The sequence below is a fragment of the Paenibacillus sp. FSL E2-0201 genome, from assembly GCF_037963325.1.
Lineage (GTDB): Bacteria > Bacillota > Bacilli > Paenibacillales > Paenibacillaceae > Paenibacillus_AQ.
Genome location: NZ_CP150154.1, coordinates 3,459,898 through 3,690,583 on the forward strand (window position 1 = coordinate 3,459,898; position 230,686 = coordinate 3,690,583).

226 protein-coding genes, 6 pseudogenes and 2 riboswitches (1 of these 234 cut by a window edge) are annotated in these 230,686 nt (G+C 42.3%); of the genes and pseudogenes, 75 read left to right on the forward strand and 157 right to left on the reverse strand.

What is annotated here, in order from left to right; genetic code table 11:
- The first annotated feature begins 124 nt into the window (after positions 1–124).
- The gene (locus NSU15_RS15520) at positions 125–718 is read left to right on the forward strand and encodes a sigma-70 family RNA polymerase sigma factor (RefSeq protein ID WP_339286596.1); all 594 of its coding nucleotides are present in this window, start codon (positions 125–127) and stop codon (positions 716–718) included.
- Positions 678–1,628 (forward strand): hypothetical protein, encoded by a 951-nt coding sequence (locus NSU15_RS15525; RefSeq protein WP_339286598.1) that lies wholly within the window; start codon positions 678–680, stop codon positions 1,626–1,628. The genes NSU15_RS15520 and NSU15_RS15525 overlap by 41 nt, the downstream gene beginning before the upstream one ends.
- A 105-nt stretch (positions 1,629–1,733) precedes the next feature.
- Here NSU15_RS15525 and NSU15_RS15530 read toward each other — a convergent pair whose 3' ends face one another.
- Entirely contained in the window at positions 1,734–2,756 is a 1,023-nt protein-coding gene (locus NSU15_RS15530) for an MBL fold metallo-hydrolase (protein ID WP_339286600.1), read from the reverse strand.
- A 164-nt stretch (positions 2,757–2,920) separates the two neighbouring features.
- Here NSU15_RS15530 and NSU15_RS15535 point away from each other — a divergent pair, with 164 nt between their 5' ends.
- From NSU15_RS15535 to NSU15_RS15595, 13 genes are all read left to right on the forward strand, one after another.
- On the forward strand, positions 2,921–3,931 hold the full coding sequence (locus NSU15_RS15535; protein WP_339286602.1) for a fumarylacetoacetate hydrolase family protein: 1,011 nt from the start codon (positions 2,921–2,923) through the stop codon (positions 3,929–3,931).
- A gap of 92 nt (positions 3,932–4,023) precedes the next feature.
- Positions 4,024–4,599 (forward strand): TetR/AcrR family transcriptional regulator, encoded by a 576-nt coding sequence (locus tag NSU15_RS15540; protein WP_339286604.1) that lies wholly within the window; start codon positions 4,024–4,026, stop codon positions 4,597–4,599.
- A gap of 25 nt (positions 4,600–4,624) precedes the next feature.
- Positions 4,625–4,774 carry a hypothetical protein gene (locus tag NSU15_RS15545; protein WP_339286605.1) on the forward strand — a complete coding sequence of 50 codons (150 nt, stop codon included), beginning with the start codon at positions 4,625–4,627 and terminating at the stop codon, positions 4,772–4,774.
- Positions 4,775–5,125: 351 nt separating this feature from the next.
- A complete protein-coding gene (locus NSU15_RS15550; RefSeq protein WP_339286607.1) occupies positions 5,126–6,073 on the forward strand; it encodes an ABC transporter permease subunit in 948 nt (315 codons plus the stop codon).
- Between the two features lie 13 nt (positions 6,074–6,086).
- Positions 6,087–6,956, forward strand: coding sequence for a carbohydrate ABC transporter permease (locus tag NSU15_RS15555; protein ID WP_042188438.1), 870 nt, complete (start codon positions 6,087–6,089; stop codon positions 6,954–6,956).
- Positions 6,957–7,022: 66 nt separating this feature from the next.
- Complete coding sequence (locus NSU15_RS15560; protein ID WP_339286609.1) at positions 7,023–8,609, forward strand: extracellular solute-binding protein; 1,587 nt, start codon at positions 7,023–7,025, stop codon at positions 8,607–8,609.
- A gap of 288 nt (positions 8,610–8,897) precedes the next feature.
- Positions 8,898–10,637 (forward strand): histidine kinase, encoded by a 1,740-nt coding sequence (locus NSU15_RS15565; protein ID WP_339286611.1) that lies wholly within the window; start codon positions 8,898–8,900, stop codon positions 10,635–10,637.
- Positions 10,634–12,259, forward strand: coding sequence for a response regulator (locus NSU15_RS15570; protein ID WP_339286613.1), 1,626 nt, complete (start codon positions 10,634–10,636; stop codon positions 12,257–12,259). Before NSU15_RS15565 ends, NSU15_RS15570 begins: the two co-directional genes overlap by 4 nt.
- Positions 12,260–12,343: 84 nt before the next feature.
- Positions 12,344–14,575 carry an FAD-dependent oxidoreductase gene (locus NSU15_RS15575; protein WP_076121761.1) on the forward strand — a complete coding sequence of 744 codons (2,232 nt, stop codon included), beginning with the start codon at positions 12,344–12,346 and terminating at the stop codon, positions 14,573–14,575.
- Positions 14,576–14,592: 17 nt separating this feature from the next.
- On the forward strand, positions 14,593–15,801 hold the full coding sequence (locus NSU15_RS15580; protein WP_076121763.1) for an SGNH/GDSL hydrolase family protein: 1,209 nt from the start codon (positions 14,593–14,595) through the stop codon (positions 15,799–15,801).
- Between the two features lie 446 nt (positions 15,802–16,247).
- Positions 16,248–17,237, forward strand: coding sequence for a hypothetical protein (locus tag NSU15_RS15585; RefSeq protein WP_339286615.1), 990 nt, complete (start codon positions 16,248–16,250; stop codon positions 17,235–17,237).
- Between the two features lie 12 nt (positions 17,238–17,249).
- Positions 17,250–17,513, forward strand: coding sequence for a hypothetical protein (locus tag NSU15_RS15590; protein WP_076121766.1), 264 nt, complete (start codon positions 17,250–17,252; stop codon positions 17,511–17,513).
- Complete coding sequence (locus tag NSU15_RS15595) at positions 17,488–18,039, forward strand: S-layer homology domain-containing protein (RefSeq protein ID WP_076121769.1); 552 nt, start codon at positions 17,488–17,490, stop codon at positions 18,037–18,039. The genes NSU15_RS15590 and NSU15_RS15595 overlap by 26 nt, the downstream gene beginning before the upstream one ends.
- Before the next feature lie 195 nt (positions 18,040–18,234).
- Here the strand turns inward: NSU15_RS15595 and NSU15_RS15600 are convergent, their stop codons facing one another.
- From NSU15_RS15600 to NSU15_RS15610, 3 genes are read right to left on the reverse strand one after another with little or no spacing between them, the layout of a single operon-like run.
- Entirely contained in the window at positions 18,235–19,191 is a 957-nt protein-coding gene (locus NSU15_RS15600) for a substrate-binding domain-containing protein (protein ID WP_076121771.1), read from the reverse strand.
- Entirely contained in the window at positions 19,188–20,783 is a 1,596-nt protein-coding gene (locus tag NSU15_RS15605; RefSeq protein WP_076121775.1) for a response regulator, read from the reverse strand. The genes NSU15_RS15600 and NSU15_RS15605 overlap by 4 nt, the downstream gene beginning before the upstream one ends.
- A complete protein-coding gene (locus NSU15_RS15610; RefSeq protein WP_339286620.1) occupies positions 20,780–22,585 on the reverse strand; it encodes a sensor histidine kinase in 1,806 nt (601 codons plus the stop codon). Before NSU15_RS15610 ends, NSU15_RS15605 begins: the two co-directional genes overlap by 4 nt.
- Positions 22,586–22,848: 263 nt before the next feature.
- On the opposite strand from NSU15_RS15610, the gene NSU15_RS15615 reads away from it, so the two are divergent.
- The 16 genes and pseudogenes from NSU15_RS15615 to NSU15_RS15690 all read left to right on the forward strand — a co-directional run bounded on the left by NSU15_RS15615 (position 22,849) and on the right by NSU15_RS15690 (position 35,282).
- Positions 22,849–23,868 (forward strand): ABC transporter substrate-binding protein, encoded by a 1,020-nt coding sequence (locus NSU15_RS15615; protein WP_076121778.1) that lies wholly within the window; start codon positions 22,849–22,851, stop codon positions 23,866–23,868.
- Between the two features lie 96 nt (positions 23,869–23,964).
- Entirely contained in the window at positions 23,965–25,476 is a 1,512-nt protein-coding gene (locus NSU15_RS15620) for a sugar ABC transporter ATP-binding protein (RefSeq protein WP_076121779.1), read from the forward strand.
- Between the two features lie 6 nt (positions 25,477–25,482).
- The gene (locus NSU15_RS15625) at positions 25,483–26,523 is read left to right on the forward strand and encodes an ABC transporter permease (protein WP_249923671.1); all 1,041 of its coding nucleotides are present in this window, start codon (positions 25,483–25,485) and stop codon (positions 26,521–26,523) included.
- Complete coding sequence (gene yjfF, locus NSU15_RS15630; RefSeq protein WP_076121781.1) at positions 26,513–27,481, forward strand: galactofuranose ABC transporter, permease protein YjfF; 969 nt, start codon at positions 26,513–26,515, stop codon at positions 27,479–27,481. Before NSU15_RS15625 ends, yjfF begins: the two co-directional genes overlap by 11 nt.
- A gap of 111 nt (positions 27,482–27,592) precedes the next feature.
- Complete coding sequence (locus tag NSU15_RS15635) at positions 27,593–28,627, forward strand: ABC transporter substrate-binding protein (RefSeq protein WP_249923672.1); 1,035 nt, start codon at positions 27,593–27,595, stop codon at positions 28,625–28,627.
- Positions 28,628–29,070: 443 nt separating this feature from the next.
- The gene (locus NSU15_RS15640; protein WP_076121783.1) at positions 29,071–29,748 is read left to right on the forward strand and encodes a response regulator transcription factor; all 678 of its coding nucleotides are present in this window, start codon (positions 29,071–29,073) and stop codon (positions 29,746–29,748) included.
- Complete coding sequence (locus NSU15_RS15645; RefSeq protein ID WP_076121785.1) at positions 29,745–30,752, forward strand: HAMP domain-containing sensor histidine kinase; 1,008 nt, start codon at positions 29,745–29,747, stop codon at positions 30,750–30,752. Before NSU15_RS15640 ends, NSU15_RS15645 begins: the two co-directional genes overlap by 4 nt.
- 92 nt (positions 30,753–30,844) lie before the next feature.
- A complete protein-coding gene (locus tag NSU15_RS15650; protein WP_076121787.1) occupies positions 30,845–31,558 on the forward strand; it encodes an ATP-binding cassette domain-containing protein in 714 nt (237 codons plus the stop codon).
- Positions 31,555–32,328 carry an ABC transporter permease gene (locus tag NSU15_RS15655; RefSeq protein ID WP_076121789.1) on the forward strand — a complete coding sequence of 258 codons (774 nt, stop codon included), beginning with the start codon at positions 31,555–31,557 and terminating at the stop codon, positions 32,326–32,328. Before NSU15_RS15650 ends, NSU15_RS15655 begins: the two co-directional genes overlap by 4 nt.
- Complete coding sequence (locus tag NSU15_RS15660; RefSeq protein ID WP_076121791.1) at positions 32,325–33,092, forward strand: ABC transporter permease; 768 nt, start codon at positions 32,325–32,327, stop codon at positions 33,090–33,092. Before NSU15_RS15655 ends, NSU15_RS15660 begins: the two co-directional genes overlap by 4 nt.
- Before the next feature lie 177 nt (positions 33,093–33,269).
- A complete protein-coding gene (locus NSU15_RS15665; RefSeq protein WP_339286627.1) occupies positions 33,270–33,500 on the forward strand; it encodes an AraC family ligand binding domain-containing protein in 231 nt (76 codons plus the stop codon).
- 110 nt (positions 33,501–33,610) lie between these two features.
- Entirely contained in the window at positions 33,611–33,763 is a 153-nt protein-coding gene (locus tag NSU15_RS15670; protein WP_249923673.1) for a hypothetical protein, read from the forward strand.
- Positions 33,744–33,896: pseudogene (locus NSU15_RS15675) on the forward strand (dienelactone hydrolase); the annotation flags it as partial. The gene NSU15_RS15670 and the pseudogene NSU15_RS15675, both read left to right, overlap by 20 nt.
- A 165-nt stretch (positions 33,897–34,061) precedes the next feature.
- Positions 34,062–34,511, forward strand: a pseudogene (locus NSU15_RS15680) (sulfite exporter TauE/SafE family protein); the annotation flags it as partial.
- Positions 34,512–34,657: 146 nt separating this feature from the next.
- Positions 34,658–34,927 carry a metal-sensitive transcriptional regulator gene (locus NSU15_RS15685; RefSeq protein ID WP_076121795.1) on the forward strand — a complete coding sequence of 90 codons (270 nt, stop codon included), beginning with the start codon at positions 34,658–34,660 and terminating at the stop codon, positions 34,925–34,927.
- A 46-nt stretch (positions 34,928–34,973) separates the two neighbouring features.
- Entirely contained in the window at positions 34,974–35,282 is a 309-nt protein-coding gene (locus NSU15_RS15690) for a rhodanese-like domain-containing protein (RefSeq protein WP_076121798.1), read from the forward strand.
- Between the two features lie 374 nt (positions 35,283–35,656).
- Here the strand turns inward: NSU15_RS15690 and NSU15_RS15695 are convergent, their stop codons facing one another.
- Positions 35,657–36,568 (reverse strand): YafY family protein, encoded by a 912-nt coding sequence (locus NSU15_RS15695; protein WP_339286630.1) that lies wholly within the window; start codon positions 36,566–36,568, stop codon positions 35,657–35,659.
- A 98-nt stretch (positions 36,569–36,666) separates the two neighbouring features.
- Here NSU15_RS15695 and NSU15_RS15700 point away from each other — a divergent pair, with 98 nt between their 5' ends.
- From NSU15_RS15700 to NSU15_RS15755, 12 genes and pseudogenes are all read left to right on the forward strand, one after another.
- Entirely contained in the window at positions 36,667–37,611 is a 945-nt protein-coding gene (locus NSU15_RS15700) for an alpha/beta hydrolase (protein ID WP_339286632.1), read from the forward strand.
- 650 nt (positions 37,612–38,261) lie between these two features.
- Positions 38,262–38,729: a hypothetical protein gene (locus NSU15_RS15705; RefSeq protein ID WP_076121954.1), complete on the forward strand. Its 468-nt coding sequence runs from the start codon at positions 38,262–38,264 to the stop codon at positions 38,727–38,729.
- The gene (locus NSU15_RS15710; RefSeq protein WP_076121952.1) at positions 38,716–39,168 is read left to right on the forward strand and encodes a hypothetical protein; all 453 of its coding nucleotides are present in this window, start codon (positions 38,716–38,718) and stop codon (positions 39,166–39,168) included. The genes NSU15_RS15705 and NSU15_RS15710 overlap by 14 nt, the downstream gene beginning before the upstream one ends.
- 314 nt (positions 39,169–39,482) lie before the next feature.
- Positions 39,483–40,202 carry a hypothetical protein gene (locus tag NSU15_RS15715; RefSeq protein WP_076121950.1) on the forward strand — a complete coding sequence of 240 codons (720 nt, stop codon included), beginning with the start codon at positions 39,483–39,485 and terminating at the stop codon, positions 40,200–40,202.
- Positions 40,203–41,286: 1,084 nt separating this feature from the next.
- Positions 41,287–42,924 carry a hypothetical protein gene (locus tag NSU15_RS15720; RefSeq protein WP_076120563.1) on the forward strand — a complete coding sequence of 546 codons (1,638 nt, stop codon included), beginning with the start codon at positions 41,287–41,289 and terminating at the stop codon, positions 42,922–42,924.
- Between the two features lie 140 nt (positions 42,925–43,064).
- Positions 43,065–43,367 (forward strand): MazG-like family protein, encoded by a 303-nt coding sequence (locus NSU15_RS15725; RefSeq protein WP_212567886.1) that lies wholly within the window; start codon positions 43,065–43,067, stop codon positions 43,365–43,367.
- A 76-nt stretch (positions 43,368–43,443) separates the two neighbouring features.
- On the forward strand, positions 43,444–44,220 hold the full coding sequence (locus tag NSU15_RS15730) for a hypothetical protein (RefSeq protein WP_076120562.1): 777 nt from the start codon (positions 43,444–43,446) through the stop codon (positions 44,218–44,220).
- Positions 44,221–44,478: 258 nt separating this feature from the next.
- Positions 44,479–44,685 (forward strand): response regulator, encoded by a 207-nt coding sequence (locus tag NSU15_RS15735; protein WP_170880348.1) that lies wholly within the window; start codon positions 44,479–44,481, stop codon positions 44,683–44,685.
- A 3-nt stretch (positions 44,686–44,688) separates the two neighbouring features.
- Positions 44,689–45,156 (forward strand): response regulator transcription factor, encoded by a 468-nt coding sequence (locus NSU15_RS15740; RefSeq protein WP_081389972.1) that lies wholly within the window; start codon positions 44,689–44,691, stop codon positions 45,154–45,156.
- A gap of 210 nt (positions 45,157–45,366) precedes the next feature.
- Positions 45,367–46,242, forward strand: a pseudogene (locus tag NSU15_RS15745) (DUF885 family protein).
- Between the two features lies 1 nt (position 46,243).
- The gene (locus tag NSU15_RS15750) at positions 46,244–46,972 is read left to right on the forward strand and encodes a DUF885 domain-containing protein (protein WP_076120559.1); all 729 of its coding nucleotides are present in this window, start codon (positions 46,244–46,246) and stop codon (positions 46,970–46,972) included.
- Positions 46,973–47,415: 443 nt separating this feature from the next.
- Positions 47,416–48,261: a HAMP domain-containing sensor histidine kinase gene (locus NSU15_RS15755; protein WP_339286637.1), complete on the forward strand. Its 846-nt coding sequence runs from the start codon at positions 47,416–47,418 to the stop codon at positions 48,259–48,261.
- A 664-nt stretch (positions 48,262–48,925) separates the two neighbouring features.
- Here NSU15_RS15755 and NSU15_RS15760 read toward each other — a convergent pair.
- The 23 genes and pseudogenes from NSU15_RS15760 to NSU15_RS15870 all read right to left on the reverse strand — a co-directional run bounded on the left by NSU15_RS15760 (position 48,926) and on the right by NSU15_RS15870 (position 66,140).
- Positions 48,926–49,477 (reverse strand): TlpA disulfide reductase family protein, encoded by a 552-nt coding sequence (locus NSU15_RS15760; protein ID WP_076120557.1) that lies wholly within the window; start codon positions 49,475–49,477, stop codon positions 48,926–48,928.
- A 14-nt stretch (positions 49,478–49,491) separates the two neighbouring features.
- On the reverse strand, positions 49,492–50,208 hold the full coding sequence (locus NSU15_RS15765) for a cytochrome c biogenesis protein CcdA (RefSeq protein WP_076120556.1): 717 nt from the start codon (positions 50,206–50,208) through the stop codon (positions 49,492–49,494).
- Positions 50,209–50,799 (reverse strand): hypothetical protein, encoded by a 591-nt coding sequence (locus tag NSU15_RS15770; RefSeq protein WP_076120555.1) that lies wholly within the window; start codon positions 50,797–50,799, stop codon positions 50,209–50,211. It abuts the gene before it with no gap.
- Between the two features lie 245 nt (positions 50,800–51,044).
- Complete coding sequence (locus tag NSU15_RS15775) at positions 51,045–51,821, reverse strand: sulfite exporter TauE/SafE family protein (protein WP_076120554.1); 777 nt, start codon at positions 51,819–51,821, stop codon at positions 51,045–51,047.
- A 66-nt stretch (positions 51,822–51,887) separates the two neighbouring features.
- Positions 51,888–52,115: a sulfurtransferase TusA family protein gene (locus tag NSU15_RS15780; protein WP_076120553.1), complete on the reverse strand. Its 228-nt coding sequence runs from the start codon at positions 52,113–52,115 to the stop codon at positions 51,888–51,890.
- A 52-nt stretch (positions 52,116–52,167) separates the two neighbouring features.
- Positions 52,168–53,301, reverse strand: a complete 1,134-nt coding sequence (locus tag NSU15_RS15785; protein WP_076120552.1) for an MBL fold metallo-hydrolase — start codon at positions 53,299–53,301, stop codon at positions 52,168–52,170.
- Positions 53,302–53,381: 80 nt separating this feature from the next.
- On the reverse strand, positions 53,382–53,777 hold the full coding sequence (locus NSU15_RS15790) for a DsrE/DsrF/DrsH-like family protein (RefSeq protein ID WP_042128048.1): 396 nt from the start codon (positions 53,775–53,777) through the stop codon (positions 53,382–53,384).
- A gap of 17 nt (positions 53,778–53,794) precedes the next feature.
- A complete protein-coding gene (locus tag NSU15_RS15795; RefSeq protein WP_076120551.1) occupies positions 53,795–54,358 on the reverse strand; it encodes a sulfurtransferase TusA family protein in 564 nt (187 codons plus the stop codon).
- Positions 54,359–54,409: 51 nt separating this feature from the next.
- Positions 54,410–54,705, reverse strand: a pseudogene (locus NSU15_RS15800) (rhodanese-like domain-containing protein).
- Between the two features lie 5 nt (positions 54,706–54,710).
- On the reverse strand, positions 54,711–55,058 hold the full coding sequence (locus NSU15_RS15805; RefSeq protein WP_076120550.1) for a rhodanese-like domain-containing protein: 348 nt from the start codon (positions 55,056–55,058) through the stop codon (positions 54,711–54,713).
- A gap of 12 nt (positions 55,059–55,070) precedes the next feature.
- On the reverse strand, positions 55,071–55,550 hold the full coding sequence (locus tag NSU15_RS15810; protein ID WP_076120549.1) for a DsrE/DsrF/DrsH-like family protein: 480 nt from the start codon (positions 55,548–55,550) through the stop codon (positions 55,071–55,073).
- A gap of 61 nt (positions 55,551–55,611) precedes the next feature.
- The gene (locus tag NSU15_RS15815; protein WP_042128058.1) at positions 55,612–55,872 is read right to left on the reverse strand and encodes a metal-sensitive transcriptional regulator; all 261 of its coding nucleotides are present in this window, start codon (positions 55,870–55,872) and stop codon (positions 55,612–55,614) included.
- 201 nt (positions 55,873–56,073) lie between these two features.
- On the reverse strand, positions 56,074–57,951 hold the full coding sequence (asnB, locus tag NSU15_RS15820; protein ID WP_076120548.1) for an asparagine synthase (glutamine-hydrolyzing): 1,878 nt from the start codon (positions 57,949–57,951) through the stop codon (positions 56,074–56,076).
- 148 nt (positions 57,952–58,099) lie between these two features.
- Positions 58,100–59,038 (reverse strand): alpha/beta hydrolase, encoded by a 939-nt coding sequence (locus NSU15_RS15825; RefSeq protein ID WP_339286644.1) that lies wholly within the window; start codon positions 59,036–59,038, stop codon positions 58,100–58,102.
- 278 nt (positions 59,039–59,316) lie between these two features.
- Positions 59,317–59,541 (reverse strand): DUF896 domain-containing protein, encoded by a 225-nt coding sequence (locus NSU15_RS15830; protein ID WP_042128064.1) that lies wholly within the window; start codon positions 59,539–59,541, stop codon positions 59,317–59,319.
- Positions 59,542–59,602: 61 nt separating this feature from the next.
- A complete protein-coding gene (locus tag NSU15_RS15835) occupies positions 59,603–60,058 on the reverse strand; it encodes a MarR family transcriptional regulator (protein ID WP_339286647.1) in 456 nt (151 codons plus the stop codon).
- A gap of 107 nt (positions 60,059–60,165) precedes the next feature.
- Positions 60,166–61,263 (reverse strand): HAMP domain-containing sensor histidine kinase, encoded by a 1,098-nt coding sequence (locus NSU15_RS15840; protein WP_339286649.1) that lies wholly within the window; start codon positions 61,261–61,263, stop codon positions 60,166–60,168.
- An 82-nt stretch (positions 61,264–61,345) separates the two neighbouring features.
- Positions 61,346–61,984: an ABC-2 transporter permease gene (locus tag NSU15_RS15845; RefSeq protein WP_339286651.1), complete on the reverse strand. Its 639-nt coding sequence runs from the start codon at positions 61,982–61,984 to the stop codon at positions 61,346–61,348.
- A gap of 17 nt (positions 61,985–62,001) precedes the next feature.
- Entirely contained in the window at positions 62,002–62,637 is a 636-nt protein-coding gene (locus NSU15_RS15850) for an ABC-2 transporter permease (protein ID WP_339286653.1), read from the reverse strand.
- Positions 62,630–63,499 (reverse strand): ABC transporter ATP-binding protein, encoded by an 870-nt coding sequence (locus tag NSU15_RS15855; RefSeq protein WP_339286655.1) that lies wholly within the window; start codon positions 63,497–63,499, stop codon positions 62,630–62,632. Before NSU15_RS15855 ends, NSU15_RS15850 begins: the two co-directional genes overlap by 8 nt.
- Positions 63,496–63,876, reverse strand: coding sequence for a GntR family transcriptional regulator (locus tag NSU15_RS15860; protein WP_042188506.1), 381 nt, complete (start codon positions 63,874–63,876; stop codon positions 63,496–63,498). Before NSU15_RS15860 ends, NSU15_RS15855 begins: the two co-directional genes overlap by 4 nt.
- Before the next feature lie 159 nt (positions 63,877–64,035).
- The gene (locus NSU15_RS15865) at positions 64,036–64,713 is read right to left on the reverse strand and encodes a succinylglutamate desuccinylase/aspartoacylase family protein (protein ID WP_339286657.1); all 678 of its coding nucleotides are present in this window, start codon (positions 64,711–64,713) and stop codon (positions 64,036–64,038) included.
- Positions 64,714–64,841: 128 nt separating this feature from the next.
- Positions 64,842–66,140, reverse strand: coding sequence for an alpha-glucosidase/alpha-galactosidase (locus tag NSU15_RS15870; RefSeq protein WP_076120542.1), 1,299 nt, complete (start codon positions 66,138–66,140; stop codon positions 64,842–64,844).
- Positions 66,141–66,394: 254 nt separating this feature from the next.
- On the opposite strand from NSU15_RS15870, the gene NSU15_RS15875 reads away from it, so the two are divergent.
- Positions 66,395–67,258, forward strand: coding sequence for an AraC family transcriptional regulator (locus tag NSU15_RS15875; RefSeq protein ID WP_339286660.1), 864 nt, complete (start codon positions 66,395–66,397; stop codon positions 67,256–67,258).
- A gap of 11 nt (positions 67,259–67,269) precedes the next feature.
- Here NSU15_RS15875 and NSU15_RS15880 read toward each other — a convergent pair whose 3' ends face one another.
- Together NSU15_RS15880 and NSU15_RS15885 are read right to left on the reverse strand one after the other, a co-directional pair.
- Positions 67,270–67,812, reverse strand: a complete 543-nt coding sequence (locus tag NSU15_RS15880) for a GrpB family protein (RefSeq protein WP_339291367.1) — start codon at positions 67,810–67,812, stop codon at positions 67,270–67,272.
- Positions 67,791–69,014 (reverse strand): MFS transporter, encoded by a 1,224-nt coding sequence (locus NSU15_RS15885; protein ID WP_339286662.1) that lies wholly within the window; start codon positions 69,012–69,014, stop codon positions 67,791–67,793. Before NSU15_RS15885 ends, NSU15_RS15880 begins: the two co-directional genes overlap by 22 nt.
- Positions 69,015–69,190: 176 nt before the next feature.
- Here NSU15_RS15885 and NSU15_RS15890 point away from each other — a divergent pair, with 176 nt between their 5' ends.
- The gene (locus NSU15_RS15890; protein ID WP_339286664.1) at positions 69,191–69,970 is read left to right on the forward strand and encodes a GNAT family N-acetyltransferase; all 780 of its coding nucleotides are present in this window, start codon (positions 69,191–69,193) and stop codon (positions 69,968–69,970) included.
- A gap of 24 nt (positions 69,971–69,994) precedes the next feature.
- Positions 69,995–70,168, forward strand: coding sequence for a hypothetical protein (locus NSU15_RS15895; protein ID WP_339286666.1), 174 nt, complete (start codon positions 69,995–69,997; stop codon positions 70,166–70,168).
- Positions 70,169–70,383: 215 nt separating this feature from the next.
- Here the strand turns inward: NSU15_RS15895 and NSU15_RS15900 are convergent, their stop codons facing one another.
- From NSU15_RS15900 to NSU15_RS15960, 13 genes are all read right to left on the reverse strand, one after another.
- Positions 70,384–71,568, reverse strand: a complete 1,185-nt coding sequence (locus NSU15_RS15900) for a response regulator (RefSeq protein ID WP_339286667.1) — start codon at positions 71,566–71,568, stop codon at positions 70,384–70,386.
- Positions 71,549–73,330, reverse strand: a complete 1,782-nt coding sequence (locus tag NSU15_RS15905) for a sensor histidine kinase (RefSeq protein ID WP_339286669.1) — start codon at positions 73,328–73,330, stop codon at positions 71,549–71,551. The genes NSU15_RS15900 and NSU15_RS15905 overlap by 20 nt, the downstream gene beginning before the upstream one ends.
- Positions 73,331–73,408: 78 nt before the next feature.
- Entirely contained in the window at positions 73,409–74,332 is a 924-nt protein-coding gene (locus tag NSU15_RS15910) for a carbohydrate ABC transporter permease (RefSeq protein ID WP_231573787.1), read from the reverse strand.
- A gap of 17 nt (positions 74,333–74,349) precedes the next feature.
- Complete coding sequence (locus tag NSU15_RS15915; protein ID WP_313637254.1) at positions 74,350–75,243, reverse strand: sugar ABC transporter permease; 894 nt, start codon at positions 75,241–75,243, stop codon at positions 74,350–74,352.
- 76 nt (positions 75,244–75,319) lie between these two features.
- Positions 75,320–76,693: an extracellular solute-binding protein gene (locus NSU15_RS15920; protein WP_042128092.1), complete on the reverse strand. Its 1,374-nt coding sequence runs from the start codon at positions 76,691–76,693 to the stop codon at positions 75,320–75,322.
- A gap of 190 nt (positions 76,694–76,883) precedes the next feature.
- Positions 76,884–78,074 (reverse strand): Ger(x)C family spore germination protein, encoded by a 1,191-nt coding sequence (locus tag NSU15_RS15925; RefSeq protein WP_339286676.1) that lies wholly within the window; start codon positions 78,072–78,074, stop codon positions 76,884–76,886.
- Entirely contained in the window at positions 78,067–79,170 is a 1,104-nt protein-coding gene (locus tag NSU15_RS15930; RefSeq protein ID WP_339286678.1) for a GerAB/ArcD/ProY family transporter, read from the reverse strand. Before NSU15_RS15930 ends, NSU15_RS15925 begins: the two co-directional genes overlap by 8 nt.
- A 36-nt stretch (positions 79,171–79,206) precedes the next feature.
- Positions 79,207–80,877 (reverse strand): spore germination protein, encoded by a 1,671-nt coding sequence (locus NSU15_RS15935; protein WP_339286680.1) that lies wholly within the window; start codon positions 80,875–80,877, stop codon positions 79,207–79,209.
- 177 nt (positions 80,878–81,054) lie between these two features.
- The gene (locus tag NSU15_RS15940; protein WP_339286681.1) at positions 81,055–83,253 is read right to left on the reverse strand and encodes a DEAD/DEAH box helicase; all 2,199 of its coding nucleotides are present in this window, start codon (positions 83,251–83,253) and stop codon (positions 81,055–81,057) included.
- Positions 83,250–84,569: an ATP-binding protein gene (locus tag NSU15_RS15945; protein WP_339286683.1), complete on the reverse strand. Its 1,320-nt coding sequence runs from the start codon at positions 84,567–84,569 to the stop codon at positions 83,250–83,252. The genes NSU15_RS15940 and NSU15_RS15945 overlap by 4 nt, the downstream gene beginning before the upstream one ends.
- Positions 84,570–84,584: 15 nt before the next feature.
- Entirely contained in the window at positions 84,585–86,165 is a 1,581-nt protein-coding gene (locus tag NSU15_RS15950) for a TerB N-terminal domain-containing protein (RefSeq protein WP_339286685.1), read from the reverse strand.
- 326 nt (positions 86,166–86,491) lie between these two features.
- Positions 86,492–87,703 carry an MFS transporter gene (locus NSU15_RS15955; protein ID WP_339286687.1) on the reverse strand — a complete coding sequence of 404 codons (1,212 nt, stop codon included), beginning with the start codon at positions 87,701–87,703 and terminating at the stop codon, positions 86,492–86,494.
- An 81-nt stretch (positions 87,704–87,784) separates the two neighbouring features.
- The gene (locus NSU15_RS15960; protein ID WP_076120529.1) at positions 87,785–88,552 is read right to left on the reverse strand and encodes a DUF1836 domain-containing protein; all 768 of its coding nucleotides are present in this window, start codon (positions 88,550–88,552) and stop codon (positions 87,785–87,787) included.
- Positions 88,553–88,665: 113 nt separating this feature from the next.
- Here NSU15_RS15960 and NSU15_RS15965 point away from each other — a divergent pair, with 113 nt between their 5' ends.
- Positions 88,666–89,991, forward strand: coding sequence for a hemolysin family protein (locus NSU15_RS15965; protein WP_339286688.1), 1,326 nt, complete (start codon positions 88,666–88,668; stop codon positions 89,989–89,991).
- Between the two features lie 36 nt (positions 89,992–90,027).
- On the opposite strand, the gene NSU15_RS15970 is transcribed toward NSU15_RS15965, so the two are convergent.
- The 3 genes from NSU15_RS15970 to NSU15_RS15980 are packed head-to-tail and all read right to left on the reverse strand — an operon-like array spanning position 90,028 to position 91,135.
- Positions 90,028–90,318: a hypothetical protein gene (locus NSU15_RS15970; RefSeq protein WP_339286690.1), complete on the reverse strand. Its 291-nt coding sequence runs from the start codon at positions 90,316–90,318 to the stop codon at positions 90,028–90,030.
- Positions 90,319–90,324: 6 nt separating this feature from the next.
- Positions 90,325–90,753 carry a GNAT family N-acetyltransferase gene (locus NSU15_RS15975; RefSeq protein WP_339286692.1) on the reverse strand — a complete coding sequence of 143 codons (429 nt, stop codon included), beginning with the start codon at positions 90,751–90,753 and terminating at the stop codon, positions 90,325–90,327.
- A gap of 25 nt (positions 90,754–90,778) precedes the next feature.
- Positions 90,779–91,135 carry a VOC family protein gene (locus NSU15_RS15980; protein WP_339286693.1) on the reverse strand — a complete coding sequence of 119 codons (357 nt, stop codon included), beginning with the start codon at positions 91,133–91,135 and terminating at the stop codon, positions 90,779–90,781.
- A 158-nt stretch (positions 91,136–91,293) separates the two neighbouring features.
- Here NSU15_RS15980 and NSU15_RS15985 point away from each other — a divergent pair, with 158 nt between their 5' ends.
- Positions 91,294–92,640: a TrkH family potassium uptake protein gene (locus NSU15_RS15985; RefSeq protein WP_339286695.1), complete on the forward strand. Its 1,347-nt coding sequence runs from the start codon at positions 91,294–91,296 to the stop codon at positions 92,638–92,640.
- 61 nt (positions 92,641–92,701) lie between these two features.
- On the opposite strand, the gene NSU15_RS15990 is transcribed toward NSU15_RS15985, so the two are convergent.
- On the reverse strand, positions 92,702–92,977 hold the full coding sequence (locus NSU15_RS15990; RefSeq protein ID WP_042188584.1) for a hypothetical protein: 276 nt from the start codon (positions 92,975–92,977) through the stop codon (positions 92,702–92,704).
- Positions 92,978–93,154: 177 nt separating this feature from the next.
- Here NSU15_RS15990 and NSU15_RS15995 point away from each other — a divergent pair, with 177 nt between their 5' ends.
- The 3 genes from NSU15_RS15995 to NSU15_RS16005 all read left to right on the forward strand — a co-directional run bounded on the left by NSU15_RS15995 (position 93,155) and on the right by NSU15_RS16005 (position 96,071).
- Positions 93,155–94,387 carry an aminopeptidase gene (locus NSU15_RS15995; RefSeq protein WP_339286697.1) on the forward strand — a complete coding sequence of 411 codons (1,233 nt, stop codon included), beginning with the start codon at positions 93,155–93,157 and terminating at the stop codon, positions 94,385–94,387.
- Between the two features lie 50 nt (positions 94,388–94,437).
- Positions 94,438–95,667, forward strand: a complete 1,230-nt coding sequence (locus tag NSU15_RS16000) for an aminopeptidase (RefSeq protein ID WP_339286699.1) — start codon at positions 94,438–94,440, stop codon at positions 95,665–95,667.
- A gap of 221 nt (positions 95,668–95,888) precedes the next feature.
- Positions 95,889–96,071 (forward strand): hypothetical protein, encoded by a 183-nt coding sequence (locus NSU15_RS16005; protein WP_339286701.1) that lies wholly within the window; start codon positions 95,889–95,891, stop codon positions 96,069–96,071.
- A gap of 70 nt (positions 96,072–96,141) precedes the next feature.
- On the opposite strand, the gene NSU15_RS16010 is transcribed toward NSU15_RS16005, so the two are convergent.
- From NSU15_RS16010 to NSU15_RS16060, 11 genes are all read right to left on the reverse strand, one after another.
- On the reverse strand, positions 96,142–96,834 hold the full coding sequence (locus NSU15_RS16010) for a hypothetical protein (RefSeq protein ID WP_076120525.1): 693 nt from the start codon (positions 96,832–96,834) through the stop codon (positions 96,142–96,144).
- 24 nt (positions 96,835–96,858) lie between these two features.
- Positions 96,859–97,431 (reverse strand): TetR/AcrR family transcriptional regulator, encoded by a 573-nt coding sequence (locus NSU15_RS16015; protein WP_076120524.1) that lies wholly within the window; start codon positions 97,429–97,431, stop codon positions 96,859–96,861.
- Position 97,432: 1 nt separating this feature from the next.
- Positions 97,433–98,149 (reverse strand): MBL fold metallo-hydrolase, encoded by a 717-nt coding sequence (locus NSU15_RS16020; protein WP_076120523.1) that lies wholly within the window; start codon positions 98,147–98,149, stop codon positions 97,433–97,435.
- Positions 98,150–98,232: 83 nt separating this feature from the next.
- Entirely contained in the window at positions 98,233–98,355 is a 123-nt protein-coding gene (locus NSU15_RS16025) for a hypothetical protein (protein ID WP_339286703.1), read from the reverse strand.
- A 48-nt stretch (positions 98,356–98,403) separates the two neighbouring features.
- Positions 98,404–98,700, reverse strand: coding sequence for a DUF6773 family protein (locus NSU15_RS16030; RefSeq protein WP_076120522.1), 297 nt, complete (start codon positions 98,698–98,700; stop codon positions 98,404–98,406).
- 2 nt (positions 98,701–98,702) lie between these two features.
- Positions 98,703–98,882 carry a helix-turn-helix transcriptional regulator gene (locus NSU15_RS16035; RefSeq protein ID WP_060623790.1) on the reverse strand — a complete coding sequence of 60 codons (180 nt, stop codon included), beginning with the start codon at positions 98,880–98,882 and terminating at the stop codon, positions 98,703–98,705.
- A gap of 264 nt (positions 98,883–99,146) precedes the next feature.
- Entirely contained in the window at positions 99,147–99,638 is a 492-nt protein-coding gene (locus NSU15_RS16040; protein WP_339286705.1) for a nitroreductase, read from the reverse strand.
- 231 nt (positions 99,639–99,869) lie between these two features.
- On the reverse strand, positions 99,870–100,646 hold the full coding sequence (gene pstB / locus NSU15_RS16045; protein WP_042128132.1) for a phosphate ABC transporter ATP-binding protein PstB: 777 nt from the start codon (positions 100,644–100,646) through the stop codon (positions 99,870–99,872).
- Positions 100,647–100,685: 39 nt separating this feature from the next.
- Entirely contained in the window at positions 100,686–101,582 is an 897-nt protein-coding gene (gene pstA / locus NSU15_RS16050; RefSeq protein ID WP_042128135.1) for a phosphate ABC transporter permease PstA, read from the reverse strand.
- A complete protein-coding gene (gene pstC, locus NSU15_RS16055; RefSeq protein WP_042128137.1) occupies positions 101,579–102,481 on the reverse strand; it encodes a phosphate ABC transporter permease subunit PstC in 903 nt (300 codons plus the stop codon). The genes pstA and pstC overlap by 4 nt, the downstream gene beginning before the upstream one ends.
- Positions 102,482–102,572: 91 nt before the next feature.
- The gene (locus tag NSU15_RS16060) at positions 102,573–103,505 is read right to left on the reverse strand and encodes a phosphate ABC transporter substrate-binding protein (protein ID WP_042132223.1); all 933 of its coding nucleotides are present in this window, start codon (positions 103,503–103,505) and stop codon (positions 102,573–102,575) included.
- 332 nt (positions 103,506–103,837) lie between these two features.
- On the opposite strand from NSU15_RS16060, the gene NSU15_RS16065 reads away from it, so the two are divergent.
- Entirely contained in the window at positions 103,838–104,731 is an 894-nt protein-coding gene (locus tag NSU15_RS16065; protein WP_339286707.1) for a LysR family transcriptional regulator, read from the forward strand.
- 143 nt (positions 104,732–104,874) lie between these two features.
- Here the strand turns inward: NSU15_RS16065 and NSU15_RS16070 are convergent, their stop codons facing one another.
- The 17 genes from NSU15_RS16070 to NSU15_RS16150 form a co-directional block, all read right to left on the reverse strand.
- Positions 104,875–105,864 (reverse strand): substrate-binding domain-containing protein, encoded by a 990-nt coding sequence (locus NSU15_RS16070; RefSeq protein WP_339286709.1) that lies wholly within the window; start codon positions 105,862–105,864, stop codon positions 104,875–104,877.
- Positions 105,861–107,645: a sensor histidine kinase gene (locus NSU15_RS16075; RefSeq protein WP_339286710.1), complete on the reverse strand. Its 1,785-nt coding sequence runs from the start codon at positions 107,643–107,645 to the stop codon at positions 105,861–105,863. The genes NSU15_RS16070 and NSU15_RS16075 overlap by 4 nt, the downstream gene beginning before the upstream one ends.
- The gene (locus NSU15_RS16080; RefSeq protein ID WP_339286711.1) at positions 107,642–109,252 is read right to left on the reverse strand and encodes a response regulator; all 1,611 of its coding nucleotides are present in this window, start codon (positions 109,250–109,252) and stop codon (positions 107,642–107,644) included. The genes NSU15_RS16075 and NSU15_RS16080 overlap by 4 nt, the downstream gene beginning before the upstream one ends.
- 113 nt (positions 109,253–109,365) lie before the next feature.
- On the reverse strand, positions 109,366–110,346 hold the full coding sequence (locus NSU15_RS16085; protein ID WP_339286712.1) for an ABC transporter substrate-binding protein: 981 nt from the start codon (positions 110,344–110,346) through the stop codon (positions 109,366–109,368).
- A 58-nt stretch (positions 110,347–110,404) separates the two neighbouring features.
- A complete protein-coding gene (locus tag NSU15_RS16090; RefSeq protein WP_042128147.1) occupies positions 110,405–111,397 on the reverse strand; it encodes an ABC transporter permease in 993 nt (330 codons plus the stop codon).
- Between the two features lie 32 nt (positions 111,398–111,429).
- Positions 111,430–112,929, reverse strand: coding sequence for a sugar ABC transporter ATP-binding protein (locus NSU15_RS16095; RefSeq protein ID WP_339286713.1), 1,500 nt, complete (start codon positions 112,927–112,929; stop codon positions 111,430–111,432).
- 235 nt (positions 112,930–113,164) lie between these two features.
- The gene (locus tag NSU15_RS16100) at positions 113,165–114,010 is read right to left on the reverse strand and encodes a class I SAM-dependent methyltransferase (RefSeq protein WP_339286714.1); all 846 of its coding nucleotides are present in this window, start codon (positions 114,008–114,010) and stop codon (positions 113,165–113,167) included.
- Positions 114,011–114,042: 32 nt separating this feature from the next.
- Complete coding sequence (locus NSU15_RS16105) at positions 114,043–114,957, reverse strand: DMT family transporter (protein ID WP_339286715.1); 915 nt, start codon at positions 114,955–114,957, stop codon at positions 114,043–114,045.
- Between the two features lie 141 nt (positions 114,958–115,098).
- Positions 115,099–116,235: a zinc-dependent alcohol dehydrogenase gene (locus NSU15_RS16110; RefSeq protein WP_339286717.1), complete on the reverse strand. Its 1,137-nt coding sequence runs from the start codon at positions 116,233–116,235 to the stop codon at positions 115,099–115,101.
- Positions 116,236–116,318: 83 nt separating this feature from the next.
- Positions 116,319–117,137: a VanW family protein gene (locus NSU15_RS16115; RefSeq protein ID WP_339286718.1), complete on the reverse strand. Its 819-nt coding sequence runs from the start codon at positions 117,135–117,137 to the stop codon at positions 116,319–116,321.
- Entirely contained in the window at positions 117,134–117,661 is a 528-nt protein-coding gene (locus NSU15_RS16120) for a cysteine hydrolase family protein (protein WP_339286719.1), read from the reverse strand. The genes NSU15_RS16115 and NSU15_RS16120 overlap by 4 nt, the downstream gene beginning before the upstream one ends.
- A gap of 127 nt (positions 117,662–117,788) precedes the next feature.
- Positions 117,789–118,511 (reverse strand): 7-carboxy-7-deazaguanine synthase QueE, encoded by a 723-nt coding sequence (gene queE / locus NSU15_RS16125; protein ID WP_339286720.1) that lies wholly within the window; start codon positions 118,509–118,511, stop codon positions 117,789–117,791.
- Positions 118,504–118,986, reverse strand: a complete 483-nt coding sequence (locus NSU15_RS16130; protein WP_042128160.1) for a 6-carboxytetrahydropterin synthase — start codon at positions 118,984–118,986, stop codon at positions 118,504–118,506. Before NSU15_RS16130 ends, queE begins: the two co-directional genes overlap by 8 nt.
- On the reverse strand, positions 118,986–119,648 hold the full coding sequence (gene queC, locus NSU15_RS16135; RefSeq protein ID WP_339286721.1) for a 7-cyano-7-deazaguanine synthase QueC: 663 nt from the start codon (positions 119,646–119,648) through the stop codon (positions 118,986–118,988). Before queC ends, NSU15_RS16130 begins: the two co-directional genes overlap by 1 nt.
- Before the next feature lie 29 nt (positions 119,649–119,677).
- Positions 119,678–120,151 carry a preQ(1) synthase gene (queF, locus tag NSU15_RS16140; protein WP_036687775.1) on the reverse strand — a complete coding sequence of 158 codons (474 nt, stop codon included), beginning with the start codon at positions 120,149–120,151 and terminating at the stop codon, positions 119,678–119,680.
- Positions 120,152–120,314: 163 nt separating this feature from the next.
- Positions 120,315–120,358: riboswitch (PreQ1 riboswitch) on the reverse strand.
- Positions 120,359–120,433: 75 nt separating this feature from the next.
- Entirely contained in the window at positions 120,434–121,120 is a 687-nt protein-coding gene (locus NSU15_RS16145) for an ABC transporter permease (protein ID WP_156114814.1), read from the reverse strand.
- Complete coding sequence (locus tag NSU15_RS16150; protein ID WP_339286724.1) at positions 121,117–121,965, reverse strand: ABC transporter ATP-binding protein; 849 nt, start codon at positions 121,963–121,965, stop codon at positions 121,117–121,119. Before NSU15_RS16150 ends, NSU15_RS16145 begins: the two co-directional genes overlap by 4 nt.
- Before the next feature lie 214 nt (positions 121,966–122,179).
- Here NSU15_RS16150 and NSU15_RS16155 point away from each other — a divergent pair, with 214 nt between their 5' ends.
- Positions 122,180–122,515 (forward strand): hypothetical protein, encoded by a 336-nt coding sequence (locus NSU15_RS16155; protein WP_339286726.1) that lies wholly within the window; start codon positions 122,180–122,182, stop codon positions 122,513–122,515.
- A 60-nt stretch (positions 122,516–122,575) separates the two neighbouring features.
- On the opposite strand, the gene murB is transcribed toward NSU15_RS16155, so the two are convergent.
- The 15 genes from murB to NSU15_RS16230 form a co-directional block, all read right to left on the reverse strand.
- The gene (gene murB, locus NSU15_RS16160; protein ID WP_076120503.1) at positions 122,576–123,487 is read right to left on the reverse strand and encodes a UDP-N-acetylmuramate dehydrogenase; all 912 of its coding nucleotides are present in this window, start codon (positions 123,485–123,487) and stop codon (positions 122,576–122,578) included.
- A gap of 151 nt (positions 123,488–123,638) precedes the next feature.
- Positions 123,639–124,439 carry an ABC transporter ATP-binding protein gene (locus NSU15_RS16165; protein ID WP_060623435.1) on the reverse strand — a complete coding sequence of 267 codons (801 nt, stop codon included), beginning with the start codon at positions 124,437–124,439 and terminating at the stop codon, positions 123,639–123,641.
- 86 nt (positions 124,440–124,525) lie between these two features.
- The gene (locus tag NSU15_RS16170; RefSeq protein WP_339286730.1) at positions 124,526–125,560 is read right to left on the reverse strand and encodes an iron ABC transporter permease; all 1,035 of its coding nucleotides are present in this window, start codon (positions 125,558–125,560) and stop codon (positions 124,526–124,528) included.
- Entirely contained in the window at positions 125,560–126,615 is a 1,056-nt protein-coding gene (locus tag NSU15_RS16175) for an iron ABC transporter permease (protein WP_042128171.1), read from the reverse strand. The genes NSU15_RS16170 and NSU15_RS16175 overlap by 1 nt, the downstream gene beginning before the upstream one ends.
- A gap of 220 nt (positions 126,616–126,835) precedes the next feature.
- Positions 126,836–127,843, reverse strand: a complete 1,008-nt coding sequence (locus NSU15_RS16180; RefSeq protein WP_339286733.1) for an iron-hydroxamate ABC transporter substrate-binding protein — start codon at positions 127,841–127,843, stop codon at positions 126,836–126,838.
- Between the two features lie 202 nt (positions 127,844–128,045).
- Positions 128,046–129,863, reverse strand: coding sequence for an APC family permease (locus tag NSU15_RS16185; RefSeq protein ID WP_339286735.1), 1,818 nt, complete (start codon positions 129,861–129,863; stop codon positions 128,046–128,048).
- 123 nt (positions 129,864–129,986) lie between these two features.
- A riboswitch (cyclic di-AMP (ydaO/yuaA leader) is annotated at positions 129,987–130,145 on the reverse strand.
- Positions 130,146–130,342: 197 nt separating this feature from the next.
- A complete protein-coding gene (locus NSU15_RS16190) occupies positions 130,343–130,807 on the reverse strand; it encodes a disulfide oxidoreductase (protein ID WP_042128176.1) in 465 nt (154 codons plus the stop codon).
- Complete coding sequence (locus NSU15_RS16195; RefSeq protein WP_339286737.1) at positions 130,804–131,556, reverse strand: thioredoxin domain-containing protein; 753 nt, start codon at positions 131,554–131,556, stop codon at positions 130,804–130,806. Before NSU15_RS16195 ends, NSU15_RS16190 begins: the two co-directional genes overlap by 4 nt.
- A 161-nt stretch (positions 131,557–131,717) precedes the next feature.
- The gene (locus NSU15_RS16200) at positions 131,718–133,034 is read right to left on the reverse strand and encodes a hemolysin family protein (RefSeq protein WP_042128180.1); all 1,317 of its coding nucleotides are present in this window, start codon (positions 133,032–133,034) and stop codon (positions 131,718–131,720) included.
- A gap of 312 nt (positions 133,035–133,346) precedes the next feature.
- Complete coding sequence (gene gerQ, locus NSU15_RS16205; protein WP_042128182.1) at positions 133,347–133,817, reverse strand: spore coat protein GerQ; 471 nt, start codon at positions 133,815–133,817, stop codon at positions 133,347–133,349.
- Positions 133,818–133,938: 121 nt separating this feature from the next.
- Positions 133,939–134,370 (reverse strand): cell wall hydrolase, encoded by a 432-nt coding sequence (locus NSU15_RS16210; protein WP_042128184.1) that lies wholly within the window; start codon positions 134,368–134,370, stop codon positions 133,939–133,941.
- A 212-nt stretch (positions 134,371–134,582) separates the two neighbouring features.
- Positions 134,583–134,975: a DUF2500 domain-containing protein gene (locus NSU15_RS16215; protein ID WP_042132227.1), complete on the reverse strand. Its 393-nt coding sequence runs from the start codon at positions 134,973–134,975 to the stop codon at positions 134,583–134,585.
- A gap of 194 nt (positions 134,976–135,169) precedes the next feature.
- Positions 135,170–135,346 carry a hypothetical protein gene (locus tag NSU15_RS16220; protein ID WP_170880345.1) on the reverse strand — a complete coding sequence of 59 codons (177 nt, stop codon included), beginning with the start codon at positions 135,344–135,346 and terminating at the stop codon, positions 135,170–135,172.
- Between the two features lie 247 nt (positions 135,347–135,593).
- Positions 135,594–136,883, reverse strand: a complete 1,290-nt coding sequence (locus NSU15_RS16225; protein ID WP_339286740.1) for a YCF48-related protein — start codon at positions 136,881–136,883, stop codon at positions 135,594–135,596.
- Positions 136,884–136,909: 26 nt separating this feature from the next.
- Positions 136,910–138,292, reverse strand: coding sequence for an amino acid permease (locus NSU15_RS16230; protein WP_339286742.1), 1,383 nt, complete (start codon positions 138,290–138,292; stop codon positions 136,910–136,912).
- A 172-nt stretch (positions 138,293–138,464) separates the two neighbouring features.
- Between NSU15_RS16230 and NSU15_RS16235 the strand changes: the two genes are divergently transcribed.
- Positions 138,465–139,385 carry an L-lactate dehydrogenase gene (locus tag NSU15_RS16235; protein ID WP_042128188.1) on the forward strand — a complete coding sequence of 307 codons (921 nt, stop codon included), beginning with the start codon at positions 138,465–138,467 and terminating at the stop codon, positions 139,383–139,385.
- A gap of 84 nt (positions 139,386–139,469) precedes the next feature.
- Here NSU15_RS16235 and NSU15_RS16240 read toward each other — a convergent pair whose 3' ends face one another.
- Together NSU15_RS16240 and NSU15_RS16245 are read right to left on the reverse strand one after the other, a co-directional pair.
- Entirely contained in the window at positions 139,470–140,375 is a 906-nt protein-coding gene (locus tag NSU15_RS16240) for a tyrosine-type recombinase/integrase (protein ID WP_042128190.1), read from the reverse strand.
- A gap of 63 nt (positions 140,376–140,438) precedes the next feature.
- Positions 140,439–141,335, reverse strand: a complete 897-nt coding sequence (locus NSU15_RS16245; protein WP_339286746.1) for a LysR family transcriptional regulator — start codon at positions 141,333–141,335, stop codon at positions 140,439–140,441.
- A 127-nt stretch (positions 141,336–141,462) separates the two neighbouring features.
- Here NSU15_RS16245 and NSU15_RS16250 point away from each other — a divergent pair, with 127 nt between their 5' ends.
- The gene (locus NSU15_RS16250) at positions 141,463–142,785 is read left to right on the forward strand and encodes an amino acid permease (RefSeq protein WP_339286748.1); all 1,323 of its coding nucleotides are present in this window, start codon (positions 141,463–141,465) and stop codon (positions 142,783–142,785) included.
- 56 nt (positions 142,786–142,841) lie between these two features.
- Here NSU15_RS16250 and NSU15_RS16255 read toward each other — a convergent pair whose 3' ends face one another.
- Positions 142,842–143,306, reverse strand: coding sequence for an NUDIX domain-containing protein (locus tag NSU15_RS16255; protein WP_076120491.1), 465 nt, complete (start codon positions 143,304–143,306; stop codon positions 142,842–142,844).
- 230 nt (positions 143,307–143,536) lie between these two features.
- Here NSU15_RS16255 and NSU15_RS16260 point away from each other — a divergent pair, with 230 nt between their 5' ends.
- Positions 143,537–144,493, forward strand: coding sequence for an alpha/beta hydrolase (locus NSU15_RS16260; protein ID WP_339286749.1), 957 nt, complete (start codon positions 143,537–143,539; stop codon positions 144,491–144,493).
- 367 nt (positions 144,494–144,860) lie between these two features.
- Here NSU15_RS16260 and NSU15_RS16265 read toward each other — a convergent pair whose 3' ends face one another.
- The 5 genes from NSU15_RS16265 to NSU15_RS16285 form a co-directional block, all read right to left on the reverse strand.
- Entirely contained in the window at positions 144,861–145,241 is a 381-nt protein-coding gene (locus tag NSU15_RS16265) for a spore germination protein GerPE (RefSeq protein WP_076120489.1), read from the reverse strand.
- Positions 145,242–145,421, reverse strand: a complete 180-nt coding sequence (locus NSU15_RS16270) for a hypothetical protein (RefSeq protein WP_042128202.1) — start codon at positions 145,419–145,421, stop codon at positions 145,242–145,244. It abuts the gene before it with no gap.
- Positions 145,402–145,914, reverse strand: a complete 513-nt coding sequence (gene gerPC / locus NSU15_RS16275; protein WP_339291370.1) for a spore germination protein GerPC — start codon at positions 145,912–145,914, stop codon at positions 145,402–145,404. The genes NSU15_RS16270 and gerPC overlap by 20 nt, the downstream gene beginning before the upstream one ends.
- 155 nt (positions 145,915–146,069) lie before the next feature.
- Complete coding sequence (locus tag NSU15_RS16280; RefSeq protein ID WP_081954099.1) at positions 146,070–146,291, reverse strand: spore germination protein GerPB; 222 nt, start codon at positions 146,289–146,291, stop codon at positions 146,070–146,072.
- A 12-nt stretch (positions 146,292–146,303) separates the two neighbouring features.
- The gene (locus tag NSU15_RS16285; RefSeq protein ID WP_036687577.1) at positions 146,304–146,528 is read right to left on the reverse strand and encodes a spore germination protein; all 225 of its coding nucleotides are present in this window, start codon (positions 146,526–146,528) and stop codon (positions 146,304–146,306) included.
- A 116-nt stretch (positions 146,529–146,644) separates the two neighbouring features.
- Here NSU15_RS16285 and NSU15_RS16290 point away from each other — a divergent pair, with 116 nt between their 5' ends.
- Both NSU15_RS16290 and NSU15_RS16295 read left to right on the forward strand, forming a co-directional pair.
- Complete coding sequence (locus tag NSU15_RS16290; RefSeq protein WP_339286753.1) at positions 146,645–147,103, forward strand: Hsp20/alpha crystallin family protein; 459 nt, start codon at positions 146,645–146,647, stop codon at positions 147,101–147,103.
- A gap of 237 nt (positions 147,104–147,340) precedes the next feature.
- On the forward strand, positions 147,341–147,517 hold the full coding sequence (locus NSU15_RS16295) for a hypothetical protein (protein WP_167348469.1): 177 nt from the start codon (positions 147,341–147,343) through the stop codon (positions 147,515–147,517).
- Positions 147,518–147,648: 131 nt separating this feature from the next.
- On the opposite strand, the gene NSU15_RS16300 is transcribed toward NSU15_RS16295, so the two are convergent.
- Positions 147,649–148,605, reverse strand: coding sequence for a GNAT family N-acetyltransferase (locus NSU15_RS16300; RefSeq protein ID WP_339286754.1), 957 nt, complete (start codon positions 148,603–148,605; stop codon positions 147,649–147,651).
- A gap of 135 nt (positions 148,606–148,740) precedes the next feature.
- On the opposite strand from NSU15_RS16300, the gene NSU15_RS16305 reads away from it, so the two are divergent.
- Entirely contained in the window at positions 148,741–149,133 is a 393-nt protein-coding gene (locus NSU15_RS16305; protein WP_339286756.1) for a hypothetical protein, read from the forward strand.
- Between the two features lie 699 nt (positions 149,134–149,832).
- Here NSU15_RS16305 and NSU15_RS16310 read toward each other — a convergent pair.
- Entirely contained in the window at positions 149,833–150,510 is a 678-nt protein-coding gene (locus NSU15_RS16310) for a stalk domain-containing protein (RefSeq protein WP_339286757.1), read from the reverse strand.
- Between the two features lie 579 nt (positions 150,511–151,089).
- On the opposite strand from NSU15_RS16310, the pseudogene NSU15_RS16315 reads away from it, so the two are divergent.
- A pseudogene (locus NSU15_RS16315) lies at positions 151,090–152,237 on the forward strand (IS3 family transposase).
- Positions 152,238–152,384: 147 nt separating this feature from the next.
- Here NSU15_RS16315 and NSU15_RS16320 read toward each other — a convergent pair.
- From NSU15_RS16320 to NSU15_RS16330, 3 genes are all read right to left on the reverse strand, one after another.
- A complete protein-coding gene (locus NSU15_RS16320) occupies positions 152,385–152,798 on the reverse strand; it encodes a VOC family protein (RefSeq protein WP_339286759.1) in 414 nt (137 codons plus the stop codon).
- Between the two features lie 34 nt (positions 152,799–152,832).
- Entirely contained in the window at positions 152,833–153,756 is a 924-nt protein-coding gene (locus NSU15_RS16325; RefSeq protein ID WP_339286761.1) for a ketopantoate reductase family protein, read from the reverse strand.
- Between the two features lie 297 nt (positions 153,757–154,053).
- Positions 154,054–155,829, reverse strand: a complete 1,776-nt coding sequence (locus NSU15_RS16330; RefSeq protein WP_339286762.1) for an ABC transporter substrate-binding protein — start codon at positions 155,827–155,829, stop codon at positions 154,054–154,056.
- A gap of 144 nt (positions 155,830–155,973) precedes the next feature.
- Here NSU15_RS16330 and NSU15_RS16335 point away from each other — a divergent pair, with 144 nt between their 5' ends.
- A complete protein-coding gene (locus NSU15_RS16335) occupies positions 155,974–157,209 on the forward strand; it encodes an MFS transporter (RefSeq protein WP_339286764.1) in 1,236 nt (411 codons plus the stop codon).
- Between the two features lie 170 nt (positions 157,210–157,379).
- Here NSU15_RS16335 and NSU15_RS16340 read toward each other — a convergent pair whose 3' ends face one another.
- On the reverse strand, positions 157,380–158,336 hold the full coding sequence (locus NSU15_RS16340) for a WYL domain-containing protein (RefSeq protein ID WP_339286766.1): 957 nt from the start codon (positions 158,334–158,336) through the stop codon (positions 157,380–157,382).
- 109 nt (positions 158,337–158,445) lie between these two features.
- Here NSU15_RS16340 and NSU15_RS16345 point away from each other — a divergent pair, with 109 nt between their 5' ends.
- Positions 158,446–159,381: a Gfo/Idh/MocA family oxidoreductase gene (locus tag NSU15_RS16345; RefSeq protein WP_339286768.1), complete on the forward strand. Its 936-nt coding sequence runs from the start codon at positions 158,446–158,448 to the stop codon at positions 159,379–159,381.
- A gap of 337 nt (positions 159,382–159,718) precedes the next feature.
- On the opposite strand, the gene NSU15_RS16350 is transcribed toward NSU15_RS16345, so the two are convergent.
- From NSU15_RS16350 to NSU15_RS16365, 4 genes are all read right to left on the reverse strand, one after another.
- Positions 159,719–160,198: a flavodoxin domain-containing protein gene (locus tag NSU15_RS16350; RefSeq protein ID WP_339286769.1), complete on the reverse strand. Its 480-nt coding sequence runs from the start codon at positions 160,196–160,198 to the stop codon at positions 159,719–159,721.
- A 55-nt stretch (positions 160,199–160,253) separates the two neighbouring features.
- Entirely contained in the window at positions 160,254–160,877 is a 624-nt protein-coding gene (locus tag NSU15_RS16355; RefSeq protein WP_076118671.1) for a TetR/AcrR family transcriptional regulator, read from the reverse strand.
- Between the two features lie 189 nt (positions 160,878–161,066).
- The gene (locus NSU15_RS16360; RefSeq protein ID WP_197069683.1) at positions 161,067–161,168 is read right to left on the reverse strand and encodes a sporulation protein YjcZ; all 102 of its coding nucleotides are present in this window, start codon (positions 161,166–161,168) and stop codon (positions 161,067–161,069) included.
- A gap of 219 nt (positions 161,169–161,387) precedes the next feature.
- Positions 161,388–161,897 carry a GNAT family N-acetyltransferase gene (locus NSU15_RS16365; protein ID WP_042128229.1) on the reverse strand — a complete coding sequence of 170 codons (510 nt, stop codon included), beginning with the start codon at positions 161,895–161,897 and terminating at the stop codon, positions 161,388–161,390.
- 164 nt (positions 161,898–162,061) lie between these two features.
- Here NSU15_RS16365 and xerS point away from each other — a divergent pair, with 164 nt between their 5' ends.
- On the forward strand, positions 162,062–163,144 hold the full coding sequence (gene xerS / locus NSU15_RS16370) for a tyrosine recombinase XerS (RefSeq protein WP_042128231.1): 1,083 nt from the start codon (positions 162,062–162,064) through the stop codon (positions 163,142–163,144).
- Between the two features lie 231 nt (positions 163,145–163,375).
- On the opposite strand, the gene glp is transcribed toward xerS, so the two are convergent.
- The 8 genes from glp to NSU15_RS16410 form a co-directional block, all read right to left on the reverse strand.
- A complete protein-coding gene (gene glp / locus NSU15_RS16375; RefSeq protein ID WP_339286772.1) occupies positions 163,376–164,638 on the reverse strand; it encodes a gephyrin-like molybdotransferase Glp in 1,263 nt (420 codons plus the stop codon).
- 173 nt (positions 164,639–164,811) lie between these two features.
- Complete coding sequence (locus NSU15_RS16380; RefSeq protein WP_042128234.1) at positions 164,812–165,318, reverse strand: DUF4178 domain-containing protein; 507 nt, start codon at positions 165,316–165,318, stop codon at positions 164,812–164,814.
- Positions 165,319–165,332: 14 nt separating this feature from the next.
- Positions 165,333–165,737 carry a DUF350 domain-containing protein gene (locus tag NSU15_RS16385; RefSeq protein ID WP_042128236.1) on the reverse strand — a complete coding sequence of 135 codons (405 nt, stop codon included), beginning with the start codon at positions 165,735–165,737 and terminating at the stop codon, positions 165,333–165,335.
- Positions 165,738–165,861: 124 nt separating this feature from the next.
- Positions 165,862–166,530 carry a PspA/IM30 family protein gene (locus NSU15_RS16390; protein WP_042128238.1) on the reverse strand — a complete coding sequence of 223 codons (669 nt, stop codon included), beginning with the start codon at positions 166,528–166,530 and terminating at the stop codon, positions 165,862–165,864.
- Between the two features lie 70 nt (positions 166,531–166,600).
- Positions 166,601–166,939, reverse strand: coding sequence for a hypothetical protein (locus tag NSU15_RS16395; protein WP_231573789.1), 339 nt, complete (start codon positions 166,937–166,939; stop codon positions 166,601–166,603).
- A gap of 23 nt (positions 166,940–166,962) precedes the next feature.
- The gene (locus NSU15_RS16400; protein WP_042128240.1) at positions 166,963–167,895 is read right to left on the reverse strand and encodes a dihydroorotate dehydrogenase; all 933 of its coding nucleotides are present in this window, start codon (positions 167,893–167,895) and stop codon (positions 166,963–166,965) included.
- A complete protein-coding gene (locus NSU15_RS16405) occupies positions 167,888–168,592 on the reverse strand; it encodes a dihydroorotate dehydrogenase electron transfer subunit (RefSeq protein WP_139328501.1) in 705 nt (234 codons plus the stop codon). The genes NSU15_RS16400 and NSU15_RS16405 overlap by 8 nt, the downstream gene beginning before the upstream one ends.
- An 87-nt stretch (positions 168,593–168,679) precedes the next feature.
- Positions 168,680–169,714 (reverse strand): NADH:flavin oxidoreductase/NADH oxidase, encoded by a 1,035-nt coding sequence (locus NSU15_RS16410; RefSeq protein ID WP_042128242.1) that lies wholly within the window; start codon positions 169,712–169,714, stop codon positions 168,680–168,682.
- A gap of 184 nt (positions 169,715–169,898) precedes the next feature.
- Here NSU15_RS16410 and NSU15_RS16415 point away from each other — a divergent pair, with 184 nt between their 5' ends.
- On the forward strand, positions 169,899–170,780 hold the full coding sequence (locus tag NSU15_RS16415; RefSeq protein WP_339286777.1) for a polysaccharide deacetylase family protein: 882 nt from the start codon (positions 169,899–169,901) through the stop codon (positions 170,778–170,780).
- A 142-nt stretch (positions 170,781–170,922) separates the two neighbouring features.
- On the opposite strand, the gene NSU15_RS16420 is transcribed toward NSU15_RS16415, so the two are convergent.
- On the reverse strand, positions 170,923–171,588 hold the full coding sequence (locus NSU15_RS16420; RefSeq protein WP_076118682.1) for a 3D domain-containing protein: 666 nt from the start codon (positions 171,586–171,588) through the stop codon (positions 170,923–170,925).
- 398 nt (positions 171,589–171,986) lie between these two features.
- Between NSU15_RS16420 and ppk1 the strand changes: the two genes are divergently transcribed.
- On the forward strand, positions 171,987–174,101 hold the full coding sequence (gene ppk1 / locus NSU15_RS16425; protein WP_042128248.1) for a polyphosphate kinase 1: 2,115 nt from the start codon (positions 171,987–171,989) through the stop codon (positions 174,099–174,101).
- Here the strand turns inward: ppk1 and NSU15_RS16430 are convergent.
- The 5 genes and pseudogenes from NSU15_RS16430 to glgB all read right to left on the reverse strand — a co-directional run bounded on the left by NSU15_RS16430 (position 174,049) and on the right by glgB (position 181,770).
- Complete coding sequence (locus NSU15_RS16430) at positions 174,049–175,578, reverse strand: Ppx/GppA phosphatase family protein (RefSeq protein WP_339286779.1); 1,530 nt, start codon at positions 175,576–175,578, stop codon at positions 174,049–174,051. The genes ppk1 and NSU15_RS16430 overlap by 53 nt on opposite strands.
- A gap of 156 nt (positions 175,579–175,734) precedes the next feature.
- On the reverse strand, positions 175,735–176,457 hold the full coding sequence (locus tag NSU15_RS16435) for an amino acid ABC transporter ATP-binding protein (protein ID WP_042128251.1): 723 nt from the start codon (positions 176,455–176,457) through the stop codon (positions 175,735–175,737).
- Positions 176,444–177,907 (reverse strand): annotated as a pseudogene (locus NSU15_RS16440) (ABC transporter permease subunit); the annotation flags it as partial. The gene NSU15_RS16435 and the pseudogene NSU15_RS16440, both read right to left, overlap by 14 nt.
- A gap of 452 nt (positions 177,908–178,359) precedes the next feature.
- Entirely contained in the window at positions 178,360–179,784 is a 1,425-nt protein-coding gene (gene glgA / locus NSU15_RS16445) for a glycogen synthase GlgA (protein WP_339286782.1), read from the reverse strand.
- A gap of 51 nt (positions 179,785–179,835) precedes the next feature.
- Positions 179,836–181,770 (reverse strand): 1,4-alpha-glucan branching protein GlgB, encoded by a 1,935-nt coding sequence (gene glgB, locus NSU15_RS16450; protein ID WP_339286784.1) that lies wholly within the window; start codon positions 181,768–181,770, stop codon positions 179,836–179,838.
- 215 nt (positions 181,771–181,985) lie between these two features.
- Between glgB and NSU15_RS16455 the strand changes: the two genes are divergently transcribed.
- Positions 181,986–183,209 carry a glucose-1-phosphate adenylyltransferase gene (locus NSU15_RS16455; protein ID WP_339286786.1) on the forward strand — a complete coding sequence of 408 codons (1,224 nt, stop codon included), beginning with the start codon at positions 181,986–181,988 and terminating at the stop codon, positions 183,207–183,209.
- Positions 183,210–183,404: 195 nt separating this feature from the next.
- Here the strand turns inward: NSU15_RS16455 and NSU15_RS16460 are convergent, their stop codons facing one another.
- From NSU15_RS16460 to NSU15_RS16485, 6 genes are all read right to left on the reverse strand, one after another.
- Positions 183,405–184,463, reverse strand: a complete 1,059-nt coding sequence (locus NSU15_RS16460; RefSeq protein ID WP_339286788.1) for a GNAT family N-acetyltransferase — start codon at positions 184,461–184,463, stop codon at positions 183,405–183,407.
- Positions 184,464–184,474: 11 nt separating this feature from the next.
- A complete protein-coding gene (locus tag NSU15_RS16465) occupies positions 184,475–185,932 on the reverse strand; it encodes a HAMP domain-containing sensor histidine kinase (RefSeq protein ID WP_076118689.1) in 1,458 nt (485 codons plus the stop codon).
- Entirely contained in the window at positions 185,929–186,627 is a 699-nt protein-coding gene (locus NSU15_RS16470; protein WP_042128265.1) for a response regulator transcription factor, read from the reverse strand. The genes NSU15_RS16465 and NSU15_RS16470 overlap by 4 nt, the downstream gene beginning before the upstream one ends.
- Positions 186,620–187,900, reverse strand: a complete 1,281-nt coding sequence (locus NSU15_RS16475) for a hypothetical protein (RefSeq protein ID WP_042132236.1) — start codon at positions 187,898–187,900, stop codon at positions 186,620–186,622. The genes NSU15_RS16470 and NSU15_RS16475 overlap by 8 nt, the downstream gene beginning before the upstream one ends.
- 40 nt (positions 187,901–187,940) lie before the next feature.
- Positions 187,941–188,666 carry an ATP-binding cassette domain-containing protein gene (locus NSU15_RS16480; RefSeq protein WP_076118691.1) on the reverse strand — a complete coding sequence of 242 codons (726 nt, stop codon included), beginning with the start codon at positions 188,664–188,666 and terminating at the stop codon, positions 187,941–187,943.
- A gap of 90 nt (positions 188,667–188,756) precedes the next feature.
- On the reverse strand, positions 188,757–189,911 hold the full coding sequence (locus NSU15_RS16485; RefSeq protein ID WP_076118958.1) for an MFS transporter: 1,155 nt from the start codon (positions 189,909–189,911) through the stop codon (positions 188,757–188,759).
- Positions 189,912–190,073: 162 nt separating this feature from the next.
- Here NSU15_RS16485 and NSU15_RS16490 point away from each other — a divergent pair, with 162 nt between their 5' ends.
- The 3 genes from NSU15_RS16490 to NSU15_RS16500 all read left to right on the forward strand — a co-directional run bounded on the left by NSU15_RS16490 (position 190,074) and on the right by NSU15_RS16500 (position 192,603).
- Positions 190,074–190,991 carry a helix-turn-helix domain-containing protein gene (locus tag NSU15_RS16490; RefSeq protein ID WP_076118692.1) on the forward strand — a complete coding sequence of 306 codons (918 nt, stop codon included), beginning with the start codon at positions 190,074–190,076 and terminating at the stop codon, positions 190,989–190,991.
- Positions 190,992–191,027: 36 nt separating this feature from the next.
- A complete protein-coding gene (locus NSU15_RS16495; RefSeq protein WP_042128270.1) occupies positions 191,028–191,774 on the forward strand; it encodes an HAD family hydrolase in 747 nt (248 codons plus the stop codon).
- A 103-nt stretch (positions 191,775–191,877) separates the two neighbouring features.
- A complete protein-coding gene (locus NSU15_RS16500) occupies positions 191,878–192,603 on the forward strand; it encodes a DsbA family protein (RefSeq protein ID WP_076118694.1) in 726 nt (241 codons plus the stop codon).
- 84 nt (positions 192,604–192,687) lie between these two features.
- Here NSU15_RS16500 and NSU15_RS16505 read toward each other — a convergent pair whose 3' ends face one another.
- On the reverse strand, positions 192,688–194,943 hold the full coding sequence (locus tag NSU15_RS16505; RefSeq protein WP_076118696.1) for a type IA DNA topoisomerase: 2,256 nt from the start codon (positions 194,941–194,943) through the stop codon (positions 192,688–192,690).
- Positions 194,944–195,126: 183 nt separating this feature from the next.
- Between NSU15_RS16505 and NSU15_RS16510 the strand changes: the two genes are divergently transcribed.
- Positions 195,127–195,990: a pentapeptide repeat-containing protein gene (locus NSU15_RS16510; protein WP_042128276.1), complete on the forward strand. Its 864-nt coding sequence runs from the start codon at positions 195,127–195,129 to the stop codon at positions 195,988–195,990.
- 10 nt (positions 195,991–196,000) lie between these two features.
- Here the strand turns inward: NSU15_RS16510 and NSU15_RS16515 are convergent, their stop codons facing one another.
- From NSU15_RS16515 to pdhA, 9 genes are all read right to left on the reverse strand, one after another.
- Complete coding sequence (locus tag NSU15_RS16515) at positions 196,001–197,713, reverse strand: proline--tRNA ligase (RefSeq protein ID WP_339286792.1); 1,713 nt, start codon at positions 197,711–197,713, stop codon at positions 196,001–196,003.
- Positions 197,714–198,131: 418 nt separating this feature from the next.
- Positions 198,132–199,619, reverse strand: coding sequence for a glutamate synthase subunit beta (locus NSU15_RS16520; RefSeq protein WP_042128279.1), 1,488 nt, complete (start codon positions 199,617–199,619; stop codon positions 198,132–198,134).
- Positions 199,620–199,849: 230 nt separating this feature from the next.
- Positions 199,850–200,341 carry a dihydrofolate reductase gene (locus NSU15_RS16525; RefSeq protein WP_339286794.1) on the reverse strand — a complete coding sequence of 164 codons (492 nt, stop codon included), beginning with the start codon at positions 200,339–200,341 and terminating at the stop codon, positions 199,850–199,852.
- Between the two features lie 57 nt (positions 200,342–200,398).
- Complete coding sequence (locus NSU15_RS16530) at positions 200,399–201,379, reverse strand: thymidylate synthase (RefSeq protein WP_339286796.1); 981 nt, start codon at positions 201,377–201,379, stop codon at positions 200,399–200,401.
- A gap of 107 nt (positions 201,380–201,486) precedes the next feature.
- A complete protein-coding gene (locus NSU15_RS16535; protein ID WP_339291372.1) occupies positions 201,487–202,461 on the reverse strand; it encodes a S66 peptidase family protein in 975 nt (324 codons plus the stop codon).
- A gap of 182 nt (positions 202,462–202,643) precedes the next feature.
- Positions 202,644–204,056 carry a dihydrolipoyl dehydrogenase gene (gene lpdA / locus NSU15_RS16540; protein ID WP_042128286.1) on the reverse strand — a complete coding sequence of 471 codons (1,413 nt, stop codon included), beginning with the start codon at positions 204,054–204,056 and terminating at the stop codon, positions 202,644–202,646.
- A 2-nt stretch (positions 204,057–204,058) separates the two neighbouring features.
- Positions 204,059–205,684 carry a 2-oxo acid dehydrogenase subunit E2 gene (locus tag NSU15_RS16545; protein WP_042128288.1) on the reverse strand — a complete coding sequence of 542 codons (1,626 nt, stop codon included), beginning with the start codon at positions 205,682–205,684 and terminating at the stop codon, positions 204,059–204,061.
- Between the two features lie 108 nt (positions 205,685–205,792).
- On the reverse strand, positions 205,793–206,770 hold the full coding sequence (locus NSU15_RS16550) for an alpha-ketoacid dehydrogenase subunit beta (protein ID WP_042128290.1): 978 nt from the start codon (positions 206,768–206,770) through the stop codon (positions 205,793–205,795).
- Between the two features lie 15 nt (positions 206,771–206,785).
- Entirely contained in the window at positions 206,786–207,853 is a 1,068-nt protein-coding gene (gene pdhA / locus NSU15_RS16555; protein ID WP_042128292.1) for a pyruvate dehydrogenase (acetyl-transferring) E1 component subunit alpha, read from the reverse strand.
- Between the two features lie 265 nt (positions 207,854–208,118).
- Here pdhA and NSU15_RS16560 point away from each other — a divergent pair, with 265 nt between their 5' ends.
- Positions 208,119–208,850, forward strand: a complete 732-nt coding sequence (locus NSU15_RS16560) for an alpha/beta hydrolase-fold protein (RefSeq protein ID WP_042128294.1) — start codon at positions 208,119–208,121, stop codon at positions 208,848–208,850.
- 137 nt (positions 208,851–208,987) lie between these two features.
- Here NSU15_RS16560 and NSU15_RS16565 read toward each other — a convergent pair whose 3' ends face one another.
- Positions 208,988–209,452, reverse strand: coding sequence for a low molecular weight protein-tyrosine-phosphatase (locus NSU15_RS16565; protein ID WP_042128296.1), 465 nt, complete (start codon positions 209,450–209,452; stop codon positions 208,988–208,990).
- Positions 209,453–209,616: 164 nt separating this feature from the next.
- On the opposite strand from NSU15_RS16565, the gene NSU15_RS16570 reads away from it, so the two are divergent.
- Positions 209,617–210,258 carry a thiamine diphosphokinase gene (locus NSU15_RS16570; protein WP_339286798.1) on the forward strand — a complete coding sequence of 214 codons (642 nt, stop codon included), beginning with the start codon at positions 209,617–209,619 and terminating at the stop codon, positions 210,256–210,258.
- Between the two features lie 326 nt (positions 210,259–210,584).
- Positions 210,585–211,085: a C40 family peptidase gene (locus NSU15_RS16575; RefSeq protein ID WP_339286799.1), complete on the forward strand. Its 501-nt coding sequence runs from the start codon at positions 210,585–210,587 to the stop codon at positions 211,083–211,085.
- A gap of 45 nt (positions 211,086–211,130) precedes the next feature.
- Here NSU15_RS16575 and NSU15_RS16580 read toward each other — a convergent pair whose 3' ends face one another.
- The 18 genes from NSU15_RS16580 to NSU15_RS16665 form a co-directional block, all read right to left on the reverse strand.
- The gene (locus tag NSU15_RS16580; protein WP_339286801.1) at positions 211,131–211,853 is read right to left on the reverse strand and encodes a response regulator transcription factor; all 723 of its coding nucleotides are present in this window, start codon (positions 211,851–211,853) and stop codon (positions 211,131–211,133) included.
- A gap of 114 nt (positions 211,854–211,967) precedes the next feature.
- Positions 211,968–213,008 carry a ThiF family adenylyltransferase gene (locus NSU15_RS16585; RefSeq protein WP_042128302.1) on the reverse strand — a complete coding sequence of 347 codons (1,041 nt, stop codon included), beginning with the start codon at positions 213,006–213,008 and terminating at the stop codon, positions 211,968–211,970.
- A gap of 72 nt (positions 213,009–213,080) precedes the next feature.
- Positions 213,081–214,634 (reverse strand): ABC-F family ATP-binding cassette domain-containing protein, encoded by a 1,554-nt coding sequence (locus NSU15_RS16590; RefSeq protein ID WP_042128304.1) that lies wholly within the window; start codon positions 214,632–214,634, stop codon positions 213,081–213,083.
- A gap of 234 nt (positions 214,635–214,868) precedes the next feature.
- Complete coding sequence (locus NSU15_RS16595) at positions 214,869–216,371, reverse strand: serine/threonine-protein kinase (protein WP_339286803.1); 1,503 nt, start codon at positions 216,369–216,371, stop codon at positions 214,869–214,871.
- Positions 216,372–216,490: 119 nt separating this feature from the next.
- Complete coding sequence (locus NSU15_RS16600; RefSeq protein ID WP_042128309.1) at positions 216,491–217,558, reverse strand: SAM-dependent methyltransferase; 1,068 nt, start codon at positions 217,556–217,558, stop codon at positions 216,491–216,493.
- Positions 217,555–218,337, reverse strand: a complete 783-nt coding sequence (locus NSU15_RS16605; protein WP_042128310.1) for an ATP-binding cassette domain-containing protein — start codon at positions 218,335–218,337, stop codon at positions 217,555–217,557. The genes NSU15_RS16600 and NSU15_RS16605 overlap by 4 nt, the downstream gene beginning before the upstream one ends.
- Positions 218,337–218,660, reverse strand: coding sequence for a thioredoxin family protein (locus tag NSU15_RS16610; protein ID WP_042128312.1), 324 nt, complete (start codon positions 218,658–218,660; stop codon positions 218,337–218,339). The genes NSU15_RS16605 and NSU15_RS16610 overlap by 1 nt, the downstream gene beginning before the upstream one ends.
- On the reverse strand, positions 218,657–219,001 hold the full coding sequence (locus NSU15_RS16615) for a cyclic-phosphate processing receiver domain-containing protein (RefSeq protein ID WP_076118716.1): 345 nt from the start codon (positions 218,999–219,001) through the stop codon (positions 218,657–218,659). Before NSU15_RS16615 ends, NSU15_RS16610 begins: the two co-directional genes overlap by 4 nt.
- 2 nt (positions 219,002–219,003) lie before the next feature.
- Complete coding sequence (locus NSU15_RS16620) at positions 219,004–219,861, reverse strand: deoxyribonuclease IV (protein ID WP_042128316.1); 858 nt, start codon at positions 219,859–219,861, stop codon at positions 219,004–219,006.
- Positions 219,851–220,666: a DNA-formamidopyrimidine glycosylase family protein gene (locus NSU15_RS16625; protein WP_076118718.1), complete on the reverse strand. Its 816-nt coding sequence runs from the start codon at positions 220,664–220,666 to the stop codon at positions 219,851–219,853. Before NSU15_RS16625 ends, NSU15_RS16620 begins: the two co-directional genes overlap by 11 nt.
- Positions 220,667–220,712: 46 nt before the next feature.
- Positions 220,713–221,501 (reverse strand): HAD-IIA family hydrolase, encoded by a 789-nt coding sequence (locus NSU15_RS16630; protein ID WP_339286807.1) that lies wholly within the window; start codon positions 221,499–221,501, stop codon positions 220,713–220,715.
- 284 nt (positions 221,502–221,785) lie between these two features.
- A complete protein-coding gene (gene rnz, locus NSU15_RS16635; RefSeq protein ID WP_042128323.1) occupies positions 221,786–222,733 on the reverse strand; it encodes a ribonuclease Z in 948 nt (315 codons plus the stop codon).
- A 144-nt stretch (positions 222,734–222,877) separates the two neighbouring features.
- On the reverse strand, positions 222,878–226,315 hold the full coding sequence (gene metH / locus NSU15_RS16640) for a methionine synthase (protein WP_339286809.1): 3,438 nt from the start codon (positions 226,313–226,315) through the stop codon (positions 222,878–222,880).
- Positions 226,316–226,433: 118 nt separating this feature from the next.
- Complete coding sequence (locus tag NSU15_RS16645; RefSeq protein WP_042128328.1) at positions 226,434–226,865, reverse strand: FixH family protein; 432 nt, start codon at positions 226,863–226,865, stop codon at positions 226,434–226,436.
- Positions 226,866–227,126: 261 nt separating this feature from the next.
- On the reverse strand, positions 227,127–227,912 hold the full coding sequence (locus tag NSU15_RS16650) for an HAD-IA family hydrolase (RefSeq protein WP_042128330.1): 786 nt from the start codon (positions 227,910–227,912) through the stop codon (positions 227,127–227,129).
- 33 nt (positions 227,913–227,945) lie between these two features.
- A complete protein-coding gene (locus NSU15_RS16655; RefSeq protein ID WP_339286812.1) occupies positions 227,946–228,473 on the reverse strand; it encodes a hypothetical protein in 528 nt (175 codons plus the stop codon).
- Positions 228,474–228,522: 49 nt separating this feature from the next.
- A complete protein-coding gene (locus NSU15_RS16660) occupies positions 228,523–228,732 on the reverse strand; it encodes a DUF896 domain-containing protein (protein WP_042128334.1) in 210 nt (69 codons plus the stop codon).
- Between the two features lie 109 nt (positions 228,733–228,841).
- Positions 228,842–229,255 (reverse strand): LysM peptidoglycan-binding domain-containing protein, encoded by a 414-nt coding sequence (locus NSU15_RS16665; protein ID WP_339286814.1) that lies wholly within the window; start codon positions 229,253–229,255, stop codon positions 228,842–228,844.
- 295 nt (positions 229,256–229,550) lie between these two features.
- Between NSU15_RS16665 and lexA the strand changes: the two genes are divergently transcribed.
- Entirely contained in the window at positions 229,551–230,177 is a 627-nt protein-coding gene (lexA, locus tag NSU15_RS16670; RefSeq protein WP_042188849.1) for a transcriptional repressor LexA, read from the forward strand.
- 249 nt (positions 230,178–230,426) lie between these two features.
- Positions 230,427–230,686, forward strand: partial view of a L,D-transpeptidase gene (locus NSU15_RS16675; RefSeq protein WP_339286816.1) — the 5' portion only. 79 nt of this gene lie beyond the right edge of the window; the window shows 260 of its 339 coding nt (coding positions 1–260); its start codon is at positions 230,427–230,429; the stop codon falls past the right edge of the window.

The window sequence follows — 230,686 nt, forward strand, 5'->3', positions numbered from 1 at the left end:
ATTTTTTAACATACAACAAAAGAAAAATATTTAAAGTAATTAACTATGGCTTAAACCATAAACGATTGCTGTCACATTTTGGGTCGAGCTGTTCGTTGTATAGAGTGAAAGGGGGGGAGACAGCTTGAATGATACGGAGTTAAGTCAGATCATTGCAGATGTGTTGAATGGGGAGATAGAAAAATTTGAGAAAATCATGGAGGTTTATCAAAAACCGATTTTTCTCTATTGTTACCATATGCTGGGCAATTATGCCGAAGCCGAGGATAACGCACAGGAAGTATTTTTGAAGACATTTCGAACCTTGAGGAAATATACCCAATATCAAATAGATTTTGGCGCTTGGGTATATAAGATTGCCTACCATCAATGTATCGACATCATCCGTAAGCGAAAGTTGGTGAAATATTTACCTTTCTTTTACCAGGATGAGAAAGAAAACAATGAAGTCGACTTGCATATTGAAGCCAACTATTTTGATGAATCCGTACATCAAGCCATGGCAAAATTATCGCCGGAAGAGCGTAATTTGTTAATCTTACGTTGTGTGGAGGATAAAAGCTACCAGGAGATCGGATTGATTCTCGGCAAAAACAGTGCCAGCCTTCGTAAAAAATACGAACGTGCATCTGCAAAATTTCGAAAGTATTATGCTCAAGTGAAGGGAGTGGGAGTGTATGAATATGGACAGGGATCGGGATTTGAAAAGACTGTTTGATGACCCGCGCATTCCCGACGCCGACTTGACAGGAAATGTAATGAGAATATTACATGCTAAACCAAAAGAAAAGGAGCGATTTTTTATGAAATATAAAGTTGTTCTTACTGCGTGTATAGGGATGATGTTAATGGCCTCCACGGGTTATGCGGCAGTCCAATATCATTCTTTGAAGAATAAAGATGGCGAAGTCATATATGAGACTAAATCGACCAAAGATTACGGAAAAACAGAATCGAAAGATGAGACAGCGCGGTTCAAGGCATTTTTTGAACTTAAGGAAAAGGTGCTAAAGAACGGGGAAGCTGGGCTGTTTTATATGGTTACCAATAACCCGAATCATCAAACAGATCTTGGAACAAAGTTGACTATCTTCCATGATCCATCTCAATTGCGCGAGAAGATTACGGATAAATCCATTAAGATCGCAGACAACATCAATGGAAATTATACATTCCAAAAGGCGGACGTAATCTTTAAAAATGCTCAGGAAGTGAATCCTCCTTCTGCGGAAGAAAAAAAGAAAATGGCAGAAAAGCTGAGAAAGCAGGCGGAAGAATCCAATCAGGGATATGCCATGATGCCCGTTGAAATGACAGATCAGTTTTTCCATCTCTTTGCTACGTATCAAAATGGCGAAGATAAAATCGGGGTTGATATCACTAATCTGAGTGGAAAGAGCGATCCTACAATGTATATTGATGAGAGCGTTGAATTTAAGCAGGAGAAGGTTTTAGTGAAGGGAGTAGAAATGCTGCATACAGAATTCGCTCCTTCGCAGTCGCACGAGCTGAAATGGGTATACGAGAGCCCCGACAAAAAGATGAAATACGGCTATACTTTACATGGAGATATAAATAAAGTAAGTAAAGAAACCTTGATGACACTTGCCGAAGGCTATTTGGAATAATAAATATCGTTTCAAATTCCGTGGAACCATTAAAAAGAACGGCCGCTGTTCGCATCGTTTGCGACAGGGCCGTTCTTTTGTTTTTCATAGGTTAGCTGTAAATTGCTATTCTTGCCAAACACTCATAGGGTCCCATGGCTTGATCTGATTTCCATATTTTCCAGCCAAAAAAGCTTTCATGTCTTCCAGCTTAGCAGGCACTTCGTTCCAAATTGGAAAGGGTGGTAACCCTCGTTTGCTTTTTAATAGGATATCCACTGTAACATACAAGCGTTCTGGCTGAATCCAATGAAGGAAGCGGGAAATATCAATTTGCTTGGTCAGGGACAAGGAATCAATTTCGTCATTGTAATGCTTGTTGAACTCGCTAATCAGGTTCAGGAGGTAGTCTCTCTGCTCCTTCACGAATTCCAGGCCACATATGGCGCCATGTCCTGGAACAATTATTTCGGGTTTAATTTCATCAATAATGCGATCAAGCACTTTAACCCAATTGAGGGTTCCCTCTTCACTGTATGCCGTACATCCGTTAAATACGACATCGCCAGCGAACAGCACTTTTTCTTTTGGCATCCACAACAGCAAGTCACTATCAGAGTGGGCTGGAGCTACGTTGTAAATCATAACTTCCGTATCGCCAAGACGGATGTTGATATCGTCCTTTATCTCAATATTCGGGAGCACCCATTCTACGCCTTCCAGGTCGAATCCTTCAAATTCCGCTGCAAAAAACCGCTCGCCCGGAGTTGATTCCGGAGAATCCTTTCCTCTTCTGATGACGCTGTCCATCCAGGCGATATTTTCGGTGAGACGCTCTCTGGAGGCTTCCTTGTGCATAATAATGCAAGCATCTTCAAACACTTTGTTTCCCCAGGCATGATCGCTGTTATAGTGCGAGTTCACCACATATGCGGGAGAGGCGCCGTTGCTTACTTCCATAAAAGCCTCTCTCATTTCCCGCGCATGGAACAAATCGAAGAACGTGTCATACACCAGCCCTTCACCCTTGTTGATGAACCCGGCATTGGCCCAACTGATCCCGCGATACGGCGAAATACCGGCAAAAACGCCATCTGCGACTTCAATAAATTTAACGCGAGGTTTTTGGATAATACGTCCATACTTCATAAAAAATCTCCTTTACGTATATGTTTTTAGGATAAGGCATACTGACTAAGTCATTATTATAGAGAATGAAAGGAGCAAATGCAAGCTAGCACTTGCTTGCATTTGCTCTATGCGATATGATAGTAACAGGACACATCACACTACATGGATGGAGGCGCTGCAACATGAAGCTAGTAACCTTTCAAACCAAAATATCCCAGGAACCTTTGTTTGGGCTTGTAATTAACGAGAAATTTGTCGTGTCTTTTGCCGCAATCATGAAAAAGCAGGGAACATTCGTTGACAGTCTTGAAAGTATGGACAGCTATCTTCATTATTTGCCGGCAAGTTATGATGCCGCTAAGGAATTGATGCAATATGCTGTCGAACAGTCGTATCAATTTAATGAAAATGAAATCTGCCCGATTGTAGCGGTAAAACTGCTGCCGCCAGTTCCAAATCCGGCTGCGCTTATCGATTTCGGGCTGACACCAAGACATCTGAGAAATGCTGGCGTAAATCTGCTGCAAAGAGAATATACAGGGCCGGAAAGGGAAGAGCTTAAAGAAAAAATTGCTGAAAAATTCCAGCAAGATCCGAATAAAGTAACTTTCAGTTATTACAAATGTAACCATAATGCATTAATTGGCGATGGAGATACGATTCATTGGCCTTCGTACTCTTCCTACCTCGATATTGAGCCGGAGCTGGCCTTTGTTACAGGGATGGAGAACTGCATTGCAGGTTATGTTATTTTTAATGACAGTACTGTCCGCGATGTGCAATGGCCGGATTTCCAGGGGATGACCGGACCGACACGCTGCAAAGATTTTGATCGCAGCAAAGGCATAGGACCATTTCTGGTTACGCCGGATGAAATCGACAATCCGCTGGTACTGGATGTGAATGTATACATCGGGGAGAGACTGCACTGGAAGGGGAGCACATCCGAGTATGCTGCACACCCTGCAAAAGTGATGGAGGAGGTTCTCAAAGTTTTCACGCCGCTCCCGGGCACGATTATAGGAATGGGGACGATACCAGATTGCTGCGCAATCGAGACCGAACAATGGCTGTTGCCCTCTGACCGAATCCAGATTACATTTGATAAATTAGGCACGCTCACGCAATTGGTGCCTGATCATGTCAAGATTACGGAACCAAGCCGCTGGGAAAAAAGAAGCGATTTATCTTAAATAAACGTTTATCAAAATGATAAACTCCGACTCTGCTTCATCTGCAGAACTTGTAGTAGAATAGGGTTAACATATGCAAAAGGAGAAATACAATGCAAACTTCAGACAGAATCATTGAAGCCGCGACACAGCTCATCAAAAAGAATGGCTATCGGGGAGTAAGCACCAAAGCCATTGCAACGGAAGCTAAAGTCAATGAATCTACGATTTTCAGGCAATTCGGAAGCAAGCAAGGCATATTGGAAGCCATCATTGAAAGACATTCGGATATCCCGCAATTTGAGAAGCTATTAAAAGAGGACGCGACCGATAACCCGGAAATCGATCTGCTGAATGTAAGTCAGCAGTACCGTTTGTTTTTCCATAAAAATGCGGACATCATTTTGATTGGCATCCGCGACAAAGGAATGCTTCCCGAATTGGACAGAGTGCTGGCCGAACCGCCGGCGAAGCTTCATTCCTTGCTGGTTGAATATTTTCAACGCTTGCAGAAGAAAAAAGTTATCGCCAGACAGGATGAGCGTCTTGTCGCAATGTCTTTTCTCTCGATGTGCTACGGGTTTCAGATGAGCGAGCTGATTCACCGGCAATATCAATCCCAACTCGTCAGCGAAGAAGAGTTCTACAAGCACAGTGTCTCATTGTTTGTTAAAGGAATTTTGTCTTAGTCCTAAATATTTATTGATTTATATATTGAGAAGTCTAAATTTACGTGAACAGTCTGAGTCTAGAAACACGGTGTTACAATCCATTCATCTAATGGAAGAGCATGCAGCGACGGTTGATGATGTGGTAATTATTAAGCATGGAACAATCGTTGCAAATGGAACATTGGAGAAGTAAAAGGTAACCCTTCCACGCTGAAGGATGCCTTTTTTGCTCATAAATGTAGTTTTTAGTAATGGAAAATAAAATACGTGGATGCATGATATAAAAAACATGTCTCATTAAATTAAGCCCAATTTTTTCTAGGGCTTTTTTTGTTTGGGACCTCAGGATTGTATTTGCTCTATACTCAAACTTTCGAGTCAGAGTTATTGTACGAGCTTTAATGCAAGACAATCATGCCTATTGTATTGAAATTATCTAAGGATGTACTTACTTAAAATCTTATAAGAAATTCTTGAAATCACAGAAATTTATTCGGGTAGGGGGATGCTATTATACAAATATAAATAAAGACGAGGTGATGAAATGCATGTAAAATTGGCAGCGGACGCCATTCCCCTCACCAAAAAGCGGAATTCATGGATAAGAACGATAAAAAAGTATAAAGTGATGTACGCTCTCTTGTTCCCGGCATTACTTTACTTTGCCGTATTCAAATACGTTCCTATGGCGGGAATCATTATTGCTTTTAAAAACTATAACCTAGCATTGGGACTATGGGATAGTCCATGGGTGGGATTTAGAAATTTTACAGATTTTATGAACGGCGTTTATTTCTGGGACATCATGAGAAATACGATAATCATATCGCTGTATAAGCTGTTGTTCGGTTTCTCAGCTCCTATCATACTTGCTTTGCTGCTCAATGAAGTTTATACCCAATGGTTTAAGAAAGTCGTACAAACGATCACTTATTTACCCCACTTTCTATCATGGGTCATTGTTTATGGAATGATGGTGGCGTTATTAGCCCCAGGTGATGGTCTTTTTAATATGATTTTGAAGGAAGCTGGAGTTGAACCCATCTCATTCCTAACGGAACCTGCCTGGGGCAGACTGCTGATCATCTTATCTGAAATATGGAAGGATATTGGATGGGGAGCGATATTGTATCTTGCAGCATTAGCAGGAATCGATCCAAGCCTATATGAAGCGGCTAGAATTGATGGCGCTTCCAAATGGAGACAGCTATGGCATGTGACACTTCCCGGCATTCGAGGCGTGATGATTCTGATGCTGATCCTTAAATTAAGCCATATTCTGGATGCTGGTTTTGACCAAATATTCATGTTTGCCAACAGCTTTAATCAGGAGAAGATCGACATTATCGACACATGGGTATACCGTGAAGGGCTCGAGCGACTTAAGATTGGCTTAGCTACTGCTGTGGGATTGTTTAAAGCGGTCATCGGATTTGTTTTAGTGTTGGCAGCGAATAAGCTCGCCAAAAAATTCGATGGGCAAATTTGGTGAGGTGGTTATCAATATGATCAATTTGACAATCGGTGAAAAAGTCTGGCAAGCAGTCGTTTATTTTATTCTTATTTTACTAGCTCTACTTTGCTTACTACCCTTTCTATATGTAGTTGCAGTTTCAGTGACGCCAGAATCGGAAGTGTTAAGAAGAGGAATTGTTATTATACCAGAATCCTTTACCTTTCTAGCCTATAAAGAAGTATTCATTTCTCATGGTATCGGGCAGGCGTATAAAATAACATTGTTTCGAACGATAGTAGGCACTGCTCTCAATGTGTTCTTTACGGTAATAGCGGCATATCCATTATCCAAAAAATATTTGCCGGGTCGAAGCCCATTTTTACTATTCATTGTCTTTACCATGATGTTTGGGGGAGGATTAATTCCGACTTATTTACTAGTCCGCTCTCTGGGATTGTTAAACAGTCCGTGGGTATTGATTATTCCCAATCTCATTAGTGCATTTAATCTGGTGATCATTAAAGGCTTTTTCGAGCAATTGCCTGCTGAAATCGAGGAATCAGCGAGGGTAGACGGTGCAAGTGAGCTTCAGTCGTTATGGCGGATCATTTTACCCCTATCCTTGCCCGTCCTTTCCACAATTTCCTTATTCTACGCAGTCGGGCATTGGAATAGTTATTTCGATGCTATTGTTTATATCAATGATTCCAACTTAATGCCGCTTCAAGTGATCTTGCGCAACATCCTGCTTAACGTCGCAACCCAAAGTGCTGATTCGCTTGCCAATACCGGAGCTGTTAGTACGTTCGCTATACAAATGGCAGCAGTTGTCGTGACTACAGTTCCGATTTTGATCGTTTACCCATTTATGCAAAAGCATTTTACCAAAGGTGTACTCTTGGGATCGGTTAAAGGTTAAAAAGAAATTCCAACCTGAGTTGTTACGGGGAAACCGTGATAATATAGAAGCAAAGGAGAGGTCATTATGCAACGTAAAGCGATTACATTTGCTATTCTGACAGCAATGGTCGGTGTGGGAACGGTATTGTCAGGATGTGGGGACAAAAAAGAAGTTACATCGTCAGCTACGGGTAATTCACAAGGCCAGTCTAGTCCCTTTGAAAAAAAATTGAAAATTTCGATGTTTAACCAAGGCACTTTCAATGCTGCTGCTCCGATTCCTCCCCGTGAAGAAGATATCCAACGCCAAATGTTAGAGAAAGCAGTAAATATCGACTTGGAAATGATGATTCCTCAATCAGGTCAAGCAACGACTAAATTAAATACGCTCATTGCTGGAGGAGATATTCCAGATTTGATTTTCTTGAAGAGCCGGGCTGATCTTGCGCAATATTATGACCAAGGCGTTCTTGCGGATTTGACACCGTATCTGGATCAATTTCCTGAATTACAGAAACGTTTTAGCAACGACTCCTGGGAGGCGATGTCCTATCAAGGAAAAACCATTGGAGTTCCAGGTTATGATAATGTAAATGGTATCAGTCGAAGCTTCTTCATTCGCAATGACTGGCTGAAAAAGCTGAATATGGAAGTGCCGACGACACCCGATGAGTTATTTGAAGTTATGAAAGCCTTTACAGAGAAAGACCCAGACGGTAATGGCAAAAACGATACGTACGGATTCATAGGCGGCATGAATAAAGAAGGCAATCTGCAAACCTACGGCTTCGATAGTTTGATGTGGATGTTTGGCGTCAATCCTCCCTCAGCCATTGATGTGAAAGACAATGAACCAGTGTTCCTGTTTACCGACCCGAAAATGAAAGAGGCGCTCGCTTATATCAATAAAATGATGGAAGCCAAAGTTGTAGATCCAGACTGGGTGACGATGAATACTCCCGATTTGCTCGACCAAAAGTTATTTAAGGGTAAAGTTGGCTTCATGATAAGAGATGCACGTAGGCTGGAACCGGATTATCAGCAGAAAATGAAAGAAATCAGTGGAGAGGTGCCGGAATGGATCGTCATTCCTCCAATGATAGGTCCTTATGGTGATCAAATTGTAGAGAGAAAATCGTTCCAAGGCAATTCATGGGCCATATCCAAGAAAGCAGATAAGGACAAAATTATTCGGATCTTGTCCATGCTGAATTATCTCTTTACGGACAAAGAAGCATATCCGAATTTTGCATACGGAATTAAAGGGATTCATTGGGATTTAGTGGACGGCAAGATCAAGAATAAAACCTCCGAATTATCAAAGGAAATGAAAGAAAAGTACCTATGGGTAGACCATTATAGAATGCCGCGTCGTGGTGATGACGCTGAGTACTTCAGCTTCCAGAATCCTAAGACGGCAGAAGCTTTTAAGAACAATCAGAAATACGTGGCGGCTACTTTGCCCGGGAATTTATTGACTGAAGACCCGAACGATACATTGGCAGCTGACCGCCAACGTTTCATTAATGAAAGTTTGGTCAAATTTATGACCGGAAAAGAACCTCTTTCTAACTGGGAGAATTTCCTCCATACGTTGGATACCAAGTTTGACATGCAGAAATATAAGGATACAGTGGTGAAGCAATTTAAAGAAGCAGGCTTAATCAAGTAAATCAAGTAGAAACGGCTTAGCCATCCTTTTAAAGGACGGTACCGTTTCAGTGAGAGAGATAAGGAACATTTATGCGCGAAGCATATAAATTCTTATCTTTTAAATAGAGAGAGAGGCTATAAATAGCCCCTCTCTTTATTGAAATATAAGAAAGTATAAGTTTTACTTTATACTTTATCCTTCTATTTTTCGAAGAAACGCTTATCGTCCTTAAAAAGGACGCCGAAGGCGTTTCTTCTTATCATATGCTATTATTTGTTTATTACAGATTTAAAAGGAAGATGATAGATGCGAAGAAGAATCAGCTTGCCTTTAAAATTATTTTTTATCGTTTTTGCATTTGTATTAAGCTGCATAATCTTGATAAGCGAATTATCTTATTACTATGTCCAAAAGGAAATAAGAACCTCTGACATTTTTTACACCAACCAAATACTTGACAAGGTTGATCAATATTTCACAGTTAATTTTTCCTCCTTCCAGACGATCCTATTCTCGGTCGAAACTTCAGTGAAAGCCAACATCGACAATACAGAAGTAATTAAAAAGCAATTAAGAGAGCTGTATGAACTCAACAGTAATTACGTCAGTAATATTTATTTGATCAAAAGCGATTTATCCATTCTAGGCGGAAGTACACCTACCCGAATATTTGATGAGCCTTTAGCTGAAAGAGAACCTTTGTTTGATGCGGCTGACAAGAACAGAAGGACTACATTTGTCAGTGATCCTTACAAATCTAAATATTCCGGCTGGACAGTAACGATGGTTCGATATCTGAACGGCGCTCCGTTTCCTATGGCCATTGCGGTAGATTTGGATCTAAATGCCATTGAAGAGACCTTGTTCAACATTAATAAAAAAGAACAAATGGATTTGGCTCTTATCACCGCATCGGGGAAAATCATTGCCGGATTTTCGGAAAATAAAGGAGCCCTAAATATTCAAGATCATACTTTTTCAATCGGTGAAACGTCAGCGGAACAAATTCTGGATAAAACAGAAACAAGCCTTCAACTGCATACCAAGGATGGCATACCGGTCTCCCTTCTGAAAAAACCGACTGAGAAATTCAACTGGAGCCTCATCTCGATTAACGATGAATCACGCTTGAAAGCTGCTTTGTCCAGATTGGAGACCTATTATATCGAGCTTCTAGCTGCAGGACTTCTCTTAAGTCTGTTCATCTCCTTTTTTGTTGCCAAATATATAAGGACCCCTCTTTATGCGCTCAAAACAAAAATGAAGCGGGTGGAGCATGGCTTCCTCACAACTACAATATCGATTAACCGAAACGATGAGTTTGGAGATCTCTCTCAGGCATTTGATCGTATGCTGCAACAAATTGTGGAACTGATACGGGGAGCAGAGCTACATAATGAACTTGAGCGAAAACTGGAAATCCAAGTGCTTCAGTCTCAAATAAACCCTCATTTTCTGTATAACACGCTTGGTTCTATCAGTAATGTTATACGACTAGGACAAATTGAGAAAGTAGATGTGGTGATCGAGTCTCTCATTTCAATATTGGAATATGGAATAGCCGATGCCTCAGAGAAGGTTTCACTACGTCAGGAATTGCAAAATGTATCGGACTATATCGCGATTCAGAACATCCGCTATAACAGAAACTTCCACTTGATTGAAAATATCGAAGCAGAGTTAATAGATTTCCCAGTTTTTCGAATGCTGCTGCAGCCCCTTGTGGAGAATAGTATCTTCCATGGTTATAACGGAGGGGGGATCGAAGGCCCTATTACTATTCATGCGTACAGGGAGGGCGGCATCGTCATCATAGAAGTAGTTGATCAAGGCGAGGGAATTCCAACTGATAAAATAAAGCATATTTTGATTTCAGACCCGGGTGATGTGGAAGTGAAAAGGAAAAGAATCGGGTTAAATAATATTCATGACCGAATAAGACTTCACTACGGAGAACAGTTCGGGCTCCAAATCATAAGCATACCTAAGGAAATAACCCGTGTTCAAGCCTTATTCCCAGCAGTCTCGTTTAAAGGAGATGTATGATGGTGAGAGACTACACCTGCTTCATTGTTGATGACGAAGATCTAATCATTCAGAGATTGGAATTGTTTTTTAACGAGCTCTCCCATATGGATAAACGATTTCATTTAGTGGGAAAAGCGAATAATGGGCTGAAGGGGATAGAGGAGATCGTAAAGCTTAAGCCGGATATCGTGATATCTGATATTGTTATGCCGCGAATGGATGGAATTTCCATGATTGAGCAGCTAAAACCAAAGCTTCCCCATACCCAATACATTCTTTTGACCGCTTATTCATCCTTTGAATACGCCCAGAGAGCTATTCAAGCCAACGTATTGGAGTACATTGTTAAGGTTCCGCTCAGGGATGCAGATTTGGATCGCGCTTTAGATAAGGCTGCCGGGATTGTCAATGAGGTTAAGAAAAAAGAAGCGGAATTTCAATCGTTAAACGTATCCGTGCTTGAAAATAAATATAGAGTCCGCAAGCAATTTTTTAACGAGCTTATCAGAGGCGAAATTCCTTCTCATCGGGCATCGGATTTTGCCAATCGCATGCAATTCCATTTCTTTCAAGCCAACTATTGCTGCTTCATTGTTGAAATGAATCTGTATGAAAGTTTCCGAAACGATTATTCAGCGTCTGATCAAAACATCTTGAAATATGCGATTACGAATATAATCGAAGAAACGGTGGTGAATGGTGGCAGAGGTGTAGCTGCGGATCTATACGATAATCGTTTTATCGGCTTTCTTTCCTGGGAAAATAATCGCAGTGATATGGACACGGAATATGCTTGCCATTCTTTGGGTAGTCAGATCGTCTCCCATTTACATCAATATTTGAATCAAAGGGTATCCGTCGCTTTTGGAGGTCCGCACCGAGGCTGGGAATCCATCAAACAAGCTTACATGGAAGCTAATAACGTGAGTGAGGATTTCTATTATCATGAAGAGAAAGTAGTCAAAACCCCCATGCATCGGTTCCATTACCGTAATGACAAAAAGGAGGACTTTCAGCTGAAACTGGCTGATTTTCTCACATGGATACAAAGAAAAGTTTCCAAGGAAGAGCTGGAGGAAGAACTCTCTGCTTTAAACCAATTTGTGACGAATTATAAAATCCATAAGTCCCTCATGGCCCCTATGCTTCAAGACTTGTACAGAGACATTACTGCGAAATTTAAATCGGGGAACTCGTTGACCACGGATGCATCAGAGTTTCCAATAAAATTCATGACATTTCGGGAGCAGCTTGCCTATATTGGCGACTTCACCTTCGAATATGTACACGCTGGCCAACTTTTACATCGTATAGAAATCATGAGCGCTATGCGGTTTATAGAGAAACACTTGAAACAGCGATTAACGCTGGAGGCTATTGCCGAGGAAGTGAATTTAGCTCCATCGTATTTCAGCAGCTTATTCAAAAAAACAATGAACGAGGGCGTTATAAGCTACATCAACCGTAAAAAAATTCAATTAGCTCTCGAGCTGTTAAATGTTCGGGATTATTCTTTATTAGAATTGTGCGAGGAAGTAGGAATTGTGAATGTAGGTTATTTTTGCAAATTATTTAAAGAATATACGGGTGATACGCCTAAGCAATATCGGATAAAAATGACACGGTATGAATCCAAATAAGGTTGCAAAAAATGTATAAATTTCTCGCGAAATCATGTAAAAAAAAGGGCATCAAAAGGCTTACCATGATAGAAGGATCTAATCATGGAGGTTATCAAAATGGAGCTTATTAAAGCAGATGTAACCGTCGTAGGCGGAGGTATTGCTGGGATATGCGCTGCCATTGCTGCCGCACGCCAAGGGCTGCAGGTTTCACTTATTAATGATCGACCGGTTCTTGGGGGAAATGCGAGCAGCGAGGTCAGGGTTCATATCAACGGGTCGGCATATCTCGGAAACAGTCCATCCTATTATGCACGTGAGGGCGGGTTGGTGGAAGAACTCAAATTGAAGATTTTTCACTATAATCCGTTATACAACAAGAAGCTTATGCTTTCGCTTTCGGATACGGTCTTGTTGGATATGGTCTATGGTGAGCCTAACATTTCTCTGTTTCTGAATACATGCGTGCATGAAACGGGCATGGAGAACGGTAGAATTAAATGGGTGGAGGGCCTTCAATTGGCTTCCGAAAGAAAATTTCGTTTCGAAAGCCGAACCTACATCGATTGCTCCGGAGATGGAGTTGTCGGATATCAAGCAGGTGCTCTCTTCCGCTGGGGGAGAGAAGCGAAGCATGAATACATGGAAGAATTGGCTCCTGAAGTGGCGGACCATTACACCATGGGCGATACGATCTTGTTTCAAGCCCGTGACGTAGAATATTCCGTTCCATTCAAAAGGCCTGGCTTTGCGTATGATATTACGAAGTTGGCTTTTTTCGATAGTATCAGAAAAGGCTTAAACCATAGGGCTTTACCAAGAAAAATCAATGGGCTTGGCGGATTGTGGTGGCTGGAATATGGTGGACATATGGATATTATCAAGAATAATGAAGACATCGCATTGGAACTGCGGAAATTGGTGTATGGGATTTGGGATTATATCAAAAATAGCGGCGAATTTGATGATGTAGACAATCTCATCTTGGATTATGTATGCCCGATTCCGGGAAAGCGGGAGTCGAGGCGGTTTATTGGTGATCACATGTTGTCTCAGAATGATCTTACAGCAAAGCCGCATTTCGAAGATGCTGTATCCGTAGGTGGATGGTATATGGATTTACATGCTAATAAGGGCATCTACGATGAGGGACCGGCTACAGCATGGAATTTCGTGCCTGGATTGTACAATATCCCTTTCCGCAGTTTATATTCACGAAATATTCCTAATCTCATGTTCGCTGGTCGCAACATAAGTGCTACCCATGTGGCTTTCGGATCTACAAGAGTAATGGCAACCTGCGGTTGTATGGGGCAGGCGGTTGGAACGGCTGCTTCATTATGCTTGAAATATGAGGTAGATCCCGCGGCGATAGTCGAAGCTCATATGGGAGAACTGCAAGAGTTGCTGCTTCGAGACGGGCAAACCATTGTAGGACTTCAAGAGGAATTGGAGCCTTACTTCGCTGACGGATTAACTATTCGGGCCTCGTCTCAGCGCAGCTATGACAATCTTCATCCAACCGAGGAGATTTCCTTGGAGAAAGGGTTATGTTTGGTCTTGCCGGTTCAGACATCCGTCGCTGAAAGTGTACGGATCAAAATTAAAAATAGGTCTGAGCATTCAGAAACATTGCATGTGAAGCTGTTTGGCGGGGAACGGAAGGAAAACTACATTCCCACCAGTGAGTTGAAAGATTACCGCCTGGTTATTGCAGCCGGTCATGACGACTGGATTACGCTAAACTTGGGCTGCAAGAAACCGGCTGACGACAAAATCTACATCGTATTGGAAGGTACGGCGAGCCTTGCCGTATATGGAAATGAAGAGAAAATGACAGGAGCGGTTAGCTTCCATTATAGACCGGAAGAGCCATCCAGGCTGAAGAAATTCAATAAGAGCATTTGCTTCAAGGAGCTATTACCATCCCAGAATATGTATAATCCTGAGAATGTCGTCAATGGCTACTCCAGACCTTATGGCCAACCGAACGGCTGGATTTCTGAACGTACGGAAGGTCAGGAATGGTTGGAATTCTGTTTTGCAAGCCCCAAAAACGTAGACGAAATTCATCTTGTTTTCAATTCACAGTTGGATTTGGAGCATTTCAACGACCCGATCGAGTCCCTTATCCAAGATTATGATTTGACCTTGACCTTAGAAGACGGAACCGAGAGGACAATCATAACTCGTGGGAATTATCTCACGTTGAATAAACATAAGGTGGATGCGAAACGTGTAACCCGAATCCAGATTAATTTCTGCGCAACGTATGGTTCGCCTTATTTTGAAGTGTTTGCTGTAAAATTGTTTGCTCCTAAAATTGATAAATGAGGTCAGGTGAAGTCACGATGAAGGAATTATTCCCTCGTAATGGGCTCCCCAATATAATTCAGAAATTAGAAAATGGGGATACCGTAACAATCGTCTATTTCGGCGGCAGTAATACCCGTTCTGAAGGCTACAGGGTCATGACGGCGGATTGGCTTCGTGAGAAATATCCTAAGGCGGATATCCGCTCTGTGAATGCAGGCATTAATGGGACAGGATCGGATTTGGGTTGTGCCCGTTTGGAGACAGATGTACTGCGTCATCGGCCTGATCTAGTATTTGTTGAATTTGTCGGTAACGATGGCGGAGATCCCGAATCCAAGGCGCGGATTGAAGGGATTGTCCGTCAGATCCGCAAGCGGAGCCGGTTTACCGATATCCTGTTCGTTTATACACTGAAGGAGCGGGATGTGGCCTTATTTCAGTCTGGGGAATACCAGAAGGGGGCTCTAATGCAAGAGGAAGTGGCCGACTATTATGGTATTCCTTCGATTCATCTGGGCGTAGCGGTCAGTCACTTGGTGTCGGAGGGAAAACTCGTTTTTACCTCAAGGGAAGACGTGACCATTTCTGGAGCCGTTGTTTTTACGCATGATTCGATCCATCCGACTATCCCCGAAGGACACCAGATTTACACGGATACGATCACCCGATCATTTGAGAAAATTAGAGAACTTCAAGGTCATCCGGGAAGGTTAGTACATCACTTGCCTCAGAATCCGTTGGTTCCGGCTAATCCTTGGGAGTATGCGACCATGCTGTCACTGGATAGTCTTACTACTTTTTCCGCAGGATGGTCTTACATGACGCCCGATGATTTTGCTTTAGTGCGCGAGTACAATTGGTTGTTCCCCGGCCTATGGCGAGCAGTCGATCCTGGAGAGGCTATTACGGTGCAGTTCGAAGGCACCCATATCGGGTTATTCGATATCGGGGGGCCTGATTCTGGCAGATTGAAGGTATCGGTGGATGGTGGGGAACCCTTTATTGTCGATCGATTCACACTATACAACGATCATAATCGTAATCAGTATGTATTCTTGCCGGAGCTCCCGAATGGAAAACATACGGTTCGCTTTGAAGTCGATACCGAAAAGACAGACAAAGCGGCTGTATTTGAAGCATACGGCAATGAACGAAGTAGAGAGCATGTCCGGCAGCATCCAGATTGGTATGATCAAACGGTGATTCAGCTTGGGAAGTTGTTATTAGTGCAGCCGCCATTATAATTAATCATTAGGCTGTGAATAATGGATAGACCTACATCATAACTGACTGCAGTTGAGCGGTCATTATGATGTAGGTCTCTTTTTTAAAGGACGACAACGTCGTTTCCTCTTGCTTAAAATCTTATAAGAAATTCTTAAAATCAAAGAAATTTCACAGTTCTGTAACATGCTATGATAAAACTGACAGAGCGGGCTTAGCCAGAAGGTTAAGGCTAATTGCTTCTTTACGATCTTCGAACAAAGTAGGGAAACATTATTTTGAAAGCGTTATCAAAACAAGGGAGGCTGTGAGTTGTATGATAAAAAGGAAGCTGTTTTTCTTAATCGTTTTCATCGTGACGATATTAGTTCCTTTTAGCCTAGTCGGAATAAGGACCGCTTAAGCGGAGCCCTTACCGTATAAGACGATTATCATCGATGACGGGAGCATCACGATCAATGATGTTGTGACACCTGATGTGGGTAACGAGAACAACGGATATTCAGCTCTGAATTGGACCACCAGTACAGGGGTGAAGGGATATGATAACTCCAGTTCTAAATATACGAGTACAGCAGGCAGAACGATATCCTGGAATCCGCGATTGGAAGCGGGAATGGCGAAAATTTCGTTATACAAACTTAACTGGGAAGATAAAGCAGATAGCAATGTGAAAATTGAAATCGTTCACAATGGAACGACCGATGTTCTCTATATGGATTTGCGGCCTTCATTTGGTGCTCCTGTGGGATGGGTTGATTTGGGAAAGTACCTTTTTTCCGGAGTTGGTAAAGAATTCGTTAGATTAACTCGGTCTACCAGCACAACAAGCACGATAATTACGCGAGCTGATGCGGTCAAGTTCGAAGGAAATATTCAGCAAAAAGAGCCGCATAAGACGATCATCATTGATGATGAAAGCATCAAGATTGATAATGTCGTCACCACTGATGCAGATAACGCAAATAACGGGTTCTCCGCTCCTTATTGGACTACAAGTACGGGAGTGAAGGGATATAATAATTCCAGTTCCAAATTTACCGATGCAGTAGGAAGAAGCATCACATGGAATCCGCGATTGGAAGCAGGGACGGCGAGAATATCATTCAACAAGCTTGATTGGGCGGATAAAGCAGACAGTAATGTTAAAATTGAAATTGTTCACAATGGAATTACGGATGTCTTGTTTATGGATCTGAGACCCTCGTCAGGCCCATCGGCTGGATGGGTTGATTTGGGGTCCTATTATTTCAGTGGTGATGATAACGAATTTGTCAGACTGACTCGAACGCAACCTACGACCGGAAAGATCATTACGCGGGCCGATGCGGGGAGTCTAGCCAATTACTACGATACGATGAACAAACGTTGGATTACATTCGACGAGATTGATTTCCCTGACAGCCACACGGCGATATTAACCGATTCTTCACATGGAAGCGATTACGATTTATAAGTGAACTGGTCCATGTCAGGAGACAAACCTGATGTTTCCTTCGCTTTTACACCCCGCCGGGATGGCAATTACGTGATCGGCTATCAGTCTTTCACAACAGAGCAGATCTCTGGCGTCAATGAAGTGTTAAATGGTTTCAGGTCACACGCCAAAATGGTAGGCTCGGTGGAATCAACAAGCTTGAGGGAACTGAGCGCTCCGATGAGTCTGGTTGAAAAGAATGACGGTTCGGAGAGTAGAATTCAAGGATATGAACTCGCATTGGGCGAAGGATAGCGTTAATGATCTCGATTCGCGGATGATCCTCGGTGGAACAGGAAGCGGATTGTTTAATCCGGATGCGGAAATCACCCGAGCTGAATTCGCTGCACTGATGGCGCGGGCGTTTGGACTCCGATCGGATGGAGGAAAGCTGGTATTCACGGACGTAAAGGCGTCGGATTGGTACAACGAAAATATGAGAACTGCGCAGGCATACGGTCTTATCACAGGGTTCGAGGACAGCACCTTCCGTCCTAACGAAAAGATTACGCGAGAACAAGCCATGGTCATTGCTGCCAAAGCAATGGAAACCACCGGGCTTAAGAATGTCCTGACAGGAAGAACGGCGGAAGAGATGCTGAGCGAATATGACGATGCAGCCAGTGTATCCGGCTGGACAAAATCCGGAGTTGCGGACAGCTTGCAGACCGGTATTGTCTCCGGAAGAAGTGCATCCGTTCTGGCGCCCAAAGCGCATATTACCCGCGCAAAGGCGGCCAAACTAACTCAAGAGCTGATGAAAAAATCAGAGCTATTTTAGAGCAAAGTAACCTCTATAAACAAAGGGGCTGTCCCAAAGGCAGCTTTTCTACAAGCGGAGTCCGACCACCATCATTTATAAAACCGTAAAAGCCAACAAAGCAACGCTCCTCCGGTTATTATTGGAGGAGCGTTGCTTTGTTGGTTGTGGTCTATAGCTTGTTTCTCCGATGGGTAAACAAGTTTTACAAACCGATTAATTGTGTATCTCTGTAATTTCCGTATTTATAAATACTGGCAATGTTTCATGATAGGCCAGCTTTCGCAAGGTGTTGATGATAGCTTGGCCCCAATTCTGCTCATTTTGCGAGATAATACGAGTAATTTGGCCGTTCTCGATGGATTGATTGACATAGGGGGTAAGACCGAGCGCGACATTATAGCGATTAAGTCCTTTGGCCTTCCAGACTAAAACAGAACTTGAACTCGATACGAAATCCAAGTTGATCAGTGCACTGAAATGCGGGTGAGCCGTAATCATTTGTTCCAACTGCAGAATAGCACTTCCTTCGCTGCCGTCGTTATGTCGAACTTCGAGTACGTCTATTTCAGTATGTTGAGCCACATAATCGTGAAAACCCTGCAGCCTTTGAGTCAACCCAAGCATATGTGGCATCCCGGATTGGACCAGAACCATGCCCTTGCCGCCAAGCAGTGTGTCTACGGCCTGACCGATTACAGTACCGGTCTTATAGTTATCCGCACCGATAAACGCATTCCGTTCACTGGACGGGGAGTCGGACTCAAAGCATACAACGGGGATCCCGCTGGATACTGCTTTGTTGATGACGTCAATCAGGGCCTCCGAGTCAACGGGATCGATGGCTATGCCGTCAATATCCTGCTTGATCATCATCTCCATAATTCTGATCTGCTGCTCCAAATTTGCCTCATCCGGCGCTTGAACTATAAGTTTGATGTTATGGCCGCTGGCGGCGGCTTCGGCATTCTCCGTTACCATTTCATATGTGTCGTTTACCATAGGATAGATTATGCCGAAGGTTAGCCGGGGTTCTCCGTCTGAAGCAAGGGGGGAAATATCCACATTCTGTTTTTGGACATTCTCCTCACTCTTAGTCCCCAAACAACCACTGAGAATAAAGGTAGTTCCCAGTATTAGTGCCAGTGTTTGTGCCTTGAATCGGGAAGTCACAAGCGCTGGCCTCCTTTGTAGAAGTTTTCTACCGGATCAGCTGTATGCCCATGTTTGCGGTATTCCATTGGTGTCATGCCGGTCACCTTCTTGAACAGGTTAGAGAAGTAATGCTGATCACTGTAACCTACCTGAAAGGCAATCTCGAAAGTTTTATAGCGGGTTGTTTTGAGCATCTCTTTCGCTCTGCCGATCCGTGTGGCAGTTAAATACTCCGTCATAGTCTGCCCAGTTTCTTGGCTGAAGACTTTGCTGAGATGGCTGGAGCTGACTCCGATTTGTTTTGAGGTTTCATGGAGGGAGAGCTGGTCATTGTGATAATTCTCGCGGATATAGAGTTTGACTTTCTCGATTAACTCTCCATACTTGTCAGACCCTTCAGACCGCCAGACCCAGAGCCGCTCTAATAGTCCAATAAAATAATCCAAACACTCCTCAACTTTGGAAATACCCCGGATCTTCTTTTGCAGCTCTTGTATTAATTCCGCTTGATTACAGTCTGAACGAAAGGTCAACTTGGCCGTCTGGACCAATTCCAAGGTGATGTCGTTGATCAGGTAATAAGCATACATAGAATTCCAGTTTATCTTATGAAGACCGATGGCAAACTGACGGATAAAACCGGGAGCTTCTTGATGAGTACCTAGCTTTAAAAAATCAATCAGACAATTGCGGTCGACTAGCACACTATCTGGGGAATGATCGATCGAAGCCTCAATCAACGCCTCTTTGTTCTGCCTTGACAGCTTCTTGAACATTCTGTCGTCCTCGGCCTCCTGGAAGGAAAGATGTATGCCCTGTAGACGTTCGTGGACACCTCCGCAGCTTGCAGTTAGCTTCAATCCGAAATGGATTTTTTTTTGTTTCAGTACCCGGATCAGAACATCCATTTTAGCGGATATTTGATCCGGCAGGCCGCCCTTTAGAATGATCACTGTTTCGGAACGGCTTCGCCTGAAACAGCAGAGTTCAGGATACTCAACCAGTGTGCTTGCCAGTAGCAGCTCTGCAGCCTCAATCTGAGACTGGGCAACCTCAGATTCATCCGGAATTGAAGGAACAAAAGACAGGATAAGGACTGCATAATAAGGAGCTATAAACTTCAGATCTAGTTGAGCTGCCGCCTCGATGGCAGCCCCTGTACCTATCAGTCCTCCGCAAAGATCGGCATACAGCTTATCAGGCGTGTACGTATTTTTTTGTTTTAACCTATGTTCTTCGTCAATTCTGGCGCTGACAATACGCAGCATCTGAATAAGTTCCGCCGCGCTGACCGGTTTCAGGCAATAATCCTCAACGCCCAACCGGAGGGCCGTCTGGGCATAATGAAAATCATCATGACCGCTTAAAATGATGATTTTGATGTCGGGAAACCTTTGCCTAACCACGGAAGTCAGTTCGAGTCCGTTCATAAAAGGCATTTTAATATCCGTAATCAAAATGTCCGGCTCTTGTTCTTCAATAATCGGCAGTGCCAATTCACCGTCGGGGGCGTCACCGGAATATAAGAAGCCTTCCTTCTTCCAATCTATTGAATCCCGGATGCTTTCACGGATCAGAATTTCGTCATCGACGAGCATGACCTTCTTCATGGCAAGTTCCCCCTGTTCTTAGGTATTCGTACGGATATTGTCGTACCTGTACCTGCGATACTTTCCAGCCGGACTCCATATTCACTGCCGAAATAAAGCCGTAACCGTTGATGGACATTCTGCAGTCCGAAACCTCCTTCTGCGGATTCCTCTTCTTGAGACTGGAGTGGTTGTTCCAGCTGATGTTTCAGTAAGGCTAACCGGTCTGCTTGAATGCCTGTACCGTTATCCGTAACGGTAAGAATGACAGCCGAATCTTCCGTATAACCGCCAATGACGATCAAGCCTTTACCTCTTTTATTCTTGATCCCATGGTACAAGGCATTTTCTATCAATGGCTGGAGAGTCATATTTAGAATCGGATATTCCAGGAGTTCAGAATCCACTTCAACTCGATATTCAAGGATATCACGGTAGCGCATTTGCTGAATGACCAGATAGCTGTGAGCATGAGCTAATTCCGTGCGGATCATCACCCAGTCCCGTCCTTTGTTTAAGCTAATCCGAAACAAATCAGACAGCGCTTTCACGAGTTGGATGACAGCATCACTTTTGCCTGCTTCCGCCATCCAGATGATGGAATCGAGCGTGTTGTATAAGAAATGCGGATTAATCTGTGCTTGCAGCGTACGCAGTTCTGCTTTTTGCAGTTGCTGTTGTTTCCGTATACTTTGCTCCAGAAGCTCTTTAATCTTCTCCACCATGATGTTGAAGCTTTGCCCCAGATCGGCGATTTCATCCGTTCCAACCGGCTTGACTTTAGCCTCGAGATAACCGCTTGCGGTAAGTCTCATCTTATGCTGGAGTAGCTGGATAGGACGGGTAAGCCTTTTTGTCAACAGGTAATGCAGAGTTATAGCAAATACAATGCTGAGCACCACGCTCACTATGATCAACTGCCTGATGCTGTTAGCTTCGGCAACGATCTCCTGCAATGGAGCGATACCGATAATCGTCCAGCCAGTGACAAGAGAAGCGGTATGGACGATGAACCGGGGCTGCCCGTCGGTCCTTAGAACATATCCGTCTCCGCCGGGCTGATCGGAAAAAGCAAGTTTAGTCTTTCGAATGATATTCCAGTCAGCGCTATCTATGGGAGGAACGTAGATTGGATTGCTTTGCTGATCGAGAATATAAAAAAAAACCGTCTTGCCGATCTTGACCTGATCGCAAAACGTTTTGATAAATGAATCGTCCAGATCCACTGTAATAAATCCGATCACTTCATGGGTAATTTGCTGCCTGACTGCTGCCATAATCGAAATGACTCCACGATCTTCATAGGTGAAACCGTCGATTCGGTCTTGGCTGGCAATCAGCGCAGGTGGAATTCGCAGTACGGTATCCGGGTTCAGTGCGAGCGTCTGAAAATGCTGATTCCGCAGCGGATTCGTATTGGACTGAAAAATCCCTCTGCGTTCGCTGATCCCTTTACCATAACGATTAATCAGGGTGATGTTGAGTACGTTTTCATATTTGTAGGTGTCCCGGTAAAGAGCAAAGGTACGGAGAATGTCTTTGGCTTCCTCGTAAGTCTCCGACTGTGAGAAGAGAAAATGGATAACCATGGGGTTTTTACTTAGCTCTAGAAGCCTCTCGGTATCTTTAAACATATTATCTATGTTTGTTCCAAGCATATCAGCCTGGAGCATGCTAGAGGCTTTACTGTGACTCGAAACCGAATTGTAGGATTTCTGATATGAAATTACTCCCACAGTCATTAGCGGTATGGTGGTGAGCACAATAAACAAGGCCAGCAGCTTTGCCCTCAGGCTGGACGAAATCCAGCGCTTGATCCTCATCAGTATGATCCTCTCAGGGGGAGTATGGTTCGTGCAACTTATAGTTTATACCAACAATGACTAATTCGGAAGCAAAAAAGAAAGCGGAACCAATATTCACACCTTTTAATTAAAAAACTACACCAAAAAAGATCGGTGTATTGTAAAAACCAAAAAATAGAAAACAAACGCTAAAGACTGTCCATATCAAATTGAAATGTAAGCGATTTATAATGGGGCCAACACCAGGTGATGGTGATTGATGAGGGGGAGGACAACAGTCCATGAAGAAATTCGGAAAAATGAGTGCAGTGCTAGCGTTAACCTTGTCCATGATGATAGTTGGAGCTTGCAGCAGTAACAACGGCGGCGGCGCAGCTGGAACTGCGGGGAAGAATGCCGGAAATTCCGGAACAAAGCCGGCTAAGAGTATCACACTAGGCTTCTCGCAAGTAGGGGCAGAAAGCGGCTGGCGCAGCGCGAATACAAAATCGATACAGGATTCGGCGAAAGAGGTCGGTTATACCCTGAAGTTCTCGGATGCACAACAAAAACAGGAGAATCAAATCAAAGCTCTCCGCTCGTTTATTCAGCAAAAAGTAGATGTAATCGCCTTCTCGCCAGTCGTGGAATCCGGATGGGATACTGTTCTTAAAGAAGCCAAGGATGCAGGAATCCCAGTAGTCCTGACTGACCGTGCCGTCGACTCGAAGGACACCTCGCTATATGTGACGTTCCTTGGTTCCGACTTTGTGGAAGAGGGGCGGAAAGCTGGGCAATGGTTGTCTGACCAATATAAGGATGCGACTGAAGATATTAATATCGTTGAACTTCAGGGAACGACAGGCTCCGCTCCGGCAAATGACCGGATGCAGGGATTCAAGGAAGTGATCTCCAGCAATCCAAATCTTAAGATTATTGCTTCCCAAACCGGAGACTTTACTCGGGCTAAAGGGAAAGAAGTAATGCAGGCTTTTCTGAAAGCCCATAAGGATATTGATGTTCTCTATGCGCATAACGACGATATGGCTCTGGGTGCTATTCAGGCAATTGAAGCTGCCGGACTAAAGCCTGGAGAAGATATTAAAATCATTTCTGTTGATGCGGTGAAAGACGGAATGCAGGCTGCCAGTGACGGAAAAATCAACTTCATAGTGGAGTGTAACCCTTTGCTGGGACCTCAGTTAATGAAGGTGGTTCAGGATGTTGTCGATGGAAAAACGGTTGAAACCCGTATTGTGACCCAAGAAACGACCTTTACTTCCGAGCAGGCCAAGGAGGCCCTACCGAACAGGCAATATTAAACCCAACAAACTCAAATAACATTCGGCTACATCGCCACTCCGCAGCAGCAGCCAGGCAGCGGAGTGGTTTCACTAAACCAAGGAGTGGATGATGATATGAGCGTTGCAACGCCCATACTGCAAATGACCAGCATTCATAAACGGTTTCCGGGAGTCAAAGCGCTTAGCGATGTAAGTCTCCGCCTTTTTCCTGGAGAGGTACATGCGCTTATGGGTGAAAACGGCGCAGGAAAATCAACGTTGATCAAAGTACTGACCGGCGTGTATTCCATTGATGAAGGAACTGTTGAAATGGAAGGCATCTCCATAACGGTGCACAGCCCGCTGGAATCACAGGCAGTAGGAATCAGTACGGTGTATCAGGAAGTCAATCTATGTCCCAATCTGACGGTGGCAGAAAATATTTTTATCGGGAGGGAGCCTTATAGACTGGGCCGGATTTATTGGAAAGAAATGAACAGGAGGGCCGAAGAGCTGCTGAAGGATCGCCTGAATCTGGATATAGACGTGGCTAAGCCTCTGCACATGTATTCCGTTGCTGTCCAGCAGCTAATCGCTATCGCCAGAGCACTAAATATATCCGCGAAGGTACTCATCCTGGATGAACCTACCTCCAGTCTGGACAAAAATGAGGTCGAGCAGTTATTCCGTGTTGTGAGGAAGCTAAAAAGTGACGGGCTTGCAATTTTATTCGTCACTCATTTTCTCGATCAGATGTATGAAATCTCCGACCGGGTTACCATTCTGCGGAACGGGGAATTTGCAGGTGAATATATGGCGAAAGATTTAACAAGGCTGGATCTTGTTCTGAAGATGATCGGCAAGGAATTGAATTTGCTGGAGGAGCTGCCTGTTCTCTCTGAATCCAATAAGGATAGAGTGGGAGAGGATTTTCTCAAAGCTGAAGGTCTTGGCCGTAAGGGAGCGATAGAGCCGTTTGATTTAACTATCCGTAAGGGAGAAGTTGTTGGCCTTGCCGGCCTTTTGGGTTCGGGACGGACCGAAGCTGCGCGGTTATTGTTTGGAGCTGATAAGGCCGATACAGGCAAGCTGACGTTTGCTGATGGAGGGGAGAGCGTACATTCACCTCGCGATGCGATTCATCGGCGGATTGCCTTCTGCTCTGAGAATAGGAAGACTGAAGGCATCATTGAAGACCTTACGATCAGGGAAAATATTATTCTTGCTCTGCAGGCTAAACAGGGCTGGTTCAAGACCATTTCCCGCAGGCGCCAGGACGAGGTTGCAGAGGAATATATCCGCATGCTAAATATTAACCCGCCCAATCCCGATCATCTGATCAAGAATTTAAGCGGAGGTAATCAGCAAAAGGTGCTACTCGCCAGATGGCTTTTAACGGAGCCGGATTTGTTTATTCTGGACGAACCGACCCGCGGTATCGACATCGGCGCGAAAGCGGAAATTCAGAAGCTGGTATTGTCACTTTCACGCCAAGGGATGTCATTTGTGTTTATTTCTTCCGAGCTCGAAGAGGTAATTCGTGTCAGCAACAAAATTGCCGTGCTGCGTGACCGGCATAAAGTAACAGAAATTTCAGACAAGGATATGAGCCAGCATACAATCATGCAGGCGATAGCAGGGAGCTGAGAACAATTGAAAACCATTTATAAACATCATTTATTCTGGCCGCTGTTCGTACTGGCTGCGCTGATGCTATTTAATCTTTTTTATTCACCTGATTTCTTCTCGATTACACTGCAAGACGGGCATTTATACGGCAGTCTGATCGATATTCTCAACTTTGGCGCCCCTCTGATACTGGTGGCGATCGGGATGACTCTAGTGGTGGCCACGGGCGGGATTGATTTATCAGTCGGATCAATAGTGGCTATATCGGGAGCAATTGCCTGTCTTTCCATCAGCAAAGGTTCCGATCAGAATATGTTGTCCTTGATTCTGATATCGGTACTAATGGCAGTGGTGCTATCTCTCCTTCTGGGGGTATGGAATGGGCTGCTGGTGTCGGTCGCTGGCATTCAACCGATTATTGCCACGTTGATTCTTATGGTGGCCGGGCGCGGAATAGCCCAACTCATTACTGGCGGGCAGATTATCACAGTGACCAGTGATAAATACACCTACATCGGTTCCGGTTCATTGGCGACTCTGCCGTTCTCCATCTTTGTTGTAGCTGCCGTTCTTGTTACAGCAGTACTGCTTACACGTAAGACAGCACTGGGACTGTTCATTGAATCGGTTGGCTGTAATCCGATCGCGAGTCTGATGTCGGGTATTCGTGCCAAATGGGTTATGCTGTCCGTGTATATGTTCTGCGGATTATGCGCTGGCATAGCCGGATTGCTGCTCAGTTCAAACGTATCCAGCGCAGATGGAAACAACGCCGGGCTGTGGTATGAACTCGACGCCATCCTGGCCGTTGTTATCGGCGGAACTTCATTGAACGGCGGACGATTCTATTTGCTCGGAACAGTTATCGGCGCATTGATCATTCAAACGCTGACCACAACCATCTACATGATCGGCGTTCCACCGGAAATTACGCTGGTTGTCAAAGCCTTCGTAGTGCTTGCGGTCTGCTTGGTCCAGTCCTCTGCCTTCCGAGCCGCTATTGCCGTACGCTGGAAGACACGGCATTATCCAGGAGAGAAGGAGATTACACGCCATGTTTCTTAAACGCAAATATATTCCGATTATTGTAACGATCGCATTGTTTCTGGCCATGTTTGCTGCGGGTTCCTTTCGGTATACCGGTTTTTTTTCTCTGCAGGTGCTGATGAACCTTTTCGTGGATAACGCTTTTCTGCTGATCACCGCTATCGGTATGTCCTTTGTCATCCTTTCCGGTGGTATTGATTTATCTATCGGCTCGATCATTGCGCTCACAACAATGGTGTCAGCGAGCCTGATTCAGCAGCAAGGGTGGTCTCCAGCAATCGTTATTCCGTTAGTACTTCTTATGGGAGCCGTTTTTGGTGCCGGTATGGGAGCTATTATCCACTATTTTAAAATTCAGCCTTTTATCGTGACATTAGCAGGAATGTTCTTGGCTCGTGGATTGTGCTATGTGATCAGCATTGATACGATAACGATAGATAATGCCTTCTATACAGCTGTAGCTCAAACAAAGATCACGCTCCCCGGTGGCAGCTTCATTTCAATTAGCGCTATTGTTGCGTTAATTGTTGCAGCCGCCGCGATCTTCATCGCACATTATACCCGGTTTGGCCGCAATGTTTACGCTCTTGGGGGAAACGAACAATCGGCGCTTCTCATGGGGCTTCCAGTCGCGCGAACTAAAGTGCTGGTCTACACCTTTAGCGGATTCTGTTCCGCATTGGCCGGTGTTGTGTTCACGTTCTATATGCTGTCGGGATATGGGCTTCATGCCGTTGGCTTTGAGCTTGACACGATAGCTGCAGTCGTAATAGGTGGAACTTTACTTACCGGAGGGGTCGGTTATGTCTTGGGAACCTTTTTTGGTGTTCTGATTCAAGGCGTGATTCAAACCATAATCAGCTTCGATGGTACGCTCAGCTCCTGGTGGACTAAAATTGTTATCGGCCTGCTGCTCTTCACTTTTATCTTGTTACAGCGCGTTCTTAGTGCAAAACGTTCTGTTTTGAAGCAGTAGCTATTGCCCTTACCCTGGAAATGTTGTTACAATTACCATCGGGAATCCAATTTTTGGTTTCCCGATATTTTATTTTCACATGTAACCGTTATCAAGATGGGGGAGAGTTCAGTGAAAGTAGGGAAATGGTTAATTTGCCTATTGATTGTGTTCTTGTCTGGCTGTTTCGAAGCAGGAGAGAAGAATGTCCAGCCTTTGATTAGACCAGAGCAAACCCCGTTGAAGATCAATGTCCCTTCATCGGAGGATTTGCCTGCAGCCAAAACCATAGTACTCGGTTTCTCCCAGTTGGGCTCAGAGAGCACCTGGAGAGCTGCAAATACTGATTCCATTAAGGCTGCGGCCCTGGAGGCCGGTATTTCACTGATAATGAAAAATGCTGAGCAATCCCAGCAAAAGCAAGTGGAAGCGATCCGTTCGTTTATGGAGAGTAAAGTCGATATCATCGCCATCGCGCCTGTTGTGGAGACCGGTTGGGATGAAATTTTGGAGGAAGTCAAACAGGCAGGCATCCCTGTCATTATTCTTGACCGTTCCATAAATGTGAAAGATCATTCACTTTATGTTACCTGTATAGGTTCCGACTTTTTTGAAGAAGGAGTTAAGGCCGCTAAATATATGCTGGACAGAATGCGTCACCATTCAGGACAGATTAAAATTGCCGAGCTTCAAGGTACGATTGGATCTACCCCCTCAATTGACCGCGGACGCGGTTTTCGGGAGACGATTAAAGGTCAGAATACCTTCGAAATTACGCTGACCCTCCCTGCGGATTTTACCAAGGCAGGGGGACGTGAGGTCATGCGTGAATTTCTAAGCTTGCCTAAAGAGGAGTGGCCTCAGGTACTGTTTTCACATAATGATGACATGGCGATTGGTGCAGTAGAAGCGATTGAGGAGGCCGGACTGAAGCCAGGTACTGATATCATTATTATATCTGTTGATGGGACACGGCGGGCTTTTGAACAGATGATTGCCGGGAACATTAATGCCGTCGTCGAATGCAATCCGCTTCTTGGTCCCTTATTGATGCAGGCCACTCAAGAGATTATGTCGGGTCGGACTCTCCCCAAGCGGATGGTTCCTGCAGAAGATATTTTCCCTCAGGAACTGGCTGCAACGGAAGCCGCGAACCGTACATATTAAGCATACCTTCATACCTATTATGGGCATCTCTGAACCATTGTTTACTAGCTTATATTTGTAAGAAAACATGGTTATCGTTATTGATCAACTCATTGATAATGGGTTGATTTTTTTTAGCTATTTTTTAATCATTAGAGGGTTTTAATGTTTCCCATCTCAAAATATACAAAGTAAAAGAAGTGAGGAGAGATAGCGGGCATAATCAAAAACATCCTTCATTTTCCATAATGATTTTTACTATGGAATTTTCTTGCTTTCATCTATACTGTTCTCGAAAGAACTCGCGGATTTCTGTAATGTTCTACGGAGTGTAAAACGACCGGCTCAATCAGTATCAGGTTGTTATTAGAATGCAAGGTGAAGCCGCTATTGAAGCTCTTGGTTATTTACCTGTTGGGTTAATCTGTCTGATAGTGAACTCATTTTAGAAAGAGGGATGTTACTTGAAAAGAAACATATTATACATTGAAGATAATGAGAAAATAGGCAGCTTTCTAAAAGAAGAGTTGGAACAGCGAGGATTTTCGGTTCAGTGGCTGCTTTCTGGTGAAGGAGCCGAAAAAGAAGTGAATCAGTATGGAATCGTTATTTTGGATATCATGTTACCCGGTTTGGACGGATTTACTGTGGGGAAACGATTAAAAAAGGCAGCTCCTGCTGTACCTATTTTGCTGTTAACAGCTCGAACATCGATAGATGATAAGGTAGAAGGTTTACAATTTGCCGATGACTATTTAACGAAACCATTCCATACGGATGAATTAGTTGCAAGATTAGAAGTACTAATCCGTCGAAGTGGCGGAACACATTCCGAACGCATTTCATTAGGAAATTATATTGAAGTAGATATAGAAGCCCAAATGGTATTTGACAAACGCACAGGAGAAGAAATTATATTAACAGGGAAGCAACATCATATTTTAATGTACTTCTTACGCCACCCTAATCAAGTTTTACCAAAAGAACAAATCTATGAAGCCATCTGGGAAGAAACATATATAACTGGTGATAAAACACTAATGGTACATATCCATCGACTACGTCAAAAGCTGGAACGTCATCCAGATTCCCCAGAGATTATTGAAACGTTGAAGGGAATAGGCTATCGGGTGAAACTATGAAACAGACTAAATCATTATTTCGTCATTTTCTAAAAGGACATTTTCTATTTATCTTTTTGCCTCCAATTATACTTATTTTCTTATCTGCTTTCATTGAATCTCCAATTAATGGTGAAGAGCTGAAAGCGTTAAATCTATTTTACGTTGTACTACTTTTGTTTGGTTTTATTATTGTTGCATTTGTTATAATATCTTGGATTTTCTTCTTGAGACTTCGTAAACGCCTTACCCGCCTACAGGAAGTCATGTCATTTTCAGCTAATATTAATTCATATCCTAAACCAATAATTGTTCAAAGTGAGCGTATGGATGAAATAGACCAGTTAGGGAGTTCTTTTAATTGGATGATTCAGCAGCTTGAAGACAGTCGCAATCGAGAACATGAAGAGGAATTGTTACGACATCGACTCATAGCGAATTTATCTCACGACTTACGAACGCCACTTACCATTTTGCGAGGACATGTCACCCGATTAAATAAAGAATCAATGAGTCTAGAAGGACAAAACTCATTAACAGAGATAAATCATACGATTACAAGAGTGGGGGATCTAATGGATGATTTACTTTCCTATACATTGCTTACATCAGGAAAACATCCTTTTATGCCCACTTCAACAGATATTGGTCGTTTAGTAAGAGCATCTGTTGCTGCGTGGTATCCTGTATTTGAAGAAAAAGAAATCCAGATCGAGGTTGATTTACCGACAGAGGAGACTTTTTATTGGGAAGCAGATCCTAAATGGATGACACGGGTTCTGGATAATTTATTTCAGAATATTCTTCGTCATGCAGCAGAGGGCAAATATGTAAATATTGTGGTTGATGTAGAAAAAGAACAAATCATTGTTGCAGACAGAGGTCCAGGTATGAATAACTCTTCCTATGAACGTGGAGTGGGAATTGGTTTATCGACTTCGAATTATATGTTGAAAAAAATGAAGCTGAAAGCTGACTTTATATCAAATGAAGATGGGACAAGAGTAGCTATTGGTAGAACTTAACCTAAAGTTAACCCAGAAGTAAACAGCAGGATAACCGAGATGTAACTTTGCTTTTTTATAATTAGAACCATAACAGAAAGGAAGTGTTATGGTTGATTACAATTAATAACTTAGTCAAACGTCGCGGAACTGGGGAAATCTTATCAGGTATCAGTTTTAAAGCTAGACCAGGTAGAGTAACTGGTTTTTTAGGTCCAAATGGAGCAGGTAAAAGTTCTACACTTCGCATCCTGCTTGGATTAGATCGCGCCACCTCAGGGAGTGCACTAATCAATGGAAAGCCATTCGCAGAATTACATAATCCTCTAGCAACAGTAGGTGCCGCGCTTGATGGATTCGGAGCACATCGTATGCGTACAGGACGGGCACACTTGCGTTGGATTGCTCGTGCCGCAGGATTGTCTAACTCACGTATCGAGGAAGTTTTGGAAATAGTAGGACTAACTAATGCAGCCGGGAAAAGAGTTGGGAAGTATTCTCTTGGTATGGGGAGAAGACTGGGATTAGCAGCTGCGCTGCTTGGTGATCCAAAAATATTGATTTTAGATGAACCCGTAAATGGGCTCGACCCAGAAGGAATTCGGTGGATTCGGACATTTTTACGTGAACGTGCTGAGTCTGGAAATACGGTGTTATTATCCAGTCATCTAATGGGAGAGCTTGCAGAGACGGTTGATGACGTGGTGATTATTAAGCATGGAACAATCGTTGCAGATGGAACATTGGAAGAAGTTATAGCTAACCATTCCACGCTGGAGGAAGCTTTTTTTGCCCTGACATCTGAAAATGCAGGTGATATTGTATGAGATTATTCAACGCGGAACTTTCTAAATTGTTCTCCCTGCCGGGCATTTGGCTTGCCTTTCTTATTGGAGCAATTTCCCCAGCGGTCATTGCTACCTTGGACAGTATAGCAGAAAAAGAGGAGATTACAGCTGGAGTTAGCACACGGCTATCAGAAGTTGGCTATATCGGATTAGTTATGGGTGTGCAAGGTGTCATTATTCTTGGTGTACTTGCTGTCAGCAGTGAGTATTTGACAGAGAGCAGTGAATCTGGTGGAGGACAACAGATTACAACAAGTTTAACGGTTGTTTCATCCCGATTTCATTTTTTGCTGGCAAAAGCAGGCGCTGTGACAGTGATCAGCGTACTGCTTTGTATTGTTGCTATTATGACAACTGTGTCAGCAACGCATCTTATTCTTGGTGAATATGCCCCTGCATTTGAATGGTCCAGACTTATCGGTGCAGTTTGTTACTGGACATTTACTGCTCTTTTAGCACTTGGGATTACTATGCTAACCAAAAATGGCATCATCCCGCTTGCTGTACTTATAATAAATTCATCCGTTGTGTCCTTTAGTGTCCTGCTTTATAGGGTTACAAAGTTGGCGTTTTACTTACCGGATAGGGCTGGCGCAGAAATGTTTATGTTTACAAGCGACACGTTCACAGGCAGTTTATTCGATAAATATCACACACCGTTCACAGGCGGTTTAGTCATGTTTGCCTGGGTAGTCGTTATTTTCATTGCTGCAGCTATTGTATTCCATAGGAGGGATGTTGCAGCATGAGTGTCTCATCTAGTAGAAAGTTAACACAAATCCTTGGTGCTGAACTGGATAAATTAGTTACATTACCATTGATATGGTTCACTCTTATGGGTACATTCATTCTAAATTTAGTTTTAGCCGTAGCTTTTACTTCTGTTGGTGTACAAGGGGAAACAGGTACGCAAAATATACTGAATATAGGACTTGCTTCTATGGGATATCTTCAAGCAGGGTTCATTATTCTTGGAATCTTAGCTACTTGTTCGGAGTATACTGGTGGACAGATTCGAACTACTTTAATTACGATACCTTGGCGTGGGTTTCAATTATCCATGAAGCATTTGGCATTGGTGATTATAACCATTCCTGTGGCATTTATTATTGCTGCATCTGGTGTACTCTATACTTTTATTATGATGAGAGACACAGTAGTAGTGATTGAAATAGACACAATGATAACAACATTAATAGGTGCAACAGGCTATCTAACATTAACCACACTTCTCAGTGCAGCTATAGGTGCTTTATTAAGACGAACCACTCCTGCTTTAGTGGTACTGCTTGGTTATTATTTCATTGTCAGTCCTTTGACGAGAGTTTTTCTACCTAGTATTAAAAATTTTTTGAATTATTTTCCGGATACGGCAGGATCTTATATGTATATCCCGTCTTCCTCTGATGAAATAAGTGTCCTTACACCAATTCAAGGGACAGGTATTTCAATGTTATGGACACTGAGCTTTATTACAGTAGCTATTGTATTTTACCGTAAACGAGATGCCTAAGTTCAGTTTCGTTAATGGGAAGATTCATGAGAATCTACTGAATACCATTCGGTTGTAATTGAGGGCAAAAGGAATAGCTATAATTCTGCTTCTTCTGTTCTTAAAATTTTTGGGGAAATGTGAGATAATTTACAAGGAAATCCTACTGACATGAACAAAAGGATAAGGAGTATCTCGATGCTAAACCATCTAAGTTCTACGCTCAGCGGTTATAAGCCTCCAAATATGCATAGATGGGGTCCCGGTGTACGCGATATATACGCACTGCATTATATTGAAAGCGGCAGAGGAACACTTGAGACACTAGAAGCTTTCTTTTCACTAAAAGCAGGTGACAGCTTTATTATTTTTCCTGAGAATGAAGTATATTATTACCCTGACCCAATGGATCCATGGGAATACGTATGAATTGAATTTAAAGGGGACGAAGCGGAGCGCCTTCTTGGGCTAATTGAGTTGGGGCCAGATAAGCCTTTGTGTGAGAAGCGCCTTACAATTTAAGACCGTTGTTTCCTATCATGAGTAGCAGAGAAACCCAGCCATTTGAAAAACTGCGTTATGAAGCTAAGCTGCGTATCCTGCTTTCTTATTATATGGAGTATTATCCGAAAGAAGTGCTAGCTAAGGATTATGTAGATATTGTGAAGGAATACAGGAAAGATTGCTCCTGAAAGAGCAATCTCCGTTATCAATACCTATATGCTGGATTTCTTCGATATGTATCTGAAAAATCAAAATGGAGTCTTAATAAAAGGGCCGGATAGCCGCTTTCCGGAGATGAAGTTTGTAACTTCACTATTTTAAGTTATAGAACAGGCTACCGAAATGGACAACTCCCCTCAAATTGACAGGTTTAATATAAACCGTTAATGAGGGGAGTTTTTTGTCTAAGAAATACAATACGATTATAAACTCTCCATTAATGTGTAGGACTAGTGGTGGCCAAGAAAGATCGTAGGGATAAAGTAACTTATTTATGGTATTCTGGCTGTCATCGCCGTGATTCTCATGCTGATACCAGGCAAGGGAACGGAAGAAAACGGGGAGGAGCTTCAATTTAATACCTTGATTGCGATTATATCCGCCTTAATAGTTGGAATCGTTTCAGGTATTGTGGGCGCTGGAGGAGCTTTTATTCTGATTCCAGTCATGCTCACACTGCTCCATATTCCAGCACGGACGACTATTGCTTCCTCACTGGCGATAGTCTTTATTTCAGCCATTGGCGGAGTAGTTGGTAAAATTACCGGAGGAGCTATACCGTTATGGCCGACACTATTTACAGTCATTGGCAGCTTAATCGGTGCGCCATTGGGCTCAAAAATAAGCGCTAAAATAAATGTAAAGGTGCTTAGATATGCTTTAATCATCCTTATCGCTTTAACCTCTGTTAAGATTTGGTCCGGAATCCTTAGTTGAGCAATGGTGGAATATTAATTATGCGAAGGAACAAGAGTGATGCTCGTTGCTTGCACGATGACTATGGATCTTACAGGTGTATATTTATTTGTTTTGCTCTATACTATACCTATACAGGTATTGCTTATACGAGGAGATGAACAAATATGGATTATAATTATTCAAATGAGATTAAAACCCGTTTGCGCAGGATCGAAGGACAGATTCGCGGCGTGCTGCGATTAATGGAAGAAGGCAAGTCCTGTAAAGAGGTTGTTTCACAGTTGTCCGCGGTTCGCAACGCCTCCGACAGAGCCCTTGCTCAAATTGTAGCGGAGAATTTGCAACTATGTATTTTAGAAGAACAAGCCAAGGGTAATCCCGATCCAGGAAAAATGGTCAAAGAAGCCGTGGAATTACTTGTTAAAAGCAGATGAGCACGTGAGACTAAAGAAAATCAATCACCAGGAGGATGAATACAACATGACTTTTAAAGAAATAACATCTACTGAACTAGCCAAACGTCTTGATCAAGGAGAATCCTTATCGATACTCGATGTTCGTGAACTCGATGAATGGGAGGAAGGCCATGTTGCAGGGGCTAAGCATATTCCGCTCGGTGAACTGAATCTGAGACTGAACGAACTTGACCCTGCACGTGAAACAATCGTGATCTGCCGCAGCGGTAATCGCAGTGGAATGGCTTGTGAGCTTCTAAACGCTAAGGGATTTAAAGTTATTAATATGACCGGCGGTCTCCTTGCATGGACTGACAAATTGGTTCGTGAATAAATATTGACAATCATCAGCAATGAGCATAAGCAAATGGTATTTAACCCGCGTCCAGCGCGGGTTTTCTGTTTGAAGATTTGTTTTGAATTGGGCTATTTTTTTTGATCAGTTTTTTGCCCTGTGATGAATATACAATTTGCAAGAAGTTGTCCAAATAAAATATAGATTTAGACTGAGAAAATAAAGTATTAGACTGGCGGGCGCTTCATTAAGCTAACGGGCAGGATAGTTGAAGATTATTCGCGCTGAACCTTACTATAAGTAGCGGCGAAGAGTTGAGTTGAAGGTTGAAGCTTCGATGCTAAATCTATGAAGAAACGCGTAAAGCCCCAACTCATGTGAAATAGGTCATATAGGCCGAGACGAGACTTTGATCAGGAATAGTTCTCCATCATTTGAGATAAATAATTTCGAAAGTCATCAACGTAGGTTTTGGGCTCTACAACTTTTAGATGAGTGCCGAAGCTTGCTAAAAGTTGAAATCCCATATAATTTTGAGGGACATATATGGTTGCTAATAAAAGTCCAGGACCATGGTCTTCAATACTTTTTCGACCATACCTTTCGATGATTTGATCTTTTATGCTAGGCGATATCCATGCCTTAATGGTGACGAATTGCGGTAGATAACTTGCTTCGTGTCCTTGCTCAGACCAATCGTCTCTTGGATGAAACGCGCGTTCATCCATAGAAATATGATCGATCCGGGATAACTTGAATGTTCGAGATCCCTGTCGATGTAAACAGAATCCTTTCAAGTACCAACTCGATTCGCTGAAATGCAGCTCATAGGGCTCAACCATTCTATCCGTTACAGCCCCGTCTTTATCTGTATAATTAAACGAAACCAGCCTTCTCTTTGTTATGGATTCTTGACATGTCTTTACGGTTTCAAGAATTTCGGACCGACCTTCCCAATCATAAAACGATAGTTGAATGGAACGATTAAGAGACAATGGACTAACCATTGCCTCTATTTTTTTTATCGTTCTTTCAACTTCTTCGGTAAAGAGAATTTGTTCCAATCCACCCAGCGCAGTTAATATATTTTGTAAATCGGAGCTGCTTAATAAGCGTTTATCCACCTTGTATTCATCCATTATGCCGAAGCCGCCTTTGACCCCAATGACAGAGTAGATGGGGATGTTACATAAGCCCAATGTTTCCATATCGCGAAGGATCGTTCTTTTGGAGACATTGAATAGTTGTGAGAATTCCGTTGCCGCAACAACCTCTTTTTTCAGCAATATCATGATAATTGAAATGAGTCTCTCCACTTTGTCCATAGTTGCCCTCTTTTTTACATGATTTCAGAACGGTGACAATAAGATGTCACCGTTTATCCATTATACTACATGTATCACAAGAAGGAGGTATTAATTCAATGTTTAATTCAACCAATTTTCCTAAACCCACCCTTATTTCAGTCAACGGTGTGGAACTCGAAGTGTTTGAAGCAGGCCGAGAGAACGCAGGAAAACCTATTGTACTCTGCCACGGCTGGCCAGAGCATGCCTTTTCTTGGCGCTATCAGATGGACGCACTTGCTGCAGCGGGCTACCATGTCATCGTCCCCAACCAGCGGGGTTACGGCAACTCATCCCGTCCGACCGAAGTAACAGACTATGACATTGAACACTTGTCGGGTGATCTCGTCGCCCTTCTCGATCACTACGGATACGAAGACGCTACCTTTGTCGGTCATGACTGGGGTGCATTCGTCGTTTGGGGACTGACCTTGTTGCATCCAAACCGCGTCAATAAAGTGATAAATCTGAGCTTGCCTTACCAAGAGCGCGGAGAAAAACCCTGGATCGAGTTCATGGAAGAAATACTTGGCGGTAATTTCTATTTCGTCCACTTCAATCGACAGCCAGGCGTCGCGGACGCCGTATTCGAAGACAATACGTACAGGTTCCTTCGTAACCTGTACCGGAAGAACGAGCCTCTCAGAGCACCTGAGCCAGGTATGGCGTTGATCAATCTCGCCAACGCGGAAACACCGCTCGGTGAGCCCGTAATGAGCGAAAGCGAGCTGGCCGTTTACGTCTCCGCTTTTGAAACATCAGGGTTCTCGGGCAGCATAAATTGGTACAGGAACCTTGACCGCAACTGGCACTTATTGGCGGAGGTGAACCCAATCATCCAGCAGCCGACCCTCATGATCTACGGCGAACGGGATATGGTTGCGAAGTCTGAAAACCTGACAAAGTTCGTGCCCAACGTGGAAGTGGTCAATCTGGATTGCGGTCATTGGATCCAAGAAGAAAAGCCGGAGGAATCAAATAAAGCGATTTTGAGATGGCTGGAACAGCAGAATTCCATCTAGTCCCAAGAGCGTCATTTAGGAAGACCAATCATTAAAGCATTCAACAATTTCTTAGCCTATACGCTAGAGCATCATGGGACTCCTGAAGGGGACGGATGGACGCATCGCTATAGCGGTCGCTGGCAATGACCTATCCCATAAAAAAATCATCATGAGGTGTAGCAAACCAACTAGGCTTCGATGCCGTAGATAGCGGTTCTTTAAGCGATTCGTAGAGACAACAACCTGGAACTCCGGCGTACTGCACCGAACTTACAAAAGAGGAACTAGAAATAGCCTTAACTAAAGCGAATAAAGAAAAAGCACCATTTCTACGTGCCAAGGTGATGGAAAACTGGTAGCTTCAGATGGTGATTTTCCATTCAAAATGTTGTTAAAGCAAATAGGGAAGTATTCGATTCATAAGTTAGATTGACGTTGAACTAACGGGACACTATAGTTCAATAATGAGAGGGCTGCCGAGAAGAGGTAGCCCTTTGTTCAACTAAGGGGCAGGATAGTTCTAAGGGAAATATTCACACAGGACCAAGTATTGGTATGATTAAAGGGTATCGAGCAAACAGCCAAAGGGGGGGGGTTAATTAGAATTTGTTCTTTCCCATAAAAAGTTTAACGCCAAAAGAGGATCCCTTGTTAGTACAATTACTGGAGTGTTAGAACATCTTTCGGCATTGTATGCGAATATTGGGGAGGCCAAGGAGAAAGACGGCACTTGGTCTTTACTAGAAAGCACTCCAACATGCCCTACATGTAATGGCACAGGCACTGTTATTGGTGATATAGATCCAAGTCGTATGGTCGCAACTGAACTCTCGCTTAAAAAAGGAGCTGTGCTTTTATGGGCGGGTACTAACTGTGGACCTGTTGTAAAGATCAGAGAATTGGCTAAACTGATCGGTATTAACTTTGAACGGCCACTTGCTGAGCAGGATAAGCGATTTACTGATATTTTACTTTATGGATATGATAAGGAACCTGTAACTAAGCCTGTACATAGGAATGACATTGAAATAAAGTTAACTCCTTATACGAATACACAAGGGCAATCCAGCTATGTCAAAACATTAGCGATGGAACTGCGTCTTATGCTTAAAGGTTTCGTTTATGGTGGTACTTGATAGCATTGGTTATGATCGTACTAGGTTTAGTGTTGCCGATGGAGTCCGTATTAGTGTTTGTTTTTCCCTTACCTGGGTTTGGCCAGTTCTGATTTGGTCGGCAATGGGCACAAATGAAACGTATTACCGTACCCATCAATTGATTTTTACGGCCATGCATCCAGTTCGGAATCAATTTATTGTATTGTGGCTGGCTGGAATCATTGTTGCTTATTTGACAGGCAGCGGGGCTATGATTCATTTTCTTGTCGCAGGTGAGTGGGAAAGGGTAACGGCCATGGCAGTAGGCGGATTGTTTGTATCAACACTAGCTGTAGCTTTAGGCATATGGTCAGGGAATGGCAAGCTATCGAGGTGTATATCCGTATTAACTGCTAGCCACAATTATTTTGCTGATGCTGGCTGTAATTGGAAGAGTACGTCAAGTGAGAAAGTATAATTAACCTTATTAAAAGTTTGCTTCTACAGCACGTTGTTAATTGAAGCGTCGATGAACATCTTAATGTCTTTGGCGCTTCTTTGGTCTGGGTTACATGAAAGCAATCAAACCAACATTCTTTTTGATAAAATGAGACCAAGTCTTGAAGATTTATGATTTAACAATTTAACTGAGGGGATGAAGTAATGAACAAGATTTATTTCAGGGTATTAATAACTACAATTAGCGTATGGTGAATCGAAATTATAATAGATTAATTGTTAACGATGGAGTTCAATATCATATATATGGGAGCCTGATCCGACATTGTCAAAGTGACCAAACCTGCTGAGATAAGAGTTGGGGAGTGGAAGTCATACGAAATAGCCATCACTGACTGGACCGATGCAGACGTTACGGAACATGACTTCACTCCAATCTCTTCAGATGAGAATGTTGTCAAGGTCGTACGAAAAACGCAATGGGTTTCTGAACTTCATGCAATAAATAAAGGGAATGCTACCTTAACTGTCAATATTGGAGAAAAGTTTGAACCTTATGTATTTACTGTTCAAGTGGTGGATGATTATACAGTCATTCCTGAACCAACTAAACCGGTAGTTATAAAGGAACCTACACACGAAGAAATTATGTTACAGGATCTGGAAGATTACATTGAGCAGTTGCAGCCATTAGGAAGCTATGAAAAGAAAGCCATAACTGCGTTAAATCAAAATAGACTCCTGAACGATTCAACCAGAAAAACACTCTTTCTTACTTTAAACAATACTGTATTGCCCAATTATACAAAATTTGTATCCGGGTTGAAAAACCTCAAAGCTAATAATGTAGAGTTGAAAGAAATACATACCTACTATCTGGCAGGAGCAAAACTCCAACTGGAAGGGTTCACTATAATGCGGGACAGCTTGAAGACGACCAAAATAAATTGGTCCAAATTCAATGCAGGTGAAAAAAAGAAGGCAGAAGGAATTAAGCAATTGAACAAATCCGAAATGCTTCTTGACAAGTATGCAATTAAATATGTCAAATGAATATATTAATGAACAGAACACTTAAAGTGCTTTAAGGGTTCTGTTATTTTTTTTGAGGGGCCTGTGCCAAATATATAGACCGTTAAGGCATGCCGGCAGGGAGCTGGGGCACGGATGCTTCAAGAATGTAGATTATGTCATAAAGATAAAGTTCTTTTAAATTCTCACATCAGCACAAAGCTAATTTCAAAATGGCTTTTAAATACCAAGAGGTTAAAGGTAAGAACGCTGTAAGTATAAACTTTAAGAGGTATTATGAGAATACAATCAACACAAGAATCACTGAATATCAATGCTCCAATCATAGCTTAAGAAAAAAGAAAGCTATTACAAAAATGAAATCCTATGTACCAGCACGGAAATCCAGTGATTATCCAAAAAATTATGAACTACTTAATTACGTAAGTTCTTATATAAAGAATCTTATATAAAGAAGCATTATTAAAAACTGCTCCATTTAAGTTGTTTTTTTATGGCCAGAATAGGGGCTTTGTCGGCGAAGGGACTATGTTCTTGTCCTTACCTCAGGACAAGAATATGGTACTATTGCCGATTTGAAAACCATTAAAATACATAATCATGTACTGATCTTATCGGAGTATCAGTACTCACTCTTTAATGAAAGTATAATAATCAATAAGTAATTATACACCATCAGACCTTATCCATATATAAATGAGCTGATTGCCTATAAATATTTTGTGTTCCATAGTTATCATTCTTTGGGAAGCATGAGGGAATCTTAATTCTTTATTTAACTGCTCCGTTACTTCGATCGTACTTTCATGGAAAATATTATTTAGAACTGTGAATGTTATTCTTTGAGTGACAGTGTAGCATCCGCTATAAGATGCATGGCGCAGATCTCAGCTGCAACAATGTGAACCACTCCGTTAATTACTTCCGAAGTTAATTGATTTATACCTATAACACCCTATATCGCTGGATCATTACTCTAATACTATAGGAGTGTAACGGTTCCACAATTATTTATGCGACTTTTTGCACAAACACCCTTAAATATTGATGTTAAAGTTGCAAATATATAAGATTTAACTTCACCAATAGTAAGGGGACTAGCGTTATGAATAGTAAATTTTCATTAGTGTTAAAAAGTATAATGGCGATGATCATACTTATAAGTACACTGGGAATAGGGACAAATGATAAAGTATATTCGGCAGTTGAGCAGAAGAAGGTTATCGGACTTAAATTCTATTACAATGACAACAAAGAGATGCAACAACTGGTTCCTACGGTTAAGGTTTATGAAATGGACTACTCTAACGGCGATGAAACCTTTAAAGAATATGAGTTCGTGAATATGGCATTTCCCTATCCGGACGGGTACTCTAAAGATTGGAACGTTATACGTGAGTATACTGGGGAAACAATGAAGGGAGAGTATTACAATCTGTTTATAGAAGACCAAACAGTAGTCATTGATGGCCAGGTATATGGCTATGGCTTATATCAAAACTATAAAAGAATCTACAGTGGAAAACACCCTTTCGCTGATTCGGAGCATATCTCAGAAAGACTATATATTTTTGACTATGCCAATAAAGAGTTGAAGCTGCTAAGGACGGCAGCCCATATCAATAAAAATAGATTTTATCCTATTCCCGCTTGGGACAGCGAGGGCAATTCAATTTATGTTGAGACCTGGGACACTACTATTACGGGTACCACGCTCTCTGTACATCCTAGTAACAATACATACACTCTAGATAATACCGCTACGAAACAGCTGCAATTCTATTCTTTTACTGACAATACAACCTATCTTACAGTAAAATCCGGAGATTATCTGGGAACACGAGACCTTTCTTCATGTACCAGATCTTATGACTGCTATTTTGGCAATGATACTGTATCAGTGAACGATAATCTGGTTATACAGAAGAATGGAAAATTATATGAAATGGATCAGCAAAGGCATTTATCTGAAATTAAAAAAATCGACACCTCAGGTGAACGTTGGAAAATTCAATTCGGGGATTATATCTTAGAGCGCCAAAAAAGATTATACATGACCAATCAAAAAACGAAACAAAAAATAGCAATAACACCTCAGAATGCCTACGTACGGGAACTACATATATCTCCAGACCATCGCTATTTGGTAAGTGAACTATGGCCTTCACAAGGAAAACCAATATATTCGGTATATGATACAGTTGCACAGAAAAAAATCCGTGACATAGAACTCCCTTACACTCAATATCCAACAGATGTAACCTGGCACTCAAATACAGTTTTTAAATATACTCCTTTCACAAGCAACCGTCCTGATTATATCAAAGATGTTCATATTGATATATTAAAAGGAATTGTAACTAAAGAGGATAGGAGAGCCTTTGATTCACCCGAGGAATACGTCATTATCCCAAATTCGGCTCCTAATTATTTCACCTACGCTCGACCTTGGAAAATCATCTATAAAGATAAACCTGTGCTTTACACTAACCAGCCTGCATTTTTGGGCATGAACAATTTATTGTTTTGCTCTGTCAAAGACCTGGCAACTGCACTAGGAGCAGGTATACGCTTTGAAGGAAGGCAAGTGATTATCTCATTAAAAGACAAACAGGCTTCCGTCGATTTAGATAGTAAAGATGTCCTTGTTCAAGGCGGAGTCGTATGTGCCCCAGTTAAAGCGATTGTATTGAAGCTGGGATTGAAATATACGAGAGGAGAGGAAGGGATTATAATCGAGTAAAATTGACCGGCACCTTTGAGGATTGCTATTGCAGTCTGATGGTTAAATACTTTAAGTTAATTTATGCCTACTACAACGCTTTACAAATATACACTGAAGAGATGTATAAAAAAATTATTTATAGGACAGGTGAGAATAAAATGATTGATTTATTACAATTACAAAAGAGAGTTTATCAGAATAAAATTGCGAAAGGATTTAATGTAACGGATGTTTTCCAAGAGTTTTGTTTTATCTATGGTGAATTATCAGAAGCCTGCGATGCCTACCGGAAAAAGAAAGATGATTTGGGTGAAGAATTGGCTGATGTTGCTCTCTACTTGATAGGACTCTCGGAACTTCTGGGAATTAACCTGGAAGAAGAGATCATGCGTAAAATGGAAAAAAACGAAAAAAGAATATACGAAAATAGAAATGGTGTACTTACAAAAGTAGAAGAGTAATTTAAAGAAATTCGCACAACACGGGGAAATTGGCAGAAGCTTGACTATTCTATAATTAAGCGAAGAGAAGGCCATTATGAAAGGAAAGAGTTTGATTTATGCTTTAATGCTAGCAATTATAGTGGCAGTTGTATCAGGGGGTGGCAGTATCCATGCAGCTGCACGGAACATCACCGACATTGTCAAAGTGACCAAGCCTGCTGAGATCAAAGTTGGAGAGTGGAAGTCATACGAAATAGCCATAACAGACTGGACCGATGCAGACGTTACGGAATATGACTTCACTCCGAGCTCTTCAGATGAGAATATTGTCAAGGTAGTACGCAAAACGAATTGGGTATCTGAACTTCATGCAATTAATAAAGGGACTGCTACCTTGACTGTCAATATTGGAGATAAGTTTGAACCTTATGTATTCACTGTTCAAGTAGTGGATGATTATACAGTCATTTCTGAACCAACAAAGCCGGTAGTTGTAAAGGAACTTACACACGAAGAAATCATGATGCAGGAGATGGTAGATTACACTGAACAGTTGAAGCCGCTAGTAAACAATGAAGAGAAAGCTATAACTGCGTTACATCAAAATAGAGGCCCAAACAATTCAACAAGAAAAACATTCTTTCTGTCTTTAAACAATACTGTAGTGCCCAACTATACTAAGTTTGTATCCGGGTTAAAGAACCTCAAGCCCAATAATGCTGAGTTGAAAGAAATACATAAGTACTATCTGGCAGGGGCAAAACTCCAGCTGGAAGGGTTCATTATAATGCGGGACAGCCTGAAGACGACCAAAATTAATTATTCCAAATTCGAAACGGGTAACAAGAAGGTTATAGAAGGTGCTAAGTAATTGGATAAGATGTCGGTGCTTCTTGACAAGTATGAAAGTAAATACTTCAAATAAATAGTTTAATAAAAAGAACCCAAAGTACTTTAAGGGTTCTTTTTTAACGGTTGACACGAACTTTGCTACATTCCCAATATGATTTCATCTACTGCAGAAAGTTAAAAGATGCCATTGTTCTTAAGCTGACGGCCAGGCAATATGGTACTATTTAGGAGGAACTGAGATGTCTAACCCCATATTTGTTCATTCATGGAGGGACTTATGAAGCTGTTGATCGTAGAGGACGATATTGGAATATCGCACACAATTGCAAGAGTTATGGGGGATGAAGGGCATAAGGTTACGGAGTGTCATAACGGAGAAGAGGGCTTACATCACGCATTGTACGGCGAGTTCGATTTAATTATTTTGGATATTATGCTGCCTAAGGTTGATGGATTTACGTACATCCAAGAGCTGAGGAAGTAAAAAGTGGATACCCCGATTCTTTGTCTGACGGCAAAAGACGGATTGAACGACCGGATAAAGGGGTTAACGATCGGAGCGGACGATTATGTGGTGAATCCATTCGAAATTCCAGAGCTGATTGTCAGAGCTAAAGTGCTGTTGCGCCGTTATGGCAAGGTTAATCAAGAAGAGCAGATTAGCTACGGCCCGATTGCTATTCAAGTTCGAAATCGAGCGATAACGGTCGCAGGAGAAGAGCTGACTTTAACAGAAAAGGAATATGAGATGCTTGAGTACCTACTCATGAATAAAGAGCAGATCTTGACAAAAGAGCAAATCTATAACCGAATTTGGGGACTGGATTCGGAAGCGGGGATTGGCATCGTCGAGCTCTATGTCCATTATCTTCGAAAGAAGCTGTCTTCATGGCATGCCGATCAATATATCCAAACCGTAAGAGGTTTGGGCTACATACTCAGAATAAACAAGTAGTTTTTCAAAGGGAAATCAAAGGTTCATCTTATATATTCTTCTTATACTCTATAAAGGAGAGATTGATGAATGAACCTTGTAAGACAGATGTTTAAGAACACCCGATTGACTATTTTATTAGCTGTGGTCCTTCTCGTATTGCTGATTGCAGGGGGTTTGTTTGGGCAGACCCAACATCAGCCAGAGAGTTTCGACGGATTGATTCAGAAGATGGCGGTAGATACGCTTAAGAGTGACCCTGAGACACAGCTTTATTTTGACGTGAAAAATGTGGAGGGAATCCGATGGGATCCCACTAAGCTTACGGACCTGTCGGATGCCGATTACGAACTATTAAACGATAAGAGAAATGACTTGTTAAAAAAATTGAATAACTATGCTGCTGCTAAGCTTTCCCCGGAAGACAAACTCACCTACGATATCCTAAAGTGGGACCTAAGCGCGGCGCAGCAGGTATATAAATATTGGGATTTGAACACGAATGACTACCTTTCCCTAACCAATTTTCCGCCGTATTTCGCGAACAACTATCCGATTCGCAGCCAAGCAGATGCAAAGAATTATATCGTTGCGCTGAACGGGTTTTCAGATAAAGTCGCACATGTCATTAATAGAATTCAAGACAGACGGGAGAAAGGTACTGTCCCTGCTTCTGAATTTCTTAAGGAAATGCTTACGAGTTAAAGCAAATTGCAGAATACGAAACCGGAAGAAACGATTCTGTACAGTTTGTATGCAGAGAAATTAACCGAGTTAAAACTCGATCCCTCCGAAGAGGAAAAGCTGAAAAAAACGTTAGCGCAAACCCTAACCGATCATGTACTGGCTTCTTACGGCAAACTTGCCGATGTGATCAAGAACGATCTTATGAAGCAAGCATCCGTGAACCAAGGAATCTGGAATCAGCCGGGCGGCAGCGAGTATTATTCTGCAAGGCTCAAACTTACTACGGGTACGGACCTTAGTCCTCAGAAAATTCACGAGATCTCTAAACGCAAGGTAGAAGAGATCGAGAAAGGAGCTAAGAAGCGGGGCTTCGGGTCACGCACAAACTACATCTGCAGCCAAATTCCTAACTGGAGATAGATTGCTGCAAGCGTTAAACAGCAGTTTGTCGGATGCCACGCCCTACTTGTCCGATTGGTTTGAAGAGGAGTTTATCCCGGACCATCCCGTGGATGTGCGGGCGTATTCGGCTCTTTTCGCATCGGCAGGTGGAATGTATATCCCCTTATCTATAGATGGTGATAGGAGCGGGAGATTTGTCATTCCACTCGAAAATCCGACCTCCGAAGAAATAGTTAAATTGCTTGCCTTGCATGAGGGTATTCCAGGACATCACTTTCAATTCTCGATTCAATATGATCAACCATCCATTCCATTAATCCGCAAAATAACGATGACGGCTGGGTACGTAGAGGGATGGGCGGTCTATATGGAAAGCTTATGCGCGGAGAAGGGGTTGCTTGATCGGAATATGGTACTAAACCGTTTGCTGGGCAATTCCATGGGTACCGTGATAGATACGGGTATCCATGGGCTGAAGTGGACAAGAGAACAAGCTAATGAATATCTAGTTAGTGTTACCGGAACGGGGAACGATGCTTTGATCGACAGTGTCATTGCCTATCCTGGACTTAACGAAAACTATGCGATCGGATCGGAGCAATTCCAATCCCTTCGGGAGAAGGCGGAAAGCGAACTCGGGGATCGTTTCGATATCAAGGCATTTCATTCCGTTCTTCTTCGAAACGGGAATATGCCATTTCCAATATTGGAACAGCAAGTGAATCAATACATCAAATCCGCCAAATAAAAGGAGAGCAAACCCCGGTATGATTAAACGCACGTTAGTACGAATGACGATATGGAACAGCACGGTCGTATTTTGCTTGCTCGTCACACTGGGGGGAGCGTTATATGGGTTGGCACATTATCGGATCTATTCCGATTTGACCATCATCTGGTGTTTTATATTGATCACATGCAACAAATTTCTCTAAGTAACGGGGAGCAAGTACTTAACATTGATTCGAAGGAACCGAACGTTTTATGATGTCATTTTATTGGGATTCCAACGATGCATTGATTCAAAGCGTATATTATAAAGTACCATATATCGAATTGAGTTCGATGCTTCGGGAAAAACAAAACCACATGCGGCCCGAGTCGATACTCGTGGGTAAGAAAACCTATCGATTCGTGAGCAGACCTTATCAGGGTAAATTGCCAATAGTCGAGAAACTGTCGAACATTCCTTTGAAAACAATTCAGATATTTACGGAAATTTCCGCCGAGGTGTATTATTTGAACCGGTTACTATGGTGTATTAGTATTGGAATCGGTGTAGGCGCGTTATTATCTATCATCGCAGGTTACGCTTTGGCTAGACGGGCGCTCATACCAATTCAGAAGGTTTGGGAAAAGCAGCAGCAATTCGTTGCAGATGCCTCTCACGATTTAAGAAGTCCGCTCTCGGTCGTCCGAGGGCAAACACAAATATTGTTACGCCATCCCGATCATACGATCGAGGAAGAAAGCGCTCCAATTTCAGCCATTCTGAAAGAAACCAAAAGAATGAGCAACATGGTAGACGGCCTACTTCTTCTGGCAAGAGGCGATTCACATGAGGAGGTTATCTCATGCACACCTGTTCGTATTGACGTGATCATTAAAGAGATCGCCAAAAAAATGGAGCCAATAATGGATTACAAGCAGTTGCGGGTACAGCTTCATGTCGAAGGCTCGGAATTGCTCATGAATGGAGATGAGAATCGTCTCATACAATTGTTCATGATTTTGTTGGACAATGCCATTAAATTTACGCAGGTGGATGGGCAAATCGATCTTGAGTGTATTAGGCAGGGGAAATCAGTTCTAGTAACCGTCAAGGATAACGGAGTGGGTATTTCGGAACATGAATTACCGCTCGTATTTAATCGCTTTTATAAGGGAGATTCCTCTAGAAGTAGAGGGGATCATGGAGCAGGTCTAGGGCTATCGATCGCACGTTGGATCGTCGATCAACATCAAGGTACTGTCCACATTAGCAGCGGGGTAGGGTGTGGCACGACAGTTAAGATTCGTTTTCCGGTGATTAGTTAAATAATAATAGAAGATTATCAGGCTTCTCTACCAGTTATTAGCACATATAAACAAAGGGTGATTATCGCTCAATGTTTAACTTGGATGTGATGCCTTGTACGAATTTCAAAAAAAACCGTTGAATCAGCTCAACGGTTTTTTTGATGCATTTGTGTGTCGTCCTATAAGTGGTTGAAGAAACTCTGAGCAATTGATATAACCAGTTCGAAATCGCAAGGCTCTAATTAATGATGTGGTTATTGCTCGGAACTCGGAAGAGGAAGTGATAAATCGATCAAATAATATAAACCCCTAGATTGTGACTCAATCCGTGGGTGCACAAGGGATTATAGCGCTTTAATACATATGTACAAAATACGGGTTTTGTGATTAAGTAGTAAATAAAATAATTTAACCGGTGTACAGTGACAAAAACTTCCCCCTTTATTGACCCGAAACGTACCTCTTAAAATTGTATGACACAAAGTTTAACTCTATATAATAATAAATCTAATGAATTTAGTTGCTCTCTCTAAAAGAAGGCTCAATTATTTTGAACCTTCTTTTAAAGTGGTAATCTTTGTGTCAAATACTAGCGGTTTTGTGTTATTGTTATGAAACTAATTATTATTAATATCACTTTTAAGTAACTTGGCTACGCCGCTTTAACTAAGCTCTCATTATTTTAATCTACGTTAGACAATGCTTTTTTAATTAAATCATAATTGATAGCGCCTTGATAGATCTCTTGAATAATGCCTTGAGAATCTATTATATAAGATGTAGGATAAGCAACTACTTGGTACTTGCTACTCACATCGCCCTCAATGTCCAACGCAACGGGAAAACTCAATCCAAATTGTTCAATAAAACCTGTTACATTAGCTCTATTTTTTTCCGTATTGGTTAAATTCACAGCCAAAACCACTGTATCATCCTTGTAATCATTATAATATTTTTCCATATAGGGCATTTCAGTTCTACATGGTGGGCACCACGTAGCCCAGAAGTTCAGTATTACTTTTTTACCCTTGAAATCAGAAAGCTTCACTGGCTTTTCTTCCAAATTCAGCAGCTCAAAATCCGGGGCTTCGTTACCCTTTTTTATCCCTACCACCTCGATAGATTGCTCCTGTTGGATGTTATTCGATTGACCTGATTGATTCTTCTTGTAATCGAATATCCCCCATGTAAATAATAGTATAATCGCTATGAGTGCAAACATATTTTTCTTCATAATACACCCCTTTTTTAATAAGTAAATACTGTAAACTGGGCGAAATAGGCGCTTAATTTCTGCAATTGCCCCGTGAATAACAACAAGCCCATAACAACGAGGATCCAGCCGTTAATGACGGATAGCAAGGGTAACCAACGATTAATTTTTTTTAAGATTCCCAACGAATAAGTCAACATGATGGATAACAACAAGAAAGGAATCCCTAAGCCGATGGAATAAACAAATAATAAAAACATTCCGCTATACATCGTCTCTGTCGATCCAGCAAGCAACAATATGGAGGATAATGCTAGTCCTACACAGGGTGTCCATCCTGAACCAAAGGCTAGTCCCAATACAAAAGAGCTTAAACTCCCCTTCTTTGCTGTTCCTGTATGGCCCCATTTCTTATTTACCATGAGAAAACGAAGTGATAAAATTCCGGCCATTTGCAATCCAAAAACAATGATAAGCAGCCCGCTTATTTTCTCAACTACTTCTCTATTTCCCGCAAAAAATTGACCAATGAAGCTAGCAGATGCTCCCATAACGACAAATACTACACTGAATCCTAGAATAAAGCTGATGGATCTTGTCAAGAGTAGTTTTTTCTCTACGTTGATTCTGTTGTCTTGTACGAAGGACCCCGTCAAATGAGATACATAGGACGGAATCAGTGGAAATATGCATGGAGAAAGAAAAGAAAGCACCCCTGCTATAAGAGCAACAGCTATTGTTGGACTATCCATTCAAGAGCCCCCTTTTCCCTTATTCATTACGTTGTCTACAATATAGGAAATGATGAACACGACAAAGAACAGAATTTGTTCCTTTGTAAACCCCAAAACAAATAGTTCTCTCCCATCCTTGGTGAATATTATGCCTATCATCCCCAAGCTAATCCATACGATAAATTGATTGACAACTACCGAATTCCCTACTGCCTGTTTCTTCTTGAAAAGAAAAATAGCAAACCCAATATTCATTGAAAAATACAAGCTATGAAATAGTAAATTGCTATTATCTATGAAAATAAGAAATAAATGATATACACTACTGCTAACTATCCATCCCGTACCCAACACATCCAGATTCATCATGATGGAAGTACCATCCAATCGTGTACGAATCCCAATAAATATAATCGTAATTACGACTGCCAAACCAATTCCTTTATTACCTCCATTAAAATAGAGAAGTGACAACGGTTGTTGGAACGTCGACATCGGATCAAATAGAACAATACTGAATTTCCATACAAAGAAACCAATAATGAGTGCAGTTAAATACTTATCACTTATATCTTCCTTCACATCTGCCTTACTCAAACGGTATTTCATGGCCATGTATCCAGCGAAAGTCGATAACATTAACATGAGGATTTCAACATTTATCAAGAATGGACCTAATGACAGAAATTTTATAACTTTATCCTCCTTTTATCTCCAGATGTTCCTGATCAAAATGTGATCATCGTTATGAAATGAATATAAAAAGATGACGCTGTACAATTCAGGCGTCATCTCCTTCAAGTTTCCTATATTACAAAAAAATTCGCATTAAGCACTAGATAGTAGACTTACCTTTATAATAAGTCAATCCATATTTTAATAGCAGTAGCTAAAATCAATATCGCTAAGATAGCTTGTAAAGCTTTGGTATTCAATTTTTTACCGACTTTAGCTCCTAGTGGTGCTGCCAGAAGACTAGCAATAACCATAATAATTGCTGGCAAGTAATCGACTTGTCCTGTCATTAGCTTACCAACACTTCCTCCTATAGAGGAGATAAATGTAATGGCTAAACTCGTTGCAATCGTCATTCGCGTTGGAATTTTAAGCACAACCAGCATAATAGGCACAAGTAAGAATCCACCTGCAGCTCCAACAATACCAGACCCTACACCAACAATCATCGCTAGAACTACGGCTAAAGTTTTATTAAATGTAACTTTATCTAATGGAATATCATCTATTTGTTTTTTAGGTATGAACATCATAATTGCCGCGACTGTAGCGAGCATTCCATATACAACATTTACAGACTGCTCTGATAAATACGAAGAACCAAAGCTACCAATAAAGCTTCCAAGTAATATAGATCCACCCATATAGATGATCAGTGACTTATTGAGGTAGCCACCTTTACGATAAGCCCAAACGCCAGCAATTGATGCAAACAATACTTGTACCGCACTAATCCCTGAAACCTGATGTGCTGTAAAGGCTGCTATTCCGAATAGTGGTGGGATATATAAGAGCATTGGGTACTTAATAATCGATCCTCCAACGCCAAGCATTCCTGATACGAATGAGCCGATAAAACCAATTAAAAATATAACAACAATAAATGTGATATCCACACTTTCCCCTTCTTTCTATAACGATGGCGGGCTTCGATGATCGAAAACCCGCCTAAAATAATTACATTACGCTTTTTTTATATAAAATTTGAATACACCACCGTCTTCTGATTGTTCTAAAATGGTATGTCCACCTGCATTTGCCCAAGCTGGAAAATCTGAAAGTGCACCTTTGTCCGTCACATGAATCTCTACTACTTCACCTGAAGCAACGGAATCCATTGCCTTTTTTGTTTTAACGATTGGCATAGGACATGCTAGTCCTTTTGCATCTATTATTTTGTCGACTTTCATTTAAATAACCCCATTTCGTTTTTTTGGAAGCTGCTTAGATCATATTAATGAATTAACGAACTGCACAACGGTTTGGACCAATCTCCATTTCGGTTTGTTCCTCATAATCCGGAGTGATTTTCCCCATATTCACTTGACGAATTTGTTGATAAGCATTCGGTTGTGGTGGTAAATTATCAGTTACTATACTGCGGAACTCACTCTCATCTTCAATATTCAAACCATGATTTTCAGACAGCAAATCACCTAATCGTTTGGCAACCGTCCCGTCTTCATTCAATTCATCAATGATCATAAAATGTGCGGGTAGAACAATTAAGTCCTCTGCTAGTTCTCTATAACGACGATATAATGTTTCACGAAGATCTCCTACCCAATCCTCCGCAAGACCAGCAAGGTCAGGACGACCAATGGAATCGATGAATAGAATATCACCCGTCAATAGATACTTATCGTCTACTACAAAAGAAGTTGATCCGATCGTATGACCTGGTGAGTAAAGTGCACCTACATCAATGTTAGAAGCACCGATTTGAACCGTTAATCCATCCTCAAGAGGTGTATAGTCGAACACGACTTCTTCTGCATCTTTCGAAGGCAAGTAGTATGTTGCACCCGTAGCCTCTGCAATAGAACGCCCGCCTGAAATATGATCAGCATGTAGATGCGTATCGAATACGTGTTTAATTTTTATATTTTTCTCTTCTGCAAAGCTTGTGAATACATCCGTAAATCTGACGGCATCAAATAGGGCTGCTTCACCCTCAGAAATTACCATATAGGAAAGACAACCTTTTCCTAGACGTACGAATTGATATAATTCACCACTACCAGAAAGATCAGCTACTTTTATTGGCTCTAAATAACTGCTCCAAGATTTCATACCGCCTTCTAAATAACTAACAGATAGAGCATCACTCGCTTCATTCAACATTTCAGCCACCATAATCGAGGAGCCTTCTTTAGCACAAACAACTAATATATCTCTGTCGGTTGGAATTTGAGGTAAAATACCCTCTACACCATCTAATAATTCGAAATAAGGAATATTAAGATATTCGAATTGATGTCCTTCAATTTTCCAGTCTTCAAATGCATCTGCATTACGTACGTCCAAAATGAATAATGATTGATTTTCAATTACTTTACGAGCAACATCTGCTGCTGTCCATTTCATTACTGTCATCTTCAAATACCCCCATAGGTATAAATTTTGTTATTTTTTTAGTGAGAGAATAAATCCCTCACTAAGTCATTGCTTTTACTCTAAAAAGTTAATGATGGAGCGGCATCTTTGGCAAATTCAAGGAATGTAACGGCTCCACCCACTTCAATACCATCTACAAAGTCATCCTTTGTTAGACTCATAACATCCATAGTCATCTGGCAAGCAATGAATTTTACACCCAGCTCTTGTGCCATTTCAACTAATTGAGGAATCGCTGGAACATTCGCTTTAGCTAATCCTTCGGCCATAAATTCTTTACCAGCTGGCATGGAAAGCCCATGCATTCCTTGCTTATGAATCAAATTTAGCCCTTCAAATGTGAAGAAAATAGCTACTTCTTTATCTGAAGCTGCTGCTGCTGTTGCGATATTAAATACTTTATAGGCGTCGAATATACCACCGTTACTTGCGATAATTGCTACTTTGTTTGACATATTTAACCCTCCATAACTTATATTGATGTTGTTAAGTCGCCAGTCCAACCTGTCATACCTGGCAAGACGTTATACACTTTTTCAAATCCATGGTTTGCAAGCTTTTGTGCTGCGAGATCACTGCGTTTGCCAGTACGACAAACCACATATATTTCTTGATTTTTATCAAGCTCATTCATACGAGATTCAAGTTCACCCATTGGTATTGAATTTGCGCCTTCAATATGACCAAATGCATATTCTGCCTCTTCACGTACATCCAGAATATATCCACCATTTGCTGCACGCGAAACTAACTCTTCATTATCTATGATCTGCTCATGTGTCTTTTCTACCATTGCGTCATTTGAACATTTACGAATGTAATGAAATAACACATCTCCATCTTCTGTTGTACCAATATATTGATGACCAACAGTTTCTGACCAAGCTGCAAGATCGGCTTTAGATCCTTTATCTGTCGCTTGCACCTCTAATATTTGACCCTCTTCTAAATCGTTCATTGCCTTTTTCGTTTTCACGATTGGCATTGGACATGCTAGACCTTTTGCATCTAACATAACATCCGCTTTAACTGCCATTCTGAAACCCTCCTAAAACTCTATGGTTTATTTTTGAATGATATTTTAAAGCTATTCAACATTACCTTTAAAGGCCAGCATACCACCGACCATATTTGTAGCGTCATAGCCGTGATAAGTTAGAAATTCTGTAGCTTGCCCACTACGTCCACCTGAACGACATATGATAATATATGGTGTGTTTTTGTTTAACTCTTGTAAGCGAAACTCAAGTAAACCTAATGGAATATTGATAATTCCAGGAATGTGATCTTCTTGTACTTCAGCAACCTCACGAACATCGATTAGATTTAGCTTTTCCCATTTTTTATGCTTTCTTGAACTTCTTGAACGGTAATCTCTTTCATTCCACTCATCCTCTCCACGCATTCATGCCACCATGGACATTAGTAACGTTATCGTATCCTAATTTCTTTAATTGTTTACATGCTTGATTACTTCGCATTCCACTTTGGCAAATGACGACTATATCCTTACCTCTAGGTAACTTTGACAAGTCAGAACCAAGTGGAACATTTTTGAACTGGACTATATGACGACCACTGTATTCACCTGGAGTTCGAACATCGATGAATACTTTATCTTTGTCAGTTAATATCGTCTTCAGCTGCTGGGCAGTAATCCTCTTTACGCCTTTTGAGGGTAACTTGCGCCAAATAATAAATAACATGAGGATACCAATAACAATTGCTGCCTCCATTATTCACCTCCCTTAGCCGATAAATAGATTGACATTTCCATTTTCTGCATCAGCCAGATATGCTGCTACACCCGCATACTGAACACCATCCAATAATTCTTCCTTTTGTAAACCCAATAAATCCATCGTCATCGTACAGGTTATTAGCTTAATCTCTTGCTCCTGGGCCATATCAATGAGTTGTGTTAATGTCAACGCATTATGCTTTTTCATGACATGCTTGATCATTTTCGGACCCATACCAAGCATTTGCATTTTGGAAAGGCTTAGTTGTTCAGCGCCACGTGGCATCATCATACCGAACATTTTTTCTAAAAATCCTTTTTTTACTTCAACTGGTGATTGTTTACGCACTGCATTAATTCCCCAAAATGTGTGGAAGATGGTTACTTCATGATCATAAGCCGCAGCACCATTTGCAATAATATAAGCAGCCATCGCCTTATCATAGTCTCCACTAAATAATACAATCGTCGTTCTTTTCTTTTCCATTTCGCGCCCCTTTACCCATACTGGTAGGGGTATATATTTTCTAAAAATATAAAGCCGAAAATTATCGGCTTTTTACGAGTAGATTAACTGCTTCTTGAATAGAATCATTCATTATAGATTGATCGCCTTCCGCGTTTTGCACACATTCTACAAGATTTTCACTTACAATGACACCAATCGTATGATCTAATCCAGATCTTACAGCGGAAAGTTGTGTAATGACTTCTTTGCAATTTTTACCTTCATCCATCATACGTAAGATGCCTCTTATTTGACCTTCCATACGTTTGACACGATTTATCACTTTGCTATCGTATGTCATACACACACTCCCTTCTTTATTAATATTCGCTAACGTTCTTACAAAACCTATCTTATACCCTACGGGGTATAAAGTCAATAGCTATTTTACTTAAATTTGTACTATTTCACAATTGGTTTACGCTGGGTAGGATTTCATTGATTCGATTGCGGAGGTCCATTAGCCCCCATCGTAATCATCGTTGCAATATCGTCGATGCCATTACAATGCAGCACTGCTTAATTGCTTCAGATCTTCTTTTATAAAAAGAGTGTACCACACGGAAAAAATATAAATTAACCATATTCTACGTGAATAGTCACCTTTATTACTCTTATGCTGATTAAACATCTCTTCGACGATATTCATATTAAAGATTTCTTCAATACCGCTATAGCGTATTTGCTCAAACATTATATCCGAAATTGGGGTCTTAAGCCAATCACGAATCGGTACGGGAAATCCTAATTTTGGGCGATTCACGATAGCATCCGGAACGATTCCTTCCATAGCTTTACGCAAAGCAAGTTTTGTTGTTTTGTTGCCAATTCGATTGGATACAGGAATTTTACTAGCTGTTTCGAAAACCTCTTTATCTAAAAACGGTACTCTTAATTCTAACGAATGCGCCATCGACAGCTTATCTGCTTTTGACAAAATATCGCCAGGCAACCAAAAATTCATATCAATAAACTGCATTCTTGTCGTAGGGTCAAGGTGTACTGTCTTATCATAAAAAGGCTTAACGATATCGGTGGGATGTAAAAAGCTATTATGAGCGTGTATCGATTCGTGGAGCAGGTTCATCTTTCCGCTTTTGTTAAAGATATTAGCATTACCGAAAAAACGTTCCTCTAAAGGTGTCAGCCCCCGAAGTAAATAGTTCTTTCCATAAAAATGATACGGATATATAGACAATGATTTACGTAACGAATCCTTTATGAAGTTGGGCATCCATGTGATGGGTCTTAATGCATCTGGCTCTTTATAGATTCTGTATCCTCCGAATAATTCATCAGCGCCTTCCCCTGATAGGACAACTGTTACATGTTCTTTTGCAAGCTGATTAAGATGATAGAGCGCAATGGCGGAAGGATCCGCGACAGGCTCATCTAGATGCCATACAGTCTTCGCTATACTATCAAAAAAGTCTTTTGCCGATAGGATATGGAAATAATGATCTGTCCCCAGCTTGGCTGCGGTTTGATTGGCAATGATCGTTTCATTGTTCACCCCTTCAAACCCAATCGAAAAGGTTTTGGTTGATTCTTCTGCTTTCATCATTGCAGCTATAGCTGTGGAGTCAATTCCACTAGACAAAAAACACCCTCTATTCACATCACTTTGTAAATGAAGGTTTACTGACTCTTTCAATTTCCACTGAATTTCTTCCGCATAGTCTGCTAAAGATCGTTTTACCGGATGAAAATGGGGCTCCCAATATTTCTCGATCTTCATTTCACCATCCGAGTTAACAAATACACGCTCTGCAGGTCCTAATTTATGAATATGTTCAAACATCGTATCCGGTTGCGGCACATACTGAAAAGTTAAGTAGCTAAATAAACTTTGATACTGTAGCTTTCTGGGCACCCCTTGCACTGCAAGGATGCTTTTGATTTCCGAAGCAAATAAAAGGTTATTCTCATCTTTGTAATAATAAAAAGGCTTGATGCCAAAATGATCTCTAGCAGCAAAAAGAGTCTGTTCCTTAACATCCCAAATCGCAAAACTAAACATTCCGCGTAAATGATGGACACAGTCCTTACCATATTCCTCAAATAAATGCACGATAACCTCTGTATCTGATTGCGTTTGAAAGTGGTGTCCCTTTTGCTTAAGCTGATCTCGTAGTGTTTTATAGTTATAGATTTCACCATTAAAAACAATCCAAAGGGTACGATCTTCATTCGTCATCGGTTGATTGCCATCACGTAAATCTATAACGGATAATCTACGAAAACCCAGCCCAATTCGAGAATCAAGCCATACACCCTCATGATTAGGACCTCGGTGGTTCATTGCCCCTGTCATTTGTTTTAAGGTTTCTTCATGTGGGGGTTGTCCATTATATTTTAATATTCCTGCTATTCCGCACATACGATTGTAGTCCTTCCTATACTAAAGATTAAGGTTTAGAATGCCCACAATTGCATTGATCAATCATCATTTTTTATTGCATGTCATTCATATAAAAAAACGTCGAACAATTCATTAAATGAATCGTTCGACGTTTTCTCATTCACTCTTATTTTATTTCACTCATGAAGCTTCTGAAATTCTCCACGATTTCTTTCGATTTAGTATGGTGTAAATAATGATCGCCTTCAAGCAGCAGCATCTTCCCATGTAAAGAATCTTTGATCTGTTCTTCATGTAAAGCTTCCCAGCCTTCAACATCCGAATTATCTTTTACTAAGAAGAAGATTACAGGCAGATCTTTGGGGAACTTTAAAGTTTCAGCGACATTGAAGTTGCTCGGGAAATGATCTGCTTCGCTAATGATGTTTGGGTTCATCATGTTTTTAAGCGTAATCATCCTATTTTGCTCTTTGGTTTCATCATCAACACCTGGTGGTGTAATGATTTGATCAGGCGAGAGTTTAACCAGCAATCTGAAGATGCCTGATTGTTTAAGTGATTTTAAGGCTGCAGTTGGAAGCTCCTCGCCTGCTCCTTGTGCCGGTACACTGCTGTCAATCCCCACGAATGCACTAACTTCGTTTTTGTATTTGTTCACATAGTCTAGACTGTAAATTCCGGATATAGAGTGCCCCATCAGAATATAACGGTCTATATTTAATTGTTGCAAGCATTCATGTACTTCACTCACAATATTTTCAATACTTCGTTCTTTTTCAGTGATATCACTTAACCCATAACCAAAAGGCTCAATGACAACCACTCTGTAAAATGGAGATAACTCGTCAACTAATGGCTTAAAATCAATACCTGGCGCTGCAGTTCCGTATCCTGGTAATAATACGACCGTCTCTTCACCATTTCCATGAATCGTGACGTTCATGTTCTTCCCGTCTACAGGTACAAGCTGACCATAGGGCTCGATTTTACTTTTCTCCAATTTGTTGCAGATCACATTGACTGTAAAAACAATGGCTAGAAATAGCACTATAGCTATGGCTATTACTCCAATTGCTTTAAGTAAAAAGAAAAATGCCTTTTTCATCTGTTAAATCCCGCTCCCCCACTTATTTATTTCTTCTCATCTGTCCATTTCATTGTAGCAATGCAGTCTTAGATCCTGTGAAACACAAGATTAATTGGACCTTAACTTTCAGCATCAGCTAACGAAATTCAATTAAGATTCCGTTAAGATAACTGTTATAATTATGTTCCCTATTCCGTTCATGGATAACAAAAAAACACCTTTAGAGATTCGCTGATTAGCCCAAAGGACCATTCAACGATATTCTAAAGGTGTACATTCACTTCATTAGATAAGGATTAGTTCAAGCTTTCTTTACGCGATAAACGAATCTTTTCAGGCGTAACATCATTTCCCTCAGGATCTACAATCGTCACTCCTGAAAGACTGTTACGAACTTGTCCACGTATTTCACGTAGGTAATCTTCACGCAAAGCGATCTGCTCGACCCATTCACTTTTTGTCAGGCCTTCTTCACGTTCTTTCCTGGCTAGTTCGTTAATACGAGTCAAACTGTTAATCATCTATATTCCTCTTTTCTAAGTTTTGATTAGCTTGCTAATGGATGTGATGCGCAGTTCCATGTTAAGATAAATTATTCGCCATTTGTTTCATAAGCCTTCTTAATAATAAACGTTCTTCGGGTAGAATTCCTGTTAATAATTTATCCAGTTGCTTATTCCATATACGTTCCACAGGTTCACAGAGATTACGCCCGGCTGGAGTTAGATACACTCGGCTTACTCTGCCATCTTCAGGATCTCTTTTTCGAACAACAAACCCATGATTTTCAAGTGATTTCACCATATTTGTAATGGTTGGAGGCTCACAATTCAGACTTTCGCTTAACTGGATCTGTGTCATTCCATCTGATCTCCATAACCGGCATAGTAACTGTTCTTGGCCCACATGAAGATTAAGTTCTCTAAGCAGCGCTGCATAATCTCTACGCATTTCCGCAGAAATTCTATCCAGTAGTTCTCTTATCTCATCTTCAATCACAGCTTGTTCCCCCGAACGATCTTGCAAATTTATTAGCATGCTAATTATATCATGTTTTTAAGAGGATTTCAAAGGTTGATGATTTTTAGATATCACCCACCAACGAATCCTCTTCAGGATGGCACTTCATGGTATAGAAGTGGTCTTCAATTACTGTTTTTCGGGAGTCTCACTTCAAAGATTGTCCGCACCACACTGCTATGTGCAGATACAGTTCCATTATGCTGCTCTACTATATTCTTAGTAATAAACAAACCAAGTCCCGTGCTTCCTGTTGGATGTGATCGTGCACGATCACCCGTGTAAAACATATCAAAAATACGTGGCAGCTCTTCCGGCTCAATACAATTACCATAGTTAATCACCTCAACGACTACCTCGTTAGCGTCAAAGTAACCATGAATATCAATAAATTGACCATCGCTTCCGTATCGGGACGCATTCGTAAGAAGGTTCTCAAATACACGTGCTAACAATTCCCCGTCGCCGTATATCTTCAAAGATTGTGTCATATCCAATCTGGAGGTTAGACCGTTTTTCTCAAAGACTGGATATAATTCTTCATTTAATTGTAAGAGAAGCTCACTGAGATCAATCGAGGATTTCTCAAGCTTAAGCTTGCCATAGTTCATTCTTGTAATTTCAAACAGCTCATCGATCAATTTTTCTAAACGCTGAGATTTGGTATAAGCAATCGTCGTGTAATGTTTCTTTTGTTCAGTAGTTAATTCATCGTCCCTTAAAATAAGATCCAAATAGCCAATAACCGAGGTTAGGGGTGTCCGCAGATCATGTGCCAGATTCAACACGAGCTGATCTTTACTGCTCTCGGCAATGTCTCCCCGCTCAATAGCTTCTTGCAAATTCTCAATGGCTAAATTGAGATCTTGTCCAATCATTCCAAATTCATCTTTGGAGGGTATAACCACTCGTTCTGTGAAATCACCTGACGCTAGCTGATGAATTCCCTTAGAAATTTCCCTGAAGTATTTGGCATACGGCTTAGTAAATAAGAAGAAGAATAGAATGGCTAGTGGTATAAAGATAATTAAAAATGTATTCACATCTCCAATATCTCTTATTACATAGCGAATTTTGGTTAGCGGGTTCTCAAATTTCACCTCAGAGTGATAATATCGCTGGAGCGCCTTATAGATTAAAAAGGTTATCCCACCGGATACTAGCATACTGGCCATCAGCAGCATAATCATTTTTGTACGAAAACTATAAATCATTTTAGGCATTGGTTGTATACCTTTCCCCTACTGTTTTATCTTTGTAGTGATAATGGTATATGAATTCTGCCTAAATCTCAAATCATTAAAATCACAGATCCTTCTTCTCAAAAATCCGCAATGAAATGAGATAAGAACAGCTGAGTAAGAACACGTAAGCAAGTCCTAGTACGATATAAGGAATAAAGCTAGACTTCACGCCAAAACTCTGCCAGTTCTCTAGGTCCGGAAACCATTGAAGCAAACTACCGATCACGTTCGGACCAACCATTATAATCATCATAAAAACGAGATTTACCACTTGTGCTCCTTTAGCCCCTAGCCAGTAATGGATCGGTAAATAAAGCATGGCCAGGAGTGGGAAAATGGCTATCGTAATGCCAACCTCTTGCCAAAAATGAGGGGTTACCTCTTTACCTGTCATAATAATCAGGAGATAGGTAAAAGCAGTTGCTGCCAGCCCAACAAGAGCATACGGAAGGATTGAGAAGTATTTGGCACGGACAAGCTCTTGTCTCCGTACAGGGAGATTAACGAGGAACCGTTGCGTCATCTGCTGAGTATCCATTGAACAAGAACTTATCAACAACAGCATGGGTGGCATTACCGTAAATAAACTGAAGCTATGATAGTTCGAGTACGCTATAAAAATAAAGAAAGGGATTAGGAGCATCAGAAGTTTACGCAGAAGAATGAAGTCTTTTCGAATAAGATAAAATGAATGATACACTATAAGTCCTCCTTAGCTTATAATTCTTCCCTGCTAAACAATCGTAGTGAAATCTTATATGAGATGTACAAGATGAATAGATAAACTATCCCTATCAAGCCTATCTGCACCAGATGATCCAGCAGCTTTGTGTGGGTCATTGTTAAGAAAAATGATGAATTAGTGAGTGAAGCTCCAGCACTTATCGTGGTTATCGTTACAACTACATTAAAAAGAATATTAAAGTGATAGTTCTTGTAACCAAGCCAATAATGGATCGGCAAATAAATAGACGCAGCTAAAGGGATCATAAATAATGTCAGTACTAGCGCCATCCAGTAGTCAGAGCCAATGGAATATCCAGATAGACCGGAGATCAGACACAACACTAATGAGCAACCCAAACCGATGAAACTATAAGGAATCAGTGATAAGTATTTAGCCAAGACAACCTCTTGCCGACTTACTGGTAGTCCCATAACAAATTTTCTGTAAAGATTTTGTGTATCTATAGAACAGGAATACACAAGCAGCAATAAAACTTGAAATGCAGCAAACATATTGAAGCTATCCATTTGCACATATGCAACGAACAAGAAACTCAAAAGAAATAAAGGCATGAAATTCCGCAGTAGAATAAAGTCTTTTCGAATCAGCAAATAGAGCTTAGACATGCAAAGCGCTTCCTTTTACCGTAAAATACATGATTTCTTCCAAGGTAGGTATTTCGCATATCGCTTGATCTTGAAAATATCGCGCCTCCTCAGAATTGTTGTTTAGAAGCCCCTCAAAACCAAGTGCCGTCTCTCTAATCCCAATGAAGCACTTCCTCACATCTCGATCAAGCAACTCCTTGTTGCCTTTTACCAGCATATATTTATTAGGTAGAGATTCTTTCATCTCATTAAAAACTAGCCGCCCCTCATTCACAAAAACAATATAATCCGCTATCCGGTCCAAATCAGTCGTGTTATGCGTGGAGAAAAGAATAGATTTCTTCTCATCCTGGATATGCTCACTAAGCAGATCAAGCAGCTCTCTTCGGAATATGGGGTCAAGACCTGCAGTAGGTTCATCCATGATGAGCAGATCTGCACCGTGTGATAAAGCAATGGCGAGCGAATACTTCATTTTCATTCCTTTAGAGAGCTCCTTAATCTTTTTCCGTGGGGAAAGCTTGAACATCTCTATGTATTTCCTATAAGTCTCTTTATCCCACTGACTATAAAAGGGGGCAATCATCTTACTCATCTGATCGATGGTTAATTGATCGTAAAAGTAGTTCTCATCGGAAACATACCCAATTCGATCTTTGTACTCTGCATTCTTTATAGACGTTTCTTTGCCAAAAATCTCGATATTTCCTTGATCAGGTTGTACCATACCCATCATCATTTTAATTAAAGTTGTTTTCCCTGCCCCATTGGGTCCAATTAGCCCCGTTATATATCCTTCCTTGATACCGAACGTAAGTTCGCATAGGCTAAAATGGCCATATTTTTTAGATATTTGATTCAATTGAATGACATCGTTCATTCTGTTTCCTCCTCATACAGCAATTTCAACATCTCACTGAACTCAGCAAAATCAATTCCTAACATTTTACTCTCGTCGATAATCTCCTTCATTTTGTTCTCCATAATCCGTAGCCGCTGTTCCCGAATAAACTCCTGATCTGCACCAGAAACAAAGGAACCTTTCCCCACAATGGAATTGATAAGGCCTTCTCTCTCCAGTTCTTCGTAAGCTCGTTTAGTTGTGATTACGCTAATCTGCAGCTCTTTGGCTAACAGCCGAATAGAAGGTAAAGGCGTACCTGAAACTAACTCTCCTTGTAGGATCATCTGGCGGATCTGACTTACAATCTGAGCATAGATGGGTTCACCGGAAGTGTTGGATATCAATATGTTCATGAACTCGTGCCCTCACTCCTAGTTTATGTGTGTTCAATGTATATATGTAATATATACACTATACTCATTGTTGTCAATGATCTTTCAAGCCCACAAAAACAAGCCGATTCCCATGAACTTAGGGTCAGCTTGCTTGGCATTCAGCGTATCTAATCATCATCACATCAACCCAGCGCTTCTTAAAAAACGGCTAACAATGTCTATCTGATAGCGAATGCGAAGATCACGATCAAGACTCCAGCAGGTTTCCACAGTAAATGCCTTCGCCCCTAAAATACGGGAGACGGCTGCACGTGACGAGCCGGGTCGCTCTCGTAACCGGATATTAAAATGATAGGATGGATTTGCAATCGTACGGTTAATGTCTCTTATGATCCGTCTTGCTGTAGCCGTACCTCGGCTCCCCGGCTTAATGATAATAGTCTGTCCGAGTCGCTTAGGATTTCTTTGAGACAAACCATTAGCTTCATGGAGATCAAGGTACCAGGTGGGTCGATACCGCCGTACTAATTGAAGTAAGGCTACGGATAAAGGATGTTTGGCAGGAGCATTCCGAGTGCGTGGAAACGTTCGGTTCAAATCCGGCACGCCTCGAATTCGTTTGCGATAAGCTTTTTGATTCATGAGAGGGACTATAATAAGAATACCTCGGTAAATATATAGTTCTCCTTGTCTCAAGCGATTCACGAGGTTTTGAGCGGCACGAATGCTTGCCGTTTCATTCCCGTGTATGCCGGACACCACCATGAACACAGGACCAGGGAGCATTCCTCTGATCACATAATAAGGGGTAGCATGGGATGTGGACGATGCTAGGGTATAATTCTCAATGATCATTACGCTTCACCTCCGCATTTAGGTGTCCATATATGTGTATTCCGATGTACCCCAGTTGTCCTAGACAGTTAAGCAAAAAAAGCCTGATTTCTCAGGCTTTAGGCTTTAAAATTTTAGAAATATGCAATTTATTTATACGCCGGCAACCAATCTCCATGAGCTGTGATTAGTTCATCACACATATTTGTAATGTCATCCATCGATAATTCAGCGGCAGTGTGCGGATCAAGCATGGCTGCGTGATAAATATGCTCCTTCTTATGAGTAATCGCTGCTTCGATCGTTAACAATTGTGTATTAATGTTCGTACGATTCAGTGCGGCGCACTGTGGAGGAAGATCTCCTACGAAGGTTGGCGTAACACCACTGCTGTCTACTAGGCATGGGACTTCAACACAGGCTTCTTTCGGCAAATTGGTGATGAGTCCGGTATTCATAACATTACCGCCTATTTTGAAAGGCACATTCGTTTCGATCGCTTCCATGATGTAGGACGCGTATTCATGTGAACGTTCATGCTCAAGCTCTTTGTTATTCACCAGTTCTTCACGCATATGCTGCCAGCGTTCAATTTGATCTACACAGCGGCGCGGATACTCGTCGAGCGGAATTTGAAACCGTTCAATAAGCTCAGGGTAATTGCGTTTAATAAAATAAGGATGATATTCTGCGTTATGTTCCGAAGACTCTGTAATGTAATAACCAAATTTGAGCATCATTTCATAACGAACCATATCCCCGTGGTGCTCTTTCTGCTTCTCGGCAGCGCGTCGTTTGATTTCCGGATATAAGTCCTCTCCGTCCTTCGTAACCTCGAGTAGCCAAGCCATATGGTTAATCCCGGCAATCTTAGCCTGTACACCAGTCTGATCCAGTTCTAGATGCTCAAATAAGCCTGGAATACAATGCTGTACACTATGACATAAACCCACAGTCTTTACACCACCATAAGTGTTCATCACATTGGTCAGTACTGCCATTGGGTTCGTGTAGTTCATAAAGAGTGCATCTGGGCAAACCTCTCTTACATCTGCAGCAAAATCAAGCATGACAGGTATAGTACGCAAGTTACGGAAGATGCCGCCAATACCAACCGTGTCTGCAATCGTCTGACGCAAGCCATATTTTTTCGGAATTTCAAAATCTGTAATGGTACAAGGGTCGTAACCCCCGACCTGAATTGCATTAATCACATATTTCGCTCCGCGCAATGCTTCTTTACGATCTGTATAAGATTTCACGATACAAGTGCTGCCACTACTTGCTTTTATATTACTCAGCATATTCTCGGAATCTTTCAGGCGCTGAAGATCAATATCATATAGGGCAAGCTCAAAGCCTTGAAGGGCTGGAGTTCTCATGCAATCTCCTAAAACATTCTTTGCAAATACAGTACTACCCGCTCCGATAAATGTAATTTTGGACATATGAAATATTCCTCCTTAGATTGTGAGTTCTTCGGGTTCAGCATCTCTATCCATTCTTTAATCGTAATGATTTTCCCTTATAAACACTGGAATATTAGAGGCTCCCCTTCTTCTCTCTTCAATATTTACTATAAATGAGAGCGATCTCAAAGAGTATGGAGAAATACAATTCATATATGGATATTTGTTGCATTTCACTGATCCATCCTATACTCTAATTGTAGTTCAAATCTCTTGTAGGAGGTCGGAAGCAAATGGCTTCAGAGCATTATCTTTTTACTGAAGGATTTAATCTAGCGCCTTATGATCCTGATCTTTCCGTATTGTTCAGCGGAGAAGGCAAACCGCTCCCCGGACATAAGATAGGTCTATCTGTTCACGATTATTGCCTTATTCATACCGTTATTGATGGAAAAGGTGTGTTTGAGAGTGAAAGTAACTCGAGGGTCTGTGTTAAAGGAGATACCTTTGTTATTTTTCCAGGTTCATTATTCAGCTATCAGGCAGACAGGAATGATCCATGGACTTACGTATGGGTCGCCTTGCAAGGGGATGCCGTTCAACAGCTATTAAAGGAAGCGGGGATTACACCGGATAAGCCGTTAATACACTTAGATAACCTAATAGAGATACATAACTTGTATGAACATATTCGGTTTTCCTTTCAACAGTCTGCCTATCCACGTCTGGAGAGCTTAGAGGCTTCTGGGTGGTTGCGTCTTCTGGTGCACAAATTCGGCATAGAGAACATATGTTCCCTACCCTCACAATCAGCACAATTACCGGATGTTATCGACCGTCAGATCGATCAAGCGATCCGCTGGATCACCCTCCAGTTTCATCAACAGATCAGTATTGACCATATGGCCTCCTCTCTTGGCTATCATAGAGCTCATCTCTCTAAGGCTTTTAAACAAAAGATCGGGATGTCACCCAAGCAGTATTTGTTAAAGGTTCGCATGGATAAAGCAAAGGAACTGCTTGGAGGAACGCTCACCATTGACCAGATATCCTCTTCGGTCGGTTTTAATGATGCGTTATATTTCTCCAAGCAGTTCCGTAAGTGGAGCGGCATGTCCCCCAGTGAATTTCGATATCATCTTCGTTCTGGTACATGATTGCTCATGGGTTATTTTATGACTTTGGATAAAATCGAGGTGACAAACGCTGTCTTCGCTTCACAGTAAGCATCAATATCGTAGCGGTATTGCTCTGCCAAACGCTGTTTGAGCTCTGCGTACGCTTGACGCGCAGGCACATTCGAACGAAGATAGTCTCTGAATGCGATATGCTCCAAGTACCCTTTTCCATTCTTAGGGCATACATACAGATGATATTTCATAAATTCATCCGCTTGACGTCTTTTGAAGGCTTCTCTGCCCTCTATTCCCAAGTTCCCTTGATGTTCATATCCATGCAGTTGTAATCGTTCAATGATTTGTGGGAATACTTCGTAACTATCCATTACAAGATCAAGATCTATGATAGGTTTAGCAGCGAGTCCTTCAATGGAGGTGCTGCCCACATGTTCAATCGTAATAATGAGATCTCCGACATAAGATAACAACTGATCTCTAATTTTATTGAACTCTACCTTCCACTCTGGGTCATACGGGACAACTTCTACGACTTTCGTCTTCTGAGCGATACTTATGCACCTCCTGTGTGTAATGCCTTCTTCTCAATTCCTCTATAGACTAACCATATGCATAAAGCGGCTACAATTAGCATTCCACCCATCAAGCAGACACCACTCCAGCCCCAATGCTGCCATGCAAAGCTTCCTAGTGTTGATCCAATTGCGCCACCTGTAAAAGTACTGACCATAAAAACAGTATTAATACGGCTGCGTGCCGCGGGCTCAAGTGCATAGATCCGCGTTTGGTTACTAACCTGTGACCCTTGTACTCCAAGATCCAGAATAATAACGCCGGCAATCAAGCTCCAGATTGTAATTCCAGCTAAACCGAAGAATCCGTAAGCAATCAATGTAAGCAATAGCAGTATACCTACAATCTTCTTCGGAGCGATCCTGTCGGCTAACCTCCCGATAAATGGAGCACCCGCAGCACCTGCTACACCAATTAACCCAAACAATCCTGTGATAGAACTACTGTAGTGGTAAGGTTCTCCTTCCAGAAAGAATGCCAGTGAAGTCCAAAACACACTGAAGCCACCAAACATGCAAGCCCCAATCAGTGATGCTTCACGTAACGTCGAATATCTACGAATCAAATTTCCCATTGATTTCAGTAGATCCGTGTAGGATGAATTATTTTCTGGTTTCGTCTTTGGAATTAGTTGGTATAAGATAAGAGATAACAATAGCATTATAACTGCAGCAATCCAGTACATCGCTCTCCAGCCGAACATATCACCTATAATTCCGGATATTGTTCTTGCCAGCAAAATGCCAAAAAACAACCCGCTCATTACGGTTCCAATAACTTTACCTCGTTCTTCTGGCAAAGCGAGCTCTGCTGAGAGCGGAATGATGACCTGCGGTACTACCGTAGTTATGCCAATAGCAAAACTGGCGATATACATCCAGACTAGGTTTTGGGCTGTGGCGAAACCAACCAGTGACAAGGATACAGCAATTAAAAGTCCCGAAATTAATGATCTTCGTTCACGAATGTCGCCTAACGGAACAAAGAGTAACATCCCTAGCGCATAACCGATCTGAGTGAGCATCGATACATATCCTACTGCGTTAGATGAAGCTTGAAAAGTTCGTCCGATATCGGCCAGAAGGGGCTGATTGTAATACATATTTGCGACGCTTAAACCAGATGCAATGGCTAATATAAGTATGAATTGCTTGGTTAGGCCTCCTCCTAAACGAACTGCAGCGGGTGTGATAGATTGTGTCATGAAATTCTGTGCCTCCGATTACGTATGCTGCATCAAACAGCAAGCTTTATTTTCCTAATACATTATAGCAGTCACTGTCAAGCTAACGTCTTTCTGCGATTTAATAATCATTCCAAAATACATTATCTACATAAGTACAATATAAAGTGAAATACATAGAGCGAGGAGTAAATAACATGAACCAGAATGACCGAATTTTGCTCAAATTGCGCAAGGAACCATTGAAGAATGTCAGTTTGTTAAAAATGATGACCTCATTTCAAGAAGTCATGAAGACGCATCTGTTAGAGCAAGGAGATCAATGGGGCGTTTTATTGCTTCTTCCTGCCTCAGCCTACGCATATGATCATAGAGTATATCCTCAAGCGGATTACATCGTATTTATGGATTACAGCAGCCCAGATGTATTTCCGGCTCTATTTCAGCTGCTGCCTTCGCAAGCAAAGTTTGTTTTTAAACTGCAAGATCTGAGGTACAGGGAGGCATTATCTTCACATTTTTCAATGGAGAAAGTCCGAGGGTTCTACTCATATAGTACAACGGAGGGACAAATCTTTCCGAAAGACAAAGAAGTTGTTATCAGTCATGCGGTTGATGAAAGATTACTTCCGCTGTGGGCTGCTAATCATTACACTAAAGACGAAATAGAAGACTATTTTCAAACTGGTGCTTTTTCCGTGTCAATCTTCCTTGGGAACAATCCAGTCAGTACTTGCTTAGCGTTCCGTAATGAAGAGACCATTTGGGAAATCGGTGCAGTACATACTTTAGAATCCGCTCAAAGAAATGGGTACGCGAAAAAGGTGGTCCGAACAGCCCTACAAGAAACACTAGAACGTGGATTTATTCCACGCTATCATGTGCTTGAAATCAATCATGCGTCCATCGGATTAGCTGAATCCATTGGACTCGTTCCTTGTGTACAGCTTGAACACTGGATTAACTACATCCAATAACTTGCTTGATTGGAGGTGATTTGAATGAGCTACCAACCGAACGAGCATCAAAACTATTTCCCACCGCCGCCCCTACCAACGCCAATGAATGGCAAGTCAATTGCCGGATTCGTCTTAGGTGTCCTCTCCATAATCGTTCCTTATATCGGATTTTTGTTAGGGATTGTAGCAATTATACTTTCTGCCCTCTCCCTATAGGAAATTCGGATACGGTATGAGCAAGGAAGAGGTTTAGCTATCGCGGGTTTGGTATGTGGTATTGTCGGCACTCTACTTTACGCCATATTAATTTTACTTTTTCTTTTGTTTGTATACGCAGCAGCCAGTTACCCCTCTTACTAATCCACACATAAAAGGATCTCTGTAGCCCACCGAATGGCTGTTGAGATCCTTTTGCTTAACCTATGGATAATTTAGTATGCTCCTTTGTGAAGCTGCTGACGATATTCCGTCGGAGTTAAGAGGAACCGCTTGCGAAACATCTGTGTAAAATGTCGCATGTCCTGATATCCAATACGTTCAGCGATTTCTGCCACCTTAAGCTTCGAATTCACTAACAGCAGCTTCGCTTGCTCTAATCGTAAAGATGTAACGTACTCCTTATACCCCTGACCCGTTTTCTGTTTGAATAATTGACTAAAGTAGACCGGATTCAAAAATACAACAGACGAAATCTTTTCCAAACTGAGGTCTTCGTAATAGTGTTCCTTTACATATTGCAATGCGATGTCGATGGCTTTTTCACCGCTTCCTTTCGCAGGTGTTAAATCCAATACTTGCGAATTCGCGGCCTCTCTTAAGCTCGTTACGAGCTGGGGGACAGAATTTATATCATAGCTAAGTCCGGAATGAATCATTTGGAAGGGTATTTTTAAGTATTGCTTCAAATATGTCCGCCCATCATCCAGAAAAGCTTCTAATCGCGCCTCTTCCCTTAAGGTGATTAAGCCCAGCAAACTCTGTCGATCGTAGCTGACCACAAACCCGCTCCCGTCTCGCTCTATCAGCTCAGTTAACACGTTTTCAACAATAAAATGTTCTATTCGAACGTTTTTATCACCCGCATCCATTTGCAGCAAAATTAAGTAGAAATACTGATGATCTTCTATCAATTGACTGATATCTAAATTACCGAGATTAAAGCCAGATGCGAGTCTCTGAAACACACCTTCTCTTAAAAATTTCAGACTTGACCTTAATCGGTCTTCATCTTTAATGAGCTTACGATCCTGCTCAATTTCTTGCGTTAAGTTACTGATAATCTCAAGTAGCTTACTTTTTCCGATCGGTTTAAGTAAATAATCTCTCGCCCCAAGACGAACAGCCTCCTGCGCGTAAGCAAACTCACTATGAGCAGAGATGACTACCCATTTGACATAAGGATACCTCCGCTTAGAAATCCTCATGAACTCCAAGCCATTCATACCGGGCATAAGGATATCTGTTAAGACGATATGAATGGAGTGTTCCTCCATAATCTTGACAGCTTCTTCTGTTGACGCTGCAACATGTACACAATAATCTGGATAAATACTTCTTATAGTACGCTTGATCCCTTCGCGGATCACCCGTTCATCATCAGCTATGAGAATGTTCACGACTACGCTCTCCTTCCTGCGGAATCGGCAGCACGATAGCAACCTCGGTTCCCTCTCCAGGTAAACTTCGAATCACAAGCCCATAGGATTCTCCGAACATATGCTGGAGCCGCTGATGTAGATTCTGAAGACCAATCCCCATTTTTCCATTTTCTTTCGTTGATGGCCGATCCAAGGATTCCACTAATGCATTCAGCTTCTCTGCATCCATACCTTTGCCATTATCCTGAACGACGATGTTCAGCACTCCAGTTTCTTCAAGTATACTCACCTTCAGAATACCTTGACGATCGAGCGATTCCAAGCCATGTTTTACAGCATTTTCAATGACCGGTTGTACAGTCATCTTGGGAAGGCGAACCTCAAGCCATCGTTCATCTATATTTATCTCAATCCGTAGACGACCTTCCAGCCGGATAGAAATAATATTTAGATAGTGCCCGATTTGTTCCAGCTCTTCTCGTAGCGTGACTTCTACGTCAACTTCCCAATGACTGCTGTACCGAAACATAGAAGATAACGAGAGCACAAGCTCGCCTAGCTGCTCATTCCCTTCCTCATCCAGCATCCAATAAATCATATCCAGAGTATTGTATAGAAAATGTGGGTTCACTTGAGATTGCAAGGCATGAAGCTCAGCATTCTTCTCACTGACGGAAGAAAGTTTTACCCGCTCGATTAGTTCTTCGATCCGGCGAACCATCCGATTAAACGAAGCAACAAGAATATTAATCTCTTGATAAGATGAAACATTCACCATTCCCCGAAAATTACCGATCTCCACTTGCTTCATCTCTCGAATCACCTTTTTAAGCGGCAAAGAAATCGTTCGTGAAACAATAGAAGCTATCAAAGTAGAGACGAGAACAAGAATCGAAAATACAATGAACAGATAACGTTTCATCTCTACCAACTCAACATTTAGATCACGATTAGGAGTGATACTAAGCACCCACCAACCGGAGAAGGACAGTTTAGAAGCGACAAGCAGACGATTGGCTGTCTGTTCGACCACAACATTCTGGGAGTTCTGCAAAGACGGTAGCTGAGTTAAATCAGGTTCCTGATCTTCGGCAGAGGATACGAATCGCCCATCCTGCGACATTAAATACACCTGGCTATGCTCACCCAGCTTCACATTATCAAGCGCATCTAGAACAGGCTTCGGATTCGTTTCGTACAGAACAATGCCAATTGGTTTATGTTCATTGAGATCGTAAATCTGACGGCCGAAGGCAAACACAGGACTATCCTCCACTTGATCGATAAGAGAATGTTCATAGACGCCGAGCCAGACCATTTTACCGGAGGAAGCCTGCAGCTGATGGTACCAATCTTCCTTCATATAATCGGGATCAACCACATTCATATAGTTTCCGTAATTATAGATCTTACCTTTATCTGTAATGACATGGATACCAACAAGATCATCCCGAGAATAAAATATAGCGCCGAGAATATTTGTAATCGTCTGTTCATTGATATAGGCTACAGCGGGCTCATTGCTTGTTTCATTTATCAGACGTATTAATTCAAAGTTATTGCTGAGTGATTTAGAGAGACTGTCATACCCCTTGTACAGCAAGCTGAATAGATCCGCCGTCTGAGCGACATTTTTCTGCGACAAATCGCTTATTTTTTCATGAAACTGTACGGTTGTCCGGTTGTAATAGAGTAGACTCACAATTAATAGAATGCTAGACATACAAAAAAGAAACAGCAAAAACAATCGATGGTGAATGGAATGAAAGCTATTTCTCAAAAAAGGCTTCCCTCCTCCAACTCATCTGTCCAGCTGCTCCTTCATTATAATTCCATTTATATGTTTTGCAATACAATATTAGCCTTTTACTGCCCCTGCTACCATTCCTTTTGTGATCTGGTTAGATAAGAAGAAATAGATTAAAATGACGGGCAACGCACCCATAACTAGAAAAGCACCGATATTCCCATAGTTTACAGAATACTGACTAACGAACGTGTAGACGCCAAAGGGCAAGGTTTTCAATTTCTCGGAGGAAATGAAGGTTGCCGCTAAGATATATTCATTCCAAATGTTAATAAACGTTAGAATACATACTGTCATGACCGGCGGTATAGAGACCGGAAGAATAATCGTGCGGAAGATCCGATATACGCTTGCCCCATCGATAAACGCCGATTCTTCGATTTCATGCGGAATACTCTTCATAAACCCACTTAGAATAAACACTGCTATAGGCGTTGAAAAAGCTACATAAGGCAATATGAGCGACAAATGCGTATTTAGAATATGCATATTTTTGAAAATGATCATCAATGGCAGCAAAGTGGCCTGCATGGGAATCATCATTCCCATTAAGAATATCGTCATGACCAAGTTGCCGTAACGCCAACGAAAGCGAGAGATCGCATAAGCTACCATCGAGCTAAGCAGAATGACGAAGATCATTGTTACACCGGTAACTATAACACTGTTGGATAAATACTTTAGATAACTACCGGCTTTATAAGCTTCGCTATAGTTATGCCACTGAAATATTTTAGGAAACGAGAAAAAACTTCCTCCCAAAATCTCTTCATTAGTCTTTAAGGAATAGAGCATTAGCCATAGAAGAGGATATAGCTGGGTAACGACAGGAATCGCAAAGAGAAGATACACGAGTCCTTTTTTAAAATATAAGAACGTATTAGTTTCACGGAATACATTATTCTTATATTTCTCGCTTAAACGCTTACCGTCCTTGTAAGGACGCTTTGGGCGTTTATGCTTGACATTCCGCATGATCGCGCACTCCTTTGCTAACTGAATTTTTTCTCGAGCTTATTAAAGATAGTATTAATGCCAGCAGTAAACACAAGACACAGAATAACCAAGAATGAAGCGATCGCACTGCCATATCCATATTTAAAAGATAGGAATGAACTGTTGTACATATGTGTGGAAATCACATCTGTAGCATGAGCTGGTCCACCGGCTGTCATAACCATAACAAGATCAAAAGCCTGCAATGACCCTATAAATGCGAGTACGATAGATATTTTAAAAATTGGAATAATCAACGGAAAAGTGATATATCGGTCGGCTTTGAATCCGTCAGCCCCATCAATCTTTGCCGCTTCATACAGCTCATCCGGAATATTCTGAACCCCGGTATATTGAATCAGCAAATGGTAGCCGAAATATTGCCAAAGAGATACTGCATAGAGCGCGAACATCGCAATTTTAGGTTCTGTGATCCAATTGTGAGTCCAGCTATCTAGTCCAAGTGAGATCAGAACGCCGTTCAACATCCCTCCCATGGAGACCGGATCATAGATCGTTTTCCAGAGCTGCCCAATGATAACCACTGACAAAATAACCGGCGTAAAGTAAATAGAAACTAAAGTGTTTCCTTTTCTCACATACCGATTTAGAAGAATAGCCATCAGCAAACAAAATGGAATTTCCACCATAGAAGCAACCGCATAGAGCAAAGTCCTCCTTACGGATGGCCAAAACACTGGATCATGAAAAAACATCTCTTTGAAATTAGCAAGTCCAGCAAATGTTTTCGTAGTCGTAATTCCGTCCCATTGTAGCAATCCTGTATAAAAGGATACTAGGATAGGAGCAAACACCAAGCACACATACAAAAGCAGGCAAGGTAACACGAAGACGGCGATTGTGCGCGCTGGAACCTTTAGTACCTTCATTATTTCCGCCCCCTAGAATGTAAACACGATGCGAAGAAGCGTTTAAGCACCCTCGCATCGCGTTTTCAAAACCTTCTTATTTATTAGCTTCAAATGCGGTTTGATGTTCTTTAGCTACTTGAGCGGAATCCACTTTTTGAACAAAAAGATTTTGGATACTGCTGAGGTGGACTTGTGCAGTAGCTGGGTTCATGGTGTTGTCAAAGGCCAAGTCGCCACCTTTAACCTGATTAAACAATCCTGAAATGTTGATCGCCAGATCCGAATATCCTGCACCTTTCAGGTCTCCATCCACTTTTTGACCAATCCCTACAGCATTTTTAAGTTCAAATTGTTTTTTAGGAAGATTCAGAGTGAAGAAATTCAAGAAATCTTTCGTTTCTTGTAAATGTTCACTGTTCGCAGAAATCGCAAAGGCGCTACCTGGTGCGAGCATGAATTCATTTGGATCCCCTTTACCATTAACGCTTGGGAATTGGAAAGCTCCTGCTTTACCAGCCACTGAGGAAGCATCGATTGCGCCTGTTTCCCATGAACCGATAACCCACATAGCAGCTTTACCGGATTTGAAGATATTACCGCCTGCATTAGCATCAATGGAAGTTGCTCCATCAGGGAATGCACCTGCTTGCACGAGGTCTTGGAACCGGTCTACAGCTTCTACGAAAGCAGGATCTTCAAATGTTTTTTTGCCATCCAGCACATCTTGAAGGAAACCAGGTCCTCCATTAGTGCGAAGCAGGATATTCATGAACAAGAATGAACCTGTCCAGGAATCTTTTTCACCGATCGCAATTGGCGTAATGCCCTTTGCTTTCAAGGTTTTTACATCTTGGAGTAATTCATCAAATGTTTTAGGAGTGTCTTTGATTCCCGCTTGCTCGAAAAGTTCTTTATTATAGTAGACTACCTCGATGTTATTACCATCTGGCAGTGCATACACATTGCCGTCAAAGCTGTAGTAATCAAGCAGACCGGATTGATAGGTGTCTTTCAGACCATTTTGATCCAGCATGTCATTCAGGGGAGCGAACAGCTTAGCATCAACGAAAGGTTTCATTTGTGCAGCCGGGTTAACAATCGTAATATCAGGAATTTCTTTGGAAGCGGCTTGTGTTTTCAATTTGACCTTTTGCTGGTCCGTATTTAAAGTATCCAGTTCGATGTGAATATTAGGATTCTCTTTTTCATATTGGTCAACTAATTCATGAAGCATCTTATAAGAAGGTGTTGCTGGATCCGGGTAAATATTTTGAAACGTAATCGTGACCTTCTTACCGCTATCGGTTTTTGTAGTTCCAGCATCTGGAGCTTTCGTAGCTGTATTCCCTTTCGACTCTGTAGCGCCTTTACTCTCGTTGTTGTTTGAATTTCCACATGCTGCCATACTTAAAACCAAAGCTGCTGATAACGCAATTGTTGAAGTTGCCTTCATTTTTTTGCTGACCATTGTTTGACGCCCCCTGTTTTCGTTATAGGCTAATTATTGTACTGTTAAGCGCTTTCAACAAGGTGTCAAATTTAAGATAAATGGTTTGTTTTTTCTAGAAAAATACAATATATGTCCGAACATAACGAAACACCCGCTAATGCGGGCGCTTCGATTAAACTTATTTTCGATATTCTATCTGGAAATTCGTTCAATCAGATGTTGTACCAAAATCGGTAATCTTAAGCTTTAGATCAAAGGTCACTGGAATCCGAGTAAATTCCTCGTCCCAATGATCCTTAATCTGTTTCCAGACATGAGGCCTTTCAATGCTAAGCCAATCTCCGAATCCTGCTACATCCACTTTGTAAGTGGATTGCATTTTGTTGATAAGAGCATTGATTTGTTGGGTTAATTTTTCTTCAAATATCTTCTCTAGTTCTTTGAAATAATCAACTTCCGAGGAATACGCATCAACATCCCAATTCTCAATTAGGCGTCCAGTGGACTCAATTGCAACATGAAATGATATTTTCTTATCATCGGTCTCTTTCAGCGTAATCTTGCTCTTAACGGATTTAATCTCATAAGTAATCGACTCGTTCGACTGATCATATGCTTTGAGGCTCCCTCCTCTTATATCCCCCTTGATCCAGGCAATACTCTCCACATCATTTTGGTCGAGATTTCCGATCCAATGTCCTGTATCTCCCTTGATAATACCGGCTCCGGAAAATTTGATCTCCCCTTGTGCCTCTATAACGTTCTGCAACACAAAGCTTTGCTTGGAGTACATCAGCGCATCTAGATTCGATAACGTTATGCCCTTCATAACTTTACTGGTTCTGAAATTGTTACGGACCATCTCCACCAGCCGGAAGGAAGGAATCTCCTCCTCAGTCGTCATAAGCGAATCGGACGCGAGCCCCTGGCTAAGAAATATGAGACAGCTGGGACGGATATCGTTATCTCGGAGTACAAAATCCATTAACTGTCTGATCTTCGCCTTTTGCACTAGATCCTCTGATATGACGATAACCTTAAGGTGATGGCCTATAATCGGACGGTTTTTACGAATGGAGAACTGACGGAATAGTTCAAGCAGAGAATCCCCTGTTTCTGAAATATTGTAAAAATGGGTTTTGGTTTTTTCGCCTTCTTTACCGGAGTTCCCGATTGTTCTTTCAGGCACAATTTGTACGGTTGCCGTAAGTTTATTATGCTTTGGGTAGCTCCCTCCACGCTCCTCAAATTCCCGTTCGAGCGTTCTAGGTTCCCCCTTATCAAGCGCCAATCCTGTAATAACACTCAGGTCTTCAATTTCTTTACTGCTCCAACAACCAGGCTGCGTAAGCAGAATCATGAATATTATTAGTAAGTGTATTACCCTCTGTCTAAACATTCTGCTTGAGTCCTTTCTTCCTGATTAGTAATACGATCGACAATAAAAGTGGCAACAACATAAAAATCAGCACACCCATATAGCCAATCGATTCACCAAGACTGAAGACATCGTTGATGCGTTGAGGAATCATCGTGCAGATGAAAATTACAGGCATTAAGGCGAACATAACCGGATGGATCTTCAGATTAAACACTTGCGAAATTCCAAGTGACGCATTAAAGAAAAAACTGCAAAAATTGCAGAACATCTGCATCAGCCATATGACTAACAAAGGAAATTCAAATCGTTCAAAAAAGAATCCTGAAATTTCCAAGCTTCGTACCAAATCTATCGTAGGCCAGGTACTGGTGATTACAGAATTGATGGACAGACCTCCAATAACCATCACAACAGTTACCAAATACAGTACCAATGGGATACAGAATCCGACCATCATCCCTTTAACCGCTTCCTGCGGATGCTCCATAAAGGCCGTCATGATCATAACAACCTCACATCCAGTAAAGATCAGGATGCCCGACTTCATCCCCCGAATGACCGGCATCAGGCCTTCACTCATAAAAGGGCGTAAATGATGGATATCAAATATTCTGGAGCTTAAGATAAAACAAATAATCAGGATAAAGATACTGATCGGAAACACAATTTGAAACACACGGGCAATGGAATTAATCCCCCCATACACCAAATAGGTGCCTACCCAGATGAACGGCATCACAATCGCCCAAATTGGAGTCCCTTCCAGAAGAAAGAACAACGTTACTTCCGCCAGTACACGGATTTCGAAGCCTGCAATGACTATAAAGTACAGAATCAACAGTGAACTCAGCACACTGCCAGGAAGCTTTCCAACAATTTTTTTGGAATACTGAAAGACAGTTTTTCCTGGGAATTGCTGACTAAGCTTTACCATAACCATAATTACCATAAACACGACGACACCACCCAGCACCACAGAAACCCAGGCATCAGGAGTCTGTACAGCCTTGACAAGATCTCTTGGCAAAGTCAAAATTCCGGCACCCAGCATTGAATTGGTCAATACTATGGCAGCTTGCGAGGTTGTGATCTTGTCATCCGTACGTTTGAACACTGTGGTCTCCCCCCTGCTCCTGCAAGAATACATTCTCTAGGATTTGCGATTTTTCTTCTGGGTTTTCAGCATCTCCGGTCTTCGCTTCATAATGGACAAGGGTGCACGGATAAATAAATCCTTCCAGTCACTTACCCGAAATGGCGAGATAGGTGTGATGTAAGGCACCCCGAAGCTTGAAAGGCGAGTCAGATGACTGCAAATCAGCAGGAAGAACAGGATGGTTCCGTACATGCCCAGGACAGCTGCAAATAACATGCCTGCGAATCGTAAGATCCGGAGGGTAATTCCAGCACTGTACATCGGTATGGAAAACGAAGAGATCGCTGTCACTGCAACGACAATTACTAGAAATGGACTTACAATACCGGCCTGTACCGCGGCATCTCCAATGATCAGACCTCCGACAATTCCCATTGCCGGACCTATGGGCTTCGGCAGACGAATTCCAGCTTCACGTAAGATTTCAATAGAAATCTCCAGAATCAGTACTTCAATTAAAGCAGGAAAGGGTACACCTTGGCGTGCTTCAATTATGGAAATGGCCAGCTGAGTAGGAATTAGTCCCGGATGAAAGGAGATAAAGGAAATATAAAGCGCAGGGGCTAACAGAGCCAGAAATGATGCGCAAAACCGTAACACCCTTAAAAGGGTACCTGGAAACCAGCGCTCATAGTAATCCTCGGGAGACTGTAAAAGCATACTGAACGTCACTGGAACAATAAGTGCAAACGGTGTGCCGTCCAGCAAAATTGCAATTCTCCCCTCTAATAAAGAGGCAATCACTCGATCGGGTCTTTCCGTGTTCTGTGTTTGCTGAAACGGACTTAAATAATCATCCTCGATTAACTGCTCCACATAGCCAGATTCCAGAATAAAATCCATATCAATTTTGGAGATCCGTTCATTCACTTCCTGTAGCAGATCAGGATTTACAATGTTTTTCATATAAGCGATAACTAGACTCTTCTTGATTTCGCTACCCACTTCAACCCTTTTCATTTCCAGATTCTTATTAAGACCTTGACGCCGTAGCATAGAGGTATTCTCACTGAGCACTTCGGTAAAGCCAATCCGGGGTCCCCGCAGTAAAGCTTCCGAGGTTGGCTCAGTTATTGCGCGAACTGCTCCATGTGGAAAGCCAACCAGAAGCATCTTTCCCATACCTTCAACAATCAGTGCGGTATATCCAAACAGGACAGACTCCTGTAGATGGTCCAAATCTCTGGCATCACTAAGCTGAGCCAGCGGGAGCATATTCTGTTTCATGAAGGTGTATATTCCTTCTGAAGCCTGCATTTCACCGGCGAACATCAGATTTTGCAGCACCTGTTGATTGATTAGTTCTTCATCCTGCATGCCCTCCACATAGACCAATGCGGCACGTGCCTGAATACCTTTGACTGTAAATTCACGGAAATGTACATCACTGTTTCCTTCCAATGCCGTTCTTATCACCGCTAGATCGGCATCGTAATCTTGGGTAAACACTGTAGTCTTAGGTTGCTGTTGATTTGCTTCCCCGTTGTCTGTCTTCTTTGGCTCTGCATCCTGAGCGTTAGCTCCTGACTCCTTGGAGCGTCCGCTTCCAACATAGAAATACAAGTACTTGTAAAGGTAATACACCCCTATTGGAAAGAGCAGCGTGATCGCCGCCTGCATAAAAATTGTCCAATCCGGAATATAAGAGACTATTTTAGACCACATCGTTATCATCCTTTAATAGGAATCTTTTTGGTACTATTCTCCGTCCGCTAAATTTTTATACAACTTTTGGAATAGCAGGAAAGTCTATATCGATGCGAAGGGTAAATATCCCTGAGGGTCTGAACATAAAGAGACGCCCACATAAGTGGGCGTCTCAATTAAAATGCTTTAGTATATTTACTGTGGTTGCCGCCATTGTTTTAGCACTTCAAGCAGCCCAGGAACATCTAGTCCATCCAAGGAAAAAGCCTTGCGAAGCAATTCATGTGGGATGAACTCATCATACTTACCTAGGTAGGGTGCTTCATCTGGAGATAACAATGATAAAGGATCTGAGGCAGCCATACTTTCAGCAATGATTTCCGCTTCCAGCGTTTCTGCATCTGTTTTGCCTGCAACCACCATATAATAAGGTTCCATCGGCACGATAGATCGAAGTCCCTGTGAGCTCTTCAAATTGTTCTTGAGAAGGCGCTCCAGTGTGCGGAACTGCCGACTACCCGCCCATGGCAGAATAAACATCGAATCTCCACCTGCGGGCATAACGGAGCGTTCAAGCAATCCACTCTCCTTCGCTAAACGGCGGGCTCGTTCAAGACGCGCAGCCGCACTCGGAGCTAAATACGGATATAAAACAGTAGCCCCTAAGACCTCGCGGATTTTGGTCATGATACGTGTATGTACATCTCCACCCGCTCCAAGCCACAGCGTATCCACCTTACCGCGTGAAGTTTTTACATAAACAGCTTTATGGCGATTATCGACCTCTTCTACCTTCCAAAGCTTCCCTGCCAGAGTAAAACAATACCCTGGCGGTGGTACCGTTGTAATAGATCCAATCTCCTCAGTTCCGTTATAGACAACATGCTCCTCATCGTCTTTGAACACTGCGTAGAAGCGGAAATTGTTCACTATCTTTTCTCCCGCCATCCCAATAATCAAGCTGCCTTCATCCATCTTCTCGATTTGCCCCATGCCCAGCATATAAGTCATGAAGATGTCGTAATCCGCGGGATCAATACTATTGAAGGAAGGCAAGCTCAGTACAGCCTCCTTTAAATCCTCTGGCTCCGCCTCCCCCATACTCTTCAATATGCTCATCGTCTGATGGTATAACAGCCCAACTGGCAGCTGGCGCACCACCAGTGGTTCAACCCACTTCTCGCGCACATATAGCTCTATAACCGCTATCGCTCGAAGCAGCGTCCAAGGCATCCGTGCCGGAAGCTGCGCTTCCTCATCCTCTTCCTCGGGCGTGACAAAGATCATCTCGGATGCGGCGTCACCGCGCCTGCCCGAGCGACCGAGTCGCTGCACAAAGCTTGCGCAGCTATAGGGAGCGCCGACCTGGAGCACTCGCTCCAGCTCTCCTAGATCAATGCCCAGCTCCAGCGTCAATGTCGCTGCCGCAACTGCAGGTCCGGAGCCTTGCCGCAGCGCGGCTTCCGTCTCTTCGCGGAGCATCGCGGAGATGCTGCCATGGTGAACGTGAAAAACATCCCGTTCCCCACGCTTCGCGGCCGTTCTCCGCAGCTCAAGGGTCGCCGTCTCCGCATCCGAGCGGCTATTCGTGAAGATCAACGCTTTCTTAAGATGCGTATGATCGTAAATGAAATCGTAGTAAGACTGCTTCGCGCGTTCTAAATGCTCTGCCTGCACTTCATCCCGTGCATCCGGGAAAGAGAAATGCTCCACACTTAAACGGAGCTTACGCCCGCCTTGTGGAGCGGACACCTCTACGCTCTCCCGCGTCCCTGCCGCCAGCCACTCCGTCACCGAAGCATAGTCGCTAAGCGTAGCCGATAGACCGACTCTGCGCGGATGACATCCCGCCATTCGTGAGATTCTTGCCAGCTGACTCAGAACCTGAATCCCCCGATCAGCACCCATAAAGGCATGCACCTCATCAATGACTATGTAACGCAAGTCATGGAACAGCGCCGGAATAGCATTCGGGCGGTTCATCAATAGTCCTTCAAGCGATTCAGGGGTAATCTGTAGCACGCCGGAAGGATTCTGCACCAGTTTCGTCTTATCGGCTTGCGGAACATCCCCATGCCAGTGCCACACCGGAATATTGCCTTCACGAAGCAAATCGTTCAGCCTTGTAAATTGATCGTTAATCAATGCTTTCAAGGGAGCAATATATAGAATACCGACCGAACCGGAAGGACGTTCATATAACTCAGTAAGCGCTGGAAAAAAAGCCGCCTCAGTCTTACCTGAAGCAGTACCCGAAGCAATCAGTAAGTGATGCGGCGTATCAAACAGCACTCGGCAGGCATCCACCTGCGTCTCACGCAACGTCTCCCAGCGATTTTTATAAATAAACTCTTTAATGAAGGGAGCCAGCCTATAAAACGGATTATCACTCATAATTCAAACTCCGCGAGGAATCCATCTAACTCATTTTGCTCAGTATCAGCAGGTTTGGAGGTTCGTTCGCCCACTAGCTTCTCGAATGAAATCTCCGGATGCTGGTGCAAAGTGTGAAGTAGATCCATGAAATCACGTACCACTTCACGCGGTGTCAGGAGCTCGTCTGCCCCTAATCTGCCCACAGCTTCTTCCATAAAATGAACCAATTGTTCCTGTGTTAACTGTGCTTCATAACCATAATGTAGCGCATGAATATCTCTAAGCTTTTGCAAAAGGATTAGGATTTCTTCGTGTGAGAGCATGTCCAGTGCAATAATAGGTCCAGTGAAATTATTCAGACCTGCTGCACCGTATCTTCCTGCAACTAATCTAGAACGCAGCGCTTCATAACTAAATAATCCACGCCGTCCATCCTCCACAAACTGCGGAGTCCCCCCTATAAAAATCCCTAGGCTTTCTGCCTTGCCCTGCATCGTATCGTTGAACATCGTAAGCAGCTTCTCATAATTACTCTGACGTGAGATGCTGTTCGTGATTTTGTAGAGATTGACACCTTCGTCTATAAACAGCAACAGTCCCTTATAACCAATAGCAGAAGTGAATTCTGCCCACAGCTTCATATAATCATACCAATTATCATCATCAATGATTACGCCAACACCGAGCGCTTTTCGTGCTTCCGTTCGAGTAGCGAATTCACCTCTTAGCCAGCGAAGGGAATCCTGCTTCAATTCATCGTCAGCGAGCTTATGTGCATTCCAATAAGAAGCCAGTACTTTGGAAAAATCAAATCCATGCACTAAACCGCGCATTTCGGAGGCTACAGCATAGATCCGTTTCTCAACTTCATCACCAAGCTGGGGGTGATCAGGGCCGTATTCATTCTCCTGCATCACAGACTGCTGAAGCGTAATGATCCATTTTTGCAAAATAATCTCCAGAGCACCTCCATCTGGACGCGTCCGGGTAGACAAATGACTCATCAGCTCTCGATATGTAGCAAGACCTTGTCCTTTCGTTCCCACTAATCTTCGTTCAGGGGATAGATCCGCATCGGCCACTACAAAATCCCGATCCATCGCATAATTACGGATCATCTGCAAAAGAAAGCTTTTACCGCTACCGAATTTGCCTGTAATCAGCTTAAAGGCCGCTCCACCCTCCGCGATATTGTCCATATCTCTCAAGATTGCTTCAATCTCTGGCCGACGACCAACGGCTATATGTTCTAGTCCGATACGTGGAACCACACCGGCGGTCAGTGAATTAACTAGCGCTGTCGTCATACGTTTAGGAATTTTCAAAACGTCCATCTAAAGTTCACCCCATTAAATATTAAGCAGATAAATTTTATATTCCTCTGCAATTTCTTCACCATCTATGATCAAATCACCTAGAATGTCCATTGCGATGTCGTTGATCTCATCAATCAAGAGCTCTGACATTGTGCCGTTTACAGCCGCTAGCTTCTGTATGGCATGAATTCGGTCTTCGTTCATTAACGCAAGCAGAGCTTCGTGTTGGAGTGAACTTAAAGCATTAGCGAACTGTTCCCACTCCGTCCCTTCGTTAGCTGATTGAACTTTTTCAGTAGCTAATTTAGGCTCAAGAGACTCAAACGGTACAATGATTTGTTCTTTTTCTTTTTCATCTATTTTTTCATTTTTTTCTGGCTCCGGTCCTTCACTAATGATTTCGATATCGCTATCCTCAAATTCTTCCAGCTCATTCATTTCCTCAACCGTAAGCATGGTTCGTACAATCTCGGAATCACTCTGCAGCCTTTCAAGCTTCTCACGATCAATGACCACTGCCGGACCCTTGTCTTCCTGTTTCTCTTTCTCAAACTCCCGCTTCAGAAAACGTGTGATAAGGTCATCCATATCCGCATCCACGTTAACCCCTTTGAGCCTGCCTCGATATCCCATCAGTTCCCGTAACTTATTCTCTGTCAATCGGAATAGCCTTGTAATCAAACTGCGAAGCGGTGGAGATTTACTGATACGCACAACCGGTATAAGTACAGAATAACCATATAGCGAAATATCATATACGGCACTACGGAATAAATAACGCTCCCGCATTACTGAGGGGCCTGGTGGGAACATTTCAACCAAATTTGATCCATGTTTCCGGCTGACATAAGCGTTGATTAATGCCACTACCTGTGGAATAAATCGTTCGAGGGCTTCTTTACCTTCCCCCATATAAAACTTGGACTTACTAATATCGTAATCCGACATTGCTGTTAATACCGTAAAGGTTAACTGCTCAGGAGATACAGTAAGACATCTCTCTAACTCTAGCTCTGCCAGATCTCCAGCAAGACCGCGTGAACGAGCAACGATTAAAGATAGAGGCACATCCAAATGATGAACAAACGAGAAGTCTGCGATCCAACCACCTAAATATTGATCCAGACGTTTATAATTTTCTCGATAAGCTTCCCAGATTTGACTGAGCTGCCTATAGCCATCATAAGGGTCTTCCCAGCCTACACCATTAATAAGCTCATACACATGCAGAAAAATATATGAAAGATCCGTTTTCGGATATCTATCCTGTCTAACTTCATTTCGCCAATAAAAATACCATCTACTTTGTGTGCCTGTCATATGACCATACGTAGGCCAGTAACTCTTAAATGGAACAAATAGTGCCGAATCCTCGGTCTTATGTTCCAATTCCTTCGCTCTAGTTACAAACTGACCTTCCGTTGTTGTCACAGGCTCAGGGGTGTCAGTCTCCGTATCCCAAAGCTGCAGCTGTAAAGAAGGTTCAGATGATGCTTTAGAAGATAACTTAGGCAGCGCTGGTTCTGATGAATTTCGTGGGGGAATAGGAACATTGTGCTCTGTGCTTTCCCAGACCAATTCCGTGAAATGAGGTTGCTTCCCATCCTTACTCATGTTCGATCGCTCCGTTCTTATAAAAGAAGGACTAATGCAAGCATAAACGCCTTCACCGTCCTTATAAGGACGGTGCGCGTTTATGCGAGAAATATTAGACCTAAAGTATAGTGGAAATTATACTTTCTAATATTTTAAAAATATCCCCACAAGGTGTGGCTTAGCTTCGATGCATACTCAGGTACTTTGCGGGGGCCTCAAATATATAGATTCTGATATGTTAAAAAAAACGGCCCTGTTCACAACTGTGAAGGAACCGTTTTGTTCTTATTAAATTTTAGCATTGTTGATAGATTAACATCAAGTATGTAATGAAGAATTATCCTCTACAGGAGCTCCGTTCCCTTTGTCTCTTTTCCTAGGAAGAGCACCGCTAACGCACCGATAATAATCGTTACAAAAAATAACATGAAGATCGAACCAATCGCTATAGATTTACCTACTAGCACCCCTACTAACAAAGGAGCGATGATGCCACCAATCCGGCCAAAGGAAGTCGCTAAACCAGCGCCTGTTGAACGAATAGTTGTTGGGTACAACTCTGGTGTATAAGCGTACATGCCACCCCATGCTCCGAGATTAAAGAATGATAAGCAGATTCCAGCAGCCATCAGCATGCCTTCTGTAGTTGCATTTCCGAACCATGCCGCACTAACGGCAGTGAACAGCATATAGATGACCAGGACAAACTTACGTCCGAACTTCTCGATGAAGTAAGCGGCAGTAAAGTAACCCGGCAGCTGAGCTAACGTCATGATAAGCATGTATTCGAAGCTTTTAACCAAGCTGAAGCCTTTAAGTACCATAACTGTAGGCAGCCATAGAAACATCCCATAATACGAAAACACTACAGTAAACCATAAAATCCACAGCATAATCGTAGAACGACGATACTCTGGTGACCATACTGTTGTGATACGTTTTTTCAAGGACACAGGCGCCTTCTTGATCTCAGCAAACTTCGGTGAATCGTCTATAGCACGTCTTAAGTATAGAGCGTATAGCGCGGGAACAGCACCAATACCGAATGCTACACGCCAGCCATAATCAGGAATCACGAAGAATGCAATTAAAGCAGAAGCGATCCATCCAACCGCCCAAAAGCTCTCTAGTAGCACAACCGCACGGCCTCTCTCACGGGCAGGCATACTTTCAGACACTAATGTTGAGGCGACAGGCAGCTCCCCACCTAGACCAAATCCAGCGATAAATCTAAGTACACAGAGTATTCCAAAGCCTGTTGCAAAAGCCGACAACCCACTTGCGGCTGAGAAAATCAGTAGTGTCCACAGAAGTATCGGTTTACGTCCAAAACGATCTGCTAATATCCCTGCCGCCGCGGCACCCACAGCCATGCCCACGGAGTTAATACTTGTCAATATGCCGATCTGCTCGGGTCCCAAATTCCAATCCTTGGCTAAAGCCGCAACAACAAAAGAAATCATCCCGACGTCCATCGCGTCGAACATCCAGCTTAAGCCTGCGCTGAAGAGTAGTTTCCTTTGCTTTGGATTCCGCAGCAGTGTCATTTGATTCACCTCCAAACCCCCTTATATCCAACATCTCTCTAATAAAACTACTTTTGATTGTTTCACTTATACATTTTAAAATTGTAGCGTTCAAAAATCAAGAAATAAAGCAGCATTAAAATATTGTCTGGCAAGCGACTGAAAATAACAGGTCTGAACAGCAATCGTAGCTATCAGCAGTATATTGCGGACAGATTCTCTCTGAGATCTAGTTAGATGCGTCAGACGATTGATTACACGATCTGTGGAATTTCTAAGCAGGGAATCCTCTTTCCATGAAAACTCTTTATGCAACTGTTGATCTACCTTGCATTGCGTTTGTATAGTCGGATTACTCTTGATCTCCTCAAAAAGCCCAGCATATGCATAATACAGTTTTGCCGGTTCTATGAGATCATCATCGTCTCGATCTGGCTTTAAGAACATTAATCGGAATAGCTGACGGATGCTTTCAAAATTAAGGGCAGATTTGAGATCATCGATCATAAACAGAAGAGCCGCCTGATTCACTGAATATTTCTTTCCTTCTCTTGGAGAACCGAGATACTCCTTAAAGTCACGCTTTACCCAGTTCTGCATAGTTGTCACAGTCAACGTGGAATACTCTATAAGATGGCCTAATGTAGCAATTTCACCGAGTGAAAAGCCTTTAACATTATCGCCCTTAATGATCTTTTGTAAAATGGGTGGAACATCTGTAGATAAAAAAGCGGGTAACGAAGTCCCCTTTTCTATTTCATCAAGATGAAATTTAGTCCATGCCTCTTGGAGGATATTCAGCGGTTTCCGGTCTGATAATCCGGTCAATGAGAGCAGAAGACTGGACATCTCCACACGAGTCAATGCAAATGATTCCATATCTGTTTCCCTCCACCATTTGATATTTCTCTGAAAAGTTCGTAGAATAGTTCATAAGAACTCATAATATGAGTATAACCTATTTTAGGAACGAAAGGGATGGTAAAGATTATATGGGTATAGGACTTAGTTTGACGTTGGTGGCTATTTTGATTATTTTAACCGCTTTTTTTGTAGCAACGGAATTTGCATTGGTGAGACTTAGAGGTAGCCAGATCAGTCAAATGGTGATCGATGGAAAGAAGAATGCGTTAGCTGTACAACGGGTTTCCGCTAATCTTGACGGATACTTATCCGCGTGTCAGCTCGGGATTACGATCACTGCTCTGGGTATTGGTGCACTAGCAGAACCGGCATTTGAGCAACTGCTCCTTCCGGTATTCGACTGGGCTAACATTAGTTCAAGTGTGAGTCACCCTCTTGCATTTGCATTTGCATTCATTATTGCAACATTCCTACACGTCGTTGTCGGTGAACTTGCTCCGAAGACGGTAGCTATAAACATTCCGGAAAGAATTGGTCAAATTACATCACCGCTGATTATTTGGTTCTACAGAATTTTGTACCCACTCATTTGGTTTATGAACGGTTCCGCAAATTTGCTTGTTCGCCTTTTCGGGATGAAGCCTGCCAGTGAGCATGGAGACGCACATAGTGAAGACGAGATTCGTTTGATCTTGTCCGAGAGCTATGAAAGTGGAAAAATCAATAAAGCTGAATATGGCTATGTAAACCGTATCTTTACTTTTGATGAGATGTTGGCTAAAGAAATCATGGTTCCACGAACCGATATGGTATGTCTTTTCACCAATCATTCATTGAAAGAAAATTTCGAGATTATCCGCAAGGAACAATATACTCGTTTCCCGGTTGCAGAGGGTAGCAAGGATAATATCATCGGAATGATCAATACAAAACAGCTTTATTTGCAATATGATAACAATCCTGATTTTGATTTCAAAAGCTTGATCCAGCCTGTCCTGACCGTATCTGAGGTAACACCTGTTAAGAACCTTTTAACACGTATGCAATTGGAGCGGGTGCATATCGCCCTGCTGCTTGATGAATATGGCGGAACGTCTGGACTCATCACGATTGAAGATATTTTGGAAGAAATCGTTGGTGAAATTCGAGATGAATTTGACGCTGATGAACGCAGAAACGTTGAAAAATTAAGCGATACAAATTATCTGTTCGATGGTAAGGTATCTCTAATTGAGGTCAAGGAGCTTACCGGTCTTGATTTCGAAGATGAGGAAGTGACCACGATTGGAGGCTGGCTATACAGCCATATCCCAGATCCTGCCGTTGGCAAAAGTATTGTCCATGACCACGTAACCTTAATCATTCGTGAGATGAACAGATACCGTGTACGCAAGGTTGAGGTCATCATTGAGACCACAGGTGATACTGAATCGTCAGAGCTTGAGAATTCATAAGCTATTAATTATAAAAAAAAGGATAGAGTCTTCAGATTAAATCTGATCCTCTATCCTTTTTTCTTTTATTAAGATCATACTCATGTAGTATTCATTTACCCACTGGCCATCGACAATAAGAGATTTCCGCTTCGTCCCTTCGATTTCAAACCCATTACAGCTTTCGATCATCTCTTTGACCTGATTAAGACTGGATTGTCGTTCATCCGGCTCTAATAACATAAATTTGGATTCCTGATCCAACTGATGCTGTAAACGAAGTAATTCTTCTGCATCCTCTGGAATCAGTGCTTTAAGTGTAACCATCATAACATCACTTCCAATCATAAATAGCTATAAGTACTTTTTGAACAGCTTACTGGAGCTGCTATTATATCCAAGATGTTCGTAAAATTGATGTGCATCCTCCCTTCTGACGGCACTCGATAGCATGATCTTAAGAGCGCCCCTAGAGGTGGCTAGGTGCTCAGCGTATCTCATTAATTGTGCTCCGTATCCTTTCCCTCTCACCTCTTGTGCAGTGATGACTCTTTCAATGACAGCAAAGGGTCGATCGTCACATAATGCATCCATACATAAATGAAGATGAAGTGTTCCAACAATAGCACCTTCTTCTTCGTACACATAAAGAAAACTATCCGTATTCTCAGCGATCCGCTTCAGTCTTTCCGGAGACACTTGTATAGCTGTCTGCTCAGGCAACAACATTCGATATAGCTCTTCAATATACAATGCGTCTTCAGGAATAGCTTCTCTAATCATTTGTTTCTTCCTTTCTTAATCATTCTTAACAACGACAGACCATGATCACATTACCATTAGGATCTTTAAAATTAAACCAATGGTCATGCTCAATATCCGTAAGAATCTCTCCGCCATTAGCTTTCACATAATCATAAGCTGCATCAATATCTTCAGTATTTAGATGAAAAGAGGGAATATTAAGAACGGATTCAGAAGTGTAAATTTTGCTGTCCAATACGATTTCTGGTCCCTGCATAGGGATCACGTATAAGTGCCCGAATAATACTTCTCCATCCAAAGGCAAACCAAGTAATTGGCAATACCATTCTTTGGATTTTTCAATATCCTTTACCGGAATAAAAACTGCACCAATCTGATTCAGAATCGGACTTACCGCCATTAAGAAAGCCTCCTCTTTAAAGTTGCAGAATAGGGTGTTATTCTAGAATAATTCGATAAAATATGTCAATTACCTCCCTCCGCTTAGGGAAGGTCTGGCAAGTTATGTTATAATTTTGTGAGCACTACTCTAATTTCACGTATGACAGGAGAATTGAATTGGCTAATCTGAACTTCGGTGGGTTGAAATTAACTCCACCTAAAGTCTTATCACTAGGGTTTGTAATACTTATCACTGCCGGAACTTTTTTACTTAACCTGCCGGTCTCCTCAGTAGAAGGGCATATTTCTTTTATTGATGCATTATTTATGGCAACATCGGCAACCTGTGTTACAGGTCTGGCAGTCATTGATACGGGCACACAACTGACTACTTTTGGACAGGTTGTTCTACTCGTATTATTTCAGTTTGGGGGATTGGGTTTTATTACGATGGCCACTTTGATTACTTTGGTCCTTAATAAACGAATATCCTTTAAAGAGCGAATTCTTATGCAAGAATCTATGAACCAGAATTCGATGCAGGGTATCGTCCAGTTAATCCGTAGAGTCCTGATCTATTCCCTTGTTATTCAGCTCACAGGTGCCATTGTGTTTGCCGGTAGGTTTATGATGGATATGCCTTTCGGGAAAGCTGTATATTATGGAATATTTCACAGTATATCTATCTTTAATAATGCAGGCTTTGATCTATTTGGTGACATCCATGGGCCCTTTAGTGGACTTACACGATTTGTAAATGATCCTATTGTGAATTTCACCTCAATGATCCTTATCTTCCTTGGAGGGGTCGGTTTTATCGTACTATCTGATGTTTTTGACTTTCCAAAACGCAAAAGACTTACTCTACATTCGAAGGTTGTTCTTTCGACCTCTGTGATTTTGATTGTCTTTGGAGCAGCTCTATTCTTCTTACTAGAATTTAATTCTACGCTGAAGCCCTTGAGTGCGGGTGGAAAGACGATGGCTACATTTTTACAAGCGATAACACCACGTTCAGGTGGCGTCACTACGATTGAAATTCCACTTATGCGGGAATCAACACAATTTCTAATGATACTGCTAATGTTCATAGGGGCTGCGCCTGGATCTACTGGTGGGGGAATTAAGATTACTACGTTCGCTGTTCTAGTGGCTGCGGTTTCTGCAAGATTAAGGGGTAAAGAGGATATTGTAATGTTTCGTCATCGGATCGCTAAAGAAAATGTCTATAGAGCCGTGACGATGACATTAATGTCTCTTATGTTAGTAGTCATCGCTACGATGTTGTTATCCGTAACAGAGGAGGCTGACTTTCTTGCTGTACTCTTTGAATCCGTATCCGCATTCGGGACTTCTGGTCTCTCCATGGGTCTTACACCAGAACTGACTACTGCGGGTAAAGTACTCATTATTATTCTAATGTTTCTGGGTCGGACAGGTCCACTTACTCTAGCTTATGCACTCAAACCTAAGGGTAGTAAGGAACTTTACCGCTATCCTGAAGGTAAGATTACCATCGGATAAGGCGAGATGTAACCAGCGGCTATGAATATTGCCGCTGGTAATCAATTAACACTTGTATGTTTTACTCTTCAACGATCTCTTGTTTATCTAGAGCGGCATCAAGCAACTGATTGTATACATCGTCATCATTTTCAAGTAGCGCGTCAGTTTCTAAGAACTGCTCTTCGCTTCCAGGCTCACCTGCAAAGCTTAGGCTGTAATCCCATTCCGTTCCTCTTGTACTGAAAAAAGTAATTTCATATGGAGCCTTATGGTTTTCGAGAGTGAATATCGTCCTCCCTACATAGCTTTTATCCTCTTTACGGCTCATTTCAGCACTTACAATCTCTAAATTCATCCGCTAATCGTCCTTCCTTTCATCAAATCATTTCCTCTCTCAGTATAGCATTGAAATGAATGTAATTCCTCAATTTACACTGTAAATCCCATGTAATTGACTTTTTTCATCCGGCGGTTAATAATTTAGTACAATACTTGTAAAGTACCAAACTATTAGCAAATGGAGGAAATATCGATGACTGATTTCGAAGCAAAGCTTAGTAAATATGCAGATCTAGCTGTGCAAATTGGGGTTAACGTTCAACCAGGGCAAATTCTGGTGGTGAATGCGCCGATTCTTGCAGCTGATTTCGTTCGTATGATTACCGCTAAGGCATATGCGATTGGAGCAAGCTTAGTGAAGGTGAACTGGAGTGATGCGAGCATTACACGCCAGCAGTTTGAACATGCTGCACCAGAAGTGTTCACTGAGCCTCCTACTTGGTACGCAGGTGAAATGACCGAACTCGCCGAGAAGGGTGCGGCTATTCTTAACGTGATCGCGGAAGATCCTGATGCACTTAAAGGCATTGATCCTGTACGTATTTCCAATTATCAAAAAGTACGGGGAGCCGCACTCACCAAATATCGTGAAATGCAAATGTCCGACAAAGTTAGCTGGAGTATTGTTGCAGTACCTTGTCAGGCTTGGGCGGATAAAGTATTCCCGGATGTTCCAGCTGAAGAACGTGTAAGTAAGCTTTGGGAAGCTATTTTCCACACCGTACGCCTTGATCGAGAAGATCCAGTAGCTGCATGGCAAGAACATCTCGACACCTTAGATCAGAAAGCAAATGTACTCAACGCAAAAAAATATAAAAAGCTGCATTACATAGCGCCTGGTACGGACCTAAGCATTGAGCTTCCGGAAGGTCATATTTGGGCACAAGGAGACAGCATTAATGCTAAAGGTCATTCTTTTGTAGCCAATATGCCTACTGAAGAAGTATTTACGGCTCCTCTAAAGACTGGTGTGAATGGTACCGTACGAAGCACAAAACCTCTTAGCCATGGAGGCAATATCATCGATGGATTCTCTATTACTTTTGAGAACGGACGTATTGTAAGTGTTAGTGTAGAGCAAGGTCAAGAAGCACTAGAACACCTCATTAGTATGGATGAAGGAGCAAAATACCTCGGTGAAGTTGCATTAGTTCCTCATAAGTCCCCTATCTCTGAGTCCAATATTCTTTATTACAATACTTTGTTTGATGAGAATGCATCTAATCACCTAGCTATAGGTATGGCTTATGCTTTCTGCTTAGAAGGTGGTAAAGATATGAATCCAGATGAACTGATTGCACATGGATTGAATAACAGCGTGACCCATGTGGATTTCATGATCGGTTCAGCGGAGATGAACATTTATGGTATCTCTGCTGATGGAACCGAAGAACCTGTATTCCTAAATGGAAACTGGGCGTTCTAATTATTGCAAATATGAAATAAAGACTAGAGATATTGGGAGGAGTTGAAACTATGTTGGATTTCAAGCAAAAACTGGAAAATTATGCTTTGCTGGCAGTGAAGATCGGGGTTAATATCCAACCTGGGCAGACCCTTGTTGTAAATGCCGACATCGTTTCCGCAGAACTAGTGCGTCTTGTAGTACGTAAAGCTTATGAAGCGGGAGCGAAGCTCGTCAAGGTTAATTATAGTGATGAGGTTGTCACACGTACCCGTTATGACCTCGCTCCATCTGATTCCTTTTTGGAACCGCCACAATGGCAAGCAGATGAATTGGAAGATTTGGCTAAAAAGGGTGCAGCATTTCTATCGGTAACTTCAACGAATCCAGATCTATTGAGCGGTGTAGAGTCAGGAAGAATTGCGGATAATCAGCGGATCTCTGGACAGACATTAGCTCCATATCGAGAGTTGTTAATGGGGAATCACGTAAGCTGGAGTATTGTAGCATTCCCGTCAGCCTCGTGGGCGGCAAAGGTATTCCCTGAAGCATCATCTGATCAGCAGATTGATTTACTATGGGATGCTATCTTTAAAGCTACACGTGCAGATCAAGCTGACCCTATACAAGCATGGAGTCAACATTTAGATGGTCTGAAAGCACGCTGTACTACCTTGAATGATAATAAGTTCCGCAAGCTGCACTATACAGGACATGGAACCGATTTGACGATTGAGCTTCCAGAAGGGCATATTTGGTGTCAAGCTGGAGCTGTCAATGGCAAAGGAGTACCTTTCCTCGCCAATATCCCAACTGAAGAAGTGTTTACTGCCCCTCTGAAGTCCGGTGTGAATGGTAAGGTAAGCAGCACTAAGCCGCTTAGCTACGGGGGGAATCTTATTGACAACTTCACTCTCACCTTTGAGAACGGCAAAGTAACGGACTTCACCGCTGAAAAAGGTTCAGAAACGCTTGCTTCCCTTATCGCGTTGGATGAAGGTTCTGCTTATCTTGGAGAAGTCGCTTTGGTGCCTTTCCACTCCCCGATCTCCGAGAGCGGAATTCTATATTACACCACATTGTATGATGAGAATGCCTCCTGCCATTTGGCGTTAGGTGCAGCATATGCCTTTACCCTTCAAGAGGGTACGACAATGACCAAAGATCAATTGCAGGAAAAAGGAATGAACCAAAGCCATACACATGTTGATTTTATGATGGGATCACCTGAAATGAGCATTGATGGCATTAAGGATGATGGAACAACCGTACCTATCTTCCGTGATGGAGATTGGGCTTAAATTATTCGCTTAGATTATAGGATAAATAAAATACCAAACAACCTGCTTTGTTCCTCTTCCGAGGATAAAAGCAGGTTGTTTTTTATTGCACACTAGATATTCAGAAAATAAATAGTCCAAATTTGAATAAAAGTTCAATATTTGTTCACACTATTGTTGATTTCCGTTCACAAATATGTCACAATACAGTTAAGGATCTAATTTCCAAGGAGGGGATTATCATGTTGAGAGACCCAATATCCAATGAAATTGACAGCGTTGAAGAAGAACAGCTCGAAATTCAAACACCGGTGGATTCAAGAATTGTTGCATCTAATGCAATCAAATATACCGCCTATGTTATGCTGTTATTCGGATTCTTGTATTTCCTGATTGCTTACTTGGCACCTATGTTGGAACAATAATGTGATGGATATGACTTTATTAGAAAACGCTTACGGTTAACCACTCTCATGGAGTAGTGGTTAACCGTTTTTATTTCCATGAGAATGCTTTGTTTGTCCAGGCTATTGCTGCAGGCGACCATATGCCATTCATTTTAGAATGCAGCCAAGCTATTGCCTCTTCTCTATTGCCTTCAAATGAGGAAACGCCATTATCTTCCATCCAGTGGCTTACGGTCTCAAATGAAGTACTGCTCCAGCCATTTTTCTCACCTTCTGCATTTTGGCGTTCTTTTACACCTGAAATAACGATGTCCAGCGATGCCTGAAGTTCCGTAACCGCATTATCGAATGCCGTTTTCTTTTCTTTAGCCTTCATATCAGCCTCAGCACGAAGTACACGCGTATCAATCCCTTGATGTTCACGGACAATTTGCAGTAAAGTCACTGCTTCTCTGCTTGCCAAACCATCGTTATAACGTTCTTCTATAGATTTAGTGCTTCCTACAGCTGCCACAAATGCCGGAAACCACTCGCTAGAGACTAAGATAGCTTTTTTCTTAACAAACTTTCCATACCCAGCCAGGCCTTCACCAGGAAACCTTACACGCCATGACCACGGATCTAGCTCTGATCCCGTATGCCAATTCTCCGCTTTCGTTAATCCGTTTAAAGATGGATGCTCAGGAATCAGGGTTGCAAGCGGCAAAATCCCAATTTTGGCAACGATTTCTGCAGTTTCCTCAAAAGTGATGACACTTTCCTTTTCATATCCCTTATACATCACTACATCATCTCCTATGTACTATTATTTAGACTTCATATTACCGATCCCAGCAATATAACTACTGATCAGCCGAGATAGGCTTACATTAGTATCAAGTGCCATTCCAAAACCGCCTTTTTGTTCCAAAGAGGCAAAGCCATGCAGAATGCTTCGTAACCCGCGTACTGCATGAATTTCTCCTTCCTCACCCAATTGATAATCCTTCATCACATAAATGATCAGCTTCAAAATATGATCACTTGCCTTTTCCAGCTCCGTATTTGTCTGTTCAGGGGCTCGCAGTGTTGTCTCGTATAATCCAGGTCGACTTCTAGCAAAGTCCACATACGCTCGCCCCATCGCCTGTACAGCAGCGTCTCCACTAAAGCCGTTAGCTGCCTTATTCATTGCATTGGAAAGCTCGCCTAGTCCATAAATCGCAAGTTGTGTACGCAATTCCTGTAGCCCGTTAATGTGATTGTATAAAGACGGAGAACGAACACCTAGTTTCTTAGCCAATGCGGCTAAGGTTACGGCCTCTATTCCTTCATGATCAGCGATTTCAGCTGCTGCAATAACTAGTGTACGACGATCTAATCCTGCTCTAGGTGACATTTTAATTACTCCTATCTTGAATCATTTGTGCTTTGTGTATAGCTTTCTCCATGGTTTCTACTGGGTTTCTAAGTAAGTCTCCATGTCCAGAAGCCAGTATTGTAGGAGAAGCCTCTAGAAGCTTAATCGCACTTTTTAAGGCTTGATTCTTACTCCAGGTTGCCATAGCCGGAAACGGAAACCAAGGAATTACGGTTCCTGAAACTGCGGTTCCTCGGAAGGTCTGAAATGCATCTCCAACGATAACAGCGCCGCTTCGTGAATCAATGAAAGACATAGAACCAGGGGTATGACCAGGCGTTAGAATTGCAGTTAATGAACCAATGGTATCTCCATCATAGAGTAAAACATCTGGTCTTGTTGTAACCTTTTTGGGCACACCTCCCTTTATAGGGGTCTGAGGTTCTCCCTCACGAAGTGAACGATCTCCGCGAAGCAAAGCTGCATCCCTTTCTGAAATGTACACCTGAGCCTCTGGAAGCTGCTTCTTTAGCTCATCCAGTGCACCTACATGATCGTCATGAGCATGCGTTAATATAATACGAGTGATCTTCTTATTTAACTTCGTTGCGGTATCTATAATTCCTTTTACACTGAACGGCATTGCCGCATCTATCAAAGTCAATTCATTGTCTTCCTCAATAATGTAACAATTCACAGGAAACACTCTTGGCATCCAAGTCAGCTGTAATAAATAACCTTCACGTGTTACTCTCATCATTACCCCTCCACAAAACTAATGGTATTAGCTTAAATATAAACTAATCATATTAGTTTTACAAGAGTGAATTATTCATTCTTCTAACCATCTAGATTTTTGTCCGCATTTTTATTGGATTTTTTGATAATGAACCACTGCATCCATGTAATCCCAATGAAAAATATAACGGAACCCACAAGAGTGCTCATGATACTTTTAGCCATATCCAATTCCCCGACTTCTCTAAGATCAGATAGGAACATTAAAGCGGCCTATATTGACGTACTGACAGCTCCCCCAATTAAATTGATCTTCTTATAACGTCTTACATCGCCTTCTTTACTTGGTAGCAGATATATTCCATCTTTAACGGAACGAACAGTAATATACAAACACCCTGCCATCACAATCACAAACGTATCCAACCAATACTTAATGTCCCATTGCAGAATAAACACTTTTACAAAAAGACTAACCATAAAGCCCACAAACACAATCATAAACCCGTGCGTACTAAACTTCTGAATTTCGTTGATAATCCGCTCATCTTTAATCCTTGACCCTCTCAATTTTAATCCTCCCAAAAAATATCGTTTAATGATCGATCCAATGCTTTACAGATAGCTATGCACAACTTAAGCGTCGGGTTGTAGTTCCCGGCTTCAATCAGGCCTATCGTCTGTCTTGTAACCCCTACAACTTCTGCTAACTGTTCTTGGGAAAGATCTTTTTGTATACGAGCCAGTTTCATCTTGATGTTCTTGTTCTCCCCCACGCTATTCCCTCCTTATTTAGATTCATCCACTTAACCAAATTGTAATCAATATCATTCATTATGTACATTATATATTGCTATAGACATTTAACGCGATTTTGCTATCCGACCATTCTGGTACGCAACCCATTATTCCACCTTCTTTTGGCAGATTCTATACAACAAAAAAAGCATCCCTTCGGATGCTTCGGATATATATTCCTTTAATATTCATTATTCAAATACCGTAAAATCTTCTGCTTATTCCACTACATCGTTCTCTGGATAGCTATCAATGATCTTCAGTAGTTCAGAAGCATCCGTCCGTGGACGGCTGTCTGGCACAGTCTCCGGATATCCGGCATGGATCATAGCAATGATCTTCTCACCTGGCTTCACACCAATTTTGTTACGGAATTCAGGATTATTGATATAAGGATCGGTCTTCCAAATCGTGCCTACGCCTTGTTCCCAAGCCGCTAGCTGAAAGTTCTGTACAAGTGCGGACGCTGCTGCAAAATCCTCATCCCACTCTCTCTGCCGAGGATCTTCAGGCATCACCACAATTAACGTTAAAGGAATATTTGAGATATATTCTTTTCGCTTAGCAGCCACTTCAGGATCAGAAAAAGCACGTTTCACGAAAGCAAATGCCGCTTCAGCCAAGAACTTTGTACCATCACCTTGAAAAGCAATAAATCTCCACGGCTCACGCACCCCATGATTGGGCGCCCATACCGCTACATTTAACAATTCCTCTAATAGACCTTGTGGCAGTGGATCTTTTTTAAAAGCTTAATAGAGCGTCTTTCTTTTATTACTTCAGCTACGCTATTCTTTTGAGTCGGTTGAGTTTGTGTCATGAGATCCACTCCCTATAGTAATAATGATAATCATTATCATTAATGATACAGTATCTATCTTCCTTTTGCAAATAATAGAAACAAAAAAACACCGTTCCCTAAGGAACGATGTTGAAAGGCTTCAGCCGAAACGACCCATGATATATTCTTGTGTCATTTGATTCTCAGGATTTGTAAAGACTTTATCCGTCTTATCGTATTCTACAAGAGATCCAAGATAAAAGTAAGCCGTATAATCAGAAATCCGTGCAGCTTGCTGCATGTTGTGTGTCACAATTACAATGCGAAGCTCTTCTTTTAACTCCTTGATGAGCTCCTCAACTTTACCAGTAGAAACCGGATCTAGTGCGGAGGCTGGTTCGTCCAAGAGTAGAATTTGTGGGTTAACTGACAACGCTCTTGCAATACAAAGACGCTGCTGTTGTCCACCGGACAAAGCTAATGCTGAATCTTTTAAACGGTCCTTCACTTCATCCCACAATGCTGCTTTACGAAGGCTGCTCTCTACGATCTCATCAAGTGCTTTTTTTCCTTTAACACCATGGTACTTAGGTCCAAAAGCGATGTTATCATAAATGGATTTATAGAACGGATTCGGCTTTTGCCAAACCATCCCGATCTTCTGACGCAGTTTGATCACGTCTGTTCCAGGAGCATTAATATCAACGCCATCTATCCAGATGCTTCCTTTGGTTGTTGATCCGGAGATTTCGTCATTCATACGGTTCAGTGAACGAAGAAAGGTTGATTTACCGCAGCCGGATGGGCCGATCAGTGCAGTAACCGTATTTTCAGCAAAAGGAAGACTAATCCCCTTTACTGCCTCATATGTTCCATAAAAAATACTCAGGTCCTCGGTTTGAAAAGATTCACGCACTGCTGTTGCCGACGTTCCCATCGATTACTCCTCCTACATCTCTACTTTAGTTTTTAGGAATTAGTTCATTCTTTTTGAAGCTGTAAGCTTACGATAAATAAATCTTCCGAAATAACGTGCTGCCAAGTTAAAGATTAACACCATAATTACAAGTACTGCTGAAGCTCCCGCAGCAATTTGCGCGGCATCAGGAGCAAGGCCTTCACTATTTACCTTCCAGATATGAACAGCCAGTGTTTCAGCTGGACGGAAAGGATTCAGTGGTGAGTTTGGACTAAGTGGATTCCAGTTGGTGAAATCTAGTCTTGGGCTACTCATTCCTGCAGTGAACATCAACGCGGCTGCTTCCCCAAAGACACGGCCAGCGGACAAAATAGTACCCGTAATAATCGTTGGTAATGCTACTGGGAACAACACGGAGGTTACGATTTTCCACTTGGACAATCCTAGTGCAAAACCAGCCTCTTTTTGTTGCTTCGGAACACTACGGAAAGCTTGCTCCGTAATCCGAACCATCAGCGGTAGATTAAAGACCGTCAATGCCAGTGCTCCAGAGATTAAGGAAAAGCCAAGATTAAAATAGTTAACAATCAGCAATAGACCAAACAAGCCGACTACGATTGAAGGGAACGAAGATAATACCTCAACAATTAAGCGAATAAAGCCGGTGATTTTTCCCGGACGAGCATATTCAGCCATGTAAATACCGGCACCCAGTCCTAGAGGTACTGTAATTATTAGCGTGAGTACCAAAAGGAATAAGGAGTTGAATAGCTGAGGGCCAATTCCTCCACCTGCTCGAATTTTTTGCGGTGCAGAGAATAGAAAATCCCAACTAATGTGACTAAGACCTCGAAAGAGGATATATCCTAGTAGACCAACCAGAATAGCTACGATGAGCAATGCGAAAAACACAATAAGGCTTGTGGCAATTTTATTTACGGTTCTCGGCTTCAAATTTTATTTCTCCTTTCAAGCAGTCTCACAAAGAAGACAAATACAAAGGTCATCAGCATAAGAACCAGTGCCATACTCCACAGAGCATTATTGTGCGCAGAGCCCATGGTTGTGTTCCCCATTCCAAGCGTGATTACACTCGTCAGGGTAGAAGCTGATTCAAAGAGTGATTTTGGTACGAATGGCGCATTCCCGATAACCATCTGTACAGCAAGGGCTTCACCGAATGCACGTGCCATCCCCAGGACAATACCAGTCATAATAGCAGGAAACGTTGTCGGAATAATCACTCGAGAGATCGTCTGCCACCTGGTGGCACCAAGCGCATAGGAGGATTCCTTTAAATTTTGCGGCAATGAAGCCAGCGCGTCTGCAGCCACGCTTGTAATCGTCGGAAGAATCATGACCGAGAGCACAAGCGCGCCTGCAGCTACCCCGATGCCTTGACCAGGCAGGTTGTTGCGTAGAAACGGTACAATAACACTTAATCCGATGAAACCATAAACAACTGAAGGGATACCTGCCAACAGCTCGATTACGGGCTGAAGCAATTTTTTGCCCCATCCTGGGACAATCTCAGTCATGAACAGCGCTGCGCAAAGGCTAAGTGGACTAGCAATCAATGCTGCAAGTAGAGTAACTAAGAAGGATCCAGTGATAAACGGAAAAGCACCAAAGGATGGCGTATCTGCTTCAGGTGACCACTTTGTTCCGAATAGAAAATCAGTAACGCTAACATCACCGCTTGTAAAAGTTGAAATCCCTTTAGACGCCACAAAATATACCATCGATACAATGATTGTTATCAATAGCAGTACACAGAAGGACATATATGTACGTCCCACAAAATCTTCAATATGATGTTTCTCGATGCGTGAGTTCTTTAGTTTCACCCTCAATTGCTCCCTCTTTCTAAAGTGAAAAGAGAGGCAGATGTATCCGCCTCTAATCACTTGAGATTCTAATCCTTACAAATTACTTAGAAGTGAATTACTTAGCTGTAACATTTCCTGCAACGTCACGAGTAACTTGCATTTTTACTGCTGGAATGTATCCAAGCTCAACGACTTCACCTGTTTGTACTTCGTCTGTCAAGAAAAAGTCAAGGAATGCTTTTACTGTTTCATTTGGTTCGCCGTTTGTGTACATGTGCTCGTAAGCCCATACTGGATATTTACCAGAAATAACATTGTCTACAGATGCTTCTACACCATCAAGGCTAAGTGTTTTGATTGAATCATCAAGGTATGAAAGAGCCAGATAACCGATAGCCCCTGGAGTTTCTCCGATCATTTTCTTAACAGTACCGGAGGAATCTTCTTGAATCGATCCTGGGATATCTTCAGTTTTAGTTCCAAGTGCAAAGCTTTCAAAGGTTGCGCGAGTACCGGAGCTGCCTGGACGGTTGATGATTTGGATTTTTTGATCCGCTCCGCCAACTTCTTTAAAGTTTGTAACTTTTCCTGTGAAAATATCGATAAGCTGTTGCTTAGTCAAGCTGTCCACACCAGCATCCGGATGAGTTACTGCTGCGATCGCTACTACTGCTACTTGATGATCTACAAGAGCTGCCGCTTTTTCTGCATCTGCATCTTTTAGTTTTTCTTCTGCGAATACGTCAGAGTTACCAATATCTACTTGTTTCTCAGCTACTTGAGTAAGACCAGTACCACTACCGCCGCCTTGAACCTGAATGTCCACACCAGCATTTTTATCCATGAAATTCTCGGCTACCAGCTCAACCAATGGTTGTAGTGCTGTTGAACCTGAAGCTAGAATCGAACCACTTATTTTAGCGCCGCTACCTTCATTTGTAGCTGCAGCGTTTCCTCCCGTGTTGTTTGCCCCACCATTACCGCAGGCCGAAAGTGCCAGTACGCTTGTTAAAGCCAAAGTCATAACCCAAGATTTTTTGAATTGCATTGTTTTGTCTCCTCCTAAATGTTTTGTTAGCACGGCTTCCTCATACAGTTCATACGGAACTGGCTTCGAAAGCTTTAACATGGTGTTGTGGAGCTTTGGCCCCCATATGCTTGTTTACTGTAAAATTGCATTGTACGCATATGTTAATGTTGTTGTCGGGAGCTTCTTGGCCCCTCTGACTCTTCTTATTCTAGAGCTCGTTCGTTAGAGAAACTTCTTAACTTTGTAAAGCCAACGATAAAAATACCAATAGAAACTATATATATGTATAGATTTAATCTATAATGGACATATAATTTGTTATTCAACTAAGCTTTGTGCGGAGGAAAGTCATGAATATTATGAAATTAAAGATCGTTATCCTACTTGAAAAATATAAGAAAGTAACCGACGTAGCTGCTGAGTTAGGCCTTAAACAACCCACAGTATCTTTTCATATGAAGAATCTAGAGAATGAATTTGGAACACCTTTATTTCTATATCGAAGTGGAAGAGTACTGCTCACAGATGCAGGTCGGGCCCTTTATCAATATGCACTTAAGATTGTCTCACTTACGTCTGAAGCTGAACGCACTGTTAAACAGTTTGCTTCCCCTTCACAAGGTACATTAAAGCTGGAAGCAAGTTATATTCCTGCAACTTATATTTTACCTAAAGCGTTAATCCAATTCATGAAACAATACCCGGGGATTAATAATTCCATGACGATCCAAAGTGATTCTTTGTTAAAGGAACGACTCCGAAGCCGAGAAATTCAAATGGCTATTTTACACACTTCTGTTTGGTATGATGAATCCTTTAACTTTCAGCTCATTGTCCGCGACGAGCCTGTGCTCATTTTTGCACCTGGTCATCCATTCGAAACTATAGAAAAATTAACACCGGAACAAATCGCGCTTGAGCCTTGGATTCAGTATGAGGTTGGCTCTTGTTTACGAGGATTTGCGGATCAATGGGCAGAATTAAATCATTTTCGCTTGTGGAACCGATCCGAGTTGAACTCACCCGAGACCCTTAAGAAGTTAGTCAGCGGGGGGGATGGCGTAGGAATTTGTTCTAGAGTTAGCATTGAAGCAGAACTTGAATTAGGTCGTCTTTCTTATGCTCCACTACCAGGAATTTTGCCTGAGAGCGGTGGTTTTGTTCTGGCGTGGAGAAAAGATCATATATTAACACCGTTGCAGCAATCTTTTGCCGAAATATTAAGCAACTTATATATTTTATAAAAGGGAGCACCCTAAGCCATAATGGTTTTGGGTGCTCCCTTATTTAAAATATAGAAAGTATAAGTTTCACACTCTATTCATCCTTATATTTCTCACTTAAACGCTTACCGTCCTTTAGGGACGCCGAAGGCGTTATTACTTTCTTATTCTATAAACGGAAACATTAACTTCTCATTCTCGCTTGTGTACATATTTTCCTTCGTAATGAATTCGGAGCCTGTATCCATAACAGGAGGTACTTTGTGACCAGAAACGACTTCAAGTGCCGTTTTCACTGCCAAGTACCCCATAGTAAAAGGTTTCTGAATCACCGTCCCCAGCATAATTTCTTTCTCCAGCAATTGAACCTCACTACTAGAATTGTCGAACCCAACCAGCTTCACTTTTGATTTCAAGCCCATATCCATAATTGCCAGTCCCGCACCTAATGTAGATGGCTCATTGAGGCCAATGATTCCCTTTAGCTGTGGCTGATTCTTTAGAAGATCAATAGTTAATTGGTATGCCCTCTGTGAAGATCCGTTGCTGTAAAGGGTATCATACACATGATTAACTCCATTCTGAGAGAAAGCATCCCGAACCCCTTTCTCCCTCTCGATAGCTGTAGCGGAGCCTTGTACAAAATTCACAATGGCGACTTGATCGTCGCTATGAATACTTTCAATCAACTCCTGCGCCGCTTTACGTCCTGCTTCGTAATTATCTGTGGCAATAAAACTTTCCGATACACCACCGTTCAGTCCCGAATCCACCGTAATAAGAGTGATTCCGGCAGCCTTAATCTTCTCTGCAATCGGAACGAGACGATAATAGTCAGTAGCAGCCAAAATAATGGCATCAGGCTTCTTCTGAATCGCCTGTTCCAGTAGTTGTATTTGCTTATCCACATCAAGCTCGGTATTTGTTCCTACCGTATGAATGTCTGCACCGAATTCCTTGGCAGCAGTCGCCACACCTTGTTTCATTACTTCCCAAAATTCAATACTACTGTCGATGGTCTTAGGAACGTATATAATGGTTCTGACCTTTGTATCCAGCTCATTCGTAAACATACGATAACCTACCCACCCAAGCGCTACAATGAAGAATAATAGTAGCGCAGACAGACCTATTTTTGACCATAGTGAACTCATGGACTCTCCTCCTCATAGAGCGCAGGAATTCTCAATGTGACCGTCGTCCCTTCTTCCATTTCACTTGCAAAAGACAAACCGTAATGATCACCGAAGTAAAGCTGAATACGATGGTTTACATTCGCGACGCCTACCCCACTGCCAATCCTGTAATCTGCCTTTTGAAGCAGTAACTTGCTCATCTGCTCCGGATTCATGCCGACACCATTGTCAATAACCTGAATGGTAATATCATTTTGCTCTTTTTTACACCTAATCAGGATGTGGCCTTGTTCAGGATTATGCTTTATCCCATGATAAATCGCGTTTTCAACTAAGGGTTGAAGGACTAATTTCAATATACTGCATTCAAGAATGTCTTCATGCACCTCTATTGAATAAGTGAATTTATTGCGATAGCGCATGTTCTGAATCGTTAAATAGTGCCGAATATGTTCTAGTTCTCGTGCGATCGGGATCAATTCCTCACCCTCACCAATTGTAGAACGCAGCAGCTTCGACAATGATGAGGTCATTTCAACCACCTCCTCCATCTTTCCGGTCTCTGCCATCCAGATGATTGAGTCTAGGGTATTATACAAAAAGTGGGGCTTAATCTGTGCTTGTAGTGCCTTCAACTCACTCACACGCTTCATCTCTTGCTCCATCACAATCTGACTCATCAACTCTTTAATCTTCATAATCATCAGATTAAATGTTCGGGCGAGCTTGCCAATTTCGTTCGGGCTCTCAATTTCCACACGAATGTCGAACTCTCCGCGTTCAGCTTTTTTCATGTTTATTTCTAGATTCTTAAGTGGCTTAGTTAGTGCGTACGAAAGAAGCACAGATATAGCCATGGCAAAGATGAGACTTACAGCTCCCCATAAAGCGGCGGTCCCTTGCATCTGCTGTTTGTTAGCAACCAGATCATCCGGATAGGTCACCCCTACAATCTTCCAGCCAAAGCTGGTTGTATCCACCGTGTACAGCTTCTGTTCGTTCCCAGTGTTCACTGTAACCGACCCGCTTTTAATCCCAAGAACGGTTTCCAATTGCTCAAACTTAAGCTGCGAGTAGATCAGCTGCTGTTGAGGATGATAGACTAGGCTCCCTGACGGATCTACGATGAATACATAACCGCGTTTTCCCAGTTCGATTTGTTTGCACAAATTGTTAATAACGCTGTAATTAAGATCTACAAGCAGCACACCCTGTCGATCTGCTTCCATTTCTGAAAAGGTATCTGATAGCTTTCTACTGATCGACACTACCCATCGATATTCATCCTGAAATAAGTGCTGCACATGTGAAGAGGAGACAGCCACTCCCGTCTGGTTCAAAGCTTGCTGATACCACTCTTGAGCAATCAACTCAGGAAGCGGTTTCAAAACCGCGTCCAGTCGATCTGAAACCGTTATCCCCTCCGAGCTTGCATACACTATAGAAGAAATGTCGGTGCGGGATTGGACGACAGATCGAAGATATTGGCTGGCTAACTGCTTATCTTTGACTTTCCCTTCTTGCCCCGAACTCGAACCTTTTACATATCTCTCAAGATCACTACTAGTTAATACCAAAGCAGCAATACTCTCCATGTTGCTAATATAATTCTCGATATTCAGTTTTACTTGTTCTATTAATTGTGAAGTATAGGCTACGGAATTCCCCATGACGGCAGCTGAGGAGAGTCGGTATGAGGTATAGCTCAGAACTATAGTTGTGCAGAGAATAAGAAGGGAAAAAGAAATAGCGATATTATTATGAATACTTCGACTTCGGAAGAAGCGATGAGGGTTCATAGAAGGAGATTCTCCTTCTGTCGCTGTCTATATTCCTTCGGTGTGATCCCAACATTACGTTTGAAAATCACACTAAAGTACTGAGGATCAGCATAGCCAACTCTAGCAGCGATGTCATAAGTCTTCAACTGTGTGACGGTAAGGAGTTCTTTAGCTTTTTCCAAACGGAGACGAGTCAAATACTCAATAAAAGTCTCTCCAGTATGCTGTTTAAAAGTCGCACTGAAATAACTGATGCTCATAAAAATATGGCTGCACAGCTCATTAAGTGAAAAGCTGTCATTACAATAATTCTCCCGAATATAAGCTTCTGCTGCTTTCATCTGAGAGGTTCTGACGGTTGTTCTTTGTTCCGATAGCTTGAGTATCAGCTCATGGCAAGTTCTCTCCAAATAATTCCTAGCTTCATCTAAAGTCTTAAGGGCTGCAACCTCAGCAAACATATTATGCGAAACAAGCTCTGTATTTGGGAATCCTATATCGACTACATAGTTCATTAGAGAAACGAGCATTTGGTAGATGCTACTGCGGCAATCTTCTATAGAAGAGCTGTTGCTCTTTAGCTCCTGAAACCACTTTGAGAGGACCTCCGAGATCGCTGATGCTTTACCGGTCTTCAACGCGGATATGAATTCTTTTTCCCATGAAGAGAAATGTGCTTGATCCAATCCTTTGCCAAACTCAAGATCCTGTATGGAGATAACCTTATCTATGCCTAAAAGATATCGATATTCTATGGATGAAATCGCTTCCTGAAAGGAGTGTGGAATTTGCTGCAAGCCAGCATATTTTCTACCGATGCCGATGGTTGCCGTCAGTTTCAAATACTTGTTCAAGCTGGTTTGTACTTGATCCGCAAGAAGTTGTGTTGTGACTTCGATCTCCTCGGAATCCCCTGATAAAATCGCGGCGAGTTTACCATCTCTCGTCTGAAACACCACACCGCCCTGCTCCTTTTCAAGTTGTTCCTGCACAATGTTAAAAGCGGCAAAGCGTAGCAGCTCCGCCTCTGAAGCAATATCCAGGCTCCGATTCTCAATTTCTATATCTATTACGATTGCAAGGTTAACCGCACCCCGCAGCTGTATATGGAAATAATTCATTTTATTTTCGATCTCTTCATTTCTCATTCGAGTAGTAACAAGCTTCTCCAGAAATCGTTCGCGTAACAAAGGAAAGCTCTGATTTAATTGCATGCGAAGCTTAGCAATATTGGCCTTTTGTAAATGCTCTTCATCTAAATCCTGCTTCATTTTGCATAGATACTCGGCAAACTCGCGAGCATTAATCGGTTTTAACAAATATTCAGTCACCTTCAAAGATATAGCCTGCTTGGCGTATTCGAAGTCTTCATAACCAGTCACGATAATGACCTTCATGTCCCGGTATCTTTCCATTACAGCTTTGGCCAATCCTAGTCCATCCATAAAGGGCATGCAAATATCTGTAATAATCACATCCGGTCGATACCGCTCTACTGCATCAAGAGCATCTCTGCCGTTATCGAAATCTCCAACAAGTTCAAAACCATGGTTACTCCATGCTATCTTCTGTTTAATCCCCTCACGAACCTCATCTTCATCATCAACTAGAATAATCTTATACATCCAACACCTCCTCAGCTATGAATTCATCGAATACTTATAATGTAAAAGTTTACCTTTTGGGATAAGCATAATAGAGGTTGCCTTCTTGAGGCAACCTCTATTATTAATCTCTTCTATTCGTACAGCAGAGGTTTGATCTCATCGGAATCTATATTGTTCTTATCGTACCAGTGAAACCCGGTGTCAATATTCTTTTCTACGGTTTCCCCTTTAATCGCCTGCACAGCTGCCTTCACCGCTTGATAACCGATACCAATGGGATCCTGTGTAACAGCGCCGGCCACAACACCACTTCGAATAGCATCCATTAACTGTTTACCGGAGTCAAATCCGATGACCACAATCTTTCCACCCATTTGCAATTCATTTACCGCATTAGCCACACCTACTGCAGATCCTTCGTTTGAGCCATAGATCCCTTTTAGGTCTGGATTTGCCTGCATCATCGCCTTTGCAAGATCCGTGGACTTCAACTGATCTCCACCGCCATATTGCGGTTCTAAGACTTCAATATCGGGATATTTCGCTTTCATTTGTTCTAAAAAGCCATCACGACGCTGTTGACCTGTGCTGCTCGTTTGATCATGTACGACTAGACCTACTTTACCCTTCTTGCCGATCAACTCAGCCATTTTATCAGCTGCCAAAGCTGCTGCCGCTTTATTGTCAGTCGCTGCTGTTGCTACAGGAATCTCGCTATCTACACCGGAGTCAAAGCCAATGATTGGAATATTGTTTTCCTTTGCCTTTTCCAGATATGGAATCGCTGCTTTGCTGTCTAGAGCTGCTAATGCGATGGCTGCCGGTTTCTTGTCTAGCGCCGTCTGTAGCATCTCAATTTGTTTATCTACCTGACTCTCGTTTTCTGGTCCTTCAAACGTAATCTCAACATTAAACTCCTTCGCAGCCTTCTCGGCTCCTTGCTTCACCGCTTGCCAGAATTGATGCTGGAAGCCTTTTGAAATGACTGGGATGTATGGTTTGTCTGAACCGGAAGCACTTTTTTTGCTATCACTGTTGTTACAAGCACCTAGTAAGGTAGTAGCCAGTAACAAACTGGCAAGCAAGATAATCCCTCTTCGACGTTGTTTCATTTAATCTTCCCCCTCGTCATTTGTTTGTATATCACTCCGTATGGAGATAATACCTCGTTCACTGCTTCCGTCGGCGAAGAATATCAGCATATACTGCTATGATGATGACAACACCGACAATGACTGTCCGCCATTCCTGAGCAACGGACATAATTTGTAAGCCATTCGTCAGTACACTCATAATCAGCGCACCAATAATCGTACCTAAAATTGAACCTACGCCCCCACTCAAAGATGTGCCTCCAATAACGACAGCTGCTATAGCTTCAAGTTCATAACCAGTGCCAAGTGACGGCTGGGCTGAATTTAGTCGTGATGCCATCAAGATACCAGCAATTCCGCTGAAAATTCCTGTGATAGTATAGATAACAATCTTCCATTTGACCGTATTCACACCTGATAGGCGAGTTGCTTCTTCATTGCTGCCAAGAGCGAAGTTATAGCGTCCAATAATCGTCTTCGACAAAATGATACTTGCGATAACCCCCAGCAATAGGAAGATAATGATGGTATTCGGAATGCCTGGGATCATCTTCCCCATTGCAATCTTGGCAAAAATCGGATCATCATTGAAATAAATCGGCTTGGCACCCGTTATAACAAGTGATAATCCTTTAGTGACCATCATGATTGCTAGAGTGGCGATGAATGGTGGAATATTCATCTTCGCCACCATTAAGCCACTTATAAAGCCGCATAGTGCACCAGCTAGAATCCCGCCTACAATTCCGAGCGGAACGGGTAGACCCCAGAATGTAATGATGACACCAACCATCACAGAGGAGAAGGTCATCACAGTACCCAAAGCAAGGTCGATTCCACCCGTAATAATTACAAAGGTTGCTCCTAGTGCTAATACACCAATTACAGCTGTAGAGACGAGGATCCCGACTAAATTAGAAAATTGAAAAAAGTTACTTGATGCTATTGAAAATACGATGACCAGTATGATCAAACTTGCGAATGCTAACAATTTTTGTTTAAACCCTGATTGCGCCCCGGCTTGCTTAGAGCCAATAGACTGACTAATCCCTTTATCTGCGATCTTCATGACCTTGACACCTCCGATAAACTCTTGAACGATTATGAACGCATCGTCGCATATTTCATTATCGCTTCTTGCGATGCTTCTTCTGCGAGTAGTTCACCAGTTATACGTCCTTCACACATAACAATAATGCGATGGCTCATTCTTAGAATTTCTGGTAGATCTGAAGAGACTATAATGATCGCCTTTCCCTCACTCGCTAGCTGATCAAGCAGCTTATAGATCTCACTTTTCGCTCCTACATCAATACCACGTGTTGGTTCGTCGAAGATCAACACATCGCAATCTCTCGTTAACCATTTCCCGATAACTACTTTTTGCTGATTGCCACCGGATAAGAATTTGACTTTTTGACTTACACTTGGAGTCTTAGTTGCTAGTGCTTCCGCATGCTGCTCCGCGGACTTTCGCATCTCCCGTTCTCTCATCCATCCGAATACATTACGGAATTTATAGAAGGAAGCAATTGCATTATTCATGCTAATGTCCATATCTACAAGCAATCCGTATCGTTTGCGATCTTCAGATAAATAACCGATGCCATGCTGCACCGCTTGATGAGGCTGTCTTATACGAACCGTATTTCCATGTAGCTTAATCTCACCCTTATCGATAGGATCAGCCCCAAATACGGCACGAACAACCTCAGTACGTCCAGCGCCCATTAACCCAGCGAAGCCCAGAATCTCACCTTTATTCAGATGAAAGCTAATATCTTTTAACAACTGTCCACTGGATAGATTTCTAACCTCTAATACGACTTGCTGTGTCTGCAACGAAACCGTTGGCTTCGACGTTTGATACAGTTCACGGCCAACCATCATGCTGATAATTTGATCAATCGATACCGAATCCGTCCGAATGGTATCCACATAACAACCATCCCGCATGACTGTAATGCGGTCTGTGATCCGTTTCAACTCATCCATGCGGTGAGAAATGTATATAATCCCTACACCTTCTAATCGTAATTTCTCGATCATCCGAAACAATTCGTTAATTTCCGTATCTGTCAGGGCTGCAGTTGGTTCATCCATGATCAGTACCTCCGCATTGAAGGACAAGGCTTTGGCGATTTCCACCATTTGCTGATTAGCGACCGTCAGGTCTGAGACCAAGCTCTTCGGATCCAGCTTTAGATTCATTTGATTAAACAATTCCTGCACTTTACGATTTAACTCCAGATCATCAACGAACCATTTCAGTGCCTTCCGCGGCTCACGGCCAATAAATATATTTTGGGCCACTGTAAGATGCGGCATTAGATTCAGTTCCTGATGAATAATACTGATCCCGAGTTCCTGTGCAGCGCGTGTATTGACAATCTCCACCTCAGATCCCTTGTACCACATCTGACCCGCATCCTTGGAATACACCCCTGTTGCAATCTTCATCAGGGTAGACTTCCCTGCTCCATTTTCACCAACTAAGGCATGAACTTCCCCATGCTTCAGCTCAAATTGACATTGATTCAATGCATGAACACCTGGGAAAAATTTATCAATCCCCGTCATTCGTAGTAATACTTCGTCCATTTCATAACCACCTCAAATCCTTTATGAATGCTTTTCCGTAAAGAAACCGCTTTCAAATATTGAATGTAAAATTATTGTATTACCTATACGTTTCCAATGTAATGGAATATTCTCCGTAAAAAAGTTTAAAAATTTATGTTTTAAACATGAAAAAACGACTGCGCCGTCCTCTCAGGGACGATGCAGCCGTTTCTACGAGAAAAATAAGGTTATTGTAACGTGTAAACACATACTCTTACAGGTTCTGACCATTACCAGCCACCAAGGTGAATGTCTTTGGTATTCCTTTATCATAAACATCAGAGGATAGATTGGGTTCTTCGATCAATTGGCGGATCACAAGCCCGGAACTGGCAGCAGCTGTTACAATTTCTCCAAGCGTCCAGCGACGCCAATATACCACGCTATGCTCCTGTTCGCCTGCTGGTTTGCTTGTTGAAGGCAAATACTTAGAGTATGAGACTCTTTTTTCTTCCAATGTCGTATCGAAGTAGTCACCGCTGACTTTGTGTTTGCGAACCTTCGCTGTAGAACCCTTCGAGGATATAAGCTTAGTCGTCACAGGATGGAAATCGCGCAGAACAAAAATCCCACCAGGAGAAAGTAAATGGCGGACGGTTTCCATAAACAGAGCAAGGTCGGTAAAGTAATGAACAATCCCTAACTCCGCAAATACGATATCATATGAACCATCCAGTACGTGATCTGGAAGCTTCAGAACATCCGATACGATATAGTTAAGCTGAACACCCGCTTCTTGTGCGAGATCAGCAGCATAACGCGCATTAGCCTCCGAGAAGTCGGCAACAGTTACGTCCGCCCCGAGTAATGACAGAGCGACTGCCTTCATTCCGTTTGATCCCATGAGATTCATCATCTTTTTACCCTGTACATCTCCAAAATAAGAAGAGAGCGGGTACAGCTTTGCACTTGGTTCCTTGATTAACTTGGCCGCTGCCTCTGACGGTGTACCAAATCGAGCAACCCAAGCTGTGTACGTGTCTTCGTTCCATAGTTCCTCACTTGTTGGCGAAGTGCCTTTTCCAGGATGCAGTTCTAAATTTTGATCTTGTTCTTCCATACCTTGCGACCCCTTTATGATTAAAATATCTGTTATGAAGCATTCTGAATGGCATCTGCCACCTGAATTGTTTTCTTTCTTCCAGCGTACAAATATACGCCCAGTCCAAACATAACCAAAAGTCCACCTGCCCATTGAAGCGCAGTTAATTGTTCACCCAAGAGCAGATACGCAAGGATACTTGCCCCCACTGGTTCTCCTAAGATGTTCATAGATACCGTAGTTGCGGATACATACTGAAGCAGCCAATTAAATAAAATATGCCCGAACACCGTTGGAACCACTGCTAGCAAAACGAAGATTCCCCACTCATTCGCAGGAAAATTAAAAAATGAAATCCCCATGAACAGATTGTATATGGCAAACACACCAGCCGCTGATAAGAAGACTATCAAGCTATACAGGTATGAGGGCATGCGCACTACAAGCTTTTGACCGATAAGCATATGCACAGCGACCGCTACTGTTCCACCAACCGATAACAAATCACCTTTAAGATTATCTGCAGAGATACCAATATCTCCCCAACCGATAAAAACTACTCCGCCAATAGCAATACTCAACCCTAGAATAGCAGACACAGCTGTTTTTTCCTTATACAAAAAATAAACGCCCAGCATAATAAACACGGGCTCCAGCGCCATGATCATTGTTGAACTAGCTACCGAAGTATACTTCAAAGAGCCCATCCAAAGCAAAAAATGTAGCGCTAGCATAGTGCCTGAGAGCACTAGCATGATCCAGTCTTTTTTACGAAGCGCGAACGCTGCTCCGCTGTATGGTCTTGCAAAAGGCAACATCAGCAACGAGGTGAACAACAGCCGATACATTCCTTGTATAGATGCTGGTGCTGCAGACCACTTGATAAAAATGGCAGAAAAAGAGATGGCCACAATCCCAATCAACATTAAAATTGGAATAGGAAGTGGCGGTTTTTTAAGCTTCACATGGTACGCGTCCTTTCAATATCTTAAGTCACTTATGTTAATTTAACGCAGACCGTGAAAAAATGCATCTATTTTCATTAGATTTCGCTAAAAAAAGCATAAGCAATGTCATTTCTGACGAGAGCTCATGCTTCTTAAAGCCTAAGGTTTCAGAACCACCTTGATGCAATCCTCTTTTTTCTCACTAAAAATGTCATAGCCATGCTCCGCTTTACTGATAGGCAAGCGATGCGTAATGATATCTGTAGGATCAAATTTATTCTCTTTAATCATCTTATAAAGTAAAGGCATATAATGAATCACTGGAGCCTGTCCCATTTTCAAAGTAATGTTGCGTTCAAATAGATGACCCAAAGGGAACATATTGTAAGTAAGTCCATAAACCCCCACAAGCTGAATAGTTCCGAATTTACGTACGATATCCGAGGCCATTCTAAATGCGCTGAGTGAGCCTCCTTGTAGCTTCAACGTGGTCTCCACTTTCTCCAAAGCAGATATTTTGGCATCCAAACCTACACAGTCAATAACTACATCTGCGCCCCCATGTGTTATCTCCTTCAAATGAGCTTCAATATCCTTAATCTCTTCAAAGTTGTAAATTTCTACATTATTTGTCAGCTTCGCATGCTGCAGACGGTAGCCAATATGATCAACCGCAATGACTCTTGAGGCGCCTTTGATCCAGGCAAACTTCTGAGTAAGCAGTCCAACAGGCCCGCAGCCGAGAACAATGACTGTATCCCCTGGCTTCACTCCGCCGCTTTCTACGCCCCACCAAGCAGTAGGCACAATATCAGATAAGAAAAGAATTTTCTCATCTTCCATTTCTGCATCCTCAGGAACAACAAAAGGACCGAAATTACCATAAGGAACCCGCAGTAATTCGGCTTGCCCTCCTGCAAAGCCCCCATAAGTATCGGAATAACCCAGATACCCGCCTGTATCCTTGGCGTCATTAGCATTGTCGCATTGACTCTCCATCTCATGCTGGCAGAAGTAGCACTGACCACAGGCTACATTAAAGGGAATAATGATCCGGTCGCCTTTCTTGACTTTAGTTACGTCTGGACCGATCTCCTCAACAATCCCCATGGGCTCATGGCCAATAACATAATCATCATGCATACCTGGAATTTCACCGTTAAAAATGTGCAGATCTGAGCCACAAATCGCTGTAGAGGTAATTCGTACGATGATGTCATCCTTTTTCTCAATCTTCGGATCAGCAACCTCTTTAACTTTCACTTTCTTCTTCCCTTGGTAGGTTAATGCTTTCATGCTGTTAATCCGCTCCTTTGAAGTATGGTATAGGGTAGAACGATAACGTGTCTTTCTATGTTATAACCCTAAGCCCTATCCTCTTATCCATGAAGAAGCGGAGAATACATCATAAGTGCGTAATTATCAGTAATAGCTTCATCTCCAACCAGCTCTCCGGAACGTGTAAATACTTTTCGACTAATCTTGTTACTGCGGATATACCCTCCCCATGGTTCTAGGCTTATCCGATGATCACTTTCGTACACTTCATATTTATAAAGGGACTGCTCATCGCATCTCCATTCCCCGTGCAAATGACTGTCATCCAGCCAGAGCTTTAATTGATACGTTTGATTCGTGTTATTCTTCACTTGAAGATCCAAATAATTATAAGAACAGGTAGCACCGCTTCCAAATGGCTGTGTGCGCTGTTCATCTGGAAATACATCATAGCTGTGCCGATGCCGTTCCGTAACCGTAAGAGGAGTATGCAGTGTCATCCAGTAGATCAGATTAGACAGCTGGCATAGCCCCCCGCCAACTCCAGAATGAAAATCGCCATAATGCAGAACCATACCTTCCAGATAACCTTTTCGCTTACTGGGCTTGCCGATGCTTCTCCAATAGGAAAACGTCTCCCCCGGCCGCACCATGAGTCCATCCAGTTTCGCGATCGCCAGCCGTAAATTTGTTATTTTATTATATTGAAGCACCATATCTACATTCCGAAGACTACGTAATAACGGTGTAGAGTGAGTCATGGCCTCACAAGATAAAATATCACTAGTGCGCTGCTTCGCCATCTTGCCGCGATCAGTACACCATTTCAAGTATCTTTTCCAAATAAAATATCGCTTTCCGGCAAATAGTCTAAGTCGTGAACGCTGAATAGGTTTCATGGCAACCTGTGGGGTATTCATCTAAACTGAACCTCGCTTTCAGCTCGTAACTGGGCGAATCTACCTCCAATTACCGCATTATGATGCTTAACGATCTCTCTACTACTCAGAACCCCATTATCAAAGGTGCTATGAGCATCTGAAACTAGCACACTTTTATATCCCATGCTATATGCGCGTCTTATCGTTGTATCTAGACAGAATTCACTTTGCATACCACAAATCACCAGATTCGTGATCCCGAGCTTCTGTAGCTCATCTTGCAACACGGTTTGGTGAAAAGCATCCCAAGTAGGCTTCTCCACAATAACTTCGCCTTCCTGCGGTGTGATACGATGACTGATCTGCCATGTGGACGTACCTTTTGTGTATTCCTCATCTTCCGTATGTTGAATATAAACAATTGGAGTACCTGCCACCCTAGCCTTATGCTGAAGGGAAATAATTCTCTCCATCACACCCTCTTCATCGTACAGCTTTTGATCAGGATAGGAGAACATAGCTTCTTGAACATCAATAATTAACAGTGCAGTTAAATTTCCCATTAGGTACCTCCTATAACTTTTATGAAAATCATACCAGATTATGGGACATTCTATCTACCTTTTTAAAGACTCAAATCAACAAAAAAGGGCATCTGCTATGCAGACACCCTTTACATTACAACCCTTTTTACTTGCCACGCTTATTATGCCAGATTAAAGCATGCATCTGTGGTAGTACACGCACTCTATTCATTTCAGGATCTAAGATTATTTTATTAAACAACCATTCCAGCCATCCCAAAAGTCGAGCAGAAATGTCACCCTCTTCAGTGACATCATCATTCCCAGGCTGCAGATAGAGCTGTACATTTGGATATCGCTGGTGAATGTCTTTTGCATAACCGAAGTCCTTATCGTCAAACACAACGACTTTAAGACTGTGTGTGGAACGGCCCAGATTCTCCAGCTTACTCATGATGTTATCTAGCATTTCCCAATTCGTTGTCATCCCTGAGCTTGGCGGCTTCGGACTAATGGTCAGCACATCCACGTCATTGAACCATTCCTGCCATTTACTGCCCTGAGTTTCTATTGCAGCTTGTATCCCTCGCTCATGTAGCAGGTTAATAAAAGCGCCCATCCCATCACCAATTAAAGCAGGATTGCCGCCTGAAATCGTAACACAGTCGAAATTATCTCCAGCTATAGCTATAAGTTCATTCATAATCTCATCCGAGGCCATCATTCGAACCTTATCCTTAGCCGAACCATCCCAAGTAAAAGCGGAGTCACACCAGCCACAGCGATAATCGCAGCCATAGGTGCGGACAAACATAGTCTTCACACCAATTACCGCACCTTCACCTTGAATGGTCGGACCGAAGATTTCAATTACAGGAATCTTACTCACAATCACAGCCTCCATACAAGCGGTAAGATGGTCCATCCTCAGGGATATCTTCAGCCAGCACTTCTGCCCAAGAGGTTGGTGTCTCCCATAGCTTTACAGCGTACAAGGGAAGCCCCGCTTGCTTAAGCTTGTATGCTATATATGAAGACATATTCTCAACGGTGGTCCGGAAAGACAGCAAAGCTACTTTGGAACCCGTATTCGTTAACGTCTCTAACACAGGTTCATTTCCCATAGCGAGAAAAGCATGATCTAGACGGTCTACAAGGCTTTGCTGCACTGTTGTTTTGATATCGCTGAAATCAATTACAAACCCTTCGTCCGAATGGCCTTCCGCGGTCATAGGTTTGCCCTTAAGCACTACTTCGAGCTTATACGTATGACCGTGCAGGTTACTGCACTTCCCTTTGTGACCCACTAACTGATGCGCCGCGTCGAACGTAAATATTTTGCAGACTGAGACCTCGTTAAGCATTAAGAACGGACCTCCGTTCTTTCCGCCTCATATTGTTCAAGTCCCCGCTGACGTAATAGACATGCTGGACAAGTTCCACAACCTCTGCCAATTATGCCGTTATAACAGGTCAGAGTGTGTTCGCGAACATAATCAAAATAACCCAGTTCATCGGCCATCTTCCACGTTTCTTTTTTATCCAGCCACATCAGTGGAGTGTGTATTGCAAACTCATAGTCCATAGATAAATTCAGCGTAACATTCAATGATTTCACAAAGACATCACGGCAGTCCGGATATCCGCTAAAGTCCGTTTGGCAGACTCCAGTAACAATATGGGAATAACCTAACTGTTTAGCTAATATTGCGGCAAAAGATAAAAACAACAGATTTCGTCCGTCCACAAACGTACTTGGAAGGTCATCGCCTTCGCCAGCCACAATATCAATATCCTGCCGTGTTAAAGCATTTGGTGCCAGTTGATTCAGCAGTCCCAAATCAAGAATATGCTGTTTTACATTAAACTTAGCTGCTATTTCTGTAGCAACTTCGATTTCAGCCGCATGACGCTGATTATAGTTGAAGGTAACTACCTGCACTTCCTCAAAACGCTTCAATGCCCAAATCAGGCAAGTGGTGCTATCTTGTCCGCCGCTGAATACAACTAGTGCTTTTTTATTCATCTTAATCTCTCCTTATCAACTTATTGGGATTAGCGGTTGTCCACTTTTTCCGGATAGAGGTCGTGATTGATCAAGCGGTGCTCCGCCATCGCCTCATACTTCGTACCCGGTCTTCCATAGTTGCAATAAGGATCAATAGATATGCCGCCACGCGGAGTGAATTTGCCCCATACCTCAATGTACCGTGGGTCCATCAGTGAGATCAGATCATTCATAATAATGTTGACACAGTCCTCATGAAAGTCACCATGGTTACGGAAGCTGAATAAATACAGCTTTAATGATTTAGATTCCACCATCTTCTGTTCAGGAATATACGAAATATACAGTGTGGCAAAATCCGGCTGGCCTGTAACAGGACATAAGCTAGTAAACTCAGGGCAGTTGAATTTAACAAAATAATCACGCCCAGGATGCTTATTATCAAATACTTCTAGAATGTCTGGATCATAACCAAACTTGTACTGCGTTCCCTGATTACCAAGCAAAGTGACTTCTTGCATTTCCTCTTTTAATCTTCCTTCTGACACGACAAAAAACCCCTCTCTTTTCCTTCGGCCTTGGCCGGTAATGGAAAGAAGAACGAGATTTCGAAAACTTGGCTCCACTAAGAAGAAACGGAAGCAACGTCCGGGTAAAGGACAGCATCCGCTTATACGGTTTAATATACTCTTAGTTTTTTATAGAGGGAGTTCGCGAACCTCTCCTGCACAATCCGTGCAGACTTCTTCTTTAAGCATATTGCGTCTTGAACTATACCACGGGTGGCCTGCTCCTGACAAGTTCTACTCTTTCTCGATCTTCCAAATCCAAACCGAAAGCACTGCAATCCATATGAGCAACAGCAGACTTTCTACAGGCAATATCCCTTCTCCATTAAGAATACTGTTCAAGTTCTGGGTGATTTCAATACTCGGCAAAGCTGCAAAGATCGGATAAGTCCATTCTGGAAGAGCTAAGTAAACAGAAGCCACCAAGAAAAAAAGAACCATAAATGCAGAGCTGATGGCCGAGCCATTTTTGGAGGAACTTACCTTTAATCCGATGATAATTCCAACTTGTACAAAGATCATTCCACCCAATAACATATATATCAACGAAGACAATAAATCTATGTTCAACCCTTGATTAAGTACATAAACTATCAGCTGTGAAAATAACGAAAAGACAAGAACAGAACCCGCCTTAGCAATAATGATCTGACCTCTGCTTAACGGTGAGATCAACAGTGCATCATAAGTTTTACTCTCTCGCTCCTCAATTAATCCTGGGCCGGTAATCATGATTCCAACCATTACTTGAGCAAACAAGATCCAAGTTGAAAGAAGCATGAAATCTAGACCGCTCTTGTCCACTACAGTGATGATTATTTTAGCCATAAATATAGGCAATACAATTAGGATTACAGTTGCTGGATTACGTAGTATATCCTTACACTCATGCTTAAACAGCTTCCATAACGGATAACTCAACTTAACTCACTTCCCGTCAAGGCAGCAAATACATCTGCCAGCGAAGCCTCTTTACTGTGCATACTTATCATTTGATGATTAGACATTAGCTGATAAATATGATCTTTTGTAGACGCTTCTGCTATCGGCCAGGATTTCATAATCACTTCTCCATCCTGCTGATATTTCACTTCAATTTCTGGTTTACCATACATGGTCTTAAGTCTATGGGGTTCATCAAGTGCCACCAATGCACCAGCGTGCATGATCCCTACTCTATCGCTTAATTCTTCTGCCTCGTGCATATCATGCGTTGTTAAGACAATAGTTGTACCTTCATATTGAATTTTCTTGATGTGATTACGAATGAGTGAGGCTGAATTTGGATCTAATCCACTCGTAGGCTCATCTAAAAACAACACTTGAGGCTTATGTAATAATGCTCTGGCGATTAGGACACGCTGCTTCCAGCCTTTAGACAAGCTACTTACCTTAGCTTTTTCCTTATCTAACAGTTGAAGAATTTCCATGACTTCATTCACCCGACTGGCTGTTACCCTATACAGGTCAGCAAACAGCTCTAGATTATCTCGGATAGAACAACGCATATACAGATTGGGAAGCTCGAAAACAACGCCAATTTGGGCATGAATTTCTTTTTTATGACGTAAAATATTCATGCCATTAATTAAAATTTCTCCGCTTGTAGACTGAAGAAGACCCGTCATCATTCGCATCGTGGTCGTCTTACCAGCACCATTGGGACCTAGAAACCCAAAGACCTCTCCCTTCTCCACTGCAAAAGTTATTCGATCAACCGCACACCTCTCCTGATAATACTTGGAGACCTCTGATAGCTGAATCAAATGACACTACCCCCTTTTTCGAATAGTTAATATCTATCTATCCTTATTCTGGTTGTAGAGGATTATCTCTGCTGTTGCTATTCTGTAACATTCGCTGTAGCTTAGCACCATCCTTTGTTCATTTTCGCTCAGATGTGGCAAAAATATGGATTCAAATCCTACAAAAAGGGTAACTTAAACCTAATAATCTTTGAAGTAAAGGTGGGATCATCTTATGGAACAAAACATACAGAAATTGATGGACTGGGTTAACAGTCATGTAAATGAAACCATTGTTATTGAAAAGAAAGAGCTTCGTGATCTGGATAAAATTCATTTTAATCTGGAGGCAGTTGAGTTCCGGAGTGCGGAGGATGTTATCGATGATTATCTAGGGAGTGCATTAATATTAAAAGGATTTGGCAGCACTTTAAACGCTGATGGTGAGCTAGTATCTCTACCACATTCCACCTATGACTTAGCTATTGACGGGCTTCGTATTGAGGATATAGGTGATCACAAGGCGGAAATAACTACAGATAGAGCTAAATACACCCTATCAGTGGATTGAACCATAAGTGATAACAGCAAAAGAGCCCACAGTAATCTGTGGGCTCTTACTAATTAGAGGTTATTCTTCTCCAATGATCTCCACTTCAGTTTCCAGCTCCACTCCGAATTTATCCTTCACAGTCGATCTTACATGGTGAATTAACCCGATGTAATCACTGGCGGTTGCATTATCTGCATTTACAATAAATCCTGCGTGTTTCTTGGATACCTCAGCACCACCGATTCTTGTTCCCTGTAAGCCACTCTCTTGAATTAACTGACCCGCAAAACGACCTGGAGGGCGTTTAAAGACACTCCCACAGGATGGATACTCAAGCGGCTGCTTCGATTCACGCAGGTAAGTAAGTTCATCCATTTTCGACTTGATGGCTAATGCATCACCAGAAGTCATAGCAAAATTGGCCTCAAGCACGATGTATTCACCGCTTGCGAACACGCTTTTTCTATAACCCCATTGCAGCTCATCCCCTTGCAGAGTCACTAATTGTCCGCTCTTAGTTATAGCCAACGCGCTATGCAGTACATCTTTAATTTCTCCGCCGTAAGCACCTGCGTTCATGTATAACGCTCCACCAACCGTTCCTGGAATGCCGCAGGCGAACTCAAGACCCGTAAGCTCCATTTCCAGCGCATATCTGGAAACATCAATAATCTTGGCGCCGCACTCCGCATACAAGAGATTATCACGAATTCCCATTCCGGTTAGTCCTGCCGTTTGCAGAACGATCCCACGCACGCCTCCATCACGGATAATCACGTTAGAGCCGTTCCCAAGTACCGTAAGGGTTATCCCATTTTGTTCAGCATATGTAACGATCTTTTGAATTTCATCATAAGTAGCTGGTGCCGCCAAAATATCAGCTTTGCCGCCCATTTTGGTATACACGTGATCCTTTAAGTTTTCATGACTCTTCACTATTCCTGCAGTCATTAATTGCTCTAGGTCATCTTGAATTTTGTCAATATTCATGTTTCATGCTCCTTTAACCATGTAAAAATGATGGTTCTTGATCTATTTTAAGTAGTGGTATCATGGAATTGTAGGCAACCACAACTGTAACAACGAACAGGCTCCCTTGTCAATGACGGGAGCCTGTTCGTTGTATGATTTTCAATTATGTTTACACCGCTTTATAGGCTGCAAGCTCATAAGGAAGGCACAGTGGCACACCGGTGCGTGGATCTGGAACAATATCCGCCTCAATTCCAAACACTTCCCGCAGTACATCTGGTGTCATAACTTCAGTAGGTGAGCCTTCACTAACCACAGTACCGGACTTAATAGCTACCATATGCTGCGCATAACGAGTAGCATGATTCAGATCATGCACTACCATAATAATGGTACGGCCTTCTTCCTCATTCAGCTTTTGCAGAAGCTGTAGAACTTCAAGCTGGTGCGCCATATCTAGAAATGTTGTTGGTTCGTCTAGGAATAGAATGTCTGTTTCTTGTGCCAATGCCATTGCGATCCAAGCACGCTGACGTTGTCCTCCGGACAAGCGGTCAATCGGACGGTCATGGAAAGACTCCATACCTGTAACAGTGATAGCGTTAGAGATAATGCTGCGATCCTCAGCTGTCATTGTGCCGAATCCTTTTTGATGCGGGAAGCGACCATAGCTGACAAGTTCAGAGACCGTTAGTCCGTCTGGAGCCGTTGGGTTTTGCGGTAGGATCGCAAGCTGACGAGCTACCTCTTTCGTAGAAAAGTTATGGATCGATTTGCCGTCCAGCATCACGCTGCCGCTCTTAGGCTTCATGATCCGGGCCATAGTTTTAAGAATTGTAGATTTACCAGAGCCGTTAGCGCCCACTAGTGCGGTGATTTTTCCCGTAGGGATGGATAAGTTCAAACCTTTAACAATTGTAGCCTCTGCATACCCAATACTTAATTCTTCTGTATTCAAACGTTCTGACATGTTAACCACTCCTTAAAAGTTTTATGAAGCTATGCTCCTAGAATGAACTACATAATTTATCTTGCTTCGTAAGAAAGAGCTTAGTTTTACACTTTTGATTTGGCGAGTAAATACAAAAAGTAAGGTGCACCAATGATCGCAACCACGATGCCTGTTGGAACTTCTGCAGGCTGCAGAACCCATCTTCCGATGGTATCCGCAGTAATCATAAGGAGTGCCCCTGTCAAAGCACTAGCCGGTAATAATACCTGATGACGGGGTCCCACAAGCTTGCGGGCTAGATGTGGTGCAATTAAACCAACAAAGCCAATCCCTCCGCTTACAGCGACACAGGAGCCGGCAAGCGCAACTGCTGTTACCAGAAGGAGAATACGTTCCTTCTCCACGCGCATTCCAAGTCCTAATGAAGTATGATCTCCTAGATTCAATACATTAAGAATACGGGCCTTATAGAAGGCGAACGGTAACAGAATCGCTATCCAAGGCAGCAGCGCAAGGACAAATCTCCAATCGCCACCCCATATTTTCCCGGCGATCCAAGTCGCTACAAATTGATAATTATTAGGATCAAGCCGAAGGGCTAACACAAGCTGGCAAGCATTGATTCCGGCAGCGACCGCAATCCCGATAAGGATCAACCTTGTTGGAGACAGACCATCTGCTTTCCGATATGCAAGAATATAAATTAAAGCGGCGGTTAAGCTAGCTCCTCCAAGCGCTAAAAGCGGCAAGACGAATACCGGAGCTGCTGTTGTAGCCGGAAAAAACGAGATGAAAATGATTACCGCAAAACCTGCACCCGCACTAATGCCCAGCGTAGCCGGTTCAGCAAGTGCATTCCGAGCGAGACTTTGTAAGATACAGCCTGACACTGCAAAGCCCGCTCCAACTAACAATGAAATAACGATGCGAGGTAATCTGAAATCAAATAAAATTAGCTTTTGCTGATGAGTTCCATCTCCCAGCAGTGTATGTAATACCTCCCGGGGGGATAGACGCATAAATCCTGTATTCATACTGACAATAAATACAACAACGATCAAAATGGCAAGCAGCGATAACACTGTAATGGCGCGTGTGCGGCGTTCTTTTTCATTAGGAGAAAGGGTTAATCTGTGCATTACAGCTCCCCCTTACGCTTACTCGCCAAGTAAATAAAGAAAGGTACACCGATGATGGCTATTAAAGCGCCTAGCGGCGTTTCATAAGGTGCATTTATCATTCTAGCGGCGATATCCGCAAAGATAATCAATAAGCTCCCTAGAATCGCCGAGCAAGGAATAATCCAGCGATAATCTACACCAACGAAATAACGTGTAACATGTGGAATAATTAGTCCTATAAAAGCAATCGGGCCAACCATTGAGACTGCACTTCCGGCAAGAACGACTACAACAATCATACATGCCAACTGCACTAATCTTGTCCGCTGCCCCAGACCAACAGCAACTTCTCTTCCTAAGCTGAGCAAAGTGACGGACCGCGATAATATCATCGCTGCGATTAATGCCACGAACACCCAAGGAAAAATAATCTTGATCTGAGTCCAGCTCGCCCCACCCATTCCTCCAGCCAGCCAGAAGGCAATATCCTGGGATAAGTTAAAAAGAATAGCTATACCCTGACTAACAGCAACCAGTAATGCACTTACCGCAGAGCCTGCGAGCGTTAAACGTAACGGTGTAAGGCCATTAAAAGATAGCGACCCAATTCCGAATACGATAAATGAGGCTACAGCGGCACCTATAAAACAAAACAACATAAGTGAAGTGAAGGAGAGCGAAGGTGCAAAAGCAAAAACTATGGCCAGCGCTACACCTGCTCCCGCATTCAAGCCTAACAGACCTGAATCCGCCAGCGGGTTTCTTGTCATGCCTTGCATGATTGCCCCTGCTACTGCGAAGCAAGCACCGACCATAGCACCTGCTATCGCGCGTGGAAATCGCAGTTCTCTTATCACCTGATGTTGCTGTAAATCTGGATTGAAATGAAATATTGCTTCCCATACCGTAGCTAGCTTGATATTTGCCGCACCCACCGAGACCGAAAGCGCCAGTCCGAAGGCAATAGCAGCAAGTCCAATCACTAGAATACCCATTGCAGCTGCCGGTCGGGTATGTAGAGCTTTTTTTGTATCATTTTTATTGCGATTTGCGAAATCTGAGGGTGAAACCATGAGTCGTCTCCTTAATCGATAGTTACATTAGTCTATATGATAACAACAATCATTCTCATTATCGCAAAAAAAATTAGGTTGTACAATTGTAGGAGTAGTTTTTCCGTAATATGGGAATGGTTTATAAAAAAATGGTGCAGATCTTAGTATCCTAAGATACTTGATCTGCACGCCCTTCCCCACCAAAAGATCAGTCTCATTCATGGTGAATTACGACTTTTTATTTCACAAGACTTTCTAACACATCATCAATAATTTTGCCGCCAGCGTTCGCACCACTGTATAACCAGCTGCTTGTTGAGCTCATTTCATGCACATTACCAGCTTTTACAGCCGGGATACCTTTCCAAATTGCACTGTCCAGGATCTCCGAACCCTCAGTCTTATCACTGTTTACAAGAATAATATGATCTGCCGTCAGCTCAGAAAGCTTCTCTAGCGAGATTGGATTCCAAGTAGCTCTTGTACCAACAGGAATTTCTGTTACTAAGTTAGGCAGCGTTACACCAAGGTCTGTGTATAACACAGCACCACTACTGCGTGTTTCATCTACAATATAGAAGTTCTTTTGTACCAACCATAAAATCGCCACGGACTCTTGACCAATAGCTCCTTCAAGCTCTTCTTTCGCAGCAGCCGCTTTGTCTTCATACTCTTTAATGGCTTTCTCTGCTTCAGGGGTCTTGTTCAGAATTTCACCAATCTTGAGCAGCGATTTACGCCAATCTTGATTTAGTTCATCCCCAATCACATAGGTCGGTGCAATCTTATTCAGTTGGTCGTAGATACCGTTCTGTACAGAAGACTCCGATGGGATGAGAATAAGATCCGGAGCAAAGCTGGTTACTGCCTCGAGCGGAAGATCGTAGCTAATGGTAGGCACATCTTTCAATTCAGCGGCCAGATAATCTTGAACACCATTCGGTACGGACCATTGTGCTACTGGAGTCACGCCCAGAGTTACCAGAGCATCCTCCAAATAAGAACCCAGTACACGCGTTGGATTAGCCGGAATCGTTACTTCATGCCCCATTGCATCCGTTAACGTCTTAGGCGCTGCAGGAGCTTCTGTAGCTTCAGCAGTAGGTGCTGCCGTAGACTCTGATCCTGCGTTTGATGCGTTACCGGAATTATTATTACCGCAAGCGGATAAAAATAGCACCATCACCATTAATCCGACCATCGTTAATTTCATGCTTCCAAATCTTTTTCTGTTAAACCAAAACATTTAATACCCTCCTAGTGTGTACAAGCTATGTTTTCTCAAAGATGTTGACTGTCTCTGTCTCACTTTTAAATGATATTGATTCTCATTCTCTATGTCAACATATAAATTTTAAATTTTGTGGATTTGTAACAATTTCCTTCTTTAAAATACAAAAAAGGCTATATTCCGAACGTTCCGGATATAGCCTCTCCTTAAGGGTTCACTATTTATTCAAATGATAAGGGACAGTCGCTACCACAACATCTTTTGAATTCATTAGGTAAGAACGGATTAAAAAGCTGGTCTGATTATGAAGTACAGCTTGCCACCAATGCTTAGTGATAAATTGTGGGATCAGGATCGTGATATGATCCGTTGCTGCGGTCTTCCACTCCACTGTATCAATAAATTTCAGTAACGGACGAATAATACTGCGATATCTGGAACGAAGTACAATCAGGCGTACACCTGGGTTCCACTCCTCCCACCGTTGCTCCATCTTTTGGATGTCCTCTTCATCAAATCCAACATATACTGCTACAACATTATCCGTTAAAGACTTGGCATAGCTAATGGAATGCAGTACAGCACGTGTTACACCGGCAACAGGGACAACAACCGTGCTGCCTTTAATCAAAGGTTTATCTGTACTCGGACATATACGAAGCTCATCTGCAATATTCAAATAGTGCTTGTGGATACGGTAGAACACAAACATTACAGCAGGTAAGAAAATGAAAGCCATCCATACGCTTGAGAACTTAGTAATGATAAAAATAAGCGTAATCGTCAATGTAGTCAGCATACCAATGGTATTTACAACAAATCTTTTTTTCCATCCCGCTGGTTTGGTTTTAAACCAATGAACCATCATTCCTAGCTGAGACAATGTGAAAGGAATGAAGACACCAACCGCATAAAGAGGAATCAGGCTTTCTGTATTTCCGTGGAATGCAGCTACAAGCAGAGCTGACAGAACACCTAGAAAAATAATACCATTGGAGAAGCCTAGACGGTCACCACGAACCATAAAAGCATGCGGCATATATTTATCTTTTGCAAACATAAATGCAAGCAGCGGGAACGCTGAGTATGCCGTATTAGCCGCCAAGAACAAAATTACTGCTGTGATACCTTGTATGAAAAAATATAAAGTTCCGCGACCAAAGGTCGATTCAGCGATCTGAGAAACAACTGTGGCCTTTTCGTCAGGCACTATGCCGTACCAATACGCCAGGAGTGTGATGCCTGTGAACATAAATCCAAGTATAACTCCCATGACCATTAAGGTCTTGGCTGCATTCTTTTCTGCAGGTGCTTTAAAGTTTGGAATAGCATTAGATACAGCCTCTACACCCGTAAGAGCCGAACAGCCAGAACTGAAGGCTTTTAATAGTAGAAACAAACTAACATTTGAAACAGCAGCGCCAATTTCAGGGACATTCGCATGCACGCCACCTGCTGCATATTTAATAATACCGGAGATAATCAACACTACAATCGACACCACGAATAAATACACTGGGATTGCGATGAATGAAGCTGATTCTGTAACTCCGCGAAGATTAATTAAAGTAAGAAGAATAATAACGGATACTGCAATAAGAACGGTGTGATTATGAAGACTTGGAAAAGCCGATGTGATCGCATCCGTCCCTGCCGACGCACTAACAGCAACGGTCAGAATGTAATCCACTAACAAAGACCCTCCTGCTAAAAGCCCTGTCGGAACACCAAGATTACTCTTGGCAACGATGTAAGCTCCGCCTCCCTGAGGATAAGCGTAGATCGTCTGCCGATAGGATAAAATCAGGATGGCCAGCAGGCCCAATACGGCTAATGCAATTGGCAGGGAATACCAGATGGCAGTAAACCCTGCAGCCACTAGTACAATCAGAATTTGTTCCGTTCCGTAGGCTACAGACGAGAGCGCATCAGAAGACAGGACAGCCAGTGCTTTAACCTTGGATAACTTTTCATGATCGAGTTCGTTCGACTTCATCGGACGCCCGATCAATAGTCGTTTTACCTTGCTTACCATGGTGGATACAGTTCCTTTCTTTGGGAGCTGAAACGGAAATTCCGCGCGCTGTTTTCATTGGTGGATTTCATAAATGCAGACACTAAAAATAGCATACGGAAATGATCCGCATGCTATGCATGGTCATTATCCCACCTTTGCTTACGAGGTTAGCTGGCGGATTCGGGCTGTGGTATAGCCCTACGGTTTAAGTCCAATCGACCCATTCCGATTCACCCCATTGGCACGAATGCCAAGTTTGGTTCCCCCGTTTTTCCTAAGAAAATTCAGCGCATATTCAACTTCTCACAAGGTCTAATATTAGTCTACAAAGTGGTTACAGTAAAGCGTTGAAAAAAATGAAAAAAGAATGAAAAAACATCCAGTAAGCGCAAATACAGAGTCTTATTGGATGCTCTCTTTCATTCTCTTCAATTATCCCTCTGGATCGTGTTTTTAATCACTTTTCACATTTTTTCGGATCACTTAAAGTTAGAAAATCAAAATCCTAAACTTTCCTCTGTATCTAACTCCATCACTTCTTCTTCCTTACGTCCGTACCAAAGTAAAATACTAATTAAAGCAAAAGCGATTAACGCAAGGAATGGTATCGTAATGAATCCAAAAAAGTTCAAGTAATCCTTATTACAAGGAACACCAATTGTACAAGGAAGAACTTTACTTAACGCAGGAATTTTCTGTTCCGCATAGTGATAGATCGAGATACTGCCACCAATCAAGCTTAGTGGAAGTACATAAGGGATTATCCGTTTATCCCCTCGAAACGTTGCAATTCCCAAGAGGAATAACTGAGGATACATGAAAATTCGCTGGAACCAGCAAAGCTTACAAGGTTCATATTTCAATACTTCGCTCAAATACAAGCTACCGGCAACAGCAACTAAAGAGACGAACCAGGCCAGATACAGGCAGTTACGCTTGCAAAAAGATAGGAACTTTGTCACTTTGCCTCCACAGCTTTTGCAGCGTCATTAATTTCAGTTGAAATCGCTTCAATGTTAAATGGATCCGCAGTCTTTACTCCATTGATGTAAAGGGATGGCGTTGTAGTTACCCCTGCTTCAGTAGCTAGCTGCATGCCCTTATTTAGGTCATCTGCATACGTACGATCCTTGATATCTTTACGTAGCAGTTCGTAATCGATAGTTAACTTCTCTTTCTCCGCAAGGCTTACTAAGAAATCTTCAGTTGCCCATTCTTCGCTCTCATCACCTTGCTGTGCGTATACAGCATCGTAGAACTTCCAGAATTCATCTTTATTCTGATGATATACAGATAATGCAGCAAGTGAGGCAGTCTCAGAGTCTGGACCAACGAAAGCCATATTTACAAAGTAGAGCGCTGCTTTTCCCTCGTTGACAAAATCTTGAACAATCTTCGGTTTAACTGAAGTTGCAAATTGGGAACACGCTGGACATTTTAAATCACCAAATTCAACAATTTTAACAGGTGCATCCTCTTTACCGACTCTAGGTAGCTCACTGTAATTGAATTCCACTGGTTCTCCCGTAGTGGCATTTTTTGCGGCATCTTTCGAAGCTAACATAAACAATCCAACAAAAATGATGACTACTAAAGCAATTGAACCAATAATTAAAATTCTCGTCTTCTGCTTTTGTTGCTCCTGTTCTACCCGCCGTTTCTCTTGTTTGCTTAGCTGGGGAACGCTTGTACTTTTATTAGGTTTACTCAAGGAGAATTCCTTTCTGTCCTCTGTGGACTAATGTAGTTTTTATCATATACATTTAAAATTATATAATTTTAAATCTCTTTTTGGCAAACAATACTGTAAATACACTGTAAAAAAAGACACAAGGCTACAGCCCTGTGTCTTAATAAATATAAATAAGTTCGTTATGCACCAGCTTCTTCAGTCAATAGCTGTAACTTCAGTAGCTTAATTCGAGAAATCCGCTTATTATCCGTTTCTTCTACAATAAACAGATGATCATCAAATTCTACAGACTGCCCTTTTTGAGGTGGATTAACCTCCAGTTTAGAATACAGCCAACCGCCTATCGTATCATAATCCTCTGTATCCATGTGGAGACCCAAAAGATCGTTGATCTCTTCAATAAGCATCAAGCCGTCGATGGAGTGTTCATCCTCCCCCAGCTTCTCAACACCAGGACGCTCTTCATCGAACTCATCCTGAATTTCTCCTACAATTTCCTCCATGATATCTTCCAGTGTTACCATTCCCGATGTTCCACCATACTCATCAATCAGAATGGCGATTTGTGTCTTCGCACGCTGCATGACTTTCAGCAGAGCACTAATCTGAATAGATTCTGGTACGGTTAGTATAGGACGAATTAACTTATTATAGCTTTGTTCACGATCCCTAATTAAGTCCTTGATATGAATGAAGCCAAGAATGTGATCCTTATCTCCATCACAGACTGGATAACGCGTCCTCATTCCATCAAAAGCAATTTCAAGATTTTCTTCCGTTGGAAGATGATTATTCAGGCAGATCATTTCTGTCCGAGGAATCATGATCTCACGGGCCATCGTATCCACGAATTCAAAAATATTGTCAACTAGAGCCATTTCGGTATTATCGATAAAGCCGCTTTTATTACTTTCTTGCATGATAATACGGATCTCTTCTTCCGTATGCGCCGTCCCCAGCTCTGAAGCAGGGGCTAAACGGAAGATCCGTAATAAACCGCGTGCTAGCCCATTTACGATCCATATCACTGGATACATGATCTTGTAAAACACATTCATCGGTCCAGATGTTAGCAAGAGGACAGATTCAGCCTTGTTAACAGCAATAGTCTTAGGTGCAAGTTCACCTAGTACGATATGCAAGATAGTGATAAACATTAGAGCAATAATCAAAGATACAACATTAACTGCGGTTACCCCAAAACCTATACTTCCTAATAATGGCCCAACAAGGTTAGCTATAGCTGGTTGACCCAGCCATCCTAGCGCAAGCGAAGCCAAAGTAATACCAAGTTGACAGGCGGATAGATAACCTTCCAAGTTGCGTACGATGCTTCTCGCTTTTAAAGCTTTTTTACTACCTTCTTCAATAAGGGTATCAATTCTACCGCTTCGTACTTTTACCATTGCATATTCGACTGAAACAAAAAATCCGTTTAACAATACCAACAGAATAATAAGACCTACGTGTAATATACCGGGTAAAGGGTCGCTCAATTTATAATCCTATCCATCATTCTCCGTACGGATGGATAGGCCCACCTCCTTCGTTTTTTCAGAGTATCGGCAAGAAGCTTGCCAGTTGTTCCTTTCAGTATCAATTTCCCAATGGTTTCATCTCCAGTCTGGAATCACGTTTTTGAATATATACTTTATTATATTAATATATTGGGGCAAACCGCAAGCATGCGTGTCCTTTCGAAAAAAAATGGGTCTTTATTCCCCTTATTATTCCAAAATATCTGTCTGTATAAAGAAAAACCCCTCACCGTTAAGTGTTGGGGTTCATCCACAAATATTAGGACTTGATTAGCGACAGTTTCTTGTTGTAGGAGGATTACCAATGACACCAGGGTATTGATAAGTAAGGGGTTCATCAAATGTAGCATAATCAAAATAAATCATAAGTAATACAGTACGTTGACCTGTTACTGGGTCACTAATAATAATGTGGTCACGGCCCGCAGCTTCCAGTACACCCTTGTAAACTTTGGCATTCCACTCTTTGTTATTTTCGTAAGTAAAATAAAATGTACCTACTTTGCCTAAATTCAGTCTGAAGATATTTTCGATATACGATTGTTCAAACTGTTGAGGTGGGTTTTGAACTACAACCCCTCCTGGTGTCATCGGACTTCCGCTGCTAACTTGTGGCGGCATGCTACCCATGCCTTGCATCCCTTGCATTCCTTGCATTCCTGTTGACATTGGCATTTGCATACCTGAAGAAGAAACACTACCAATAGTATAAGTGACGGGACGGTATGGTTGAACGATCATTTAATGAACCTCCTAAATGTTTATCGGAGCAGTTGCTCCCTTTGGACACCAAAAAATTTAAAACTAGCTTACTGAGAGAATTACTCATATGTAGAGTAATTCTCTTTGCACAGTTCCCCTGCTAATTGCCAATAAATACAGCTGGGCAATCTTCTCCAGTCGGAGTAAAGAAGCAATGAGCTTTAAAGCGGCCTGTGTTTTGTTGGTTATACCAAGTTGGAGGGCAATCCCCTACAGGACGGAAGAACCATAAAGCATTGGTTGCTGGCCAGGTTCTTTCACCTGCAATTGCACGTTTAGCAAGACGTATGTCTGCTTCTCTCGCTCGTTGATAGAAGTAGCTTTTTTGCGGGGCTTCGAATCCTCCTGGACTTTGATAGACCATGTCATTCACAGTACGAATGTTCAAAAAATCGAGGCAATTGCCAAGAATCCGATTGACACCAACATTGCCGACCATAAGCATGCCGAGATCTCCATCTTCCTCAGCTTCTGCTCTCATCAACCGCGCTAGCACCTTCACATCTTCCGAGTTCGTTTTGATGACGGCCACGCTGTCTCCTCCTTGGGGTCGCTTTTAGCTTGCAACCTCGTTCTTAACTGCATGCTGTATTGTATGTGCATTCGCCTAACTGGTGACAGCTCACGCCTAATTTTACAGTCGATTACTTTCTGCAACATTCTTAATAGTTGCAAATAAAAATCCATCTCCCTGTTCCACTAAAAGGAAGAGGGGGATGGATTAAGATTTAAGTATGCTAATGGCTACTCCGCAGTGGAATATTGTGGCTGTCGCTCAAATCCGTGATATCTAGTTCCTTGATAGGTAAGCATGCCTTTATCGCCTTCTGCACTCATTCCATATTCATGACCATCTACTTTAAATTCTATTCGACTGCCACCATTCAATTCATACGTTAAGTAGTAAGTTGTACTTGTACGACTTGAACCATTATCTTCTTGAGTCTGCTGCTGCCTTATTTCACTTCGTTTACTAACGATACGGGCAGGAATGGTTAGCATGGGTGAGCTATTGTTCCGGCTCCATTGAAGCAAACCCCTGCCTGCTGATACTGCAAGAATACCAACCATTACAATGAGAAATATTGGCATCACTGTTCCAGAGAAATCAAACATCCATGAAAGATCCGGGCCCATTCCCATGACATTTTCCCCCTTCATACCCATGTAATTCCGACTTTTCCTTAGCTTTCGGGCACTTCTGTACATGTATATGCCTCTTCTAGTTAAGAAAGCATTAAATTAATGAGACTTCATGCAAAAAGACCACTTCGTTTTCTTAGAAATCAAGAAATGAAGTGGTCTTTCAATCATAGTTTTGAGTGATCAGATTAAGCATGAACGAGGTCTAGCAATTGCTTTGTTTCGTCAGTCTGATCGTCTAACATTCCGTTATCTGCCCAGCATGCTCTGCATTGTTCTTCTGTTTCACACAGGTGAGCGTCATCACAGTTGTAGCAAAGTTGCAGCAGGTTTCTTGTCATATAATCTGTTTCAAAAGTTTTCATTGTAATCTCTCCTATTCGAAAGTTGAGTTTGTGAAAATTTGAACTTGTTCTATGTGTTAAATATATCACACGATCATTTAAATGTCATGTGATTTTTTTCACATCTTTAAAGAAAATTTTAATTAAGTTTTTTCCTTATATTCAATTAATCAAAAATACGTAGTTTTGGGAATTCATCCCTTATACACAAAAAAAGAAGCTGTCCCAAAAGTAGCGTCCACCACTTAAGAAACAGCCCCTCTTCACTTTACATCACACGCCAACTAATCCCACCATTAGTGGTTTGTAAGAGGAGTGAGCGTTTTTGTTCTTTTTTCTCAATCAAAAGCCAGCCGACCTCTGGAGAAATAAACTGCATCTTAATCGTCTCAGGATATTCCTCAAGCTTTGACTGCAGAACATTGCTCTCCTTAAGGGGGAGCCAATTGTTCCCTTGGTTAACGGTGTGGTAAAGGGTGTCACCGATGATGGCCCAACCGACTTGGGAATTCAGAAATGTTGGGGCACTCTGATGATTTCCTTCGGTTGAACTCTTTAATTCAAAAGGTGCAAATTTCCAATTATCTCCACCATTAGCTGTAAAGTAACCGTGGTAAGTAATCGTCTTATCTTTATCTTTTTGGCAGCCCACAGACATCCAGCCATTAGTTTTACTAGCATCGAAGAACTCTGGTTTGCCAGTAATCACTCTGTCACAGCTTTCCAGTTGTTCATTTACCAAAAAAGGTGATCCCGGATTCCAACTCTGACCACCGTCCTTAGTCATAAAGATCTTTGGAAGAGCACCTGTCTGCAGGGTCACAAATCCCTCTACACGGTTCTTAAATATCATTCCAGTACTTACACCTGTGAACGGAATCGAATGATTTGGAAGGTTCGGATTATATTGTTCATTCTGCATCACTTCTTCCCACGTGGCACCACCGTCTGATGTTGAGTAAAGGGCCTTGCTCTCCCTGTTAGGAGTAGCTTTTGAAGAGGTCATCAGCCATCCTTGGGTCGGAGAATTAAAATAAACGGAAGATACATCATTATCATCGCCTAGTGATGAGATCTTCCAGCTCTGACCACCATCCGTGGTTCGCAGCACAATGTTCTCTGTCGTACCAAATGCACTTCTTATAATCCAACCATGATTGGGGTCCGTAAAAAAGATGCCTTTTCCATAGACGGGCGTGGAAAGGAACTGTACATTTGGCGCTGGAGAAATATTAGCCCATGTCGCTCCATTATCACGGGTAATGTACAAACGAAGCTCATTTTTTGTAACACCCCAGACCATGCCCACTGTCTCGCTTAGCAAATGAAAGCCCGTAATTCTCGTCTGAACCTGATATTTCGGGGCACTCTCATTATTAGTATTGTTATCAGGTGGTGTAATCAGAGTAATCGTTTGTCCTTCTTCCGGTGCTTCTGTTGGCTGTGGCTGTGGAGAAGGCTCCGGTGGTGGTGAAGAACATGCCGAGACTATCCACGCTAAAAAAAATAGCATCAGAAACATTCTTAGTGTTTTCAATCCAGCAGTCCTAGATGTCAATGCCCTCTCTCCTCTCGATTCGATTCTTATTTATGATTCAACTTACTATTACGGTAGCCGTATAAAAAATAGATCAGAAGTCCAAGAGCCGTCCAAATAAGAAATCCAATCCATGTCTCACTTCCTAGATTATACATCAAAAATCCGCATGTTGCCGCACTTAGCAACGGAATGAAAGGTACCCAGGGTACTCTGAACCCTCTTTTCATATTGGGATGAATATACCGTAAGGCAATTACACCCAAAGAAACGACAAAAAAGGCAAACAGTGTTCCAATGCTTGTTAAGTTAGCCAACCGATCCAAAGGTATGAAGCCAGTTAATACTGCTATTATGATACCAACCATCCATGTACTACGAATAGGCGTTTGAGTTTTAGCATTGATGTTAGATAATCCTTTTGGCAAAAGTCCATCCCGTGAGATTGCAAATATCAGTCGAGTTTGACCGAACAGCATCACGAGCAGCACTGTGGTCATTCCTGCAATAGCCCCTACCGAGATTAGACCCGCTATCAGATCCTGATTTACGACGCGAAGCGCATAAGAAACAGGATCACTTACATTGAGGTCCGTGTAAGGAATAATACCCGTTAATACGAGTGAAACTAGAATATACAATACTGAACAAATAGCAAGAGATGAAATAATTCCTATTGGCAAATCCCGCTGTGGTCGCTTTACTTCTTCTGCTGCAGTCGATAATGCATCAAAGCCTATGTAGGCGAAGAAGACCGTTGCCGCACCATTCACGACACCTTGAAAGCCAAACGGTAGGAATGGAGTCCAGTTCTCTGGCTTAACATAGAAGAATCCCGTTACGATAAACAAAAGTACTACAGCAATTTTGATAACTACCATAATGGCATTAAAACGAGCAGTCTCTTTAGTTCCCCGTGTCAGTAAGTAGGAAATTAGTAAGATGATAATTACTGCTGGTAAATTGATAACGGTACCCGCTTCCGCATTATAAGCCCCAGATAGTGCTGTAGGAATATGTATCCCGAATCCCTCTAAAAGACCCTGTAAATAACCGGACCACCCACTGCTAACTGCCGCTGCTGCAACGCCGTATTCTAACACAAGATCCCAGCCTAAAATCCAAGCGAGTAATTCTCCAAATGCTACATAACTATAAGCATAGGCACTTCCGGAGACCGGGATGGTCGATGCAAACTCTGAATAACAAAGGGCTGATAACACGCACGCAAAAGCGGCTAACAGGAATGAAATCACAAGCCCAGGACCAGCGTGTTCTGCTGCCGCTACGCCTGTCATTACAAAAATACCAGTACCGATGATCGCTCCTACACCTAGCATGGTTAGATCTAGTGCACCAAGTGTTTTGTTTAACTTGGTTGCACCCGAGTTTGAAGGTGCGATTAACGGTTTTTTGCGAAATAAATCCATTCTTACATTCTCTCCTGTCTAGTCTTGTTGTCAAATTGTTTAGAGAATTTCTATTTAGTATGCCCAAAATGGGGTAATGCATTAAATAAGACCTGCTTGAAAACAATAACGTTAGCGATTATGATGGACAAGATTAAATACCAAAAATTTAAAATACTGAGGAGATGAAATCATGCCCCCGAAACCCAATCGAGTCGTAGTCATTGGTACTGGAGCAGTTGGTACAACAACAGCCTATACATTATTGCTACGGAGACGTATGCCTGAGCTCGTACTTATTGACGTTAATCAAAAGAAAGCACTTGGAGAAGCGTTGGATATGAATCACGGCATGCCTTTTGTTGGCGGTGTGAAGCTATGGGCTGGTACATATGAAGATTGCCGTGAAGCGGATATCATCATTGTTACGGCCGGTGCATCACAAAAACCAGGTGAAACCCGGATAGATCTGCTCCGCAAAAACATTTCAATTTTCCGAGATATCGTTCAAAAAATAACAAAATACAATCAACATGCGATACTACTTATTGCTACTAACCCGGTAGATATTTTATCATATGCCACTTTAAAAATAAGCGGATTTGATCGCAGAAGAGTCATCGGTTCCGGTACAGTGTTGGATAGTGCACGGTTTCGCTACCTGATCGGCCGCCATAAAGAAATTGATCCTCGCAGTATTCACGGACAGATTATCGGGGAACATGGAGACTCAGAACTTCCTGTTTGGAGTCTAGCGAATGTTGCCGGAATCGATCTTGGTTTTGATGAAGCAGAACAAAATGAAATTTTCGAAGATACTAAGAATGCCGCTTATGAAATTATTGATGCCAAAGGCTCTACCTCTTACGCAATAGCACTAGCACTTGATCGAATTGTAGTCTCCATTCTGCATAATGAAGGTTCTGTGTTGAACGTATCTACTTTATTGAATAATTATAATGGCGTTTCGGATGTCTACCTTGGTGCCCCTTGTATCGTAGATCGCTCCGGTGTACGAGAAGTACTAGATCTTCCACTAAATGAGACAGAAAAAGCTTTATTCCAGAAATCTGCCGAGAAGCTTAAGGCAGAGATTGCTAAGCTAGAACTGTAAGCAAGAATTGGGGCTGTCCCGAATGTCATGACTCATGACTGGGATAGTCCCTTTTTCATGAAAAAAAATGCACTTTGAATTCTATCAAATCTGGACTTGCAATTTCGACATGGCTTCTTCCTTCTCCCGGCTCGTGATATGCGTGTAAACCGTTGTAGTCTGAATAGAAGAGTGTCCGAGCAGTTCCTGAACCGTTCGCAGATCCGCGCCTTTTCGTAACAGCATGGTAGCGAAGGAATGTCGAAGCTTGTGGCTGGAATATGGTCGACGTTGTGCAGCAGGCACATCCTTTTGGAAACGCTCGAAGGTGTCCGCAGCGATTTGCTGAATACCACGAATAGACAGCCTGCGTCCCTTTTGTGAAATGAACATAGCCTCTTCTTTACTGCGCCAAGGTTCTAGCCGTTCTTCTATTGCCAGATCGAGAAAGGGGACCACATCCTCTGGAATCGGTACATTACGCCATTTACGTCCCTTACCAAACACTCGAAGTGAATGCCTTTCTACATTATAATCACTTAAATTCAGCGTGTGGACTTCCCCCACCCGAAGCCCCATATAGGACATGAGTAAAAAAACTGCTAAATTACGGCCTTTGTACTTCCCGTCTATAGAAGATAAAAATCGCCCCAGATCACCTTCATCTAAATAGACTGGCTCACGATTGATCTCTGTCTTAGATTTCTTGATCCCAGCTGCAGGATTGGTTAGAAGTAATTCCAGTTCGATTAATGCCTTGAAAAAACAGTTAATAGAGGCATGCTTCCGGTTCCGAGTAGCATCACTTACTCCACGTTCACGCACAGACGTAAGAAAGGAAATAACATGTAACTTCTTTACCGATTCAAGCTTTTTTCCATTTAGACTTTCTAAAAACTGTCTTACATCTACTAAATAGGATTTCTGCGTATAGGGAGTGTAACCGGCATCTTTCATCCAGATTAAAAAAGCCTCAAGCCCCTCTTCGTAGTCTTCACTCCACTCATTCATGGCTTCGAGCCTCCCTTGATTTCGACAATCTATTGTACCATAGAATAGCTACGAGATTTATACTTAAGTACTCCATTTTTCAGCGTGCTTTTGTACAGTCATTAAAAACTCTGTTAGTACAGGTGATTTCCATTTCTTATGATGATAGGCTATTTGAGTAGTCACACGCTGCGATTCATCATTCCAATTCAAACTAGCTAACTTTCCCTCCGCTAATTCATTGTTCACTGTAATCAGTGGAATAAAAGCGATACCTAGCCCCGCCATAACACATTGCTTGATCGCCTCAATACTCCAAAACTCTAACGTAGGGTCAGGAAATACCCCATGACTGTTTAAATGATGTTCAAACAAAGTACGGTAGCTACAACCCGTTTCTGTATGCAAAATCGTTTCTCCCTTAAGATGAACCGGCTCTACCTCTGAAAGACTCACTAAGGGATGATCTGGTGGGGCGATCAAGGTCATTTGTTCATGCACCAGTGTTTCTATGTTCAGATCTTTATCTTCTGTCTCTGGTTGCAGTAAGAAAGCCAGATCTAGTTCACCGGAGCGGACTAAGTCCGTTAGCTCCCAGCAGACCCCAGGCTTCAAAATAATTTGGACCTTCGGATATTTCGTGCGAAACTCCTTGATAATGCCTGGTAAGCGAAAAGCAGCCAGAGATTCAGGTGCGCCAATTCGTAAAGACCCTGTTAGCTCACTCTCGGAGCGAAGAGCATCTTCCGCTAGAGAGTGCATTCTGGAGATCTCTTGAGCGAATGGAAGCAGACGGCGGCCTGCATCGGTTAGGATGATCTTTTTACTGATCCGATCGAATAAAGGCTGACCTATTTCAGTCTCTAGCGCTTGGATCTGTGCGGTAATACTGGATTGTGCATAACCAAGCTTCTGTGCAGCGCGTGTGAAGCTACCCGTCTCCACTACGACAATAAAGGTAAAAAGATGACGTGATTCCATACGTGCCCCCTGAATAATAGTTAACCATCGGAATTTCGAATGGATACTATTCAAAAAATCTGTTTTTCCAATGGATCTATTATCTGCTACTCTATAACAAAAGACAATGAAAGCAGGATTAAAAATCATGAAAGATTCAAGTGCAAACACATTACAAAGAAACATCGGCATGCCCCAAGCCATAGCTCTTTATATCGGCGCTGTTTTGGGCTCAGGGGTCTTAATCGTGCCCGGGCTGGCTGCAGAAATGGCTGGTCCCGCTTCATTACTGGCATGGGGATTTATGACGCTGTTGATATTGCCAATGGCCTTATCGATGGGACTGCTCTCTGCCAAATTCCCTAACGCTGGAGGCGTGTCACACTTCGTTACTCTTGCTTTCGGACCTAAAGCTGGATCTTTAGTGGGCTGGTTCTTCCTAATGTCCGTTCCGATTGGTGCGCCCGTCGCTGCACTGACCGGTGCTGGTTATATGACAGCCGCAATGGGCTGGGATGAACCTGCGAGAATTACTATCGCTGCAGTGATGTTGGCCATTGGGCTAATTACTAACTGGATTGGCATGCAAGTGGCTGGAAAGGTACAAATTGCCGTAGTAATTGCAATTGTAGCTGTTCTCGTCTTCTCCTTTGCTACTGCACTTCCACGGATGGAGGTGGAACACTTCACACCCTTTGTCCCACATGGATGGATGAGCATTGGTCAGGCTGCAGCAATTTTATTTTGGTGTTTTATTGGCTGGGAGGCTGTCTCACATCTTTCTGAGGAGTTCAAAGACCCACAGCGTGCTGCAGTTAAAGGTGTGACCATCGCTGCAATTATTGTAGGTATTCTATATTTCTTATCTGCTTTAGCAACAGTTGGCACACAAAGCTACCTTAAAGGTGGGTCAAGCACTTCGCTCGTTTGGATCATCAGCCAGCCTCTTGGACGCTGGGGAGGATTTATCGCAGGTCTTACAGGTCTATTCATTTGTACTGCCACCATTATCGCCTATGCCGGTGCGGCCTCACGTGTGGCTTATGCGTTATCACGTCAGGGCTATGCGCCGAAATGGATGGGTAGACTATCCAAACAATATCATACCCCTATCGGCGGGATAGCTTTTCTGCTCCTCTGTTTCGTGACGGTGATGTCACTGTACGGCAGCGGATCTATATCAATCACTACTTTGATTCAGTTTCCGAATGCGACATTCATTCTAACCTATATCGGAGGCTGTGCTGCGGGGATACGTCTACTCAAGGGGAGCAGATTAGGTGTGACGATTAGCTGGATCTCTTTTCTAGCTACTGCTGCCGTGTTTCCTTTTACAGGCTGGGCGATAGGTTATCCGTTACTTATTACTTTGATGTTTATTTTGATCTTTCGTCTTAAACATAAACAAGGGATTACCGGAATAAAGGATTTAAGTAATGAAATATATGACGGTCAACGAAAAGTGTTATGAATATCATAAACCCGTAACCAGTCCTTTATCAGGATCGGTTACGGGTTTATTTTTCTTTATTTTTTTAAAAACTTTGATATGATTCCAATATTCTCCTTAATCTTGGTTTTAATAAATGGGTCAATTCTTTCAGGGAGCTGAAGCGGGTGATGAAATTTAGCATCAAGAACCTCCACTCCGTCTGGTTGAATAACCCCCTCATAGTCTGTGCAAATATATCCAATAATAACATTGTAATACTCATGGCCATTTCTTAATTTTGTATACAGTTCTTTTCCAGAAAATACACCCATTAAATGAAGCGTCTTAATTGTTATACCAAGCTCTTCCTTGACTTCGCGTCTAGCACACTCTTCTACTGATTCACCAAGCTCCATTAACCCGCCAGGAACTCCCCAGGTGCCATCTTCATGCTGGACTAATAATAGTTCACCTGAAGGATTAATAATTATTATACTCGGCCTTACCAAAATTACAGGTTTATTTCCAACCAGTTCTCGAAGTGATTCAACATACCCCATCTGCACGCCTCCTATTATTACAAGGTTATATCCTTTTTCAAATCTCATATTCTGCCATTATTTTACTCAACTTATCTGTTCATGTACATGAGCGAATCAAAGAAATCTTCCTTCTATACTTGCATTTTTCTAGCTAATAATTAAAAAGCTTACGTTTCAGCGTTCGTTTAGTTGGTTATGGAATGAAGAGGGTAAACTATACTATGACCAGACAAAGGAGACGATACATCATGCCAAATCAACCAAAGATCATTCTCGAGCAAGCAGCGCAGAAATTTGCCGATGATAATTCAAAACCTCCGTTCCTTCCTGATCTTGGACCAGAAAAAGGTCGTGAGACGGTAGATACAGTACAATCCAGCGAGATTAATAAACCTGAAGTCGATATCGAAGATCTTATGGTACCAGGAGGACCTAACGGTAATGTTTCTGTTAGAATTGTTCGGCCCCCTAGCTCCTCTTCCGCATCGTTGCCAGTCATCCTATACATTCATGGTGCAGGCTGGGTATTTGGCAATGCGCATACCCATGATCGCTTAATCCGTGAATTAGCTGTTGGTGCGGAGGCAGCAATCGTATTCCCAAATTACAGTCTATCTCCAGAAGCTAAATATCCTACCGCAATTGAAGAAATCTATGCTGTTCTAAAATGGATCGCTGAACAGGGCAGTGATCATGCCCTTGATGCTAGCAAGCTATCCATAGGTGGTGATAGTGTCGGCGGGAATATGGCAGCAGCCGTTACTCTTATGGCAAAAGAACGCAGTGGCCCGAAAATAGGGAAACAACTATTGTTCTATCCAGTAACTGATGCCTCATTTGATACCGAATCCTATCATGAGTTCGCCGAAGGATATTTCCTACAGCGTGACGGAATGAAATGGTTCTGGGATCAATATACAACTGACTCAGCGGAGCGGAATCAGATCACAGCCTCCCCGCTTTGTGCCAGTGTAGAGCAGTTACGCGATCTGCCTGAAGCACTAGTCATAACGGGTGAAGCAGATGTTCTACGTGATGAAGGTGAAGCTTATGCTGCCAAATTACGTGAAGCTGGCGTCACTGTCACAGCAGTTCGCTTTCAAGGGATCATACATGATTTTGTGATGTTAAATCCTTTAGCAGAAACCAATGCCAAAAAAGCCGCCATCAAGTTGGCGACTACCTGGCTTCGTGAAGGCTTCTAAAACTAATAAGTCCATCGACATTTTCTACATGAGGGAGTGTCTCAAAGGCCATGAAATGGCTTCTGGGACACTTATTTTTTTGATGAATACTTACGTTGACGGTCGTTACCTTCTACATTAAATTCCTGACATTCCTTCTATTGACTCTTAACCATCCTTAGGGGTCACTTTCGTGACTAAAGTTCCCTCCATCGTGTAAAATATTTACTTATTGGACGCCGATGTTTTCATTAGTTAACATAATTATGATTATGTTAACTAATGTTATAAGAAACAACAATTACGCCCAACCGATACGAGGAGCAGGCCATTGGCTGGCTGCAAGATCATTTCGAGACCTCTTTGCTTCTAGAACTTACAGATGCTGTTACGCCTCATCTTTTGAAGCTAATTCTCGCTTAAACTCACTCGTTCGACTCTCCAAATGAACAGAACCGCCATTTCCAATCTGAAAGGTCGTCCCGGACCCAATCGATAAAATTCTAATATATTGCATATTAATCGTTGAAGCCTCGGAATCATTCAAAATCTCAACTTCATCTTCATTCACTTGCTTCGACCATGCCGTGAGTGGGATCTCTAAGGGTGTAGCCTCTCTATTATTGCTGTTAATCTCTTTTATGTTATATAGATAATTTTCTTTACTTCCCACGAATTTGGACTGAATCCGCTCTACAGATCCACATAAAAAAATCGAACTGTCAGACAGATTATTGATGTACACATCTTGTATACGCGAGGTGTGCATTTATTCACTGCCTTTTTGGACTTGATCTGGAGCACTGGGAGCATACTCTATCACGCTGTCAAACGCCGAAGAACAGTTAATCGTCTGGGTATCCCCTACTAAAAATACCGAAGAACCTGATATCGAAACCACTTTTACTGCGTTTACATTTATTTCTCTGTTAATCACGGTTACTTTCATGTGGTTCCCGCCTTCCAGTTATATTTATTTCCAAATGCCGCTCTATCGCCGTAACAATATCTCGTTTGATTTGTTCTACAATAGAAGCACTTTCCTCTTCTGTGTATCCGCGCCCTTCCTCTGAGGTAGGCAGCTGGCTCACATAGTCGTTAATTCGGCCATCCATCTGATTCAGCAGATCCTGAGTTACCATTTGGATATAGTTCTCATCAATACTTAAGTTCTGCTCTTTTTCTAACCGTGAAAATTGTGAAGGGACTTCCTCTTGGACATACTTCAGAATCTCTGGACGAATCTTATCCGATAAGGCGGTTGCAGTTGGTGCCCCTTCTTCTTGCTGACCGATAGGTTTTCCATTGACGATCGCTTCATCCAGATTATTTCCCTCATTGGGTGTTATGCCTATATTTAAAGTGCCTTCCAGCTTCTCGATTTTCAATTGTTCAAAATGATAATTTATAGGTCCTATACTTGCAGCTTTATTGTTCTTTATGCTGTCTACATCCCCTTAAAATCTTGGAGCTGCTTCTCCAGCTGCTGAATCTTTTCTGATTGTAATCTTAATGTATTAAAGACTTGTTGAACATAATACGGGTGCATACAACCCCCTCCTATGGTTTATTGTATGCGAAGGATAAGCGCCTAATTCTAGCCTGTATATAGTTCAGTTGGCGGAGGCAAACGTACAAGAGGCGAATCACTTACCCCTGGTAATGGTGCAGGAGGAGATTCTGGAACGTCACTAGACTGATAACTATGAGACAAGGCATTAATTCGGCCGGAAGTGCCGATCTGCAGAACCGATGAATTAGAGATCGTACCAATTTTTAGATGATTGACCGATATGCACTGATACACCGTAATATTCATGTAAACCCACCCTTAAGGAGGCGATACTTGATCCACCACATCTGAATCCATCGTGTTCGTACTGCTGGCTGCATTATTCGTAATGTTTGTACCTATGGAGTCACCTATCGAGAAGGAGTTGGCACCGGCATAGATTTTGGAGTTACTGCTCAAGATGACGGATGCTGTATTTCCTACTAAAACTGTGGAACTAGGGCCCACGCTGTTGATTTTAATGTTACCGATGATTGAAACCACCAAACCACTCCTCCCTTAGGAATGATAACCTATTCTATGTAGATATCCGCCCAGATGTCACTGAATAAGTCATACGCCCATACAATGGATAAAAAAATGAAGGAGGTTCAGCGTTCATGAGTCCGAATAAATCGAACCCTTTAGATTGGATGAACGAAGATCCCTTTTTTAAGAAAAAGCTATCCTTAAAGTCGCTTGAAGAGCAATGGAAGCTGGATCCAAGCCAGATCGACGGATATGTTGAAAAAATAATCAGAGAAGCTACCGCGTCGACCTCTTCATCATTGACGGACGAAACCTCTAGTCTGCACTTTGAGCATCTTGACACACATAATTACCTGATCACGAAAATTCGTATTCCAAGTGAAATTCACCCCGAAAGTATTTGGGCACAAATTAACCGAACACAAATTAAATTAAGCGGTCTTGGAAAAGATCATAGCGAGATCATCCCACTCCCCATTCCAGTCAATCCGGATCAGAGCAGAGGCACTTATAAACAAGGCTCATTGCAATTCAGAATGCCAAAAATGTCATCAGGAAAATTTAGAGATATCGACATCCGTTATTTATAAAAAAACCCTTAAAATACCTCCTTTTTACTCGTCCAAGTGGTGATCTATCCTCAAAAAAGCGTCTTAGAATCAAAACAGCGTATAATTTAAGTTATGCGCTGTTTTTTTAGGGCGTTTTTCGCCCTTATTATTCTTAATTTTGTCTGCAATCACAAAGGAATTTATAAGCTTCATTCTCCGAACTTTAAGGTTGCCTCGCTCATAAGATAGGGTATCAATCGCAAAGGTGGGCTATTTATGTCCAAAAATAAACGCGGTAAAGCACTTTGGCGAATGCCATCCCGAGGTAGAGGAACATGCCTGATCTGCGGCAGCACTCGTATTAAGCTTTTATACATCGGAAAAGGTCTTTCTGGCGAAAAGGTTAACGTGTGTAAGAAATGCGAGGGTAAACAAGTAACTAACAGTAATTGAACAAAATTGTTCAGAGGATCTCCTGTCATCATTATTACAAGGCGAATGGATTACTAAAAAAGTGCAATCCTGTCATCGAACCTCGATGAAACTGAATCACACTTTGCTTAGTAGTCCTCAACTTCAAAAACCTATGGGAGTTCTATACGATAACGTCTTTCCTCACTTACTAAATTGAATCCGACAGATTCATAAAGATGCAATGCAGAATCATTGTCTGTTAACACCATTAAATAAGCTTCGTCAAGTCCATTTGTTCTGAAATAATTTAACGCTTGAGAAAGCATGTACTTAGCAATTCCAAATCTTCTCCATGGCTCAAGTACAAAAACATTTTCAACATACCCACCTTTCTCTTCCTGCCATACCATCAAGCTGCCTACAACCCTCTCCCCTTCTCGAACAACCATAGAGTTCCAAAGCGGATTTTGCTTAAACTGAGATAGTCTTTCTTTCCCAAGTGGGGTTTCTGGCCAAATCCCAGCTTCTAATTCTAAATAATGATCTTCTTCTTGCGGCGTCTCCATCATCCAAGTTGCAAATTCAAATTCCTTTTTCAGTTCAGGTACAGTGTAGGAAGTATTAAGATTATGATTCATTTTAAATAAGCTATTGTATAGACAGAAGCCCTTTTCTTTTTCAAAAAATAACGTATTTACGATCTCGGATGCGTTATTCCCCACACATAGCGTCGTTTTATGCTCTGCTGGTAAAGTTTCCTTTAATTCAAGTGCTCTCAAAAGGAGCGTTTGATACAAACTATCCAATAGATCATAATCTTCTTCTCGTTCAGGTATTGTTTTCAAATTTAAATAGATCGAATGTCTGCTTTCATCTGAGCGCCCAGGCGGCACAATATTTATGATCTCTACTTGACCTTTGGCAACCATTTTCCCATTTTCAAAGGCGCAGTACACATTCTCCCAGTTTTCCTCATCACCAACCCACCAAAAAACAGCATTTCCCCGCGAAGTAACCGAGTTATATAACTCCCCCAGTAATGGCATATCCCCTTGTTCAAAATGACGAATCGTTAATCCTTCTGATGAAAGAAGCGTAGATTTTGTCAAAACAAAACCCCTTTTCAAATGAATTTATATTTATACATCAAGGTTAGCATACCTCTTCCAATTTCACCTGTTAATTAATAGTTATAATTAATTCTTATATACCGTAACATTTATCGAGTGAACCCTGTCTTACTTACATAGGGGGACTAAATAATGAAGAGACGATTTTTTATAGGTATTTCTATATTTTCAATGGGTATTGTAATAGCTTTAGGGATCGGTACGATATCAAATATTCTAACTCCATTTAAGAGTTTCTTGCTCACTGTAAATAATCAGTCGGATGATGAAATTAGCTCTATTGAAATAGGTTTATTGCATACGGACTCCAAGGAATTATTTACAAATCCCATCAAAAAAGGTGCAACGAAAAAGTTCAAACCTACACTGAGCTTAAGTGGTGAAGGTTCTATATACCTTAAATATACTGACGCAAAAGGACGATCCACCCAAGAAACGGTATGCGGTTATACAGAGTATCTATCTGGTTATTCAACTGTCACGATAACTAATGAGGGCACAACTATAGTTCAGCAATGTAATTAAATCCGTTCTTCTAAGGGCTGTCCCAAAAGCCATGAAATGGCTGCTTAGGAGATCCCATGTTTTTGTAGTCAGATAGACGGTTGTGCTCCATAAAGACGTTCCGCGAACGGACCGTTGTTCCAACCGATGTTGCATCCAGATTTTTTCATTTTCCCTTAGTGGTTAATATCGGGACACAAAGGCGACCGCTATCGCTTTTCCACAATCAGTCCGTTCTCTCCGCTGTGTAAGCGGGAAATGGAGTTACCACACAACCATTTTAAAGAAGAGGTTTCTTTTGTACATTCAGTATACCAAGCCCAGGAAATCCGGCGAAACGAGGAAGTTTATGCTTTGTCCGTACGTCGCTTCGCGGCATGTGTTCGAAGAAAATAAATTAGTAGACTGAGCAATGTCCCTTTAAATGGCTACCGGCGAACTCATTCTTGTCGTCGGCATGCCGATCGCGGCCCACCCCATTGTATCCGAAAGAACCATGAACACGAGTTGCAGGCGCGCTGCTCAGCCATTTGCTAATCGTCATGCCAGTCTACAACTTTATTTTTCGAGTCGACACATACCCTCTAAGCCTGTCCACATATAACGAACGATGGATTTAAATCTCTTCATTGCAAAAGAACGAGAAAAAATCTTATGTAATTTCACGTGAAAATAAGCCCACTACGCCTATACGGGCATTGTGGGCTTCGCTGCTTAATCTTACTTGTAAATTGAAGTATCAAGCGGAATAATGAACCCTCCGTCAACAGCTTGTGTCACATTTATTGCGATGTTCTTTACTCCAGAAATATCTACCTCAATCGTCTGGAGATCACTATTAGGCGAAATCTTCTCTATTTTTTTAAGGAGCACATTCTTGTCATTATCTCTAATTTCAAGAGACTCCACTTCCTTGCCGATTGCAGCGAATTGCAGAACAAGCTTCTGATATTTGCCGTTAGGGCTGAGCGCGGTATATTTAATATTGGAATTAGGTGCGCTATATAGAACTTCCTTATAATTCTTGCTGCCGTATTTGGTCAGTGCAGGGTCCTTGGTATACAGACTCGTGTTAAAATCCTCCTGCTTCACGGGAACGCCTGCCTGCTGTTCGCCAATAATCACCTCTTTGGCTGTCCCGTCATAATTCACCGGAACATCCAGCAGCTCAGAAACAGATCGTACCGGAAGATACGTAGTTCCTTTATAAGTAATGGGAAGTACCGCTTTGCCATTCCCATCTTTGAGAGGGGTAATCTCCCCGTTAACTCTGATTTTTAATTCTCCGTTTAACAACGCTTTAATTTCTTGAAGCTGCGAGCTAGCGAAAGCACCTGTGCCCATGCCCACTAAAAGTATCATGGTACCGCATAAAGTCGTAACAACCTTCTTCTTCATTTCTGTTTTCCTCCTCTTGGGATTCCTTCAAATCCAGGTACTCCGCAAACAACGGTTATTTGAGAGATAATCTCTCTGAAAGATGACGCTACATGCGGGATAGTCTCTTCGGAGTTGAATATTTTACCATATTATATCACAAATCTGTCTCTTTCAATTTTTGAATAAACTGACTCACTCGTTTTTTTTGTGATGTAGCCGGTTAATCTTCTATGACCTTAACCGTCGGACGAGCGTATCCTTGATATGGTTCTGTTTGAGCATATAATCTCGCCACCCTCCTGGCTGTCCACCCCGGTGCATCCAAAAGAATCAGGAGCCCGAGCTGCAGGCTCGCTGTTCAGCCGTTTGCTAATCGCCATGCCAGTCTACAATTTTTTTTCGAGTCTAATACTTTATTTTCTTCTGACAGCAAGGAAAAAGTGACGCTTGAGGTCGGTTGACTTTCACTTACTATGACCAAAAACAAAGAGCAGCAATTCTCCAGTGACGGGAGTGGTATTATCCCCTCATGGTTGACAGTGAAAAAAGAGCACATGGTATCATGTGTTTAACACAGTCGACCGGAGGGGATTTTTCATGGCTAAAAAAGGGCAGACGTTTACGAAGTATTCAGAAGAGTTGAAGAAAGAGGCGGTTCGTCTTCACTTAGAGGAACATATGAGCTATTCACAGATTCTAGAAAAACTCGACATCAAGAGCGATGCTCAGTTGGTGAGATGGATACGTAAGTTTAAAAGTGGGGAGTCCTTTGAGGACCGACGCGGTAAAGGTGGAAGGAAACATTTTGACAGTAAAGACGAAGAAATTGCGTATTTGAAGGCACAGGTCGAATACTTAAAAAAGCTCAATCCCAATCTACATGGGGAGGGAAGTTGGATACAAATATCCGGTGCCAATCCATTCAAGAAATGAGCAAGCGATACCCGATTGTTTGGCTGTGCAAACTGGCTGAATTGTCCCGGGCTGCATACTACAAATGGAAAAAGACCTCTGACCTGCGGGAAGAACGCCAAGAGAAGGATGCGAACCTTAAGGAACATATCTTAGCCATTCATCGGCTACGTCCTGCCTATGGCTATAAGCGAATGCGTACAGCGCTTCGCAAAGAGGGATTCCCCGTAAACCATAAGAAAGTTCGCAGGTTGATGAGAGAGCTAGGCATCCAATCGGTGATTCGCAAGAAACGCCCGTTTGCCGGACGTAAGCCTTCTGTCTTATTTCCAAACGTACTCAACCAGGAATTCACAGCCCACGCTCTTCAGCAAAAGTTAGTCACGGATATTACCTATATCCGTACAGGCCACGAATTTGTCTACTTATCTGTAGTGATGGATCTATACAATAACGAGGTTGTGGCTTGGAGAATCTCTGTCCGTAATGACTTAAAGCTTGTGATAGATACTGTGAAATCTCTCCAAGACTCAAAGGCTCTCCTACACTCTGACCAGGGCTTTCAGTACACGACTCGGACGTATGCCCAGGTTTTAGAGGACAAGGGTTTGGTCGGTAGCCACTCTCGCCGGGGGAACTGTTATGACAATGCTTGTATAGAGTCATTTTTTTCTCACCTGAAGACCGAGAAATTGTATTTGGAGAAGCCCAAGAATTTAGAAAATGCTGAACATTTGGTTAGGGAATACATTCTTTATTACAACAAGGAACGTTTCCAAAAAAAACTCGGCGACCTGTCTCCGGAAGAGTACCGGAACCAGATCGCCGCTTAGAAGGCTTCTTTTTTACTGTCTACTTGACGGGGCTATGACCAGGAGAATTGCTGCTCTTTTGACCTTTTTGCGGTTTAAAAATGGAGAGTGAGTGTCTCTAATCGTAGAAAACCTACTTGTGGTATATAACCGCGCAACACTTCATCGTTATGCATTCCCTGGAAGATTTAATTGCCAGGTCACACCAAATCGATCCGCTACCCAACCAAATTTCGGACTAAACGGATAGCTTCCAAGTGGCATTAGGACCTGTCCACCTTGCGCTAATGATTCGTAGACCCGATCAATTTCAGCTTCACTCTCACAATTTACATATAAGGATATCGCTGGCGTAAAGGTGAACCCATGCTGAACATAGCTATCTATACACATAAATACTTGTCCATGTAAAGAAAAAGAAGCCTGCATAACACTCCCTTCAGGTCCTGCTTCGTTCGCTCCATAGCGCTTAACGCTAATAACTTCAGAATCATCAAATAAGGTAGTATAGAAATTCATAGCTTCTTCTGCTTTCCCTTCGAACATAAGAAAAGTCATTATCTTTTGATTCGTTTCCTTCATAATTGCCCAGCTCCCTATTGTGATTTAATTTAAATCATCTCATATCATTAACGCTTTCATATACTTTCAAACGGGCATACACGGTCTCGAGAACCGGATACGCATCTTGATCCGGTAAAGCCATAGCCAGAAGAGCACCATGCAGATGATCTGCTTCTACTGGTAATTGCTTATGCATATCCCGATGCAAGGATGAAGTAAATTCGGGTAACACAGAAAGCATCTTTTGCATCGTGGAAGCTGTATTTTCCGGTCCCACAGGCATTCCAGCATTTTGAGCCAGGCTCACAATCTCTTGCAGAAGTCGCTCATAGATAGCACGTGCCTTTGGAGATGCCAAAATAGGTCCAACTGAGCTATCCATTAAGGTTGTAATCCCACTTAAACTAGCTACAAATATATATTTTTGCCACACTTCACGCTGAATGTCAGAACTTAATGTCACTGTGAAACCAGCATTATCCAAATGGCTCAGAAGCAACTGTGTTCGTTCGGACTCACCACCTGCCCATTCACCAAAAACAATACTATGGAACGAGCTGCTTTGGACAATAGTACCTGCTGAATCTAGAGTTGTTTCTATATAACAAAGACCACCCAATACATGTTCTGGACCAAAACGATTCTGCAAAATGCTGAAATGATCATAACCATTGAGGAGCGGGAGGATAAGTGTATGTTCACCCACGTAGGGTTCGATGTCATTCATCACCTGAGGCAAATGGTATGCCTTGACCGCTATAATAATGCAGTCGAAAGGCTCTGTTTCTTCCTCATTAGAAATCGTTCGTACAGAAGTCTGAAAATCACCGTGAACACTTTTTACGATCAACCCGTCTGCTTTTAACTGAATTTGTTTGGCAGTACGAACAAGAAAAGTAACATCTTCTCCTTTTTGAGCTAAACGCCCCCCGAAATATCCACCTATAGCTCCTGCACCCACGATAAGAAATCGCATGATAATCTCCCCTTTTTTTCCTTAATTTGAACAAACAAAAAGACCTTTTAGCTATTTGCTAAACAGGTCCGAAAGGCAAAAAAAGAGTCAAGTATCGACCGTTCTTTTGTCTCGGTCCTTACGGATCAGAGCAAAATCCAACGAGTTCACCTCCATGGCTACAAGTATATTCCTATTCATATCTCAAAACCTATTAGAGCGCCATTCGATGATTTAATCGATACAGCCTCCCTGGAAAGTATAGCAAAAGAAAACATCCCTGTACAAGCATAAACGCCATCGATGTCCCTACTCTTCTTAAAGACTAGTAGTTTTGATCCACAATTTTGAGATATCCAGAAATCCGAATGAGCTGGTGTGAAGACCAAACAAGCTTTGATTTAGCTGCGCTTTTTTATTCATATGACAACCATATAGCACCCAATAGTTGTCCCTAAGCACACCTTCTGCCTGATTCAGCAATTTTATTCTGTTTTCCTTAGAGGATTGCGTGAAATCAGTGAGTACCTCTGAGAATAACAAGATCTGGTCGTCTCTCAGCAGAGAAAATAGATAATTAAGTTTATTATTAAAGTAGTTAACCATCCCCCACTGCCAATCATCTTCTAGAACCTCTTCAGCAAGGAGGATTTCGGCGGTGTTCTTTATGTCTGCTGAGTTAAATTCATTGAATAAATATAGTTCAATTTGTAGGCCTACTGAAGCCGCTCGTGCTTGAAGCCACAGCACTTCTTCTCGCTCTTCTTTTTTATCCTTTGTAGCTAAAGTTAAGATTTCTCCCTGATAGCCGCTTGCTACTAGAAGATCTCTCGCTTGTTCCAAGGCAGGTTCAACAATGCTTCTCTTACTGCTCTCCCAAGGTAAAAAGCTGTCAGCAGGAGTACTACGGTTCCCTCCTAACTCCTTAATTAAAGTCTCTCGGCTGTAAAGAATTCTCATGGCCTGCCGAAAAAGTTGATGTTGATGAACTCCTTCCTTATGGAAATTGAACAAGAGATACCGGCATCCCAAAGCAGGGTAGTCAATACTGTGATTGCAGATGATATTAGGTAATAAACCCTCCTGAACGGAGTCTGGTAGTTCATACAATCGTTCACTTGAAGCTTGTTCTGGCAAATACCAGATTTCTACACGATCTAGTAGCGGACGTATACCGTAATAATAATCAAATGCCGCGAGGACTAGCACATCTTCATTTAGATCTAGTAAACGATAGGGCCCAGTTCCGCTCACCTCATTAGCGAGATCTACATCATAAGGAAGAATCGACATATGAATACAGCTGAACATGTGTAGAAAAAAGAGATTGGGACGAGACAGCTCAAACCGGATCCTGTGATCTCCTTCAAGCTCTACTCGTTCTATATCTTTGTATAGGCTCAATGCTGGACTGTTCAAATCTATAAGGCGTTGAAATGTCTCTTTTACGTCTTTGGAGGTCATTATCCTGCCGTGATGGAATCGCACACCTTTACGGAGATAAAAAATATAACTTGTACAATCTTCATTGGCTTCCCACATATGAGCTAGTCCAGGGAGAAAAGTATCACTTCCTGCATCATAGGAAACTAATGTGCTATAAATTTGTCCGAGTAAATAGGATTCAAACGCGGTGTATACATAAGCTGGATCTAGCTCTTCCATATGCCGGTTACGTGTAATTCGCAGGACGTCCAATCCTGATGTTGACTCTGTTTCACTACGGAAGCCCATCTGCTTATTTAACACCATTAATAACCGTTCCTTTAATGGATCACTAACTTGGCCACGACTTAATAGCTCTATAGCTTGCTTAATCTTCCCCTTACTAATGAGTTCCTGAAAGCTGTCCTCCAGCACCTCTTCAATCGTTCGTAGAAAAGTTAACTGCGAGATATTTCCACGCCCTCTTCCCGGCTGCCAATGGATAAACCCCTGCTCTTCAAGCTTTCGAAGAATAAACTTTACGTTACGAGGAGTGCAGCACAGAATTGTAGCCAGTCTATCTATGGTGACAGGAATAGCTTCCCCTATATCTATTGGGGATGGGATGGCTATTGCTAAACATAAAAAATGATTACTTATATGGTCCACGATCGTTCACTCCTTTAAAGGTGAAACACTTTAAGTATTTCTTACACTTTTACTTCCCCCTTTTATCATTATAATTATACATATATCAGCAATGAATATGCAGTACTAATATTATAGCTATCAGATTAGGAGACCTTTTCAATTATGAATCAGCATCTAAGGCATGTTCACCCACTAGCATGGACTATCATTATCGGTACGATGTTCGGACGTTTAGTAACTTCAATGAGCATTCCGTTCTTATCCATCTATTTAACCCAGGTCCTTGGAGCTACCCCCACTCAAACGGGAATTACCGTAGCCGTCAGCTCACTTGCGGGCGTAATGGCTAGCTTCTATGGAGGATACATTTCAGATATTGTAGGCCGCAAAATCGTCATGCTAATCTCCGTATTTGGCTGGGCAGCAGTATTCTTCGGATTCTCTGTTGCACAACATCTGTGGGTATTCTTCTTGGTCAACACCTTGAATGGATTATGCAGATCCGTGTTTGAGCCCACTTCACGGGCGCTTCTATCCGACATTACTCCAGCTGAAAGTAAGCTGCTTGTATTCAATCTTAGATATGCTGCGATCAACCTTGGTGTTGTCTTTGGTCCGATTATTGGAGTGCAGCTCGGTTCTGCCGAGTCTACGTTTCCCTTTATGATCGCTGGGATTGTATACGTTGCATACGGGCTTGTATTATTCGTCCAATTCAAATTGCATCATTCAACCATGCAGAGTCATACTCAAGCTGAACCACCACGTTTACTTGAAGCCTTGGCAATAACCGGTAGAGACCGTGTCTTCTTGCCAGTTCTACTCGGTACTATCTTTTGTGTGCTTGGATACGGACATTTCGGCTCAACTATGGCGCAGTATTTAGCAATGAACACCCATTTCACAAATGGTGGGCAATTATTCTCCTATATGTTGTCACTCAATGCCATTACAGTGCTCGTGGTACAGTATCCTATCGTACGTACTGCTAGTAAGTTCTCACCGATTGTACCTTTGATTCTTGGAAATATATGCGTTGCACTTAGTCTTCTCTTAGTTGGTTTGGCAGAAGGTGTAGGCCTTCTTATGTTCAGTGTTGTTCTGTTTACAATAGGAGAAGTACTACTCTTCACGATGATGGACATGTTAATTGATCGGATCGCGAAGCCAGAAATGAAAGGTACGTACTTTGGAACGATTGGATTTAACAATTTAGGGAGTGTAATCGCGCCTATCTTCGGTGGTGTACTTTTAGATCATTATGGAGCCCAGAACGGCCTTACGATCTTCCTACCACTTGCTCTAACCACGGCTATAGGACTTCCTTTTCTAATCGTAGCGCACAAAAGGCTTGCTGCTAGAGAGAAGTTATCTCTTGATGTTGACACTAGTGCATAAATGGTTAATTCATTAAACTTAAGGGATATTTTGGAATCATCTATTTATAGTTAACATATTAATTATTATGTAAACCTTTAAAATCCGTTGAACTTTTTCACAATAAGAGCGGGACCGTTTCACTGCAGAACATGCAATCGAGACGGTCTCTTTTATATAAAATGACTTTGCTAATTATAAACCCCCTGTATCAAATTCACCTGTTCCTTCACATATTGTCTCAGTTTCAAAGGTTCCACAATCTCGGCTTGTCCAAGTATCCCCCAAACATTCGTACATGCACTTTCATAGTTATACATATTTACAGTAAGGGTTATTTGATCTCCTTCCTCTACCCTATTCATGATCTCCAGCCCGTGTATAGAAGCCACTCGGCTCTTATTCGTTCTAATCAATACTGGGTAGATCTCTTCCTCTTTACAAGCTTGTTTAAATTCCCTCTCCTGCTGCTTCCAGTGCCCTTCTAAAGAGAAGTCCTGAGGGATAGCATACTCTTCCTCTATAAGCTGTGTAGTGGCGATTCTCTCACATTTAAACGTGCGGATTTGTTCGGCGTCTTCACAGTAGGCAATAAGATACCACTCTTCTTTTTTCACAACTAGACCATAGGGCTGTAATTTCCTGTTTGATATGACTCCGTTAATCTTGTGGTACTCAATCCATAGTTTATGAGATCTCCATACGGCAGCTCTAATCGATTCCAGACAAGGGATTTCTAAACGTTCTGACCACCACGGCGTATTATCGAAATAAAACCGCTTTTGTGCCTTCTGGATATCTGTCTGATAGGAAGCGGGTAATGTTTTTTCTAATTTCAGCAAGGTTGTCTTAAGCTTTAATCCGGAATGAGTATGACCGCCAGTATGGATCCCCATTCCAGTTAGATAAAGATTGATTACATCTTCCTCATGAAGCTGACTTAAGTTAACTGTATACCCCTTCATTAAGGAGATGCCACCATTCGGTCCCGGCGTGGATAACAGTGGGATTCCAGCTTCAGCTAGTACATCAATGTCTCTATAGATAGAGCGTACGGAGGTTTCCAAGGCTTGAGCTAGGTCATTGGCCTTCATCTTCCCTCTTGATTCTACTAATAATAAAATTGCGATTAAACGGTGCAAGCGCATGGGGATCCTCCAATTTTTTCTTTTTTAAAGTATACATCATAATTCCTGCCAATCTGCTGTCAACAATAGAAGGTTATGATTAGTTCAATACATAAAGGAGCTGATGCATATGAATATTGGCGTATTGGGAACTGGATTTGGAGCTTATCATGCGCAGTTATGGACAAAAATGGATCGAGTAGACAAAGTAATTATCTATGGCAGAAACGAAGCGAAGCTGCAGGAGTTAAAACAGTCTTTAGGCGTTGAAATCACTACTGATATTGACGACATTATGCTTGATACCACCATCGATGTGATTGATATCTGTTTGCCCTCTGCTTTACATAGGCAATATGCTGTCGATGCGCTTAAGAATGGAAAACATGTATTTTGTGAGACACCGGTTTGCTACAATTTAGAAGATGCCTATGCGATGAAGGAAGCCGAACAATTATATGATTCGCGAATCCTCGTCAACCAGTTTATTAAATTCGATCCTGCGTACAAATATCTATATGAAGTAACCAATAAGGAGAAATACGGAAAGCTTTTATCCCTCACCTTAAAAAGAGAAACGCCTCCTTTGTGGGGAGACCTCGGTCTACATGTCATCGCAACCAATCTTATGATTCACGAATTGGATTTTGTGACCTGGATGCTGGGGTCTACGGAGCCGCACTCCGTTTGGGGAACCGATGGTGGTAAAAGTGATCAAGCCTTAGTCCGTGCAACTTTTCAACAACCTAATGTGTCCGTTGAGATCGTTGTTTCTTCACAGATGCCAACCTCGTATCCTTTTTCCGTGGGTTATGAGGCATATTTTGAACGAGGCAAGCTTGTCTATCAAGAAAGTGACCACATGAATGGATCAATCGAGAGCACATTAATTGAATTTACCGCTTCAGGTAAACAGGAGCTTTTGTCAGAACCAGCTAATCCCTATGAAAAAAGTTTGGAGCACGCACTCCACTGTCTAGAGAATGGTATTTTATCAGATATTGAGTTTGACGCTGCCTTGCAAGCAATAGAATTAGCCATCAGGATTGGAAAAAAGCTTGTATAAATGGATCAAGGGGTGTTATATCCTTTTTCATGGGTTTTATTTGTAGGGTGAGTTGACGTATATGATTTATGATAGTGGCTGGGGTGAGTATTGGAATTTGAATTATCTATTGTGAATTTTTCATATGATGAAATTAAAGAATTATTGTGAGAATATAGTCTTTTTAAAAGCTATACTTGGTGCTTGTTCATGAAAGGCTATTATTTCACAAGGCTGCGAAAGGGATTATATGCTTCAAATTTAGGTAGCTAATGATAATTGGAAGCAGAAATACGAATCAGTTAACATAATAATTATTATGTTAACTGATTTCGAGGAGTCGACTCTCCACACACTTTTACCTCTGTTTTATCGCAAGTGCAAACCTCTCTATCGTCTCTTTGGATAACCCATTTACACTCATGCCCTTCCCTTTTACCATCCGCAGAACCAATCGATCTAATAAAGTGAACTTCTCTTCATAAATCTCATCTCCGAACACTTCTTTTGTAATTGATTGGTCATACAGCTTCTCTGGAAATGAAGATTTCAATTCCTGTGCGGCCTGCTCCCCCTTCGCTCCTGCACAAATAAATAATCCAACGCGCTTCTTACTTAGTTCATTTTGATATTTTGAAGTAAACTCCATCATTTGTTTTTGTATTTTCCCATAATAAATAGATCCACCTAAGATGACCGTATCATATCGCTCTAATTCCGGCTCTTTAGCAAGCATCAAATTGACTACTTCAGTCTCTTCACCCAACTGATTTTTCAATAAATAAGCCGCTTTCTCCGTACATCCATATTTGGAAGTATAAATAATAATTGTCTTCATTCTAATCACTCCCCTTCACGCTCTGATCTTCCTACTGTGTTAAAGGTGTACTTATTTACCTGTTTGCTATAGAAACCATTGAATCCAAATAACAAGAAATGAGTGCTTCGACCTGTTCTTCAGGCAAATCCTTTTCTACAATCAAACGCATAATTAATCCGAATGCAGCACTCCATATCACTTGAGCAGTGAGCTCTATAGAAGATTCCTTATGGAGTTCTTTCGATCCGAACCTAGATAAACATTGGCAGAGCATACCAATCGCTTTACGCTCCTGAGCAGCTCCCTTGAATAGAACAGCTGTGTAACTAAGAACAGCCGGTGTATCGTTCAGCATTACATTACGGTACTCTACACTTGTCGAAAGGGTCATCCTGATCCATTGCTCAAGCGATTGTCTCAAAAGCTTCTCTGGTGGCAGTTCATGCTCCGCCTTGCGCTGTACGGACTGAAGCTCGGTGACCATATCTGTATATTTTTGTTGCAAATATCTCACCACAATTTCATCTTTACCCTGGAAGTAATGATAAATAATTCCCGGTGAATACTCGATTTTCTCTGCAATTTTGCGAATAGAAAGCTTCTCAATACCTTCTTCTGCAATCAACAAAGCCGCGGCCTGTAAAATCCTTTTCTTCATTTTCTCACGTTCACGCATTTGCCGTTGTTCTTTATTCATCTTAATGTCTCCTCATAATTTGAACATCGTTTAATCATTGAACACTGTTAAATATATATAAGTTCTTTTATTATTTTCTATATAGTAAATCACACACAAATCCCGCCCAGTTAATGTAATATCCAGACATAAAAAATCCGCCAGTCCATATAGACTGACGGAGGAACCCTTATTCATGAAGTTAAAGGATTACAGACAAAGAGTTTTAGTGATGATAACCAACAGGATAAACAGAACCAGAATTGCTCCTGTGGAAGTAAATCCACCGTATCCGCCTGCGAATTCGCCCATTTTAACTCCTCCTTTGTAATTGAGTACATCATAAGATATGCTAAATCCCCATCTGTGCTTGGGTGAAATGAACAAAAATAACCCAAACAATCCTACTGAGATCGTTGGGTTATTAATTAAGTTAACATAATCATAATTATGTTAACTTAATGTGCTTTTAACTTAACTATCATAAGATAACCATTCATTTAGATTGACTACAATACCATTGTTTTCTTTTCAATTATTAACTCTATTATTATTTAATGTGTTGAAGTATTGGCTCGGATTGCCTTGAGGCGGATTATAACGCTCTTGAAATTCTCCATTTGTGTACTCCCCAATCACTCTTTGCCAGAAATTACGAGCAGGCGTATTCGCACGTACCTGTGACACCTTCCAATCACCTGGGTACATGTCAAACAACTTATGTGCAGCCCAGGTTCCTACTCCGCTCCGGCGATATTTCTGCATTACAAAAAACTCTGTCATATAAAATTGCCCTTCGGGATTACGCAGCAACCGTTCTACCAAAGCAAATCCAGCAATATGCTCGTCCACTTTGAACAAATACACAAATTTATTATCGCCACTACTCCAAAATGATTCTAATCCCGGATAAGCTGGGTATACGCCATCTTGGTCTACATCAAGCTCCAGATAACGGGTAAAATCATATAAATAAAACTGCATAAGTTTGCTTATCGTCTGTTTCCGCTCTCTGGGAACCAGCTCCATTCCAAGTTCCATTAGGTGCACCTCTGCCATTTATGTTTACTTCACATCATATAACTTAGTTCCTTTAGGAGCAAGTTCCCCCCTTTTAATTAACTCTGATCAAAGCCCATAGGGGCTAAAACATGATAAGATAGAAGGAAGAAATTATAAGAAAACTATGGAAAAGGGTGAATCACATGAGCGTTCAAAAGAACGATGACCGTAAAAAACTGGATCTAAAGCTACCTCTCATGCCTTGGTTCGTTCAGCAGTTCATTGACTATAAACGTCCTGATCTATCCCCCTCCACCCTCCTGGAGTATATTCGGGACTATGAGTCCTTTTTCGGATGGCTACGTGCCGAAGGTCTCTCTCAAGCCAGCTCCAATACAGAGATCACACTACTTGAATTAGAAACCCTGCATATGGATAGTATTGTTGGATACCGTCTGCATCTCACAACCCGTGCAGAGGGAACAAATACACGTGTAACCGTATCTCGTAAACTGTCTGCATTACGCTCATTATTTCATTATTTAAGTCAAATCGCTGAGGACGAGAATTTCTATCCTTTGCTTAAACGAAATATTATGGCCAAGGTAGAAGTTAAACGAACGCATAAGCCTAAGGATACCGCTGCTAAATTAAAGGGCAAGATTCTAGAAGATGAGGAACTGCTGGAATTCGTGGGTTATATTTTTGAAGGATATGGACGAGATGTTGAAGGAAACAAGCAGGCTTATTATTCTTTTCAATTAAATCGTGAACGCGACGCCTGTATTGCCAGCTTAATTCTTAATTCTGGCCTCCGGGTATCTGAAGTAGTCAATCTGAACGTGGATGATCTGGATATTAACAACAAGCTACTCTATGTCACTCGAAAAGGGAATAATGATGAAACCTTCAAAACCCCTGTTTATTTTCGTGAACAAGCAAAGGATGATTTAGCTCTTTATCTAAACCTGCGTCAATCTCGTTATAAAACACCAAAGAGGGAAAAAGCATTGTTTATCGCTTTGCCCAACGGACGTCAAGAAGGTAAACGTATGACCAAAAGGGCCATTCAAGAAATGATTATTAAATATGCAAAACGTTTTGGTAAACCCTATTTAACGGTACATAAGCTTCGTCACTCTTTTGCTACAGACTATTATCTGCAAAATGATATTTATAAAACAAAAGAACAGCTCGGGCATGCTTCCACAGAAACAACCGAAATCTATGCTCACCTCACAGACAAAACGATGTCTGAGGCGATTGAACGTCGTTTGGATAGTTAATTTTTCGCAAAAAGCCGGCCATACCTCCTCCGATTTTTATGGAAAAGGTGTGACCGGTTCTCTTTTTACATGGTATAGAAAGACTGATCGGATTAGCATTATGTTGAATCATTGGCTTTTCTATTGTGAATTTTTCATATGTTGAAATGTTGTAAATAATATCGTTGGCAAATTAGTTAATTAGCTATTTCCGTTCTATTGTTAATGTAAAAAGTACATTTCATGTTTATCCTATCCGCGAATTTCTCCAGGAAGCTTGATAATAGTTACTTTAGCTCCCGCAGATATTCCATTTTCCTCAGGTGGAACAACTATCAGACAATCGCTATCCTTGATCGTGACCGTCACAGAAGATTCGTCGATAGCTGCTGGAAAGGCATAAAGACTACCATCCCGGATCTCTAGTCGTGCTCTAACAAATCGGGTAAAGTTATTCACTCTATTATAATCTGCACCAAGTGTAGCTCTCCATTCAGGCAAGAAGGGTTGTGAGGCACTTTGCATTAATCTGATAACCGGACGTGCGAACAATTGAAACCCAACGAAACAAGCACCTGGATTACCTGATAGGGCTAACAGCAGCTTTCCCCCTCTAACAGCAGCAGTGGTAACGCTCCCCGGACGCATCGTCACTTTATTAAACAACATATCTCCACTCTGTTCACGTACCAAATCGCCCATAATATCATAATCTCCTACCGATACACCACCCGTTGTGATTACAAAATCATAAGTTTCCAGCGCCATCTGCACTTTACTTCGGGCCAGCTCCAGATCGTCCACAATGGATCCCAGCATCACTGGCTCCCCGCCTGCCTCTTTGACTAAAGCCTCAAGCATCGGTGAGTTGCTGTTTCGAATTTTTCCGGGCTGTAGCGGTTCATGTACCTCTAGCAGCTCTGTTCCTGTCGCAAAGATTGCCACCTTAGGCCGACGATAGACTTTTACTGTATGTATACCAAACGCTGCCAGAACAGCGATATCCCCCGCAGAGATTAATCGTCCCGCTGGCAGCACTAGCTCGCCAGGACTTAACTCCAGCCCCATCGGTGTGATATTAGAATTCGCTTCCTGCTTCTTACGAATACCAACGAAAGTCTTTCCATCCTCCACACGTGTCTCCGTTACTTCCAGCATTACTACAGTATCTGCCCCTGACGGAACTTGTGCCCCTGTCATTATTCTTGCTGTTGTTCCCGAAGTAATATCTACAGATTGCACAGCGCCACATGGAATATTGTCCACCATTTCTAACCATACGACTTGTCCATTTACACAGAGATTCGTATCCGCTGCGATAATCGCATATCCATCCATGCTCGAACGGTTAAACGCTGGGAAAGGATGCGGAGCAATTACTTCCTCAGCTAAATAGCGACCACAACACTCATTCAACGGGACCTTCTGTGGCTCTAACGGATTAGCGAATTTGATTATTTTAGCTTGTGCCTCTTTTACTTGAAGTGCTCTGCGCTGAAATTTATGATCCTCCATACAAATGCCTCCGCTCTAAATCGTCCATTTTTCAGTATAATAGGTACTATTTTAACATGAGACATCCTGAAGATAAATGAATTGCGGAAACGGCAAAATCCTTTACCTATTTCAACTACAAAATTGCACAAAAAAAGATGCGATCACAAGATCACATCTTCTACGATTCATTTCTAGGATGCTCTAATTACCTTCACATCACCAGGAATTACTTTTTCTCCTTCATAAAGCATGAACCGTCCATGTTGCCATTCCACACGCAGAAGCCGAGAATCGTCTGACTGATATTGCCATACATGCTGTTCTCCACCATTCATAAAAGGGGTTTGACCAGCAACAGCAACATATCCTTCATACTCTTCCTCCAGAAAAAATGTATAATCATCCAGTTCAAGAGTTGTTGGAACTTCAGCAGGATTATCTAAGCGCCCATCGATAGGTTTATACAAACCATATTGTAGCTGTTCCCGCTCCTCAATATGCAAATAGGCAATTTGACTACCATCTCTTAACGTCAGTACTACTGCGTTTCGTCCACGATTATGAGTCCTGCCGGTTACCTCGTAGGTAACGAGTGATACTTCACAGATGTCTCCGGGAGACAAATTAAGCATACTTTTCTGTACTTCCTGAGTCACTGGTTTGGAGAAAAGATTACCTATACGTTTCCATATACTCAATTTGATCATTCCCCCTACATAAATGCAGAAATAATTAAAGCTCCCGTAATTTGCAGTGAGCCTGATAATAAGCCGTATCCAATTTTGCCAAGCTGTGTCCCATGATCCAGGTCCAGATTCCCCCATTTAGCTAAGAGAAGACGGACCGTTCTTTCCAATATAAGCAAAAGAAAAAAAGATACAATCGAGACCAACAAAGCATCTGGCAAACTGTTAGATGCAGCTATCGATGACGATAAAATGAATGCCTGTGCTAATAGCTTCATCACAAAACGTGTAGTAACTGCCATATTTCCAGCCTTTAACTCTTCTAGATCATTGTATCGAGTGAAAAGTGAATCCACAAACATTAGCACAAACAGTAACACCGCACCGCTCACCGTCCACACGACCATGGACACCAGGATATGGAAATCCATTCAAATAGCCCCCGCTTATTCATTTTGCATGCCTGTCATAAGCATAGATAAAGCGAAGTGGAAACGATATTCCTGTCTCCCCTTCGCCTGTGAACATCAGCCGTGAATCGGCTAAGATCAAATGTTATTGCTTCTCATATTGTTTCATCAGAGCAGCCAATTCATCTTCTACTGCTTGATCTTTGTTCAGCTTCTCGAACTCATCATCAAGTGATTTGTTGCCCGAGCTCATTTCGTTGCTGGCTTCTGCTTGAGCTTCTGCTTGCAGCATTTTTTCTTCCATACGCTTCAGACCAGCAGATGCGGAATCAGAGCTGAAGCCGCTCATCGCTTTATTAATTTCAGTTTGAGCTTTGGCAGCATTATAACGAGCAACCAAGCTTTCGCGTTTGTTCTTCATTTGAGTAAGTTGCTTGCGCATTTCGTCAAGCTTCCCACGAAGATTATCCGCAGAGGCTTTGTTCTGATCGAAGCTAGCTTTGTATTCTACCAATTTAGCTTCAGCAGCCTTTTTCTCTTCCAGAGCACGGCGAGCGAGATCAACGTTACCAGCTTGAGCTGCAGCATGTGCCTGTTGTGTACGTTTGTTAACAAGCGCTTCCTGTTCTTCATACAGCTGCTTGAATTTCTTTTCAATAGCAATTTGAGCCGCTACCGCTTTTTCTGCATCTTCCAAATCTTCGGTCATATCACGAATGTACTGATCCGTCATTTTAATTGGATCTTCTGCTTTGTCAATAATCGCATTCACATTAGACATCGTTAAATCGCGCAATCTTTTAAATATAGACATGGTTTCATTCCTCCAAAAGATAATTTAAAAACTCACTTGATATCTTTTACGCAGAATTGCCAATCCCGTTTCAAATTTGTTGCGCTAAATATTGATTAACTTTATTATTTACAATTTCTACGACTTCCATAATGCCTTCTTTCGTGATCTCGTCGTAATGAATGCCCATAACAACTGTGACCGTCTTGTTCAGCGCCTCCGCTACCTTGACCGCAATTGATTCGCTTATCGTGTGCTCTTTATGGTGAGGAACCGCAGAGGTTTGCACCTCAACCTGATCTCCATTTAGATAAGCCGTACTTGACGCTCCGATATGATGAACGCCACCACAAATTACGAGCAAGAGATCACGTCCGACAGCCGTTGCCGTCAGCTCAATATCATCAGGATTAATCTTGTTAGAAGCCAATAGTATCTCCTCACTACTCTACTTTATATAATGCCACGTATTTCATCCAAGGATTGAATATTTTCTTGCACCATGAATTGCTCAAGCTCTTCAACAAGCTGACTACCCGCTCTTAAATTCATGAAATTGTAGGTTCCCACCTGAATTACCGAAGCACCTGCCATAATAAATTCAATAATATCAGTAGCTGTGGTGATGCCCCCCATTCCGATCACCGGAATAGATATGTTCTGAGCAACCTGATGCACCATGCGCAAAGCCACTGGCTTAATTGCTGGTCCGGACAGTCCGGCATACAAGTTATTAAACACACTGCTTCTCCGTCTCACATCAATCTTCATACCGGAAATAGTGTTAATCAGAGAGACGGCATCTGCTCCCTCTTCCTCACACATTTGCGCCATTTCAACGATATTCTCAGCACCTGGAGACAGCTTTACCGCAAGTGGCAGCTTAGTAGCACGTCTAACAGCTTGTACTACTTTTTGAGCTTCAGAAGTCTTGATCCCAAATGCGATTCCACCCTCTTTTACATTTGGACAGGAAATATTCAACTCAATCATATCAACAGCTGTTTTACCTAAGCTTGATCGCAGATCAGCATCACGTTGGATCATTTCTGCTCCAAGTACGTAATCTTCAAGCGTCCCGCCCCCAAGATTCACCAAACGAGCGGTATCGAGTGTTTCCCAATAAGGGCATTCTTTTTCCAAGAACGCGGCTACACCAGGATTCTCCAATCCTACACTATTCAGCATACCAGAGGCTGTCTCATATACTCGAGTGCCAGGATTACCTGCTTTTGGATGGAGGGTGAGCCCTTTGCCTGAGATTCCACCTAGTAAAGATACATCATACAGCTTTCCGTACTCACGACCAAAGCCGAATGTGCCTGAAGCCATTACAATCGGATTCTTAAAATGCACGCCTGCAATTGTTGTGCTCATCTTAGTCATGGAAAATCACCTCCTCTGAAAGGAACACAGGTCCGTCTGCACAGGCTTTTCGTTGTCCATCACGACATGAAACACTGCAGACAAGACAAGCACCAATACCGCAAGCCATTCGGTTCTCTAGAGAGAGGTAAACTTTTGTTTTGCTGCCTGCCTCTTCAGCTGCTATGCCTTTAAGCTGTGCAGCTTTAAGCATTGGGTGCGGACCGCAGACAAAAATATGATCATATTGACTAAAGTCTACACGATCCAAAATAAATCCGCCTACATCTACTGTAAGCTCGGCAGCCAATGGACGAAAGGCTTCTGTCCGATAAGCCTCCCGACTAAATCCTAGAAAGACATCACAACCGGGGAGCTGCTTTGCACAATAATATAGCGGCGCTATTCCGATCCCACCACCGATAAGTGCAACCTTCCCTTCTACCAGCGGGAATCCCGTACCAAAAGGTCCTTCAAGCTCCACAGAATCACCAGGAGTCAAACGAGAAAATATCTCTGTACCTTCCCCTACTACGTGATATAAAAATTCAATACTATCTTCGTTCACTTCATGTATACTTAACGGTCTGGAAAGGATGGGATAAGCTCCCCATGCCCGTAACATGTAGAATTGACCCATTTTACCGCCACTATTCGTTTCAACCTTAAGGTGGTACACTCCGTCTGTTAGCCTATCGTTACTTAAAACCATCCCCACGTTATCAAGCTCCTTCAAATTTTATCTTTATTAAGATTGCCTTAGAAGGAACATAAAATCTGTGACAAACTTCACATTCAAAGCGAGCTATCCTTTTTTCCAGATCCCACGTTCATAAGGTTTGGGTACGTTATGCACGCCTCCAAGCGCTTCTTCCGCATGTAAAGCCCAATAGGGATCACTTAACATCCCACGGCCAACTGCTACCAGCTCCGCCCGTTCTTCCGCGACAATGGACTGTGCCTCAGGATAAGATTCAAGCCGCCCTACTGCAATTACTGGCACCTGTAATTCACTGCGGATAAACTCTGCCAGATCCACTTGATAAGCAGGTCCGGCATTGGGCCCGCCATTTGAACCTATTGGACCTTCCCCACCTGAAGAAACATGGAACATATCCACACCAGCATTCTTATACCGGCGGCAAATATCCAGGGCATAATTAGCATCATATCCGCCCTCTACATATTCCTTAGCAGATATTCTCATAATCAATGGCATGTCCACAGGAACTACTTCTCGGACAGCTTTAACTACTTGTTCTCCGAACAGCGCAGGATCTTGGCCATATTCATCTTTTCTGATATTGGTCAATGGTGAATGAAACTGGTGAATTAAATAACCGTGTGCACCATGAATTTCAACCGTATCAAATCCTGCCTCCACAGCTCTGCGCGCACCTTCACGAAAAGCTTCGATCAACTCTAAAATCCCATCCTTAGAAAGAGCCTGTGGCGTTTTAGATTTAGAATCAAAAGGAATTGCTGATGGAGCTACTGGCGGCTCTGCATCCACGGCTTTCCGTCCAGCATGTCCTAATTGAACTGCGATTTTTGATCCATAGGCATGTACACCATCTGTGATTCTACGATAAGCATCAATTTGTGAATCACTCCAAATTCCTGTATCTCGATTAGTGATTCTACCGTCTGGATGTACGCCAGTCATTTCCACGATAATAAATCCTGTACCACCAATAGCACGGCTTACATAATGAACATAATGCCAATCATTAGGGATACCATCCTCTTTATCCACCGAATACTGGCACATAGGTGGCATAACAATACGATTCTTCAGCGATAACCCCTTCAATTCATACGGTGCAAACAAATCAGACATTCATGTCTCCATCCTTCCGTAATCTATAATTGGCTCGGGAATTTCCCGTTCTATTAGTATACACGCATTGGTTCCTTCAAGAAATCTTAACCAATACTGTATTGTTATCAGCATAAATCTACCCATCTATGGAGATAACAATTAAGAATATGACGGTGATCAGGTAGTAAAGGAGGCAGAGGGGATGTATTTTCAACGGAGAGGTCAGAAACTGCTTGTAATATTAGGAACAATCATAACTATGCTATTCCCAACCTATTCTTCAGAGGTTGCGTCAGCGCCTGTGCAGAGTCAGAAAACTCCGCAAGAACAAACACAAAGCGCACCCGTTTCAGACGAAGATAAGGCAATTTCAGCAGGTAGCGCTGCTACAAATAGTTCGACGCTTAACAACAATAAGAACACAAAAGGTCTGACGTTAAGTCAGCTATTACACAAATATCCAGAAACTTTTAAGACAAGTGGACCTCGTAATAAAGTCATCGCACTTACTTTTGATGATGTTCCTGATCCAAGATTTACCCCCCAATTGCTAAACATCCTAAAAAAATATCATGTCAAGGCAACCTTCTTTGTGGTGGGAAGTAGAGCAAAAAAACATCCAGCATTGGTAAAAAGGATGCTTAGAGAAGGTCATGCGATTGGTAATCACTCGTATAACCACCCTCAGTTTGTGAAATTAGAGATGAATGATTTTCGGACACAAATCATTAAGACCGAAAATATTATACAGACCTTGGCGGGATATAAACCTCGTCTAATTCGCCCACCCTATGGGGACATCAGTGAACAACAGTTAAAGTGGGCAAAAAATCATGGCTACACGCTGGTGAATTGGAATGTGGACTCTTTGGACTGGAAGGGACTTTCCAAAAACCAAGTTAGAAATAACATTCTAGCTCATATTGGAAGAGGAGCGATTATTCTTCAACACGGTGGAGGCGGTCCTGGTAGTCAACTACAAGGAACGATTCAAGCCTTGCCTGAAGTAATCACTATTATGCGCAAACGGGGTTATACATTCGTTACTGTTCCTCAATTACTACAGGTATCCAAAAGTAAATAAAGTATCCCCACAAACATAGACTTAATGATATTTTCTAAAAAAACGGAGGTAGCCGCTAAGGACTCCCTCCGTTTCCTATTTATCTTTTTAGAACTTTTCATATCTCATATTTATCTATATAAGTCTTTCTATTTTTATCTCTCTATTTAACAATGTATAATTGTACATATTGATAACCAAAAGATGATACAAAGCTTTGGCTACCAGGGATAAAGATATCTATACGATTACCCTTTATAGCACCGCCCACATCTGTTGCCGTAGCTAAGAAAGCATCTTTAGGCAATCCATCATGTGAATGACCTGTTACCAACACTTTGGTACCGAGTGGAATCACATTTGGATCAACTGCAATAGTACCAAGCTTGAGAGGATTTCCGAAATAATCTACAGCACCCCATCCGCCGTTCTCACTGCTTGCTGAAGAATAAGCTGATGCTTTAACTTGAATCGTTTTGTCATAATTAAAGGTCTTACCCCATGCTTCAACTGTTTTGGTCCCTGAGTTTACATTCAGATTTGGTGTAATCACTGGTGAATTGTCAGTTGTAGTTGTGGTTACGGACTCAGCCTGCATTTTACTAGGTATCGTAATCTCAAGACCTTCGTAAATATTAAGTGCTGCAACGTTTGGGTTTGCTTTCATTAATTCATTCATACCTACATTGTATTGCTTGGATAAAGTATAAAAAGTATTGCCTTCTTTAGCGATATGAACGCTGTCTGCATGTGCTGGTACAGCATGCAACAATGCACTGATTCCCATTACTGCAGCAAGGGCTTTAATTGTTCTAAATTTGTTCTTCATAATTGCCTCCTCATTAGATGGGCGTGAACGGTATGACTTCCGTATACGCTCGTGTACATTTTGAGTACCTATGTACATCCTGTGTGATTTCTTGGTGTGTTGTGGTCTTTTGTAAAACTGACAGGACTTAATATATCACAATTTTGTAACCTGTGCCTATGTAATTGTTACCATTACGAAATATCAAGTTTCAATTTTGTCATCTTTTCAGATTTCAGTTAACATATTTTTTATTATGTTAACTAAGTATAAAGATTCATTCACCTTTTTAAAAAAATATCATATAAATTTCCCGAAGATTTTACATAGCGTTAACATTTCATGCTTTATCCAATAGTAGAATGATAGAATATGATAAATAGATTAGATATAGATAACGAATCATATTTGGAGGTCTCATGAATACAGAAGAGAATAAAAACAACCAAAGCAGTCCAGCCACTGCTTACCTCAATAGAGATTTGAGCTGGATCGAATTTAACCGACGCGTGCTTAAAGAAGCGCAAGACCCAGATAACCCGCTAATGGAACGCGCTAGATTTCTGGCTATTGTCTCAAGTAATCTGGACGAATTTATAAGTGTCCGAGTGGCAGGAATTCAAGATCAAATCCGGGCGGGGTATACGAAAAAAGATTTCACTGGCTACACCCCTTCCGGGTTATACAAACGTCTCATTAAGAGAGTTACCAAAATTGTTGCCGATCAATACCGGATTTTCCGTGATATTTCACGGAGCTTGCATAAAGAAGGAATCGTTTTTGTGGATTATGAGGATCTCACTCATGCACAGGAACAGTCCATAGAACAATATTACCGGGATATTATCTATCCTGTACTTACACCAATGGCTGTTGACCAGAGTCGACCGTTTCCACTCGTGCATAGCCAATTCATCTATTTAGCAGTAGTTCTTACTCGTAAGAATGGCCTTGAAGAGGAGCCTTTTTTTGCAATTCTACAAATTCCATCAAATCTGCCGAGATGTATCCCTCTTCCGCACCGATCAAACAGTAAGAAACGGCAGTTCGTATTTATAGAGGATGTCATTCGTCATCACATTCAAACATTGTTTAGTGGTTACGAGCCTGTTGCTGTTAGTGAATTTCGTTTGACCCGCAACTCTGATCTCACGATCGACGAAGAAGGGGCCGAGGATCTTCTAGAGGAGATTGAAAAAGAGCTTCGCAAGCGTCGTCGCGGTGTCCCAGCAAGACTTGAAGTACAAAAAGGCATTCATCCTTATGCTTTGGAACAGCTGCAAGCTGAGTTTGAACTGGAGGACTTCGTATTCGAAATTGAAGGTCCACTAGATCTAAGTTTCCTTCGTAATTTCGCCGGAAGTATTAAAGGCTTTGGTTACTTAAACTATCCAAGCATTGAGCCCGTCTACCCTGCTGAATTTGAAGAAAACGAGGATTTCTTTGAGGTATTGCGTGAGCGGGATGTCCTAGTCTACCACCCTTACGAATCCTTTGACGCGATGACAGACTTTATCATTCAAGCATCAGAGGATGAACAGGTGATGGCCATTAAGATGACTTTGTACCGGGTTAGTGGAAACTCTCCATTGATCACTGCACTCGCTAATGCTGCTGAATCCGGGAAACAGGTAACTGTGGTTGTAGAGTTAAAGGCCAGGTTTGATGAGGAACGTAACATCGCTTGGGCTCGCCAACTCGAAAAATCCGGATGTCATGTCGTTTATGGTTTAGTTGGACTCAAAACGCATGCCAAAGTTACTTTGATCGTCCGTCAGGAAGGTCAAGAATTACGTCGCTACGTGCATGTAGGCACAGGAAACTACAATGACAGTACCGCCAAAGTATATACGGATCTCAGTCTATTTACCGCTCAAAGCGATATTGGACTCGATGCTTCTGAGCTATTTAATCAAATGACTGGCTATTCCGCCAATTTTGACTGGAACTCCTTTATTGTAGCTCCGACGAATATGAGTCTTTCCTTACAAAAGCTGATGCACCGTGAAGCGGAGCATGCTGCAGCTGGCAGACCTGCACGTATCATCGCCAAAATGAACTCTCTCTCCAATCAACAAGTCATTGACGATTTATATGGTGCTGCACAAGCCGGTGTATCTATCGATTTAATCGTTCGAGGAGTTTGTTGTCTTCGTCCGGGGATTGAAGGCTTGAGCGAGAACATTACGGTTCGCAGTATTGTCGACCGCTTTCTGGAGCATTCAAGAATTTACTATTTTGAAAATGGCGGAAAGCCTGAGGTTTATTTATCCAGTGCAGACTGGATGACAAGAAACCTAACCCGCCGGATTGAGCTGATGTGCCCAGTCAAAGACAGCAATATTCGTAAACAGATAGTTAAGATTCTTGAACTATCCCTTAAAGATAATGTGAAGGCCAGCTTCTTACAGCCTAACGGATATTACGAGCAACCAGACGACAAAAAGGCCCCTTTCCGGAGCCAGTTCGCAGCTATGGATGTTACACGTTGGAAGGGAACCCGAGTTTTACCTTTACCGCCCAAGCATTCTTAAATGCTTTTAAGGCATTCTCAATGTCCTCTAGACCGATCAGAAGTGCTGAGGTGCCCTCAAGGTCCAGATGAAGTGAATTGCCGTGTAGATTAGCTTTCAAGCCACTTACAATCCCGATCTCGGTGCTGTCCAGTGCAATACTTAGCTGAACAAGCGATCCAAGCTTATGAATCCACTCTTCGTCGGAAGGCAGTAAAATGTCCTTATACATTTGGGACAGTTTCTGCTTCCGGCTTTTTGTGCTATACGAGGCAATCATCGCGCATAGGATAAGCTGACGGTGTGTTAGCCCACGAATCGGTGAATTCATTAGCCAATACAGGGTATGACGTTTGGATTGATAATAGTTAATGTTAGATCCCGTGCGATGCAGCATGATGGATACATAAATTAACATCTCATGTTCAGCTTTATTCTCCTCATCCTTGAATGCATCAAACAGACTTAGCGCAAGCTTGTTGATATGATCCAAATACCGTTTAGAGGTACGAATATCAAACCGAATGATCGTATTTAAACTGTATTCAAGCGCACTGTCTCGCACCGGTTGCTCCGGCTTCAGTAGATCATGAAGCATGCCTTCTCTGAGCCCTTCACCGCTGATTACAGCCTGGCTAGCACCAATATACTGATATACCGTATGGAAAATAATTAACCCGGATACAATGATATCTGCTCGGCTCTTAGACAGTCCATCTAAATCTTTACGTTTATCGTAAGGCATTGAAGGTAATGTGTTCATAAAATGCTCAATCGTCTCACTAGCCATGGTGTAACCATGCGAGTTAGGTAATGAATATGCTCTCGTTTTTTGATCCAGCTTGCCTAAAGAACGCACCGTCCCTCCCAGTCCAAATAACGGAAGACCCGCTGTTGCGTTAAGCCAATCATGTTCTACCAATCTCCCCAGAACAAAAGTCTCCAGCTTGTGAATCTGATCTCCGTTCCAGTTACCACCTTGTCCGAACATCAGGTTTGTATTCACCGCTCCAAATGGAAAGGAAATGCTATGTTGATACCGTCGTCCGCGAAAAAGTGTGATTTCAGTACTGCCGCCACCAATATCTATGACATAACCATCCTCAACATTAAAAGCGTTTATGACACCTAAGAAGCCAAAGTAAGCCTCCTGATGACCACTAATAACCTCTATTGGAATCGCAGAAGCTTCTGACAAGAAGGTAATAATTTCATTAGAGTTAGCTGCGTTTCTGATTGCCGCTGTAGCACCCGCACGTATAGTCTCCACTTCAAAAGCATTGCAGATCTCCTTAAACTGACGCAAGACAGGAATAATGGTCTCCATATCCTTCTGTTCTAGTCGACCTTCCTTCGTAATCTTCTCACTAAGACGTGCAGAGTACTTACACTCCTTGATGATCTTATAGCCTCCCTCCGGCGTTGTATCATAGATTACAAGACGTATGGAGTTAGAACCAATATCAATAATGCCTATACGGCGCAGATCATCTCTCATTATGTATGTACTCCTTTTCAAGTTGATTGACCATCTATTATACATGGTTTACATAAATAAATGAACTCAGTCCATTATATCCTCAATTAACGCAACTGTTAAAAAAATAAAGCGGCGCCCGGATAACTTGTCCGAGTGCCGCTGTAATTTAACTTATTATAACACTTTACTTAAAAAATCCTGCGTACGTGCATGTTGAGGATTCCCGAAGACTTGTGCCGGTGTACCCTGCTCTACAATGACGCCACCATCCATAAATAGAATACGGTCGCCCACTTCGCGGGCAAAGCCCATCTCATGCGTAACAATGACCATTGTCATCCCATCTTCTGCAAGCTTCTTCATAACCTCCAGCACCTCACCGACCATTTCTGGGTCAAGTGCTGAGGTTGGCTCGTCAAAGAGCATCACATGGGGCTGCATTGCCAGCGCACGGGCAATCGCGATCCGCTGCTTCTGTCCTCCGGATAGCTGAGCTGGATAAGCATCCTTCTTATCTTCCAGCCCTACAGTTTTCAGTAACTCCATTGCAAATTTATCTGCTTCAGCCTGCTGCTGCTTTCTCACCTTAATGGGTGCGAGAGTAATATTTTGCAGAACTGTTTTATGAGGAAAGAGGTTAAACTGCTGAAATACCATTCCCATCTTCTCACGTGTGACATTAATATCATGTTTTTTAGAGGTAATCGATTCACCTTCAAACGTGATTTCGCCACCTGTTGGCTGCTCCAGTAAATTCAAACAACGCAGGAAGGTACTTTTACCCGATCCACTCGGTCCGATCACGACGACGACCTCACCCTTATGAATCTCCAAGTCAATCCCTTTGAGAATTTCCAGCTTCCCATAATTTTTTTGCAAGTTCTTAACGGCGATCATCGGTATTCAGCCTCCTTTCCAATCTGCCAAGGATCTTGGATAGCGTAAATGTCAGTACAAAGTACATAAATGCGATTATTACCAGTGGTGTCATACCATCGTATGAAATCGTTGTAACCGTACGGGCTTGAAACATCAAATCCGTAACGCCGATAAAAGAAATAATCGATGATTCCTTGATAATGGTGATGAATTCATTTCCGATTGCCGGAAGAACACTTTTCAGTGCCTGAGGGAGAATAATATGACGCATAGTCATCCCTTGCTTCATTCCAAGCGAACGGGCTGCCTCCATTTGTCCGCGATCTACCCCCTGTATCCCAGCACGGAAAATCTCTGCAAGGTAAGCAGAACTGTTAATGGATAAAGTGATTGCCCCTGACTGAATCGGTGTAAACTCAATACCGAACGTAGCCAATCCATAGTGGATTAGGAAAAGTTGTACAAGCATAGGCGTGCCACGAAGGAATTCTACCCAGGCTGTTGCCAAGAAGCGAAGCACACCCCATTTGGACATACGCAGCAATGAAACGATAATTCCTAGAATAAAACCAAAGAAGACACCCAGAACGGCAAGTAACAAAGTATACTGCAAACCGGTCAGGAAAAAATCACGATAATCATAAGCCATTTTAAATAAAGTAATATCCATAACCTATCCTCCCATCTCCAAAAAAATAGAAAATAGCTACTGCCGCTATTTTCTGTATACACATACAATTTACTTTAGCAGACTTAAATAATATCCGTTGTTTCTTTACTTCGTGCTATCTGCAAGCTCACTAGCTGCCGTCACATACTCATCAATTTTACCTTCTGAGTTTAAACGTGTCAGTGTGCTGTTTACTTGATCCAAAAGCTCTTTATTGCCTTTCTTAATACCAATTGCATAACCATCGTCTTCAACTTCCGGCTTAGCATCAGTAATTACAAGACCAGGAACATTCTTAACGAATGATTTGGCGACAGGTCCTTCAATGATAGCAGTATCTACACGATTGGATTGCAATTGTAGAACGATTTCGGAGATTTTACCAAGAGAAGTGATCTTAGCTCCCTCTATCCCTTTAGCGATTTCTTCTTGAATCGATCCAGTCTGCACACCAATTTTCGTACCTTTTACAGCGTCCATAGTGGCGTATTTATCTTTATCTGCTTCGCGCACAACAATGGCTTGTTCAGCTTTGTAATAAATGTCTGAAAGGTCAACTGCCTTTTTACGTTCTTCAGTTGGGCTCAGTCCAGAAATTACAATATCTACTCTTCCGCTGGACAATTCGTTTAGCAGTGAATCGAATGGCAAGTCCTTAATTACAAGTTCAGCGCCCATATCAGCAGCAATTTCCTTAGCAATATCGATATCGAAGCCCACGATAGTATCTTTACCGTCTACTACTTTATGGAATTCGTATGGAGGAAAATCAGCACTTGTTCCCATTGTAAGCTTCTTAGTAGCCCCACCGGAATTAGCATTACCAGTTGCAGCGGTATCATTATCATTTTTATTTTGACCGCAGCCTGACAACAGACCTACCGCTAATATCATACCTAAACCAAGTTTACCCCATTTGTTCATTTCTATATCTCCCCTATTCTTATGAAAAAAATCCAAGTTGTCTCTTTGACCGACTTATTATAAATCAGAACGCATGAATATGCAAAGGCATAATTGTGACAATAACTTCCTTTTAATGGGTTTCAAAGCAAATGATTCATTGTTCAGAAAATAATTATTCAACATTTATTCAAATTTTATATAATTTTATACATTTTTACTATTCCCTAACTTAACCAAATCATGCGGCTAGGTCTCCATTATTCCCATAAAAAAGAGTACTCCTGAAGTATGAGTAAAACTTCAAGAGTACTCCTTATTAAACTGTTAGAGAATAGGATAAACCTTTAATCCGTAATTTCATTATAAATATCAATGTACTGCTGAGCGGATACATTCCAGCTGTAATCGCCAGCGAACGCGTTTTTCGTAATCTTTTTCCAGTGTTCAGGCTGCTTAAATAAAGAGATCGCCCGGCGAAGCGTAAACATCATATCGTGGGCATTGTAGTTGCTGAATGTGAAGCCATTACCTTCACCGGATTCTTCATTGTAAGCTTGGACAGTGTCATTTAAACCACCCGTTTCCCGAACTACTGGTATGCTTCCGTAACGCAATGCGAGAAGTTGACTGATCCCACAAGGTTCAAACTTGGAAGGCATGAGAAAGATATCACTAGCGGCATATATTTTGCGTGAGAGTGCATCATTAAACAGGATTTGTGAAGATAACTTTGTTGGATAACGCCAAGTTGCCTCCTTGAACCAACGCTCATAGGACTCATCCCCCGTTCCCAGCAGAACAAATTGAATGTCATCATTATAGAGTAGCTCATCCAATACTCGAGTAAGCAGATCTAAGCCTTTGGAATCCACAAGACGAGTAACCATCGCAACCATAGGGATATTAGCATCCACAGGTAATCCTAATTCCTCTTGCAGGGCTAGCTTGTTCTCCGCTTTCTTAGCCAGATTAGAACGATAACGGGTAACAAGACTTGTATCTGTTGCAGGGTTATAACTTTTCGTATCAATCCCATTCACAATACCGCTTAACACATCCGCTCTCGCATTCAACAATCCATCCAGCCCATAACCATAATATGGGGTCCGGATTTCTTCTGAGTAGGTTGGACTAACGGTGGTGACACGATCGCTGTATACAATGCCACCTTTTAAGAAATTCACATTCCCGTAATACTCCACGCCTCCAAAATAACTGCTGTCCAGACCTAATAGCTCACCAAGCACCTCATAAGGAAACACTCCCTGATACAACAGGTTATGTATAGTAAATACACTTCGCATTTCGCTGTAAAATGGATTGTGTCGATAATGTCCCTGAAGCAGCATTGGGATCACAGCCGCATGCCAATCATGGCAATGCAAGACATCAGGCTGAAAATCAATAGCCGGTAGGCACTCCAGCACCGCACGATTATAAAACGCGAAGCGTTCACCATCATCCATATATCCGTAAATTCCGTCCCGCCCAAAATAGTACTCATTGTCGATAAAGTATACCGGAATACCGTCATAAACCATATGTTCGATCCCACAGTATTGATTACGCCAGCCGATTGGCACATAAACTTCCGTTAAATGTTCCATTTTCGAAGTAAACTTTTCAGGAATCCCACGATATTTAGGCAAAATCACTCGTACATCCACCCCGGCACCCTTCAGCGCTTTAGGTAATGCCCCAATGACATCGGCCAGGCCACCCGTTTTGATAAATGGATGAGCTTCAGCTGCGGCAAATAAAACTTTCATGATTATTTCCCCCTTTAAAGTGTACGGATTCTCTATACTTGCTTTGAACTATTACTCATTTGCCTCTTTACTCTTACCCACTCGTGCTGTTTTCTTAAACACTAGGAAGCTAAGAGGCGGTAATGTTAGCTCTATGCTATTCACCTGATTATGCCATTCCAGCTTTTTGCTCTTCTGAGGTACATTGTGTATACCCGAGCCTCCGAATGCTACATCTTCCGAGCTAAAGATTTCTTCATAAGTCCCTTGACGTGGGACACCTATACGATACTGTTGACGCTGGGCAGGTTGAAAATTGATGATAAACAGTAAGGTATCTCCAGGCTTCTTACCTTTACGCATATATGAAATTACGCTTTGCTCATTGTCATCTGCATCAATCCATTGATAACCCTCTTGAGAATGGTCAAGCTCCCACAGAGCTTTCTCCGAGCGATACAATTTATTAAGAGCAGCAGTATAGGCTAGCATGCCGCGATGGCTCTCATAGTCCAGCAGCAGCCAATCCAGCTGTTCCTGATCCTTCCATTCGATAAATTGACCAAATTCTCCCCCCATAAACAGGAGTTTCTTTCCGGGATGGGATATTTGATAACCAAGCAACTGCCTAAGTCCTGCGAACTTTTGTTCATAAGAACCCGGCATTTTATCGAGCAACGACTTCTTGCCATGTACAACCTCATCATGCGATAGCGGTAATGCATAATTTTCGGCATAAGCATAACATATTGGGAAAGTTAATAAATTATGATGATATGGACGCCCCCAGAAATCATGTTCTATGTAGCCCAATGTATCATTCATCCATCCCATATTCCATTTGTAATTGAAACCTAGGCCACCTTCATGAGCGGGTGCAGTAACTCCCGGCCAAGCACTGGATTCTTCTGCCATCATCAATGCTTTAGGAAAATACTGAAATATCGCTTTATTCAGGTTCTGAATAAACTTAATGGCCTCTAAATTCTCAAGACCACCATTCACATTCCGCCGATATTGATGAGCCTGCTTTTCAAAATCGAGACGAAGCATGCTGGTAACCGCATCTACACGCATCCCGTCAATATGATAATACTCAAACCAAAAGAGTGCGTTTGAGATGAGAAACGAAGAAATCTCTGGCTTGCTGAAATCAAAGGAAAGAGTTCCCCAGCCTGGTTTTTCCGCCAACATCGGATCTGCATATTCATAAAGCGGTGAACCATCAAACATTCTTAAACCGTGAGCATCCTTTGCAAAATGAGCCGGAACCCAATCCAGAATCACACCTATTCCACCTTGATGCAGATGATCGATTAAATACATCAACTCGTGGGGTTCACCATATCGACTCGTCGCCGCGAAATACCCCGTTCCTTGATAGCCCCAAGATAAATCGTATGGATGCTCCGCTAGAGGCATAAACTCAACATGGGTATAGCCCATTTCCACCAAATAAGGAATTAATAATTCACTCATTTCTTTATAGCTATAAAATTCTCCGTCTTCTTTTTGACGCCAAGTTCCAAAATGCATCTCATAAATGTTCATCGGTTGATGATATGGAGCTTTACTCTTTCTCCGCCATACCGCATCCCCCCATCGGTAACCACTGAGATCCGTAACAACGGATGCAGTCGCCGGGCGAACCTCAGCTTTGAAGGCAAATGGATCAGCTTTAAGGAAGCTTGAGCCATCACTGGCAACAATCCTGTATTTGTAAAAAGTTCCCGGCTCTATTCCCGGAAAAAAACGACTCCAAAATCCTGAATCGGGTATCTTATATAACGAGTCCATGTCCTGTGTTCCATCCCAGCCGTTATGATCACCAGCTAGTCCTACATATGTCGCATGAGGAGCCCACACGGTAAAGCGCACGCCCGTAACGCCTTCTTCAGCGGCAGTGTGCGCACCCAGCATAGAATAGCTGCGATAATTGGTGCCCTCATGGAACAAATAAATATCAGCAGCTGACGGAAGGGTATCGATTGTTGCTATTTCAGCCAATTCTACACCACCTTTTTTGAATGCTTGTACCTATTACATTAACCGAATATTACCATTTTGAAAATGATTTGATGTGAAAACAAAAGATTTTCTGATAAAGAAATATTAATTGTAATTTTTCTTTTTACACAGCAATATACTTCACCTATGTCGTTTCAAGTGCTTGTCGTAAGTTTATATTACAAGCATTGACAAAATAATGGGAGGGATAACAAATGAATAACAAAAAAGATTGTATCGCCATGCTCTTGGCAGGAGGGGAAGGCCGCAGATTGGCTCCCTTAACTTCCAGTATGGCTAAGCCTGCAGTCCCTTTCGGTGGACAGTACAAAATTATTGATTTCCCACTAAGTAATTGTGTAAATTCCAAAATTGATACAGTAGGTGTCCTGACACAGTATGAAGCTGAATCCTTGCATGATCACATCGGAGAAGGTGAACCCTGGGGCTTACATAGTCAAAAGGACAAAGGCGTCACCCTGCTTCCTTCCGGTGTTGAAGGCAGAGATAGCTATACAGGAACTGCTGATGCGATTTATAAGAACATTGAATATATCGATAGCTGCAATCCAGAACATGTACTCATTCTATCCGGTGACCATATTTACCATATGGATTATCGGAAAATGCTAGAATATCATGTAGGGAAAGCTGCAAAAGCCACCATCTCCGTAATGGAGGTACCGTGGGATGAAGCCAGTCGTTTTGGCGTAATGAACGTAAATGATGAACTAAAAATTTCTGAGTTTGCGGAAAAACCTAAAGTACCTAAAAGTAATTTGGCTTCCATGGGTATTTACCTGTTTGAGTGGGCTTATCTGAAGGAGCACTTGTTGCGGGATGCAGCTAATCCGAATTCCAGTCATGACTTTGGTAAAGATGTTATACCAACGATGCTTGATCAGAATGATGATTTATTCGCTTACCGCTTCAAAGGATACTGGAGAGATGTTGGAACTGTGGGTAGTCTCTGGGAAGCACACATGGACCTTCTGCAAAAAAACAATGGCATGAAGCTCGACAAAGCACATTGGCCGATGTACAGCCGGATCCGCCGGACTAAGCTTGCTGTCCATAAACCACGTGTTCAGATCCCATCAACGGACTCAATCGTGAATGAATTCTGCACACAAGAAGGCAGCTTACAACGTTCTGTAATCTTCAACGGTGTAGAAATCGGCAAAATGAGCCAGATTAAACAAAGTGTTATTATGCCTGGCGTCCGCATTGGGCGTGGAGTACAGATTGAAAATGCCATTATTGGCGAAGGTGCAATTATTAAAGATGGAACTGTCATCAAAGGAAGTATAAATAATATTGTAGTCGTTGGGCCTTATGAGACCGTAGCTCCAAAGCCAGCGGTTCGAAACCAACCCTCCCGTCTATTTCAGGATGTTTATGAGAAGACAGGACGTCTACGGGAAGTTCTCCCTTCATAAAAACCATTATATAGAAAAATACTTTATCAAGCAAAAACGCCTTCGGCGTCCCAAATGGACGGTAAGCGTTTATGCGAGAAATATAAGGATAATGTATAGTGTGAAACTTATATATTCTTATATTTATAAAAAGGGGCTGTTGTCCTGGTCGATCATGACCAGAGCAACAGCCCCTTCGGTTGTTAGAGGTTAATCTTATGAATTTTGAAGTGCTGTCCATTCTCTATCTAACATGCTCATTTCCACACAATCTACATATTGATCCCCAAACAGCGCTGCCTCACGTTGAACGCCCTCCCGCTTAAAGCCCACGGCTTCGTAAGTTTTCAAAGCAACAGTGTTGAAAGCAAACGCACCTAAGGAAAGTCTACGCATCCCCAAGCTCTCAAATCCGATCCGAAGCATTTCATTCATCATCCTTGTTCCAAAGCCTCTACCCTGACAATCGGGATCTACAACTACCCTACCTATTCGTGCAAATCGATTAGAACGGTCTATGGTTGAAAAGCTGATATGACCCACGACCTCTAGAGTAGCTTCATGCACCGCACAAAAGATCATGCGGTCAGAATTCGCTGGATGATTAGCTCCACTCAAATACTTAGTAAGCTGGTCATCGTCAAGAGGGAAGGTTAGTGAAGGTCCAGCCCACTGCTTCAGATAATCAGGTGAAACACTCCATCGTTTCAAGTGTTCAAAGTCCGATTCAGACATAAATCTAAGAATCAGACGATCGGGATCAGGGATCTCCTCAAAATGCTCATAAAGGTTCACTAAACGACCATTTCCCATATCGTTAGTGCCCATGTAATGAAAACCCATGCTTTGATAATAACGATTGAGTTTAATGTTGTGTGCGACGGTATCAAATCTGAGTCCTCTGCACCCAAGTTCTTTAGCTAGCACCACAGCATACATAAGCATATGCTTCCCAAGTCCCTGACTGCGATGTGTACCCGCTACAGCCAGCCTATGCAAATAAGCATAGGCCTCATCATTTTTATCTCCCCAGTATTGAGGGTCAGTGAATTGTAACGTGAACATTCCAACTACAACATCATCGTCAAGCGCAAGATAAACATGCCTGTCGTTAAAATAACCTGCAATATCAGACTCATTGAATTGTCCTGGAGTCCATTGTTTAATCCCGTTTAACTCCATCCAATTTGCTGCTTCCTGCAGTAAACTTAAGATATCACCTGTCCGGTCGGGTTCTCCGCGAACAATCCTAATTGAGTTCCCCAAGACATCCATTTCCATACCTCCTAGACATCTGAATCAGGTAATATAGCTTGATTTGGCACTACTTGATCTGAAACGACCTCAGGTGGTTTCTCAGTAAGTGGTAAGATTACGGTAACTTCCGTCCCTTTTCCAAGCTCACTTACCATATCCAGTGTCCCATTATGAAGTTCTACAATCTGCTGTGAGATCGCTAACCCCAAGCCAGTTCCCCCATTGAGTGCATCCACTTGAAAGAATCGGTCTTTAACTCTGGAGATATGCGCTTCACTAATCCCAATTCCACTATCACGAACCATGATAGCAGTCTCAGTTGAGGACAGTCTCTTCGCAGACAATTCTATACTGGAGTCCTCATGGGAAAACTTCACAGCATTATCTACCAGATTCAAGAACACTTGCTTTAGACGATTAGCATCGCCTTTAACATAGATCCCATCTTCACATTCCAGAAGCAAGTGGATACGCTTCTTCTCCGCCTTAGCCCAAATATTCAGTATCGTCTCCTGAAGTAACACTTTCACGTCAACAATCCCAATGGATAGCTTCATTTGGTTCTGCTGCAGCTTTGAAAAGTCGAGAATCTCCTCCACTAGACCAATCAGTCGTTCACTTTCTTTAGAAATAATACTTACACCAAGCTTCGTCTCCTCCGGATCATAGCCGCCAGAGATCAATGTCTCACTCCAGCCCTTGATACTCGTAAGTGGTGTTCGTAGCTCATGTGAAATAGAAGAAATAAAATCATCCTTAATTTGATTGCTTCGCACAATTTCTTGAGCCATATAATTCAGCGTTGAAGCTAAATCACCAATCTCAAACTTGTAATTCCCCTTAATTCGCACATTAAATCTGCCCTTAGCCATCTGGGCTGAAACCGCCGTAATGTTATTGAGCGGTTTTACGATAGAATTGGCAAGTCCGAAGCTGAATACGATAACAACAGCCAAGACAGCTGCACCTATTCCAATCGACAGTAATGTAAGATTAAGCAAGTCGTTGTTAATGCCTTCTAGAGAAGTAAGATACCTTAGAACATACGTATCACGGCCGTGAATCTGTAACATTTTAGATACAGCCATAACGCTCTCGTTAGTACCACTCTGGCGCCCTACCCAGCGGCCAATACTGCCTCCTACTGCTTCTGGGACGTCACTGGTTGTAATCGTACGGTCAGGCTGAAAACCAGTTGAACTGGTAATCATATCCCCATTCAGGGTCAATACTTCCAGTTCGGTATTATTCAGCGAAAATCTATCCAGCAGCTCTTGCAGCTGGTTCGAATTGTTATCGCCACCTAACTGATATTTATGGTAGAACGTCTCTGCCATGGTAATGTGGTTTTTTATCTTGCTATAAACACTGTCATAATAATACGTTCTGATGGCAAGCAAGAAGATAACTTCTACAAGGAGAAGCGCCAAAAAAACTACAAGAATGTAGTGTAGAACGATTTGCCTGCGCATCCCCTTCTTAATCATTGTACTTGGCCTTTCCATCTATATCCGTGTCCCCATACCGTTTGCAAAAATTCTGGCTCCGACGGATTATTTTCTATCTTTTGGCGCAGACGACGAATATTCACATCCACGATTTTGGGATCACCCATATACTCCTTACCCCACACATGATCCAGCAGAAGATCGCGGCTGAGCGGTGTATTTTCTTTTTCAAGAAAGAATTGAATTAATGAAAACTCCGTTGGCGTCAGTTCAATCGCTTCATTGTCACGCTTGAAATGTTTGGAAATTAGATCCAGGGTGAAAGGACCTGAAACGAAAGAGACCTTCGCTGACTGTTCACGATGAACGTTCACTCGACGCAGCAAGGATTGAATTCTAGCTATCAGTTCTGTCGGGCTGAATGGCTTACTAACATGGTCATCAGCACCTACGGATAAAGCATACACTTTATCTTGCTCTTGAACCTTGGCGGTCAGAAAAATAATACCCAAACGTTCATTGGTTTCTCTAACTCGTCTACATACTTCAAATCCATCAATACCTGGAACCATTACATCCAATAGGGCGATATCAATATCAGGAATCGTGGTTAACTTGTGAAGAGCTTCATGCCCATCCGCAGCCTCTATCACTTCGAAACCATTACGCTTCAAGTTGATAACAATAAAACTACGAATAGACTCCTCATCTTCCAGTATCAGTACTTTACTCATCTATTCCCTTCCTTTCTATAGGGGAAGCAATTTTATTACTTCCTTCCGTTGTTGTACTTTGTTCTAACTTACCGCGGTAGGCGATAACCTTAGCCGCATCACGTGCAAGAAGATCCCAACCGTCATTCTTTACACGGTCCCATTCAGAAGGAGAAAAGAAAGCAACCTCAGCAACCGTCTCACCGGTATCAGACATGATGAACTTAAGGTTCTCATCCAAAACCGATTTCGTATCAACCGTCACCTTCTCATGCCATTCTGGAGAAAAATTAATATTGAATCGATCCGATGGATCATGATATAGCTGGGTTGTGAAGGTCAGCCCGTCTTTTCCATCCCATTTATAATAGGAGGTAAAGTATGGAATTTCAGCTGGATCGAAATACTCCCACCCTTTGGGTACCTCAAGCAATCCAATTTCAATAATGCCATCATGATCAATATCTTCGCTTGCAATCCGACGATCTTTATAAGTCCGCGCATCACCTGGTAAAACCACACGCAGCTTATTATTCTCCATAAGAACAATCGAGGAATAAGCAGATTGAGAATCCACTGCAGCATCCAATACGATTCCTTCTTTATCCTCCGAGATTTTTCCTGCAACAATATTGTAATAATTGTTAAAATAAGGGTCTATATCATCAAGTTTATCGAGAACCTTAAAGCCATCATCATTGTACTGATAGATTGAAATGGTCGAAAATTCATTTCTTTTAAAATAAACAACGGTGATATCTTCAATTCCGTCTCCGTTTAGATCATCAATCATATATTTTGTATACGGATGTGAAAGCAACTCTACCAATGAACCGCTGGAATAGCTATAGACCACTAGCCCCTTTTCTTCACCTCGTGAATATCCGGTAACAATTTCAAGCTTCCCATCACCTGTCATGTCCTTTATATCAACCGACTCCAGCACAGTTCCGTCACCATCGAATACAAGCTTTTTGACCCAGGTGTCGCCTTGTTTCTCCAAGATCATCCCGTGAATCTCTACAGCTTCTCCAGGTGTCTTATAGAACACTAGTGTCTCCATTATTCCATCCTTATTGAGATCCTCAGTAAAGATGGTACTATCCTCGTCATTGGTCGGTCGAATCAACGTGGACCCCGCTGGCTTAAGTGAATTAATAGCAGCCATAAGTGTTGCTTTGTCAGCAGACAATTGTGGGGATTTCATCTTAGAAACAGGATCACTGATGAAAGTACAACCCGACAAAACGGATAAAGTCAGCGTTGCGGCTACAAAGCACCTAAGACTTCTCATATTCAACTTCATCACTCTTTTCCTTATCCGTGTCCAAAATTTAAAGATTTGCACGTTCTTGGAACGTTAACCTACGCCCCTTTATATCATGCTTAATTCTGCCATCTTCTAGTACCCAAAGACGAGTAGCAAAACGTTCGGCTAATTCTATCGGAAGTACAGTTATAACTGTAAGGCCAGTTTCTTTACACAGCTTCCGCAATGTTTCCAACACATTCTCTGCGGACTTAGGATCTAATCCCGTTACCGGCTCATCCGCTAAAATCACTTTCGCACCATGAGTCAATGCTCTCGCAATTGCTACACGCTGCCTTTCACCACCACTAAGTTGGCTCGCCTTCATCTTCGCCTTATCCAGAAGGCCGAGGGCATCCAATTCATCCATTGCACCCATATAATCATCTGAACGTACCATCCCAGTAACCATTCGCCATAAAGGCGTTTGCGCGGACTGGCCGATCAGTACATTTTTCAATGCAGTACGGTTCGGATTGAGCTCTGCATTCTGCTCCAGGTAAGCCCACTCGCGGCGGATCTTTCTTTTACCTGTAAAGGCACTCGCCATAATATCTGTACCGTCTACTCTAAAATTCCCTCTATCCCATTTCTCACGCAACGCTAAACAGCGCAGTAAAGTCGTCTTACCGCTCCCGCTAGCTCCAAGTATTGCTACGAATTCACCCGGTTCTAATTGAAAGCCTATATCCTGTAGAACTGGATTTTTATCTTCCCCAACTGCCTTGGCTAAGTGTTCAACTGTGATCATAGTTCAGCCTCTCCCTGTCTTTATCTATAATCTATAGTGTACTCTGAAAGCCAGATGAATTTCCATGCGAGCACTCGTTCTTATCTTACCTCAAATTTTTTGCCGTGGCGAGAAAAATAACCCAAGCAATCCGAACATGATATATAAAGCGCCCATCAAACCGAAAATCCCCCCGCCCCAGCCGACTTGCATGAGCAAACCGCCGATACCTGGACCTATAATACTGCCTATACTAAAATGAAAAGAAGCAACCACATTTGCAGCAGGCAGTAGATGTCGTGGTAGAATATCCGCAGCTAAGCTTAGCCCTAATGAGAAAAAGGAACCTACAAGTCCACCTGCAATCATCAGCAGTACCATAGTCACTTTAAAATGGTCTCCTGCTAGCGGCAGCAATGCGAAGGCAATTCCGCCTCCAATCCCGGTTAGAATCAATACCTTCTTTCGACCAAAACGGTCGCTCCAGAGCCCTAGTGGGAATTGTAACAACAGTCCCCCTATACCTGCAAAAGGCAATAAGGCTGCAATTTGATCCGTGCTGTAACCGATCCGGAGGCCATACACTGGAAAATTACTGTTTAAACTCGCTTCCATGAAACCGTATAAGAGTGCAGGAATTAAGGCGAACCAGGCTAAACTGTAACAACGTCCAAACCGGCGTACCTGGCTTTCTCCACTCTCAACTTTATCTGGGCGGGAATCCGGAAGCATTGTAACGGCAAGTATTAGGATTAATAAAAAAAGAAATGCTAGAACTATAAAAGGTGTTGCCTGACCAAATCGCAGCAGGCTAATTCCCAGCGGTCCCAAGCTAAAGCCCAGGCCATAGGACATCCCGTACAGGGATAGATTTCGTCCGCGATGCTCGGCAGGCGTCATTAGCAGTACCCATAGCTGTGCGGCATAATTGATAGCTGCATCACCAACACCAACAAGCAAACGCAATACAAACCATATTTTGATGCCAGGAAAAAAGGGGAACAGAAGTAAGCTTACTAAGACTAGGCTGATCCCGCCAGCAATCAATTTTTTGAATCCAATCGCTCCGAGAACTCTTTCAGCAATCAAGGTCATTCCGAATGATCCTATGTATAGAGCCGCTGCATTTAGTCCATTAAGCGAAGAGGAAACTCCTTTCTGCTCCAATAGAATGGATAATACGGGAAGCAGCATTCCTTGGCTGAGTCCAGCCGCTATGGTAGCGGTAATAAGAATCATGAAATTCATTTTGCTGTTACTGCGAATAGATACTCTTGGCCGGTCTGACACAGATGATATCCCCCTAAGATTAATAACGCTAATTTGATCTAACGCCAATTGGCAAACACCGAACATTATAGTGGACAACCCTCTTCAAAACAAGAGATAATATGAAGATGTTACGGATTTCCTGGGGGTGCATGAGACATGGAGTACGAATTAAAGATCGACGTATCGCCGGTGTATGAACTGCTAGACAGTTTTATGTTATATGTAACTAGAAAATGGATCTCCAATTTGGATATTGGTCCCCACTGGATAAGTGATGTGGAAGATCGCATTTCTTCTCATAAGGTAACAGCTTTAATGCAAGCCGCTGAGTGGCCTTTTACGGATTATGATGTGCTGTATGCCTGGGTTTACATTCGAGGACCTGCAACCTCAGTGCTGCATTTCTTCGATGATCTGGATTCCGCTTCCATAGAAGAATGTTATCAGCAGATTGCTCCCCTCATTCAAGAGTTTACGATTGAAGATGCATTGCGGATCCGGAACAGCTATAGTCCACTCTTGCGTCTCTGGTACGAACAATACTTCCGCCATGTGGAGCACAAAATTTTACCGCTATTAATTGAAGATGCTTCTGAGAAAAAAATGCTTGAAAGCAAAATGGACCCCATTTCTTTAATTGAATACGCATCAGGCGGTGTAGTTTTCGAGGAGATTAAGGATCTAAAGACGATTGTATTATTGCCAACTGTTCATAATCGTCCGATTAACACCTACTGCTTCTACAAAACTATGGTGATCGTACAGTATCCTGTAGATGTGCCTTTAGAAGACGAAAATGAACCCCCTATGGTGCTGTTGCGCATGACTAAGGCGCTTTCCGACCCCACCAGACTTCGGTTACTCCGCTATGTCGCACATGAACCAAAGTCATTGTGGGAGATGCAATCCGATCTCAATCAATCCAGAGAAATGCTCATGCACCACCTTATGATTCTACGAGTAGCCGGCTTACTCCGCATCCATCTAAGAGGTGAACAAGACGAACGCTTCAGTATTCGTCCAGATGGCGCCTCAGAGCTTCAAATGTTCCTAGAGTCTTATATTTACCTATAGACCACTATACAGATACAAATCCAAGGAGTGAGAGATATGAAATACATGACACAACAGGTGATTTTCGATCTAGATGATACACTGGTTCACTGCAATAAATACTTCGATTTGATTTTAGGGCAATATTTTGAGCTGATGACAGATTGGTTTAATGAATTTGGACCGAGCACGAGTGAATTACGCAACAAACAAATAGAAATTGATGTGCACACGGTCAACACAAGTGGTCTTGCCAGCGATAATTTCCCTAAATCCCTAATCGCTACCTACCGTTATTTTTGTGCTAAATATAATCGCCCGACAGACCGTTTTCAAGAACAGCAATTACACAAGCTCGGACTAAGTGTCTACGACCAAGAAATCGAAGCTTATCCCGGCATGGTTGAAACGCTCGATACGTTGAAGCAGGACGGTCACCATTTATTCCTGTACACAGGTGGAGACGATACGATCCAACAACGTAAGATAGAGCAAATGAAGCTGGATGCTTACTTTGATGATCGGATCTATATTCGTCAACATAAAAATGTTGAGGCACTTGAAAATATTTTGACTACACAAGGGTTTGACCGCAAACGTACCTGGATGATTGGTAACTCGTTACGTACAGATGTACTCCCAGCAGTGACCGCAGGCATTAACAGCATCTATCTAAAGCAGCAGAATGAATGGAGTTACAACCTTATAGAACTGGAGCAAGAGATGCAGCAAGCTGTGAAGACCATTTCCTCCATCCATGAGGTGCCTCCTGTTATTCGTACAGCTACCCTGCAGAAACTCTAGGTGCTGCGTAAACTTAGACATTGTTACAAATGACATATCCACTCTATCTCTAGGATGATTATACTATTTTTGTATAATTCCCATATGAGGTAGGAGATGAGATATGAACAAGAACGTGAAGTCCAACCATTCTCGAACTAACAAACCAATGCTTCCCATGCTCTTAGGCGTAATAGTAGTAATCCTTGTCGCTGTTATTGTCTTTATTCTGAATGACAAGACGGACAGTACTGAGGGACTACCTAACTACACCGATGTGAAGGGGAGCATTGTTGTTGACGGGCTGAAATATGAAAAGCAACCTCATCTTGGTAGTCCTGATGCCAAAATCAAAGTTATCGAATTCGCAGATTTCAAATGTCCCGCCTGCAAAAATTGGTCAGAGAAATATCTGGATACTTTTGTTAAGGACTATGTGGAGACCGGAAAAGTTGAACTCTTCTTCATGAACTTTGCCTTCTTGGATCGAGATTCCTATCTAGCGGCAAGTGCAGGTGAAGCCATCTATAAGCAAAGCAACGAGAAGTTCTGGGAATACCTCCATAAGCTATATGCCAATCAAGGTGATGAGAGCAAAATATGGGCCACACAGAAGTTCATTCTAAATTTCGTCAAAGATAACATTGAAGGCATTGATTATGCACAATTCGAGACAGATCTCAAGAATCATACCTACATGTTCGACGTCAAAGAAGACTTCAAAATTGCAGGATCCTACGGGGTTAATGGTACACCTAAATTTATGGTAAATGGTGTCCTACTTCCAGACTCCTCCTATGAAGGGCTAACTGCAGCGATTGAAGCGCAATTAGCTAAAGCTACTGAATAATTAGCGAATAAAAAAGGTGTCTCTGCCACGTATCCAACATGGCTGAAGACACCTTTTTGCCGTACATAGATTCTTTCCGATCGGCTATGACTCTACTGCTAGTTGGCCCGTATCCATATTCTGAAGCACTAATTTGCCTTCAAGTGGCGTACCGTCTTCGCTGGTTAGCTTTAGCTTGCCCGTCCGACCTTTCTCAATCAAGGCTTTCACTTGCGCATCCGTGAGTGTACGACCATGGTTCTCTTTCCAGATCACGAATTTGCAGCCTTCCTTGTAATGAGAGCAGCCGTAGCCTTTTTTACCCATAAAAATCATACCGCCACAGCCGGGACGTGGACAGTTTCCGATAATTTTAGGCCCTGAATTTGCAGCTTCCGCTTCGCTACTTGCCTTACGTTTTCGCGGTGCCGCAGGTTTTTCAGTGGTTTTACGGGTTGTGCTTGCACCGCCTCGACCTTTAGCACCTGTATTGACAGAAGGTGTTTCCCCTTCAAAAGAGGTTTTGGACGCCCGAGATTGTACTCGTACTTTATCGACGATCATACAAGCGAATCTTTTTACATTCTCCATAAACTGTCCGTCCGACGCCGTTCCTCTGGAGATTTCGTTCAAGCGGCGCTCCCATTGTCCGGTCATTTCAGGCGAAGTTAACAGCTCAATACCCGCTCCACGTATCAGCTCAATAGCTGTGCGTCCTTTTTGCGTGATGGCAATTTTTTTACCTTGCATTTCAATATATCCTACATTCTTAAGCCGTTCTATAGTTGCTGCGCGGGTAGCCGGAGTTCCTAGCCCTGAATCCTTCATGGCATCGCGAAGCTCTTCATCCTCAATCTGCTTGCCCGCACTTTCCATCGCTCTAAGCAGCGTACCTTCTGTATAGTGCTTTGGTGGCTGTGTATCTTTCTCTTTAACGACAGCATCACTACAGATCACTTCATCTGCTGGAGCGATAGCGAACGGTTCATTCACTTCAATTTCTTCGTCTTCCTCATCATCCTTGTTTTTACCTTTGGACGACTTGGCTTTATCCTTTTTCTGGTCGGCATAAATGACCTTCCAACCTAGGCTTAACAATTCCTTGACTGTGGTTTTGAACTTTTCGTCTTCTACCTCGGTCATCACGGTATGCACTTTATACTCCGCTGCCGGATAAAACTGAGACAAAAAGCGCCGTACAATCAAATCATACAGCTTTCCCTCATCTGCACTAAGTCCTGTTGCTTTACGATATGTAGGCAAAATCGCGTGGTGATCCTCGACCTTCGAGGGGTTACAGATGAATTTATTCCCTTTATGAACCAGATTGCGATTCGCACCTTTCACCCATTCATCATAAGCCGTCCCTTGCAGCGCTGATAAGGTCTTATGCATCTCAGGAATATTCTGTTCGGTAACATAGTTGGAGTTCGTCCGCGGATAAGAGATCACCTTATGCTTTTCATATAGTGCTTGAGCAATATCGAGCGTCTTTTTTGCGGAAAAAGCGTACTTTCCGTTCGCCTCCCGCTGCAGCAGCGTTAAATCATACAGCTTATTCGGATACTCTTTCGTTTCCTTGACCTCGTAGGACTCAATCCGGCCCGGTTTTCCTTTGACCTTGGCAGCTAGCGCTTCCGCCTTCTCTCCATCAGTCAGCCGATCTCCCTGCCACATCCCTTTATAGGTCATTTCATTCTGAGTAAAATGTCCCTCCACCTCAAAAAACTTAAGGGAGGAGAACGCCTCAATTGTCTTCTGACGATCGTAAATCAGCGCAAGCACGGGCGTTTGAACTCTACCCACGGACAGCAGCACATTATGCTTTGTAGTAAAAGCACGTGATCCGTTCATACCAATGAGCCAATCCGCTTCACTGCGTGCTTTTGCCGCTTTCGTTAGATTCTCATATTCCGATCCATCCTTCAGCTCCTGAAATCCTTTGCGAATAGTCTCTGGCGTCAAATCCGAGATCCATAGTCGCTTCACAGGATGCTCCAGCTTTAAATGGCGTTGAATAAGTGAAAAGATATGCTGCCCTTCTCGCCCCGCATCGCATGAATTCACTAAAAGGTCACTTCGTTTCGCAAGGTCTCCGATTACCTTCAGCTGATCGATCGTCCGCGCATTAGGCACCAGTTTGAACTGGTCTGGAATAATGGGCAGATCATTAATGTTCCACTTTTTGTATTTAACATCATAAGCATCCGGCTCGGCCAAACCGATTAGATGCCCTATTGCCCACGTAATAATGTACTGCTCCCCTTCAAGATAGGAACGGTAATTTTTGGCCTTCGGTTCTATTGCGGCGGCGATATTCCGCCCCATATCCGGTTTCTCCGCAATAATGAGTGTCTTCAAAAACAATCGCTCCTTACCTTTTCGTTCTTAAGTCCAAAATGCGTCCAGTATTCTATTATAACATTAACCTCGGATTTTTTTAATGGATAGGTTAGAAGGCTAGTAAAATTCAGACTTCACTTAGTCTTTTCTATGAATTAGAATAGTTTGGTAAACTCTATTATAAATCGGAGGAATCAAACCGTGCCCGAGAATCACAAATTCACAGAACCTTTTACGGACAGAAACGGCCACTATCTTAAAGCAGAATGTGAGAACTGCTTCGGTTTGTGCTGTGCCGCCTTGCCTTTTTCAGCTTCAGTTGATTTTGCTATGGATAAAGCAGCCGGCCAGCCGTGTCATAACCTACAATCAGACTTTCGCTGTGGTGTACATACAGATTTAAGAACACTAGGATTTCGTGGTTGTACGGTATATGACTGTTTTGGCGCTGGGCAAAAGCTCTCTCAGGTTACATATACTGGTGAGGACTGGCGAACGAATCCAAAAACTGCGAAGCAAATGTTCGAGGTATTTCCGGCCATGTGGCATTTACACGAATTGTTATGGTATCTAAACGAATCTTTAAACTTAGAAGTCACCCATACTATCCATGTTGAGCTGCAAGCAGCACTCGATGAGACGGAACAACTCACTTTACTTAACCCTGAATCCCTACTAAAAGTAAATGTTGACGCTCATCGAGCAAAAATAAATCTGTTGCTGCTGCAAGTCAGTGAACTTGTACGTACTGAAGCTCGCCGTAAACTAAAAAAATCTTCGAGAACTTTCAGCCGGGGTGCCGATCTTATTGGTGCTAACCTCAAAGGTGCTGATCTCAGAGGCGCCAACTTACGTGGAGCCTATTTAATTGCTGCAGATCTTAGAGATGCTGATCTTAGAGGTGCCGATCTCATAGGAGCAGATTTCCGTGATACTGACCTTAGAGGCGCTAATCTAACTGAAAGTATTTTTCTAACTCAAGCTCAGATTAATGCGGCGAAAGGCGATGACTATACAAAATTACCGCCAGCACTCTCCCGCCCTGAACAATGGTATTCGGTTTGAGTTATAGAAATTAATTCAGCTGTGAAAAGATCGCTTGGATACGAGTAACTGCTTCGACTAACTCTAGGACCTCTTTTCCTGCTGTGTTTCTTTCTAGATACTCCACCCTTCCCTGTGTTGCTTCCTTACCAACCACTAGCGTTACAGGTATACCAATCAAGCTTGAATCCTTAAATTTAACGCCAGCACGTTCATCCCTATCATCCAGCAGCGTCTCAATACCGAGCTTAGTAAGCTGAACATACAGAGCCTCTGCAACTGCCAGTTGCTCCGAGTCCTTAACAGACATTATCAAAATATGAACCTGATAAGGTGCCAATGCAACTGGCCACATGATTCCTTGATCATCATGATTCTGTTCTACAATCGCTGACAATAGACGTGAGATCCCAATTCCATAACAACCCATGATCATAGGCTGACTTTTGCCAGAACGATCTAAAAAGGAAGCTCCAAGCTTCTCACTATATCTGGTACCTAATTTAAAGACATGCCCAACTTCTATTCCTTGTTGAAAATGAAGCACGCCATCCTCGCATTGTGGACAAGCTTCACCTTCTGCTACATTGCGGAAATCCCCCACATGTTCAAGCCCAAAATCTCTACCCGGTACAACATTACGGAAGTGATAATCTTTTTCTCCTGCTCCCGCAATCCCCTGGGTCATTCCAGACACTGTAGCATCAACTAGTACAGGTAGTGTCAAACCCACCGGCCCCACAAACCCACTCTCTACACCCGTTAAGGATTTCACAGCATCATAGTCAGCAAGCTTAATCTCCGTCGCACCTAAATATTTACTCACTTTTATCTCATTTACTTCATGATCTCCTCGAACCACTACAGCAAAGAATTGTCCGTTTCCTTCATAAATTAGTGTCTTCATCACTTGTTCTGGCTGGATATCCATTTCCTGCTCTAATTGATCAATAGTACGAAGATCAGGGGTGTGGAATTTCTCTAACTCAGATAATTCGAAGCTCAATTCTTTCTTATTAGACTGTATGGCTTCTGCCTGTTCCAAATTCGCTGCGTAATCACAAGAGGAACAAACAGCAATCGTATCCTCCCCGATATCAGCCAGTGCCATAAATTCATGGCTTCCCCCTTCCCCACCAATCGCACCAGAATCTGCATGTACAGCTCTGAACTTCAGTCCACAACGCTTAAATATTCGATGATAAGCTTCGTACATTTGGAGGTACGATTGATCAAGTCCTTCTAAGCTTATGTCAAAAGAGTACGCATCCTTCATCAAGAACTCTCTGCCTCTCAGCAATCCAGAACGTGGACGCCGTTCATCTCGGAACTTGGTCTGAATCTGATAAACGGTAACAGGAAGCTTACGATAAGAGCTGATCTCATTTCGCACAAGTGAGGTTACTACTTCTTCATGCGTTGGACCGAGTATGAATTCCCGCTCATGACGATCCTTAAAAGTCATCAACTCCTTACCATAAACATCATAACGTTCTGATTCTTTCCATAGTTCCGCAGGCTGCATGGATGGCATTAGAATTTCCTGAGTTCCAGAATGATCCATCTCCTCTCTCACAATCGCTTCTATCTTCCGTAGAACCCGCCGTCCAAGAGGTAAATAGGTATACACTCCCGCAGCTAATTGGCGGACATACCCCGCACGCAGCAATAACTGATGACTGATTGTCTCCGCCTCCGAAGGCACCTCACGAAGAGTTGTTAATAATAAATTGCTTTGACGCATATTGTCTCCCCCTTAAATCATTTCTCTAAATGCAAAAAAGACACATTCGTCAGGGACGAATGTGTCGTGATACCACCCTTATTCAACTGCCAGATCAACATGCGATCCATTCTGATTTGGCAATCCTCAAATCGGATAACGGTCGATTCCGGTAGCGGGTTAGTAGATATTATCGCTACAGCTACCAAGGCAGGATACCATTCACACGTGTTTGAGGAACCTTTCACCCGGTGGGTTCCCTCTCTGTTCTAACGCTTTCTGAATCGTAGATCCTTGGTCAATGCTTTTCTCATGTGAATAATGTATTTAATTTATATGATACTGATATTTACGTCAAGCTTCTCTTTATTAAAAAGCCGTTACTCCAGCAGATAAACTGCTGGAGTAACGGCTTTTTAAACAATTATTATCCTAATCCCTAAACAAGAACGGTTGACCCCATCAAGTATTTATCCACTTCACGTGCAGCTTCGCGACCTTCGTTGATAGCCCAAACCACCAAGCTTTGACCGCGGCGCATATCACCAGCAGCAAATACTTTGTCTACATTCGTATTGAATTTACCATAACGTGCTTTCACATTTGAACGACGATCTGTTTCAAGATCAAGCTCTTGAATAATATCTTGTTCTGGGCCATCAAAACCAATGGCAATCAGAGCAAGTTGAGCAGGATATACAGCTTCGGTGCCTGGAACCGGCTGATAGATCTTACGACCTGTCTCATCCACAATCCGGCGAATTTGGACGGTGTGAAGTTCTTTCAAATTCCCCTCTTCATCACCGACAAATTTGGTGGTCATGATAGAGAACTCACGCGGATCATCCCCAAAAATGGCTTTGGCTTCTTCTTGCGCATAATCCAGCGTGTATACATTCGGGAATTGTGGCCAAGGATTAGCTATCGGATCACGTTGTAATGGTGCTTTTTCATGCGTACCAAATTGAGTGATACTGCTGCATCCGTGACGAAGCGCAGTGGCAACACAGTCAGAACCTGTATCCCCACCGCCCAAGACGATCACGTCTTTACCTTCAGCGGACACATAGTTACCATCCTCAAGGTTGGAATTCAAATAGCTCTTAATCGTACCATTTAAATAGTCCATAGCATACATTACACCCTTAAGCTCACTACCTTCAACGTTAAAGCGGCGTGCCTTAGTAGCTCCACCACACAGAACGACTGCATCATACTCATCAACAAGCTGCTGCGCAGGAATATCCTTGCCAATCTCTGTATTCACTACAAAATTGATACCTTCAGCGGCCAATAAATCTACACGACGTTGCACAACTCTCTTATCGAGTTTCATAGTCGGAATGCCATATGTGAGCAGACCGCCGATGCGGTCACTGCGTTCAAATACAGTTACAGTATGTCCAGCCTTATTAAGTTGTGCAGCTGCTGCGAGTCCAGCAGGCCCAGAGCCTACGATTGCAATCTTCTTGCCTGTACGTTTCTCTGGAGGATTAGGTACAACCCAGCCTTCTTCAAACCCTTTATCAATAATAGCTAGCTCAATGGTCTTAATGGTTACCGGCTGTCCTATTAGACCCACTGTGCAAGAGCCTTCGCAAGGAGCAGGACAAATACTCCCAGTAAACTCAGGAAAATTATTCGTCTTATGCAGTCGTTCCAATGCTTCTTTCCAGAGTCCTCGGTACACCAAATTATTCCACTCTGGAATTAAATTGTGAACTGGACAACCTGAGGTTCCTCCAGCCATATCAATTCCTGTATGGCAATAAGGAGTTCCGCAATCCATGCAGCGCGCTCCTTGTGTCTGAAGCTCGTCCTCGGATAAATGATGGTGGAACTCCTCCCAGTCTTTTACCCGCTGCTCAGGATCCCGATCCCCTGGGAGCTGCCGTTTATACTCCATAAAACCTGTAGGTGTAGACATGTTTACGTTTCCCCCATCCGTTCTCTTCGTGTTGAAGTATAGTACATTGTAGCATATTGCGGCTTCGTATGGTCGTGAGCAGCGCAATGAAGTACCTGCACATTCTATACCTGTAGATTATCATTTCTAATTTTAATTATAGTAGCACTCATTACTTTTGCACAGTAATGGATTAATCTACTGTTTTTTTGTACTATTTCACATGTTATGTCAGAGAAAACGTTTTATTGCTATTCCGTACGTTCATAAACAAGAAAACGGTAATCATACGGATTCTTCTCATCACGTATTCCCTTCTTATTGGAAATCTCTTTCCACACACTCCAATCAATATCAGGAAACCGGGTATTCCCTTCAAAATCCTGTTCAATTTGGGTTAACAACAACTTGTCAGCATAAGGTAACATCAGTTTGTAAATTTCCGCACCACCGATTACCATCAGCTCATCGTCTTTTCTACCCTCTCTGAGAGCCTCCTCAAGCGTGTTTACAACCTCTGCGCCTTCAGGAGCATAATCTGTATCTCTTGTCATGATTAAGCTTGTTCTGCCCTTCAGAGGCTTCCCTCCAAGCGAATCCCACGTTTTGCGGCCCATAAGCATTCTCTTCCCTAGTGTCTCTGCTTTGAAATAAGCGAAATCCAGCGGTAGATGCCATGGCATATCATTATCTTTTCCAATGACATGATTGGTGCCCATTGCCCAAATTAAAGTAATACTCACGAAACACGCTCCTTCCTGCCTATAAAGATCAAAAAATCTTGATTTATGACAATTACGTTATACTGCGATCGGCGCTTTAATCGAAGGATGCGGATTGTACCCTTCAATAACTAGGTCTTCCAGCTCGATATCAAAAAGTGATTTCTTATTTGAATTAATAACCAATGTAGGTAATGGTCTTAAGTCTCTTGATAATTGCTCTTTAACTTGTTCAACATGATTTGAATAAATATGTGCATCACTAATGCTATATACAAACTCGCCTACTTCTAGACCACACTCATGTGCTATTAAATGAGTAAGTAATGAGTAAGACGGGATATTGAAGTTAGCTCCAAGAAAAGAGTCCGCACTGCGTTGCAGCAAGTGACAGCTTAATTTACCATTTGCAACGTAGAACTGAAACATAACGTGACAAGGTGGTAACGCCGCTTTACTCCCTTTTGCCCCAGCATTTATAACATCTTCTGGGTTCCATGCGCTAACAATTAATCGACGGGAATCAGGGTTTGTTTTGATCTGATGAATAACATCTTGTAATTGGTCAATGGATTCACCTGTAGAAGATGTCCAATTTCGCCATTGCTTACCGTAAACATTCCCTAGGTCACCATGTTTCGCTGCGAACGCATCATCTTCTAAGACACGTTCACAAAATGCTTTCATCTCTGCTTGATAGACTTGATTGAAATCTTCATCAATTAAACAACGATTCCCGAAGTCTGTCATATCTGGACCAGTATATTCATCTGATTCAACCCATCTTTTGAAAGCCCATTCATCCCAAATATGATTATTGTTTTTCAGGAGATAACGGATGTTTGTGTCGCCTTTAATAAACCATAATAATTCACTTGCGATTAAACGGAACGGTGTACGTTTTGTTGTAAATAGTGGGAAGCCTTTTGATAAATCAAATCGCATTTGATAACCAAATACACTAATTGTGCCTGTTCCGGTACGATCTTCTTTTGTCACACCGTTATCTAAAATATATTGTAGAAAATCCAAATAGGTTTGTTCTAACTCATTCGTCAATTTACTGCACCTCCGTAATATTTCACCTCATATATTATATCTGAAAAATTCGATTTTTGTAGGAGGTAAGATATTTTTAAAATTTATTTAATAATATGAGGAGTTCACTACTCCGATATCCTTAACTCTACTCTAACCCCATACGCACGAAGTGAGGCTTGTCCACCTATAGGGAAAGTAATCATAGGAGATGTATGCCCAAAATCCACGTCCGCAATGACAGGAATATCTGATAACTCTTCTTTCGATGTTATGATTTTGGTCAACAAATTCTTTGTCATGCGTGATCCTTGTTGGAATCTGCCAATAACCATTCCTTTGACATGCTGAAAATCTGGTTGATGAATCAGCGATTGTAAATCCCTATCAAAGGTTACAGGAGATGATTCATAATCATCCTCGAGAAATAAAATCGAATTTTTCAAACTAGGCATATACTCCGTTCCCTGCAAAAGATTTAACGTACAAAGGTTCCCGCCGATAATCGTCCCTTGCGCTTCTCCATCATTGATAATGAATGGACCTTCATTTCTGATAAACACACGGTTCTCCTGATCCAAATACCACTCATCATCACTCCAATGCTTAGATGGCCTCACCAATATTTCTTTATTGTCCATCATCAGCTTGCGGAAATATTGGGTGGTATATTCATTGTCGTGAAGCATCGCGAAGCTTGAAAAATGCGGTCCGGAATAAGTAACTAATCCTGTTTTAGCATAGATTGCATTACTTAAAGCAGTAATATCCAAATACCCGCATAATCGTTTAGGATGCTCTGCAATGATGGAATAGTCGATATAACGTAGCAGTTGATTGCTATTAAAGCCACCAATAGTCGTAAGAATCCCTTTAACATTTGGATCTAAAAAGGCTTCGTGCAAATCCTCTATTCTAGATTCAATCGAAGAGGAAACAAATTCATCCTTCTCAAAGGAATTTACGGAAAATGATATCCGAAATCCTAATTGCTGTAGCTGCTCTTTGGCAATTTTCCTTTGTTCAGCAGCAATTAATGACAGACTTCTGGCAGGTGAGATGATCCGCAACTCATCACCAGGCTTTAACTTATTGGGTTTTATCATTTGTCCTCCCTATATAAGTTTTTTTAAATACGGATGATTGATTTTTATAGTGTATTCGCTCAATTTGCTTCATCTCCTCCCATTATATCTATTTTCAAAAATAAGTGAAAAACTCAAAAAGGCGAAACGCAAATGCGTTCCGCCTTTTTTGTGCCTGCTAGAGCAATTGGGTAGAGAAATTATTTCATTACGTGAATAGGATGACCTTCAACCAGTTCAGCAGCTTCCATGACGATTTCGCCAAGGGTTGGATGCGCATGAATAGTCAAAGCGATATCTTCAAGTGTTGCGCCCATTTCAATTGCCAAACCAAGTTCAGCAATCAAGTTAGAAGCTTCGATACCAACGATTTGTGCACCAAGCACAAGATTGTTTTCGGAGTTAGCAACAATTTTGATGAAACCTTCTGGGCTGTTCAAAGATACGGCGCGGCCATTCCCTGCGAATGGGAACTTGCCAGCTTTCACTTTGTAGCCTTTGTCTTTTGCTTCTTTCTCTGTTAGACCTACGCTAGAGCACTCAGGATCTGTAAACACAACTGCTGGGATGACTTTGTAGTCAACAACAGATGTAAGTCCTGCAATCGCTTCTGCGGCAATCTTACCTTCGTAAGAAGCTTTGTGTGCCAATGCCAGACCTGGAACAACGTCGCCGATAGCGAAGATGTTAGGAATGCTTGTGCGACCTTGGTGATCAACTTTGATCAATCCGCGATCGTCAAGCTCTAGACCGATCAGATCCAAACCAAGTTCACCGTCTGTGTTAGGACGACGGCCTACAGTAACAAGCAAGTAATCCGCAGTTACTTCTTTGGATTCGCCACCAACAGAATATTTCACGGTAACTTCCTTGTCGTTCTGTACAGCACTTTCAGCTTTAGCGTTAGTTACGATTTCGATGCCAGTTTTGGCCATGTTCTTCGCAACAAGACGAGTCATATCTTTATCGAAGCCTGGAAGTACAGTATCCAATCCTTCAATGATTGTTACTTTAGTACCGAACTTGGAGTACATTTGACCAAGCTCAGCGCCGATGTAACCACCACCGATTACGATCATGCTCTTCGGAATTTCTGGAAGTTCCAGAGCTTCAGTCGAAGACAAAATGCGTCCACCGAATGGGAAAGGTTTCAATTCAATCGGACGGGAACCTGTAGCAATGATACAGTGCTTGAAGCGGTAACGTGGGGATTCATGATCATTGAACACACGTGCTTCTGTGTCGCTGATAAACATGCATTCGCCGTTAAATACTTCAATTTTGTTGCCCTTCATCAAGCTAGTCACGCCGCTAGTCATTTTCTTAACTACGCCGTTTTTGAACTCTTGAGTTTTGGCAAAATCCACTTTAACGTTCTCAGCTGTAACACCGAAAACTTCACCATGTTTAGCAGATTCGAACTGATGTGCAGCAGCAATCAGTGCTTTAGAAGGAATACAACCACGGTTCAAACATACACCGCCGAGTTCCGATTTATCCACGATGAGGACCTTTTGGCCGAGCTGGGCGGCACGAATTGCCGCCACATACCCACCAGGACCTGCACCAATGACCAATGTGTCAATATCTAGAGAAGCGTCTCCTACTACCATAATTATACCTCCATAACCAGCAGCTCAGGATTATTGAGCAGCGATTTAATGTAGTTCATAAAGTTTTGAGCAGTCGCACCATCGATAATACGGTGGTCAAAGCTGAGTGACAACGCCATTACAGGAGCAACTACGATTTCACCATTCTTCACAACTGCTTTTTCACTGATACGGCCAGTTCCGAGGATAGCCACTTCAGGGAAGTTAATGATTGGAGTAAAGAACATACCGCCAGCAGAACCAATGTTACTGATAGAGATCGTGCTGCCTTTCATTTCGTTAGCAGACAATTTACCATCACGACCACGAACTGCAAGGTCAGTGATGCTGCTAGCGATCATCCAGATGCTCTTACGGTCAGCGTCTTTGATAACTGGAACAATCAAACCGTTAGGTGTATCAGTAGCAATACCGATATTGTAGTATTTCTTGTAGACAATTTCGCCTGCTTCTTCATCAATCATAGCGTTGAGTGCTGGGAATTGACGGGAAGCTGCAACCAATGCTTTAACGATGAACGGAAGGTAAGTAACCTTAACGCCTTTTTTCTCAGCGATTGGTTTCATACGTGTACGGAATGCTACCAGTTCAGTAACATCTACTTCGTCCATAATGGTAACGTGCGGTGCAGTGTAAGCCGATTTAACCATTGCATTGGAGATCGCCTTACGAATGCCCTTGAATGGTACACGTTCTTCTTCAAGACTAACATTACCGCTCGCCGCTGCTGCTGGTGCTTTAGCTTCGGTTTTAGCAGCCTTAGGAGCTTCAGAAGCTGCCGCTGCTGGTGTTGCAGATGCTGCTGGTACTGAACCGCCTTTCAGGAATGCTTCAACGTCTTCACGAGTGATTTTGCCACCTTTTCCAGTTCCGTTCACTTTAGAAATATCCACTTTTTGCTCACGAGCAAATTTGCGAACGCTAGGTGTAGCCAATACATCACGGTCAGGAGCTGGTGCTGCACTAACAGATCCGCTTGCAGGGGAAGAAGTTGTATCTGCACTGCCTTTTGCTACATCTGCTTCTGCAGCTGCATGACCGGCTTGTTCAGGAACGTCACCTTCTGCAGCAATGATAGCTACAACATCGCCGACACGGCATACTTGACCGTCTTTAGTCAGAACTTCCAATACAGTACCGTTCACTGGACAAGGAACTTCAACTACCGCCTTGTCATTTTGAACTTCCATGATGATATCATCATCGGTTACTTTGTCACCGGCTTTGATATGCATTTTGATGATTTCACCTTCATGCAGACCTTCACCCAGTTCTGGGAACCGATATTCAAAGTTCGCTGATTTAGCATTCGCAGGAGCTGGTGCAGCAGGTGCAGGTGCAGCTGGAGCTTCTTCAGCAGCATGACCTTCTTGCTCAGGCACATCGCCCTCAGCTTCGATAATTGCTACAACTTCGCCAACACGGCATACTTGACCGTCTTTAGTCAGAACTTCCAACACAGTACCGTTCACTGGACAAGGTACCTCAACTACCGCCTTGTCATTTTGAACTTCCATTACGATATCATCATCCGTTACCTTGTCACCGGCTTTGATATGCATTTTGATGATTTCACCTTCATGCAAACCTTCACCTAGTTCAGGGAATCGGTATTCAAACTTTGCCACTTTGAAAACCTCCTTGTGAAATTGGGACTGACCTTATGATTAGAATTTAGAAGAAGAAACGACGTTGTCATCCTATATGGATGACAACCGTTTCTCATAGAATTTTTTTTAGAAATCCAAAACTTTCTTCACGCCTGCAATGATACGTGCAGGGTTTGGAAGCCATGTATCTTCAATTTGTGCGAATGGATACACTGTGTCAGGTCCTGCGATACGAAGCACAGGCGCTTCCAAGTGCAGCAATGCTTTTTCATTAATTTGTGCAATAACCTCAGCAGCAACACCGGAGCTCTTTTGAGCTTCTTGTACTACGATAGCACGATTAGTCTTCTTCACAGACGCTACAATAGTGTCGATGTCGATTGGACTTACAGTACGAAGGTCAATAATTTCAACGTTAATGCCTTCTTTTTCGAGTTGCTCGGCTGCTTTGGTAGCTGTATGTACCATCAGCCCGTAAGTAATAATCGAAACGTCAGTACCTTCACGAACTACGTTAGCTTTGCCAAGTTCAACAGTGTATTCACCTTCTGGTACTTCAGCACGGAACGCATGGTAAAGGTTTAAATGCTCCATGAAGAATACAGGGTCATTGTCGCGGATAGACGCGATAAGAAGTCCCTTAGCATCATATGGGTTTGAAGGAATTACTACTTTAATACCCGGGCTTTGTGCAATCAAACCTTCAAGTGAGTCTGTGTGAAGCTCAGCAGCCTTAACTCCGCCACCAAAAGGAGTACGGAATACGATTGGAGCATTATATTTACCGCCAGAACGCCAACGCAGACGTGCCGCTTGAACGACGATCTGATCAAGTGCTTCAAAGATAAAACCTACGAATTGAATTTCTGCAATTGGGCGGAAGCCTTGTACACCAAGACCAAATGCCAAACCACCGATAGCGGACTCAGCTAGTGGAGTATCAAAAATACGATCTTCGCCAAATTCCTTTTGCAGTCCTTCCGTTACACGGAAAACGCCACCTACATTACCAACATCCTCTCCGAAGATAAGAACGTTAGGGTCACGATTCAGTTCAACGCGCATCGCGTCGCGGATCGCTTCTTTCATATTCATTTGTGCCATTGCCTGATATCCCCCTTATTCAAAATCGGCTTTTTGCTCTTCCAGATGTTTAGGTGTTACTTCGAACATGCTGTCGATCAAGCCAGGTATTGTCATTTTTTCGGTTTGTTCAGCTTTTTTAATCTGCTCGTTAACAGTAGCTTTCGCTTCGTCTTTCACGCGCAGCGTATCTTCTTCAGTCCAAAGACCTTTCTTCTCCAAATACTTGGCAAGACGGTTGATTGGATCCTTTTCACTCCATTGTCCTTCTTCTTCTTTCGAACGGTATTTACTTGCATCGTCAGAAAGGGAGTGTGGACGGAAACGGTAAGTTACAGCTTCGATCAATGTAGCACCTTCACCATTACGTGCACGCTCAGCAGCGTCACGAACAGCACTGATTACCGCAAAGATGTCCATGCCGTCAACTTTGATTCCCGGAATACCAGCTGCAACCGCTTTGTGAGCGATCGATTTGGAAGCTGTTTGTTTTGCGAACGGAGTCGTAATCGCGTAACCGTTGTTTTGAACAAAGAAGATAACAGGCAGTTTAAAGCGACCAGCAAAGTTCAAGCCTTCATAGAAGTCGCCTTCAGAAGAACCGCCATCACCAGTGTAAGTAATTGCAACACTCTTTTGTTTCTTCAATTTAAAGCCCATTGCAATTCCTGTAGCGTGCAGGATTTGCGCGCCGATGATAATTTGTGGCATCAATACATTAACGCCATCAGGAATAGCTCCACCATGTTGGTGTCCACGGGAATATAGGAATGCTTGGTACAATGGAAGTCCGTGCCATACTAGCTGCGGAATATCACGGTAGCCTGGGCATAAGAAGTCTTCTTTTTCCAAAGCGAATTCGCTACCAATCATAGTAGCTTCTTGACCGGATACCGGTGCGTAGAAACCAAGACGGCCTTGACGACCAAGATTTACTGCACGATCATCCCAAGTACGGGTAAATACCATACGATACATAATTTCTTTCAGTTGATCGTCGGTTAAATCAGGCATTTTATCCTTGTTGATAATTTCTCCATCCGGGGAAAGTACCGTTAGAGCCTCGACGTCCTCTGTATACACTTCATAAGGAACTTTACTCATTATCTTCACCTCAATAAAAAAATTTGAATATCAGCTGCCTCTGTTATAATATTATTATACACCTGTTTGGTTACTTTCGTCAAAGAAATACTTATAAAATTTATATTTCTTTAAATTTTGTATGTATAACAGGTGGTATATTTTTATATAACAGTTTAAAGCTTTTGGAACAAGTAAATGATTAATCACACAGTTACTCAGCTATTTATTTTAGAGCAAACCGTTGTGTATTGCAAAATTCGACAAGAAAGGTGACGTGGCAACTATGAGCGATTCTGTTTTTCTGAAACGCACAATTGTAAAAGAAACGCTTTGGAGTGAACATCTGCAGGAGGAACGCAAATTACGCATCTATCTCCCTCCCGGCTACAACGAAGTCTTGAGCTATCCCGTTGTGTATTGCCAAGACGGAGAAGAATTCTTTAACTTTGGCCGCATCGCTACACTTGCTGGACGTCTTATTATAGAAGAAGACGTGGAGCCCTTCATCATTGTTGGTGTCGAAGTAGACGTCGCTGTTCGGACTCAAGAATATGCGCCGTTTGGCAGCAGATTCAAACAGTACTTATCTTGCTTTTCCGAAGAGATTATTCCCTTCATTGAACAAAAATATCCTGTACGCCGTACTCCGGACGAACGAATCCTAGCAGGAGACTCTCTCGGGGGCAGTGTATCGCTCCATCTTGCACTTGCTTATCCTGCGATCTTTACACGTATCATCAGCCTTTCCGGGGCTTTCTATCCTGAGTCCCGCGAAATGCTGGCCAAAGAAGAGGATCTTTCCTGGCTCAACATTAATATGGTCGTCGGTCTTCAGGAAACTGACTACAAAACGGATACCGGCATTTATGATTTTGTTCAGATGAATCGAGAAACTAAAACATTGCTTGAATCACGCGGAGCAACCGTATCCTACCGAGAGAAGGACGGACGTCATCTCTGGGGATTTTGGCAGAAAGAGCTACCAGAGTCTCTACTCTATTTCTTAAACGCATAATGACCAGTTGATAGTAGTAAATAGTGAACATCTAAAGAACAGTATGTAGATTACTTGTTTGCGCTTACAGTTTAATCCAGCAAATTTCCTCGATTTACCATATGAATCATAACGAGAAAGCTGTAATCCAAATTGGGTTACAGCTTTTCTCTTATCATTCTTTCCAGCAATATGTCACAGCCCGCGTTGATCAAGTCATACACCTGTTCAAAATTACCTGTAAAATACGGATCTGGTACTTCACGCAGTTCCTCCTCAGGCAATAAATCCATGAAGAACATTAGATCAGCGTCATTTCCTCCTGGAACCTTTCGAACATTCTCTCCATTAGACTTGTCCATACAGACGATATAATCAAATTTTTGAAAATCTTCACTGCTAACTAGACGCGCCATCATATTCTCATAACTAATACCATTATGATCAAGGATACGTCTCGTTCCTTCATGCGGTTCTTTCCCAATATGCCAATCACCAGTTCCCGCAGAGTCTACAAGAATCTTGTCTGATAATTCTCGTTCATGAATCTTATGCCGTAGAACAGCCTCCGCCATCGGTGATCGACAAATATTACCTAGACATACAAACAGTACTCTTACGATTTTCGTTCACCTCCTGGTTGTTAAACCTAAAATATATGTGAAATTATACTCAAAAGATCACACACTCTCATTTTAGCGTTGTCGAGGTCAATTGTGCAACCTTTCGATCTGCATTATACTGGACAGGATACTCAACTAGAGGTTTAAGAGGAGGAATGGATGTTATGTCATCCAAACGCGTCGTTATTTTTGCCGGTGGTGAATTATCTCCGGATTATTTCGATCTATTAGATGAAGATGATTTTATTATCGGTGCGGATCAAGGGGCATTGTTTCTCATTTCACACGGATATACACCAGATATAGCAGTAGGTGATTTTGATTCCGTTTCGCCTGAGGCACTTCAAGATATTGAGAACCTAAGTAAAAAGACCATCACCTGTGATGCCGTGAACAAGGATTTAACAGATAGCGAGATGGCGCTCGATATTGCAATAGATCAGCAACCTGATTCTATTCTACTATTAGGTGTTACAGGGACTAGAATTGATCACTCTCTGGCTAGCATTCAAATGATGACAAGAGCCCTTCAACGTCAAATCAACTGCTACGTCATGGACACTCATAACTATATAACCCTTACAGGATCCCAAGCTGTTATCAACGATTTAGGCTACACCTACGTTTCTTTGCTACCCTTAACCCCAGAAGTATCGGGGATTACCCTTGAAGGTTTTCAATATCCATTGACTGACGCTACGCTGAAGCTTGGACAATCTCTTGGCGTAAGTAATAAACTGATTTCATCCTCAGGAACGGTTTCCATCCGAAGTGGATTGTTGCTGATTATTCAGAGTAAAGATTAATTACATATGGCACATGTATAACGTAAAAATGCTCCCTTTTTGCATTTTAGAAACATCATTGTAACTTTTATAGCAAATTGAAATAAGCCGCGAAAATCCTTATTTACCAAGGATTTTTCGGCTTTTTTTATATCCTGACAGATCAAATTATTAATTTTTTGTAACTTTTAATGAATTTTTAATATAACGCTTCCAACCCATACCCAGCCTCACTTTATTGCACCTCTACCATTTTTTATGTAATAGATAACCTGCTATACTACGAATCAGGCAAGCAAGACAGACAAACACAACAACAAAGACTAACACCTTGGAGGTACTACAACATGAATAAACAACAATGGATTAAAAAAGCGATTGTTATAGGAATGGTTACTACAATGGGCTTAGGAACAATGATGGCAACAGGCGTAGGAGCAACTAAAGTTGAAGCTGCTTCGGTGTCTAAAGGTCAAAGCATAGTGAATCTCGGAAAGAAATATATGGGAGTGCCTTACAAATTCGGTGCATCCACATCTACTACTAAAGTTTTTGACTGCTCTTCTTTTACTAAATATATCTTTAAACAATATAACGTAACACTGCCTCGTACGGCTGCAGAACAATCCAAAAAAGGAACAGCCGTATCTAAAGCGAATCTTCGTGTAGGCGATCTCGTATTTTTCTCAAGCGGTAGCAGAGCAACTGGCAAAAACGTTACTCACGTAGCTGTTTATGCCGGCAACGGTAAAATTCTGCACACTTACGGTAAGCCAGGTGTTACGATTTCCGATCTTAACTCCGGTACTTGGAAAAAAACTTATTTAAAGGCTCGCCGCGTACTGTAAACAACGGCTCTGTAGTAGAGTTCAAACTATAATAGAGAAAAAGTCTCAGGATGTGGTGCTGCCTTCGGGCGCCCTCATTACATATCCTGTTCCGCGAACAGTATGAATTAACTTGTTCCGGTGACCTTTATCAACTTTCAAACGGATATGTCTAATGTAAACATCAACAACATTCGTATCTGCGTGAAATTGGTAACCCCATACTTCCTTAAGTATCTCGACACGGGAACATATCATTCCCTGATTTGCAGCGAGATAATACAATAGATCAAATTCCTTGGGCGTCATCTTTAACTCGATCCCTTCGCGACTTACAAATCTGCGACTGGGATCGAGCATTAAACCATCGACTCTCAGCAGTTGATTTAAATTTCGACGCCGTCCAGTAAGGGTTAATAAATTTAGAATTCTGTACTTGAATTCACCGGTATGTAAAGGCTTGGTCATATATTCATTACCCCCGGCTGAGAATGCCGAAACCGCCCCAGTTCCAGATTCAGATTGTTCACCGGAAATCACCATTACCGGGAGTATCATCCCCTCTGCTCTTACAGCGGAAATAATATCCCAGCCTTCCCAAGTCCCCACCTCGTATAACTCAGCAAGCAGCAGTACCGGTTCTACTTTTGATATGGTTAAGTGGAGATCCTCGGGATCTTCGCTTTTTGTTGCTTCAAGTCCAATATCTTGTAGCACACTTTGAATAACGACTCGATCTTCTTCGCTACTAGAGCTATCAGCCATATACCATATTATTTGCTCAATCACAAAGCTCCCCCATATCTATATGACTTGCAATAGCAACACTGCGGTACTTATAGAATTCCCGGAAAACAAAAAGACCATTCCTTAGAAATGGTCTGAACCCTATTTAGCGCTTCTTTATCCGAAATATCGATGATAAAAACTTCTAGCAGCAGCAATATCTTTAGTCCCATGAATTAAGGCTCTGCCATCCGCAAAAATAACCATTCGATAAGGCCCTTCTATAAAAGAAACCAGATAAGCATTGCTGTCCACGCTTCCGCTTCCTAAACGAGACAAACGATTCGCAGTTTCCTGCAAGTTAAGCTTCTGTGGTCTCGAAGGACGGATTTGTACGGTATCTCTCCCGCATAGGACATCGCTTCGCTCGGTATTTGCTGCCGTAAGATAGGGATAAATCGGATGACTCCCACAAGAAGGGCAGTTTTCCTTTTTGGCAGCCTTCACTCCAATCTCATGATGTTCATTCCGCCACACATCGAACGTTAATAATTTGTTTCTTAATTGTGTTTTACGCTTTCCCAGTAGCTTTAGCGCCTCTGTAGTAGCATTTGCCGTAACTAATTGTACAGCTTGCGGAAGGATACCTACAGTATCACAGGTGTCCCCCCCTATAGGTACTGTCCCTAAGAGACAATGGAGACATGGGGTTTCTCCTGGCAAAATCGTATATGTTATTCCATAACTGCCTACACATGCACTATAGACCCATGGGATACCGTGTTTTTGTGCCATATCATTAATAATGAGCCGAGTATCAAAATTGTCCGTACCGTCCATGATTAGATCAACCCCAGAAATGAGCCCTTCCAGCTCTTCTGCACGGACATCAATAACGTGGGATTCAATAACAACCTCAGAATTAATCTGTTGAAGTCTTCTCAGCGCAGCGGCAGCCTTTGGCATCCGTTCTAGTGCATCTGCCTCGGTATAGAGCTGTTGCCTTTGAAGGTTACTCCACTCTACATAATCACGGTCAGCTAAAATAATCCTCCCGACCCCGCAGCGTACCAGCGTCTCTGCAATTCCGGTACCAAGCGCACCCGCTCCTACTACTAATACACTAGACTGCGCGAGCCCTTGTTGTCCTTCTTCACCAAATGGCGCAAACCGCACCTGACGAGAATAACGGTCTTCACGCTCCTCTGTATGGATCAATTGATTCCCCTCCCTGTATCCAAAAACCGGAGAACAGCAGATAGTCTGCTATTCCCCGGAAAGATGTTGATTCTATACTTGTACAGCTGACCACTGCTCTACATCCCAAATTTTCGTAACCCAATCTTCATAGAACTCAGGTTCATGGGAGACCAGCAGGACTGTACCCTTATATTCTTGCAGTGCCCGCTTCAGCTCAGCTTTGGCAATCACATCAAGGTGATTTGTAGGTTCATCGAACAGTACCCAGTTGCTCTCACGCATCAGCAGCTTACAAAGACGTACCTTAGCTTGTTCGCCACCACTCAGCATACTAAGCGGTCGTGTAATATGCTCATTTTTCAGACCGCAACGAGCTAGATGTCCACGCACTTCATTCTGAGTTAGACTAGAAAATTCATTCCATACATCCTCAATAGGTGTAAGATTAGCTGCTTTCACTTCTTGTTGGAAGTATGCTGAATTCAGATAATCTCCAAGATAAGTTTTACCGCTGTATGTTGGAATTACTCCGAGAATGGTCTTTAATAACGTCGATTTACCCACACCATTGCAACCAACGATAGCGATTTTCTCTCCACGTTCAATGGTCATATTCAGCATAGGTAGCAACGGACGGTCGTAGCCAATCTCGAAATCAATGCCTTCAAAGACTGTTTTGCCACTGGCACGACTCTCTTTAAACTTAAAGGTCGGCTTAGCAGCTTCTTCTGGGCGATCAATTCGATCCATACGATCTAATTGCTTCTCACGGCTCTTCGCCCGACCAGATGTGGAGGCACGGGCTTTGTTACGCTGAATGAAATCTTCTTGCTTCTTAATGAAATCCTGTTGTTTTTCATAAGCATCTATATGTTGAATCTTGTTCATCTCAGCCATATCCAGGAATTTCTCATAATTTGCAGTATAACGAGTAAGTTTGCCGAACTCCAGGTGATAGACCACATTTACGACTTTATTCATGAATTCCGTATCATGGGAGATCAAAATAAATGCATATGGATACTGCTTCAAATAGTTAGTTAACCAGTCGATGTGCTCAACATCCAAATAGTTGGTAGGCTCATCCAGCAACAGTACGTTTGGTTTCTCAAGCAGTAGCTTCGCCAACAGGACTTTTGTGCGCTGGCCCCCACTTAAAGAAGCGACATCACGGTCAAGTCCAATGACGGATAAGCCTAGGCCATTCGCCATTTCCTCCACTTTCACATCAATTAAATAAAAATCCCCGATGTCCAGCTGCTCCTGGATGTCCCCCATTTGCTCAAGTAAAACCTCTAACTCTTCAGGAGAAGCGTCCCCCATCTGCTCAGTGATCTTCAGCATTTCCTGTTCCAGCTCTAAAAGCGGCAAGAAAGCGTCCTTCAATACATCACGGATGGTTTTACCTGGTGTTAAGATGGTATGCTGATCCAAATAGCCATAACGGACACGAGGTGTCCACTCTACTCTTCCACTATCTTTCAACAGTTTCCCTGTCAAAATATTCATAAGCGTTGATTTCCCTACGCCATTTGCTCCTACAATTCCTACATGCTCTCCAGGTAACAACCGGAAAGAAACATTCTTAAACAACGTCCGATCCCCAAAATTGTGGGAAACGTCTTCTACACTAAGTAAACTCATAAATTCTCAGCAAGCTCCTATCTATACTTAAATAATGCGTAAACAAGCAAAAATGCCTTCGGCGTCTCCATAGGACGGTAAGCGTTTATACGAGAAATCTAAGAATAAAGTATAGTGTAAAACGTATACTTTATTATATTTTTAAAACACGTATAAATATATATTTTAACACACTTTAGCGCAACACTGAATTAAAAGTTCGTTGAGTGAGCCGTTAAAACATACAGAACCCCTTCATTTAGCATTTTTTTTGAAAAAAACACGACTTTTCACCTTAATAGGCGCATCTAATAATCCCTCAATTATTTCATTAATGACATCCGCCAACTTCCCCTTGGGCTTGAATGGATCTTGTTGAAAAGGAAGTCCATAAACTTTGGCTGTCCCAATAGCGCTTTGTAGCAGCTGTGTAGAGGAGTGTTCAGCGAGCGGTAATCCCACTCTCCAATTCGGTTCAGCCTGTATTCCCTTTCGCCTAATCCATAGAAGCAACTCTTCGATTCTCCAATCTGCACCTGAGGCAATTAAAAGCGGAAGATCGCTATGTTTAAACTCTTCAAGAGCCCCTCCATATTCGCCAGTGCCCAGGTCCAACACCACAAATTGATAGTTTCCACTCAGTAGATCAGCCATTTCCCTGTCAACAGAACGATTCCAATAATGTACTCCTTTCCATGAAAAAGCAGATTGTTCGTCAGTATATGGGACAGTTGCAATCTGTGCATATAACAAACTACGAATGCGATCAAAAATCGATGAATTCATAGAACAATCAACCCATGCAGTAGACCCCTTCTGTGCAAGTAAGCTACTCACAGCAAATGAAGTATGTGTTGTTCCAAGACCTGAAGCTACTCCGAGTAAAGCGATAACGATCGATTTTCCCTTTTCTAGCGGAAACGGGACTACTGCTGTTAGATCATTTTCACGGTCCATTTCGGATTCCACACGATCTAACGCCTTAAGAACTGCTCCTGCATTCTGATATCGCTCCTCTGGGAGATGTCTTAATAAGCGTCTTATGATTGGAATAATGCCTGCTGGCATGTAATTATATAGCCGATCCTCCATCCCGTACTCCCAATGGCTACATTGCCCTCCAGTTGCCATATAGAGAATTAATGCTCCGAGCCCGTATAAATCGGATACCGGCTGACTTTGCCCGCTTCCATATTGCTCAGGTGCCGCGAAGCCAACTGTACCAAGCTTAACCGTATCTTCGGAGATACCGTGCTTGTAGCTTCGAGCGACCCCAAAGTCAATTAACATCAGTTCTTTTTGCAGCGTCAACATGATATTTGAAGGCTTGAGATCACGATAAATAATCGGTGGATGATGATCATGTAGGTACTGAAGAACCTCTAATAGCTGTCTAGCCACTTTAACGATGAAGTTACATGGCAAAGGTCCGGGATTGTCCTTCATTAACTGATTTAAGCTCACGCCTTCAATATAGTCCATGATTAAATAGGAATACCCTTCTCGATCTGGAAGATAGAAATCGACAATCCGAGGCAGACGTGGGTGGTCTAGAGTGATTAACATATCGGCTTCTGCTTGGATATCAGAATGAAGCTCATCTAAGCACAAGCTTTCTTTTACAGCCCATCGTTTACCCTTTAGGCGCAAATCATCCGCAAGATAAACAATACTCATCCCACCTGATCCAATCAGATCCGTAATTCTGTATCTGTCATTAATAACCTGTCCAATCTTAAGCTTTGTCTCAAAATACAATTTAAATCCCCCTTTTTCGTAAAAAAAAGAGAAAGCTTCCGCCATTAACGTCTTACCGCAAAATACGGTCACGTTAATAACGGGATGCTTTCCCTTAGAAATTTAGAATTTTGTTTGATTTAGTACTTAATCATATAAAGCGTAATTTCATCACGATTATGGAATAGCTGCTTGGCACGCTGAATCTGCATCCGCTCTCCTTCAAACATCGCAATAATTTCCTTGATCATCGCTAGCGGCTTCTTATGCATCAGTTTTACGGTCACAATAGCTGTCCCACCCGGCGACAGGCTGTGTAGCAGCCCAGTTACAAGCTTCGCCATCAGCTTAGGACTCCAGCTCATATCGCAAACGAGCAGATCAAATTCATTATCGCGGAATTTCACTTCTCCAGCGTTTTTACGAAGGATCTTCAAACCCGGATAATTACGTAGGGATTCATGCATTAATGCAGGGTCAACCGCCGTAACCTTCATTCCACGTTCCAGCAAGAAAGAAGTCCACCCTCCTGGAGAAGCGCCAATATCTAACGCATTACGGAAGCTGTAAAAAGGGATATCAAACTCCTTCTCAGCTTCCATAAGCTTGAACTTAGCGCGTGAGATTTGTCCATCTTCCTTACGAAAACGGATGGCGCCGCCATTCCAGCTAGATAAATTCGCTTCTGGTCTGGATACACCTGCATATAAGGCATTCCCGTCAGCGTAGACAGAAATGACCCAGGCTGGATCTTGCACTGTAAATTCTGCGCCTAAGCTCTGCAACTGCTCTTGGAGCCATTCACGAAGTTCTCCCGGACTGTCCTGCCAGAAGGAAGGATCCCCCTTACGAACGTTCAGGGATACTTTCTCCCCTTCCAGCTCGCTGCGTCGACTTAAATAGACTGCCAAACGCTGTAGTGCCTCCATGGTTCCTTCATCCTGAAACTCAACAGGCTGTATATGACGCAGGAAAATAGGCAGGTTCTGAGTGAGTAGGCGCGTTACTTCCTCCGGTTCACATTGCAATGTAGCCAAAAAGATTTCTCCCGGCAACAGCAAAGTACTCTTCACAGCACCGAATAAACGGCGAAGCTCTTCTTGCGCATAAGGCGCAAAGCCGTGATTAGCTGTACAAATATATCGGGAATACACTACTTCTTCCGGAGCGATGGTCTGCTCTTCGGTATCTTGTCTAAAATCGTTCAAATCGTTTTGCCTCCAGGTCTAATTTTAATCCAGGGACGACCGCTATCCCATTCAACATCAACAGGAATATCATAAGTGGCCAAGATCATTTCTTTCGTTAATACTTCTTCTTTCAGTCCAGATCCAGCTAGCTTACCCTCACGAATTAATGCAACATGCGTGAAAAGCGGGACAATTTCTTCCACATGGTGAGTTACGTACACTACAGAAACATTACGCTGTCTCAGCTTATCTATTTCAGCCAGCATTTTTTCCCTTTCATATAGATCAAGGCCCGCACAAGGCTCGTCCATAATTAATAGCTTAGGGTCAGCCATAAGACATCTTGCCAGCATGGCTTTTTTACGTTCTCCCTGTGACAAGGTCCCAAAGGGATGAAATGCCATATTGCCTAGATTCATATCTTCAAGCATACTGATTGCTTTCTCTTTTACTTCGGTAGGGATCGTCTCGTAAAAACGCAAATAAGCGTAAGCCCCTGTAGCTACGACCTCCCACACCGGATCATTTAAAGACATCTTTTCCATCAAGGAAGGACCGATATAACCAATTTCTTTACGAACCTCACGTACATCACATTGCCCATATTTATAACCCAGCACTTCTACAGTCCCTTTGCTAGGAAACAGGTAACCTGTCACAATCTCTAGAATTGTTGTTTTACCAGAACCGTTCCGGCCCAAAATGACCCAGTTCTCACCTTCCTTAACTTCTAGCGACACATCATCCAAGATTAAGCTTTCTTCCCTACGAAGAGATAAATGTTGTAATGAAATGATTATGATATAACACCCCTTATGTATTCCAGCACCCGCTCAACTGAAACCATTGAATAATAAATATTCGGATCATCTGTCCGGTCTGCAGAAACCACTAGTAGCGCAGGTACGCTGGTTATACGATAATGTCTTACAAGATTGGGGAGCATATTCACATTGCCTGCAACCATCTGGAGTTCAGGGGGTAAAAGATGGGCCGCCACTTCTAACATTCGTTCAGCAGCCTTACAAGTACCGCACAATGGAGTGTGTAAAAATACTACAAGTGGTTCTCCAGCGCTCTTGAGCGCGTCCAGTAATTCTACTTCCTGCATTTCCTTCATTTCAATTCCGTCTCCTTGGAGATATCACGAAGCTTATCAGAACTTAGGGGGCCATTTACCAAAAGCATCCCCTCAGGTTTTGCCGTGTATAAGATCTCAAACATTTCTCTTCGCCCCCATAGACTGGAAGTGTGCAAATAAATTTCTCGGGGATATAGTCCTTCCAGTACGATCCGTCTAGCAACTTCTCCACCCGAATAATCATCCGGCCCCATATCGTAATCCAGTGATAAAATATCCACCTCACACTCACGCAGCATCAGAAGACATTCTTCCGTCGTACGAGCCAGAGCGAACCCTTTCGGTACCTTTCGAAGATCATCCATATAGATATGAATCACAATTACGCCTCCGCTTCAAACCAACCACGCACAGTAGCAATTTCTTTTCGATGACTGCCATCCGCACCCTTCTCAGTTTCCATGACAACAGCTGAGCTTCGTAAAAGCTCGGAGGACAATAAGCTTTTCAGCCCTTGCTCTCCAATATGTCCTTGTCCGATTCCAGCATGCCTGTCACGTCTTGAGTCGAAAGGAAACTTAGAATCATTTAAATGAACCGCAACAAGATGTGGCCAAAATCCGAGTTGCTCTCCTCGTTCAAGGAAGTCTTCCGTTCGCTCAGGGTTCCAGATACCGGCTGCGTAAGCGTGACAGGTGTCCAAACAGAATCCTATGTTCTCCGGAAATTGGCTGAGCTCTCGAACTTTCACGAGTTCTTCAAGTGTAATTCCTTCCGTTCCATGGTTGCCTGCTTGATTCTCAATTAGGAGCTTAGCACGGCCATCCCAGGACTGCAGCACTTCATTCATACATTGTATAATATTTTGATAGCCTTGTAACGGCTCCATTCCACCAAAATGTCCAAAATGTACAACGATGCCTAATGAACCACAAGCTTCTGCAATCTCCAAATCATTTAAGAGAGAAGCTACATAAACCTTTCGCGGAGTAACATCCTCTATACCAGCCGCCATGTTAATCCCATAAGGTGTGTGCGCAATCGAATCGATCCCTTTTTCCTGACAATAGTGCGCACAATCCCTCGTATCTCGGACATCCACCTGTTTAAGTTTCAAACTACGCGGATTTTTAGGAAAATATTGAAAACATGTTGCACCGCTCTCCCAAGCAAATCGGGCAGCTCTCCCATATCCACCGCGAATGCTAACATGAGCCCCTATTTTGGGACTATTCTTCATGCTGACAGTCTGGGCAATAAAATACTTTGCGTCCAGTCTGCTCTGTTTTAATAATGGTTCCCCCATCACGAAGGCAAGGTTCGCCTTCACGATCATACACTTTACATTGATTATTATATGATCCTGTAACTGTATCCCCAGTCATAAAAGGCATTTCCATGTACCCACCAATTTCAGTAGCCTCAGTCAGTACTTTTTGGATGCTCTCATAAAGGCGGGCTATAGAATCCGATGTTAAATTCTGAACTTGTGCAGAAGGTAAAAGTCTAGCTTCGAAAGCAATCTCATCGGCATAGCAATTTCCGACTCCAGCCATCACATGCTGATTCACCAGCAGGCTTTTGAGCGCACCACGCCGTCCCTTTAATAATCCTGTGAATCGTTCCAGTGTCATTCGACGATCCAACAGCTCAGGTCCAAGCTTACCCATTGTGGCTTCGCTTTCCTTAACGGACAGCAAATGTAGATACCCTAAGCGAAGTCCTATGAAGTAAAGGATATGATCACCAAATGCGATTTCAACCTGTGTGTTACGATCCGGACGTTCTTCCTCTGTACCATAAAAAAGCAGTCCACCTAGCATCAAATGTAAAAGTAGTCTTCGTCCATCATGAAGGTGAAACAAAATATACTTGGCACGCCGCTCAACAAAAACAACACGTGCGCCGATCAATGCTTTTCTAAAAGCGTCTGTTTCCATGTTAATTGACTTTTCTCTGTTCACGATCACATCAGATATTGGCACATTTATAATATGCTGACTTAGCAGCTTTCTATAATTCTCCATTTCCGGCAGTTCCGGCATAGCTCATCGTCCCCTCTAAGTTGGTGAAGTAATAAGATCCTAGCTATTATACACCGAGAAACGTTTTAAGTTCAGTTAAATCGGCACAAATTTCATCCGGTGAGATCCCGGTAAGATTTTTATAGTGGTCAAGATTGTCGGCATTTGTTAATCCTGTAAATACAAGAACTGTCCTACAGCCCGCATTTACTCCAGCAGCTATATCAGTTCGCATATTATCACCGACAACCACTGCATGTTCAGGCTCGATACCAAGAAGATCTGTCGCGAATTTGATTAGATGAGATTCCGGCTTGCCAATTACTACCGGACTCACACCGCTAGCAGCCTCAATGGCTGCACCAATGGTACCTGCCCCCGGCATGACGCCATCATCTGATGGCAGCATTAAATCCGGGTTGGTGAGTACAAACTTTGCGCCTCCCAGAATCCAACGCGAAGCTTGTGAGAGCGACGTATAGTTGAAGGAACGATCAATACCTTGCAGTACATAGTCAGGTGAGTCTGTCACGATGCGAAGCCCCGCTTCGTTACAGGCCTCACGCAAACCCTCTTCTCCAAGTATCGCCACTGCAGCCCCAGGTGATTCCTCAGCTATGTAACGCGCGGCCGCCATTGATGAGGTACATACCTCCTCAGCTTTCGCATCGATTCCCATTCCACATAAGTGAGCAGCCACATTAGCCGCTGTGCACGATGAATTGTTGGTAACAAATAGAAAAGGAATGCCTGCGTCACGTAATCCTTTAATCAGTAAATCAGCACCGGGAATCATTTTATGCCCATGATATAACGTACCGTCAAGATCAATCAATAACCCTTTAATCTGTTCCATTATAAATCCCTCTATTTCCATAAGAAATTTAATTAATGTGGTAAATAAATAATGATATTAATAGACGATAAACCTAAGCCCAGCTTGAATTTGGAATGGTTCATTATCCTTTGGGTTTGGTCGTATTGCCCGCTGGTATTCGGCAAGATTTCCTGCCATTCGTACGTCTTCCACGCTGTGATCACTTTAAATCTAACACACTTCGTCGAAAGAAATCGAACGAGAGTCTCAGCCAGCATTTTTTAGCATAGGACTGTCATTTCCTGCGCTTTCCCGGAAAATAATCATTTCCCCAATTGCCCGTTTTGTCTTCGATAAATTGGATATGTGCTGAATTCTTCAGCTAACAATGTCTCTGGAAAAACGAGCTCAGCTTCTTCCAGCAAAGGAATCAACTCCTCAGACGAGCTGTACCGAGAGCTGAAATGAGTGAGCAATAGTTGACCTGCATTGGCTTCCTTTGCTAGCTCTGCAGCTTGACGTGCTGTACTGTGATGGTACTGATAAGCCATTTCTGCCAGATCATGCCCAAAGGTTGCTTCATGAACGATAAGGTCTGCATCAAGTGAGAGTTCTAAAGCTCCAGAACAAGGTCTTGTGTCACCTAAGATCGTAATAATACGCCCTCTTTTAGGCTCTCTGACAACATCAGCCGCGCAGATACGAATACCTTCGTCCGTTATAACATCTTCACCTTTTTTTAATTTTCCATATATCGGTCCAGGTTTCAAACCATAACTCTTAAGTAATTCCGTATTGAGGCTCCCGGGACTATCCTTTTCCGTTACCCGGTAACCATAGCTGTCAATACGATGCTCTAATAATGCCGCCTCCACTTTAAAGCCATCATCCTCGAATACCGTTCCTCCGGTATGCTCGACAATCTCAATTTTGTATGGAATACGAGATTGACTCACAGCTAAGGATATATCTAAGTATGCTTTCAATCCAGGTGGTCCGTAAACCGTTAACGGCGAGGTCCCTCCCTGATAACCACGACTCGATAACAAACCTGGAAGGCCAAATAGATGATCTCCGTGCAAGTGAGTAATAAATAGCTTTTCCAGTTTTCCTAGGCGAATCGGTGAACGAAGAACCTGATGCTGAGTTCCTTCTCCGCAATCGAACATCCAAATACTACGGCGTTCTTCCAGTAGTCTTAATGCAATCGACGTTACATTGCGCTGCAGAGTCGGTACCCCTGCATTCGTACCCAAAAAATATAATTCCATCCTTTTTCCTCCCCTCTTCTTATTGGCTGAACCCTCTCTTGTCTATTCTAAACGTCCTTCTTCCAGCAAAAAACCCCCCAGTTACGGGAGGTTCCGCTGATAGGGATACAATCCCCTTACAGACCGGGTGAATAAATGACAGAATTACAGCTTCTCTACATTAAAATACTGCGCTTCTGGATGGGCGAATACCATTGCCGACACAGAAGCCTCGGGTTCCATCATAAAGCCTTCTGTAAGGTGGACACCGATATCTTCGGGGGATAATAGCTTAAAGAGTGGTCCCTGATCTTCCAGATCCGGACATGCAGGATAACCAAAGGATACACGAATCCCTTGATACCTTGCTCCATGTCTTTGCTTCATGGTCATATCCGCAGGATCTGGGAAGCCCCATGTATCACGCATCATGTGATGAACACGCTCCGCTAGTCCTTCCGCTACTTCAAGTGCAACAGACTGCAAGGCATGTGAGCGTAGATAATCACCATTCTCCTTAAGTGCTGTAGAGAGCTCACGAACACCGTGTCCCGCAGTCACCACGAGGAATCCAACATAGTCCATAATCCCACTGTCGACCGACTTCAAAAAGTCCGCTAGACAGAGATAAGGCTCAACACCTTGTCTTGGGAAAGTAAAAGTATGCAGAATCTCGGCCGTATTCTGTGGATTATACACGATGATATTGTTACCACTTGATTGTGCCGGGAAGAATTGATACATCGCATGTGGAGTAATCGTACCTTCCAGCATTGCTTGATGTAGAATATCATCTACAGTACCTTTCAACTCAACAGTCCGCTCGTCACCAGCAGCTAACTGCGCCTCTACAGAACCACGTAGACCCAGATGATGACCGAGCAACATTTGCATATTCACATAAGGGATAATATGCCCCAATGGATAATTACGAATTACATGACGCTCTAAGTCTGGCGGAACAAATACAGGTGCATCTGGTGAAATTTTGGAGCGAACTGCTCTAGTTAACTTAGGAAGCTCTTGTTTAGGAGCAACTGCTACTGCAGATTCCGCTTCTACTCGAATTTCCTCGGCAATTTTCTCCCGTTCAACAGGGTTCATAAGCCGATTAGCAATATCTAGGCCATCCATAGCATCCTTAGCATACAGTACTAAACCATCATACTCCGGACGTATACGTGTTTTGGTGAACTTTCGCGTCAGGGCAGCACCGCCTACCATAATAGGTACATCAATCCCAGCCGTACGTAAGTCTTGTGCCGTCAGCACCATCTGCTGTGCCGATTTTACGAGTAACCCAGACAATCCAATCGCGTCAGCTTTTTCACGACGAAACGCTTCGATAATGGACTCAGGTGGTACTTTTATACCCAAATTAATGATCTGATAACCATTATTCGATAAGATGATCTCCACTAAGTTCTTGCCTATATCATGTACGTCGCCCTTTACAGTAGCAAGCATGATCTTACCTTTTACCGATGTCTCATCCTTCTTCATAAACTGTTCCAAATGACCAACTGAAGCCTTCATTACTTCAGCACTTTGCAGCACCTCAGCAACAATCAGTTCATTGTTATTAAACAACCGTCCAACCTCTGACATCCCAGCCATTAGCGGTCCATTGATGATTTCCAAAGGTCCTGATTTAGTAAGCGCCTCATTAAGGTCAGGAATGAGACCTTCTTTAGTACCCTCAACCACATAAGAAGCCAGACGCTCTTCTAGCGAAAGATTAGAAATTTTCTCTTTTTTCTCAACCTTCTTTCCTCGGAAGGCGGCTACAAAAGCAGCAAGTGTGTCGTCATTCGTATTATAAATCAATTCTTCAGCAAGACGACGGTCTTCAGCAGGGATAGAAGCATAACGCTCTACCTTCTCGGTGTTTACGATCGCATAATCCAAACCGGCCTTAGTGCACTCATAAAGGAATACTGAGTTCAACACTTCACGTCCTGCTTCCGGTAATCCAAAAGAAACATTGCTGATCCCCAAGATCGTGTGAACTCCTGGAAGGGCTTCTTTGATCAACCGAATTCCATCAATGGTTTCTTTGGCAGAGCCAATATATTGTTCGTCTCCGGTTCCTACAGGGAATACCAACGTGTCGAAAATAAGATCTTCTCCAGCTAATCCGTATTTATTCACAAGTAAGTCGTAGGAGCGTTTAGCCACTTCCAGTTTGTCTGTAGCCTTGATTGCTTGTCCTGTCTCATCAATCGTTCCTACAACGATAGCTGCACCATACTTATGAATCAAAGGAGTAACCAGCTCGAATTTTTCTTCACCATCTTCAAGGTTAATGGAGTTAATTATAGCCTTACCTTGACAGTACTGTAGTGCCAGATCAATAACCTTAGGATCGGTAGTATCGATCATTAGAGGAACTTTAACCTTCTTTACAACTAATTCTAAAAAAAGTTTAATATCTTCAATCTCATCACGGTCCGGATCTTGCACGCAGACGTCAATGACTTGTGCACCGCTCTTCACCTGTGCACGGGCAATTTCTGAAGCTTCCTCATATTTGCCTTCGACGATTAGACGTTTAAATTTACGCGAACCTAATACATTCGTACGTTCACCCACCATGTATGGTCGGTTGTCGTTCTCGATATAGATAGGCTCAATACCTGAAAGTGCCGGTGGATGATTCCCTGTAAGCGGTCGTGGAGGAAATTGTGAGAGTGCCTCCGACATAGCACGGATATGTTCCGGTGTCGTTCCGCAGCAACCCCCTGCAATGTTAAGCCATCCTTTTTCTGCAAACGCAGCAATTTTACGCGCAAGAGAATCAGGAGATTCATGATAATGTCCATTCTCGTCTGGCAACCCAGCGTTCGGATAACAACTCACAGCCGCTGAAGAGATTGCAGAAAGCGAACGAATATGATCCCGCATGAACTCAGGGCCAGTCGCACAGTTCAGACCAATAGAGACAGGCTTGAGATGTTCTAAAGAAATATAGAAGGCTTCGATGTTCTGACCGGCAAGCGTGGTACCCATCGGCTCTATCGTCCCCGAAATCATTACTGGCAATTTGATGCCTGTCTTCTCAAACGCATTACGTATGCCTATACTTCCAGCCTTCACGTTCAAAGTATCCTGAGAGGTCTCTAGCAGTAACGCATCCACTTGACCATCAATCAATGCGACTGCCTGTTCCTCGTAGCTATCAACGAGCTCTTGGAAAGTGACTCCTCCTGTAACAGAGAGCGTCTTTGTTGTAGGCCCCATTGCGCCTACGACATATCGAGGACGATCAGGTGTATCATATTTATCAACGGCATTGCGAGCTAGCTTCGCTGCAACCAGATTAATTTCGCGTGCCCGTTGCGGAATATCATATTCGGCAAGTACAACAGACGTTGCACCAAAGGTATTCGTTTCTATGAGGTCAGCACCTGCTTCGAGATACTGCTCATGAATCGTCTGAATCACTTCTGGACGGGTTAATACTAGCATTTCATTACAACCGTCCAATTCTTCCCCACCAAAATCCTCACCTGTCAGAGGCACCTGTTGGATCATTGTGCCCATTGCACCGTCTAGAATTAATATTCTTTGTTGTAAGCTTTCCTCAAGTGTATATTTAGCCAACGTATAGTCCCCCCAGTAAAACATTAGAGTAAGTTTAGCAGAATAAAGGAATTTCGGAAAGCCTTCCTTTCCACTCTGCATTATATGTAATTATAGGATATCATTACTATTCTTTTAATTATGGTTTCACAGAGAGTTCCTTATTAGGCATAGAATGCTGAGTTCTAGCAGTTACGTGTGATGTAACAATATATTGTCCTTCTTTCTCAAGTGTTCCTTCTGCTTGATAGACTCCATCACCAACTAGCTTCCCTTTAAGTTCAATTTTCTGTTCATTATCATTTTTACTCACAATTTCGAATAGAACCTCTTTCGCATCATCCACCGCCAAGTTATCTTGCGTCACCACAGCCTCAAAGGTCACCTTCTGATTTACAACAACCTCTTCAGGACTCCAATGTAACTCAACTTTGATAGGTTCCATAGACATGTCCATGTTCATGTTCATATTATGTATTCCAGAATGTTTGGTTTGGTCTGATGAACACCCTCCCAGAACTAAAAGTGTTGCACCTAATAATAAAGGAACGATTGTTCTTGAAATCTTCATATAGAGTCCTCCCAGCCGATTTGAGTACTAAGAATCTACCAATTCATGTTATACATTCTCCATCTATTATACACATTATTATTGGTTTTTCAGTATTTCATATCAATTCAGCTTAACTCTTGTGACTAAAATCATATACTAGATAATTTCATCAATTTTAAAAAGCAATATGTAGATATAAAGAAAGACAGTAAGCCTCCTAGTAACCCAGGAACCTACTGCCTTCTTAAGGCTCAATGATTCAAAGCCTCTTACTCTACTTTATAAAGATTGGACTAATGAAAGAAGCTCTCCAAGATGTTTGATTTCATAATCCGGCTGAATTTCCGGATCCGGCTGTTTGCCTTTTCTATTAATCCAAACCGTAGTCAAACCTGTTGCCAACCCACCACGAATATCCGTTGTAAGCTTATCACCGACCATAACCCCTTGCTCAGGTGCAATATCTAGAAGCTCTAGAGCATGCAGAAAAATATCCTTATCCGGCTTTCCTTTGCCGAAGCTTCCGGAAATTACGATATGATCAAAGAAAGGAACGATTTCAGGTACACCATCTAGTTTCTCTTGTTGCAATGCAGGGCATCCGTTAGTCAAAAGCAATAACTTCACTTTTCCCTTCAGTTCTTCGAGCACCTGAATTGTTTCTTCATAGATGTAAGGCCGATTTCTACGCTCTGCTGCAAATTTGGCTGCTAATGTCTCAGCAAGAACTTCGTCCTCTACACCAAGTGCTGCAAGACCACGACGCCACGCCTCTTTACGGTATCCCGGTGCAAGCTGCTCCAATTGACGGAATTCCGGTTGTTCACCTGCAGTAAAGTTCCCCCAAAGTGCTTCAAACGGATTAATCCCAATCATTTTTGTAAATGGGTTCGTTTCGTATGATTCATATAGTGCTATGGCTTCTTTACGCACCGCAAGTTCCAGTTCTTGTGGATCAATCGTATCCCCAGCGGCTTCACATGCAGAACGAAATGCTTCATTGACGCTCCGATCATCCCAGAGCAGTGTATCATCAAGGTCAAATAGTACGGCGGAAATTGGCATTACAGGTCTCCCTCTCCCATGGCTGGTTAATTTCTATTCGTGAACTACTTCAATTTGGTGAGCTTTTGCGAATGCTTCCAGTCGAGTCCCCATCGCAGTTGTATCATAACGATTCATAAGTCTGGTAAAAATCCATTTCGTGCGTTTGCCTTTATGCCTAATAACAACAGCTCCACGCGAAAGGATAATTTTCTCAATATCAGAAGCTGGTAAATAGCGTTCGCGATTGAATTTTATAGTGGATAGTCTAGCATTCTCCACCTTCAAATACGGACGTCGGAAAAACAGAAGTGCCGCTAGTAAGTAGTACAAAACGACTCCTAGCCAATTCATCAGCATACCATTGCCTTTGGCCTGATCCACCGAACCAATCATCCAAAACATAGTACCAAGTACTAATAACACTACTGGAAATGCAATGTTACGGCCTTTAAAGGTTTCACTGTTCTTGCCAGGAGATTTGGATTTTGATGCGTAAATCGTTTCCTTCCCCTGTTTCTTTCTTTGCTTGTTAATTTGCTGTGTGTTACGTTGAACCATTCTTTCCCAAGAACGGGCCATATGCGTTCCCCCTAGTCATCCAGTAGTATCTATGAAAAGGAACAGGGTGTTAATGCTTAAGCCCCTTGTTACCTTGTTCATGCTCATCATTATCGACCAATTCAATCGTATTCAATTGTGCTCGGAAGTTATTGCGAATATTCCCCAAATAGATTTCACGAAGCTTGGCGCGTTCCGCCGTTTCCTCTTGATTAAGGCCTACGCTCTTCTGTTTGCGTGCCAATTCGTTAATACGCGCGACCAACTCATCAATGTTCAAAACTTTCCCTCCCCATATAAATTAATTCTAACTCTGCCATGAGAAAAAGAGCTTGTCAAGGTTTACTCCCTGCAAGCTCTTTATGTCCTTCTATTATGTTCTTAGAATATTAATAAATAGGTAAACTGAGAATATCTCCAGCATTAATCTGACTGCCTTTAATGCCATTGGATTTTTTAATTCCTTCTATATATACAGCCGTCTTCATATCCGATGGTTTATTCTCAAGAGCAATACTCCAAAGTGTATCTCCGCGTTCAACCACTACGCGCTTCTCATCCTTCATTAAAGTAGTAGATCCTGCAAATACATTACCTACTACTGTGAGTCCTGATAGTACGAGCACAATGATCAATGTAAGTTTAATAACAAAATCTCTCCGGAACAAACACATCAATCCTTCAAGCAAAAGCGCTGTAATCTCTTTAATCTGAGCTGAATAACGGGTAACAGGATTATGTCCTATAGATTCAACCACGGGGGCTTTATCGTAGATGCTACGGTATGTACTGTATTTTAACATGAATATCATCCTCCAAACACTTGTTCTTACTTTCGAAATAATAATAACACGAACATGTGTTTTGTTCAATACTATTTCAGAACAATTGTTCTCTTTTTTTCGAAAAGAGAAAATCATCCTATCATCTTTAAAAAGAATCCAGCTGATCATTGTTTTAAAGTTCGCTTTATCAATACGAGACTACCATTTATTAACTCTTTCGAATTAATATTTATAATAGTTAGAACTTATGTTTGTGCGAACGGTAGTTCTATGTTATAATTTTCCCAAACATTACTATATGGGGTTGATTCCAATGTCAAAGATTTCAAGTCGCCAGCTGGCGATCCTGGAATTTATACGTAGCGAAGTCCGCAGCAAGGGTTATCCTCCTTCCGTTCGGGAGATTGGAGAAGCTGTTGGTCTTGCTTCCAGCTCCACAGTTCACGGTCATTTGGATCGGCTAGAGAAGAAGGGACTTATCCGTCGAGATCCAACGAAGCCACGTGCAATAGAATTGCTTGGCCAAGAGGATTCCGAGAATGTCCATCATTTCGCACAAACCGTCGCACGCATTCCTGTCGTAGGTAAGGTTACCGCCGGGGTTCCTATCACTGCTACTGAGAATATTGAAGACTACTTCCCGCTTCCAACTCACTATGTTGGAGATAACAAAGTATTTATGTTATCGGTTCAAGGTGACAGTATGGTCGAAGCTGGGATAATGAATGGTGACTATGTTATTGTCCGTCAACAACAGACAGCTGATAACGGAGATATCGTTGTTGCTATGACCGAAGAAGATGAAGCAACCGTTAAGACCTTTTATAAAGAACGTGATCATATACGTCTTCAGCCGGAGAATCCGGCGTACGAGCCTCTTCGCCTTAATCGTGTGACCATTCTCGGCAGAGTTATCGGATTATTTCGAGATATCCACTAAGTATGCACTCCTACCAAGCCAAAACGGATACCGTCCATTAAAGGACGGTATCCGTTTCTACGAGAAGCATAATGATACTGTTTACTGTAATATCAAAGGCTGTTCCACAAATGTGGAACAGCCTTTTTTTGTTTTCTAACTCAAATTATCCATACTAGAACACGCGTTCGCATACGCTAAAATGGCCATTTTCTATTAATAACCGTTTAGGCTTTCTGCTCATATCCTATTAGAAAGGAGTGTTGCGCAATGCCAAATTACCGAATTATTGTAGATCTGACCCAGCGTATGCTGTATCTTCTTGATAACAACATTGTGATCAGAGGTTTCCCCGTCGGAATCGGTAAAATGTTAACCCAATCACCCTTGGGTGACTTCACTATTATTAACAAAGAACCCGATCCAGGTGGTCCATTTGGGGTCTTTTGGATGGGTCTATCTAAGCCTCACTATGGAATACATGGAAATAATGATCACTCCTCGATAGGTCACGAAGTTTCCCACGGTTG

What these genes read in the sequence shown, in the direction of transcription:
- NSU15_RS15525 (WP_339286598.1), top strand. Translation starts at nt 678, where the DNA reads ATGAATATGGACAGGGATCGGGATTTGAAAAGACTGTTTGATGACCCG.
- NSU15_RS15530 (WP_339286600.1), bottom strand. Translation starts at nt 2,756, where the DNA reads ATGAAGTATGGACGTATTATCCAAAAACCTCGCGTTAAATTTATTGAA.
- NSU15_RS15535 (WP_339286602.1), top strand. Translation starts at nt 2,921, where the DNA reads ATGAAGCTAGTAACCTTTCAAACCAAAATATCCCAGGAACCTTTGTTT.
- NSU15_RS15540 (WP_339286604.1), top strand. Translation starts at nt 4,024, where the DNA reads ATGCAAACTTCAGACAGAATCATTGAAGCCGCGACACAGCTCATCAAA.
- NSU15_RS15550 (WP_339286607.1), top strand. Translation starts at nt 5,126, where the DNA reads ATGCATGTAAAATTGGCAGCGGACGCCATTCCCCTCACCAAAAAGCGG.
- NSU15_RS15555 (WP_042188438.1), top strand. Translation starts at nt 6,087, where the DNA reads ATGATCAATTTGACAATCGGTGAAAAAGTCTGGCAAGCAGTCGTTTAT.
- NSU15_RS15560 (WP_339286609.1), top strand. Translation starts at nt 7,023, where the DNA reads ATGCAACGTAAAGCGATTACATTTGCTATTCTGACAGCAATGGTCGGT.
- NSU15_RS15565 (WP_339286611.1), top strand. Translation starts at nt 8,898, where the DNA reads ATGCGAAGAAGAATCAGCTTGCCTTTAAAATTATTTTTTATCGTTTTT.
- NSU15_RS15570 (WP_339286613.1), top strand. Translation starts at nt 10,634, where the DNA reads ATGATGGTGAGAGACTACACCTGCTTCATTGTTGATGACGAAGATCTA.
- NSU15_RS15575 (WP_076121761.1), top strand. Translation starts at nt 12,344, where the DNA reads ATGGAGGTTATCAAAATGGAGCTTATTAAAGCAGATGTAACCGTCGTA.
- NSU15_RS15580 (WP_076121763.1), top strand. Translation starts at nt 14,593, where the DNA reads ATGAAGGAATTATTCCCTCGTAATGGGCTCCCCAATATAATTCAGAAA.
- NSU15_RS15590 (WP_076121766.1), top strand. Translation starts at nt 17,250, where the DNA reads ATGTCAGGAGACAAACCTGATGTTTCCTTCGCTTTTACACCCCGCCGG.
- NSU15_RS15595 (WP_076121769.1), top strand. Translation starts at nt 17,488, where the DNA reads ATGAACTCGCATTGGGCGAAGGATAGCGTTAATGATCTCGATTCGCGG.
- NSU15_RS15605 (WP_076121775.1), bottom strand. Translation starts at nt 20,783, where the DNA reads ATGAAGAAGGTCATGCTCGTCGATGACGAAATTCTGATCCGTGAAAGC.
- NSU15_RS15610 (WP_339286620.1), bottom strand. Translation starts at nt 22,585, where the DNA reads ATGAGGATCAAGCGCTGGATTTCGTCCAGCCTGAGGGCAAAGCTGCTG.
- NSU15_RS15615 (WP_076121778.1), top strand. Translation starts at nt 22,849, where the DNA reads ATGAAGAAATTCGGAAAAATGAGTGCAGTGCTAGCGTTAACCTTGTCC.
- NSU15_RS15620 (WP_076121779.1), top strand. Translation starts at nt 23,965, where the DNA reads ATGAGCGTTGCAACGCCCATACTGCAAATGACCAGCATTCATAAACGG.
- yjfF (WP_076121781.1), top strand. Translation starts at nt 26,513, where the DNA reads ATGTTTCTTAAACGCAAATATATTCCGATTATTGTAACGATCGCATTG.
- NSU15_RS15645 (WP_076121785.1), top strand. Translation starts at nt 29,745, where the DNA reads ATGAAACAGACTAAATCATTATTTCGTCATTTTCTAAAAGGACATTTT.
- NSU15_RS15655 (WP_076121789.1), top strand. Translation starts at nt 31,555, where the DNA reads ATGAGATTATTCAACGCGGAACTTTCTAAATTGTTCTCCCTGCCGGGC.
- NSU15_RS15660 (WP_076121791.1), top strand. Translation starts at nt 32,325, where the DNA reads ATGAGTGTCTCATCTAGTAGAAAGTTAACACAAATCCTTGGTGCTGAA.
- NSU15_RS15665 (WP_339286627.1), top strand. Translation starts at nt 33,270, where the DNA reads ATGCTAAACCATCTAAGTTCTACGCTCAGCGGTTATAAGCCTCCAAAT.
- NSU15_RS15670 (WP_249923673.1), top strand. Translation starts at nt 33,611, where the DNA reads ATGAGTAGCAGAGAAACCCAGCCATTTGAAAAACTGCGTTATGAAGCT.
- NSU15_RS15685 (WP_076121795.1), top strand. Translation starts at nt 34,658, where the DNA reads ATGGATTATAATTATTCAAATGAGATTAAAACCCGTTTGCGCAGGATC.
- NSU15_RS15690 (WP_076121798.1), top strand. Translation starts at nt 34,974, where the DNA reads ATGACTTTTAAAGAAATAACATCTACTGAACTAGCCAAACGTCTTGAT.
- NSU15_RS15695 (WP_339286630.1), bottom strand. Translation starts at nt 36,568, where the DNA reads ATGGACAAAGTGGAGAGACTCATTTCAATTATCATGATATTGCTGAAA.
- NSU15_RS15700 (WP_339286632.1), top strand. Translation starts at nt 36,667, where the DNA reads ATGTTTAATTCAACCAATTTTCCTAAACCCACCCTTATTTCAGTCAAC.
- NSU15_RS15710 (WP_076121952.1), top strand. Translation starts at nt 38,716, where the DNA reads ATGGTGGTACTTGATAGCATTGGTTATGATCGTACTAGGTTTAGTGTT.
- NSU15_RS15720 (WP_076120563.1), top strand. Translation starts at nt 41,287, where the DNA reads ATGAATAGTAAATTTTCATTAGTGTTAAAAAGTATAATGGCGATGATC.
- NSU15_RS15725 (WP_212567886.1), top strand. Translation starts at nt 43,065, where the DNA reads ATGATTGATTTATTACAATTACAAAAGAGAGTTTATCAGAATAAAATT.
- NSU15_RS15730 (WP_076120562.1), top strand. Translation starts at nt 43,444, where the DNA reads ATGAAAGGAAAGAGTTTGATTTATGCTTTAATGCTAGCAATTATAGTG.
- NSU15_RS15735 (WP_170880348.1), top strand. Translation starts at nt 44,479, where the DNA reads ATGAAGCTGTTGATCGTAGAGGACGATATTGGAATATCGCACACAATT.
- NSU15_RS15760 (WP_076120557.1), bottom strand. Translation starts at nt 49,477, where the DNA reads ATGAAGAAAAATATGTTTGCACTCATAGCGATTATACTATTATTTACA.
- NSU15_RS15765 (WP_076120556.1), bottom strand. Translation starts at nt 50,208, where the DNA reads ATGGATAGTCCAACAATAGCTGTTGCTCTTATAGCAGGGGTGCTTTCT.
- NSU15_RS15770 (WP_076120555.1), bottom strand. Translation starts at nt 50,799, where the DNA reads ATGAAATACCGTTTGAGTAAGGCAGATGTGAAGGAAGATATAAGTGAT.
- NSU15_RS15780 (WP_076120553.1), bottom strand. Translation starts at nt 52,115, where the DNA reads ATGAAAGTCGACAAAATAATAGATGCAAAAGGACTAGCATGTCCTATG.
- NSU15_RS15785 (WP_076120552.1), bottom strand. Translation starts at nt 53,301, where the DNA reads ATGACAGTAATGAAATGGACAGCAGCAGATGTTGCTCGTAAAGTAATT.
- NSU15_RS15790 (WP_042128048.1), bottom strand. Translation starts at nt 53,777, where the DNA reads ATGTCAAACAAAGTAGCAATTATCGCAAGTAACGGTGGTATATTCGAC.
- NSU15_RS15795 (WP_076120551.1), bottom strand. Translation starts at nt 54,358, where the DNA reads ATGGCAGTTAAAGCGGATGTTATGTTAGATGCAAAAGGTCTAGCATGT.
- NSU15_RS15805 (WP_076120550.1), bottom strand. Translation starts at nt 55,058, where the DNA reads ATGGAGGCAGCAATTGTTATTGGTATCCTCATGTTATTTATTATTTGG.
- NSU15_RS15810 (WP_076120549.1), bottom strand. Translation starts at nt 55,550, where the DNA reads ATGGAAAAGAAAAGAACGACGATTGTATTATTTAGTGGAGACTATGAT.
- NSU15_RS15815 (WP_042128058.1), bottom strand. Translation starts at nt 55,872, where the DNA reads ATGACATACGATAGCAAAGTGATAAATCGTGTCAAACGTATGGAAGGT.
- asnB (WP_076120548.1), bottom strand. Translation starts at nt 57,951, where the DNA reads ATGTGCGGAATAGCAGGAATATTAAAATATAATGGACAACCCCCACAT.
- NSU15_RS15825 (WP_339286644.1), bottom strand. Translation starts at nt 59,038, where the DNA reads ATGAAAAAGGCATTTTTCTTTTTACTTAAAGCAATTGGAGTAATAGCC.
- NSU15_RS15830 (WP_042128064.1), bottom strand. Translation starts at nt 59,541, where the DNA reads ATGATTAACAGTTTGACTCGTATTAACGAACTAGCCAGGAAAGAACGT.
- NSU15_RS15835 (WP_339286647.1), bottom strand. Translation starts at nt 60,058, where the DNA reads ATGCTAATAAATTTGCAAGATCGTTCGGGGGAACAAGCTGTGATTGAA.
- NSU15_RS15840 (WP_339286649.1), bottom strand. Translation starts at nt 61,263, where the DNA reads ATGCCTAAAATGATTTATAGTTTTCGTACAAAAATGATTATGCTGCTG.
- NSU15_RS15850 (WP_339286653.1), bottom strand. Translation starts at nt 62,637, where the DNA reads ATGTCTAAGCTCTATTTGCTGATTCGAAAAGACTTTATTCTACTGCGG.
- NSU15_RS15855 (WP_339286655.1), bottom strand. Translation starts at nt 63,499, where the DNA reads ATGAACGATGTCATTCAATTGAATCAAATATCTAAAAAATATGGCCAT.
- NSU15_RS15860 (WP_042188506.1), bottom strand. Translation starts at nt 63,876, where the DNA reads ATGAACATATTGATATCCAACACTTCCGGTGAACCCATCTATGCTCAG.
- NSU15_RS15865 (WP_339286657.1), bottom strand. Translation starts at nt 64,713, where the DNA reads ATGATCATTGAGAATTATACCCTAGCATCGTCCACATCCCATGCTACC.
- NSU15_RS15870 (WP_076120542.1), bottom strand. Translation starts at nt 66,140, where the DNA reads ATGTCCAAAATTACATTTATCGGAGCGGGTAGTACTGTATTTGCAAAG.
- NSU15_RS15875 (WP_339286660.1), top strand. Translation starts at nt 66,395, where the DNA reads ATGGCTTCAGAGCATTATCTTTTTACTGAAGGATTTAATCTAGCGCCT.
- NSU15_RS15885 (WP_339286662.1), bottom strand. Translation starts at nt 69,014, where the DNA reads ATGACACAATCTATCACACCCGCTGCAGTTCGTTTAGGAGGAGGCCTA.
- NSU15_RS15890 (WP_339286664.1), top strand. Translation starts at nt 69,191, where the DNA reads ATGAACCAGAATGACCGAATTTTGCTCAAATTGCGCAAGGAACCATTG.
- NSU15_RS15895 (WP_339286666.1), top strand. Translation starts at nt 69,995, where the DNA reads ATGAGCTACCAACCGAACGAGCATCAAAACTATTTCCCACCGCCGCCC.
- NSU15_RS15910 (WP_231573787.1), bottom strand. Translation starts at nt 74,332, where the DNA reads ATGCGGAATGTCAAGCATAAACGCCCAAAGCGTCCTTACAAGGACGGT.
- NSU15_RS15915 (WP_313637254.1), bottom strand. Translation starts at nt 75,243, where the DNA reads ATGAAGGTACTAAAGGTTCCAGCGCGCACAATCGCCGTCTTCGTGTTA.
- NSU15_RS15920 (WP_042128092.1), bottom strand. Translation starts at nt 76,693, where the DNA reads ATGGTCAGCAAAAAAATGAAGGCAACTTCAACAATTGCGTTATCAGCA.
- NSU15_RS15925 (WP_339286676.1), bottom strand. Translation starts at nt 78,074, where the DNA reads ATGTTTAGACAGAGGGTAATACACTTACTAATAATATTCATGATTCTG.
- NSU15_RS15935 (WP_339286680.1), bottom strand. Translation starts at nt 80,877, where the DNA reads ATGTGGTCTAAAATAGTCTCTTATATTCCGGATTGGACAATTTTTATG.
- NSU15_RS15940 (WP_339286681.1), bottom strand. Translation starts at nt 83,253, where the DNA reads ATGAGTGATAATCCGTTTTATAGGCTGGCTCCCTTCATTAAAGAGTTT.
- NSU15_RS15945 (WP_339286683.1), bottom strand. Translation starts at nt 84,569, where the DNA reads ATGGACGTTTTGAAAATTCCTAAACGTATGACGACAGCGCTAGTTAAT.
- NSU15_RS15950 (WP_339286685.1), bottom strand. Translation starts at nt 86,165, where the DNA reads ATGAGTAAGGATGGGAAGCAACCTCATTTCACGGAATTGGTCTGGGAA.
- NSU15_RS15960 (WP_076120529.1), bottom strand. Translation starts at nt 88,552, where the DNA reads ATGGAATCATTTGCATTGACTCGTGTGGAGATGTCCAGTCTTCTGCTC.
- NSU15_RS15965 (WP_339286688.1), top strand. Translation starts at nt 88,666, where the DNA reads ATGGGTATAGGACTTAGTTTGACGTTGGTGGCTATTTTGATTATTTTA.
- NSU15_RS15970 (WP_339286690.1), bottom strand. Translation starts at nt 90,318, where the DNA reads ATGATTGGAAGTGATGTTATGATGGTTACACTTAAAGCACTGATTCCA.
- NSU15_RS15975 (WP_339286692.1), bottom strand. Translation starts at nt 90,753, where the DNA reads ATGATTAGAGAAGCTATTCCTGAAGACGCATTGTATATTGAAGAGCTA.
- NSU15_RS15980 (WP_339286693.1), bottom strand. Translation starts at nt 91,135, where the DNA reads ATGGCGGTAAGTCCGATTCTGAATCAGATTGGTGCAGTTTTTATTCCG.
- NSU15_RS15990 (WP_042188584.1), bottom strand. Translation starts at nt 92,977, where the DNA reads ATGAATTTAGAGATTGTAAGTGCTGAAATGAGCCGTAAAGAGGATAAA.
- NSU15_RS15995 (WP_339286697.1), top strand. Translation starts at nt 93,155, where the DNA reads ATGACTGATTTCGAAGCAAAGCTTAGTAAATATGCAGATCTAGCTGTG.
- NSU15_RS16000 (WP_339286699.1), top strand. Translation starts at nt 94,438, where the DNA reads ATGTTGGATTTCAAGCAAAAACTGGAAAATTATGCTTTGCTGGCAGTG.
- NSU15_RS16005 (WP_339286701.1), top strand. Translation starts at nt 95,889, where the DNA reads ATGTTGAGAGACCCAATATCCAATGAAATTGACAGCGTTGAAGAAGAA.
- NSU15_RS16010 (WP_076120525.1), bottom strand. Translation starts at nt 96,834, where the DNA reads ATGTATAAGGGATATGAAAAGGAAAGTGTCATCACTTTTGAGGAAACT.
- NSU15_RS16015 (WP_076120524.1), bottom strand. Translation starts at nt 97,431, where the DNA reads ATGTCACCTAGAGCAGGATTAGATCGTCGTACACTAGTTATTGCAGCA.
- NSU15_RS16020 (WP_076120523.1), bottom strand. Translation starts at nt 98,149, where the DNA reads ATGAGAGTAACACGTGAAGGTTATTTATTACAGCTGACTTGGATGCCA.
- NSU15_RS16025 (WP_339286703.1), bottom strand. Translation starts at nt 98,355, where the DNA reads ATGGCTAAAAGTATCATGAGCACTCTTGTGGGTTCCGTTATATTTTTC.
- NSU15_RS16035 (WP_060623790.1), bottom strand. Translation starts at nt 98,882, where the DNA reads ATGAAACTGGCTCGTATACAAAAAGATCTTTCCCAAGAACAGTTAGCA.
- pstB (WP_042128132.1), bottom strand. Translation starts at nt 100,646, where the DNA reads ATGGGAACGTCGGCAACAGCAGTGCGTGAATCTTTTCAAACCGAGGAC.
- NSU15_RS16060 (WP_042132223.1), bottom strand. Translation starts at nt 103,505, where the DNA reads ATGCAATTCAAAAAATCTTGGGTTATGACTTTGGCTTTAACAAGCGTA.
- NSU15_RS16065 (WP_339286707.1), top strand. Translation starts at nt 103,838, where the DNA reads ATGAATATTATGAAATTAAAGATCGTTATCCTACTTGAAAAATATAAG.
- NSU15_RS16070 (WP_339286709.1), bottom strand. Translation starts at nt 105,864, where the DNA reads ATGAGTTCACTATGGTCAAAAATAGGTCTGTCTGCGCTACTATTATTC.
- NSU15_RS16075 (WP_339286710.1), bottom strand. Translation starts at nt 107,645, where the DNA reads ATGAACCCTCATCGCTTCTTCCGAAGTCGAAGTATTCATAATAATATC.
- NSU15_RS16080 (WP_339286711.1), bottom strand. Translation starts at nt 109,252, where the DNA reads ATGTATAAGATTATTCTAGTTGATGATGAAGATGAGGTTCGTGAGGGG.
- NSU15_RS16085 (WP_339286712.1), bottom strand. Translation starts at nt 110,346, where the DNA reads ATGAAACAACGTCGAAGAGGGATTATCTTGCTTGCCAGTTTGTTACTG.
- NSU15_RS16090 (WP_042128147.1), bottom strand. Translation starts at nt 111,397, where the DNA reads ATGAAGATCGCAGATAAAGGGATTAGTCAGTCTATTGGCTCTAAGCAA.
- NSU15_RS16095 (WP_339286713.1), bottom strand. Translation starts at nt 112,929, where the DNA reads ATGGACGAAGTATTACTACGAATGACGGGGATTGATAAATTTTTCCCA.
- NSU15_RS16100 (WP_339286714.1), bottom strand. Translation starts at nt 114,010, where the DNA reads ATGGAAGAACAAGATCAAAATTTAGAACTGCATCCTGGAAAAGGCACT.
- NSU15_RS16110 (WP_339286717.1), bottom strand. Translation starts at nt 116,235, where the DNA reads ATGAAAGCATTAACCTACCAAGGGAAGAAGAAAGTGAAAGTTAAAGAG.
- NSU15_RS16115 (WP_339286718.1), bottom strand. Translation starts at nt 117,137, where the DNA reads ATGAATACCCCACAGGTTGCCATGAAACCTATTCAGCGTTCACGACTT.
- NSU15_RS16120 (WP_339286719.1), bottom strand. Translation starts at nt 117,661, where the DNA reads ATGGGAAATTTAACTGCACTGTTAATTATTGATGTTCAAGAAGCTATG.
- NSU15_RS16130 (WP_042128160.1), bottom strand. Translation starts at nt 118,986, where the DNA reads ATGCTTAACGAGGTCTCAGTCTGCAAAATATTTACGTTCGACGCGGCG.
- queC (WP_339286721.1), bottom strand. Translation starts at nt 119,648, where the DNA reads ATGAATAAAAAAGCACTAGTTGTATTCAGCGGCGGACAAGATAGCACC.
- queF (WP_036687775.1), bottom strand. Translation starts at nt 120,151, where the DNA reads ATGCAAGAAGTCACTTTGCTTGGTAATCAGGGAACGCAGTACAAGTTT.
- NSU15_RS16155 (WP_339286726.1), top strand. Translation starts at nt 122,180, where the DNA reads ATGGAACAAAACATACAGAAATTGATGGACTGGGTTAACAGTCATGTA.
- murB (WP_076120503.1), bottom strand. Translation starts at nt 123,487, where the DNA reads ATGAATATTGACAAAATTCAAGATGACCTAGAGCAATTAATGACTGCA.
- NSU15_RS16165 (WP_060623435.1), bottom strand. Translation starts at nt 124,439, where the DNA reads ATGTCAGAACGTTTGAATACAGAAGAATTAAGTATTGGGTATGCAGAG.
- NSU15_RS16170 (WP_339286730.1), bottom strand. Translation starts at nt 125,560, where the DNA reads ATGCACAGATTAACCCTTTCTCCTAATGAAAAAGAACGCCGCACACGC.
- NSU15_RS16175 (WP_042128171.1), bottom strand. Translation starts at nt 126,615, where the DNA reads ATGGTTTCACCCTCAGATTTCGCAAATCGCAATAAAAATGATACAAAA.
- NSU15_RS16180 (WP_339286733.1), bottom strand. Translation starts at nt 127,843, where the DNA reads ATGTTTTGGTTTAACAGAAAAAGATTTGGAAGCATGAAATTAACGATG.
- NSU15_RS16185 (WP_339286735.1), bottom strand. Translation starts at nt 129,863, where the DNA reads ATGGTAAGCAAGGTAAAACGACTATTGATCGGGCGTCCGATGAAGTCG.
- gerQ (WP_042128182.1), bottom strand. Translation starts at nt 133,817, where the DNA reads ATGATCGTTCAACCATACCGTCCCGTCACTTATACTATTGGTAGTGTT.
- NSU15_RS16215 (WP_042132227.1), bottom strand. Translation starts at nt 134,975, where the DNA reads ATGGGCCCGGATCTTTCATGGATGTTTGATTTCTCTGGAACAGTGATG.
- NSU15_RS16220 (WP_170880345.1), bottom strand. Translation starts at nt 135,346, where the DNA reads ATGAAAACTTTTGAAACAGATTATATGACAAGAAACCTGCTGCAACTT.
- NSU15_RS16230 (WP_339286742.1), bottom strand. Translation starts at nt 138,292, where the DNA reads ATGGATTTATTTCGCAAAAAACCGTTAATCGCACCTTCAAACTCGGGT.
- NSU15_RS16235 (WP_042128188.1), top strand. Translation starts at nt 138,465, where the DNA reads ATGCCCCCGAAACCCAATCGAGTCGTAGTCATTGGTACTGGAGCAGTT.
- NSU15_RS16240 (WP_042128190.1), bottom strand. Translation starts at nt 140,375, where the DNA reads ATGAATGAGTGGAGTGAAGACTACGAAGAGGGGCTTGAGGCTTTTTTA.
- NSU15_RS16245 (WP_339286746.1), bottom strand. Translation starts at nt 141,335, where the DNA reads ATGGAATCACGTCATCTTTTTACCTTTATTGTCGTAGTGGAGACGGGT.
- NSU15_RS16250 (WP_339286748.1), top strand. Translation starts at nt 141,463, where the DNA reads ATGAAAGATTCAAGTGCAAACACATTACAAAGAAACATCGGCATGCCC.
- NSU15_RS16255 (WP_076120491.1), bottom strand. Translation starts at nt 143,306, where the DNA reads ATGGGGTATGTTGAATCACTTCGAGAACTGGTTGGAAATAAACCTGTA.
- NSU15_RS16260 (WP_339286749.1), top strand. Translation starts at nt 143,537, where the DNA reads ATGCCAAATCAACCAAAGATCATTCTCGAGCAAGCAGCGCAGAAATTT.
- NSU15_RS16265 (WP_076120489.1), bottom strand. Translation starts at nt 145,241, where the DNA reads ATGCACACCTCGCGTATACAAGATGTGTACATCAATAATCTGTCTGAC.
- NSU15_RS16270 (WP_042128202.1), bottom strand. Translation starts at nt 145,421, where the DNA reads ATGAAAGTAACCGTGATTAACAGAGAAATAAATGTAAACGCAGTAAAA.
- NSU15_RS16280 (WP_081954099.1), bottom strand. Translation starts at nt 146,291, where the DNA reads ATGAATATTACGGTGTATCAGTGCATATCGGTCAATCATCTAAAAATT.
- NSU15_RS16290 (WP_339286753.1), top strand. Translation starts at nt 146,645, where the DNA reads ATGAGTCCGAATAAATCGAACCCTTTAGATTGGATGAACGAAGATCCC.
- NSU15_RS16295 (WP_167348469.1), top strand. Translation starts at nt 147,341, where the DNA reads ATGTCCAAAAATAAACGCGGTAAAGCACTTTGGCGAATGCCATCCCGA.
- NSU15_RS16305 (WP_339286756.1), top strand. Translation starts at nt 148,741, where the DNA reads ATGAAGAGACGATTTTTTATAGGTATTTCTATATTTTCAATGGGTATT.
- NSU15_RS16310 (WP_339286757.1), bottom strand. Translation starts at nt 150,510, where the DNA reads ATGAAGAAGAAGGTTGTTACGACTTTATGCGGTACCATGATACTTTTA.
- NSU15_RS16320 (WP_339286759.1), bottom strand. Translation starts at nt 152,798, where the DNA reads ATGAAGGAAACGAATCAAAAGATAATGACTTTTCTTATGTTCGAAGGG.
- NSU15_RS16325 (WP_339286761.1), bottom strand. Translation starts at nt 153,756, where the DNA reads ATGCGATTTCTTATCGTGGGTGCAGGAGCTATAGGTGGATATTTCGGG.
- NSU15_RS16335 (WP_339286764.1), top strand. Translation starts at nt 155,974, where the DNA reads ATGAATCAGCATCTAAGGCATGTTCACCCACTAGCATGGACTATCATT.
- NSU15_RS16340 (WP_339286766.1), bottom strand. Translation starts at nt 158,336, where the DNA reads ATGCGCTTGCACCGTTTAATCGCAATTTTATTATTAGTAGAATCAAGA.
- NSU15_RS16345 (WP_339286768.1), top strand. Translation starts at nt 158,446, where the DNA reads ATGAATATTGGCGTATTGGGAACTGGATTTGGAGCTTATCATGCGCAG.
- NSU15_RS16350 (WP_339286769.1), bottom strand. Translation starts at nt 160,198, where the DNA reads ATGAAGACAATTATTATTTATACTTCCAAATATGGATGTACGGAGAAA.
- NSU15_RS16355 (WP_076118671.1), bottom strand. Translation starts at nt 160,877, where the DNA reads ATGAATAAAGAACAACGGCAAATGCGTGAACGTGAGAAAATGAAGAAA.
- NSU15_RS16360 (WP_197069683.1), bottom strand. Translation starts at nt 161,168, where the DNA reads ATGGGCGAATTCGCAGGCGGATACGGTGGATTTACTTCCACAGGAGCA.
- NSU15_RS16365 (WP_042128229.1), bottom strand. Translation starts at nt 161,897, where the DNA reads ATGGAACTTGGAATGGAGCTGGTTCCCAGAGAGCGGAAACAGACGATA.
- xerS (WP_042128231.1), top strand. Translation starts at nt 162,062, where the DNA reads ATGAGCGTTCAAAAGAACGATGACCGTAAAAAACTGGATCTAAAGCTA.
- glp (WP_339286772.1), bottom strand. Translation starts at nt 164,638, where the DNA reads ATGGAGGATCATAAATTTCAGCGCAGAGCACTTCAAGTAAAAGAGGCA.
- NSU15_RS16385 (WP_042128236.1), bottom strand. Translation starts at nt 165,737, where the DNA reads ATGGATTTCCATATCCTGGTGTCCATGGTCGTGTGGACGGTGAGCGGT.
- NSU15_RS16390 (WP_042128238.1), bottom strand. Translation starts at nt 166,530, where the DNA reads ATGTCTATATTTAAAAGATTGCGCGATTTAACGATGTCTAATGTGAAT.
- NSU15_RS16400 (WP_042128240.1), bottom strand. Translation starts at nt 167,895, where the DNA reads ATGACTAAGATGAGCACAACAATTGCAGGCGTGCATTTTAAGAATCCG.
- NSU15_RS16410 (WP_042128242.1), bottom strand. Translation starts at nt 169,714, where the DNA reads ATGTCTGATTTGTTTGCACCGTATGAATTGAAGGGGTTATCGCTGAAG.
- NSU15_RS16415 (WP_339286777.1), top strand. Translation starts at nt 169,899, where the DNA reads ATGTATTTTCAACGGAGAGGTCAGAAACTGCTTGTAATATTAGGAACA.
- NSU15_RS16420 (WP_076118682.1), bottom strand. Translation starts at nt 171,588, where the DNA reads ATGAAGAACAAATTTAGAACAATTAAAGCCCTTGCTGCAGTAATGGGA.
- ppk1 (WP_042128248.1), top strand. Translation starts at nt 171,987, where the DNA reads ATGAATACAGAAGAGAATAAAAACAACCAAAGCAGTCCAGCCACTGCT.
- NSU15_RS16430 (WP_339286779.1), bottom strand. Translation starts at nt 175,578, where the DNA reads ATGAGAGATGATCTGCGCCGTATAGGCATTATTGATATTGGTTCTAAC.
- NSU15_RS16435 (WP_042128251.1), bottom strand. Translation starts at nt 176,457, where the DNA reads ATGATCGCCGTTAAGAACTTGCAAAAAAATTATGGGAAGCTGGAAATT.
- glgA (WP_339286782.1), bottom strand. Translation starts at nt 179,784, where the DNA reads ATGAAAGTTTTATTTGCCGCAGCTGAAGCTCATCCATTTATCAAAACG.
- NSU15_RS16455 (WP_339286786.1), top strand. Translation starts at nt 181,986, where the DNA reads ATGAATAACAAAAAAGATTGTATCGCCATGCTCTTGGCAGGAGGGGAA.
- NSU15_RS16460 (WP_339286788.1), bottom strand. Translation starts at nt 184,463, where the DNA reads ATGGATGTCTTGGGGAACTCAATTAGGATTGTTCGCGGAGAACCCGAC.
- NSU15_RS16465 (WP_076118689.1), bottom strand. Translation starts at nt 185,932, where the DNA reads ATGATTAAGAAGGGGATGCGCAGGCAAATCGTTCTACACTACATTCTT.
- NSU15_RS16470 (WP_042128265.1), bottom strand. Translation starts at nt 186,627, where the DNA reads ATGAGTAAAGTACTGATACTGGAAGATGAGGAGTCTATTCGTAGTTTT.
- NSU15_RS16475 (WP_042132236.1), bottom strand. Translation starts at nt 187,900, where the DNA reads ATGAGAAGTCTTAGGTGCTTTGTAGCCGCAACGCTGACTTTATCCGTT.
- NSU15_RS16480 (WP_076118691.1), bottom strand. Translation starts at nt 188,666, where the DNA reads ATGATCACAGTTGAACACTTAGCCAAGGCAGTTGGGGAAGATAAAAAT.
- NSU15_RS16490 (WP_076118692.1), top strand. Translation starts at nt 190,074, where the DNA reads ATGGAGTACGAATTAAAGATCGACGTATCGCCGGTGTATGAACTGCTA.
- NSU15_RS16495 (WP_042128270.1), top strand. Translation starts at nt 191,028, where the DNA reads ATGAAATACATGACACAACAGGTGATTTTCGATCTAGATGATACACTG.
- NSU15_RS16500 (WP_076118694.1), top strand. Translation starts at nt 191,878, where the DNA reads ATGAACAAGAACGTGAAGTCCAACCATTCTCGAACTAACAAACCAATG.
- NSU15_RS16515 (WP_339286792.1), bottom strand. Translation starts at nt 197,713, where the DNA reads ATGCGTCAAAGCAATTTATTATTAACAACTCTTCGTGAGGTGCCTTCG.
- NSU15_RS16520 (WP_042128279.1), bottom strand. Translation starts at nt 199,619, where the DNA reads ATGTCTACACCTACAGGTTTTATGGAGTATAAACGGCAGCTCCCAGGG.
- lpdA (WP_042128286.1), bottom strand. Translation starts at nt 204,056, where the DNA reads ATGGTAGTAGGAGACGCTTCTCTAGATATTGACACATTGGTCATTGGT.
- NSU15_RS16550 (WP_042128290.1), bottom strand. Translation starts at nt 206,770, where the DNA reads ATGGCACAAATGAATATGAAAGAAGCGATCCGCGACGCGATGCGCGTT.
- pdhA (WP_042128292.1), bottom strand. Translation starts at nt 207,853, where the DNA reads ATGAGTAAAGTTCCTTATGAAGTGTATACAGAGGACGTCGAGGCTCTA.
- NSU15_RS16560 (WP_042128294.1), top strand. Translation starts at nt 208,119, where the DNA reads ATGAGCGATTCTGTTTTTCTGAAACGCACAATTGTAAAAGAAACGCTT.
- NSU15_RS16570 (WP_339286798.1), top strand. Translation starts at nt 209,617, where the DNA reads ATGTCATCCAAACGCGTCGTTATTTTTGCCGGTGGTGAATTATCTCCG.
- NSU15_RS16575 (WP_339286799.1), top strand. Translation starts at nt 210,585, where the DNA reads ATGAATAAACAACAATGGATTAAAAAAGCGATTGTTATAGGAATGGTT.
- NSU15_RS16590 (WP_042128304.1), bottom strand. Translation starts at nt 214,634, where the DNA reads ATGAGTTTACTTAGTGTAGAAGACGTTTCCCACAATTTTGGGGATCGG.
- NSU15_RS16610 (WP_042128312.1), bottom strand. Translation starts at nt 218,660, where the DNA reads ATGAAGGAAATGCAGGAAGTAGAATTACTGGACGCGCTCAAGAGCGCT.
- NSU15_RS16620 (WP_042128316.1), bottom strand. Translation starts at nt 219,861, where the DNA reads ATGAAGAATAGTCCCAAAATAGGGGCTCATGTTAGCATTCGCGGTGGA.
- NSU15_RS16625 (WP_076118718.1), bottom strand. Translation starts at nt 220,666, where the DNA reads ATGCCGGAACTGCCGGAAATGGAGAATTATAGAAAGCTGCTAAGTCAG.
- NSU15_RS16630 (WP_339286807.1), bottom strand. Translation starts at nt 221,501, where the DNA reads ATGGAACAGATTAAAGGGTTATTGATTGATCTTGACGGTACGTTATAT.
- rnz (WP_042128323.1), bottom strand. Translation starts at nt 222,733, where the DNA reads ATGGAATTATATTTTTTGGGTACGAATGCAGGGGTACCGACTCTGCAG.
- NSU15_RS16645 (WP_042128328.1), bottom strand. Translation starts at nt 226,865, where the DNA reads ATGAAGATTTCAAGAACAATCGTTCCTTTATTATTAGGTGCAACACTT.
- NSU15_RS16650 (WP_042128330.1), bottom strand. Translation starts at nt 227,912, where the DNA reads ATGCCAATTTCCGCCGTACTATTTGACCTTGATGATACACTGCTCTGG.
- NSU15_RS16655 (WP_339286812.1), bottom strand. Translation starts at nt 228,473, where the DNA reads ATGGCCCGTTCTTGGGAAAGAATGGTTCAACGTAACACACAGCAAATT.
- NSU15_RS16665 (WP_339286814.1), bottom strand. Translation starts at nt 229,255, where the DNA reads ATGTTAAAATACAGTACATACCGTAGCATCTACGATAAAGCCCCCGTG.
- lexA (WP_042188849.1), top strand. Translation starts at nt 229,551, where the DNA reads ATGTCAAAGATTTCAAGTCGCCAGCTGGCGATCCTGGAATTTATACGT.